General features: G+C 39.5%; 191 protein-coding genes, 6 tRNA genes and 3 rRNA genes (2 of these 200 only partly in view). 99 read left to right on the top strand and 101 right to left on the bottom strand.

Going from position 1 to position 230,686, the window contains the following annotated elements; translation table 11 throughout:
* The 13 genes from I6J02_RS04755 to I6J02_RS04695 form a co-directional block, all read left to right on the top strand.
* Positions 1-299: the 3' portion of a glycosyl hydrolase gene (locus tag I6J02_RS04755; RefSeq protein WP_201680674.1), read on the top strand. 2,455 nt of this gene lie to the left of the window's left edge; the window shows 299 of its 2,754 coding nt (coding positions 2,456-2,754); its start codon lies beyond the left edge, outside the window; it ends in the stop codon at positions 297-299.
* A gap of 72 nt (positions 300-371) precedes the next feature.
* Positions 372-1,403, top strand: a complete 1,032-nt coding sequence (locus I6J02_RS04750; protein ID WP_201680673.1) for a GntR family transcriptional regulator — start codon at positions 372-374, stop codon at positions 1,401-1,403.
* A gap of 389 nt (positions 1,404-1,792) precedes the next feature.
* Complete coding sequence (locus I6J02_RS04745; RefSeq protein WP_236582293.1) at positions 1,793-3,988, top strand: fasciclin domain-containing protein; 2,196 nt, start codon at positions 1,793-1,795, stop codon at positions 3,986-3,988.
* Between the two features lie 54 nt (positions 3,989-4,042).
* Entirely contained in the window at positions 4,043-7,285 is a 3,243-nt protein-coding gene (locus I6J02_RS04740; RefSeq protein WP_201680671.1) for a SusC/RagA family TonB-linked outer membrane protein, read from the top strand.
* A 12-nt stretch (positions 7,286-7,297) separates the two neighbouring features.
* Positions 7,298-8,764, top strand: a complete 1,467-nt coding sequence (locus tag I6J02_RS04735; RefSeq protein WP_201680670.1) for a RagB/SusD family nutrient uptake outer membrane protein — start codon at positions 7,298-7,300, stop codon at positions 8,762-8,764.
* A gap of 6 nt (positions 8,765-8,770) precedes the next feature.
* Positions 8,771-10,387 (top strand): fasciclin domain-containing protein, encoded by a 1,617-nt coding sequence (locus I6J02_RS04730; RefSeq protein WP_201680669.1) that lies wholly within the window; start codon positions 8,771-8,773, stop codon positions 10,385-10,387.
* Positions 10,388-10,398: 11 nt separating this feature from the next.
* Entirely contained in the window at positions 10,399-11,979 is a 1,581-nt protein-coding gene (locus tag I6J02_RS04725; RefSeq protein ID WP_201680668.1) for a fasciclin domain-containing protein, read from the top strand.
* A 62-nt stretch (positions 11,980-12,041) separates the two neighbouring features.
* Positions 12,042-15,137 (top strand): SusC/RagA family TonB-linked outer membrane protein, encoded by a 3,096-nt coding sequence (locus tag I6J02_RS04720; protein WP_236582292.1) that lies wholly within the window; start codon positions 12,042-12,044, stop codon positions 15,135-15,137.
* 11 nt (positions 15,138-15,148) lie between these two features.
* Complete coding sequence (locus tag I6J02_RS04715; protein WP_201680666.1) at positions 15,149-16,774, top strand: RagB/SusD family nutrient uptake outer membrane protein; 1,626 nt, start codon at positions 15,149-15,151, stop codon at positions 16,772-16,774.
* 554 nt (positions 16,775-17,328) lie between these two features.
* Positions 17,329-20,559, top strand: coding sequence for a SusC/RagA family TonB-linked outer membrane protein (locus tag I6J02_RS04710; protein WP_201680665.1), 3,231 nt, complete (start codon positions 17,329-17,331; stop codon positions 20,557-20,559).
* 11 nt (positions 20,560-20,570) lie between these two features.
* Entirely contained in the window at positions 20,571-22,379 is a 1,809-nt protein-coding gene (locus I6J02_RS04705; protein ID WP_201680664.1) for a RagB/SusD family nutrient uptake outer membrane protein, read from the top strand.
* Complete coding sequence (locus I6J02_RS04700; RefSeq protein ID WP_201680663.1) at positions 22,379-23,902, top strand: sialate O-acetylesterase; 1,524 nt, start codon at positions 22,379-22,381, stop codon at positions 23,900-23,902. Before I6J02_RS04705 ends, I6J02_RS04700 begins: the two co-directional genes overlap by 1 nt.
* 11 nt (positions 23,903-23,913) lie before the next feature.
* Positions 23,914-25,074 carry a glycoside hydrolase family 105 protein gene (locus I6J02_RS04695; RefSeq protein ID WP_201680662.1) on the top strand — a complete coding sequence of 387 codons (1,161 nt, stop codon included), beginning with the start codon at positions 23,914-23,916 and terminating at the stop codon, positions 25,072-25,074.
* A gap of 61 nt (positions 25,075-25,135) precedes the next feature.
* On the opposite strand, the gene I6J02_RS04690 is transcribed toward I6J02_RS04695, so the two are convergent.
* The 3 genes from I6J02_RS04690 to I6J02_RS04680 form a co-directional block, all read right to left on the bottom strand.
* Positions 25,136-25,717, bottom strand: coding sequence for a DUF4136 domain-containing protein (locus tag I6J02_RS04690; protein ID WP_003000704.1), 582 nt, complete (start codon positions 25,715-25,717; stop codon positions 25,136-25,138).
* A gap of 61 nt (positions 25,718-25,778) precedes the next feature.
* Positions 25,779-27,419: an NAD+ synthase gene (locus I6J02_RS04685; protein WP_201680661.1), complete on the bottom strand. Its 1,641-nt coding sequence runs from the start codon at positions 27,417-27,419 to the stop codon at positions 25,779-25,781.
* A 13-nt stretch (positions 27,420-27,432) separates the two neighbouring features.
* On the bottom strand, positions 27,433-28,062 hold the full coding sequence (locus tag I6J02_RS04680) for a porin family protein (protein ID WP_201680660.1): 630 nt from the start codon (positions 28,060-28,062) through the stop codon (positions 27,433-27,435).
* 68 nt (positions 28,063-28,130) lie between these two features.
* Here I6J02_RS04680 and gldB point away from each other — a divergent pair, with 68 nt between their 5' ends.
* Positions 28,131-29,174 (top strand): gliding motility lipoprotein GldB, encoded by a 1,044-nt coding sequence (gldB, locus tag I6J02_RS04675; protein ID WP_201680659.1) that lies wholly within the window; start codon positions 28,131-28,133, stop codon positions 29,172-29,174.
* A 59-nt stretch (positions 29,175-29,233) separates the two neighbouring features.
* Here gldB and I6J02_RS04670 read toward each other — a convergent pair whose 3' ends face one another.
* The 8 genes from I6J02_RS04670 to panC form a co-directional block, all read right to left on the bottom strand.
* Complete coding sequence (locus tag I6J02_RS04670) at positions 29,234-29,821, bottom strand: FKBP-type peptidyl-prolyl cis-trans isomerase (protein ID WP_236582291.1); 588 nt, start codon at positions 29,819-29,821, stop codon at positions 29,234-29,236.
* A gap of 8 nt (positions 29,822-29,829) precedes the next feature.
* Positions 29,830-30,468 carry an FKBP-type peptidyl-prolyl cis-trans isomerase gene (locus I6J02_RS04665; RefSeq protein ID WP_003011357.1) on the bottom strand — a complete coding sequence of 213 codons (639 nt, stop codon included), beginning with the start codon at positions 30,466-30,468 and terminating at the stop codon, positions 29,830-29,832.
* A 46-nt stretch (positions 30,469-30,514) separates the two neighbouring features.
* Positions 30,515-31,120, bottom strand: a complete 606-nt coding sequence (locus I6J02_RS04660) for an FKBP-type peptidyl-prolyl cis-trans isomerase (RefSeq protein WP_201680658.1) — start codon at positions 31,118-31,120, stop codon at positions 30,515-30,517.
* An 84-nt stretch (positions 31,121-31,204) separates the two neighbouring features.
* Complete coding sequence (locus tag I6J02_RS04655; protein WP_201680657.1) at positions 31,205-31,672, bottom strand: thioredoxin family protein; 468 nt, start codon at positions 31,670-31,672, stop codon at positions 31,205-31,207.
* 34 nt (positions 31,673-31,706) lie between these two features.
* Complete coding sequence (locus I6J02_RS04650) at positions 31,707-34,043, bottom strand: TonB-dependent receptor (protein ID WP_201681651.1); 2,337 nt, start codon at positions 34,041-34,043, stop codon at positions 31,707-31,709.
* 128 nt (positions 34,044-34,171) lie between these two features.
* A complete protein-coding gene (locus I6J02_RS04645; RefSeq protein ID WP_201680656.1) occupies positions 34,172-34,477 on the bottom strand; it encodes a hypothetical protein in 306 nt (101 codons plus the stop codon).
* A gap of 154 nt (positions 34,478-34,631) precedes the next feature.
* Positions 34,632-34,982: an aspartate 1-decarboxylase gene (gene panD, locus I6J02_RS04640; protein WP_201680655.1), complete on the bottom strand. Its 351-nt coding sequence runs from the start codon at positions 34,980-34,982 to the stop codon at positions 34,632-34,634.
* A 57-nt stretch (positions 34,983-35,039) separates the two neighbouring features.
* Positions 35,040-35,882 carry a pantoate--beta-alanine ligase gene (panC, locus tag I6J02_RS04635; RefSeq protein ID WP_201680654.1) on the bottom strand — a complete coding sequence of 281 codons (843 nt, stop codon included), beginning with the start codon at positions 35,880-35,882 and terminating at the stop codon, positions 35,040-35,042.
* 148 nt (positions 35,883-36,030) lie between these two features.
* Between panC and I6J02_RS04630 the strand changes: the two genes are divergently transcribed.
* Entirely contained in the window at positions 36,031-36,861 is an 831-nt protein-coding gene (locus I6J02_RS04630; protein WP_003000679.1) for a glycogen/starch synthase, read from the top strand.
* Between the two features lie 207 nt (positions 36,862-37,068).
* Here the strand turns inward: I6J02_RS04630 and I6J02_RS04625 are convergent, their stop codons facing one another.
* The 7 genes from I6J02_RS04625 to I6J02_RS04595 all read right to left on the bottom strand — a co-directional run bounded on the left by I6J02_RS04625 (position 37,069) and on the right by I6J02_RS04595 (position 48,177).
* On the bottom strand, positions 37,069-38,202 hold the full coding sequence (locus I6J02_RS04625) for a DUF1735 and LamG domain-containing protein (protein ID WP_236582290.1): 1,134 nt from the start codon (positions 38,200-38,202) through the stop codon (positions 37,069-37,071).
* A 22-nt stretch (positions 38,203-38,224) separates the two neighbouring features.
* Positions 38,225-39,346, bottom strand: coding sequence for a glycoside hydrolase family 18 (locus tag I6J02_RS04620; protein WP_236582289.1), 1,122 nt, complete (start codon positions 39,344-39,346; stop codon positions 38,225-38,227).
* Between the two features lie 24 nt (positions 39,347-39,370).
* A complete protein-coding gene (locus tag I6J02_RS04615) occupies positions 39,371-40,957 on the bottom strand; it encodes a SusD/RagB family nutrient-binding outer membrane lipoprotein (RefSeq protein ID WP_201680652.1) in 1,587 nt (528 codons plus the stop codon).
* An 11-nt stretch (positions 40,958-40,968) separates the two neighbouring features.
* Positions 40,969-44,274: a SusC/RagA family TonB-linked outer membrane protein gene (locus I6J02_RS04610; protein WP_236582288.1), complete on the bottom strand. Its 3,306-nt coding sequence runs from the start codon at positions 44,272-44,274 to the stop codon at positions 40,969-40,971.
* A 183-nt stretch (positions 44,275-44,457) separates the two neighbouring features.
* Positions 44,458-45,633 (bottom strand): FecR family protein, encoded by a 1,176-nt coding sequence (locus I6J02_RS04605; RefSeq protein WP_201680650.1) that lies wholly within the window; start codon positions 45,631-45,633, stop codon positions 44,458-44,460.
* 84 nt (positions 45,634-45,717) lie between these two features.
* On the bottom strand, positions 45,718-46,335 hold the full coding sequence (locus I6J02_RS04600) for an RNA polymerase sigma factor (protein WP_201680649.1): 618 nt from the start codon (positions 46,333-46,335) through the stop codon (positions 45,718-45,720).
* A gap of 252 nt (positions 46,336-46,587) precedes the next feature.
* Positions 46,588-48,177 carry an SUMF1/EgtB/PvdO family nonheme iron enzyme gene (locus I6J02_RS04595; protein ID WP_236582287.1) on the bottom strand — a complete coding sequence of 530 codons (1,590 nt, stop codon included), beginning with the start codon at positions 48,175-48,177 and terminating at the stop codon, positions 46,588-46,590.
* Positions 48,178-48,386: 209 nt separating this feature from the next.
* Between I6J02_RS04595 and ispF the strand changes: the two genes are divergently transcribed.
* Positions 48,387-48,863, top strand: a complete 477-nt coding sequence (gene ispF / locus I6J02_RS04590) for a 2-C-methyl-D-erythritol 2,4-cyclodiphosphate synthase (protein ID WP_201680647.1) — start codon at positions 48,387-48,389, stop codon at positions 48,861-48,863.
* Positions 48,864-48,913: 50 nt separating this feature from the next.
* Here ispF and I6J02_RS04585 read toward each other — a convergent pair whose 3' ends face one another.
* Positions 48,914-50,143: a TCR/Tet family MFS transporter gene (locus tag I6J02_RS04585; RefSeq protein ID WP_201680646.1), complete on the bottom strand. Its 1,230-nt coding sequence runs from the start codon at positions 50,141-50,143 to the stop codon at positions 48,914-48,916.
* Positions 50,144-50,500: 357 nt separating this feature from the next.
* Between I6J02_RS04585 and I6J02_RS04580 the strand changes: the two genes are divergently transcribed.
* From I6J02_RS04580 to uvrC, 3 genes are all read left to right on the top strand, one after another.
* On the top strand, positions 50,501-53,545 hold the full coding sequence (locus I6J02_RS04580) for a tetratricopeptide repeat protein (protein WP_236582286.1): 3,045 nt from the start codon (positions 50,501-50,503) through the stop codon (positions 53,543-53,545).
* A gap of 22 nt (positions 53,546-53,567) precedes the next feature.
* Positions 53,568-55,811 (top strand): penicillin-binding protein 1A, encoded by a 2,244-nt coding sequence (locus I6J02_RS04575; RefSeq protein ID WP_201680644.1) that lies wholly within the window; start codon positions 53,568-53,570, stop codon positions 55,809-55,811.
* Between the two features lie 70 nt (positions 55,812-55,881).
* Positions 55,882-57,693, top strand: coding sequence for an excinuclease ABC subunit UvrC (gene uvrC / locus I6J02_RS04570; protein ID WP_201680643.1), 1,812 nt, complete (start codon positions 55,882-55,884; stop codon positions 57,691-57,693).
* Here uvrC and era read toward each other — a convergent pair.
* Entirely contained in the window at positions 57,690-58,568 is an 879-nt protein-coding gene (gene era, locus I6J02_RS04565; protein ID WP_201680642.1) for a GTPase Era, read from the bottom strand. The genes uvrC and era overlap by 4 nt on opposite strands.
* A gap of 116 nt (positions 58,569-58,684) precedes the next feature.
* Here era and I6J02_RS04560 point away from each other — a divergent pair.
* The 9 genes from I6J02_RS04560 (at position 58,685) to I6J02_RS04520 (ending at position 68,909) form a co-directional block, all read left to right on the top strand.
* Positions 58,685-58,756 (top strand) — tRNA-Met (locus I6J02_RS04560).
* A gap of 169 nt (positions 58,757-58,925) precedes the next feature.
* Positions 58,926-58,997: transfer RNA gene (locus I6J02_RS04555), tRNA-Met, on the top strand.
* 60 nt (positions 58,998-59,057) lie between these two features.
* Positions 59,058-59,303, top strand: coding sequence for a GIY-YIG nuclease family protein (locus tag I6J02_RS04550; protein WP_201680641.1), 246 nt, complete (start codon positions 59,058-59,060; stop codon positions 59,301-59,303).
* Positions 59,304-59,421: 118 nt separating this feature from the next.
* On the top strand, positions 59,422-59,667 hold the full coding sequence (locus I6J02_RS04545) for a GIY-YIG nuclease family protein (RefSeq protein WP_201680641.1): 246 nt from the start codon (positions 59,422-59,424) through the stop codon (positions 59,665-59,667).
* 524 nt (positions 59,668-60,191) lie between these two features.
* Positions 60,192-63,317, top strand: coding sequence for a SusC/RagA family TonB-linked outer membrane protein (locus I6J02_RS04540; RefSeq protein WP_201680640.1), 3,126 nt, complete (start codon positions 60,192-60,194; stop codon positions 63,315-63,317).
* Positions 63,318-63,328: 11 nt separating this feature from the next.
* Positions 63,329-64,957: a RagB/SusD family nutrient uptake outer membrane protein gene (locus I6J02_RS04535; protein ID WP_201680639.1), complete on the top strand. Its 1,629-nt coding sequence runs from the start codon at positions 63,329-63,331 to the stop codon at positions 64,955-64,957.
* Positions 64,958-65,229: 272 nt separating this feature from the next.
* Positions 65,230-66,531, top strand: a complete 1,302-nt coding sequence (der, locus tag I6J02_RS04530; RefSeq protein WP_039990476.1) for a ribosome biogenesis GTPase Der — start codon at positions 65,230-65,232, stop codon at positions 66,529-66,531.
* Between the two features lie 20 nt (positions 66,532-66,551).
* Complete coding sequence (gene cysS, locus I6J02_RS04525) at positions 66,552-68,018, top strand: cysteine--tRNA ligase (protein WP_201680638.1); 1,467 nt, start codon at positions 66,552-66,554, stop codon at positions 68,016-68,018.
* A 27-nt stretch (positions 68,019-68,045) separates the two neighbouring features.
* On the top strand, positions 68,046-68,909 hold the full coding sequence (locus I6J02_RS04520) for a DUF4440 domain-containing protein (RefSeq protein WP_201680637.1): 864 nt from the start codon (positions 68,046-68,048) through the stop codon (positions 68,907-68,909).
* A 101-nt stretch (positions 68,910-69,010) separates the two neighbouring features.
* Here I6J02_RS04520 and I6J02_RS04515 read toward each other — a convergent pair whose 3' ends face one another.
* Entirely contained in the window at positions 69,011-70,387 is a 1,377-nt protein-coding gene (locus tag I6J02_RS04515; protein ID WP_201680636.1) for a peptidylprolyl isomerase, read from the bottom strand.
* Positions 70,388-70,627: 240 nt separating this feature from the next.
* Here I6J02_RS04515 and I6J02_RS04510 point away from each other — a divergent pair, with 240 nt between their 5' ends.
* From I6J02_RS04510 to I6J02_RS04480, 7 genes are all read left to right on the top strand, one after another.
* Positions 70,628-71,746: a lactonase family protein gene (locus I6J02_RS04510; RefSeq protein WP_201680635.1), complete on the top strand. Its 1,119-nt coding sequence runs from the start codon at positions 70,628-70,630 to the stop codon at positions 71,744-71,746.
* 61 nt (positions 71,747-71,807) lie between these two features.
* Complete coding sequence (locus I6J02_RS04505) at positions 71,808-72,341, top strand: RNA polymerase sigma-70 factor (RefSeq protein WP_201680634.1); 534 nt, start codon at positions 71,808-71,810, stop codon at positions 72,339-72,341.
* Positions 72,342-72,489: 148 nt separating this feature from the next.
* Complete coding sequence (locus I6J02_RS04500) at positions 72,490-73,674, top strand: FecR family protein (RefSeq protein WP_236582285.1); 1,185 nt, start codon at positions 72,490-72,492, stop codon at positions 73,672-73,674.
* Between the two features lie 106 nt (positions 73,675-73,780).
* The gene (locus tag I6J02_RS04495; RefSeq protein ID WP_201680632.1) at positions 73,781-77,413 is read left to right on the top strand and encodes a SusC/RagA family TonB-linked outer membrane protein; all 3,633 of its coding nucleotides are present in this window, start codon (positions 73,781-73,783) and stop codon (positions 77,411-77,413) included.
* Between the two features lie 12 nt (positions 77,414-77,425).
* Positions 77,426-79,021, top strand: a complete 1,596-nt coding sequence (locus I6J02_RS04490; protein WP_201680631.1) for a RagB/SusD family nutrient uptake outer membrane protein — start codon at positions 77,426-77,428, stop codon at positions 79,019-79,021.
* Positions 79,022-79,023: 2 nt separating this feature from the next.
* Positions 79,024-79,926, top strand: a complete 903-nt coding sequence (locus I6J02_RS04485) for a putative zinc-binding metallopeptidase (RefSeq protein ID WP_201680630.1) — start codon at positions 79,024-79,026, stop codon at positions 79,924-79,926.
* A gap of 5 nt (positions 79,927-79,931) precedes the next feature.
* Complete coding sequence (locus I6J02_RS04480; protein ID WP_201680629.1) at positions 79,932-80,792, top strand: DUF4302 domain-containing protein; 861 nt, start codon at positions 79,932-79,934, stop codon at positions 80,790-80,792.
* Positions 80,793-81,384: 592 nt separating this feature from the next.
* Here the strand turns inward: I6J02_RS04480 and mnhG are convergent.
* The 8 genes from mnhG to acs all read right to left on the bottom strand — a co-directional run bounded on the left by mnhG (position 81,385) and on the right by acs (position 89,126).
* Positions 81,385-81,750 (bottom strand): monovalent cation/H(+) antiporter subunit G, encoded by a 366-nt coding sequence (mnhG, locus tag I6J02_RS04475; protein ID WP_201680628.1) that lies wholly within the window; start codon positions 81,748-81,750, stop codon positions 81,385-81,387.
* Positions 81,743-82,018 carry a monovalent cation/H+ antiporter complex subunit F gene (locus I6J02_RS04470; protein WP_003000626.1) on the bottom strand — a complete coding sequence of 92 codons (276 nt, stop codon included), beginning with the start codon at positions 82,016-82,018 and terminating at the stop codon, positions 81,743-81,745. The genes mnhG and I6J02_RS04470 overlap by 8 nt, the downstream gene beginning before the upstream one ends.
* Positions 82,015-82,491 carry a Na+/H+ antiporter subunit E gene (locus I6J02_RS04465; protein WP_201680627.1) on the bottom strand — a complete coding sequence of 159 codons (477 nt, stop codon included), beginning with the start codon at positions 82,489-82,491 and terminating at the stop codon, positions 82,015-82,017. The genes I6J02_RS04470 and I6J02_RS04465 overlap by 4 nt, the downstream gene beginning before the upstream one ends.
* 12 nt (positions 82,492-82,503) lie before the next feature.
* A complete protein-coding gene (locus I6J02_RS04460) occupies positions 82,504-84,006 on the bottom strand; it encodes a proton-conducting transporter membrane subunit (protein ID WP_201680626.1) in 1,503 nt (500 codons plus the stop codon).
* Positions 84,003-84,359: a Na+/H+ antiporter subunit C gene (locus I6J02_RS04455; protein ID WP_201680625.1), complete on the bottom strand. Its 357-nt coding sequence runs from the start codon at positions 84,357-84,359 to the stop codon at positions 84,003-84,005. Before I6J02_RS04455 ends, I6J02_RS04460 begins: the two co-directional genes overlap by 4 nt.
* A gap of 1 nt (position 84,360) precedes the next feature.
* The gene (locus I6J02_RS04450; protein ID WP_003000617.1) at positions 84,361-84,774 is read right to left on the bottom strand and encodes a Na+/H+ antiporter subunit B; all 414 of its coding nucleotides are present in this window, start codon (positions 84,772-84,774) and stop codon (positions 84,361-84,363) included.
* Positions 84,775-84,776: 2 nt separating this feature from the next.
* The gene (locus I6J02_RS04445; protein WP_201680624.1) at positions 84,777-87,086 is read right to left on the bottom strand and encodes a putative monovalent cation/H+ antiporter subunit A; all 2,310 of its coding nucleotides are present in this window, start codon (positions 87,084-87,086) and stop codon (positions 84,777-84,779) included.
* 123 nt (positions 87,087-87,209) lie between these two features.
* The gene (gene acs / locus I6J02_RS04440; protein WP_236582284.1) at positions 87,210-89,126 is read right to left on the bottom strand and encodes an acetate--CoA ligase; all 1,917 of its coding nucleotides are present in this window, start codon (positions 89,124-89,126) and stop codon (positions 87,210-87,212) included.
* Between the two features lie 203 nt (positions 89,127-89,329).
* Between acs and I6J02_RS04435 the strand changes: the two genes are divergently transcribed.
* Positions 89,330-90,199, top strand: a complete 870-nt coding sequence (locus tag I6J02_RS04435; protein ID WP_201680622.1) for a hypothetical protein — start codon at positions 89,330-89,332, stop codon at positions 90,197-90,199.
* A 3-nt stretch (positions 90,200-90,202) separates the two neighbouring features.
* Here the strand turns inward: I6J02_RS04435 and I6J02_RS04430 are convergent, their stop codons facing one another.
* From I6J02_RS04430 to I6J02_RS04415, 4 genes are all read right to left on the bottom strand, one after another.
* Positions 90,203-91,132 (bottom strand): NAD(P)-dependent oxidoreductase, encoded by a 930-nt coding sequence (locus I6J02_RS04430; protein WP_201680621.1) that lies wholly within the window; start codon positions 91,130-91,132, stop codon positions 90,203-90,205.
* Positions 91,129-92,289 (bottom strand): FAD-dependent monooxygenase, encoded by a 1,161-nt coding sequence (locus tag I6J02_RS04425; RefSeq protein WP_201680620.1) that lies wholly within the window; start codon positions 92,287-92,289, stop codon positions 91,129-91,131. Before I6J02_RS04425 ends, I6J02_RS04430 begins: the two co-directional genes overlap by 4 nt.
* 11 nt (positions 92,290-92,300) lie before the next feature.
* On the bottom strand, positions 92,301-93,080 hold the full coding sequence (rsmA, locus tag I6J02_RS04420) for a 16S rRNA (adenine(1518)-N(6)/adenine(1519)-N(6))-dimethyltransferase RsmA (protein ID WP_201680619.1): 780 nt from the start codon (positions 93,078-93,080) through the stop codon (positions 92,301-92,303).
* A 133-nt stretch (positions 93,081-93,213) separates the two neighbouring features.
* Positions 93,214-93,290: transfer RNA gene (locus I6J02_RS04415), tRNA-Ala, on the bottom strand.
* A 229-nt stretch (positions 93,291-93,519) separates the two neighbouring features.
* Here I6J02_RS04415 and pdxA point away from each other — a divergent pair.
* From pdxA to miaA, 4 genes are all read left to right on the top strand, one after another.
* Positions 93,520-94,575: a 4-hydroxythreonine-4-phosphate dehydrogenase PdxA gene (gene pdxA / locus I6J02_RS04410; protein WP_201680618.1), complete on the top strand. Its 1,056-nt coding sequence runs from the start codon at positions 93,520-93,522 to the stop codon at positions 94,573-94,575.
* A 122-nt stretch (positions 94,576-94,697) separates the two neighbouring features.
* Positions 94,698-96,116: a CCA tRNA nucleotidyltransferase gene (locus I6J02_RS04405; RefSeq protein WP_201680617.1), complete on the top strand. Its 1,419-nt coding sequence runs from the start codon at positions 94,698-94,700 to the stop codon at positions 96,114-96,116.
* Between the two features lie 86 nt (positions 96,117-96,202).
* Positions 96,203-96,784, top strand: coding sequence for an IS1096 element passenger TnpR family protein (locus I6J02_RS04400; RefSeq protein ID WP_201680616.1), 582 nt, complete (start codon positions 96,203-96,205; stop codon positions 96,782-96,784).
* Positions 96,785-97,693, top strand: a complete 909-nt coding sequence (gene miaA, locus I6J02_RS04395) for a tRNA (adenosine(37)-N6)-dimethylallyltransferase MiaA (RefSeq protein ID WP_201680615.1) — start codon at positions 96,785-96,787, stop codon at positions 97,691-97,693. It begins immediately after the preceding gene.
* A gap of 79 nt (positions 97,694-97,772) precedes the next feature.
* Here miaA and I6J02_RS04390 read toward each other — a convergent pair whose 3' ends face one another.
* The 4 genes from I6J02_RS04390 to recJ form a co-directional block, all read right to left on the bottom strand.
* Complete coding sequence (locus I6J02_RS04390) at positions 97,773-98,840, bottom strand: branched-chain amino acid aminotransferase (RefSeq protein WP_201680614.1); 1,068 nt, start codon at positions 98,838-98,840, stop codon at positions 97,773-97,775.
* 653 nt (positions 98,841-99,493) lie between these two features.
* Positions 99,494-101,008: a GH3 auxin-responsive promoter family protein gene (locus I6J02_RS04385; RefSeq protein WP_201680613.1), complete on the bottom strand. Its 1,515-nt coding sequence runs from the start codon at positions 101,006-101,008 to the stop codon at positions 99,494-99,496.
* A 24-nt stretch (positions 101,009-101,032) separates the two neighbouring features.
* Positions 101,033-101,767, bottom strand: coding sequence for an LPS export ABC transporter ATP-binding protein (gene lptB / locus I6J02_RS04380; protein WP_003000598.1), 735 nt, complete (start codon positions 101,765-101,767; stop codon positions 101,033-101,035).
* Positions 101,768-101,806: 39 nt separating this feature from the next.
* Complete coding sequence (gene recJ / locus I6J02_RS04375; protein ID WP_201680612.1) at positions 101,807-103,507, bottom strand: single-stranded-DNA-specific exonuclease RecJ; 1,701 nt, start codon at positions 103,505-103,507, stop codon at positions 101,807-101,809.
* Between the two features lie 114 nt (positions 103,508-103,621).
* On the opposite strand from recJ, the gene I6J02_RS04370 reads away from it, so the two are divergent.
* From I6J02_RS04370 to I6J02_RS04360, 3 genes are all read left to right on the top strand, one after another.
* The gene (locus I6J02_RS04370) at positions 103,622-104,401 is read left to right on the top strand and encodes an MBL fold metallo-hydrolase (RefSeq protein ID WP_201680611.1); all 780 of its coding nucleotides are present in this window, start codon (positions 103,622-103,624) and stop codon (positions 104,399-104,401) included.
* 155 nt (positions 104,402-104,556) lie between these two features.
* Complete coding sequence (locus tag I6J02_RS04365; protein ID WP_003000595.1) at positions 104,557-105,036, top strand: cation:proton antiporter regulatory subunit; 480 nt, start codon at positions 104,557-104,559, stop codon at positions 105,034-105,036.
* Between the two features lie 16 nt (positions 105,037-105,052).
* Entirely contained in the window at positions 105,053-106,294 is a 1,242-nt protein-coding gene (locus I6J02_RS04360; RefSeq protein ID WP_003000594.1) for a cation:proton antiporter, read from the top strand.
* A gap of 21 nt (positions 106,295-106,315) precedes the next feature.
* Here the strand turns inward: I6J02_RS04360 and I6J02_RS04355 are convergent, their stop codons facing one another.
* On the bottom strand, positions 106,316-106,645 hold the full coding sequence (locus tag I6J02_RS04355; protein ID WP_003000593.1) for a metal-sulfur cluster assembly factor: 330 nt from the start codon (positions 106,643-106,645) through the stop codon (positions 106,316-106,318).
* Between the two features lie 9 nt (positions 106,646-106,654).
* The gene (locus I6J02_RS04350; protein WP_201680610.1) at positions 106,655-107,821 is read right to left on the bottom strand and encodes a glycosyltransferase family 4 protein; all 1,167 of its coding nucleotides are present in this window, start codon (positions 107,819-107,821) and stop codon (positions 106,655-106,657) included.
* A gap of 150 nt (positions 107,822-107,971) precedes the next feature.
* Here I6J02_RS04350 and I6J02_RS04345 point away from each other — a divergent pair, with 150 nt between their 5' ends.
* Positions 107,972-108,949, top strand: a complete 978-nt coding sequence (locus tag I6J02_RS04345) for a polyprenyl synthetase family protein (protein ID WP_201680609.1) — start codon at positions 107,972-107,974, stop codon at positions 108,947-108,949.
* An 86-nt stretch (positions 108,950-109,035) separates the two neighbouring features.
* The gene (locus I6J02_RS04340; protein ID WP_003000590.1) at positions 109,036-109,812 is read left to right on the top strand and encodes an amidohydrolase; all 777 of its coding nucleotides are present in this window, start codon (positions 109,036-109,038) and stop codon (positions 109,810-109,812) included.
* Between the two features lie 15 nt (positions 109,813-109,827).
* Here the strand turns inward: I6J02_RS04340 and I6J02_RS04335 are convergent, their stop codons facing one another.
* Positions 109,828-110,226 (bottom strand): hypothetical protein, encoded by a 399-nt coding sequence (locus tag I6J02_RS04335; protein ID WP_201680608.1) that lies wholly within the window; start codon positions 110,224-110,226, stop codon positions 109,828-109,830.
* A 108-nt stretch (positions 110,227-110,334) separates the two neighbouring features.
* On the opposite strand from I6J02_RS04335, the gene I6J02_RS04330 reads away from it, so the two are divergent.
* The gene (locus I6J02_RS04330) at positions 110,335-110,778 is read left to right on the top strand and encodes a MarR family winged helix-turn-helix transcriptional regulator (RefSeq protein ID WP_232279827.1); all 444 of its coding nucleotides are present in this window, start codon (positions 110,335-110,337) and stop codon (positions 110,776-110,778) included.
* A 41-nt stretch (positions 110,779-110,819) separates the two neighbouring features.
* On the opposite strand, the gene I6J02_RS04325 is transcribed toward I6J02_RS04330, so the two are convergent.
* The 4 genes from I6J02_RS04325 to I6J02_RS04310 all read right to left on the bottom strand — a co-directional run bounded on the left by I6J02_RS04325 (position 110,820) and on the right by I6J02_RS04310 (position 116,296).
* The gene (locus tag I6J02_RS04325; protein ID WP_236582283.1) at positions 110,820-112,373 is read right to left on the bottom strand and encodes an FMN-binding glutamate synthase family protein; all 1,554 of its coding nucleotides are present in this window, start codon (positions 112,371-112,373) and stop codon (positions 110,820-110,822) included.
* 245 nt (positions 112,374-112,618) lie between these two features.
* Positions 112,619-113,386: a Rossmann-like and DUF2520 domain-containing protein gene (locus I6J02_RS04320; RefSeq protein WP_201680606.1), complete on the bottom strand. Its 768-nt coding sequence runs from the start codon at positions 113,384-113,386 to the stop codon at positions 112,619-112,621.
* The gene (locus I6J02_RS04315) at positions 113,383-115,851 is read right to left on the bottom strand and encodes a heme lyase CcmF/NrfE family subunit (protein WP_201680605.1); all 2,469 of its coding nucleotides are present in this window, start codon (positions 115,849-115,851) and stop codon (positions 113,383-113,385) included. Before I6J02_RS04315 ends, I6J02_RS04320 begins: the two co-directional genes overlap by 4 nt.
* Before the next feature lie 25 nt (positions 115,852-115,876).
* Positions 115,877-116,296: a cytochrome c maturation protein CcmE gene (locus tag I6J02_RS04310; protein WP_003011198.1), complete on the bottom strand. Its 420-nt coding sequence runs from the start codon at positions 116,294-116,296 to the stop codon at positions 115,877-115,879.
* Between the two features lie 194 nt (positions 116,297-116,490).
* Here I6J02_RS04310 and I6J02_RS04305 point away from each other — a divergent pair, with 194 nt between their 5' ends.
* The gene (locus I6J02_RS04305; protein WP_201680604.1) at positions 116,491-117,438 is read left to right on the top strand and encodes a lipid A-modifier LpxR family protein; all 948 of its coding nucleotides are present in this window, start codon (positions 116,491-116,493) and stop codon (positions 117,436-117,438) included.
* Positions 117,439-117,481: 43 nt separating this feature from the next.
* Here I6J02_RS04305 and I6J02_RS04300 read toward each other — a convergent pair whose 3' ends face one another.
* The gene (locus I6J02_RS04300) at positions 117,482-118,726 is read right to left on the bottom strand and encodes a dicarboxylate/amino acid:cation symporter (RefSeq protein WP_201680603.1); all 1,245 of its coding nucleotides are present in this window, start codon (positions 118,724-118,726) and stop codon (positions 117,482-117,484) included.
* A 58-nt stretch (positions 118,727-118,784) separates the two neighbouring features.
* Here I6J02_RS04300 and mnmD point away from each other — a divergent pair, with 58 nt between their 5' ends.
* The gene (gene mnmD / locus I6J02_RS04295; RefSeq protein WP_201680602.1) at positions 118,785-119,450 is read left to right on the top strand and encodes a tRNA (5-methylaminomethyl-2-thiouridine)(34)-methyltransferase MnmD; all 666 of its coding nucleotides are present in this window, start codon (positions 118,785-118,787) and stop codon (positions 119,448-119,450) included.
* A gap of 77 nt (positions 119,451-119,527) precedes the next feature.
* Here the strand turns inward: mnmD and I6J02_RS04290 are convergent, their stop codons facing one another.
* From I6J02_RS04290 to I6J02_RS04280, 3 genes are read right to left on the bottom strand one after another with little or no spacing between them, the layout of a single operon-like run.
* On the bottom strand, positions 119,528-120,025 hold the full coding sequence (locus I6J02_RS04290; protein ID WP_003011188.1) for a peptidylprolyl isomerase: 498 nt from the start codon (positions 120,023-120,025) through the stop codon (positions 119,528-119,530).
* Positions 120,026-120,045: 20 nt separating this feature from the next.
* Positions 120,046-122,064 (bottom strand): thioredoxin domain-containing protein, encoded by a 2,019-nt coding sequence (locus I6J02_RS04285; protein ID WP_201680601.1) that lies wholly within the window; start codon positions 122,062-122,064, stop codon positions 120,046-120,048.
* Positions 122,065-122,089: 25 nt separating this feature from the next.
* Positions 122,090-122,581: a SixA phosphatase family protein gene (locus I6J02_RS04280; RefSeq protein ID WP_201680600.1), complete on the bottom strand. Its 492-nt coding sequence runs from the start codon at positions 122,579-122,581 to the stop codon at positions 122,090-122,092.
* A gap of 148 nt (positions 122,582-122,729) precedes the next feature.
* Between I6J02_RS04280 and I6J02_RS04275 the strand changes: the two genes are divergently transcribed.
* Genes I6J02_RS04275 through I6J02_RS04260 form a run of 4 tightly spaced genes read left to right on the top strand, consistent with a single transcriptional unit; the run spans position 122,730 to position 127,468 of the window.
* On the top strand, positions 122,730-123,962 hold the full coding sequence (locus I6J02_RS04275) for a hypothetical protein (protein WP_201680599.1): 1,233 nt from the start codon (positions 122,730-122,732) through the stop codon (positions 123,960-123,962).
* Between the two features lie 48 nt (positions 123,963-124,010).
* Complete coding sequence (locus I6J02_RS04270) at positions 124,011-125,042, top strand: glycosyltransferase family 2 protein (protein ID WP_201680598.1); 1,032 nt, start codon at positions 124,011-124,013, stop codon at positions 125,040-125,042.
* A 3-nt stretch (positions 125,043-125,045) separates the two neighbouring features.
* Positions 125,046-126,290: a glycosyltransferase gene (locus tag I6J02_RS04265; protein WP_201680597.1), complete on the top strand. Its 1,245-nt coding sequence runs from the start codon at positions 125,046-125,048 to the stop codon at positions 126,288-126,290.
* 23 nt (positions 126,291-126,313) lie between these two features.
* Positions 126,314-127,468: a glycosyltransferase gene (locus tag I6J02_RS04260; RefSeq protein WP_201680596.1), complete on the top strand. Its 1,155-nt coding sequence runs from the start codon at positions 126,314-126,316 to the stop codon at positions 127,466-127,468.
* Positions 127,469-127,548: 80 nt separating this feature from the next.
* Here I6J02_RS04260 and I6J02_RS04255 read toward each other — a convergent pair whose 3' ends face one another.
* The 13 genes from I6J02_RS04255 to I6J02_RS04195 all read right to left on the bottom strand — a co-directional run bounded on the left by I6J02_RS04255 (position 127,549) and on the right by I6J02_RS04195 (position 141,253).
* Positions 127,549-128,358, bottom strand: coding sequence for a glycosyltransferase family 2 protein (locus tag I6J02_RS04255; protein ID WP_201680595.1), 810 nt, complete (start codon positions 128,356-128,358; stop codon positions 127,549-127,551).
* Positions 128,358-129,173, bottom strand: a complete 816-nt coding sequence (locus tag I6J02_RS04250; RefSeq protein WP_201680594.1) for a glycosyltransferase family 2 protein — start codon at positions 129,171-129,173, stop codon at positions 128,358-128,360. The genes I6J02_RS04255 and I6J02_RS04250 overlap by 1 nt, the downstream gene beginning before the upstream one ends.
* 21 nt (positions 129,174-129,194) lie before the next feature.
* On the bottom strand, positions 129,195-130,436 hold the full coding sequence (locus tag I6J02_RS04245; RefSeq protein WP_201680593.1) for a glycosyltransferase: 1,242 nt from the start codon (positions 130,434-130,436) through the stop codon (positions 129,195-129,197).
* Positions 130,437-130,507: 71 nt separating this feature from the next.
* The gene (locus tag I6J02_RS04240; protein ID WP_201680592.1) at positions 130,508-131,533 is read right to left on the bottom strand and encodes a glycosyltransferase family 9 protein; all 1,026 of its coding nucleotides are present in this window, start codon (positions 131,531-131,533) and stop codon (positions 130,508-130,510) included.
* Position 131,534: 1 nt separating this feature from the next.
* Positions 131,535-132,140, bottom strand: a complete 606-nt coding sequence (locus I6J02_RS04235) for a DUF4254 domain-containing protein (RefSeq protein WP_201680591.1) — start codon at positions 132,138-132,140, stop codon at positions 131,535-131,537.
* Positions 132,141-132,182: 42 nt separating this feature from the next.
* The gene (locus I6J02_RS04230) at positions 132,183-133,670 is read right to left on the bottom strand and encodes an NADH-quinone oxidoreductase subunit N (protein WP_201680590.1); all 1,488 of its coding nucleotides are present in this window, start codon (positions 133,668-133,670) and stop codon (positions 132,183-132,185) included.
* Between the two features lies 1 nt (position 133,671).
* On the bottom strand, positions 133,672-135,276 hold the full coding sequence (locus I6J02_RS04225; RefSeq protein ID WP_201680589.1) for a NuoM family protein: 1,605 nt from the start codon (positions 135,274-135,276) through the stop codon (positions 133,672-133,674).
* A gap of 1 nt (position 135,277) precedes the next feature.
* A complete protein-coding gene (locus I6J02_RS04220; protein ID WP_201680588.1) occupies positions 135,278-137,314 on the bottom strand; it encodes an NADH-quinone oxidoreductase subunit L in 2,037 nt (678 codons plus the stop codon).
* A gap of 2 nt (positions 137,315-137,316) precedes the next feature.
* Positions 137,317-137,622 (bottom strand): NADH-quinone oxidoreductase subunit NuoK, encoded by a 306-nt coding sequence (gene nuoK / locus I6J02_RS04215; protein ID WP_003011133.1) that lies wholly within the window; start codon positions 137,620-137,622, stop codon positions 137,317-137,319.
* Positions 137,619-138,167: an NADH-quinone oxidoreductase subunit J gene (locus I6J02_RS04210; protein WP_201680587.1), complete on the bottom strand. Its 549-nt coding sequence runs from the start codon at positions 138,165-138,167 to the stop codon at positions 137,619-137,621. Before I6J02_RS04210 ends, nuoK begins: the two co-directional genes overlap by 4 nt.
* A complete protein-coding gene (locus I6J02_RS04205; RefSeq protein ID WP_201680586.1) occupies positions 138,164-138,733 on the bottom strand; it encodes a 4Fe-4S binding protein in 570 nt (189 codons plus the stop codon). Before I6J02_RS04205 ends, I6J02_RS04210 begins: the two co-directional genes overlap by 4 nt.
* 1 nt (position 138,734) lies before the next feature.
* Positions 138,735-139,808, bottom strand: coding sequence for an NADH-quinone oxidoreductase subunit NuoH (gene nuoH, locus I6J02_RS04200; protein ID WP_201680585.1), 1,074 nt, complete (start codon positions 139,806-139,808; stop codon positions 138,735-138,737).
* A 155-nt stretch (positions 139,809-139,963) separates the two neighbouring features.
* On the bottom strand, positions 139,964-141,253 hold the full coding sequence (locus tag I6J02_RS04195) for a citrate synthase (protein WP_003000502.1): 1,290 nt from the start codon (positions 141,251-141,253) through the stop codon (positions 139,964-139,966).
* Between the two features lie 424 nt (positions 141,254-141,677).
* On the opposite strand from I6J02_RS04195, the gene I6J02_RS04190 reads away from it, so the two are divergent.
* From I6J02_RS04190 to I6J02_RS04155, 8 genes are all read left to right on the top strand, one after another.
* Positions 141,678-142,355 carry a suppressor of fused domain protein gene (locus I6J02_RS04190; protein WP_201680584.1) on the top strand — a complete coding sequence of 226 codons (678 nt, stop codon included), beginning with the start codon at positions 141,678-141,680 and terminating at the stop codon, positions 142,353-142,355.
* A 77-nt stretch (positions 142,356-142,432) separates the two neighbouring features.
* Entirely contained in the window at positions 142,433-143,011 is a 579-nt protein-coding gene (locus I6J02_RS04185; protein ID WP_201680583.1) for a hypothetical protein, read from the top strand.
* A 41-nt stretch (positions 143,012-143,052) separates the two neighbouring features.
* A complete protein-coding gene (locus tag I6J02_RS04180) occupies positions 143,053-143,889 on the top strand; it encodes a hypothetical protein (RefSeq protein ID WP_236582282.1) in 837 nt (278 codons plus the stop codon).
* A 71-nt stretch (positions 143,890-143,960) separates the two neighbouring features.
* On the top strand, positions 143,961-144,266 hold the full coding sequence (locus I6J02_RS04175) for a hypothetical protein (protein ID WP_201680582.1): 306 nt from the start codon (positions 143,961-143,963) through the stop codon (positions 144,264-144,266).
* An 8-nt stretch (positions 144,267-144,274) separates the two neighbouring features.
* Positions 144,275-144,604 carry a hypothetical protein gene (locus tag I6J02_RS04170; protein WP_236582281.1) on the top strand — a complete coding sequence of 110 codons (330 nt, stop codon included), beginning with the start codon at positions 144,275-144,277 and terminating at the stop codon, positions 144,602-144,604.
* Between the two features lie 126 nt (positions 144,605-144,730).
* Positions 144,731-145,069: a hypothetical protein gene (locus I6J02_RS04165; RefSeq protein ID WP_201680580.1), complete on the top strand. Its 339-nt coding sequence runs from the start codon at positions 144,731-144,733 to the stop codon at positions 145,067-145,069.
* A gap of 73 nt (positions 145,070-145,142) precedes the next feature.
* A complete protein-coding gene (locus I6J02_RS04160) occupies positions 145,143-145,511 on the top strand; it encodes a DUF4240 domain-containing protein (protein ID WP_201680579.1) in 369 nt (122 codons plus the stop codon).
* Positions 145,512-145,523: 12 nt separating this feature from the next.
* Positions 145,524-145,880 (top strand): hypothetical protein, encoded by a 357-nt coding sequence (locus I6J02_RS04155; RefSeq protein WP_201680578.1) that lies wholly within the window; start codon positions 145,524-145,526, stop codon positions 145,878-145,880.
* A gap of 150 nt (positions 145,881-146,030) precedes the next feature.
* On the opposite strand, the gene I6J02_RS04150 is transcribed toward I6J02_RS04155, so the two are convergent.
* The 4 genes from I6J02_RS04150 to I6J02_RS04135 form a co-directional block, all read right to left on the bottom strand.
* The gene (locus tag I6J02_RS04150) at positions 146,031-146,939 is read right to left on the bottom strand and encodes a molybdate ABC transporter substrate-binding protein (protein WP_201680577.1); all 909 of its coding nucleotides are present in this window, start codon (positions 146,937-146,939) and stop codon (positions 146,031-146,033) included.
* A gap of 10 nt (positions 146,940-146,949) precedes the next feature.
* Positions 146,950-147,420, bottom strand: a complete 471-nt coding sequence (locus I6J02_RS04145) for a DsrE family protein (RefSeq protein ID WP_236582280.1) — start codon at positions 147,418-147,420, stop codon at positions 146,950-146,952.
* Position 147,421: 1 nt separating this feature from the next.
* Positions 147,422-148,399, bottom strand: coding sequence for a c-type cytochrome (locus tag I6J02_RS04140; RefSeq protein WP_201680575.1), 978 nt, complete (start codon positions 148,397-148,399; stop codon positions 147,422-147,424).
* Positions 148,400-148,478: 79 nt separating this feature from the next.
* Positions 148,479-149,384, bottom strand: coding sequence for a LysR family transcriptional regulator (locus tag I6J02_RS04135; RefSeq protein WP_201680574.1), 906 nt, complete (start codon positions 149,382-149,384; stop codon positions 148,479-148,481).
* Positions 149,385-149,685: 301 nt separating this feature from the next.
* On the opposite strand from I6J02_RS04135, the gene I6J02_RS04130 reads away from it, so the two are divergent.
* A complete protein-coding gene (locus I6J02_RS04130; RefSeq protein ID WP_201680573.1) occupies positions 149,686-150,048 on the top strand; it encodes a BlaI/MecI/CopY family transcriptional regulator in 363 nt (120 codons plus the stop codon).
* Positions 150,049-150,053: 5 nt separating this feature from the next.
* Positions 150,054-151,631 carry a M56 family metallopeptidase gene (locus I6J02_RS04125; protein WP_201680572.1) on the top strand — a complete coding sequence of 526 codons (1,578 nt, stop codon included), beginning with the start codon at positions 150,054-150,056 and terminating at the stop codon, positions 151,629-151,631.
* A gap of 63 nt (positions 151,632-151,694) precedes the next feature.
* On the opposite strand, the gene pth is transcribed toward I6J02_RS04125, so the two are convergent.
* The 4 genes from pth to I6J02_RS04105 form a co-directional block, all read right to left on the bottom strand.
* A complete protein-coding gene (pth, locus tag I6J02_RS04120; protein ID WP_201680571.1) occupies positions 151,695-152,255 on the bottom strand; it encodes an aminoacyl-tRNA hydrolase in 561 nt (186 codons plus the stop codon).
* A gap of 171 nt (positions 152,256-152,426) precedes the next feature.
* Positions 152,427-153,023: a 50S ribosomal protein L25/general stress protein Ctc gene (locus I6J02_RS04115; RefSeq protein WP_201680570.1), complete on the bottom strand. Its 597-nt coding sequence runs from the start codon at positions 153,021-153,023 to the stop codon at positions 152,427-152,429.
* A 154-nt stretch (positions 153,024-153,177) separates the two neighbouring features.
* Positions 153,178-154,134 (bottom strand): ribose-phosphate pyrophosphokinase, encoded by a 957-nt coding sequence (locus tag I6J02_RS04110; protein WP_003011088.1) that lies wholly within the window; start codon positions 154,132-154,134, stop codon positions 153,178-153,180.
* A gap of 344 nt (positions 154,135-154,478) precedes the next feature.
* A tRNA-Gln gene (locus I6J02_RS04105) sits at positions 154,479-154,549 on the bottom strand.
* A gap of 495 nt (positions 154,550-155,044) precedes the next feature.
* Between I6J02_RS04105 and I6J02_RS04100 the strand changes: the two genes are divergently transcribed.
* From I6J02_RS04100 to I6J02_RS04050, 11 genes are all read left to right on the top strand, one after another.
* Positions 155,045-158,068 (top strand): DUF2723 domain-containing protein, encoded by a 3,024-nt coding sequence (locus I6J02_RS04100; protein ID WP_201680569.1) that lies wholly within the window; start codon positions 155,045-155,047, stop codon positions 158,066-158,068.
* Between the two features lie 273 nt (positions 158,069-158,341).
* A complete protein-coding gene (locus I6J02_RS04095; protein WP_201680568.1) occupies positions 158,342-159,736 on the top strand; it encodes an APC family permease in 1,395 nt (464 codons plus the stop codon).
* A gap of 99 nt (positions 159,737-159,835) precedes the next feature.
* Complete coding sequence (gene pyrR / locus I6J02_RS04090) at positions 159,836-160,381, top strand: bifunctional pyr operon transcriptional regulator/uracil phosphoribosyltransferase PyrR (RefSeq protein WP_003000438.1); 546 nt, start codon at positions 159,836-159,838, stop codon at positions 160,379-160,381.
* 27 nt (positions 160,382-160,408) lie between these two features.
* Positions 160,409-161,347: an aspartate carbamoyltransferase catalytic subunit gene (locus I6J02_RS04085; RefSeq protein WP_003011081.1), complete on the top strand. Its 939-nt coding sequence runs from the start codon at positions 160,409-160,411 to the stop codon at positions 161,345-161,347.
* Between the two features lie 426 nt (positions 161,348-161,773).
* Positions 161,774-164,815, top strand: coding sequence for a tetratricopeptide repeat protein (locus tag I6J02_RS04080; RefSeq protein ID WP_236582279.1), 3,042 nt, complete (start codon positions 161,774-161,776; stop codon positions 164,813-164,815).
* A gap of 6 nt (positions 164,816-164,821) precedes the next feature.
* On the top strand, positions 164,822-166,552 hold the full coding sequence (locus tag I6J02_RS04075; protein ID WP_201680567.1) for a TonB-dependent receptor: 1,731 nt from the start codon (positions 164,822-164,824) through the stop codon (positions 166,550-166,552).
* 40 nt (positions 166,553-166,592) lie between these two features.
* Positions 166,593-167,660 (top strand): hypothetical protein, encoded by a 1,068-nt coding sequence (locus tag I6J02_RS04070; protein WP_201680566.1) that lies wholly within the window; start codon positions 166,593-166,595, stop codon positions 167,658-167,660.
* A gap of 36 nt (positions 167,661-167,696) precedes the next feature.
* Positions 167,697-168,398, top strand: a complete 702-nt coding sequence (locus I6J02_RS04065) for a MotA/TolQ/ExbB proton channel family protein (protein ID WP_003000423.1) — start codon at positions 167,697-167,699, stop codon at positions 168,396-168,398.
* A 31-nt stretch (positions 168,399-168,429) separates the two neighbouring features.
* Positions 168,430-168,840 (top strand): ExbD/TolR family protein, encoded by a 411-nt coding sequence (locus tag I6J02_RS04060; RefSeq protein ID WP_201680565.1) that lies wholly within the window; start codon positions 168,430-168,432, stop codon positions 168,838-168,840.
* Between the two features lie 75 nt (positions 168,841-168,915).
* Positions 168,916-169,737, top strand: coding sequence for an energy transducer TonB (locus tag I6J02_RS04055; RefSeq protein ID WP_201680564.1), 822 nt, complete (start codon positions 168,916-168,918; stop codon positions 169,735-169,737).
* A 12-nt stretch (positions 169,738-169,749) separates the two neighbouring features.
* On the top strand, positions 169,750-171,060 hold the full coding sequence (locus I6J02_RS04050) for a bifunctional folylpolyglutamate synthase/dihydrofolate synthase (protein ID WP_201680563.1): 1,311 nt from the start codon (positions 169,750-169,752) through the stop codon (positions 171,058-171,060).
* Positions 171,061-171,118: 58 nt separating this feature from the next.
* On the opposite strand, the gene I6J02_RS04045 is transcribed toward I6J02_RS04050, so the two are convergent.
* From I6J02_RS04045 to I6J02_RS04025, 5 genes are all read right to left on the bottom strand, one after another.
* Positions 171,119-172,141, bottom strand: a complete 1,023-nt coding sequence (locus tag I6J02_RS04045) for an asparaginase (RefSeq protein ID WP_201680562.1) — start codon at positions 172,139-172,141, stop codon at positions 171,119-171,121.
* An 8-nt stretch (positions 172,142-172,149) separates the two neighbouring features.
* Complete coding sequence (locus I6J02_RS04040; protein ID WP_201680561.1) at positions 172,150-172,929, bottom strand: TatD family hydrolase; 780 nt, start codon at positions 172,927-172,929, stop codon at positions 172,150-172,152.
* Between the two features lie 120 nt (positions 172,930-173,049).
* On the bottom strand, positions 173,050-174,048 hold the full coding sequence (locus I6J02_RS04035; protein WP_201680560.1) for an FKBP-type peptidyl-prolyl cis-trans isomerase: 999 nt from the start codon (positions 174,046-174,048) through the stop codon (positions 173,050-173,052).
* Positions 174,049-174,067: 19 nt separating this feature from the next.
* Positions 174,068-175,078 carry a DHH family phosphoesterase gene (locus I6J02_RS04030; protein WP_201680559.1) on the bottom strand — a complete coding sequence of 337 codons (1,011 nt, stop codon included), beginning with the start codon at positions 175,076-175,078 and terminating at the stop codon, positions 174,068-174,070.
* Positions 175,079-175,197: 119 nt separating this feature from the next.
* On the bottom strand, positions 175,198-177,834 hold the full coding sequence (locus tag I6J02_RS04025) for a hypothetical protein (RefSeq protein ID WP_201680558.1): 2,637 nt from the start codon (positions 177,832-177,834) through the stop codon (positions 175,198-175,200).
* Between the two features lie 155 nt (positions 177,835-177,989).
* On the opposite strand from I6J02_RS04025, the gene I6J02_RS04020 reads away from it, so the two are divergent.
* The 5 genes from I6J02_RS04020 to I6J02_RS04000 all read left to right on the top strand — a co-directional run bounded on the left by I6J02_RS04020 (position 177,990) and on the right by I6J02_RS04000 (position 183,963).
* A complete protein-coding gene (locus I6J02_RS04020) occupies positions 177,990-178,379 on the top strand; it encodes a DUF423 domain-containing protein (RefSeq protein ID WP_201680557.1) in 390 nt (129 codons plus the stop codon).
* Between the two features lie 78 nt (positions 178,380-178,457).
* The gene (gene priA / locus I6J02_RS04015; RefSeq protein ID WP_201680556.1) at positions 178,458-180,935 is read left to right on the top strand and encodes a primosomal protein N'; all 2,478 of its coding nucleotides are present in this window, start codon (positions 178,458-178,460) and stop codon (positions 180,933-180,935) included.
* Between the two features lie 78 nt (positions 180,936-181,013).
* Positions 181,014-181,670, top strand: coding sequence for a protein-L-isoaspartate(D-aspartate) O-methyltransferase (locus I6J02_RS04010; RefSeq protein WP_003000393.1), 657 nt, complete (start codon positions 181,014-181,016; stop codon positions 181,668-181,670).
* Between the two features lie 31 nt (positions 181,671-181,701).
* A complete protein-coding gene (locus I6J02_RS04005) occupies positions 181,702-183,519 on the top strand; it encodes a MutS-related protein (protein ID WP_201680555.1) in 1,818 nt (605 codons plus the stop codon).
* Between the two features lie 39 nt (positions 183,520-183,558).
* A complete protein-coding gene (locus tag I6J02_RS04000) occupies positions 183,559-183,963 on the top strand; it encodes an acyl-CoA thioesterase (protein ID WP_201680554.1) in 405 nt (134 codons plus the stop codon).
* 13 nt (positions 183,964-183,976) lie between these two features.
* Here I6J02_RS04000 and I6J02_RS03995 read toward each other — a convergent pair whose 3' ends face one another.
* The 3 genes from I6J02_RS03995 to I6J02_RS03985 form a co-directional block, all read right to left on the bottom strand.
* The gene (locus tag I6J02_RS03995) at positions 183,977-184,351 is read right to left on the bottom strand and encodes a DUF779 domain-containing protein (RefSeq protein WP_201680553.1); all 375 of its coding nucleotides are present in this window, start codon (positions 184,349-184,351) and stop codon (positions 183,977-183,979) included.
* 63 nt (positions 184,352-184,414) lie between these two features.
* Positions 184,415-185,446, bottom strand: a complete 1,032-nt coding sequence (gene adhP, locus I6J02_RS03990; RefSeq protein ID WP_201680552.1) for an alcohol dehydrogenase AdhP — start codon at positions 185,444-185,446, stop codon at positions 184,415-184,417.
* Between the two features lie 49 nt (positions 185,447-185,495).
* Complete coding sequence (locus I6J02_RS03985) at positions 185,496-186,998, bottom strand: aldehyde dehydrogenase family protein (RefSeq protein ID WP_201680551.1); 1,503 nt, start codon at positions 186,996-186,998, stop codon at positions 185,496-185,498.
* 257 nt (positions 186,999-187,255) lie between these two features.
* Between I6J02_RS03985 and I6J02_RS03980 the strand changes: the two genes are divergently transcribed.
* The gene (locus I6J02_RS03980; RefSeq protein WP_201680550.1) at positions 187,256-188,158 is read left to right on the top strand and encodes an AraC family transcriptional regulator; all 903 of its coding nucleotides are present in this window, start codon (positions 187,256-187,258) and stop codon (positions 188,156-188,158) included.
* A 4-nt stretch (positions 188,159-188,162) separates the two neighbouring features.
* Here the strand turns inward: I6J02_RS03980 and smpB are convergent, their stop codons facing one another.
* Complete coding sequence (smpB, locus tag I6J02_RS03975; RefSeq protein WP_201680549.1) at positions 188,163-188,618, bottom strand: SsrA-binding protein SmpB; 456 nt, start codon at positions 188,616-188,618, stop codon at positions 188,163-188,165.
* 391 nt (positions 188,619-189,009) lie between these two features.
* On the opposite strand from smpB, the gene spt reads away from it, so the two are divergent.
* From spt to rrf, 10 genes are all read left to right on the top strand, one after another.
* Positions 189,010-190,209 carry a serine palmitoyltransferase gene (spt, locus tag I6J02_RS03970; protein ID WP_201680548.1) on the top strand — a complete coding sequence of 400 codons (1,200 nt, stop codon included), beginning with the start codon at positions 189,010-189,012 and terminating at the stop codon, positions 190,207-190,209.
* A gap of 6 nt (positions 190,210-190,215) precedes the next feature.
* The gene (locus I6J02_RS03965) at positions 190,216-191,337 is read left to right on the top strand and encodes a hypothetical protein (protein ID WP_201680547.1); all 1,122 of its coding nucleotides are present in this window, start codon (positions 190,216-190,218) and stop codon (positions 191,335-191,337) included.
* Positions 191,334-192,329 (top strand): NAD-dependent epimerase/dehydratase family protein, encoded by a 996-nt coding sequence (locus I6J02_RS03960; RefSeq protein ID WP_201680546.1) that lies wholly within the window; start codon positions 191,334-191,336, stop codon positions 192,327-192,329. The genes I6J02_RS03965 and I6J02_RS03960 overlap by 4 nt, the downstream gene beginning before the upstream one ends.
* 11 nt (positions 192,330-192,340) lie before the next feature.
* A complete protein-coding gene (locus tag I6J02_RS03955) occupies positions 192,341-193,045 on the top strand; it encodes a CDP-alcohol phosphatidyltransferase family protein (protein ID WP_201680545.1) in 705 nt (234 codons plus the stop codon).
* A 15-nt stretch (positions 193,046-193,060) separates the two neighbouring features.
* On the top strand, positions 193,061-193,444 hold the full coding sequence (locus I6J02_RS03950) for a GtrA family protein (protein WP_201680544.1): 384 nt from the start codon (positions 193,061-193,063) through the stop codon (positions 193,442-193,444).
* 662 nt (positions 193,445-194,106) lie between these two features.
* Positions 194,107-195,629 (top strand): 16S ribosomal RNA (locus tag I6J02_RS03945).
* Between the two features lie 118 nt (positions 195,630-195,747).
* Positions 195,748-195,824 (top strand) — tRNA-Ile (locus tag I6J02_RS03940).
* An 8-nt stretch (positions 195,825-195,832) separates the two neighbouring features.
* Positions 195,833-195,906: transfer RNA gene (locus I6J02_RS03935), tRNA-Ala, on the top strand.
* A gap of 165 nt (positions 195,907-196,071) precedes the next feature.
* A 23S ribosomal RNA gene (locus tag I6J02_RS03930) occupies positions 196,072-198,956 on the top strand.
* Between the two features lie 106 nt (positions 198,957-199,062).
* Positions 199,063-199,174, top strand: a 5S ribosomal RNA gene (rrf, locus tag I6J02_RS03925).
* Together the 16S, 23S and 5S rRNA genes with 2 tRNA genes alongside form the textbook arrangement of a ribosomal RNA operon.
* A gap of 796 nt (positions 199,175-199,970) precedes the next feature.
* Here the strand turns inward: rrf and sucD are convergent.
* Both sucD and I6J02_RS03915 read right to left on the bottom strand, forming a co-directional pair.
* Positions 199,971-200,843, bottom strand: a complete 873-nt coding sequence (gene sucD, locus I6J02_RS03920) for a succinate--CoA ligase subunit alpha (protein ID WP_201680543.1) — start codon at positions 200,841-200,843, stop codon at positions 199,971-199,973.
* Between the two features lie 82 nt (positions 200,844-200,925).
* Positions 200,926-201,459, bottom strand: coding sequence for an RNA methyltransferase (locus I6J02_RS03915; protein ID WP_201680542.1), 534 nt, complete (start codon positions 201,457-201,459; stop codon positions 200,926-200,928).
* A 108-nt stretch (positions 201,460-201,567) separates the two neighbouring features.
* Between I6J02_RS03915 and rpsT the strand changes: the two genes are divergently transcribed.
* Positions 201,568-201,822, top strand: coding sequence for a 30S ribosomal protein S20 (rpsT, locus tag I6J02_RS03910; protein WP_002992614.1), 255 nt, complete (start codon positions 201,568-201,570; stop codon positions 201,820-201,822).
* A 112-nt stretch (positions 201,823-201,934) separates the two neighbouring features.
* Here the strand turns inward: rpsT and I6J02_RS03905 are convergent, their stop codons facing one another.
* Together I6J02_RS03905 and I6J02_RS03900 are read right to left on the bottom strand one after the other, a co-directional pair.
* Positions 201,935-202,786 (bottom strand): DUF1080 domain-containing protein, encoded by an 852-nt coding sequence (locus I6J02_RS03905; protein WP_201680541.1) that lies wholly within the window; start codon positions 202,784-202,786, stop codon positions 201,935-201,937.
* 60 nt (positions 202,787-202,846) lie between these two features.
* Positions 202,847-203,659, bottom strand: a complete 813-nt coding sequence (locus I6J02_RS03900; RefSeq protein WP_003011532.1) for a helix-turn-helix transcriptional regulator — start codon at positions 203,657-203,659, stop codon at positions 202,847-202,849.
* 356 nt (positions 203,660-204,015) lie between these two features.
* Here I6J02_RS03900 and I6J02_RS03895 point away from each other — a divergent pair, with 356 nt between their 5' ends.
* Positions 204,016-205,506, top strand: coding sequence for a succinate CoA transferase (locus tag I6J02_RS03895; protein ID WP_201680540.1), 1,491 nt, complete (start codon positions 204,016-204,018; stop codon positions 205,504-205,506).
* Positions 205,507-205,531: 25 nt separating this feature from the next.
* On the opposite strand, the gene gldG is transcribed toward I6J02_RS03895, so the two are convergent.
* The 8 genes from gldG to I6J02_RS03855 all read right to left on the bottom strand — a co-directional run bounded on the left by gldG (position 205,532) and on the right by I6J02_RS03855 (position 213,811).
* On the bottom strand, positions 205,532-207,952 hold the full coding sequence (gene gldG, locus I6J02_RS03890; protein WP_201680539.1) for a gliding motility-associated ABC transporter substrate-binding protein GldG: 2,421 nt from the start codon (positions 207,950-207,952) through the stop codon (positions 205,532-205,534).
* Positions 207,953-208,051: 99 nt separating this feature from the next.
* Entirely contained in the window at positions 208,052-208,630 is a 579-nt protein-coding gene (locus tag I6J02_RS03885) for a hypothetical protein (RefSeq protein WP_201680538.1), read from the bottom strand.
* A 67-nt stretch (positions 208,631-208,697) separates the two neighbouring features.
* The gene (locus I6J02_RS03880) at positions 208,698-209,405 is read right to left on the bottom strand and encodes an ATP-binding cassette domain-containing protein (RefSeq protein ID WP_201680537.1); all 708 of its coding nucleotides are present in this window, start codon (positions 209,403-209,405) and stop codon (positions 208,698-208,700) included.
* 9 nt (positions 209,406-209,414) lie between these two features.
* Positions 209,415-210,359 carry a glycerophosphodiester phosphodiesterase family protein gene (locus I6J02_RS03875; protein WP_201680536.1) on the bottom strand — a complete coding sequence of 315 codons (945 nt, stop codon included), beginning with the start codon at positions 210,357-210,359 and terminating at the stop codon, positions 209,415-209,417.
* Positions 210,356-210,889, bottom strand: a complete 534-nt coding sequence (locus I6J02_RS03870) for a shikimate kinase (protein ID WP_201680535.1) — start codon at positions 210,887-210,889, stop codon at positions 210,356-210,358. The genes I6J02_RS03875 and I6J02_RS03870 overlap by 4 nt, the downstream gene beginning before the upstream one ends.
* Positions 210,889-212,088 (bottom strand): BT_3928 family protein, encoded by a 1,200-nt coding sequence (locus tag I6J02_RS03865; protein WP_201680534.1) that lies wholly within the window; start codon positions 212,086-212,088, stop codon positions 210,889-210,891. Before I6J02_RS03865 ends, I6J02_RS03870 begins: the two co-directional genes overlap by 1 nt.
* Before the next feature lie 7 nt (positions 212,089-212,095).
* The gene (locus I6J02_RS03860) at positions 212,096-212,641 is read right to left on the bottom strand and encodes a DUF1599 domain-containing protein (protein WP_201680533.1); all 546 of its coding nucleotides are present in this window, start codon (positions 212,639-212,641) and stop codon (positions 212,096-212,098) included.
* A gap of 153 nt (positions 212,642-212,794) precedes the next feature.
* The gene (locus I6J02_RS03855; protein ID WP_201680532.1) at positions 212,795-213,811 is read right to left on the bottom strand and encodes a hypothetical protein; all 1,017 of its coding nucleotides are present in this window, start codon (positions 213,809-213,811) and stop codon (positions 212,795-212,797) included.
* A gap of 189 nt (positions 213,812-214,000) precedes the next feature.
* Between I6J02_RS03855 and I6J02_RS03850 the strand changes: the two genes are divergently transcribed.
* The 4 genes from I6J02_RS03850 (at position 214,001) to cysM (ending at position 216,925) form a co-directional block, all read left to right on the top strand.
* On the top strand, positions 214,001-214,798 hold the full coding sequence (locus tag I6J02_RS03850) for a HipA family kinase (RefSeq protein WP_201680531.1): 798 nt from the start codon (positions 214,001-214,003) through the stop codon (positions 214,796-214,798).
* Positions 214,782-215,159, top strand: coding sequence for a DUF3037 domain-containing protein (locus I6J02_RS03845; protein WP_201680530.1), 378 nt, complete (start codon positions 214,782-214,784; stop codon positions 215,157-215,159). The genes I6J02_RS03850 and I6J02_RS03845 overlap by 17 nt, the downstream gene beginning before the upstream one ends.
* 63 nt (positions 215,160-215,222) lie before the next feature.
* A complete protein-coding gene (locus I6J02_RS03840; protein WP_201680529.1) occupies positions 215,223-216,050 on the top strand; it encodes a serine O-acetyltransferase in 828 nt (275 codons plus the stop codon).
* Between the two features lie 2 nt (positions 216,051-216,052).
* Positions 216,053-216,925 (top strand): cysteine synthase CysM, encoded by an 873-nt coding sequence (gene cysM / locus I6J02_RS03835; protein WP_201680528.1) that lies wholly within the window; start codon positions 216,053-216,055, stop codon positions 216,923-216,925.
* A 56-nt stretch (positions 216,926-216,981) separates the two neighbouring features.
* On the opposite strand, the gene I6J02_RS03830 is transcribed toward cysM, so the two are convergent.
* The 4 genes from I6J02_RS03830 to I6J02_RS03815 all read right to left on the bottom strand — a co-directional run bounded on the left by I6J02_RS03830 (position 216,982) and on the right by I6J02_RS03815 (position 220,577).
* Positions 216,982-217,671, bottom strand: a complete 690-nt coding sequence (locus I6J02_RS03830; protein WP_201680527.1) for a hypothetical protein — start codon at positions 217,669-217,671, stop codon at positions 216,982-216,984.
* A gap of 89 nt (positions 217,672-217,760) precedes the next feature.
* Positions 217,761-218,051: a hypothetical protein gene (locus I6J02_RS03825; protein WP_201680526.1), complete on the bottom strand. Its 291-nt coding sequence runs from the start codon at positions 218,049-218,051 to the stop codon at positions 217,761-217,763.
* An 82-nt stretch (positions 218,052-218,133) separates the two neighbouring features.
* Positions 218,134-218,313: a hypothetical protein gene (locus I6J02_RS03820; RefSeq protein ID WP_002992655.1), complete on the bottom strand. Its 180-nt coding sequence runs from the start codon at positions 218,311-218,313 to the stop codon at positions 218,134-218,136.
* Between the two features lie 125 nt (positions 218,314-218,438).
* The gene (locus tag I6J02_RS03815; protein WP_201680525.1) at positions 218,439-220,577 is read right to left on the bottom strand and encodes a S46 family peptidase; all 2,139 of its coding nucleotides are present in this window, start codon (positions 220,575-220,577) and stop codon (positions 218,439-218,441) included.
* A 217-nt stretch (positions 220,578-220,794) separates the two neighbouring features.
* On the opposite strand from I6J02_RS03815, the gene I6J02_RS03810 reads away from it, so the two are divergent.
* From I6J02_RS03810 to I6J02_RS03795, 4 genes are read left to right on the top strand one after another with little or no spacing between them, the layout of a single operon-like run.
* Complete coding sequence (locus I6J02_RS03810; RefSeq protein WP_201680524.1) at positions 220,795-222,147, top strand: DEAD/DEAH box helicase; 1,353 nt, start codon at positions 220,795-220,797, stop codon at positions 222,145-222,147.
* Positions 222,147-222,389 carry a hypothetical protein gene (locus I6J02_RS03805; protein WP_002992664.1) on the top strand — a complete coding sequence of 81 codons (243 nt, stop codon included), beginning with the start codon at positions 222,147-222,149 and terminating at the stop codon, positions 222,387-222,389. Before I6J02_RS03810 ends, I6J02_RS03805 begins: the two co-directional genes overlap by 1 nt.
* A 5-nt stretch (positions 222,390-222,394) precedes the next feature.
* Positions 222,395-222,745, top strand: a complete 351-nt coding sequence (gldC, locus tag I6J02_RS03800; RefSeq protein ID WP_002992666.1) for a gliding motility protein GldC — start codon at positions 222,395-222,397, stop codon at positions 222,743-222,745.
* Between the two features lie 15 nt (positions 222,746-222,760).
* On the top strand, positions 222,761-223,165 hold the full coding sequence (locus I6J02_RS03795; RefSeq protein WP_201680523.1) for an EVE domain-containing protein: 405 nt from the start codon (positions 222,761-222,763) through the stop codon (positions 223,163-223,165).
* A 134-nt stretch (positions 223,166-223,299) separates the two neighbouring features.
* Here the strand turns inward: I6J02_RS03795 and I6J02_RS03790 are convergent, their stop codons facing one another.
* The 7 genes from I6J02_RS03790 to I6J02_RS03760 form a co-directional block, all read right to left on the bottom strand.
* On the bottom strand, positions 223,300-223,827 hold the full coding sequence (locus I6J02_RS03790; protein ID WP_115170423.1) for an acyl-CoA thioesterase: 528 nt from the start codon (positions 223,825-223,827) through the stop codon (positions 223,300-223,302).
* A gap of 10 nt (positions 223,828-223,837) precedes the next feature.
* Positions 223,838-224,764, bottom strand: a complete 927-nt coding sequence (locus tag I6J02_RS03785) for an SDR family oxidoreductase (protein WP_201680522.1) — start codon at positions 224,762-224,764, stop codon at positions 223,838-223,840.
* A gap of 8 nt (positions 224,765-224,772) precedes the next feature.
* Positions 224,773-225,732 (bottom strand): M20/M25/M40 family metallo-hydrolase, encoded by a 960-nt coding sequence (locus I6J02_RS03780; RefSeq protein ID WP_201680521.1) that lies wholly within the window; start codon positions 225,730-225,732, stop codon positions 224,773-224,775.
* A gap of 154 nt (positions 225,733-225,886) precedes the next feature.
* Positions 225,887-226,537, bottom strand: coding sequence for a lipoprotein signal peptidase (locus I6J02_RS03775; protein ID WP_201681646.1), 651 nt, complete (start codon positions 226,535-226,537; stop codon positions 225,887-225,889).
* A 55-nt stretch (positions 226,538-226,592) separates the two neighbouring features.
* Positions 226,593-226,979, bottom strand: coding sequence for a TraR/DksA family transcriptional regulator (locus I6J02_RS03770; RefSeq protein WP_002992681.1), 387 nt, complete (start codon positions 226,977-226,979; stop codon positions 226,593-226,595).
* A 3-nt stretch (positions 226,980-226,982) separates the two neighbouring features.
* A complete protein-coding gene (gene ileS, locus I6J02_RS03765; RefSeq protein WP_236582278.1) occupies positions 226,983-230,438 on the bottom strand; it encodes an isoleucine--tRNA ligase in 3,456 nt (1,151 codons plus the stop codon).
* Positions 230,439-230,648: 210 nt separating this feature from the next.
* Positions 230,649-230,686, bottom strand: the final stretch of a protein-coding gene (locus tag I6J02_RS03760) for a HesB/IscA family protein (RefSeq protein ID WP_201680520.1). The gene runs 316 nt beyond the window's last position; the window shows 38 of its 354 coding nt (coding positions 317-354); the start codon falls outside the window, past its right edge; its stop codon occupies positions 230,649-230,651.

Below are 230,686 nucleotides of genomic sequence, written 5' to 3'. Positions count from 1 at the left end.
ATACGCTGTACGAATCTGCAAAAATCAGGATCAACGGTCAGGATGCAGGACAGATCTGGAGTTTACCGTATACCTTGCCATTAGGTAATTTATTAAAAAACGGGACAAATACGATCGAGATAGAAGTTGCTAATTTAATGGCAAACCGTATTCGTCAAATGGATCGTAACGGGCAGAAGAGACAGGACTATTATGACACTAAATTTGTCAATATTGACTATGAACCTTTCCGTGCTGATACATGGTCAGTGATGCCTTCAGGGCTTGCGGGACGTGTCGTTATCAAAATATATGACTAAAAAAACAGGAATGTAAACCCAATATTTGATTTTGAATCAATATATTTGTTAGACCTTTTATCTACACTATATATGCGATCTAATCACCTACATGCCGTATTACAACTTGATAAGACGTCTGCTGCGCCGAAGTATCTTCAGCTGGCGAATGCGATTATGAAAGCTATCCGTGTGGGGGATTTATCCAAAAATGATCTTCTCCCTTCTATCAACGAGTTGAGTGCTATATTGGATTTGTCACGTGATACGATAGAGAAAGGATATCGCTATCTCAAGAAAAACGGGATTATTCTCTCTGTACCCGGAAAAGGTTATTTTATTGCACATACGGATTTGGATAAAAAAGGCTATATAGCTTTGTTTTTCAATAAGTTGAGTGCGCATAAAAAGATCGTATACGATTCATTTGTAAAGACAATGGGCGAAGACTACGGTATAGATCTTTTCGTATATAATAATGATGTAAATTACTTCAAATCCCTTCTCAAAAACCTTAACAAAGATTATCAGCATATAGTCGTCATTCCTCATTTTATAAAGGGAAAGGATCAGGAAATAGATATTATCCGCGAGATTCCGAAGGATAAGCTGATCGTGCTGGGAAAAGAATTACCCGAACTACAGGGAGAGTATGCATGTGTATATGAAAACTTTGAAAAGGATATCTACAGTGCACTTAAACAGGCTAATAAAAGTCTGTCCAAATATAAAACGCTCAAACTAATATTTCCGGATAATAGTTATTTTCCCAAAGGCATTATAAAAGGGTTCTATAAATTCTGCCAGGAATTTAAATTTGAACACCTTCTGGTCAGCAATATTCAAAAGGAACAGATTAGTGCGGGAGAAGTATATATAAATCTCATCGAAGAAGATCTCGTTCGTCTTCTTGACAAAGTGATTTCGCTGGATCTGGAGATAGGAAAAGATGTGGGGCTGATATCCTACAATGAGACACCACTCAAAAAATTTATCCTGAGCGGTATTACAACCATTTCTACCGACTTTAAGGAAATGGGTAAACTGGCTGCAAAAGTAATTCTTAACAAATCCACCGCTAAGATCGAAGTTCCTTTTTATCTGAAGATGAGAAATTCCTTATAACCTGTTTTTTGCCTGTAATACAGCTTATTGAACACTAAATCCTCCACATTTTTTTTCTTTTTCTGCTTTTTGCAATTTCTGCCGTAATCAGAGTGTAAATCTGAATAGCTGCGTTTAAAGCATTGCTAATAGGAATTACCTGTTTTTTTATATACGAAATGCAGTCAGGATAGGGCAGGATGGTTGTATTATATGGGCTAACTATTTTTACAGAACCAGAACATTAAACTTAAATAATAACCAATTAGACAAACAAATTAATCAGGAGATATTCTTGTATAGAAGCAAACTATTCGGACACTTAGTGCAACCGATTGCTTAGCGGAATTTTATCTCATGATGAAGTGTTGTCGACCAGACAAACTAATATTAAACCTATGCAATCCGCTATGAAAAAAGTATACCCTTTTGTATGCAGCATGTTTCTGATCATGTTCTTTTACGGCTGTAGAAAAAGTGAACTGGTGTCGCACTATGAACGCCCTGACTGGTTAAAAGGAAATGCCTGGGAATTGCTTTCCTCACGCCCTGATCAGCAGCTCTTTCTGTCTGCTGTAGAAAAAACAGATATGAAGGGTGTGCTCATCGGCAATGGAATTTCAACCGTTTTGGCTCCAACTGATGAAGCATTCCGCAACTACCTGAATAAAAAAGGTTATACAGGAATTGATCAGGTACCTTTGAACGAACTCAAAAAAGTGGTTAACTATCATATTGTTTACTATGCCTTTGATAAGCAGAAATTTACAAATTATCAGCCGCAGGGAGTAGACAAAGTAGAGCCCTTGCGTGCAGGACTGTATTACAAACACCGCACAAGAAGTAAAGATGAAATCTCTACACTGCCTGATCCGGTTACGGGAGCAACCCGCAAAATATTTCATAAAGACCGCTTTTTACCTGTGTTTTCCAATATGCACTTCAGTACAAAAGGTATAGATGCTAAATCAAACTATGAATATTTCTATCCGGGAAGTACATGGAATGACGGGGGATTCAATATGTCTAATGCACGTGTACAGGAATATGCTATACCTACAGATAACGGATATGTTTATATTCTTGATGATGTCATCGAACCCTTAGAAAACCTACATACTGTCCTTGAAAAACAAACAGATTATGCTGATTTCCTGCATACCTATGACCGTTTCAAAACGCTGTGGTATGATGTGGAGGCCACTAAAAATTATGCGGCTGCGGGCGATTCCCTTTTTATTGTAAAGCATGGATCGCTGCCGCATATTTCTTCAGAATGGTCCTATAACGGTGAGGGAGGAATAGCAGATTATGCCAATCTTGGAGAGCTGGCTTACACCGCATTTAATGTATTTGCACCCAAAAATGATGCTTTACAGAGCTTTTTCAATAGCTATTGGCGCAATTACTATACAGATCTTAAATCTGTAAACTTCATGCCTTTAGCCTTATTGATGGCAAACCACGTCTATCAGGAGAATATTGTTTTCCCTCAGGAAATCACCGGTAGTAAGCAGTTGAAAAGTACATTCGGCTCGGTCATCAAATTTGATCCTAATCTGGATGTAGTTTCTAAAGGAATTGCTTCTAACGGAGTCTATTACGGATTGAATAAAGTTATCGTTCCGGATATGTTTTACAGTGTTACCGGACCGGTACTGCAGAATCCCAAATACAAAATATTCCTTCAGATGCTGGTCAATACGGGTCTGATCAGCACATTGATGAGCCGTGATCTGAATTATACCCTGTTTATACCGTCTGATGAAGTGATTCTCAATACCCTTTATGGAGATAGTTATATTTTCTGGAATGAAGGAAACCCGCTGGTATTTGGAGATGAAGTCGTCGAGGTGGAAAATACGGATGGTGTAAAAGTTGCTATGAGCAGACAAGCTCAGGAGTTGTTTATTTCTAATCATATCGTGAGTAACAATGTAACCCAGATCGGAGGTAAACAAGTGTTCCGTACACGTAATCCATTCAGCTATATATATGTAAAGAATGAAGGAGTCTCTTCTTCCAATGCCTATAATATGAATACCAATATCAAGGCCTCCAAAATCGCGGGGTCATGGTTTAACGGATCTGCTTATGAAGTTGAAACAGCTTTATTGAGAGAAACAGGAACGATCAAATTTACCTTATCGGGAGCAACAGCAGCAGGCAATACATTAAATGAATTTTCAGAATTTTCCAAGCTGCTGGTACAGGCAGGTTTGATGGAAACCGGAAGCCAGTTATCCTTTATGTTTGGAAACAATTTTTTACTGTTTGCGCCTGATAATGCGGCGGTACTTGCAGGGATCAGCAGCGGTAAAATACCAACGGTAAAAGCTGATCTGGCCGAGTACCTGAAATATTACTTTGTTTCTGTTCCAGATAATTCGCTCAGTGATTATCCGTTTCCGGGATTTCAAGTTGAAGGATCCTGGATAACAGCCAAACGTAATGGACAGACCTTCCGCATGCTTGGCGTTAAGGATAGCGGGACTGCCCTCAATCTGACTGCTTATAATGGCGAGACTGCAACTGTCACAAGTGAATTTCCAAAGATTTTCAGTGATGGAGCTGTGTACAAGATCAACAAGGTGTTTACTAAATAATAGCAGACGGGACTCAACAATATCAATTAAACCTACCGATTAAGAACAAATTTTATGAAAATTAAATATTTACTTTTCCTCTGTTTGATAAGCTGCTATCTGCATTCATTTGCCCAAAAAAGTCTGGTATTGACGGGAAATGTAAAAGATCAGTTTGGAAAAGCTGTTTTAGGAGCAACCATATTTGTCGAGAATCAGGAAAAACGAAATCTAAAGGGATCCTCATCAGATGTCAACGGTTTCTACCGTCTGGAAATACCGGATCAGGACAATCTGACTATTGTATTTTCGAGTATAGGATATAAAACCCAGCGTGTCGCTTACCGTAAGCAGAAAGTTCTCAATATGAGCTTATCAGATGATGAAAACTCGCTCGATGAAGTTATCATCAGTAAAGAAAAACCGGCAGACAAAAATGCAATGGGAATCAGCTACCGTAATCAGGTCTCCGCTACAGAACGCTTTGATATGAAAGAATTGGAAATGATGCCATTTGCTTCTATAGAATCCGGTCTGCAGGGGCGGTTAGCGAATGTCGATATCATAGCAAGTGCGGATCCTGGTGCAAAAAGTTCCATTCGTATCCGCGGTACATCTTCCCTGAATGGCAACTCTGAGCCTCTGATCGTTGTAGACGGAGTGCCTTATCCTACTCAGATATCGGATGATTTCAATTTCTCTACAGCTAATGATGAGGATTTCGGAGCTTTAGTCAATATCTCTCCTAACGATATCGAATCCATAGAAGTGCTCAAAGATGCAGCAGCTACTGCTATCTGGGGTTCTAAAGGAGCAAATGGTGTACTTCTCTTTAAAACTAAAAAAGGAAGATCAGGAAAAACGCAGTTTGCTTTTTCCAGTAAAATAGATGTTAAGAAAGAGGCTTCTACTATTCCGATGCTCAACGGTTCACAGTATGTCAGTCTGATACAGGATGGGGTCTGGAATACTGTCAATGATCTGGGATATCAGAATTCAACAGCCTATCTCAATCTGTTATTCAATACCAATGAGATCAAATTTGATCCTTCATGGGTGTATTTTGATGAGTATAATCAGAATACGGATTGGGTAAAAGAAGTCTCGCAGGTTGGCCATTTTGAAGACAATTCACTTTCTGTCAGCGGAGGAGGAGATAAGGCGACTTATCGGGTATCCTTAGGCTATCTCAATGATATCGGTACTACAAAAGGAACAAAATTCAATCGTTACAATTCCCTTGTGAGTGTAAACTATAAATTCTCCAACAAGCTGAATGTAAATGCAGATATGTCTTATTCCCTGAGCGACCGTAATAGTTTCTGGACAGAAAACAAGTTGGCAACACCAAGAGGAATGGCAATGACCAAAATGCCTAATATGAGTCCCTGGGTTATCGGTGAAAACGGATTGCCAACGGATCAGTACTTTACACCCAGACAAAATTTTCAGGGGAGCTATACAACAGATAAAAGCTACAATCCTGTAGCTATGGTCAACGAATCCGTCAACAATACTAAGGGTGAACAAGCACGTGTGGTTTTCAGATTGACATATGATGTATTAAACGGACTTCAGTATACCGGTACAGTCGGTTTTGATACCCGTTCTACCAAAAACAAAAAATTTCTGCCGCAGTCTGTCACCGGTGTGATCTGGACAGACCCATACTTTAACAGAGGTTCGGATATGATCTCTGATGATCTGTACCTCAATACAGAAAACAAATTTATCTACAACCGTACATTTGCAAAAGATCATCAGGTCATTCTGAGTGGACTCCTCCAGACTAATGAAGCCCGTCGTTTCAGCTATGCAAGTGAGACTTCCGGTAATGCATCCTCTTCTCTGAGTGATCCGACCGCAGGAGCATCCGTATTATCGATGGGTTCGGGCAATACCCTTACGCGTAATCTTGGGGTAATTTCTAACGGACACTACACCTATAAAGGAAAATATATCATCAGCGGAGGATACCGTTGGGAATCTAATTCCAGCTTAGGTAAGAATCAGCGTTGGGCCGGATTCCCTTCGGTCGGAGTGGCCTGGCAGGCCGGAGATGAAAAATTTATTCAGGATCTGAATATTTTTCAAACGGCCAAATTCAGAGTTAGCTGGGGACAAAGCGGAAATGCACCTTCAGGGGCATGGCCATATTTAGGCGTATTCAAACCGATCACTCCGGGATATATGGATATGACTGCGATTTCACCTTCTTCCATACAACTGGAAAATCTGAAATGGGAAACTATCACTAGTACAGATGTCGGGGTCGATTTCTCCCTGTTCAAAAACAAATTGAATATCACAGCGGAATGGTATCACCGCCGTACGACGGACCTGTTGCAAAAAGATGTGGAGTTACCTTCATCGACAGGATTTTCACAGATCAGTTATTTCAATTCCGGAGAATTGACCAACAAAGGGTGGGAGATTATGTTTAATTATGACGCTATCCGGAAAGAAGACTTCCAACTTTCCTTTAATATCAATTTTTCAAAAAACAGAAATGAAGTGGTCGAACTTCCTGAAAATATGCAGTTCGAAAATTATGAATTTGGAAATGGAAAATATGCACATAAGATCATTGAAGGCAATCCGATTGGCTCATTTTACGGATACCGCTATCTCGGAGTGTATCAAAATCAGGATGAAACCTTTGCCCGTGATTTGAGTGGTAATATTATGTATAACCTGAATGGAGAACCAGTCGTCATACAGAACGGACCTCGTAAAGTATATGCCGGAGATGCAAAATATCAGGATATAGACGGAAACGGAGTTATCAATCAGTATGATATTGTATATCTGGGCAACGCAATGCCACTCTTTACCTCAGGAGCAGGATTCAATGTGGGATATAAGAATTTCTTGCTGACCACCTTTTTCCATGGTCGTTTTGGTCAGAAAGTCGTCAACAGCACCCGTATGGACACCGAAAATATGAGAGGTACAGGCAATCAAAGTACCGCTGTGCTGAGACGCTGGAGACATGAAGGAGATAACACGGATATACCTCGCGCACTCTATGGTGAAGGATACAATTATCTGGGATCAGACCGGTTTGTGGAAGATGCATCTTATGTACGTCTTAAAACCGTTTCACTACGATATTCGCTGCCCAAAACGTTGGTCAAACGATATGGTCTGAGCAGATTTGATGTCTTTGCTACTGTACAGGATTTGTTCACGTGGACCAAATATTCAGGACAGGACCCTGAAGTCTCCTTGTCCAGTAACATCTATATGTTGAGTCAGGACAATGCGAGTACACCACGTCCGCGCAGATTTGCGATGGGTATATTATTAAACTTTTAATGTATAAATCATATGAAAAGGATCATTTTTATTCTTTTTGCCTTTATAATAACGTTCAGCAGTTCGTGTAATAAATGGTTAGATGTAAAACCGGAAAACGAACAGATCAGCGATTCCTACTGGTCCAATAAAGAAGAAGTAGAAGCGGTACTCGGAGCAGCGTATGTAAAAATGCAACAGTCTGTACAGTTAATGCTGGTCTGGGGAGAAGCCCGTGGAAATGGCTTGTCATTAGGCGGTTTTATTAATAACGATCTTCAGCGTTTCAAATCGTTCGACGTTATTCCTTCCAATTCATTTGTGAAATGGTCAAACTTCTATAGCATTATCAATTATGCCAATATGGTTATCCGTTATGCTCCGGAAGTCGTGGCAAAAGATCCCTCCTTTAATGAAGCAACTATGCGGTCTTACCTGTCAGAAGCTTATTATCTCAGGGCTTTAGCCTATTTCTACATTGTGCGTAATTTTAAAGATGCTCCATTGATTCTGGAACCTTATATGGATGATCAGGCTTCTTTTGAAGTTGCGACTTCTACTTCTGCTCAGATTTTCACACAGATTATTTCCGATTTACAGCAATCTATTGGTAGCAGCAAAGAATTTTGGCCAACAGTATGGGAAACCAAAGGACGGGTAACTAAATGGACTGTTTATGCCACATTAGCCGATGTATACCTTTGGACAGAGCAGTATGATCTGGCCATCGAAGCCTGCGATAAAGTATTAAACTCCGGACGTGTAGGTCTTATTCAGGGGAAAGTAAATACAAAAAATAACTGGTTTACCATATTCAGTCCGGGCAATTCAAATGAAGGGATTTTTGAAATTCAGTTTGACTTTACAAAAAATCAAACCAATGGCCTTATCAGTTGGTTCGGTTCTTCTTACAACTGGATTATTTCTCCGCTTATGGTGGCCAGATTTCAGCAGAATCCGGATGATATACGTGGCCTTGCTGCATCTTATTCCGGTGTCGATTTCAAGGTGTGGAAATATTTGGGTTCAGAAGGTGGAACTGCTATTCCACGTCAGAATAACGACCAAAACTGGATACTCTATCGTATGGCCGATATCTATCTGATGAAAGCAGAGGCATATGTGATGAAAGGAGCCAGCCATTATCAGGAAGCACTGGACCTGGTTTCAGCAGTACGTGCCCGTGCGGGAATCACTCAACCCCTCTCTATTGCCTCTAATCAGTTGGAGATGCTGAATATCGTATTGAATGAAAAAGCACTCGAATTTATAGGTGAAGGAAAGAGATGGTATGATCTACTGCGTGTCGGCAAGAGAAATAATTATGAGTATAAGGATTACCTTATCGAACAAGTGCTCTTGGGTACAGCAGGAGGCTCATCTCCGATAATACGGTCCAAATTATTAAATAACAATTCACACTACCTGCCGATTCATATTGACGAGTTGAAATCGAATCGCTTACTGGTGCAGAATCCCTATTACGATAGCTTAAACTAACCAACTATGAAACGAATTTATAACTTACACCGGACCATACAGGCATTCTTGCTGTTGTTTCCGCTGTTACTGGTCAATAGCTGTAAAGATAGCTTTGAAGATAAAACCTTCACAGCTTATGATGAATTCCCGATTTCAGTATATCTCAAGCAGCATCCAGATCAATTCTCCCGTTGGGTAGAAGTCTTGAATCAGGCGGATCTGTACAATACACTTAATCTGAATGCAAATTATACCCATTTTGTACCCTCTAATGAAGGTGTTGACCGCTATTTAAAAGCCAAAGGTTATGCAAGTGTGCAGGATATGTCCAAAGAAGATGCTGCTTATCTGGTCCGCTATCATCTGATTGCAGGAACTGTTATTGATCTGGGACAGTTTCAGAGTGGAGCTATTGACGAACTTAATGAAACGGATGATAACCTGAGTATAGAATTCAGAGGAGGAGGGCTTGAAGCCGTATATCTTAACGGACTTTCCCGGTTTAAAAAATTTGATGTAAAAGCAACCAACGGAATTATACATGTTATCGAAGATGTATTGACGCCGTTGACAGAAACGATCATTGACCGTCTTCAACAGGACAAATTCAGTATCTTCTATGAAGCAGTGAAAATGGCCGGTTATGAAGAACGTTTGAAAACAGTATATACACCTTCCACAGATGAACAGGGTAACCCTATAGAAATCCGGTACCGCTATACCGCATTTGCAGTCTCCAATCAGACTTTTGCTGCGGACAATGTGAGAAGTATCGCTGATCTTATTACTAAGTTATCCGCCAGTAATGGACTGCCTTATACAGATGTGAAGAATCCCCTGAATCAATATGTCGCTTATCATCTTCTTGGTCAGTTGAGAGATTATGCCAGTCTTGGTCAGTTCCCTTCAGGACAGCGTAAGATGAATATCAACACATTAGCAGACAAACAACTCATCAAGATGTCGGAAGGACAGGGAGAATTACTGTTGAACAGTAATGCGGCTAATACTACAGGAATTAAATTTTTAGAGTTCAATGTGCTGTGTAAAAACGGAGTATTGCATGAAGTGAATAACTGGATGCCGGTGTTTACACCGGAAAGGGTATCCGTCATCTGGGAATTGTCCGACTATCCGGATATAGAAGCCAATGTAACCCAGTTTAAGAAACCAAATCTGAGTGCACAGTATAACAAAACATTTATTACCGGAGACCTCAAGAGTATTATCTGGAGTGCACGCCCGGAGACACGAAGCAATGTGTTGATTTACCGTAACAGCCGACCGGCAGATGGTATTTATTACAGTGAAGTGCTGAATTACGATCATTTGCGCGTTACCCTGGGAGAGTCAGGCTGGATAGAAATGAACAGCCCTGTAATCGTAAAAGGTAAGTACAAAGTGACCTTCTTCTGGCCAAGCCCTATTCAGGCAACGTCCACAGGAATCTGTTCATTTATTCTGGATGGGGCGTTGATGAGAGAAAAACATACTATTAGTAACACACGTACAGACAGACAGCTGGAACAGTCTCTCGGCAATGTCACTTTTGAAGAGACAACATCTCACAAACTGCGTATACTTTCTTTAGATGGAAAGCTGATTACGCTGGATTATATACGATTTGATCCTATAGACTAAATATTACGATTATGAAAAGATTAATTTTTGCTCTTATAGCAGCAGTGCTCTGCTTTTCGAGCTGTAAAAAAGCCTGGGACAGCCATTATGGAACATCAGAAGGAACGACTACCGTATCTCCTTTAAATCTTTTGGACTACCTGAAATCAAAACCGGAGTATAGCAAATTTGTAGCAAAATTAGAAGAAGCCGGGTTGGCACAGGAGCTGCAAAGAGATCAGTATCTGACGGTATGGGTGGTAAATAATGAACAGATGGACCGCCTGGCACAATTAAATCTGGATGAAAAGTATGTGATGGGTTACCATATGAACAATCTTACCTATGATGTCTCTAAACTTAAAAAAGGATTACGACTGAAGACATTGAATGGAAAATACCTGTCTATTAATCAGGATGCTTCAGGTAAATATCAGATAGGAGATGCAGTTCTTGTCAATGGTAATCAACTATGTAAAAACGGAGTTGTGCATGAGATTAATGAACTCATGAAACCGGATGTAAGTATCTATGAATATCTGGAAGGACTGGGATCTGATTATTCCATTATCCGGGATACTATTCTGCGACTTAATGATACCATTTTTGATCTGGCCAACAGTATTCCTATAGGTGTGGATCCTACCGGAAATACCGTTTATGATTCAGCCTATGTGATCAAGAATCCGATTTTTGAAAAAGCAAATATCCGTTCAGAATTTGTACAGGTCAGTATGTTTCTGCCAAGCAATCAGGTGCTGAACAATTGTTTTAATGATTTGAGAAGTCTCTATGCTCAGTTTGGGAAAACATTTGAAGAGGATGATTATCTCAAAGCTATGTCCTGGATCAAAGAAGCTATCTTTTATAATAAACTGGTTGATGATTATGGCAGTGAAGAAAATATATATTCGGCTTTCAACAAACTGTGGAAAACAAGTGTTCAGCAAGTAAATCCGGCTTATAAAAGAATGAGTAACGGCAGAATATTTGAAATCTCGAAACTGAAAGTACCTAACAATGTACATATCGACATGATCAAACAGTTTTTTCATTATTGGGAATATGTGCCGGATAATGAAAAAGCAAACCTGTTTACAGTACGCAATGCGACCAGTGTTGTCCCGACAGACCGCGATAATGCAAGTTTCCCGACACTGGGACTGGAATACAAATACCGTACACTGGTTCTGAAAGGGGAGAAAATTGCAGGAGCACCGCTTTCTATAGACTTTACACCAGTAATGACTGTACGCAACAGCGACGGATCTACCGGTTATAAAGTGGTTGAAGTTCCTCCCGGAGAATATAATCTGTATATGGGATTCCGCTCCACCACACATCCGTTTGTAAATATCTATATCGATGGTAAACTGATTAAAAGTGCACTCAACGTAGAACCTTCCACACCATGGAACTATGATCGCTCAACCAATACCGTAGGTAGTACCAAGTATAACGGATGGGGAGGATTGGTAGGGCCTGTCATTATAGATGGTACTCAGGTGAGACGGTTTAGAATAAAAGTAGAATTTGCCGGACTGGGTAAAGGAACGGCTGAACAAATGGATTTATATCATTGGGCGTTGATTCCCACACAAAACAATTATTAAAAGAGTAAAGCAGTTTTATAATGTTTTTAAAGAATGCTTATTGAATAGTTATGATAAAAAGGGTGAATATATTATATAAAATTTTGCTTGTAAGCTCGGTTATAGGTTTGTGTAGTGTAGAGCAGGCTTTTGCACAGCGGGTAATAAAAGGAAAGGTACTGAGCTCCTATAATAATGCTGCAGTAGCGAATGCAATTGTTTCTATAAAAAACAGTGCCACCTCTGCACAAACCAATAAAAACGGAGATTTTTCATTGAAGGTCGACGATGTCGGTACTTCCGCCCTTATTACAGTATGGAGTCCCGGATTTCACGAACTGCAGGTCAGTACACTGAAGCGGGATTCTATTGTGGTGACATTGGTCCCTGATACACGTTTCAAATTTGATGAAGTCAAAGAAGGTATTTTTGCCAATAAAGGAACATCCATTTTATATAATCAGGATTTCAAGGATGGCGTCTATAATATTGAAGATGTAATAGCCGGTGAATTTTCGGGATTGAATGTAATTAATAAAAGTGGAATGCCTACAGAGGGAAGCGTGCTGAACTTTCGTGGGATAAGAACTTTAACTGCAGATAATTCACCCCTCATTATTCTGAACGGGATGCCATATTTTCCGGATAATGAAACATCTACTATTATCGGAGGGTATTCCAGAAGTGTATTTAATGCCATCAATCCGCAGGATGTCAAGAGTATCAGATTGCTTAAAGGTTCGGAGGCTGCCGTATATGGATCATTAGCATCCAATGGCGTTCTCCTTATTGAGACCTCATCTGCAGATGATCTCGAAACAGTTATTGAATTCAAAGGAAACTATGGTATAGGATATAATAACAAACGTATCCCGGTACTGCAGGGAAGTGATTTTAAAAACTTTATCGGAGATGTAGGAATGTCTCAGTTTGCGGATATGAATGATATGATTAGCTACTTTCCGTTTTTAAGAGATGACCCGAACTACTATTACAATTTTCTGTACAATAATCATACAGACTGGCAAAATGAGATCTATACTCCCGCATTCGTTACGGATAATCACCTTCGTATCAAAGGGGGGGATGCTATTGCCAAATATGATCTCTCTCTGGGGGTGATGGATCAGAATGGAACATTGGACAACAGTAAATCTACACGCTACAGTACCCGCCTCAATTCAACGCTTACCTTAGGCAAGAAATTTGACCTGTCGGCGAGTGTAGCATTGACATATGCGACGAATAAACTGCATGAGCAGGGAATGCTTCAGGCGACTAACCCTATGCTGGCGTCGCTTTATCAGGCACCGATACTCAGTCCTTACAGAAAAGATGACCGTAACAACATATTGCCGGATTATGATATAGTCAGACAATTCAATGTGTCAAATCCATTGGCTCTGCTTAATACAACAACCATCAATTCGGATATCTATGATGTATTTGTCAATGCGGGTGTTAAATACAAAGCTACCCAAAACATAAATGTATACGGTACATTCGGATTGTTCTCCAGTTATAACAGACAATCTACCTTTATACCCGGATTGTCCAGCCGTACCATTCTGCCCCTGGAAAATGGCGTAGCACTGAACTCTGCTCGTTCCGGATCGGGTAAGAATTCCAATATCTATTACAAGATAAATGCAGATTACACAAAACAACTGGATGAATCCAATATTCAGGCAGGTGTAGGCTTTCAGGGAATGATCACAGATAGAGAATATGATGCGGGATTCGGTCGTAATACCAGCTCTGATTTCTATCGCACGCTCAATTATGTAAATGCTGCAGGACGTGCTTTTGATGGCTATAATGAGTCCTGGAACTGGATGAGTTTTTATGGTTTTGTGCAGTATGACTGGCGGAATTTAGTGAAAGCGTCGACGTATCTGTCAACTGATGGTGCATCCTCTACAGGAGTAGATGTGAACCGTTTCGGATTTTATCCCGGAGTTGATCTTTCATTTTTGTTATCAAATACAAGTGCATTTAAAGATATCGCCAATCTGGATCTGCTGACACTGAATGCGGGATATTCCAAAACAGCTAACAGCAGATATTCATCCAAACTCAGTCAGGCCTACTACAGCAGCCAGATTTATCGTCAGCTGTCAGGTATCGTAGTCGGGAATATTCCCAATACATCCTTAAACAGAGAAGATGTCCGAAACTGGGATGTCAGTCTGATTGCAAGTTTATGGAAAAAAAGATTGAACTTAAGTGCCTCTTACTACCATACTACAGCCAAAGATGTTGTACAGGCCGTTCCGGTCACACCCATTGCTGGTATCGAAAATATGTATGTCAACGGAGCAACTCTGCTCAATACCGGATTCGAGTTTGATGCCAACCTCACACTTATTGAGAAAAAAGATTTCGGATTTACGATAGGTGGAAATCTGAGTACCTTAAGAAATGAAGTGAAAAGCCTCAATAACATAGATCAAAAGATCACTACAGCCCCGTATGGCATGACCCTGATCACACAGGTCGGAGGCTCTCCATATGATTTTTACGGTTATCAGTTCAATGGTGTCATCAGTAATTCGGCAGAGGCTTCACGTCTTAATCTGACAGACTTCAAAAATCTTCCTTTCGAAGCCGGAGACGCTATCTTTGAAGATATCAACAAGGATGGAATCATTGATAAGGATGATCGTAAGAGTTTGGGGAATGCATTACCTAAATTTTATGGATCCGGATTTGTAGATATAAGATTCAAAAAACTAACCTTACGCGGATATGTCACTTTCTCTAAAGGGAATAAGATGTATAATGCAGTTCGCCGCAGCCTGGAAGACATGAGTAGCTATAAGAATCAGTCTACCGCTATCCTCAACAGATGGCAGGAAGAAGGTCAGATGACGACAATTCCCAAAGCAACTTATGGAGATCCGATGGGTAACAGTCGTTTTTCAGATCGCTGGATTGAAGACGCTTCCTATCTGCGCCTGAGTAATGTAGTTCTGAAATATAATTTTGGAGCTCAGAAATTCAAATTACTTAACAATACCGAAATCTATATTTCCGGGGAAAATATCTATACCTGGACCAAATATCTGGGGCTCGATCCTGTGACAGCCTATAGCTATGATATCAGTCTGTTAGGAGCCGATTATGGTAAAATTCCTTTACCACGTACATTTAAATTAGGTGTTAACCTGAAACTCTAATCGTTGAAGAGATGAAGAAAAATTATTTGAAAATAACAGCAATCTGTGCAGTCTTATTTTTTACAGGTTGTTCAAAATACTTTGAAGTAGATACCAATGATATCCTGAAAGACGAAGATTATGTGGGTAATGCGAATGAACTCTATTCCGGTTACATGGGAATAGCTGCAAAAGTTCAGAAAGTTGCTGATCAGGCTGTTTTTCTGGCTGACCTGCGTACCGATCTGCTGGAACCTACAAAAAATGCTCCTCAGGATCTGTGGGATCTCTATTACTATAGGGAAAAACAAGGTAATGAATTTGCCAATCCGAAAGGATTCTATGATATTATCATCAATGCAAATAATTACCTGGCAAAAGTTATAGAATACCGTAAGAAAAATCCAAAAGCAATAGAAGAAGCACACTATAATTCTATTATATCCGGAGCGATACGATTCAAGGTCTGGTCGTATCTTATGATCGGAAAACTCTATGGAAAGGCAGCTTACTTTGATGATAAAAATCTGGATATTAACAAGGTGGGAGAAATTCCGGTACTGACATTAGACCAGCTGATTCCCAAACTGATTGACCTGATGGAGTCTGGTGTCGAAGGAGTGAATGGTAAAAATGTACTCGTGTGGGGAGATGTACTCTTTCCCGGGGTCAATGCGTCCGAACAGGATCTGGTGTGGAACATGATTTGTCCATCCCCCGAACCATTGTTAATGGAGCTGTATCTGTGGAATAAAAATTACAGTAAAGTGGTAGAGGTGGGCATGCCGTTTATATACGATAATGGAGGTGGTCGCTACAAAATAGGTAACGATGATTACAACGGAGAATGGATTCAGTTTTTCAGCCGTAGTCCGGTTACAAAAACCAGAGGGCTGATCAATGTGGTGCCCTATGATTTTGAACGTAATCAGACGAATAAATTAATTTCTTACTTTTCTAATACACAGCCCTCTGTATATTATCTGAAGCCAACAGAGGTGGCGATGAACCGTTATAAAAAACAATTACGCTATGACGGTAATACACTTGGAGACCTGTACCGTGGAGAAAATTACACCTATTATTTTCAAAATGGTGAATGGGTAATCCGTAAGTTTTCAAGAGACAGGGAAAGTGCTTCAGAAATCTATAAAAATAATGTGCATATCGTCCTTTACAGAGATGCAGATGTTCACTTTTTTATGGTGGAAGCTCTCAATAATCTGGGGAAATTCAAAGAAGCAGAAGCTTTTCTAAATGATGGAATAGAATTATACCTGTCCCGTAATGCAAACAACCTGCAGTATCCGCTGAACAATACCGTATGGAATGTGGCTTTAGCAAAAAACTGGGGTATCCGCCGCCGGGTTAATCTCTCTCCCGTATACCCTGCAGGACTTTCGAAGGATAATCTGAATACTCCTGAGAAGATAGAAGCCTATAAGAAAGCTGTAGATGATCTGATTATTGAAGAAACATTAATGGAAAGTGCCGGAGAAGCAAAAGCTTATTTTGCGATGATACGGATCGCCTCCCGTTGGAATGATCCGGCTATGCTCGCCAACAGAGTCAGCGAAAAATACACCGGCGCATATCAGCAAACCTTTAAACAGCATCTGATGAATCCTGTCAACTGGTATGTCAACTACCCATTGTAACAACAGAAACACACATTAAGCAGCATATAAACAATATTTATTCTAATTCTTTAACCTAAAAACAATACAACCAAAGAGAGACCTGCCAGGAAAGAAAGAACACAATAAGTGTTCATGGGGTCTCTCTTTTTGTTGTTAAAACATTTAAAATCAATCATTACCGGTATATGTAAATGCCGGTCTGTAGATATTCTTATCTATATTTCTTCTGTTTAGCCCTTCCGGTTTCTGCCTGTTTGAAATACGTTTCAGGATAGGTCAGGATAGTTGTGCTTTTTGGTTTTACTAAGTTTGGATTAACCAATCTATAATTTCGTAATGGAACCAACAAGTATAAACCGGAGTGAGGTCGTGTATGCTGATAATTATAACCGTCAGTACCCTTTCCCCTTTTCTTATTATTAAAATATAACGATGAAACAGCAGCTCATGTTGATTTTTCATTGTGCTGACAGCTAATGCCTTATCAGGATATATGTAATAAAATAGAATAGCGTAAAATAAAAGAGCTATATTTTAGCTCCTACAGAAAAATAGAAACCGTATACCAGCTTATGAAAAATATGCTTTTTTTAAGAGCGATCTTATGTGCCTTTCTTGCGTTTGTAATGACAGGAATAAGTGTTGCACAAACTTCAGATATTGTTACCGGAAGGATTGTCGATGAGAATAATCAACCCATCGGAGGAGCTACTGTTGCCGTAGTAGGCACCAATGTAGCTGTTACGACCGGCAGGGACGGCAAGTTTTCCATTCAGGTAAAACAAAATACCAATCTCCGATTTACATACGTAGGATTTGAAACAAAAGATGCTGTAGCCAATACACAGAGTCCTATGGAAATTGTATTGCAATCTGCCAATAATGAACTCGATGAGATTGTAGTCATCGGTTACGGTACAGCCCGTAAACGGGATCTCACAGGAGCTGTCGGTACAGTAAAAAACAGTGATATCCGCAATGTACCTGTTACTACAGCTGCACAGGCTATTACCGGTAAAGTGGCAGGGGTCAATGTGGTGACACAAAGTGGCGCTCCCGGAGCTGCAATTAATATTACTGTAAGAGGAGGAACTTCTATTACCGGATCGACCACGCCACTCTACATTGTCGATGGTTTTGTGATGGAAGATGCACTGATGAAGATCGATGTAAATGATATCGAAAGTATTGACATCCTCAAAGATGCATCAGCCTCAGCAATCTACGGTTCCCGCGGAGCTAATGGGGTTATCCTGATCTCCACCAAATCAGGAAAAGCCGGACGTACCAATATTGATTATAACGGATATGCAAGTTTTGAAAAGCTCAGCAAAAAACTGGACTTACTGAATATTGAAGATTATGTGAAATACCAGTATGAATTTCAAACATTAGGAGGCAAACAGCAACAATTTGCCAATATGTTTGGAGGAGATGTCAATGCTGCGGATTTTGCTTCAGGAGCGTATGCAAGAATCCAGCGTGATTATGGCAGCAGACCGGGCATCGACTGGCAGGATGAGGTGTTTGGAGGACAGGCGATTTTACAGAATCATAATCTGAATATCAACGGAGGTAATGAAAAGACAAAACTCATGCTGACCTTTAATAATACCAGTCAGGATGGTATTCTGGCAAAATCCGGGTTTCGCAGAAACAGTGTTCGTGCAAAAGTAAATCACGAGCTTTTAAAAGGTGTGAATCTGGACTTTAACTCCCTGTTTCAGGATGCCAATACCGACGGTGACGGCTCTTTAGGAGGCATGTTAAAAATGTCTATTCTTCAGCCTGCAACCGGTGGAATTCGTTTCACAAATGAGCAATTAATTAATTCGGATATAGCCGAAGATCTTCAGGCATTGGATTCGCAATACGATATTTATAACCCGATTATTACGAATGACGCTATTACCCGTAACAAAGTAGCCCGTTTAGCCAATCTGAATTTAGGGCTTACAGTAAATTTTCTGGAAAATTTCACTTTTAGAAGTTCAGGCGCATATCAGTGGAATCAAACCCGTAAAGATTATTGGGATGACGGACGTACCGTCACCGCACGCAACAATGGAGGGCCGTACGGAAGCCGTTCCAATGCAGAAGGCTATCAGTGGCAATTGACCAACACTTTGTCCTGGATTAAAACATTTGGTAAGCACAATCTTAATCTATTGGCAGGACATGAGATTCTGTATTCCAAGGATCTGAGTGTAGGACACACTTATTATGGATTCCCTTCCAGTAATTTTGGTTTGAATGATGTCTCTTTAGCATCCCGTATCGAAAGAGCAGATACAGATGAAGGACGATACGGTCTGGTTTCAGGTTTTGCACGTGCTATGTATAATTATGACGATCGTTATTTAGTAACCGGAACGATCCGCGCAGATGGTGTATCCAGATTCAGAAAAGGAAATCAGTGGGGTACTTTCCCTTCCGTGTCTGCAGCCTGGAATATTCATAACGAAAGTTTTATGAAAGACGGCAGTTTCTTTAACCAATTAAAACTCCGTGCAGGTTATGGGACTACCGGAAATGATAAGATCAGTAATACCAGTTATGCGACACTTTACGGATCCACAGTCGTTGCTGTAAATAATACGCAGGTTATTGGTCTCAAGCCAGGTACAACATTAGGAAATCCGGATCTGGTATGGGAGAAAACACAGACCAGTAATATCGCATTGGATATGTCATTCTTAGATAACAGAGTCAATCTGACAACAGACTTCTATAATAACGAGTCCAAAAATCTGTTGGTTCGGGCCAATATTCCTACATCAACAGGTTACTCGTATCAGTTTCAGAACATAGCTGCATTGAGAAACAGAGGAGTGGAAGTAACATTGAACACGGTTAATATCAAGAAGGCAGATTTCCAATGGCAGACCAGTTTTAATATTACATTCAACAAGTCCAGGACAAAAGCTTTATTCGGAACCAGTGGCAATGATTATCTCATTACAAATCTGAGTTCAAGAGTTGACTTTATGACGCAGGTAGGGGAGTCTGTCGGTAAATTCTACGGTTATAAATATGATGGCGTATATACAACAGATGATTTTAATCAGAATCCGGACGGATCATACAGTTTAAAAAATGGAGTCGCTTCTCTGAAAGGCAAGAACCGGGCAACTATCAAACCGGGAGATGTCAAGTATTTGCCAACAGCAGGAGAAACAGATGCCAACGGCAACCCAGTCTGGTCTACTAATGACAGAACAGTTATTGGTAATCCTGAGCCTAAATATTTCGGAGGTATGAACAATGCTTTCTCTTATAAGAATTTTGATTTAAGTGTATTTGTGAACTTTGCCTATGGTAATCAGGCGTTCAATATGAATACGCAGCGCTTTATGGGGCCATACCTGCCGAATCAGAATTCATTGTCTGTAATGGCTTCCCGGTTTACACTTATAGATCCGGCAACAGGATTAGAAACCAAAGATCTGAGCCGTCTGGCAGCATTAAATCCGGATCAGCACAGTAAAGATCAGGTCTGGAGTCTCAATTCAGGGAATAATATAGCCATTAGTGATGCCCTGGATTACTATCTGGAAGATGCCTCATTCCTACGGATCAACAATATTACGTTTGGTTACACTTTACCGGCTACGGTTTCCAAAAAAGCATTTATCAATAAATTACGTGTTTACCTGACATTGAATAACATCCATACGTTTACCAAATATTCCGGATATGATCCAGAAGTATCAGCAAGTTCTTCTATCCTGACAAGAGGAGTGGATAACTCAGCTTATCCTAGAGCAAAAAGTGTGGTAGCAGGAGTTAATTTAACATTTTAAGATTTAGCGTCATGAAAAAATTAGTCTATATAATCAGTATCTCTGCGGCATTATTCTCCACTTCATGCAAAGATTGGTTAGATCTGCCTTCACAAAGTGATTTTGATAGTTCCAATATCTTTGAAAATGTACCCCGTGTCGAGATGGCGGTATTAGGAGCATACACCAGTACATTTAATAACGAATTGTATTATCAGTTTGGAATGGGTACGGATGAATGTTTCTCTACGGAGGGGGAAACAAACTCTAAAAATCAAGTCTCCAATTATGTATATAATCCGGCGACAAGTCCCTCTTCTACATATACAGCTATGTTTTCGGGAGTAGAGCAGGTCAATGTGATCATTCGTAATATCCCGTTGATGACAAATGTTGCAGAATCTGAAAAAACCAGGCTGAATATGCTGCTTGGAGAAGCTTATGCTATCCGTGCAAAAAATATGCTGAATGTAGTGCGTTATTTTGGAGATGTACCTTATCCCAAGATTCCGGTGATAGAAGCCGATAGTTATGCCTCTTCACGTGTGAGCAGAGACACTATTATGGACGGATGTATTGAAGATCTGCAAAAGGCAATAACACTACTGCCCTGGAAAAGTGAATCAGGGGTAACCTCTGAACGTATCACGAAAAATGTAGCTTATGGACTTCTGGCACGTACAGCCTTGTATGCAGCCGGTTATTCGTTAAGATGGGATCTGAATTCCTATTCACCGGGAAGTGTACAGCTGGCCAGAAGAGCAGATACACAACGTATTCAACAGTTGTATCAGATCGCACGGGATGCCTGTGAAGAAGTAGTGAAAAGAGGCGAAAATGATCTTATAGATTATGAAACGGTTTTCCGGGATCTGATCAATGGTCGTTACAACAGAGAATCCATGTTGGAATATGGTCAGTTAGGTTTAGACCGTAATGAGGCACAGGTAGGATACACCAATGGAATCTTTGCGCACCAAAATTCATTCTATGGCAAGGCTCAACCTGCAATGGCCGTTCTTCCGACCTACTATTTTGATTTCAAAGAGGGAGATAGCCGCAGGGATGTCGCGATCAGTAATTATGCTATTACAGCAGACAATCTGCATCAGATGAATACATATTCCAGCAATACCATTGGCAAATTCAGAGTAAACTGGAAATCTGAAAAAGGTCCTGCGGTTAATAAAAGAGATATCAACTGGATAGAACTGCGTTATTCGGATATATTACTGATGTATGCTGAAGCTGAAAATGAACTGAATCAGGCACCTACAGCTACAGCGAAGCAAATGTTGGAAAAAGTCAGATTAAGAGCTTTTAAAGGTGATGCCGGTAAAATCGGAACGACACCAGCCTCTTATCAGGAATTCAAAAACGCTATTATTGAAGAAAGAAAACTCGAGCTCGGATTTGAAGGATGGAGAAGAACAGATCTGATCAGATGGGGTATTTTATTTGAAAAACTTACAGAAACCAAACAACAAGTTCTGGATCTTGCCGGTAAAAAGGGCCGTTTTGCAAATGTAGATCTGTACAGAGCCTACAAAAAAACCTCTGCAACCACGTTCAACGATCCTTTGGTTGCATGTACCTATATTTCTTTCAAAGCAGCACCTACCGCCACAGAAAGAACCCAGTTGCAAAATGAAGGATATACAATCCTGGAAATGCACAGCAATGTTGCGGCGTTCTTTGCCAATGCGCTTACACCAACAGCGACATGGGTAGGTAACCTTTACAGAGGATTGGAAAAAAATAAAGTAGAACTTTTCCCGTTGAGTACCAAGACTATTGATGATAATCCGGGATTACGCGGACAGCAACACCCGCTTTACTAATGCTGAACATGAAAATTGCTGTTTTAAAATATGTGCTGATCTGCCTTGCATTTGTCCTGTTGGATATTTGCAAGGCAGATATCAGGCTGCCTGCACTTCTGTCTGACAATATGCTTTTACAGCAAAGTACGAAGGTCAGACTATGGGGAAGTGCGGACCCTGGTGAGCAGATAACGGTAAAGCCATCCTGGACGAAAGAAACTGTTAGAACAACTGCAGATCATGCCGGGAAATGGACGCTCACGATAAAAACACCCAAAGCCTCTGACAAAACATATGAATTACTGTTTAAGGGAAACAACGAGGTCAGTATTCGTAATATACTGATCGGTGAGGTCTGGCTCTGTTCGGGACAGTCCAATATGGATTTTCCGGTAGCAAAATCAACAGGCTGGAGAACTGGAATTCTGGATGAAGAGCAACATATGAAAGAAGCAGATTTTCCGGAAATCCGTTTATTTCATGTCCGGCAGACCTTATCCCCTAAAGTGCCTTTAGAAGACTGTGAAGGAGAGTGGATGATTTGTAATCCGGATAATTTAAAAGAGTTTTCAGCCGTAGCTTTTTTCTTCGGTCGTAAAATATACAGACAGACCAAATTGCCTGTAGGATTGATACAGACAACCTGGGGAGGTACACATGCAGAGTCCTGGACGCCAATGTCATCCATGCAGCATAACCCCGTGTACAGTACATTGATTGAAGAACAAAATAAAGCCGAGCAAAGTTATCCACAGGACAGCCTGGTCTATCAGAAAGCACTTAAGCATTATGAAGAGGCAAAAAATAAAGGCCAGCAGCTACCCAAAAAACCAAAAGAACCTCTAGGAATATACCATAATAAGGCACTGGCTACACTATGGAATGGAATGGTCAATCCCCTTGTCCCGTATACTATAAAGGGAGTAATCTGGTATCAGGGAGAATCCAATTCAGTCAGATATCAGGACTATCAGCAGGTTTTCAGCAATATGATTCAAAGCTGGCGGAAGGCATGGAAACAAAAAGATATGCCTTTCTATTTTGTGCAGATCGCTCCGCACTACAAGCAGCCACCGGAGATCAGAGAAGCACAACTGAAAACCTGGCAGGCGGTGCAAAACACAGGGATGGTCGTCATTACCGATGTAGGAGATTCTACGGATATACACCCCCGCAATAAGCAGGTGCCCGGAGAAAGATTGGCAAACTGGGCTTTAGCTAAAGAATATAAGATTCCGGTAGCGTATGCAGGACCACTGTACAGGAAAAAGAAAATACAGAAAGATAAGATCATTCTTACTTTTGATTATGCCAGCAAGGGATTCTTATCAGACAGCAAAGAAATTAAAGGTTTTGAAATTGCCGGTGCAGATCAGCATTATTATCCCGCTACCGCTTCAGTTCAGGGAACTCAGGTGCAGGTAAGCAGCGAACAGGTTAAACAACCCCTGTATGTCCGATACGCCTGGGGGAAATATAAGCCCGGAAATCTTTACAATGCAGAAGGCTTGCCTGCAAGTCCATTTCGTACAGATAATTAAAAAACAAGCTTATGAGTAGAATAGGAATGTATTTGCTGATCGTATTATTGCTGACAGGTTCTTTTGTTTCGGCACAGAAAACGTATCAGAAATTTGCGGATTCAGAGATAAAAAGATTTCCCCAGGCCTGGCAGCTGGATCATGGCAAACGCCTTTACTTTGGATATGGTCAGGGGCTTGCCTGTCTGGCGATGTTAGAGGTATGGAATGCGACTAAGGATAAAAAGTATCTCGATTATGTAGAAAAATGGGCGGATACGATTATCAATGAAAAAGGAGAGATTCACTTGTATAAAGTCGAAACCTATAATCTGGACTACATCAATCCGGGAAAAATCCTTTTTGAACTCTATAAACAAACACATAAAGAGAAATACAAGTTAGCTATGGACCGGTTGATTCATCAGCTGGAAGTACATCCCCGCACATTAGAAGGAGCATTCTGGCACAAGCTGACTTACCAGCATCAGATCTGGTTAGACGGTTTGTACATGGCTTCCCCTTTTTTAGCGCAGTATGGAAAGGAATTTAACAGACCTGAACTGATCGATGATGCCATTAACCAATTCCTGATCTGTGCAAAACATACCTATGATCCGGCTACAGGATTGTACTATCATGGTTGGGATGAGAGCAAACAGCAACGATGGGCAAATAAAGAAACAGGTCAGTCGCCAAGTTTCTGGGGCAGAAGCATAGGCTGGTGGTTTATGGCATTGGTAGATGTATTGGATTATGTGCCAGCTGATCATCCTAAAAGAGCGGAATTATTGAAAATAACAGATCAATTGTCCGCCACGCTGATAAAATATCAGGATACGCAGGGACTTTGGTCTCAGATCATTGACAAGAGTAAGCAGGAGGGAAATTATCAGGAATCGTCAGTCTCCGCTATGTTGATGTATGCTTATGCTAAAGGAGTCAATAAAGGATATATCAATTTGCGTTATAAAGGAATTGCTGAAAAGGCCTATAAAGGCTTAATGGAACAATTAATCGTTACAGAGCCCAATGGTAATCTTACATTGACCAAATGCTGTGCCGTGGCCGGTTTGGGCGGAAATCCTTATCGGGATGGTAGTTATTCTTACTATATTAATGAGCGTATCCGGGATAATGATGCTAAAGCCAACGGGCCTTTTATCATGGGCTGCGTAGCCTTGAATAAATAAAAAAAGAGGGGTGATTATCATTGATAATCACCCCTCTTTCAGTCAATACTTTATATAGACCTTATTTTTTAAGTTGAAGAGGATATTGTTTCATAATACCTGATACAACTTTTGGAAGTTTATTGATTGCTGTTTCCGGATTATCGATTTCATTAGAACCTCTCGCCTGCCACACCACAGTATTTGTTTTTCTGTCTATCGCTTCGATAATCAGGTGGCTGTAACGGTAACGTTCTTTTCCGACAGGATAAGAATATCCACCATATAATCCCCATGGTCTGTAGAATCCCCAGGGACCACCCCAGCCCCATCCCCAGCCCATTCCCCAATAAGAGCTTCCGTATACCAGACGGCTTTTATTGTTGACGATAGTGACATAACGAAACAAAATGTCCGGATTTTCTTTGCTGTAGGTAAGGCCTCTTGCTTCGATCTCTTTATTTGCCGTACTCATAATATTGCTCTTCGCAATATCATTATTATAGTAGTTTTTTGAAAGAGAATCGATCGGAGGTAACCATCCGTAAGTTTTGTATTGACTGAAATCTAAGTCTTGTACTCGCGTCGTATTGTACTTATACGAAGAACAGGATGCAAACACAATAATGAATCCTAAAGCGAGGAAATATAATAGCTTTTTCATAATAATAACACTCAAGTATCTGTAAGACAATCTTAGTCTTAAAAGGTTTAATTATAAACGATTAAAAAGAATATTTTGCGACAAGAGGCATAGATCTTCCGCTTCCGAATGCTTTCGGACTCACTCTTAAAATAGGAGGTGCCTGAAATCTTTTGAATTCAGCATTGTTAACCAGTTTGCTTATCCGAAGAACCAATGCCTCATCAAACCCTGTTTTCACTACTTCTGAGCCTGATTTTTCCAGTTCGATCAGCTGATATAAAACAGCATCCAGTATATCATAGGGTGGTAATGAATCCGAATCTTTCTGATCAGGACGCAATTCTGCTGATGGTGGTTTGACAATAGTATGCTGTGGAATAATCTCCCGTTCTCTATTGATATATTTTGCCAGATCGTAAGCCTGAGTCTTGTAGACATCCCCGATTACACTGATAGAGCCTGCCATATCTCCGTATAATGTTCCATAGCCAACGGCTGCTTCACTCTTATTGGATGTGTTGAGTACAATATGGCCCAGTTTGTTTGAGATGGCCATCAAGAGAGTTCCTCTGGTACGGGCCTGTATATTTTCTTCTGTTGTATCCGGCTGTAATCCTTCAAAAGCTATACTAAGCGTACCTTCAAAGGCCTGAGCGACATCCTTGATCGGAATAATATGATGTTTACAACCCGTGTTTTTCACAAGATCCAAAGCATCTTTGAGCGAATGATCTGAAGAGTAAACGGATGGCATCAATATAGCCAGAACGTTTTCTGCTCCGATAGCTTCGCACGCCAGAGCAGCTACAACTGCAGAATCCAGCCCGCCCGAAAGACCCAGGGTTGCTTTTTTAAATCCGGATTTCTGAAAGTAATCACGCAATCCAAGGATCAGTGCTTCATGGATCAACGCAATCTCAGCATGCTCGCTTGTTATTGAGCTGTTTGCAGATATTAAATCGCCTTTTTCTAATGTTACAACCTGCAAATCTTCTTCAAACTTTCCAAGTTCCTGTACAATCTCACCACTCTTATTCAGTGCCAGCGAGCGTCCGTCAAAGATAATATCCATATGAGCTCCGACCTGATTGACATAGAGTAACGGGCAATTAGCCCGTGCTACCTGCTTGCGCAATACCGTTAACCTATTTTCAAAGTGTGTATACGAAAACGGAGATGCAGCTATATTCACGATCAGGGTGGGGTTTTCACGGAGCAATTCTTCCATAGGATCACCGACGTAAGAATTAGAACTGTCATCATCCCAGAGGTCTTCGCATACCGTAAGGGCTATAGTTTCTCCCTTAAATTGGAAGCAGTTAAAATGACGGGAAGGTTCAAAATAGCGATATTCATCAAATACATCGTAGTCTGGCAATAAACCCTTTTTACTGATATGTGATACTTTACCATCTGCTATAAATACAGCACCGTTATAAAGTGATTTTCCCTCAGGGTCCGTATTGCGTACCGGCGCACCAATAATGCAGGCAATATCATGACAATGTGCAGCGATCAGGTCGATTGCATCAGCACAGTTTTGGATAAATACGGCATTGCGGAGTAAATCCTTGGCCGGATATCCTCCGATAGCCAGCTCCGCAAAAATAATCAGATCTGCCTGTTGTTCTTTTGCCTGGGTAATCGTATGTATAATCGCAGAATTGTTTTTTTCGAAATTCCCGATGTGATAATTCAGTTGAGCTAACGCTATTTTCATAAAATTGAAAGATCTAAAAAAGTAAACCGAGATTTAAACCTAAATATGAAGCTTTTGGTTTTCCCTCATTAAAAGCTTTAGTAAAGCCATTGTTATAAGACAGACCGGTAATAATGGAAAGATTATTATCAAACCTCCATTCCAAACCTCCTCCGATCAGTAAACCCAGTCTCAGTAAGCTGGAACCATCCACTCCGGTAGACTTGTCTGTGCCATCAAGAGACTCTTTACTGGAGACTTTTATACCAGTTGTAAAACCAAACTGCCCGTAAAACCGACGACTGTTTATATCAGAAGTCTTCATCTTCAAAGTCAGAGGAATCTCTGCATATTGTAAACGGACGTCCTTGTTTGGGAAAGAAGAATTTTGCGGGTATTCCAACCTGCCTTTGATGGTATTAATCTGCAAACCGGTTGAAAAATAGTAATTGTGGGCGAAGCCGATGTCGGCAATAAGTCCATAGGAAAATCCGGCTTTGGATTTTCCGTCTACATTGCTGTCTTCATCAAACCGGAACAGGCCCATATTTGGATTTACAGTAAGACCTAATGAGATATTTCTATCTCCATACCCCTGAGCAAATGCTCCGGAGCTACATAGAACGAATAAACTGATCAGTAAGTAACGGAATGTAAGTGTCATATTCAATACGGAGTCGGTTTTGTAATTATTTATGCTTTATTTTGAAAAAAACTAAAAATTAGAGAATAATGCTGAAATTCCCTCATTCTACACAAATCTATCTCTTTTTTTTCATACTTACTTTTCTTTCCTGTAAAGAACGGGCCGGTAATGATATTGATACGTCTAAAATTGACATAAATATTAAAATTGAACGGTTTGATCAGGATTTTAGTCAGCTGGATTCTACTCAGGTATTGCAGCAAAATGCCATATGGCAGAAAAAATACGGTCAGTTTTACACAGATTATATTCAGTTGATGTTGCATGCCGGAAACCCTGCGGATTCTTTATCTGTGCAGCGCAATTTGCGAACGATTTCCCGTCAACCTGATTTTAAAGCACTGAGCACTTCCGTTGCAAAAGTATTTCCGGACCTGAAAAAACAGGAAGAAGGATTGACGGAGGCTTTTAAAAGAATGAAATACTTCTTTCCTGAATTACATACGCCACGCTTTATCTCTTTCTATTCCGGATTTGAAGTACAGACACCCATCGGTGAAGATTACATCGGGATAGGTCTGGATATGTTTCTGGGAAGTAACTCTGAGTTCTATCCGGCTCTGGTATCAACTATTCCACTCTATATTTCGAAAAGGTTTACTCCTGAAAATATTGTTCCGCGCGTGACAGAGAGTTTTATTCGGGAAGAACTGTATCCGCAACAGGAGGGCGATGTAAATACATTGCAGCATATGATCTATCAGGGCAAAATTCTGTATGCAATGGATCAGGTAATGCCGGATGTCGCAGACAGCCTCAAAATCGGGTATAGTGCACAACAGATGAAATGGGCAGAGGCTTATGAAAAAGAAATCTGGGCCTGGTTTATACAGGAAGAACTGTTGTATAATACAGATTATCTGCGTATTCAGAAATATTTTGCGGAAGCGCCTTTTACCCCTGAGTTAGGTGAAAATAATGAATCTGCACCAAAACTCGGAAGCTACATCGGATGGCAAATTGTCCGTAAATATATGAACAAACATCCCGAATCAGACCTCAAAAAACTGTTTGCTATAAAGGATGCTCAATTGATTCTGGATGAGTCGAAGTACAAGGGGAGTAAATAAAACAAGGAAGCCACATTTTAATGTGGCTTCCTTGTTTATTTCAAAGCGGATAAAAGATCTTAATCTTTTATATCCAATAGTTCTATTGTAAAATCAAGCGGAGCATCTTCAGGGACTTTTCCGACAGTCTGATGTCCGTAAGCCCATAAGGACGGTGTTACAAGACGAATTTTAGCACCCTTTTGCAATCCGTTTACAGTAAGACCATTCAGGTTATATTCTCCTATTTTTTTAGGAAAGAAAGCATATAACCAGGCATTGATAACGGACTTGGCACCTGTATTCAGATTGGCTCCTACGAGCATATTCGTACCTGTATCAGCTACAGATTTATCGATCTCTACACCGTTTGTAAGACGTGCGGAATATTTCACCTTCACATTTGCCTGTATAAGTTTTGAATTTGCGGTGTCTTTGACTTTATACGTGTAACTTCCTGCGGTTCCGCTTTCCAGTACCTTATACCAGATGCCGGTTACACTGTCATACACAGCTTCCGGAAACTTTTCAGTCACATATGCTTTGATAATAGGTTTTTCCTCTTCAAAACGTTTTTTAGGATCAAAGAAATCACCGTCATCCATACAGGAAGTAAATCCGATAATGGAAATTACCATTAATAGTATACCGTATCCTATTCTTTTCATGGATGAGCTTATTTGATATCTACGACTTCTATTTCATATACAATCGGAGAGTTTGCGGCAATTTTTACATTACCATCTTTATCTTTCACTTCTTTAGTATCATACACCCAAGGTGAAGGGGAGATAAAGCGGATTTGAGAATTTTTCTTTAATCCATTAGCTGTTAATCCTCCGATTTTTACATCCTGATTGTTGTAGGAAAGTGTTTTTGGTAAGAATGCTGTATGCCAAGCGTACGGACGATTAGATAACAGATATGTAGTCGTTTTATCAGTTTCAGTCTGATCTGTTACAGTACCATTGATCAATTTCTCTTTAAATTTAACAGTTACCTCAGGCGCTACAATTCCATTCCCCATAGAATTAAATCTATACGTATAAGAACTTGCTTCTCCTTCTGTAATGACTTGATACCAGATTCCTGTTGCTGTATCTAATTTAGCATTTGTGAAATTTGTTTCAGCATATGATTTTAACTGAGGAGCCTGATTTGCAATTATTCCTTTAATTCTTGCATTCTCAATAGAATCTTTGATTCTCTGCTCTTCAATTAATTTGTTCCAATCTGTATCATCACTCTTGTTACAAGACGCAAAAATAAAGGTTCCCACTAATCCAATAGCGATAATTCTAAATACATTTTTCATTGTTTGTGTTGTGTTGTGTATATGTTGTACTAAATGTGTGTTCTACTTATTTACTGTCTTTATATTCCATTTTTATAACTTCTATAGTGTAGTCCAGTGGCGAATTGGCCGGAACCTGACCTACAGTCATATTGCCATAGGCATAATAAGATGGTGTTACAAACCGGATAATACTTCCGGTTTTGAGTCCGTTGCGGGTTAATCCTCTGATCTGCGTAGTCACACCGCTTATTTCATAAGGGAGGAACGCCAATTGCCATGATGCTGGCTGTTGTGCGAGAGAAACGGCAATACCTGTCTCTGTCTGATTATTCTGAACGACAGATCCGGTCAATAGTTTTCCGGTAAACTTCACGGTAACAGTCGGTGCAAGTGCCCGTACAACAGATTGACCTGTATTCGGATCCGACACTGTTTCCGTCTTATACTGGAAGTTCTCTCCTTCTCCTTCTTCAATAAGTTCAAACCAGATTCCGGTTGTATCTTTCTTAGCGGTAGGGAAATTGGTTCTTATGTAACTCTGGATATCAACGGATTCTTTTTGGTATTGTTCGTAGTCATTAAAGACATCATCATCTTTGATACAGGACGCAAACAGGCTTATTGTAGCCAGTCCCATAATCAGTAATTTTCCTAAACTTTTCGCAGTCATTTTTTTAAGTATAATAAGTCAGTCGAAGCCTTATCGATTAATTAGACGTAAGATACCGAATTATTGCTACATTAAATGTTAAAATTATTTAACATATTTTAATAACTCTTTGCTGCTTAGGTATTTGTTTGTGTTTTTTTTAATGGAAAAATCATTTTTTAACAGAATCAGCTGGGGGAAGATGAGTTTTTTACGGGGAGAATTGAAGAGTAAAGCCACCTCATGAAAATGTCCGGGAGCTTTATGTTTAGAAGCATTTTTAAGCAATTGACCGTCGAAGGTTACAGAGCTAATGCTTTCTGCGTCAAATCTGACAGCATAGTAATGTGTATTAATGTAACGGACAATATCAGGATCCTGAAATCCTTCTTTCATCATTTTATGACAATAAGAGCACCAGTCCGTGTAGAAAAATAACAAAGTTTCTTTAGGTTGGGCATCTAAAGAATCAGAAAGCTGCTCAAAAGTAAGCCAGTTAATTTCCTGTTTGGTCTGCGCATGCACGCTGACCAAACAGGGAAGAAATAAGATATTTAAGAGCAATGCTTTCATTTTCTTTGTAAGGGTAGTTTTGAAATTTACAGGCTTAATGAAAATGGCCTATTTTGACACCTATGGTAAAGGTACGGGGTCTTGAAGGACCATAAATATATTCAGAATCCCGTAGCGCTCCGCGATCAAAATCTTTTTGATAAGCATTAAATATATTTTGTACACCACCACTCAATTCCAGATTCAGATCTTTTTTCAAGGTGAAGGTATAGCCTAGTCTGAGATTAATTTCCATAAAGTCCGGGCTCTTGGTCATGATCATATATTCTCCGTCTATCAGATGTGGAATATCCATTTTTCCGGTATACACTCCGGTCAGGTCGACAGCAAATGCTTTTGAAGCTTTAATATTGGTATTGAGGTAGCCGTATACTCTCGGAGCACGCACAAAATCAGTGATGTAGATTTCAGATTGGTCATTCTGAAATAAAAGCTGAGACTTCTTGTAGCGTGATCGTTGAATGGTACCACCTGTCTGGATGGTCAGAAAAGGGGAAGGAGCAACGTTAATTTCAATATTGCTGCCATATACTTTCGCTCCTTCACCATTGATCATCTCTTCGATCAGTACACCATCTGTCTCACTGGAAAGCACATTGGTAAAGGGATTTTGTAAATCTGTATAGAAACCCTCCACCAGTAGATTCGCCTGAACGCTACCCAGAACCGGTGAATAATTCAGGGAAGCGGTATAAGCATTGGAGTATTCATTTTTGAGATTTTCCGATAGCAATACAAATACCTGTTGTCCGCCAATAGAAGTCACGTGCATATCTTCATTAAAAGCCTGAGGAGCGCGGAATCCACGTGCATAGCCTCCTCTGAATTGAAGATTGTCCATCAGATCATATAATATAGTAAGTCTGGGGCTGAATGTACCAAAGCTTACATCAGATTTGCGGTTAATATTTTTGAGCTGATAAGTTCCGTCTACGATACTGTAATCGTACCGGACACCAGCCAATGTTTTGAAACGGTCAGTAGGTTTCCATTCGTACTGAACATAAGAACCTATATTTTGTGTTTTCTGATCGATACGCCTGTTGTAGCCGGGAATATCATCTTTGGTTTCATTACTTTGATACTCGGCACCCACAGTGAAGACATCCCGTTCAAAATTATGCACATATTGCGTACCACCGACCATTGAAAGATCTGTTGTTTTTCCGTAAGCATTGGCTGCAATGAGACTGTCTGCAGCAGTCCTGTTGCCTCCCAGTCCGCCATAGAAACTATCCCGGTTGCTTTTTTGGGCTGAAAAATAGGCCGACCATTTACGTTTAAAATCTTTTGAATAATGGTCATAGGTAAGACCTCCGATAAAAGAATTTGTCTGCAGCTGTTCTGTGATATCAGTAAAGTGAGGAGCGATGTCAAGCTGATCTCCTCCTCTGCGGAATTCATGTAGTGTGCTGAAATCCAGGGTTATTTTGTTGAATTCAGAAGGTTTCAGAAAAGCTTTTGCACCAAATGTGGTATTTCTGAGTTTGGTCATTTCCGAGAAACCGTCCCCATTGGCATCAAAAGCCTGTCTGTTGCGGTTCATTCCGTAAAAAGTTACTCCCGACATCAGTTCATTATCTACAAATGAGGTATTAAAATCTATGGTATTGTCCCATTTTTTGCCATCAATAAGGGAGTTTATACTTTTAATCTGCCAGTCATTTTCCACAGGATCTTTAGTGATGATATTGATAGTTCCGGCAATCGCATTGGATCCGAATAAGGCCGATCCGCCACTTCTCACTACTTCAATACGGTCTATCATACTGGTCGGAATCTGATCCAGTCCGTAGACACTGTTTAATGCACTGAATACTGCACGGCTGTTAATAAGAATTTGCGAATAGGCACCTTCCATACCATTTAGTCTGACCTGAGAAAAACCACAGTTTTGGCAGTTGTTTTCCACACGTACGCCCGGTTGATAATTCAGGGTTTCAGACATCGCTACGGACTGCGTGGCGTTAAAGAGTTTTGGACTCAATACACTGACAATCACCGGAGCTTCTTTTCTGTTCATGCCATAACGGGAGGCGCTCACCACCACTTCATTCAGATTCAGATGATCTTCCTGTAAGGTCAGAATGAGCACAGAGTCTGTGGAAGAGGGAAGAATGTTCTTTTTAAGTGGCTGGTATCCAACTGCCCTGATCTGAAGAGTAAAGGCCTGGTTCGGAGGATTTGGTAGTGTAAACTGTCCGTTATCGTCAGATGCTGTACCGTGTTTGGATTTGTCTATCTGGATGGTCGCATGAGAAACAGGTGCACCCTGTGCATCCTGAATAACTCCTTTCAGTGCCTTTTGGGCATAAGTAATATCAATGGAGGCTAATAGTAATATACAAGCAGTAATGTAACGTAAATACATATAGATCAATAATGTTAAATGGTGTAATAGCATCAATGCGTAATGTTTGCAATAAAGAAACATCTGCATCAAAGCTTTTTCCTGCATTTGATGCGGGAAAAATAAATTAAAATAGGAAGTAAAAAGGATTACACCAGATAAGGAGGGCCTCGCAGAAAATTATGGTCTGTGACAGTCGAAACTTCATTTACGATCAGAGGTTTATATCCGCCGATCGTCACACTGCACAGAATCGCAGAGGTAAATACGATCATCTCCGAATCGATAAATGTGCCTTGATAGACTACATTTAAAAACTGGATTTCATCGTCAGATTCGTGTTGCTTTTGTTTGGATTTTTTTTTCGTGAAGTCGTAAGGGTGGATGTGTGTAACGATCTCGCCTGTGGAGGTGACTTCTTTGTGCATGAAAATCACACCGCTGATGATAATCATGCACATCCATACAGCTAGCAGGGAGGCGATTATACGACGATATGAACAGGTAAAATGCACGGTGATAAAGTTATAACATAAAAAACGTTATTGCAAATGCAATAACGTTGCAAAAATATAAAAAGTTTTTAATGTAACAGAATGGGTTACGTTATTATTTTATCAATTTATTATTATCATCCGGGAATACCAGGGTAGGAATATGTTTTTTGGCTTCTTCCATTTCCATTTGAGCGTATGAGATGATAATGACGATATCTCCTACCTGCACCAATCGTGCTGCTGCTCCATTCAGACAGATTGTTCCGGAACCTCTTTGACCGGGAATGACATATGTTTCCAGTCTTGCTCCGTTATTGTTGTTAACGATCTGTACTTTCTCGTTGGCAATAATATTTGCCGCATCCATTAAGTCTTCATCTATCGTGATACTACCGACATAGTTTAATTCGGCCTGAGTCACACGTACGCGATGAATTTTGGATTTCATTACCTCAATTATCATAATGCAAAGTTAGATTTTTAAATAAAAAAAACAGGTACGGGGTTATTTTTATGACAATTAATTCAAAATCATATTATCGATAAGTCGCACTCCTTCTACCCATGCTGTTACCAGAGCTACGTATTTTTTATCCGCTTCTATCGTATGGGCTTCATGCAGAGTCGTAGTCTCACATATAGCAAAATACTCTACTTTTACCCCTGGTGTCTGTTCAAGAAGTGTAACAGCTTCTTGCTTTAGCTGATCAGGGGACGTCTGTGTGAATTGATCACGTACATGACGTAGTGCTTTTGAGAGTGCCAGCGCAGTTTTCTTACCTGCATCTGAGAGCCGTGCATTTCTGGAACTCAAGGCCAGACCGTCTTTATCTCTTACAATCGGACAGATAGCGAGTTCTATAGGAAGATTTTTATCCTTTATCATCTTATTGATGACCATGACTTGCTGAAAATCCTTCTGGCCAAAGCAGGCAATATCTGGCTGTACCAGTGTAAAAAGCTTATACACAATCTGTGTCACCCCCTGAAAGTGTCCGGGACGGTGTTCTCCTTCCCATATGCTGTCTAAGTCACCCAGATCAATATGCCACTCTTCATTTGTACCGTACATCTCTTCTGTAGAAGGCATAAATAAGATGTCACAGTTTACAGACTCCAGCATCTGGATATCATGTTCAATAGGGCGGGGGTATTTCTCCAGATCTTTCGGATCGTTAAATTGAGTCGGATTGACAAAGATGCTGCATATCCGTATATCTGAAATGGGTTTGGCGTATTCGATCAAGGAAATATGTCCTGCATGAAGTGCGCCCATTGTCGGTATAAGTGCTATTTTTTGTTTAGCCTCGCGAACAGCAGACAAATAGTCCTGCAGCTCTTTTTTGGTTTTAAATATCTTCACTTTTTTAAAACTTTTTTGAGGGGCAAAAATGGGGAATTATTTTGTGATTCTAAAGCGATGATCTGTAGTGAATTGCGAAAGTCATAAATTATCTGTATCTTTGTAGACCGATTTTACTGTTCTATTAAAAATAACTAAATAACTGGAGATGGCTAAAACGAAGATATTGTTTGTAACCCACGAGATGTCGCCTTTCCTCGAATTAAGTAAAATTTCTGAAATTACACGCCAACTACCTCAAGCAATGCAAGAAAAGGGTTTTGAAATCAGAATCCTAATGCCTCGCTTTGGTAATATCAATGAGCGTAGAAATCGTCTTCATGAAGTGATTCGATTGTCAGGAATGAATATTGTGGTGGATAATAACGACAATCCATTGATTATCAAGGTGGCATCCTTGCCTGCAGCACGAATGCAGGTGTACTTTTTGGACAACGAAGATTATTTTCAGCGTAAAAAGGTTTTCAAAAATGAAAGCGGAGAATTTTTCGATGATAATAATGAACGCTCTGTCTTCTTCTGTAAAGGGGTTTTGGAAACGGTTAAAAAATTAGGATGGTCTCCTGATGTGGTACATTGCCACGGATGGTTCTCCGCACTGGTTCCGGCGTATCTGAAAACAACTTACAAAGATGATCCGGCATTCAAAGGTGCTAAAGTCATGTATTCTTTATACAATGAAGATGATTTTGGAAGTTCTTCTTTGCATGCAAAGTATGCGGAAATAGCTCCGGAAGGAAGTATGACAGCCGAAGATGCTGCAAATTACGGTAGCGGAAGCTATGTGGATGTCTACAAAGGTGCGTTGGCTTTTACAGATGTAGCGGTTATCGCTGATCAGGGTGTTTCGCAAGAGATTATTGATTTTGCAAAGAGCAGAGATATTCAGATCTTCGAACCTAACGGAGATGAAGATTATGAAGCTTTCAATGATCTGTTCGATCAGTTTGCTCCCGTAGAAGAGGAAACAACGGTTTAAATCAGGATTAATATCCGGTTTAATCACTTTTAAACGTATAATATAAATCTCTGTCAGTCAAACTGACAGAGATTTTTTTATGGAATTATCCCTGAAAATAAAAGGGCGCTTTATTAAAAGCGCCCGGATTATCAGAATGCAGGTGAATCTTTTAGTAGATTCTCTGCATTTTGATACTATATACTACTCATGAATCCAAAACAGTATTTAATTTTTAAAATCTACATTCGATATCCAGCTTCTTAGTATTCCTGCTCCTGCCACAGCATCATGACCGTTTCCTGTAATGTCTTTAAAAGTATTACCCGTTCCTTCATCCATAGGCCAATAACCAATTAAGTCCGGATTTTTGGCATTAATAGCAAAATACATGTTGTTTTTGATCTGAGTCTGCGTAATCGCTTTTTTCCATAACCGGACCTGACCCATCTGGCATCTGTCCCTGAAGTAGGTACTGCCACTCGCAATCATTTGTAAGGCATCAAATCTTACACTTCCGCCATTAGGTGCGGGGGGCTGAAACTTGACATCAAGCTCGCCATCACGGTATATAGTCAAGGTGTTGCCATCGTATACAAATGCCCAGTGGTACCATTTATTCGCTTCCAGATTTGATGCGGTCTGAATCTGTCCGCCCAGTGTTTTGATCTGCAGATAATTGTATGGTCTGTTGGCGTCTCCGAATCGGATGTAAATCTCATGATCACTACTTCCGGTATTGAATATGGCCTGGTTATTAATGCTGTAGGCAGACATTTTAGTCCAGCATTCCAGACTCCACTGGCTGGTACTGATGTTCCATTTGTCTGCCGGCAATGCATTGACCTGAGTGGCTCCTCCGGACATTTCGGGTACAGATACGCGTAATGGTTTCGCCAGCAGGTATATAAAGCGCGATTGTGAATTAGAGTTTGCAATATTGCCTTTCAATACATTTCCTAATTCCACTCCCAATGCATATCTGTTGCCATTTGTTTCAAAGTCTTCCACCCGTATAGTGTAAATAGCACTTATTTCTCCCGCAGGAATTACCACTTTTGCATTTGCCGGTAAGGAAAAGTTAGGCACAGGCAAATATTCAGAGCTGGTCTCTTTGTTGTAATTGTCTAACATAGAAGGAGTAAGTTTTAATTCTACTTCGACATCTTCAGCAACTTTTTTTGCAAGACGCACAAGTATGTTAATATCTGCACCATTATTCATGGTAATAGTCTCTGCTTTTTCGGAACTGTTAGCAGCACTGCTGATATAGATACTGTTATCTATAATCTGATATTCTGCATTTTTACAGGACAGAATCAGACAGCTAAAGCTTAATATGATATATTTTAAGGTTTTCATTTTTATGTATTTAGGTTAGATTTTATTTTGCGGCTTTTCGCTCATTGAATACCCTGTACAGATTGGTAATACCCTGTCTCAGGAAGTAATACTCCGGAGATCCGTCATAATCTCCCTTACCTTTTGGCATATAATCAAAACCTGAACGGTATAAACCACAGCCACCAATTTGTTGATTAAGACCGTCAGCTGTATATATAAATTGAGACATCGACAGAAAACCTCCTCCGGTATTGGCGTAGGACTCAAAATTTTCAGTAAGAAGTGTCCTTCTCACTACTTCATCCGCAGTTATTCTTCCGGCAGCTATATGTGCACTCATATCGTCGATCACCCCTTTTACTCTGGATGTCTGATTCGCTGCAGTAGTCGATCCATATGCCTGCAATACATAATAATCAAAATATTGAGATTCCCAGTCTTTATCCATTCTTCCTCTTATGCCTACTTCTCCATCAATTATAAGTAGCAGTCCGGGTTTAGCAGGTTTTCTGCCATCACGTTCAGTGCGCTGAGATCCTGGTCCAAACCAATATCCGAGTTCTTCTACAAAAATACGTCGCTGTACCCGGTTAGTCCACAGATAACTTCCCCCTATACCTCCGCCCTGAGGTTCATAATCCCAGTCAAATCCATCATACCCCGCTCTTATTACGGCATCATAAATAGCTTCACCATATTTTCGTATGGCAGGTCTTACAACTGCTTCATCCGAACTGTTGCCGATATTGTACACCTCCTCAGCAGGCATATCATCACCAATTTTTGCAGAAAACAGAGTAACAACTACTTTTGTACCTTTCACTTTTTGTACATACTCCATGTCAGCTTTTCGCTCCGGACTCAGATCAAACTTGGGATGTCCTCCCCAGTTGGATGCAATTGTAATGGAGTCTGGTAATCCCCGCAGACTATTTTCTCCTGTAGGTGCTACACCTGTCCAGTTATCAAACCAGACAAAAGTTTGCGGCAATCCTGGAGTTTTTTTCCATTCCCGAAGCGCAGCATAATATTCGTCCGTCTTGACTGTCGCATTCAGATCTGTTGAATTATTATTAATTGATTCGACCTCCGTCCATTCTTTACAGGATTGGAAGGTCAGGACATATAGTGTCGTTATCAGTATAATGTGTATATTTTTCATAATGTTGTTCATAAAGAATAGAGTTTAGTTTTTCTTTGCCCACCATAAATCTGTAGAAGCTACATCATCGCCGCCTAACAGCGATATGGCCTGCGTAACATTTGCCCCGTTGCTTCTGTATTGTGCCTGTGGATAAGGCAGACGTCTTGCCAGACGTCCGGATGTATTAACAACGTTGCCTATAAAACTGCTGGAGCTGAGGTTGTTTACTGCCGGGAAAAACTGTGGAAATCCGGTGCGTCTGTGATCTGCCCAGGCTTCCATACCATATGGAAAATTAGCCAGCCACTTTTGCGTAATAATTTTTTCCAGTTTGGAATTCTGTGTACCTGTGACATCATCCCAGTTTACAGTGATACGATTAGGAACAGAAATGTTGGAAGCACTCAGAAAAGGATTTGTATAGGCCTGAGGCACAGTTTTGCCTGCCAGATAAGTGCCAATTACGACAGCATGCTGGCTCATAGAAGTCTGGATGCCGCTCTCATAAAAACTTTTAGCCTGCGCATCTCCGCCAGCGATCCATCCTTTGAGTGCCGCTTCAGATTTCAGAAAAGCAATCTCCGACGCACAAAAAACTAAAATAGGTGTATTTGCAGCAAAGGCAGGCTTTGAGAAATTAGAAGCATTGCTATAGGTTGTCTTATTGATATTCTGGATACCTGTTCTGACGCCTCTGTATTGACCATTGGATATTGTTGTCATATATTTTGGCCTTCTGGGATCTTCAAAACCATTCATATAGGAAGATAATACGGCATTGATGGCGAGATCACCCCAGTTTGCAGATGCTTTGAAATAGGGATTATCATCTGTCGGAATCCAGGCATTATCCGCATTTGCTTCTATAGCTCCGGCTTGCATAGCCTGCAGGAACATACCTTTTGCGTAATCTGTATCCACAGAAGATATCCGCATAGCCATGCGCATTTTTAAGGAATTGGCAAATCTGATCCATTTTGAGAAATCTCCCCTGTAAATGACATCGTAAGTGGCCATAGGATTATCCTTCGAATTATTCGTCTCCTGAACAAAATTGTTTAACGTAGTGATGCTGCTGTTCAACTCATCAAACATCAGATGATAAATAGTTTTTACATCGTCAAAAGCCACATTATCATCGTTGGATTCTCCGATTTTGGAATAGGGGATAGGGCCATACATATCTACTACACGCAACATGGCTGCCACACGGATGATACTTGCCCAGGCATAGATATAGCCTTTACTTTCTGTTACTTTTTTAATCTTGATATAGTTGGAATTGAAGTCAACCATAATGTCTTTAAACGGGACTTCAACCCAATCCAGTGCCGGATTAAAGGTTCCGAAATTTGTTCCCTGCCAGTTATTTGTCGTGGCAAAGTACCCTCCGTACTGACCTCCGACCATCTGCTCTATATGCTGACTCTTATTTTCCTGCGCATAGTGCATGGTGGCAATAAGTGAAGGAAATAACGTTCCCAGTTTTTCTGAATTCGTCAGATCCTGTTCCGTCGGATTTGTAGGATGCGTATTGAGACTCTCAAAATTTTTCGTACAGGAGGAAGCAAAGATTATAACCGCTACTATACCTATACTATATATATATTGAAATGTTAGTTTTTTCATAATTTTTTGAATTAGAATTGTAGCTTAAGGTTAAAGCCTATATTTCTTAGGCTGGGTTGCATAAAGAAATCAACTCCGGTATAATAGGTGCTCGATGCTGATGGCACGGATTCCGGATCAAACGGAGCTCTATTATAGAGCAATGCCAGATTATTACCAACGATTCCGATAGTCGCATTTGCTATATTTCCCAGGAACCTTTTATTGATGGTATATTCTATGCTTAATTCCTGTAATCTCACATTGTCGGCTTTATAAACATACAGATCAGACTTACCTGTTCCTTCAGCTACCACATTCATGTAATCTTGTGCCGACACCTCATGTCCAAGTATATTAATATTGCCCTGACGGCGTAAGTTGGCGCTATATTCCGATACACCATATCTGTCCAGAATAGCTTGTGTATTGGAGACTACTAATCCACCGAAGCGACCGCTGAGTACGACATTCAAACGTAAATCCTTATAGGTAAAGGAGTTTTTCCAGCCCATATGGGACTTCGGTAACAGGGACCCTAATTTTCTGTAATCGTTGGTATTCAACGTTTCCATGGACGGTAGAAGCGTCGAAGGATTTAAGTAAATGTAACCGTTGTTATCCCGTTTGAAATCGGATGTAGAATAGATATCTCCCATAGATCCGCCTTCACGCAGACGCACTACAGGCGAACCGATACTTCCTAATGTCGCTTTGTCTACATAATTCTCCAGTGTAGGATTATCTCTTAATATATCTGCTCCGTAGAGACTTACAATCTTATTTTTATTGAAGGAAAAGGTCAGATTGCTGCTCCATGCAAATTTGTCCCAGGTATTCTGATAACCCAGTAATAACTCAATACCGCTATTACGAACATTTCCTGTTTGTATGATTCTGCCTGTATATTCCGTTCCGCTTTCGAGGATAGTATGCGTCTGGTTTTCCGTGTCAGAACTGTAATATGTAGCACTGAGGGATAGACTGTTTTTTAGAAACTTCATGTCCAGACCAAATTCGTAAGATGTCGTCAGTTCGGGTTTCAGGAAGAAATTGGGACGGATCTTAGCAAGAGCATATGTATTGGTCTGCGCATCATAGATATACTGCTCTGTAGTCAGATATGGGTCGTATGAATTACCAACTTTGGTATAAGAACCTCTGGCTTTAAGATAAGAAAACCAGTTCGGAAGAGTGAATGCTTCACTTAAGACTGTAGAAAGGCCCACGGACGGATAGAAAAACGAACGTTCAGGAGATTGTGACCAGGCTAATGCCGAATCCCAATCGTTTCTTCCGGTCAGTGTCAGGAATAGGAAGTTTTTATATCCGATCTCTGCATTTGCAAAAACAGACTGTGTCTGTCTTTTGAGTCCGTCCTGATCCGTCTTGAATGTACCTACAGCTCTGTTCATATTTTCTATGCTGAAATAGTTTATGATCTGCTGCAGATCGCCTTCAATGGTATAAGCATTCATTCGTTTATCTTTAATGGATGCTCCGGCGTTAATATTAATATTAAAAGGATCAAAATTCTTTGTATAGGTAGCAATCAGATCTGCATATAGCTGTCTCTCTTCGCGCGTGGTCAGATTATGTCTGCCTTTAGGACCTGCAAGTGCTCCCAAAGTGCTGGCATACCGGTTATCTGTACTTTGCAGATTCATATTATCCACATTGACACGACCGGTGATATTCAGGTCGTTGGAAAAGTTGTACTTCAGGGAAGAGGTCAGCATATATCTTTTGCGGTCCGCATTTCTGTTCATGCGGTACATCGTCCAATAAGGATTCTGGATAGATAATCCCTGATCTCCATAGATCCAGTATTGTTTGTTTACCTCTGTTACGGGGTCAAAGCGTTCGAATAGCTGAACATTTGAAAAGTCTTCATTTCTTGGAAACAGATATAGTGCCGGTAAAGGGTTGAAATATTGTCCCTGCGCTACCATATTGCTGTTGTTTTGGATGATATAGTTGACACTTGCATCCAATACCAGCTTATTATCAAGAAAAGTGGTGGTATTCCGGTAAAGAAAATTGTATCTGTTATATTTGTTATTAGGCATGATACCATGTGCATTATTTGCACCTGCGGAAAAGTAATTCTGGCTTTTTTCGTTACCGGTAGATAGTGCTACTACATTGTTGACATTTGATCCGGTATTGAAAAAATTTGATGGGTCATAGCGCATCTGTGTTTCTTCTCCCCAGCTCATAACGGATCCGGCTACATTACCATAGGTATTTTGGAATTTGGGCAATAACAACGGATCTGAGAAAGTGGTACTGTGACTCAGGGAAAGTGTGGTTTTGTCTGCGGACCCTTTTTTAGTCGTAATCAGTATAACCCCGTTAGCACCTTCAAATCCATATAATGCAGCGGCAGAGGGGCCGGTCATGACAGAAATGTTTTCGATATCGTCCGGATTTATATCCGCAATACTTTCTGTTCCCGGTTGGGCTGTCATTTGTCCGTCTCCGCCACTAGAAATAAAATTATTCATGGGAACTCCGTCTATTACATACAGCACATTATTGTTGAGTGAAATAGATTTGTTACCTCTCATGACTACTTTTACTGCTCCCCCGGGACCTGCAGAGCTGCTGTTGATCTGTGCTCCTGCAACCTTACCGACAAGAGAATTGACAAAGTTTGAGTTTTTTACAGTGGTCAGGTCTTCATTACCGACTTTCTGAACCTGGTAACTCAATGTCTTTTCGGAACGCTTAATTCCTAAGGCAGTAATAACGACCGTTTCGATCTCCTGTTCCTGAGCCATAAGTACTATTCGTATAGCCGAAGCGGATTTCGCTTCATGACGTTGGGTGTGATAGCCGATGTAGGTGATCGTCAATACATCTCCTGGTTTCCCTTCCAGATTAAATGCTCCGCTTTGATCTGTAGATGTACGTTTCTGATTTGTATTATTAAGAATGGAAACACCGGAAATAGCCTGCCCTAGTGAATCCACGATAACGCCTGATAGTCTTGCCTGAATCGTTACACTTGGTTTTATCGCCTCAGCTTCCGGAGTTTTGTCTTTCTTCTGACTGATGATAATATATTTCTGATGAATCTTGTAATCCAGAGGCTGGTTTTTAAGAAGGATCTGAAGGGCTTCCTTCACAGGCTTTCCGTTTAAAAATATATTAAGTTTTTTTGCATCCCTGAGTGCATTTTTCTCATAGACAAATGTGTATTCTGACTGCTTTTCTATGCGTTCAAACGCATCTTCAAGCCTCACATTCTTCAGGTTCAAAGAGATGTTTTGAGAATAGCCCCGACTAAAACTCAATGTCATAAATGACAATAATAACAATAAGGATAACTTCATAATCAGGAAGGCCTTAGTTTTAATACTATTTTGAAATAAATAAATATTACTTTTTTCAATATTGAAAAAAATCATAAATTAGATGAATTAGGTTTAAAATCTTGTTTACGCTCGATGGAAAAGCTAATTATTTTGCCGGTTTGTTGGCGGACAAACCGGTTTTTTTTATAGCTATGTGTGTGTTTATTTTTTTGTCTTCATAACTTTTAGTGTTTTAGTGTTTAAATCAAATTTTACTTCCTCGGTTAGTTCCAGCACTGTTATAAGTTCTTTTAAGCTGATATCTTTTGGTAATTTCATTACAAATTCAGCCTGGATCGGTTCAGAATAAACGACATTGACACCGTACCATCTGGCCACTTCAGCCATCAGTGCATTTAATGAAATTGATTTTTTAGTGAAATATCCGTCTTTCCAGGCCATGATCTGATCCAGATCAACATTGCTTTCAAGTTGCATCATATTATCTCCGTTATATTGCAATTGTTGTCCCGGAAGAACAGTTTTTTTAAGGTCTGACTTACTTACTGCCACAGAACCTTCTAATACTGTGGTGTAGATGGCCGACTGAGGTGTATAGGAGTTGATATTGAAGTGCGTACCCAGTACAGTGACTTGCATATCATTCACATCTACGATAAAGGGCTTGGATTTATCTTTCGCTACTTCAAAATAAGCTTCTCCTTTAAGTTGTACCTTTCTGCTGCCGGCAGTAAAGGAGGTTGGGAATTTCAGGGATGAAAGTGCATTCAGCCAGACACGGGTACCATCAGGCAACTGTATCTGATAAAATCCTCCTACAGGTGTTTCAATGGTATTAAATGTATTTCTGGATGTCGCAGCTGACCGGACACTGTATGTTACCTGACCATCATCGGATTTTGTTATTCGTATATTTCCCTCTTCAATAGCAGCCCCATCAGATAAAGAATCTAATATCACTTTGTTACCATCGGATAAGGTAAGTATGGCCTTGTTACCACCAGCTGGAATATCATAGGTAGTCGTGTCTGTGATAAGAGGTTGTTTCGTTTGATTTTGATAGAAAAAATAGATCCCTAATACAATCAGTATACTCGCTGCTATTGACAACGGTTTGATCCATCTTATTTTTCCGGATGTGTGTTCGGGAACAGGCTTTGTGGCAAGTATATATTGTAGGAGAGCATGCGGATCGATTTCAGACAGACTGTTATCAGCAACTTCAAATTCCTGATTGTAATGTAACAACAACAGTTCTTCAGCTTTCTCTCTGTTATTCTGTTGTGAAATCCAGTAGAATAGTTGCTGACGTTCTTTTTCTGACGCTGTTTTATCGTAATACTTACGAAATAAGTCCTGTATCTGATCGCCTGTCATTGGTTTATAATAAAAGATAAAACTGGTTATATGCTATAAAGACATATAACCTTAAAAAAGTGGTAATGAAAAAAAATATTTTTTTTAAAATCTTTGATATACCGCAGACAGGATGACGAGGAGGACTCCTCCTTCTTTACCTTTTAATTTTGTTTTTAAGGTCTGATTGGCCAGATACATATGCTTACGCACCGTTTCTACCGAAATATCGAGCATCCTGGCGATCTCCTCATATTTCATTTTTTTCAGTTTGCTCAGGCGGAATATTTTCTGTTGCTGGAGGGGAAGATTATTAATTTCCTGCTCAAGAAGCGTATAGTAAAGTTCCAGATCAGCCTTCTGTTCTTCTTCCTCTTGCGGAATCTGTTTAAAGGTTGCTGTTTCATCCAGAGATTCAAATAGTACACTTTTTCTGGATTTCTCATTCAGCAGATTGTAGACTCTGTTGCGGGTGATTATAAAGAGATAATCTTTAAAACTTGTAATAGTATGCAGATTTTCACGATCTGTCCATATTCTCAAAAATACTTCCTGTAATACATCTTCGGTCAGAGAAATATCCTCTAACAGTTTATAAACATAATTGCCAAAAGGCTTATAATAGTGCAGAAATAAGGTTTCAAAGCTTTTGTGGTCCCCATTACTAATAGCGACTAATAAAGTATGTTCGTTATGAAGACTGGTTATTTTCAAGTTTAACATAAATGTTACACCGTGCTAATATAGGATATAATAGGCGTTGTTTTTAGTAAGTGCACTACGAAAGTATGAAAAAGATATTTTATTTAACCTCTTGGAATAAATTTAATTGTTAGTACCAATTTAATCCTTTGTTTTTGGGAAGGGTTTTGATGCTTGTTTCTTTAGTGGAGGTGAGTATCAGCACTATATCGTAATTAAAAAAGGCTTCTATACAAACGTATAGAAGCCTTTTTTAATAGTTTTATAAATTCTTTATGGTCTTGAACTTGCTTTTGGGCGGCTGGATTTACCAGGCTTAGGAGCTTTGCCTGCTTTAACCCGTTGATTGGCTGCAGGGCCAAACACATTACCAACCATTGTCATTGCACATCTGAATCCAGTCATCGCATTCGACTGATCCTGTTGCATAAAACGTCTTGTAGCCGGATTTAACCAATACGCTCTGTCATTCCATGATCCGCCTTTGTATACACGGGAGTTATTATTGACAAGCGTTGTATTTCCATAAAGTTTAGGGTCGATTTCATCATCAAAACCACGTGCGTCATTGTTATAAGAAGAGATACCAGTGGTAGCTGAGCTGTCTCCGCTGTTTTTAGCAGCCTGTAATTCTGCCCAGGTTTGTTTTCTCGGTGCTTTTGCCGGTACTTTTACAGGACGTCCGTATTTATCTTTTGCAAGGATACGTTGTTCCGCATCATCGTATTTTTTGTCCGTAAATACATTTCCGCGGAAAGGATTAAAATCTTCAAAATCTTCGAAAGATAATTGTCTGTATACATCACCTACCCACTCATTGACATTACCAGCCATATTGTAAAGACCGAAATCGTTTGGTGCATAGCTTGTAACAGGTACGGTAATATCACCACCATCATTCAGATTGCCGGCTACACCCATGTTGTTACCTCCTGTGATCTTGAAGTTGGCAAGCATCTGTCCCTGATTTTTTCGTTTATCCGAGCGTACACCAAGTCCGTTCCAAGGGTATATTTTGCTTGTATTGATATTTCCTTCTTCGGTATTTCCGATCAGACCCAATGCTGCATATTCCCATTCTGCTTCTGTAGGCAGACGATAAGGTTGTTTCAAGATACCGTCTTCCATACGTACAGTACGTTTTGCTCCAGCTGCAGCACCCGGACGGGCATCGGCAGGCATATTCTGTCCGTCGTAACCTTCTCCCTTCAGCTGTCCGTTGAGGTACATATCCGTATTGAATTTTCCGCCTGCATTCTGATTTTGGGAGTTTTTCTCATAATCGACCAGTATACCGCCCTGACGTAAAATATTTTCATTCACACGGTCTGTTCTCCAGGTACAATAGTCATTTGCCTGATCCCAGGATACACCTACCACAGGATAGTCCTGAAATGCAGGATGTCTCAGATAAAGATTGACATATGGTTCATTATAGGAAAGCGGATTTCTCCAAACCAATGAGTCCGGCAGTGCATTGTAATACATTTCACCGTCTTCCGGAAAACTCTGTGCAATCCAGTGCAGATATTCAAGCCAGTCAGCATTAGATACTTCAGTCTCATCCATGTAGAAAGATGCAACTGTAACACGCCTTTTTAAATTGTCATGTGAGTAGGCAAGATCTTCATTCAGACTGCCTCCCATAACAAATGTACCACCCTCAATTGCCACTAATCCCGGGCCGGGAGATTCCTGTACCTTTCGGTTGATATGAAGCCCTCCGTTATATGGATCGTTGTACGCAACACCGGTCTTGGAAGAGACGTCTTTCTTACCCTTATTTGAACTGCAGGAAGAGATCAGAACTACTCCGGCCACGATAAATAAAAGTTTTGACAGACTAAAATTTGAAACGTTCATTATTAAGGTATATGTGTTCATATATATGTCTGTCAAAAGTAGTAAATATTTTTTTTAAAAGTTATAGACAAATAGATTGATTCGTAGCTTTTTAACTACCATAGGAGATTTTACACCTAAGATACTGTTTTCGTAGCAGTTGTTCTTTGTAATAAATATTCCTAAATAGGTTTCCTAATTCACAAAGCTTCTTGTATTTTCGTCAAGATATGAAAATGAAAGTTGGTTTTGGTTTCGATGTACACCAATTAAAAGAAGGGCACCCTTTTGTTATGGGAGGTGTCACATTAGAACATCATTCGGGAGCATTCGGACACTCTGATGCAGATGTATTGGTACATGCAATTTGTGATGCAATATTAGGTGCTGCAAATCTGGAAGATATAGGATATCATTTTCCTAATACAGACGACCGTTGGAAAGGTATATCCAGTCTGGTCTTACTGCAGCAATGTATTGCACTTATTAAGGAAAAGGGGTGGACACTGGGAAATATAGATGCAATGTTGTGTCTGGAAGCGCCCAAAATCAAACCTTATATTCCGGAAATGAAGCAAAAGATAGCTGAAGCTGCAGGAATAGATGAAGAAGATATTTCTATCAAAGCGACGACCAATGAGACGATGGGTTTTGTAGGCAGGCAGGAAGGTGTAGTAGCCTATGCTGTATGTCTGATTCAAAAATAAGGTATACGGATCTGTATCTTCACATACTAAGCCGGCAATGGATTTCTGTTTTAAGATTCTGTTGCCGGCTCTTCTTTTCTGTTAAAATAGAGAGCCGTAATGCTTACCGCTATTAACGAGAGTACAGAAGCCATTAGGAAGGGGGCGCCGGGAAAATAAACGTTATGTTTATGGTTGGTGAAAAATGCAAATATATTGCTCATCAATGGGGGGCCAAAGATAGCTGTAAGGCTGACAATACTGGTAATCCCGCCCTGAATCTGTCCCTGTTCATTATTGGGCGTATGATTGGATATAAAACTCTGCATTGCGGGTCCGGCGATACCTGCAAATACGAAAGGTACACTTGCCGCAAACAACATCCAGGGTTCATATGAAAAAGCCATAAGCGGAAAGGATATGACATACAGACTCAATCCGATGACAATACTTTTGGGAAGACCGAGTTTAGGAATAATAATCCGCAATAAACCAGCCTGTACGATCGCGAGAAGTACACCAATAAAACCCATAGATATACCTACCATACGCTCATTCCAGGCGTATCTTTCCATTGTATAGTATGACCAGGTACTCTGTACAGCATGTGCAGCAACATTGATCAGAAATATACAGATGATAAGAGGTTTGATCTGCGGATACTTGGCGATATATCGAAATGCACCCACAGGATTGGCATTTTTCCATTGAAAAGCTCTTCTGTTTTCGGGTTTTAAAGATTCCGGCACCATAAAGTATCCGTATACAAAATTTATAAAACTAATCGCTCCGGCAGCAAAGAAGGGAACTCTGGGGCCGTAATGTCCCAATAATCCGCCTAGTACAGGACCAATGATAAATCCGATACCGAATGCAGCACTCAGTAATCCAAAGTTCTGTGCTTTTTTATCAGGGGTGCTGATGTCTGCTGTATATGCCGCAGCTACAGTCATGCTTGCACCGGTAATCCCAGCTACAAAACGACCGATAAAAAGCCATAAAATAGATGTAGCAAATCCCATCAGCAGGTAATTGATGCAGAACCCCAAAAGCGATAACAGCAGAACAGGACGTCTCCCGAAACGGTCACTTAAATTTCCAAGTACGGAGGCAAATACAAATTGAGTAATAGCATAACTGAACATGAGCCAGCCACCATATTCTGACGCCTCACTCAATGTTCCTCCAGTCAGTTCTTTGATAAGTGTAGGTAATACCGGAATAATAATTCCAAGACCAATAACGTCAATGGCGACGGTAATGAATATAAAAAGAAGGCCTGATTTTTTTTGTTTCTGCATATGATTATCAGAATAAAGGTAGTATTTTTATTAGATTAACAAAATCAATTTTAATGTTCTACCTTAAGGGAAAAGGCTTGTAATCTTCTTACGGAATAATCAGTTATTATTCATAAAAGATCAGGAATAATAAACGGATATGACTTCTTTTACCGGATGTGGATAAGCGAGATTTGTATCCCTTGTTTCCTTAATATTTCTACTAAAAATTTAATTTTTAGATTTATCAAAAAGTAAAGAGCTTAAAGTGAGGAAATATTAATATTTTTGCTAAATATAGCATCCGTGTGTTTTCTGTAATTTAAAGTAACCATATTTTTAGGTAGCTAAATGATAATCAACAAAAAAAACTTCATTTTGAAATCCTACGTTCGACCAGTTTTTGCCGTGCTGCTGTGCAGTGTTTTCTTATATGCCTGTAAGTCCGGACAAAGAAGAAATAACCGGAATGGAAAAGATGTGGAAGAGCCTCAATATAATAAAGTTGAGAATTTTACCTCAAAATATAACATTCTGTATAATGCCAAACGTATGATGGCTGATGAACAGAAAGCTATCGCACGGCTCAAAAAGGAAAATTATCAGATTAATCTTACTGTTTTTGATGAACCTACAGCAGAGGGTGATCCGCATCAGTTAATGGACTCTTTGGTTCAGAAGGCCTACAAAATCATCAATTCAAAACAAGAAAGTAAGTATGTCAATGAAGCTTATCTGATCGTTGGCCGGGCAAACTACATGAAGGGATCGTATTATACCGCTACTGAATATTTTGAATATCTGAAAAAGAACTCAGCAAAACAGCCTGAATACAGACCGATTGCGTACGCATGGAAATCCAGGTCACTGCTTCAGATAGGGAAAGTAGAACAAGCGGTTGCTGCGGTGGATTCTGCCTTTATGTTTTTGGATGACAATGAATCTACCCGGTCTCTGGTCAATGCGGCCAAAGCTAATTTATTAGTCAGAACTAACAAATCTATAGAAGCAATCCCTTATCTGGAACTGGCTTCAGAATCTGCTAAAAGTAAGGTAGACCGTTTAAGATGGAAATTTCTATTAGCACAACTGTATAAACAGAAAGGTGAAAAAGAGAAGGCTTATCAGTATTTCTCTAAGATCGCACGAAGCAATGTCTCCTATGATATGGCTTTTGAGGCAGATCTACAGGCTGCTTTCTTACAGGGTGAAAAGGGAATGAAGTTTGAAGATCGTGTGAAACCATTGAAACGAATGTTGAGAGATGGTAAGAACGAAGATTATAAAGATCAGATTTATTATGAGATCGGTAATATGTACTATGCCGAAGGGAAAGAAGAAGAGGCTTTAGCGTATTACAAATTATCCTTACGCCAGCTTCACCCAAGTCAGTATCAGACAACGGAGACCTATCTGACCATGGCTGATCAGGCTTTTGACAAAAAACAATACCGGATAGCGCAAAACTATTACGATAGTGTGGCTACAGTGCTGCCAAATGACTACACCAATATAGATCAGTTAAGAAGAAAACTCATCTATATGAAAGATCTGACTCAGGTATATGAGGAAGTCGCCTGGCAGGATACGCTTCTCGGACTGGCAGCTCTGAATGATGCTGATCTGCAACAAAAGCTGGATGAATATGCATCGAAAAGTTTAAATGACAAACTGTTAGAACTGGAACTGCAAAAGAAGGACGCTAAAAAGGGAAAGAAAGGTGGAGAAAGTCAATTCAGAAGGACAAATCTGAACGACTATCAGGTGAATAAAGATTCCTATTCAGACGGTAAGTTCTATTTTAACAATCAGGATGCCATGCTGTTGGGTAATTCTGAATTTAAAAGACGCTGGGGCAGCCGTCCGCTTTCAGATAACTGGAGATATAGTCAGTCTTCGGCATTAGATCTGGCAAGCAGAACGCAGAAAGCAGAAGCAGATACAATAGTGTCGGAGCGTAAGAAAGATAAGAAAGAACCTGAATTTGACCGGGAAATCTGGGTGAATAATGTTAAAAACAGGTATGAAAAGGCTATCCCCAAAAATCAGGTAGCTTACGATTCCATACATCAGATTGTTCATGATGATCTGATCAAAATAGGTAATATTTACAGAGATTATACAAAAGATCCTACAGAAGCTATCAAAGCCTATGAAAATTTCCTCGATCGCTATCCGAATACTCCGGCGGCAGCAGAAGTGTACTTCTCCTTATACCGTATGTATGAAGGAATAGACAAAACGAAATCTTTGGCTTATAAAAATAAACTCATTACTTTATTCCCGAATACCATACATGCACATGTTGCACAGGATCCGTATTATCTGGATAAAGTAAAACGTGATAAGGAAACGCTTGATAAAGCGTACGCCCGGATCTTTGATCTGTATGCGAATGGAGACCATGTAGCTGTTATACAGCAGGTGGATCAGGAATTGCAGAATACAGAAGATAAACAAAGTATTGTAGCACAACTCCGTTATTTACAGTCCCTGGCTGTTGGTCGTGTAGGACGTGTGGATGACTTTGTGAAGTCTTTGTCAAAAATTGTAACAGACTTTCCGAATGACAGTCTGGTTACTCCTTTGGCAAAAGAGAATATTTCGTTTGTGAATAAGAATCCGGATATGTTCTATACACGTGTCAATGCCTTGCAGGACATAAAAAGCGATCGCATAGCTTTTGTGGATGAACCTTCCATGACCCAATGGCCTGCACTTTCTATTGATGGCGATTATCGTACGGGTGTCGCATTACCGACCAAAAAATTGCCGGAGAAAGAAAAACCTAAAGAAAAGGTTGTTGCCAAAGTAGAGGAGAAGAAGATTCCGGAAAAGAAAGAAGAACCTGTAGTAAAGGTGGAAGAGAAAAAACCTGTGGAAGAACCTAAGGCTGAGGAACCAAAACCGGAGGAAAAAGTGGCCGTCACAGAACTTAGTTCGGGAGAGGTAAAATCTAAGGTTGGAGTTAACGGAGAGATTAATACCAATGTGGAATTAAAGGGACTGGATGTTAAACCCGGACAGGCAAAGATTGATCTGGGACCAAATGATTACCGTGACAAACAATTGTTGCCGGATAAAGGCGTTTACTTTTATGTGATTAACGTGGAGAATGCAACAGTCAATCTGGCACCAAGCCGATATGGTATAGGTCAGTTTAACAGGACAAGATATAATCAGGCTCGTATAGAACATATTCTGAGAAATATCAATGGTGAAAATCAATTGATTTTCGTCGGTCCGTTCAATTCTTATGAGGAAGTAAAAGCCTATGAAACAAGAATTTCACCTTTGATTCCGGATATTATGAAGATACCTTTCGAAATTTATAATACTTTTGTAGCGACAAAAGAGACGATTGGCACGTTAACTGATGGTATTCAAATTAAAAATTATCAAAAAGTTTATTCGGAACAATAGGATCTGCTATTGAAATATTAGTATGAGAAGAGTATCAAAAAACAGTAAACTCACTGAAGAGGATATTAAGAAGTATACCCGCAATTTTTGGACAATTATTATTGCTTGTGTAGCTTTTGGATTTTTGTTTATCCTGAGTGTAAGGTTAGGTGTATTTGGAAAATTGCCTTCTTTTCAGGATTTGGAGAATCCCAAAAGTAATCTTGCTTCCGAGGTGTTGACCGAGGACAATAAAGTATTGGGGACATACTATGTTCAGAACAGGTCTAATGTAAAGTATAGTGAGTTGTCTCCTTTTCTTGTGCAGGCTTTGATCGCTACAGAAGATAAGCGCTTCTACAAACATGCCGGTATTGATTATTGGCGTACGATGACGGTTATCTTTCATACGATGACCGGAAACAAGCAGGGCGGTAGTACAATTACGCAGCAGCTGGCTCTGAATCTGTTTTCAGATGGCAGAGCAAAAAGCTTTTCCAAGCGTATTTTCCAGAAGTTTCAGGAATGGGTTACAGCAGTTCGGTTAGAGCGTAATTATACCAAAGAAGAAATCATTACGATGTATTTTAATACCGTGGATTTTGGTGCTTACAATACTTTTGGTATCAAATCAGCTGCACGTACTTACTTTAATACTACGCCGGACAAATTGACGGCTGAGCAGGCTGCATTACTGGTTGGTATGCTAAAGGGACCGGGAGTATATTCGCCGGTGAGATATCCGGAGAATGCTTTGGGACGTCGTAACGTTGTGCTGAATAATATGTACAATGAAAGTTTTATTACAAAGGCTGAAGAAACGGAGAGTGCAGCGAAGCCTCTTGGATTGCAGTTGAAGATTTCCAATTATGGGGAGGGACTTGCGCCATATTTCAGAGCTGTACTAAAAGAAGAGATCAAAAAAGAGTTCGCCCGTCTGTCTATTACCAAATCCGATGGTACACCTTATGACCTGGACAGGGATGGATTGAAAATATATTCGACGATTAACTATACCATGCAGCAATATGCCGAAGAGGCACAGAAAAGAGCCATGAAAGAGTTGCAAGGGGCTTTTGATCGTCAATGGAAAGGAAGAACACCTTTCTCAGGGAAGAATGCGCAATTGCTGATATCCGGTATGAAACGTTCGGATCGTTATCGTATGATGAAAGATCTGGGTGCTTCTGAAGAAGAAATTAAAAAAGCATTCAATACTAAGGTTCCTATGAATGTATTTACCTGGAGAGGAAGTGTAGATACAGTTATGACACCTATGGATTCTATTAAGTATAACAAGTTGTTTCTCCGGAATGCAATGATGTCTATGGAGCCCCAGACAGGTCACATAAAAGCATGGGTAGGTGGAATTAACTTTGAACACTTTAAATATGATCAGGTTAAGTTAGGTACCCGTCAGGTAGGTTCCACTGCAAAACCGTTTACCTATGCAGTCGCTGTGGATAATGGCTATTCACCATGCTACAGTGTTCCGAATTTTCAACAGACGTATGGCAACTGGACGCCAAGAGGAACAGTTCAGGGTGGCAATCCCATTACACTTAAGAAAGCACTGGCTTATTCGCAGAACTATGCTACGGCATATCTGATCAATGAAGTAGGGGCAAGTGCTGTAGCGAATCTGACTCAGAAAATGGGAATTACCTCCAAAGTTCCTTCCTATCCTTCTATTGCACTGGGAGCTTATGAAGCCTCTGTATTTGATATGGTAGGTGCATATTCCGCATTTGTAAATAGTGGTACATGGGTAGAACCGACTATGATCATGCGTATAGAAGATAAGAGTGGGACAACGATATATGAAAAGGCTCCTAAAGTTGTTAAAGCGCTGAACAGCGAAACGGCATATATTATGGTGGATATGTTAAAAGGAGTTGTAGACGGCGGTACCGCTACCCGTATCAAATGGTTCTATAAACTTAACTATCCGATAGGAGGTAAAACAGGTACTACGAATGATAACTCAGATGCCTGGTTTATCGGAGTCACTCCTCAATTAGTGACCGGGGTATGGACAGGAGCAGAAGACAGAGGTATCAGTTTCTACAGTACCAATGAAGGTCAGGGTGCGCGTGCTGCTATGCCTGTATTTGCTTACTATATGCAAAAAGTCTACGGAGACAGTAAACTGAAATATACGAAAGAAGATTTTCCGTTGCCAGCAGGAGGACTGACCCGTGAACTGGATTGCGGTAAATATGCTCCGTTTAATGGTACCGGACCTGCTACAGATGAAAATCTGGATGATGATCGGTTAGGTTTTTAATTATTTAAAATAAGATACGATGCCAACTGTCAGATTTTTCCGAAATTTGATAGTTGGCATATTTTTTTGAATGAGCTCATTTGACTATAAAGAAGAATTAAAGCGTATTCCGCATAAACCGGGCGTTTATCAATATTTTGATAAGCAGGATGAGCTTATCTATATCGGTAAAGCAAAAGATCTACGTAATCGAGTCGGATCTTACTTTGTCAATGATAATCAGCTGAGTGGTAAAACGCGGGTACTTGTACGAAAAATTAATCGTATTGCTTTTACTATTGTAGATACAGAGATCGATGCCTGGCTATTGGAGAATAATCTGATAAAAAAGCATAAGCCTAAGTATAATGTGATGCTCAAGGATGACAAGACTTATCCCTGGATTGTCATCAAACAGGAGCGTTTTCCCAGAGTTTTCTGGACAAGGAAATATATCAAAGATGGTTCACGTTATTTTGGACCGTATGCCTCAGTAGGGATGATGCACACAGTCCTTGATGTGATCAGAGAATTGTTTCCGTTACGCACCTGCAACCTATCCCTCACGAACGATAATATTCGTGCTGGTAAATTCAAAGTCTGTCTGGAATATCAGATCGGCAACTGTAAAGGCCCATGTGAAGGTTACCAGTCGGAAGAGGATTATGATCAGAATCTGGATGATATCAAAGATATTCTGAACGGTAAGATTGCCGTGGTCACGAATCGTCTTAAACAACAGATCGATACAGCGGTTGGTGCGCTCAACTTTGAACTGGCTCATGCGCTCAAGTCCAAACTGGATAAGCTGGATTATTACCAAAGTAAATCTACGGTCGTCAATTCTTCTATTACAAATGTGGATGTGTTCAGTATTGCTTCGGATCAGAATTATGCATTTGTCAACTTTCTGAAAGTAATGAACGGCGTGATTATCCAGACGCAGACCTTAGAAATGAAGCGTCGTCTGGATGAAACCGACGTCGAACTGCTGTCGCTGGCAATTCCGGAAATTAGAAATCGTTTTAAGAGCGCCTCCAGAGAGATTATCGTGCCTTTTGACATGGATATCGAAGGAGATGATAATATTAAGTTTACGGTGCCCAAATTAGGTGAAAAACGCAAATTGCTAGACTTATCACTCAAGAATGTAGCTTATTTCAAAAAAGAACGCTTACTGCATTATGAAAGATTAAATCCGGATCTCAAAACAGAGCGTATTCTGACTCAGATGCAAAAGGATCTTCGTATGAATGTTCTTCCTCAGCATATCGAATGTTTTGATAACTCCAATATACAGGGAAATTTTCCCGTGTCCGCAATTGTTGTATTTAAGGATGCGAAGCCTTCCAAGAAAGACTACAGACATTTTAATGTGAAGACTGTCGTAGGCCCAAATGATTTCGCAACAATGGAGGAGGCCGTTTTCAGACGGTACAGAAGATTATTGGATGAAGATCAGCCATTGCCACAGTTGATTATTATTGATGGTGGTAAAGGACAGTTAGGCGCAGCATTGAAAAGCCTGAGGCTTTTGGGGATTGATAAACAGGTGACAGTTATTGGTATAGCCAAACGACTGGAAGAGTTATATTATCCAGGGGATCAGTATCCGCTTTATTTGGATAAAAAATCAGAAACACTCAAAATTATTCAACATTTGCGAGACGAAGCGCATCGCTTTGGGATTACTTTTCACCGGAATCAGAGAAGCAGGAAAACGTTTGTCTCCGAACTGGAAAATATTCCGGGAGTAGGTAAGACTTCTGTGGACAAGTTGCTGAAAACATTTAAATCGGTCAAAAAAATCAAAGAGTCCAGTGATGAGGAACTAAAAAAAGTGCTTAACCTGAAACAGGTAAAAGCACTTCGTGAATATTTTCAGGATGATACAACTAATTAGTCGTCATATCCGAATCTTTTCAGGTAATTTTTCTTACTTCTCCAATCCGGGATCACTTTAACAAAGATTTCCAGGAAGACCTTGCCTCCGATAAATTCTTCTATGTCCTGACGAGCATATGTACCTACTTTTTTGATCATTTCTCCGGCTTTTCCGATCAGGATATTCTTCTGAGAATCTCGTTCCACAATGATTTCGGCCGCAATTCTGGTGATTTTTGCTTCTTCTTTATAGGAAGTGATTATGACCTCCGTACTGTAAGGAATCTCCTTGTCATATAGTTTGAATACTTTTTCACGAATCATCTCTGAAACGAAAAAACGCATAGATTTGTCTGTCAGCTCATCCTTTTCATAGTATGGAGCATGTTCCGGAAGTTTTTCTTTGATATATTCCATAATAGCGACTACATTGTGTTGGTGCAGCGCTGAAATAGCGAATATTGTGTCCGGATTTAATTTTTCTTTCCAGAACTCGATTTTTGCTTTTACATCTTCCTCTGTAGATTTATCTATTTTGTTAATCAGAACAGCAACAGGTGAAGAAGTTTTTCTTAATTTTTCGATGACATCATTTTCATCATATTTTTCGTTGATGTCCGTAACAAAAAGAATAATATCCGCATCAATTAATGATCCCTGAACAAAATTCATCATAGATTCCTGTAAGGAATAGTTGGGTTTGATGACTCCGGGAGTGTCCGAAAAGACAATTTGATGGTTTTCATCGTTGACAATACCAATTATCCGGTGTCTTGTTGTTTGAGCTTTTGGTGTGATGATTGACATCTTTTCACCTACTAAAGCGTTCATTAGCGTAGACTTACCTGCGTTGGGCTTACCAATGATACTTACGAAACCTGCTTTGTGCGACATTTTTTTTAAATTATATTAGGAATACAAAGAAACAAAATATATCTTTGTACTCCAATTAGAAAAGGACGTTATATTGGTTTCTGAATATAAGAACCCAATTTTGAAATAAAATATATTGCGGGATGGAGCAGTGGTAGCTCGTCGGGCTCATAACCCGAAGGTCATCAGTTCGAGTCTGGTTCCCGCTACTAAAAAGGGTTAGCGCAAGGCTAACCCAAAAGTATTAATCGCATATTGCGGGGTGAAATGTTCTTCAGAACATAGGACTCATATCCGCCAGCTGGCGGACATCAGTTTGAGTCTGATCTTCACTTAATGAGTTAGCTTCGGGCTAACTAAATTTGAAATAAGATATATTGCGGGGTGGAGCAGTGGTAGCTCGTCGGGCTCATAACCCGAAGGTCATCAGTTCGAGTCTGGTCCCCGCTACTCATTAAAGCTTCAGTTTACGAACTGAGGCTTTTTTTGTTTTCAGAAGTATTGATTTCTATGTTTACGGTTTATGTTCTTTATTCCGTTGTTTACAACAAAATTTATATCGGTGTGACTTCAGACCTGCCAGGTCGTATGCTTTCGCATAATGAATTAGGGACGAAGGGTTGGACAATCCGTTACCGGCCGTGGGAATTATTGTATACAGAAGAATATGCCACTAAATCCGAAGCGCTGAAGAGAGAGCAGGAATTGAAAAGTTATCAGGGTCGGTTATTTATCCGGAGCTTACTGAACGGGTAGTCTTGTCGTGCTCTTATCCGCCAGCTGGCGGACATCAGTTCGAGTCTGGTCCCCGCTACTCATTAAAGCTTCAGTTTACGAACTGAGGCTTTTTTTGTTTTCAGAAGTATTGATTTCTATGTTTACGGTTTATGTTCTTTATTCCGTTGTTTACAACAAAATTTATATCGGTGTGACTTCAGACCTGCCAGGTCGTATGCTTTCGCATAATGAATTAGGGACGAAGGGTTGGACAATCCGTTACCGGCCTTGGGAATTGCTGTATACAGAAGAATATGCCACTAAATCCGAAGCACTGAAGAGAGAGCAGGAGTTAAAAAGTTATCAGGGTCGGTTATTTATCCGGAGCTTACTGAACGGGTAGTCTTGTCGTGCTCTTATCCGCCAGCTGGCGGACATCAGTTCGAGTCTGGTCCCCGCTACTCATTAAAGCTTCAGTTTACGAACTGAGGCTTTTTTTGTTTTCAGAAGTATTGATTTCTATGTTTACGGTTTATGTTCTTTATTCCGTTGTTTACCAAATGATCTATATAAAATAAAAGGGTTTAGTTCTGGTGTTTCGCAAAATATTGCCATATAATATTTTGCGAAACATATAATTAACAATTTATTCTGTAATAATTAGTTCTCAAAATTAATTGTTACAGAATAACATTCTTGTGTATTATCTTATAATCCGCTGATATGTAATCTGTTTTGAGTTTTTTTAGCAAATAATATTGTGCAGTTTTTGCTAAAAAATACTTAGTGTAAATGTTACGCAAACGTTTTCGTTTAGTTAACACTTTCTTAACAGTTTCAATTGACCTATTATTGTGGAACTAAACATACATACCACATACTCTAAAACATATAAGTTTTGTGGATATGAGAATAAACTAAAAAAATATGATCAAGAAGTTTTCAATTAAAGCTCCTTTCAAACCGATTTTTCTTTCTTTACTTCTAACCGGAACTGGTTCTTCGGCTCTTATTGTAAAGGCCGGAAGTATGGGTGAGATTAATTATTCCTATGCGAGACATTTGCAACAGGGAATCAGAGGAAAAGTGACAGATGGTACTAATCCGGTAAGTGGAGTTACCGTAATTGTCAAAGGAAGTGCTAAAGCGACATCGACTGATGCCTCCGGAAATTTTAGTATTGATGCTAAAGTTGGTGATGTTCTGACATTTTCAAGTGTGGGATATGAACCTCAGGAAGTTAACGTCGTTGGTACGACTGTATCCGTTCAGCTGGTATCAGAAAATGAAGCATTGGAAGAGGTTGTAGTTGTAGGTTTTGCAAAACAGAAGAAAGTAAATCTGACCGGAGCAGTGCAGGCTATATCTTCCAAAGATCTGGAAGATCGGCCGGTAACGAATGTTTCATCAGCTATTCAGGGAAAATTTGCAGGTGTTACTATTAGTCAGAATTCAGGACAACCAGGAAAAGACAACGGAACAATCCGGATCAGAGGACTGGGAACCATTAATAATGCGAATCCTTTGGTAATCGTAGACGGAATCGAGAGTTCTATGAATAATATCAATCCTAATGATATAGAAAATATATCTGTGCTGAAAGATGGTCCAAGTGCTGCTATTTATGGTTCAAAGGCTGCTAATGGTGTTATTTTAATCACAACAAAAAAAGGAGGAAATGGCAAGCCTCAACTGAATTATACAGGATATGCAGGTATACAGGATCCAACCAGATTGCCTGATTATATGGATTCATATGATCATGCCGTTATCTTGAATGAGGCTTTGAGCAATGAAGGTAAAGCGATTCGTTTTTCAGAAGCCGATCTTCAGGGATTTAAAAGCGGTTCAGATCCTGATAAATACCCTAATACGGATTGGCTTGATTTGCTATATCAGGGTTCCGGATTTCAGCAGTCTCATAACTTACAGGTTACCGGTGGAACAGATGATGTCAAGTATATGGCATCCGCGGGTTATCTGGGACAGAAAGGAGTGATCAAAATTGCTGCATCAGATCGCTATAATCTGCGGACTAATATTGGGGCTAAGGTTTCAGAACGACTGAATCTGGATTTGGGTCTGGCTTACAATTATCAACGGATTGATGAGCCAGTGAATCCTTACACGGGAGATATGGCGCAGATATTCAGGCAGTCAAATCGTATTCCTTCTTTTATTCCTTATAAATATTCAAATGGGTACTATGGTTATTATGGAGATGGAAACCCGATCGCATGGTTGGATATGGGATCTGTTGATAAGATGATCAACAAACACACTCAAGTGAATTTCTCAGGAGAATTCAAGATCATGGACGGGTTAAAATTCAAACAGGTAGTTGGATTTCAGCCGATTGATAATCTTTCTTCAAAATTTGTAAAGGATATTCAATACTATGATAATAACACCGGAGCTCCAACAAGTAAGCAGGGCCCAAATAATTTAACTGTCTATAACTTTCAATCCGAGCGCTTAACATTTCAGTCCTTACTGACCTATGATAAAAAGATTGGACAACATCAGCTGAATGTTTTAGGAGGTTTTATGGATGAGACATTTAAAGCAGATTATTCCAGTTCCTACAGACAGAATTTTTTAAATAATGATCTATCTGAAATAAATTTAGGAGATGTTGATGGCCAAAAGGCAGAAGGCGGGGCTAAAAAGTTAATATTAAGATCCTGGTTTGGTCGTTTGAATTATGTATTTGCTGACAAATATCTGTTGGAAGCAAATGTACGGCATGATGGTACTTCCCGTTTTTTAGGTTCAAACAGATGGAGCACATTCCCTTCTTTCTCGGCAGGATGGAGAATTTCACAGGAAGAATTTTTTACCAATTCCAGTTTAGCGAATTCAATATCTGAATTTAAACTAAGAGGGGGATGGGGGAAACTGGGTAATCAACAGCTTGCCGCAACAACAGACAATAACTATCCTACCAATGACTCTTACTACCCCGGTATTTTTGTGATAAGCCCCGGATATAATTATCCCTTAGGAGGAGTTACGAGCCCGGGAGGAGCAATTGTTAATTCAGCGAATCCGGTTTTGGCGTGGGAAGCTACCCAAAGTACCAATATTGGTTTTGATCTGAATTTCAAAAATAATCTGGGTATTGTGGTGGACTATTTTGATCGTATAACGGATGGAGTATTATTGCAATTGCCTGTCTCGTCCTTGTATGGACTTCCTGCTCCAACACAAAATGCAGGAAAAGTTCAAAATAACGGCATTGAAGTTCAGTTAAATTATCAGGGAAGAGCAGGAGAGTTAAAGTATAGCTTCGCAGTAAACGGTTCATATATAAATAATCAGATCAAGCAATGGAAAAATACTGCCGCTGAGCCTAACGGTACATTTTATGTCTATCAGCAGGGATCACCTATACGCTCATTCTACGGCTATGAAACTATGGGTATATACCGTACGGATGAAGAATATAAAAACAGTGGTGTCAAAGGTGTAAACAATAATGTCGGTGCTGGAGACCTGATCTATAAAGATCAAAACGGAGATGGTAAAATTGACGGAAATGACCGTGTATACTTAGGTTCACCGGATCCTAAATATATCTTTGGTCTGACATCAAACCTAAGCTACAAAAATTTTGACCTGAGTGTGTTTTTTCAGGGAGCGGCTAAAGTGCAGGGATATCTGTGGGGTGAAGCCATCGGAAGTATTTCTGGATCAGATAAGCCAACTGACATCTATGCAGACAGATTTAATGCAAGCACGAATCCAAACGGATCAATGCCAAGAGCTCTGACTAGCTGGACGCAAAACAGTCCTTCAAGTACGCCGTCAGATTTCTGGATTCAAAATGCAAGTTATTTAAGACTGAAAAATATTACAGTGGGTTATACCATCCCTAAGAGTTTTGTGAATAAAATAGGAATCAAAGGAGCCAAAATATACTATAGCGGACAGAATTTATTGACTTTTACAGGTTTTGCCAAAGGATTTGATCCGGAAACACCTGCAGATTCAAGAGGTAACTTCTATCCACAGGTAAAAACAAATGTTTTTGGTTTGAATGTGAATTTTTAATTAGAAAAGTTATGAAATTTAATACATATATAACAGTTGCATTAGGACTTACATCTGTTTTGTTTTCCTGTCAAAAACTGGATCAGGATCCTTTGGATGCAATAAGTGAAAGTAATTTCTGGAATACAGAGAAAGAAACATTGTACGCTGTTACAGGTTTATATAGTGGGAGAAGAGGAACAGACGGTAAATTGGTTTCCGGTTCTTCCTGGGAAGATGGGAGTCAGATCTTCTACATGGATTGTACATCAGATAACTCTAACAGTGATTTTCCCTGGGAAGGATTTCAGGCACTGGGTAACGGGAATGCAACTCCTACAGATGCTGGAAATGCTACAACACGATACAGCTATGAATTGATCAGAAGAGCAAACTGGATTTTGGAGAATATAGATAAATCTCCTGTTTCTGAAACATTGAAAAACCGGTTGAAAGCCGAAGTCAGAGTTATTCGTGCTTATCGTTATCTGGATATGGCGACATTATTTGGTGCAGTGCCGATTTTGACAAAAACGGTCTCGATTGAGGAAGCATATGCACCAGCCAATACGCAAAAAGAAGTTCTTCAGTTTGTGGAGACAGAATTAAAAGATGCAGCAGCTATATTACCTGCAAAATACGACGCCAGTAATGTAGGACGTATGACTAAAGGAGCAGCTCTGGGGTTGCTGGCTCGTTGTTATGCTTTCCAGAACAAACATGAAGATGTTATCAGTACTACGGAACAGATAATTACTTCCGGCACATATCAGTTGTTTGGTGATTATGCAAATTTGTTTGAAGAAGCAAATGAGAATAACAGTGAAGTGATGATGGACATTCAGTATGTTGCTAATATTCAGGGGTACACAGATTTAGGAATTATGATGCCAAATCTGTCAGGCGGTTGGAGTTCTATTGTTCCTACGCAAAGTCTGATCGATGCTTATGAAACAAAAGATGGAGAACTTACCAGTGAGTCTGCAACATACAGTGCTGCAAAACCCTACACAGATCGTGATCCGAGACTTTCAGCAACTGTGGTTTATCCGGGAGCATCATATAGTGGCAGATATTTTGATCCCTTGAATCCAAATTCAAAAGATCATCCTGCATCAGCTGATAATGCATCCAGTACAGGATATAACTATAAGAAATATTTGCAAAATCCATCCTCATATAGCAATGTATGGAATGTCGGCGTGAACATTATTGTAATGCGTTATGCTGAAATGCTGCTGCTGAATGCTGAAGCTAAAATCGAATTGAATAAAATTGATAACAGTGTGTACGAACATTTAAATGCGGTACGCGTGCGTGCAGGAATGCCTAAAGTAAACGAAGCTGTTTATAGTAATCAGACAAAACTGAGAGAATTGGTCCGACGGGAATTTCGTGTAGAATTTGCAGGAGAAGGAAGACGTAGATTCGATATTATCCGTTGGGGAATAGCAGATGTTGTCATGAACGGGGCTGTTTATGGCAGCTTATCAAAGGGCAGTGTAAATCCCCAAACCGGAGAAGTAACGTTCACTAACCTTACAGATCGTTTTTTCGTAGAGAACAGAATCTTCACAAAAGGAAAAAATGAATTATGGCCTATTCCACAGGTCGTAATTGACAACAGTAAAGGAACGTTAAGTCAAAATCCAAACTATTAAAAGTTTCAATTTGTTTATAAAAGGTCACTCTGAATGGAGTGACCTTTTTTGTTCTTAACGTTGGCGCAGGATATTAAATGATATATATACCTGAAGTGCGTAAAAGAGTTCTAAGAGGCCCGTTCCTGTAAATACGAAAGCTATAATGGATTCTCCGTCAAATTTAGTATATTAATAAAGGATAATCATTCCTTATTCCGTATCTTTGTTCCCTTAATAATTTAGAATAACTGTGCGGTTCATCATAAATGAGCCGATTCAAAATAACAAATATGGCAAATATTGTTGCAATCGTAGGTCGTCCAAATGTTGGAAAATCAACTCTTTTTAATCGTCTTACGGAAAGTAGAAAGGCTATTGTGGATGACTTTAGCGGGGTGACTCGCGATCGTCACTACGAATCTGCTGAGTGGATAGGGAAAAAATTTACTGTTATTGATACCGGAGGTTTTGTACACGGATCTGACGATGTGTTTGAAGAGGCTATTCGTGATCAGGTATACATTGCCATCGAAGAAGCATCCGTTATTATCTTTATGGTAGATGTGACTACCGGTATTACCGATCTGGATGATGAAATAGCTGATATTCTGAGAAGAAGTACGAAGCCTGTGTACGTTGCTGCCAATAAAGTTGACCATGCGAAACTACACCATGACTCTGCAGAGTTCTATGCCTTTGGTCTGGGAGAAATTTACAATATTTCTTCAGCGACAGGCTCTGGAACCGGAGAATTGTTAGATGCTGTTGTTTCTACTTTTGAAGTTGAAGAGGAAGAAGAATCTACGCTTCCAAAATATACTATTGTAGGTCGTCCGAATGTAGGTAAATCCTCATTGACGAATGCATTATTAGGGAAAGAACGTAATATCGTAACACCTGTTGCAGGTACGACTCGTGATTCCATCCGTATTCACTATAATCAGTTTGGTCATGAATTCTTATTGATCGATACGGCTGGAATGCGTAGAAAATCAAAAGTAAATGAAGATATTGAGTTTTACTCCGTTATGCGTACGATCAAGGCATTGGAAGACTCCGATGTTGTTATTCTGATGCTGGATGCTCAGGATGGTATTGAAGCGCAGGATATTAATATCTTTCATTTGGCGGAGAAAAATAAAAAGGGTGTCATGATCGTGGTGAATAAGTGGGATTTGATCGAGAAGGATAACAAGACCATGAAAGAATTTGAAGCTCGTATCCGTGAAAAAATTGCTCCTTTTACAGATGTTCCTATTGTATTTACATCCGTAACGGAGAAACAGCGTATCCACAAAACACTGGAAGTGGCTGCGAAAGTATATCAGAATAAAACCAAGAAAATCCCTACTTCTAAGTTGAATGAAGTGATGTTGCAGGTGATCGAAAACTATCCTCCTCCTGCAATTAAGGGAAAATATATCAAAGTCAAATATGTAACCCAAATTCCGGGAAGATCCCCGATGTTTGCCTTCTTCTGTAATCTTCCTCAGTATATTAAAGATCCTTACAAAAGATATGTAGAGAATAAGTTGCGTGAGAATTTTGATTTTGAGGGTGTTCCGATTCAGTTATATTTCAGACAAAAATAGATTCCCATTCTTATAATTTTATGGAAAATAATCTAGTTCTTTATAATACAATAAGCAGAAAGAAAGAGAAATTTAATCCTATTCACCCTTCCATGGTAGGGATGTATGTGTGTGGACCCACCGTGTACAGTGATGTACATTTAGGAAACTGCCGCACATTTGTGTCATTCGATCTGATATTCCGTTACCTGTTACATCTGGGCTATAAAGTACGTTATGTACGTAATATTACTGATGCCGGACATTTGGAAGGAGACAGAGATGAAGGGGATGATAAATTTGCGAAAAAAGCTAAGCTGGAGCAATTGGAGCCAATGGAAATCGTACAAAAGTATACTATTGGTTTTCATGATGTACTTCGCTTGTTTAACACGCTTCCCCCAAGTATTGAGCCTACAGCTACAGGCCATATTTCAGAACAGATTGAGATGATCAAACAGATCATTGATAACGGTTATGCTTATGAAGTGAATGGCACCGTTTATTTTGACGTGGAGAAATATGTTCAAAAATACGATTATACTGTTCTGACCAATCGTAAACTGGAAGATATGTTGAACAACACGCGTGAATTAGGCGGGCAGGATGAGAAAAGGGGACGTTTGGATTTTGCCCTTTGGATCAAGGCAAAACCTGAGCATATTATGCGCTGGCCGGCACCATGGAGTACAGGCTTTCCTGGGTGGCATATTGAATGCTCGGCGATGAGCAATAAATATCTGGGAGCACAGTTTGATATACATGGCGGAGGAATGGATCTGGCTGCTACTCATCATACCAATGAGATCGCTCAATCAGAAGCATGTAATCACACCAGTCCGGCGCGTTACTGGATGCATACTAATATGCTGACAGTTAACGGAGCACGGATGTCCAAATCTTCCGGTAACGGATTTTTGCCTCAGGAATTGTTTACAGGGAATCATCCGCTTCTGGAAAGAGGTTATTCTCCGATGGCAGTCCGCTTCTTCATGTTGCAGGCACATTACAGAAGTACATTGGACTTCTCAAATGAAGCTCTGGATGCTGCGGATAAAGGATTTAAGCGATTGATGAATGCTATCGCACTATTGAATAAGATCACGCCTTCTAAAGCTACTTCCGGATTTAATCTGGAAGATATACGTAAAAACTGCTATGCAGCTATGGACGATGATTTCAACAGTCCTATATTGATTGCAGAACTTTTTGAGGTTGTGCGTGTCATCAACTCTATTTATGATGGTAAAGCTACCATTAATCAAAAGGGATTGGATGAACTCAAAGCCTTTATGAAAGACTTTGTTGAAGATATTCTGGGGTTGAATGATGATAGCAATGCAGGGACAGATAATATGGATGAACTGATGAATGTGATTATTAATATCCGTAATTCAGCCAAACAGAATAAAGATTTCGCAACATCAGATCGTATCCGTGAAGAGTTGTCCTCTATAGGTATACAATTGAAAGACAGTAAAGACGGAACACTTTGGAATAAGATTTGATATTAGACCGTTGTAAAAATATAATTAATGAAATTTTGGACAACAGTAGCTGTAGCCACAGCTTTAACTTTTCAAACCTATAACAGCCAGGCTCAATTGCCGGATAAAGTTGGAAGTCTGATTACGGTAGATCGGGATGCAGCTAAATTATCACAATCCAGTAGCCCTCATCAGGCTTTCTTGTCTATTGTAGATAAAGAATCTGTCTTTTTCACACCTTCCGCAGTAAATGCTTTCAATTATCTCAATAACAGACCCAATATTGCGGATGTCATGAGCTGGGATCCTAATTTTGTATTGGTATCCCGTAGTCAGGATTGGGGAGTGACCAGCGGAGCTATGGAGTTTCAGAAAGTTGGTGCAATAAAGCGTTACGGGCAATATCTGACGGTCTGGAAAAGAAATAAAAAAGGGGTATGGAAGGTTAACTTCAGAGCCGAAGTAGAGAACTATGGTAAGCAGAAAGCCTCAGATTTGATCTATTATGAGCCGGATGACAACTGGTACCTTAAGCATCGTTCGAAAGTAAGATTGGGTCAGCGTGAAGATGTAGTAATGCAGAGTGATAAGCTGTTCTCCACCGTTTTAAAAGCAAATAATCCTACAGCATACGGAGAATTCCTGACAGATGATGTTAAGTTTCTGTATCCATGGCAGGATCCGATGGAAGGAAAGAAAGATGTAATGGCATTCCTGAAAAAACAACGTGTAGAGATTCATACTAATCCGACAAACGTAGGTCGTGCATACAGTGGTGAATATGCGTATACCTATGGTACTGCAGACGTAATTACTAAAGATAAAACCGTTAAATATAATTATATCCGTATCTGGCAGCTGAAAGATGACTATCAGTGGAAGGTGATGATTGAGATGATGTTTGAGCGGTAATAAAACAACATTCATATTACGTGATATCCAAATGGTATAAAACATAAAGCGGGCTTCAACATCATCTGTTGAAGCCCGCTCTAGTTTATAAGGAACTATACTTATTTTGCGATATTTGCCGAAGCATTTTCTATAGGTTTGATCCAGATTTTAAGATCGTCGCACTTATGAAAATCATCATTGATAGCAATAAATGTATTCGTTCTTCTGCTCTCAAACCATTCGCTTAACTTTCTTCTGGTTTTGTCTTCCGAAGCGGCTTCTTTTATTTTTGAAAAATCCTGATCAAGATTAGCCTTATGAGGGGGAATTCTTGTCTTTAGAAAACTGATGCGGTAACCACTCTTACCTGCAGGACCTTCTTCCTGAAAAAGGGTAGGTTGAGAGTATTCTCCGGCTTTTAAAGGATCGATGGCTGTAAATACACTTGCCTCCAGTTTATTAACAGGTATTAGTGTAGATCTGTTCTGATCAGTAACCATACCACCGTTAAATTTCGTTTCCTTATTGTCTGAATATTGCGTCGCTGCATTATAAAAATCTATTTTCTTATTGATCAGCTTTTGGTACAAGCTGTCCATTTTTACTTTTGTGCGCTCCAGACTTGCATTGGTCGGTTTGATGGAGATCAAAATATGCCTTGCACGAACTTCTTCACCTCTTCTTTCCAGTACTTGCAGGAAATGGAAACCGTATTCTGTCTCGAATACCTGAGAGATCTCTCCTGGTTTCAGTTTAAAGGCAACTGCAGAAAATTCTTTTACATAATTATCACGGGTCGAGAATCCAAGATCTCCACCAGCAACAGCAGATCCCTTATCCTCGGAATACAGTCTTGCTATTGTTCCGAAATCCGAACCATCCACAATTTGTTTGCGAAGATCTTCAGCTCGCTTGCGGGATGTTTCTTTTTCTTCTTTAGTGAGTACCGGATACATGACGATTTCTCCGATTTCAACTTCGGTGTCAAAGTAAGGCAGACTGTCTTTGTCCAGACCTTCAAAATATCTTTTGACCTCCAAAGGAGTAACATCGATTTTCTGAACAATATTCTGCTGCATTTTCTGAGCTTTCAATTGTTCTGCCACACTGGTACGCATTTCTTCTTTATACTGTAACAGAGATCTGTTCAGAAAACTTTCCAACCTTTCTTTTCCTCCTGCCTGACGGGTCATCACATTAAGACGGTTGTTGAGATTATCATCCACTTCAGATTCGGATACTTCAATCGAATCCAGTACTGCCTGTTGCGCAAGAAGCTTTTGTGTTAATAACTGTTGAAGAATATAGCATTTGAAATCTTCGTTAGGACTCATTCCCTGAGCTAAGTTTTGAGAATACTGCATATCTATATCTGATTGCAATATGATATTAGCTCCCACTGTAGCCACCACTCTGTCTACTATTTTGCCCTGTGCGAAAGTGAGGTTTACACTTCCCAACACACAAAATAGTAACACACATAACTGTTTGATCATTCTTAGTGAAATTGAATTACGTTGTGAATATGATATTTGACTATCAAAATCTTATACTCATCTAAACTAACGCAAAAATATCAGATTAAATTAACTTTTTGGTGTTTTGGTCAAAAATAATTGCCATATAACATCGAGGAAAGTTATCTTTATCCAACGTTAGTTTTTACAAAAGGCTAAATTACATATTTGGTTAGGATGAGTCATTGACATTTAACCAATTTTAACAAATCATAACTTATGAATACTTTAAGAACCTGTCTGATACCAATGATCTTTTTATGTGCTCTATTAATACCTTCTGCAGGAATCGCCCAGACAAATGTTCCCCTTTTTGTAGGGACATATACGCAGCCGGGAAAAAGCAAAGGAATATACATATATGATTTTAATCAAAAGAGCCGGCAAGCTAACCTGCTGAGTACAACCTTTTGTAACAATCCCTCCTTTTTGGCAAAAAGTAAAGATGGAAAGACCCTTTATGCGGTAAGTGAAAAGAATGATGGTACAGAAAGTCTTTCCGCTTATCATTTTGACGGGAAACAATTAACATTTTTAAACAAAGTAAATGTGGGAGGAGCGGATCCCTGTCATGTTTCCCTGAGTCATACTGATCCAATTGCCGTTGTTTCAAACTATTCAGGTGGGTCTTTCGCAGTTTTCAGGTTGAATACCGATGGAAGTATTGCTTCGAGAGATACTCTTGTGCAGCATAGTGGCAAAGGAGCGGACCCTTCCCGCCAGGACAAGCCGCATGTACATTCAGCATTCTTTGCTCCGGATTTTAAGTCTGTATTTGTGCAGGATTTAGGTACTGATCGAATCAGTATTTATCCTGTAAAGCAAACTAATGGAGTCTACGGTGTAGGAGTACCTTCTGTCATCCATACTCTGGCTGGGGGCGGGCCACGTCATATCGCTATTGCTAAAGATGGCAAGTCATTTTATCTGGTCACAGAGATGACAGCAAAAGTTGTTGCATATGCAAAGAAGAAAGATAAATGGGAAGTTATACAGGAAGTCGATATAAACAGAGCCGGATTTACTGGAGGAAACGGTGCTGCAGATATAAAGCTTTCTCCGGACGGAAAATTTGTGTATGCTACTAATAGAGGAGATGCAAATGTAATCACTGCTTATAAAGTTTTAAAAGACGGAAAGCTAATAGTTGTTGATACATATAATGTCGGAGGTAAGGGGCCACGTAATTTTAATTTTTCTCCTGACGGCCAGTCAATTCTGATCGGAAACCAGTCTACAGATAACGTAACGCTATTTAAACGTAATATCGCCAAGGGTTCGTTACAGAAAGTAGAACCCGATCTAAATATTTTTTCTCCGGTCTGTATTGTTTTTTGAGAGATATTTGGTAGCTTGCTTTAACAATTGTTAACAACCTGGATATTTTTGAAGAGGGATTATGAAAAGAGAGCCTAACGAATATATATTCAAAAAATATTATCCTCGCCTTTGTCATTTTGCGTGGAAGCAGCTTGGAGTTAAATCTCAGGCCGAAGATGTCGTGCAGGATGCTTTCTGTGCTTACTTTAATCAACAGGAAAATGTATCAAGTGAAGAGCATGCTATAAAAAACTTTTTGTACACCGCTGTTCGGTTTTCTTGTTACAATATTCATCGGAGAGAAAAAATTCAACAACGTTACTGGATGCTCAACCCGATCAAAGAAGAAGAGGAAAGCCAGGTGGAGCACTCTCTTATTTTTTCGGAGGTAATTGCAGATGTTTATCGCGTCGTTGCTGAGATGCCTAAATCTTGTCAGCATGTTTTCCGTATGGGCTATCTTGAAGGTCTTTCTAACCTGGAAATAGCCGAAAAACTCGATATTAGTGTTAATACGGTAAAAACTCAGAAGCAAAGAGGAATGAAAACACTATTAGCCAAACTGGATCCGGAGCTTTTGGCTGTTTTTCTTCTTTTGTTCAGTATTAAATAATCCTTTATTTTATTTGATTAAATCACTTTTTTCCTAATTATTTCCGGAAAACTTCTCCTTATTTACATACCCCTAACAAAAAATTAAAATTATTTTAACTTCTTGTCACCCTTTTATGCCATGAATGTTTCTATATATATACAACGTTATGAAAAGAAACCATTTTTATACTAGCCAATTAGTCAAAAAGTACCTCAGAAATCAGCTTTCTGAGCAGGAAACTATTGATTTCAGAGAATGGATGGCTTCTGATCATAAGAACAGAGATTTTGTTGAGACATTTAAAAATTCGGAGACAATAGAGGAGGATCTTAATTTTATACATGATGTAGATGTAGATGCAGCGTGGGATAAAGTAAACGCAAAGCAGAGAAAAAAGTATAAACCAAACTATTATATCTATACCGCTGTTGCGGCACTTCTGGCTATTTGTTTTTCTTTATCATGGATCTGGTTAAATCAGCAGGGTGAAGATGTTGCCCATAAGTCTATTGTTGCTGATACCACCGGCAAATACAAAAATGATGTTCTTCCGGGTACAAGTGGCGCACATCTTATTCTGGCAGACGGAAGTCATGTGGATGTGTCGGATACAAAAACAATTTCCAAAGATGCTAAAGTGGAAGGCAGTAAAGACGGGATACGGTATGTAGATGCCGGAGCTGCAAAATTGATGGTCTATAATACGCTTGTAGTACCCAAGGCCAGTTTTTTTAGAATTGAGCTTTCAGATGGTACTAAGGTTTGGGTTAATGCAGTTTCGAAATTGAAATTTCCTGTTCAGTTCTCCGGAAATGAACGTAGAGTCTACTTAGAGGGAGAAGCTTATTTTGAAGTTGCCAAAGATGCTTCGAGACCTTTTATTGTAGAGGCAGGTGGAAATTCCATAAAAGTACTCGGTACACACTTTAATGTGAATTCTTACTCAAAAGCAGTAAAAACTACTTTGGTAGAAGGAAAAGTAGAAGTGTCTAATGGTGAAATGAGTACACTGTTATTACCTGGAGAATCAGCATTATCTACAGATCAATCGGTTAAAAAATCGAAATCAGATTTTAGAAAAGAGCTTGCCTGGAAAAATAATGAATTCTATTTTAAAGGAGATAATATAGCCTATATAGCAGCGGAATTGTCCAGATGGTATGATTTGGATGTTTCGTTTATTGGTCAGATCGAATTTGATAAAGGATATTCGGGAAGTATAGAAAGAAATGTCAACCTGAGTCAGGTCTTAGAAATGCTGCGTTACGTTAGTCATCTTGACTTTGACGTAGATGGAAAGAAACTAACAATTATTAACAAACATATAAACAGAAAAACTATGGAAAAATGATACTCTAAGTTGAAAAAAAACAGGGATGTTGCAGCACCCCTGTCCATGAATTAATTAGGAACTGAAATTAAGTGAACTAACCCAAATTACCCAATTACTCAAATGTATGAAAAACTTATTATTTCGCAAACAGCTTGATTCGCGTCAGGAAAAAGCTCGTTTGCGCCAATTATTACTAACCATGAAAATTACGGTTATACTATCATTGGTTTTTATGACTTGTGTACATGCTGATAGTGTGGCTCAGAAAGTATCCCTGTCATTGAAAAACGCAAAATTGGAGGAAGTGTTTTCATCCATCTCTAAACAAACTAAATACAGATTCTTGTATGAAGATGAGGTGATTAGAAATGCTAAGCCCGTAAATGTAGACTTAAAAGGTGCTTCTGTAGAGAGCGCACTTTCTAATGTTCTGAATAGCTCTGACTATTCTTTTAAAATAATTGCAGGAACAATTACTGTTAATAAGATTACACCTGTAGCAAGTCGGAATCTTGATATTCAAAGACCTGTGACCGGAACAATCAAAGATGAGAATGGCAGACCACTTGCCGGAGCAACAGTTTCTGTAAAAGGTTCTTCGACTTCAACAAGTACTAATGATCAGGGATTTTTCTCTATCAATGCAGCGTCTAATGCTACTTTGGTAGTTCGTTTTGTCGGATTCAATCCAAGAGAAATCAGTGTATCAGGACGTTCTTCTATAGAAATACAATTATCTAATGAAGATAAAGCTTTAGAAGAAGTCGTTATTACAGGTCTTGGAGCCAAGATAGATAGAAGATTATTTACAGGAGCGACTGCCAAGGTAAATATGGAAGATATTGAATTGGGAGGTTTGCCTGATCCATCCAGAGCATTGGAAGGTAGGGTTGCCGGTGTTATTGTTCAGAATACAACAGGTACATTCGGTACGGCTCCTAAGATCAGAGTACGTGGTGCAACATCTATTTATGGTAATTCAAAACCTTTATGGGTTATTGACGGAATGATTATAGAGGATGTAGCAGATGTGGGTACTGATGATTTGTCTTCTGGTGATGCTATGACATTGATCAGTTCGGCTGTAGCTGGTCTTAACGCTAATGATATCGAATCTTTTCAAATCTTAAAAGATGGTTCAGCAACTTCTATCTATGGTGCACGTGCCATGGGAGGGGTTATCGTTGTAACGACTAAAAAAGGTAAAGCAGGTGTAAATTCATTCAACTATTCAGGTGAATATACTTTTAGACAAAAGCCTTCTTATAGCACATTCAATATTATGAATTCGCAGGAACAAATGGCGTTTTACCAATTCTTAGAACAAAGAGGTTGGCTGAATATGTCTAATGTTGTTTCTCGCTCTGAAAGCGGTGTTTATGGAAAGATGTACGATCTGATTAATTCAGGTCAATTAGAGAATACAGAGGCAGCCCGTAATGCGTATCTACGAGAGGCAGAGTATAGAAATACAAATTGGTTTGATCAATTGTTTGATAACAATGTAATGCAAAATCATTCTTTGAGCATGAGATCTGGTACCGAAAAAGCACAATATTATACCTCTATGAGTGCTGTAGTTGATCCGGGATGGGCAAAACAAAGTAAGGTAAAGAGATATACAGCTCTCCTTAATGCATCATACAGTTTATTAGATAATCTTAAATTATCCCTCAATTCAAACGGATCATACAGAGATCAGCGAGCTCCGGGTACATTAGGTAGATCTACAGATGTGGTATCGATGGAAGTAAAACGTGATTTTGATATTAATCCATATGCTTATGCATTGAATACGTCAAGAACATTAGATGCTAATGATTTTTACCGCCGGAACTATGCTCCGTTTAATATTCTTCATGAATTAGAGAATAATTATATGGATATTGATGCTGCCGACATAAGATTTCAGGGAGATCTTAAATGGAAAGTGATTAAGTCTGTGGAATTGGGAGTGTTGGGTGCCGTAAGATATCAACAAGCATCTCAGCAACATCATATAAAAGATCAATCTAATCAAGCCTTAGCATATCGTTCTGCGCCAACTACTTTTATACGTGATGCTAATCCATTCTTGTATACGGATCCAACAGACCCTTATGCAGTACCTGAAATTATCATGCCTGCGGGAGGTATATATAATCGTACTGATAATAAGATGATGTATAATTTATTCCGATTTACAGCAGAATATAATCAGACATTCCAGGAAAAACACAGAGTGTATGTTTTTGCCGGAGCTGAAACTGAAGCAACTGAAAGAAATAACAACTGGTTCAGAGCCTGGGGACTTCAATATGATTTAGGGGAGATTCCTTTTGTTGATTACAGAATATTCAAAAAAGGTCAGGAGCAGAATACAGATTATTATTCTATTAGAAATACCAGAAACAGACAAGCTGCATTCTACGCTACAGCAAATTATTCTTACGATAATCGTTATTCCATTAATGGTACCTTCCGTTATGAAGGAACAAACCGTTTGGGTAGATCCACAACAGCAAGATGGATGCCGACATGGAACGTTTCCGGTTTATGGAATGTTCATGAAGAACAATTCTTTAAGGATTTGGAATCTCCCATCAGTAATTTGGCATTCAAAGGATCTTACAGCTTAACCGCAGACAGAGGGCCTGCATTCGTAACAAACTCTAAAATTATTATAAAAAGTTATAATCCTTGGAGACCTAATACCTCAGATAAAGAAAGTGGTTTAGAGATTGAAACATTAGAAAACTCAGAATTAACGTATGAGAAGAAATATGAGTTGAACTTAGGAGCTTCATTAGGATTATTTCAAAATAGAGTATCTGTAGATGTGGATTATTACACCAGAAACAATCATGATCTGATCGGTCGTATTCCTACTCAGGGATTAGGTGGTGAGATCCTTAAATATGGTAACGTTGCGAAAATGAAATCCCAAGGTCTTGAGGTTGCAATTGGAGCTACTCTAATTAAGAATGATAATTTTAGCTGGATATCAACGCTTAACTATACAAGAGCTACCAATAAAGTCACTGACTTCTTAAGTAGAAGTACAGTTTCTGAATTGATCTCCGGAACAGGCTTTGCAGTAGAAGGTTATCCTGTACGTTCGTTGTTCTCGATTCCTTTGAATCGTATTTCTCCAAACGGACTTCCAATTTATAATTATGTTAATGGGGAGGAAACAACTACTGGTGTTTATTTCCAAAAGAGAGATGAGTTGGATTTCTTAAAATATGAAGGTCCTACAGATCCAACAGATGTCGGAGGTTTTTCCAACGTATTTAATTACAAAAACTTTAAATTGGATATCTTCCTGACCTACTCGTTTGGGAATGTTGTGAGATTAGATCCTGTCTACAGAACAGCGTATACAGACTTAAAGGCTACAACTCGTGAATTCTGGGATTCATGGTCTGCTCCAGGAGAGGAAAACATTACAAATGTTCCTGTTATTATTGATAACCGTTTTATTAGAAATAATAGTGAGTACTCTTATGCTTATAACGCCTATAATTATTCAACAGTAAATATTGCTTCAGGAGATTTTATACGATTGAAAAATGTTTCATTATCGTATTCTTTACCTAAGAATATTGCAAACTCCTTTAAACTGTCATCTTTAGGAATAAGATTTAATGCAATTAACCCATGGTTGATTTATGCAGACAAACGTTTAAATGGTCAGGATCCTGAGTTTGTTAACGCAGGAGGTGTTGCTTTGCCAATTGCAAGACAATATACCTTGACACTTAATTTAGGACTTTAATTCTTTATTGAAATGAAAAAAAGAAAATTATATATATTAACTGTTCTAGGTATTTTGGCGATTAATACATCGTGTGAAAAATTCTTAGATCCTCTTCCGGATAATCGTGCGGAATTGAACAGTACAGAGAAAATTTCGAAGATGTTGGTTTCCGCTTATCCACAGACAGCCTACGTTGTTCCGGCTGAATGGGCATCTGATAATACAGATGAGCAGGAAAACTTAAGTGCTTACTCCGACAGGTTCTCAAATGAAATTTATAATTGGCAACCAAGTACAGAAGTCGGTAATAACGATGGTATTGATCGGTTGTGGAGTTCCTCTTATTCATCAATCGCCAGCGCGAATGCTGCATTACAAGCTATTGAAGAAGCAGGTAGTCCAGCAAGTCTAAATGCTCAGAAAGGTGAGGCTCTGGTTGCGCGTGCATATAACCACTTTATATTGGTCAATATGTTTGCACAGCATTATGCTAAAGATTTTTCATCTTCAGATCTGGGAGTTACCTATATGACTAAAGGTGAGACTATACTCAATCCTAAATATGAACGTAATACTGTACAGGAGGTTTATGACTTTATTATTAAGGATTTAGAAGAAGGAATCCCTCTTATCAGTGACAATTCTTATGCTAATAGTAATGTTGCAAAGTATCATTTTAACAAAGCAGCAGCCAATACATTTGCTGCGAGAGTTTATTTGTACATGGGAAATTGGGAGAAAGCGCAGCAATATGCATCATTAGCATTGGGTGTTAATCCCGCAGATCTGACAAGAAATTATGCTTACATTGCTTCATTTGGAACTACATGGGGCAACGTAGCCCGCGAATTCAATGCAAGTAGCGACAAAGCAAATCTTTTAATTGCGGCGCCTGTTTCTGCAATGGGCGTGGAGTTTGGTCCATATGGAGGGCCTTCAAGTCAAGCGAGATACTCACATGGCTGGTTGATCGGTAATACAGAAGGTCCTTTTGCTAGACCTCCCTACAATAGTGTAGGTCTTTCCGATACGCAATATAGAATCCGTACATTTAGATATTCTTCTGCTACGCTGTATCGCTTTTTGTTTCCTAGAGTTACCTATATGTTTGAAGTGACAGATCCAATTGCAGCAACTGGATTTTGGAGAGGGGTATTTACGCCGATTACTTCAGAGGAAGCGCTTTTAACAAGAGCTGAAGCAAATATTCATCTGAAAAAGTATAGTGAGGCCTTAGTAGATATGCAACTATGGGCAAAAAATACGATCACTCCTACGTACACGATGACTGAAGCTACTATAAATACGTGGGCGAATAGTTTTAATTATTATACACCAACAGCTCCAACTCCTAAAAAGAAGTTTAACAATCCTGATTATGTTATTGATCCTGGAACTCAGGAGAATATGCTCCATGCAGTTTTATTCATGAGAAGAGTTCAAACTCTTCATACAGGTTTACGTTGGTTCGATGTAAAACGTTATGGTATTGAAATAAACAGACGTGTAGTGAATGGTTTAAATATTATTTCTGCACCAGACCTTTTAAAAGTAAGAGACAATAGAAGAGCATTTCAATTACCAGTTGACGTAATTGAAGCAGGTTTAACCCCTAATCCTAGATAATAATGAAAAATTTTAGAACTATAATATTACTTTCTTTGGCAAGCTTGTCTCTCTTCAATTCATGTGAAAAGAGTGATAAGTTAGATTCAAAAAGTGTATTTGTTGACTCTGATAAACCAAAGAATGCGTTAGATAATTATATCTATGAGAATATAACTAAACCATATAATATTCAGATTTTATATAAATATGTGGATAGAGAATCAGATGTAAACTATCATCTGGTTCCTGCGACTTATGACGGTTCTGTTCGTTTGACAAAACTGTTGATATATCTGGGAACGGGACCTTATGATCAAGTTACTGGAAGTAAGCAGTTTGTAAGAGATAATTTTGCGAGATTATTCAATTATATTGGTAATGTGGCTGTACAGAATAATGGTAGTGTGATTTTAGGAACTGCAGAAAATGGAGCAAAGATTTCATTGTATAATGTTATTAATCTGAATGCAACCTCAGGTCTTAATCAGGCATTCTTAAATCAATATTACTTTAAAACAGTTCATCACGAAACGCAACATATTTTTAACCAGAGAAAGCCGTTTCCAACAGGCTTTAATGAGATAACTGGAACAGCTTATGTAGATGATGCGTGGAACCAAGTTTGGGCAAGTTCTGGTGCAGCTATTGCCGCAGGATTTATATCAACTTATGCTTCAAAGGCTCCAACAGAAGATTTTGCAGAATTATATTCTTTTTACATTACCAGATCTCAGGCAGAATTTGATGCTATGTTAAATGTTACGGGATCTACAGCTGCAGGTAGAGCTTTGATTGCTAGTAAACTGACTATTGTGAAAAATTATATGAATTCAGAATGGGGAATTAATATGGATCAATTAAGACAAGTCATTTTGGACCGTTATGCTAACTTGAATTCATTTGATCAAACAACATTAAATTAAAAATAATGAAATCTACAATACTTACTATAGGAGCAGCTTTACTATTATTAGTTACAGGTTGCGATAAAAAAAGAGATCGATTATTCGATGAGAGTCCAACTGTGCGTTTGAATGAAAGTGTAGATAATGCTTATGCAGTACTTCAATCTAATCCTAGCGGCTGGTTAATAAAGTATTTTCCGAATGCTACACAGGATTTTGGGGGATATACTCTTTTTGCCAAATTCACTACATCTGTAAATGTTGAATTGCAAGGAGATTTTAGTTATGTTAACTTACCTACATCAAGAATCTCTACAGATCCAAACAGTAGTTATATGGTATATCCAGGTGCTGGACCAATCTTAACCTTTGATACTTATAATTCTGCAATTCATTACTTTTCACTTCCAGGTCAATTTATGACCAATGCGACTCTTATTGGTCTGGTAGATGGTGGATACAAAGGAGATTTTGAATTTTTAGTAGTAAAAGCTACTGCCGATTCAGTCATCTTGGAAGGAAGAAAAACGTATAATAAGATTGTAATGTTGCCAATCGGAAATTCAGAAGCAGCAACTATTGTTCAGGCGCATAAAGATGCTGTAACAAAGTTTCATGCTTATGGTGCATATTCATTTGAGGTCGCTGGAAAAACATTGGCCGCAACTTTTCCAAATACAACCACAAAACGTGCACTAAGAATATCGGGTAACACAACAAATTTTGCATATAGATATACTCCAACCGGATTAGAGTTCTATAAGGATTATACGATAGAAGGTGTCAGATTTAAGCAGCTAACATATGTGGCGCCAACTGGTTCCTATACCAGAGGTTACTTCGAAAATGCGGAGAAAACTTTAAAATTAGTGCCCGGAAGTTAATTAGAGTAAAGCTTTCCTGTTGTTTTGAGTCGGCAGGAGAGTTTTATATGTTTATTAATAATGGCCTTCCCGGAACTATCCGGGAGGGCTTTTTTTAAAACATTTATTAGATTGTAATACTTACCAATTATTATGGAAAATCAAACATATCTGAAAGATAGGAATAACCGGAAATCAAAGCTGGTTTTTTGGGGCTCTGTGGCTATATTGACCTTTTTTGCAATTACGGTCTTCGTTTACGGATCACTATTATATTTGCCGGAATGGATAATTGTATTGCATAGTATAGCAGACCAGCTGGTCCGAATTCCTGCAATTCTTGGATGTTTCATTCTTTTGGGAATCTCGATTTACTATATCATATTTAAAAAACAATATTACTATCGCTGGTATTTTAATGTGCTGTATAACATTTTCAGTATCGCTCTAATATTTTTCGGAGATTATTTTATGATCTGAAAAACAGCTGTTTCCGAAATATCTGTGATCATTAGAAAAGTTTAAGGCAGTCATATAAAGATGCTTCTGATCTTTTTTGAAGAATCTTTATATTGTATTTTATGAAAATGGCTTCTTATCAATAAAGAGACACTTATTTATCTTCCTCTTCTCCCTTTAGCTGATGTGTCTCCTCATCATATTTTCCTTTAAGGTCATCTATAATTGTACCTTTCCAAAGTTTTGCCCCTGTAATGTAAGCTGCTCTGCCTATCATATGTGCAGCAACAGGAGCTGTTAATATTAAAAAGAAAGTAATAGCGATAGCCTTGGTTGTCACCGATACATCGGGAAAGATAATCGCTGCACAGAGCAGGAAAAAACCTACCCCTAATGTAGCGGCCTTTACCGTAACAGACAGACGTAAATAAAAGTCCGGCATACGCAGAATGCCAATTGAAGCAAATAAAATGGCTAATGCACCTATAGTGCTGAATATGGCTAAAAATATATCAGTCATGATGATCTTTTTTTTCAAGGTAATATGAAAAGGCTACTGTCCCTAAAAAGGCAATCAGAGCGAGTATAATAGCGACATCCAGGAGTACCTCCTGTTGTGTACGTATACTGTAAACTGTAATAATCCCGATTCCAATGGTGATGATCAAATCTAAGGCAATGACCCTATCTACGACATCAGGACCCTTAAATAAACGAATAAACGTTAAGATGACCGAAATAGTTAAAATCGGAAGAATTACATAATCGAAATAAGTATTTAGCATCATCTGATAATCTCTAATAATCGTCTTTCAAATCCATTCTTAAGCTGAGCGATAAATTTATCTTTATCCTTGAGGTACATCACATGAATATATAAGGCAGACTTATCGTCGCTGATATCCAGAATCAATGTTCCCGGAGTAAGGGAAATAATGGTAGCCAGCAAGTTAATCTCAAAATCTGTTCTTGCATTTAGCGGATATCGGATGATCCCCGGTTTAAAAAAATACTTTGGTGTAATTACATCATAAGCAACCTGAATATTAGCCACAATCATCTCGTAAAGAAAGTACAGGACAAAGCCTGCCGTTTTGGGTACACGGTAGAAATATCTTTGATCCGTTTCATTGATATTCATAATCCACAGGATAAAGAATCCCAGGAGAAAACCGAAAAGAAAATTTGTATAATACATGGAACCTGTCAGTGCTATCCAGATAAAGCAAAGCAGCAGGTTCATTAAAAATTGTTTTATCATATCAATTATCTTTTATTTGCCCAGTACGGCCTGTATGTATGGGCGTGTATCTAACATTTCAGTAGCAATCTTATCCGAAACCTTTATAATAGCTTCAGCGTTCAGGCCGATATACAAGGATACTCCTGCCAGAAGTGCTATCGGAGCCACCAGTAATATCTTTTTATACAATGGCAAAGGCTCAAATTTGTCCTCAATCTCAGTTTCATTATCAGGTTTTTTCCAGAAAACTTCGCTCCACATTTTGGCGATAACATATAGCGTAATAAAGCTTCCTAAGATAACTGCCCCTATAAAAGCATAGTTTTGCAGCCGGAAGGCATCCTGAATAAGATAAATCTTAGGCCAGAAACCTGACAGAGGAGGAATACCGACGAGTGAAAAAAGTACAATGCCAATCAGCAACGATATCTTTGGATATTCTGCATACAAACCACCGATCTTTTTCATATCCATCGATCCTCTTAATTGCCTTATCAGTCCCGCAATGAGGAACAGATTTGTCTTGACCATAATATCATGTATCAGATAAAATACAGCGCCCATCAGGGCGAGTTTGCTGAACATCGCCAGTCCTCCCACCATAAATCCGATATGACACACAATCAGATACGAAAATAACCTTCGGATATTTGTTTTTGTCATCGCCCCTAAAGCTCCTGTTACAATGGTCAGAATTGCCAATGTTAGAAGCAGGTTCTTCATAAAAGGACTGGGAATAAATATGAGACTGTAAATGCGGAACATGGCATATATACCAACTTTAGTCAGTAATCCGCCAAATGTTGCGGCTACGGCAGACGGGGGAGTATGGTAGGATGATGGAAGCCAGAAATACAACGGAAATACAGCTGATTTGATCCCAAATCCGATAATGAAAAAGGATGATGTAATACCTACAAGCGTCTGATCTTTGACATTCGGAATTTTCAGTGCCAGATCTGCCATATTAAGGGAGCCTGTGATGCCATATAAAATCCCAATCCCCGTCAGGAAAAAAGTAGAGGCCAGAATATTCATCGCCATATACTTTACGGCGCCTTCCAGTTGGGCTTTTCGCCCACCCAGAGTCATTAAGACAAAAGAAGAGATAATGATCACTTCAAAATAAACATATAAGTTGAAGATATCCCCTGTCAGAAAGGCTCCGTTAAGACCCAGTATCAAAAAATGAAAGATCGGGAAATAACCATAACGTATACGCTGACGGCTGATACCTGTCGCAGAGAATATAGATACTGCCAGGCAGGCTATAGAAGTCAGAAGTACTAATGTCGTGCTCAGTGTATCCGCTACGAATACTATTCCGAATGGCGCATCCCAGTTTCCGGCACTCATTGTTAAAATAGGTCCATCATATACTCTTGCAAAGAGTTTGATAGCTGCGGACAGTCCCAGAGTACTCCCCAAAATACTCAATACACGCTGTGTCACTGTTTTCCGCCAGAATATAAGTTGAGTTATGGCGGTAAACAAATGAATAAAAACAGGAGCTAGTATGTAATTGTCAATCATATATCGTCTTCTTCTGGCGTATTTAAATCATCTAAATCATCACTGTTTATCAGCGCATATACTCTTTTGAGCAGTACAATGGCAAAGGCTGTGAGACCGAAACTGATAACAATAGCGGTCAGGATCAAAGCCTGAGGTATAGGATCTGCATAGATTTCATTGAATATACTCAGATCCGGATCAATAACAGGAGGCTTTCCCTTCGTAATGTTTCCTAATAGAAATATCAGAATATTCGTACCATTGCCCAGCAACATAATCCCCAATAATAATTTGACCATACTTCTCCTCAGGATCATATATACTCCTGCGGCATACAGCAGACCGATCAGTACAACAAGTATCAACTCCATATCAGTCTGTATTTAAGGCTATGGTAAACAAAATAGTCAGTACGACGCCAATAACAACAAGATAAACGCCGATGTCAAAAAATAAGGCTGAACCGATCATACCGATGACGGGAATCTTTTGCTCAATCCAAAGCCCTGTCATTGGAGGTTTACCGAAGAGCAGCGGTGCGACCATACTAAGACTGGATATCCCCAGGCCGATAGGGATCAGGGAAAGAGGTTTGTAACGAAGTATTTTCATGGTTTGCTCTGTTCCGTAAGCAAAGCTATGTAATACAAAAGCTATCGATGCCACAAGGCCACCCACAAAGCCTCCTCCGGGAAAATAGTGCCCTCTCAATAAAAGAAAAACAGAAAACAACAATAAGATAGGAAGCAAATATTTGGATGCTGTCTGTAAAATTATACTTTTCATATCTATTCTTTTTCTGAAGATTTTAACCTTAATTTCAATAAACTGTATACTCCTAAAGCTGCAATGGCCAATACAATAGTTTCAAACATGGTATCGATACCTCTGTAGTCCACCAAAATGACATTTACCACATTCTTACCCTTTGCCATCAGATAGGCATTAGCACCATAAAAATCACTCACTACAGTATCTACAGGTTCCTGTAATACTTTGAGCGCAATCATGGAAAGTAATGCGCCAAAGGAAAGGGCGACTATCGCATCACGGATAAGTACTTTTGGTCCCATATAGTTCATAAATACCGGCAGCTTATAGAGGACCAGAACAAATAGTACGGTAGATAACGTATCGATCGTAAACTGGGTCATAGCGAGATCCGGAGCGCTGTAAATCACAAACAGAAGACAGATACAATACCCGATCACACTCATAGACACAACAGCAGTTAAACGGGATGAAGTGCTGACGACAAGATAAAGGGCTCCGATCAGAATAAGTACTATAGAGACTTCATATATACTTATCGCAGACAATTTGCTGTAATCAATATAAATCGGCCCGCTCAGATATAATTTATAAGCGAGTAAAGCCTCTGCAAACAGAATAATTTTTAAGTGATAGGAACGCAAAAAACCATTATGCAGCGTCTGTGTATAGCGATTTGAAAAGGCCACAAAACCATTTCCAAAACGGGTGAATAAAGTCTGTGGTGCCAGTACATTTAGTTTTTCCACCTTTAATAACTTACTGTTGCTGGGTTTATTCATCAGGTAGAGAAAAGTACCCAATGCTAACGTCAGCAGACTTAGAATAAGAACAGTATTAAAGCCGTGCCATAGTTTCAGATGAACTTCCACGGCACCTCCGAATATACTGGATGCAGTCTGTTGGGTAAGTATATGTCCGATCCATTCCGGATAGATACCCAGCAGCAATCCTAAAACGGCTAATACCAGAGGAGGGATCCACATCGATTTGTAAGGTAAATGAAGATCTTTAAATTGATCCGGAAGTTTTCCTGCAAAAGGTTTTATTCCGGCCATAAATCCGGCTGCAACGAGGCCAATATTCGTGACTACTGCGGCAATTGTTACAAAAAGAGCTAATTGGGTATCGAATTTCAACGTAGCATCATAAATAAGATCTTTGCCTATAAAACCAAGAGTAAGCGGCATTCCGGCACTGGAAAGAGAAGCTAAGAGACCCGCAACAGCTACCGGAAATAAAACTTTTCTTAATCCCTGTAACTTACTGAGGTCCCGTGTGCCGGTTTCGTGATCGATAATCCCCGTAATCAGGAATAACGTTGCCTTATACAAAGCATGTACCAGCAGAAATACTGCAGCGGCTATAATGGCCTCTTTTGTTCCCATGCCTAACAGAAAGGTCAATATGCCTAATGCGGAGATGGTAGAATAGGCCAGCACTCCTTTCATATCTACTCTGAAGAGGGAATGTATAGCGCCGTATAGCATGGTAATACCACCAATGATGAGAAGCGGATAAGTCCAGTATTCCGTGCCCCCCAGAATTGGGAAGAAACGTGCCAGTAAATAAATACCGGCTTTTACCATAGTCGCAGAGTGCAGGTAAGCGGAAACAGGAGTAGGAGCCTTCATGGCTCCCGGTAACCAAAAATGAAAGGGAAATTGCGCTGATTTGGTAAAAGCACCTATAAATATAAGTCCCAGTATAAGCGGATATAAGGGATGCTCTATAATTAAGGATCGCTTATCCACTAATTCAGAAATAGTATAGGTATCTGCAATATTTCCAATTAAAGTAAGTCCGGCCAGTAGAAAGAACCCGCCTAATCCGGTAATGCTGAGTGCCGTCAGCGCACTTTTCCGGGAATCACTTTGCTCATTGTTGAAGCCTATGAGGAAAAAAGAGCTGATACTTGTCAGTTCCCAAAAGATAAACAGCAGGAAAATATTGTCAGAAAGCACCACCCCGAGCATGGCAGCCATAAAAAGGCATAAAAATCCAAAAAAACGGTCAAAATTAGGATAGCCTTTGAGGTAGGAGCGGGCGTACAGGAAAATGGCTGTACCGATCCCTGTAATCAGAAATGTAAAAAGCAGGGATAACCCATCCAGACGAAACTGAAAGTCAACTCCAAGAGACGGTACCCATGAAATGTGCTGCTGAATAATATTTCCATCAGCTATAGCTGCTGTATACTGGAGGAAATATAGAAATAAGATGCAAGGCAAAAAAGCGAGAATAAAACCCCATTTGGATTTCAGAAATCTCCCAAACGGAACAATAAGGCTCGATGTTATTAGTCCTGATAAAACGGCAAATAGCATTTAGTCTTTGTTTTAAAGTATTACTAGGGAAACAAAATACTAAATTTTTGTCGAAAAATCAGGCTTTTATTGGGTTTTTTACAAAAAAGCGAGACAATATTTGTTGTCTCGCTAATTTTTGTACTATTTCTTAAGTTTTTCAGCTCCTTCTACGATTGTCTGGACAATGTTAGGATCCTGTAATGTAGAGATATCCCCAAGGTTGGATACTTCTCCTTCTGCAATTTTTCGAAGGATACGTCTCATGATCTTTCCTGATCTGGTTTTTGGAAGTTCAGGTACAAACTGTATGATATCCGGTTTGGCAATCGCTCCGATGATACGTGTAATAGTCTGTAGAATATCCTGACGAGTACTGTTTTCATCTATATGATGATTTGCAATAACAAATGCATAAATACCTTGCCCTTTGACCGGGTGCGGGTATCCTACAATCGCGGACTCGACCACATCAGAGTGCATATTGATGGCATTTTCTACTTCTGCAGTACCTATTCGGTGCCCCGAAACATTTAACACATCATCAACACGACCTGTAATTTTATAATATCCTTCAGGGCTACGGTAACATCCGTCTCCAGTGAAGTACATATTTTCGTAAGTGGAGAAATAAGTTTGACGACATCTCTCATGATCACCCCATGTTGTACGCAGCATACCCGGCCAAGGGAATTTGATACAAAGATTTCCGGAAACATCATTTCCTTCTATTTCTGTTCCGTTTTCGTCTACCAGCACCGGCTGTACACCCGGTAGCGGCAACATGGCATATCCCGGTATTGTCGGGGAGATACCCGCAATAGGAGTAATGAGGTGCCCTCCATTCTCTGTCTGCCACCAGGTATCTGCGATAGGAGCTTTACCTTTTCCGATTTTATCGTGAAACCAGTGCCACGCCTCTTCATTGATAGGCTCACCTACTGATCCAAGCTTTTTAATAGAAGAAAGATCCTTATTGTCCACAAACTGATCTCCGAAGGCCATCAGTGAACGGATTGCTGTCGGAGCAGTGTATAAAATGTTTACTTTAAACTTGTCTACAATATCCCAGTATCTGCCTGCATCCGGGAATGTAGGAATTCCTTCGAACATTAATGAGGTAGCACCCTGTGATAACGGTCCGTAGACGATGTAAGTATGTCCTGTGATCCAGCCGATATCTGCTGTACAGAAATAAACTTCTCCCGGTTGATACTGGAAAGTATTGGCAAAAGTGTATCCTGCATATACCATGTATCCGCCGGTCGTATGTACCACACCTTTAGGCTTTCCTGTAGATCCGGAAGTGTATAAGATAAATAAGGTATCCTCTGCATCCATTTCTTCTGCAGGACAAGCCGGATTTCCCTGTGTTTCCACTTTTTTGATTTCATCTTCCCACCACACGTCACGTCCTTTGATCATAGAGACCGGTGTACGGGTTCTGGTAAGTACGATTACCCTTTCTACGGACTTACATTGCATCAATGCATCATCTACAATTCTTTTCAGTTCAATGGTTTTATTTCCCCGGAAACTGCCATCAGATGTGACGACCAGTTTACACTCGGCATCTGTAATACGATCTGCAATAGACTGAGCTGAAAATCCTCCGAATACAACAGAGTGAATGGCTCCTATGCGGGCACAGGCCAATACAGCGATAACCAGCTCCGGAACCATCGGCAGATAAATACAGACACGGTCTCCCTTACTGACATTGTTATTCTTAAGAACATTCGCAAATTGCTCTACTTTAGCAAGCAATTGCTTGTATGAAAGGATACGGTGTGCTTCATTCGGATCATTTGGTTCCCAGATAATAGCAGGTTTGTCTCCAAGGTTGTAAATATGACGATCCAGGCAGTTTTCTGTGATATTAACTTTTCCTCCCTCAAACCATTTAATCTTTGGCTCTTTAAAATTCCAGTCCAGCACATTTGTCCATTTACGTTTCCAGAAGAAATTTTCGGCTACCCCCGCCCAGAATTCTTCCGGATTTTCTACACTTTTTTTGTAGACATCCTGATATTCTTCAAATGATTTAATTTGTAGACTCATATTATTTTTTGGTTTATACTTAATTATATTTGTCCACTTATCGGTATCGGACAAATATTTATTCAATTTGTCCATTTTGGATAAATGAAGCACTAATTTACTTTTTTTGCAACGAAATATCAATTTTTAAAACCCTAATGCCGAAATTTATGTGTCCATATAACACAATTGTTATAGGTGCATTAAGAAATAGGCTGAGCCTTATGAAATTTTTCAGACAACTGTTTTACATATCTATATATACCAATCTGCTTATTGCATTGGCAGCGATGGCACAGTGTGCACTGACATATTATGTCTTCAGCCAACCAATGGATTATGCCATTATTCTGGTAGAGGGAGCTGCCACCTTAATGCTTTACAATTTTAGTTTAGTATGGTCCAAGCCCAAAAATCCACTAGAATCCCGATTCGCACGTACCCGATGGGTGTTTGGGAATGAATGGGTGTTATGGCTCAATATAGTTTTAGCAGGAGGAATATTGTTATACTGTCTTTTTCAGATACACTTTAATTCCTTTCTATTCTTGGGTGTTATCGGTCTGCTGAGTGTGTTGTATGGTTTTCCGGTATTTCGATATCAGGGACGCAGAGTAGGGTTAAGACAATTACCAGGAGCAAAAATTTTTCATATTGCCTTAGTGTGGGTCTGTAGCAGTGTTATCCTTCCATATATTGAATTGTTCAGCAGTGGGATTATGATCGATATACAACTGTTAGCAACATTAGCCGTATTAAAATTTCTTTTATTGATTATCTGCACCCTTCCTTTCGATATCCGGGATATTGCACAGGATTCGTATTACCATCTCAAAACCTTGCCCAATATGTTGGGGGAGAAAAAGGCAAAAAGACTGTGCTATACCTTACTTCTTATTCATATTACCTTGATCGCTATTACAGGCTATAGCTCCCCAATTGTGCTGGGGTTGTTACTGACAGATATACTGATTGCCGCTTTTTTGAAATTTTTTGTTTTCCGGAAGGAAGGTCACTATCATTACGCCTACCTGTTGGATCTTAGCCTGATACTACAGTTTGTGCTGGTATTTTTAACTGTAAGCCTGCTCTAATGCTTATTTTAAGAATGCCACTATCTTATCTGCAACGACTGCAGACAGTTTATAATAACTGTCAAAAGTCCATCCCGCAACATGGGGACTAACCAGTACATTGTCCCGGTTCGTCAGATCCTCAAACCAGGGCTGCTCACCAAGGGAAGGGAATTTCTCAACCGGTAGAACATCAAATGCTGCGGCAATGATCCGGCCGCTGTCAAGATTTTTCAATACTGCAGGAATATCAACAATACCCCCTCTGGCACCCATCAAAAAGAAAATTGGCTTTCTGAAGTGGAATAAATACTCCTGATCTACCATACCTTTGGTTTCTCGTGTCAATGGAATATGGAAACTCAACACATCCGCATATTTAACGACTTCTTCCATAGAGACTTCCCTGGCGTATTCGTCCGAAAATCCGGTTTTATATTTGTCATAAGCAATTACATTGACTTCAAATCCGGATAGTTTTTTTGCCATTGCCTGTCCGTTATTACCATACCCGATCAATGCTACAGTTCTGCCTTTCAGTTCATAACCGCGATTTTCTTCACGCAGCCATTGCCTGTTTTTTATCTGCTGATGGCCACGGTTAAGATGGTTCATAAGGCTAAGAAGCATGCCTATCATATGTTCACCTACAGCATCGCGGTTCCCTTCGGGTGCATTGATCAGTATAATATTGCGTGAAACAGCATATGCTTCATCAATATTGTCCATACCTGCCCCTGCGCGGGCAATAAAAGAAAGTCCTGGAGCAAGATCCATAAAAGCCTGATCTACCTGAAATTTTGAACGGATCACAAGTCCAGAGTATTCATTTATTTGCTTTTCAGCTTCAGTTCTTGTGATCTCCGGTTGGTAATCATATGCAATTCCGGCTTCTTTTAATTTTTCCAGTAAAACTTCATGTACGTCATCGACGATTAAAACTTTCGTACTCATCTTTTATTATTTATTTCCATGAAATCAACATTCAATAACTTGTTCAGTTTGTACTGCTGAAGATTTTCCGGAAGAATTTTCATTAAAAAATTACGCGTGGCTATCAGAGCAGGGTTTTGCCATTGTGCAACTTGACCGATAGTCCAGGACGTTTCGGTAATATATCGTGTTCTTGATAATCTTCGTTTTTCGAAATCCAGAAAAGCCTGTGCGATAGTTTTGTCTTTCTTCAGTTCGTCTATAAGTACAGCTACATCCTCAATAGCCTGACAGGCACCTTGCCCCATATTGGGAGTGGTTGCATGTCCGGCATCACCCATTAGCAGTATGTTTCCGAAAGCTAGCTGATTCAATGGTTTGATATCTATAATATCGTTCCATATCAGCTGGCTATTCTCTGTTTCGTTTAATATCTGAGATATGGGATGGTGATAAGAAGCAAAATGTTGTCGCAGATTTTCTATATTCCAGTTTCTGTAAACCGGATTATTAGCTTTTGTATTGATACAGGCATACCAGTAAATTTTGTTTCCCACCAGTGGGGTCATACCGAATCTGCCTTTAGCTCCCCAGGTTTCAGATCCCTTGCCAAGCTGTATGGTCGAATTGTCTATTGTGGCCCGCCAGCAGGTATATCCCGAGTATCGCGGTGCAGAAGAAGGAATCAACTGCTGTCTTAAAGCCGATTTGACACCATCAGCGATCAGCAGATAGTCTGTCTCGACAGTATGTCCATTGTCAAAAGTTAGGATAATCTTTTCCTGATGTTGTTGCAGTTGGACTGCCCGATAACCGAGCAGCAACGATGAAGGTTCTATTTTAGAAAGGAGATATTGATGAAGATCCGCCCGATGGATTGCAAAATTGTCCTGTTTATAGCGTTGCGAAATTGAAGAGGTGTCCGGTGCAACCAGTATCTGTCCTTTTTCATCCAGAATATTATAATCCGGCAGCAGATGCCCGAGAGCCATCACTTCAGTCCGTAGTCCAAGATACTCTAAGGCCTTCATGGCATTTGCCGCAAGACCAAATCCAGCTCCGATTCCTTTTAGTACAGGAGCACCTTCATAAACAGTAGCTTGTATGCCGATTTTCTGCAGACCTATGGCTGCGGTCAATCCGGCTACACCTCCACCAATAATTGTAAAGTGCTTCATAGTACTTTTTTTTAATTCACAGCGGAAATTTCGTTAGTCAATTGGACAAAATCTTCAACAGATAAGCGTTCAGCCCGCAGTTCATACAATGGATTGTCCGACATTTTATCTTTTGGAACAACTCCCGAAAGAGAATTGCGCAGAGTCTTGCGTCGCTGATTGAATCCTGCTTTGACTACTCTCCAGAATAGTTTTTCATCACAATCCAGCTCTTCTCTCTCATTGCGTGTCATGCGGATGACACCGGAAAGCACTTTAGGTGGAGGAGTAAAGGCTCCTGCCTTAACGGTAAACAGGTATTCAACATGATAATAAGCCTGCAGAAATACACTCAGGATACCATATTCTTTACTTCCTGCTTTGGCTGTACAGCGCTCGGCTACTTCTTTTTGAAACATGCCAGTCATTTGGACCACACGTTGCCGTTCATCCAGTATCTTAAAAAGAATCTGAGAGGAAATGTTGTAAGGGAAATTCCCGATTACAGCCATTTTTGGTCCGAAATATTTTGAAAAATCCAATGCTAAGAAATCACCATGAATCAAGCGATCTCCTAATTCCGGATATTTATCTGCTAAAAATTCGATAGATTCATCATCTACGTCAATTAAATAAGTCTGGTATTCGGATTTCTGAAGCAGAAAATCGGATAGTACACCCATTCCCGGACCTACTTCAAGTACTTGTGAAAAGCCCAATTTAGGATCTAAAGCATCCACAATCTTCTGTGCTGCATTTTTGTCGTTTAAAAAGTGTTGTCCTAAATGTTTTTTTGCTCTTACTGTACTCATATTAATCTCTTTGTGACAAAGATAATCATCTTAGGGATGTGATAGGTCAAAAAACGTTTTTATTAATAGGCATAGTAGGGTTGGTTTATACAGAAACAGCCTTTGGCTGATAACCAAAGGCTGTTAAGTAAAGTGGTGGAGATTACCGGATTCGAACCGGTCACCTCTTGCCTGCCAGGCAAGCGCTCTAGCCAAATGAGCTAAACCCCCAATCGAGAGCGTGAAGATTGTAAAATTTTATTACTACTCAAAATTTATTTTAACAAAAGACGGGAAAGATCTGTAAATAGAACAAAAAAGCAGTATGACAGCCATTCTTTCCTGTTAAAATTCTGCTTTAAATAAAACCATTATAAAAATAAAACGTTAGATAACCTGTGTTTTACCCTAAGATTTGACATTATTTTTCATTATTTTTGAAGCATTAAAGTAAATAATTATGCGTGAGAAACTAAAGATTGGGATTTCTATTGGTGATGTTAATGGAGTTGGCCTTGAAGTAATTATCAAGTCATTAATGGATAATCGGGTTTTAGAATTCTTCACTCCGATTGTTTATGGCAATACTAAAGTTGCTTCATTTCACCGTAAAGCTATCGGAATAAACGATTTTAGCTTTAATGTGATCAATGAACCTGATCAGGCAAATCCGAAACGTGCAAATATGATCAACTGCTGGCAGGAAGATGTAAAGATTACACTTGGAGAAGAAAATGAAACTGGCGGTAAATATGCTTTTTTATCATTAGAAAAAGCTGTTGAAGATCTGAATGCGGGTAAAATAGATGCTTTAGTGACTGCTCCGATTAATAAACATAATATCCAGCAGGAAGGATTCCACTTCCCGGGACATACAGAATATCTGCAGGCAAGGACAAATGCGGATGATGTATTGATGTTTATGATCAGTGAAGAGCTTAGGGTAGGAGTAGTGACGGGACATATTCCGGTTCATGAAGTTTCTGCCGCTATTAAAGAAGATGCAATCCTGCATAAATTAAGGATGATGAATGAGAGTCTGAAAACAGACTTTTGGATTCAAAAACCCAAAATTGCGGTGTTAGGGCTTAATCCTCATGCCGGTGATAACGGATTAATAGGTACAGAGGATCGCGATATTATCCGACCTGCAGTAGAAAAGGCGAATGAAGAAGGGATTTTCTGTTTCGGACCTTACCCGGCAGATGGTTTTTTTGCCAGTGACACTTATACCAAATTTGATGCGGTACTAGCTATGTACCATGATCAGGGACTTATTCCGTTCAAACATATTGCATCAAGAACCGGTGTCAATTTTACAGCAGGCTTACCGATTGTGCGGACTTCTCCGGATCATGGTACAGGATATGATATTGCAGGTAAGAATGTCGCATCTCATGATTCCTTTATGGAAGCCATTTTTACAGCTGTCCATATTGTGGAGCGTCGTCGCGAGCAAGCTGAACTAACGGCTAATCCGTTGGCCTTCCGTAAGCTGAGCAAAGACCGCGACTAATATTTTTTGACACTGACTTTATCAATACGCTTCGTAAACAGTCTTGTTTGCCGGGCGTGCTGATTTATAATAAAATTCCTTACTTTTGCAGACTTAATGGTTTTTGAGAACCGTGGCAAGCTATGAGTGACAATTTACAACATCCGATTTTCTCCCTTATCAAAGATTTAGCACAACAAACTAGTACCGAATGCTATGTTATTGGAGGATATGTACGCGACCGAATAATGGGGAGACCATTCAAGAATGATGTGGATATTGTTGTGATAGGAAGTGGAATCGAGTTTGCTGATAAACTAGGAGAGAAGTTGAAAACGAAAGTGACTGTATACAAAAGTTTTGGTACAGCAATGTTAGTGTACGACGGATTGAATATTGAATTTGTAGGCGCGCGCAAAGAGTCCTATCGTTCTGATTCCCGAAAACCAATAGTAGAAAACGGAACGCTGGAAGACGATCAGAATCGCCGTGATTTTACTATCAATGCTATGGCGTATTCATTGAATGCTCATAACTATGGCGCTTTACTTGATCCCTTCAACGGTATAGAAGATATTGCACAGCGTATTATCCGTACACCACTCGCTCCTCATGAAACTTTTTCTGACGATCCGTTAAGAATGATGCGTGCTATTCGTTTTGCCTCTCAGTTAGGGTTCAAGATTGATATTCAAACAATTGAAGCTATATATAATACCCGCGAACGGATCAGCATTATTTCAAAAGAACGGATTACGGATGAGTTGAATAAAATTATTCTGTCAGACAAACCTTCTGTTGGTTTCAAATATCTGTTTGATACAGGACTTCTGGAGCTTGTATTTCCGGCCATGTATCAGTTACATGGCGTGGATATCGTAGAAGGTAAAGGGCATAAAGACAATTTTTACCATACATTGGAAGTCTTGGATAATGTTGCTGAATACAGCGATGATCTGTGGCTGAGATGGGCAGCTATTATGCACGATATTGCAAAGCCTGCCACCAAGCGATTTGATAAAAAACTAGGCTGGACATTTCATGGTCATGAAGATAAAGGTGCCCGAATGGTTCCAAAATTATTTGCAGAACTCAAATTGCCCCTGCATGATAAGATGAAATTCGTTCAAAAACTGGTGCTTCTGCATTTACGTCCTATCGTTTTGGCCAAAGATATTGTTACAGATTCTGCGGTAAGACGTCTGTTGTTCGAAGCAGGGAATGATATCGATGCGCTCATGCTCCTATGTCATGCAGATGTGACAACAAAGAATGAGTACAAGAAGAAAAAGTACAGAGAAAACTTTGAACTTGTGAAGCAAAAACTCAAAGATGTCGAGGAACGCGATCAGATCCGCAACTGGCAGCCACCAATTACCGGGGAAGATATCATGACCGTGTTCAATCTGGGACCGGGTAGAGAAGTAGGGAAAATCAAGAATGCAATCCGGGAAGCGATATTAGAGGGAGATATTACGAATTCGAAAGAGCAGGCTTATTATTTTATGCTGGAGCAGGCAAAACAGATGGGATTGGAAGCTAAGCGTAAGCTAGTACTATAATCTCATTTTTATTCAGAGAAATAAAATTGTAATTTTAGACTGCAATTCAATATAATAAAAATTAAAGATTTCACATAGTTAGAGCAATGGCCATATACAGATTTAAAGTTACATTTGAAGACTACGAAGATGTTTATCGTGAGATTGATATGCTTTCAAAGCAGAGCTTTCTGGATTTACATAATGCAATACACAAAACCACGACTTACGAGACAGAGGTTTCATCTTCATTTTATGTCAGTAATGATCAATGGAAAAAGGGAACTGAAATCGCCCTTCTTCCTTCAGAAAGAAAGATTAGTGCAGATGTATTGTTGATGGAGAATATCCGCCTGAGTAAATTTATAGATGATCCTCATCAAAAATTTTATTATGTCTACAATTTTGACCGCCCGTACGACTTTCATGTTGAGTTAATCAAGATTCTGAAAGAGGAAGACGGAAAAGAATATCCGGTCGTATTCAAAACAGTGGGAGCAGCCCCTAAGCCATTAGGTGCTTTTGCAGCCCCTACTACTCCGTTGGATGAGGATGATGATACCGCAGATTATGAAGAAGAAACACAATATGGAGTAGATGAAGAAGACGACTACGACATGTTTGACGATGAAGAAAGTGAAGAAGGCGGAGAAGAAAAAGGCTCTTCAGGAGTCGAAGACGAATACTAAGTGAAACAAAAGACATTAATAGCCATAGTCGGTCCTACCGCAGTCGGGAAGACAGCTATGGCTATACAAATTGCACAATATTACAGGACGGAGATCCTCTCCGCAGACTCCAGGCAATTTTATAAAGAAATGTGTATAGGTACAGCTAAGCCTTCTAAAGAAGAGCTTGCAAGTGTACCTCATCATTTTGTGGATTCTCATTCCATCAGTGAAGAATACTCTGCAGGAGATTTTGAAAGAGATGCACTTGCTAAACTCGAAGAACTGTTTGTACATCACGATGTTGTCGTGCTGGTCGGAGGTTCGGGATTGTTTGTGAGGGCTGTATGTGAAGGTCTTGACAATCTTCCTAAACCTCTTCCCGGGATTCGGGAGGCGCTGAATGAGCGGTTGGATAGAGAAGGTATCGCAGTCCTGCAGGACTACCTTCAAGAGGTAGACCCTGTATATTTTTCTGAAGTAGATATTGACAATTCACAACGTGTTATTCGTGCGCTGGAGGTATATGAAAGTACAGGGAAGCCATTTTCTTTCTACCGTCAGCATACTGTTGCGAAGCGTCCCTTTAACATTATTACAGTTGCTCTGAATACCGACCGTGCAAAATTGTATAACCGTATTAATAAACGTGTAGAGCTGATGATGCAGGCAGGATTGGTAGAAGAAGTGAAAGGATTGATGCCTTACAGAGATAAACCCGCTTTGTTAACTGTTGGCTATGCAGAGATATTCGATTACCTGGCTTGTAAGATCTCATTGGAGGAAGCTGTTGATAAGATAAAGCAAAACTCCAGACGGTATGCCAAACGTCAGATTACATGGTTTAAGAAGGATACCGGCACGAGATGGTTTGAACCGGATGATCAGGAAGGAATTATCAGTTATACAGATTCTTTAGTGTCCCGGTAAAAGTTGATACGAATCTGAATTAAAAATAAAAGGGAGAAATCATTGATTTCTCCCTTTTATTTTATCTGCTGTATGATGCTTAAACAATCAGATTCCAGCCAAACGGATCTTCAATTTTTCCATAGCGAAGATCATTCAGATAGCTCAGTACCTTGTTTGAAAACTCACGATTCTCAACCGCAGGCAGTTCATACAATTCACCGTTAAATCCGATAGTAGATATAGGTGTTAAAGTAGCAGCTGTTCCTGCAGCGAATGCATCCGTAACGATTCCTTCTTTGATTCCGTCAATCAATTCCTGTACAGAGACATGGCGTTGTTCTGCTTTATATCCCCAGTGTTGAGCCAGTTCAATGATAGTACGTCTTGTCACTCCATGTAAGATAGTGTCATCATGAGGAGTGATAATGGTATCACCTATACGGAATACCAGATTCGCCGTACCCGCTTCTTCAATATATTTATGTTCTTTGGCATCTGTCCAGATTAACTGATCAAAGCCTTCATCATTTGCCAGGCGTGTAGGATAAAGAGATAATGCATAGTTACCGGCATTTTTTGAAAATCCCACACCACCCTGTGCTGCACGGGTATAATGAGTCTCTACCTTTAACTTTAGAGGTTTATTATAGTATGCTCCTACCGGACAAGTAATAATAATGAATTTATATGTCGCAGAAGGATGAACACCTAATGCCGCTTCAGTACCAAACATAAAAGGTCTGATGTAAAGGGAAGTTCCTTCTACATTCGGCACCCAGTTTTTGTCAACTTGTAACAGTTTCTTTAATCCACCTATAAAGATTTCTTCCGGTACTTCCGGCATCTCCAGTCTGGCTGCTGATTTATTGAAGCGTTCCAGGTTCTTTTCCGGACGGAAAATACTGACCGTTCCGTCTTCAAATTTATAGGCTTTGATTCCTTCAAAAATAGCTTGTCCGTAATGTAATGCAGACATGGAAGGGCTAATAGTCAGGTCTCCGAATGGGACGACACTCACATCTGTCCATTCTCCGTTTTCATATTCAGCCACCAACATGTGGTCTGAAAAATATTTTCCAAATTTTAGATTGTTAAAATCTACCTGCGAGAGTCTTGATTGTTGCGTTGGCTCTACGCGAATGGAATGTGTTTCTGTCGCGCTCATCTTTAAAATTTATTTCTTAGGCTAATGTAAGGAAAAGAAACACAGGATGAAAGTTCTGGCTCTGAATTTTTTGAGAATGAAAAGAACTACAGGCTCTGGATTTAATGTTCAGATTTAAAAATATTACTTTTTTAAAAACAAAACCCCGATCTCCGTTGTTACATTTCAGCATAGCAGGTGCTGAGTTTTCGGAGTCCGCTTGTTTTGCAGAAGATCAGTCTGATTGATCTGAACTATAACATCAATTATTAATGCCAAATATTTCATCTATGAAAAACAATTCAGGTAATAAAATAGAGCAGGTCGGGATGATCAGGTTTATTTTAGGATTTTTTGTATACCTCTATCGGGTAGCTATAAAACCTTAATCAGCTGTGTCAGGTTTCCCAAACTGACAGAGCAGAAATTGAACATTTCTTATCTAACTTTTTTGAACGAAAATGAAATTAATCTTGTATAATAGATTAAATGTTTATTTTTGGTTGTAACCTATTGATAACTAATATGGTAAATCGGGAAAATAGTCGGAGGGATGCTCGGGATATAGAGCTTTCCTTTAGAGATTCGCCTATCAGGAGTACAGTTCTGATATTGAAATTTATATATGGTTTTTTAACCTATCTGGTTGCTGTCATTTTCAGACGAGCCTGAGGTTATTTCCCCATTAACTTCAGTATAGGCTCCAGATATTCTCTGTTATTGGATAATCGGGGTACTTTATTCTGTCCACCAAGTTTATCTCTTGATTTCATCCACCCGAAAAAGGTGTGTTCAGGGGCATTATGGATAATCGGGAAAGCTAAAGCCATGTTTTTGAATCTTTTGGCCTCATAATCCGAGTTGACAGATTTTAATGTATCGTCCAGAATCTGACAGAAGTGCTCGAAGTTGTCGGGTTGTTGTTCGAATTCAATAATCCACTCATGTGCTCCCGCTTCTCCGTCTTTGAAATACACCGGTCCGGCTGTATAATCTTTTACAATAGCATGTGTCCGTTCGCAGGCTTTATTGACAGCCATTTCTGCATTATCAACGATGACTTCTTCTCCGAATGTATTAATGTATTGCTTTGTTCTGCCCGATACTTGTATACGATATGGAGAAAGATCCGTAAACTTGATCGTGTCTCCGATCATATATCTCCACAATCCCGCATTGGTAGAAATAATCAATGCATAGTTTTTTCCGATCTCGACCTGATCCAGACTTAGGGTCTTCGGATGTTCATCATGCAGATTCTCAATAGGTAAAAATTCGTAGTAAACCCCGTAATCTAACATCAGTAGCAGATCATCCGAATCAGAACGATCCTGAAGAGCAAAATAGCCTTCAGAAGCATTGTAATTCTCAAGATAATACATGCTCTCTGAAGGTATCAGTTTTTTGAACTGTTCACGATACGGTTTGAAACTGACTCCGCCGTGGCTGTAAAATTCAAGATTAGGCCAGACTTCCAGTAAATTGTTCTTTCCTGTGATTTCCAGTATTCTTTTTGCCATGACTACATTCCAGGTCGGAACTCCGGCCAGACTGGTTACATTTTCCTTAATTGTGATATTGGCGATATTTTCAATTTTTTCTTCAAAATTAGGATTAAGAGTCACCTCTGTATTCGGGGTTCGCTTGAACTCTGCCCAGAATGGAAGATTTCGAATCAGAATAGAGGACAGATCTCCGTAGTAGGAATCTGAGTTGAAGCTGTTAATCTGAGAGCTGCCTCCCAATACTACTGATTTGCCGGTGAAAAGTTTGTTTTCGGGTCTGTTGTGGCAATAGATAGAAAGCATATCTTTTCCTCCCTGATAGTGACATTCTTCCAGCGCTTCTTCACTGACGGGGATAAATTTACTTTTATCGGCTGTAGTACCTGAAGATTTTGCAAACCACTTAATATCAGATGGCCAAAGGATATTCTGTTCTCCTTTAATCATCCGGTCTACATAACCTTTAATCGAATCATAATCCTGGATAGGAACTCTTTCCTTAAACTCCTCAGGGGTAAGAATACTTTTATAATCATATTTCTTGCCCCATTCAGTTGCTTCGGCAGTTGATATCAGACTCTGAAACCACTCTTCCTGTACTTCATGCGGGTATTTGATGAAAAGGTCTATCTGATGCATCCTTTTCTTTAAAAACCAGGTGAAGAGTGAATTTAGTAATGCCATAGTCTATATCAGCGATTTAGAATATTATAGTTTTTTTCTTCTGAGCTCGAAATGACGGCCGAGGTAGAATTTACGGGCCAGTTCGTTATCTGCGATTTCTTCCGGTGTACCGGTTAACATAATCTTTCCTTCCGTCAGTAGATAAGCTCTGTCCGTGATGGACAATGTCTCCTGAACATTGTGGTCAGTAATCAGAATTCCGATATTCCGGGTTTTTAATTTGGAGACAATCGTTTGGATTTCTTCCACGGCTATAGGATCTACCCCTGCAAAAGGCTCATCCAGCAGGATAAATGATGGATTAGCCGCTAAAGCACGGGCAATCTCAGTTCGCCGGCGCTCTCCTCCGGACAACAGGTCTCCTCTGTTTTTGCGGACACGGTGCAGACTGAACTCCGAAAGAAGTTCTTCCAGTTTCGCCAGACGCTCTTCCTTATTGGGGTAATGGATCTCCAGGACAGCCAGAATATTATTTTCTACAGACAGCTTTCGGAATACAGAAGCTTCCTGAGCGAGATAGCCAATTCCTTTTTGCGCACGCTGATACATGGCATCACTTGTGATTTCCTGATCGTCCAAAAATACATGACCTTCATTGGGTTTTATCAGCCCCACAATCATATAAAAAGAGGTGGTCTTTCCGGCTCCGTTCGGGCCTAATAAACCAACGATTTCACCTTGTTCCACATGAAAAGAAACATCATTAACAACGACACGTTGCTTATACTTCTTGATAAGATGTTCTGCTTTTAAGATCATGAATGTATGTATTTCAAAACTGATGCTTTACAAATATATTTAATATCGTATTGCTTTTATATTTAATTGCAAATTCTTCTTGCCCCTCCAGTTATTCTCTTCAATGACGTAGCAGATATCAAACGGTTTTCCGCTATTGATATGCGCAATATGTTCGGCTAATCCAAAGCCTATACAATCAAAGGCTGCCGAATCTTCCTGACGAATGGTCATTTTGATATGGTTGGTTCCTACAAGATACGCATTTCCGATGACAACCACTTTTTTAGTCAGAAAGATAGGAGCGTCATTTTGAGGCCCGAAAGGTTCAAATTGCTTTAAGATTTTGAAGAATCGGGATGTTATTTCCGATAATGGAATGGTAAGTTCGATCAGCACCTCCTGTTGCAGCATTTCAGGTTTAATAAGCGTATTAACAACGTCTTCAAATTTTTGCTGAAAAGAGCTGACATTTTCCAGCTTCATCGTCAGTCCGGCAGCGTATTTATGTCCTCCAAACTGATCCAGCAGCTCACTGCATTCACTTAAAGCTTCATACAGGTCAAATCCGATGACCGATCGCGCAGATCCGGCAACATGTCCGTTGGTCTGTGTCAGAATAATAGTAGGTCTGTAGTATTTTTCAGTAAGACGGGAAGCGACGATACCTATCACACCTTTGTGCCAGTCTGATTTGAACAATACCGTCGATTTGCGGGCTTTTAGATTTTCACTTTCATCGATCAGGGCTAATGCTTCTTCCGTAATTCTGAGATCAAAATCCTTTCGGACATTGTTTTGATCGTCAATGCTTTCGGAGAAATCTTTTGCCTCCTGCAGCGATTTAGATATAAGGAGTTTAACTGCATCCTTGGCGTGATCTATTCTTCCGGCTGCATTGATACGCGGCCCGATTTGAAAAACAATATCATTGACGGTAAAAGTCCCTGTTTTATTAGAGGACAGATTGATCAATGCCTGTAATCCACAGCAAGGATTGGTGTTGAGCTTCTGCAATCCGAAATGCGTCAATATCCTGTTTTCACCTGTGATAGGCACAATATCTGAAGCAATACTGACGGCTACCAAATCCAGAAACTGATAACACTGCTGGATATCCATTCCGTTTTTCTGGATAAAAGCCTGAATGATCTTGAATCCTATCCCACATCCGGAAAGCTCCTTGTAAGGATAAGGGCAATCCTCCCGTTTGGGATCCAGCACTGCAATTGCATTCGGAAGAACATCTCCAGGTAAATGGTGGTCTCCTATAATAAAATCAACATTTCTGGCATTCGCATAATCGATTTTATCATTAGCTTTGATGCCGCAATCTAAAGCTATAATTAAAGAAAATCCGTTCTCGGCCGCATAGTCAACGCCCTGCATGGATATACCATATCCTTCGGCATATCGATCCGGAATATAAAACTCTATACGGGAATGAAATTCTCTGAAAAAATTATAAACGACGGCTACTGCGGTTGTACCGTCAACATCATAATCTCCATAAATCAGAATTTTTTCATTATTACCGATCGCTTTTTCAATGCGGGAGATGGCGATGTCCATGTCTTTCATCAGGAAAGGATCATGAAGCTCTTCTAAAGATGGTCTGAAAAAGGTACGTGCCTGATCGAACGTTTCGATTTCACGGGCGATAAGCAATTCGGAAAGTACAGTACTGATACCTAATTCATCACTCAGTTTTATGACTTTGTTATGTTCAGATTTAGACTTCAGTACCCACCTTTTTTGCATATCTTTGCCTTGATTTAACGTGTAAATATACGTTTTGAAATGCTACTTACCTAATCTTTGGACAGTAACTCAAAATGTTAAAATCATAACTCCCATATTTCCAAGTATATAAATATGATACAGGCAAATTCGCTTTTTGAAGGCTCTTTTTCAGTTGATTCCTCTAAAAAATTTATTCCGTTTGATAAAAATAAAGACGATCCCAAAGACAGACCGGGATCTATGTTTGTACATGTTCATCCCTTTCTGATTGAGTCTTCAGCAGGCTTGATTTTGTGTGATGCGGGATTGGGACAGACAGACAATGCCGGAAATCTGATTATTCATAATAATATACGCAGACTTGGTTTTGAACCATCAGACGTAAAATTTGTACTGATGTCCCATCTTCATAAGGATCATACAGGTGGCATGGTTGAATTTAAGGATGGTGTCGGACGGATTGCATTCCCTGAGGCCGAGTATATTGTGCAGCGTGGAGAATGGGAAGATGCCTTTAGCGGGAATTCTTCATCTTACAAGACGGATATCTTTGATGTGATTCAACGTAGCGGAAATCTGGTACTGGTAGAAGGAGACGGAATCGTGAATAATGAAATCAGTTATGAGCGAAATGGAGGACATACCCCTCATCATCAGGTTTTTCATATTGAAACGGGTGGTGAACATTATTTCTTTGGTGGTGATGTACTTCCTGAGCCTGAAGAAATATTTCATAATTATATAGCAAAATATGATTATGATGGCAGGAAAGCAAAAGATTTGCGTCAGGAATATTGGGAAGAAGGTGCTCCGAACGATTGGGTATTTCTGTTTTATCACTCCAAGAGCATAGCAGTAGGAAGAAGTCAGCAGAAAGAAGACGGTACCTACAAACTGGTGGAAGCCAGATAAGCGGTTTTATCCATAATAGGGTCATTTTGGTGTTTTTCAGGGTGATCCTGCACTATTTATCTTTAATTTTAAGCATTTTTTGGTTATATTTGTAATAAACGGGTCTTAAGTAAATGCCGTTTTATTACTTTTTTTTATCCCTAATCATTTACATTATGTCAATTGTAAGAGAATCTGATCTTATTGGTATTGGTAAAAAGTATCAAATAGAAACGGATGCTGGAGACAGTATGGTTGTAGTTATTCATGATGATGGTCGAAGAGAACTTTATCGTTATGATGCGGAAGAGAATGAGTCTCGCTGTGTGATGACCCTTACCGATGAAGAGTCAAGACAGGTTGCTGGTATTATAGGAGGATTATCCTACAAACCTAAGGCTTTAGAGACTATCGAAGTCGCATTAGATGACTTGATAATAGAATGGTACAAGGTCGTAGGGACAGATGTAAGCTGTAATAAAACAATCGGTGAACTGGCTGTTCGTAAAAATACAGGTGCCAGTATTATTGCGGGTATCAGAGATACGGATACAGTTATTAATCCGGGACCCGATTATGAAATCAGTCCGGGCACTACGTTGGTTATTGCCGGAAAACGGAGTAATATCAAAGCACTTAAAGAAATCCTACATTAATCACTAAATTCACTCTATGCTATCTACTACCCTTATTTTAGAAATCGGTATCGCTGTTGGTCTTGTTGCAATTGTTGGTTTTATTGCAAACAAGTTGAAGTTCTCGGTTATACCTTTTTTTATATTGATAGGGATGGTATTAGGGCAGCATGCTCCGCAGTTTGGAATAGTAGATCTGACATTCACCGAAAGTAAGCCCTTTATTGATTTCATGGGACGTCTTGGTGTATTGTTTCTCTTGTTTTATCTGGGCTTGGAATTTTCTGTCGGGAGATTGATCAAGTCGGGCAAATCTATTGTTACAGGAGGGACAGTATATGTACTGCTGAATTTTGTATCGGGATTGCTTATAGGATGGCTGATGGATATGCCTTTCAAAGAGACAATGGTTCTTTGCGGGATTATGACTAGCTCATCTACTGCTATTGTCGCAAAAGTATTGACGGATCTGAAACGTACCGCCAATCCGGAGACGGAGGTTATTATGGGTATGATCATGTTTGATGATCTGTTTATAGCCATGCATATCTCGTTTCTTTCGGGGTTGATTCTAACAGGAAGTAGCTCATTCTGGACTGTAGCCGGCACTTCACTGCTGGCGCTGGGTTTTATTCTGGTGTTCCTCATTGTAGGGCGTAAGCTTGTGCCTGCCATTGATAAGTTGTTACAGGTAAAGTCCTCTGAATTATTTATCCTGCTCATCTTTGCATTACTGTTTTTGGTTGCGGGATTTTCAGAAACGATCCACGTTGCAGAAGCTATCGGTGCATTAATGGCCGGATTGGTACTGGCAGATTCACAATACATCAAGAAAATCGAAGCTATGGTGTTGCCTTATAAGGATTTCTTTGGGGCGATGTTCTTCTTTAGTTTTGGATTGTCGATAGATATGATGTCGCTGGGCGGAGCGGTGATGTGGGCTGCGATAGCAGCAGTTGTTACGATAGCGGGCAACTTGGTTTCCGGATATTTTGCTTCTAAATTTTCCGGAATGAAACCACGTGTTTCTTTCGATATTGGTTTTACCTTATCTGCAAGAGGAGAGTTCTCTATTATTATGGCGAATATAGGTAAAGCAGGCGGATTACTGCCCGTTCTGCAGTCTTTTGTAGTTGTTTATGTACTGATCTTATCCATAGTTTCTCCTTTGTTTACAAAAGAATCCAGAAACATATGGAACAAACTGTTTGGTAAGGATCAGATACAGGCTAAGCCAGTCAAGAAACTAAGTGATCTGGAAGGGAATCAGGAGGCATAAGACAATTTGTCTTATGCACTGCTATAAAAATCCCAGTTCCAGTTTTGCTTCTTCAGTCATCATGTCTTTAGTCCATGGCGGATCAAAGGTCAATTCTACCAATGCTTCTTTTACTCCTTCTATTCCGGCAACTTTGCGTTGAACCTCGTCCATAATTTCTCCTGCCACAGGACAACCCGGAGCAGTCAGTGTCATGACGATCTTAGCGGTGCCGTCCTCTTTTGTGATAACTTCATAGATCAATCCCAGATCTACAATGTTGGCTGGTTTTAATTCCGGATCATAAATGGTCTCCAGTACCTTCTGAATTTCCGGACCCAGATTTAATCTGTCTAAAAAAATGATACTCATAATGCAAAGTTACGACTTAATTGCTATAAGGTTTTGATATTCTGAGCGCAGTTTTCTAATCACAATGTCACGAGTGAAATGACCTTCATATACCCGGTAAGCCTGTTGCACCAGATCTTTATGCTGTTCTTCTGATAACAAATTAAGCTGAGCAATACTATCCAGTACTGATTCTGCTGTTTGCGGATCAAATAAAAAACCTGTTTCTCCTGGTTTTATAATATCCGGAATAGCCCCAATATTACTTGCCAATATAGGTGTGTAATAGCTCATGGCCTCTAATATGGTAATGGGTACACCTCCTTCATAACATACGGAAGGAACCATTAATGCTTTGCATGTTGCCAGCTCAATTGCTATTTCGGACTTGTTGAGTAGGCCCAGATAAGTCAAATTAGAATTATGAGCAATATACTCCTTCACCTCAGGTAACTGAGGTCCTGTACCTGCGATCTTTAATTTGACCGGGGTACCCGAAACTGCCTGAATCAGATTGATAATACCCTTTTCAGAAGACAGACGACCGATATAAAGAAAGTGGTCCTCTCTGTTTGCCGTTTGTGTAAGTGTTATTGGATCAAAGAAGTTTGGTTTCACAATAAACTTATTATGGTCGACAGGCAAGGTACTGCTGATAAATAGTTTTCTTGAGAATTCGGCCAATACCATATACCGGTCTATCAAATTCCAGGTGCCTGACTTACGATGAAGCCAATAGCTGAAAGCTGTCCAGAACGTCTTCAATAGGGAATGATCCAATACCTTATTCCGTACTGCGGTCCAGGGGAAATTTTGGTTGATACTATCTGTGAATAAGTTATTTCTGTAGAAAAGAGTCGCTGAAGGACATAGCAATCTGAAATTATGCAAAGACATCACCAGCGCTTTACCACTTTTTTTTGCATAGCGTATGGCTAGCGGACCACATGCGTATTGTGTATTATGAAAGTGGATAATATCCGGATTTACTTCTTTTATTTTCCTCTTTACTTTCTGTGCAGCAAAAATATTCCAGGGGCTCAGCAGAAATTGAAATAATCCTTTTATACCTTTTTTATTTGTAAAGGTCAAGGTGAATACTTCATCTGTTTCCTGCAAGGCCAATGCTTCCTGATGGAAGACGGTGTCTTCTCCCCCAAGATCCTGATAATGATTATGAATAATTAGAATACGCAAAACGATAGAATCAAAAGTTAAAATTAGAAATTAAAAACGGGACTACAGGTGTTTGTCCTAATAATTCTGTTAGTGAAGGGGTAGTCTATGTAATACCGGATACCTAATACTGCTGACTAATTATTATCTTCGCAGGTACAACGAAAAACTATGAATACAAGTATCACTCTTTCCCGTTACGTTCAAGAAGCACTTACCTCTGCGGTTTTTCCGCTGGAACCAGCAAATATGTATGATCCTATCCGTTATATCCTGACTTTAAAAGGTAAACAGGTACGGCCAGTACTGACATTGATGGGTGCTCAGCTATTCGGGGAGGAAGATATGGGAAAAGTAGTACCTGCTGCTTTGGCCATAGAGTATTTTCATAATTTTTCGCTGATCCATGATGATATTATGGATAAAGCTCCGCTGAGAAGAGGTCAGTTGACCGTACATGAAAAATGGAATGACAGTGTTGCTATTCTTTCGGGGGACGGCTTATTGGTGAAGGCATATGAACAAGTTGCCAAATGTCCCAAAGAAAATCTGCCGGATCTGCTTACTACATTCAATAAAGTAGCCACTGAAGTCTGTGAAGGACAGCAACTGGATATGGATTTTGAATCGCTGGATCAGGTGACAGAGGAGCAGTATCTGCATATGATCAGGCTTAAAACTTCCGTATTACTTGGAGGGGCACTTCGTATGGGAGCAATTATTGCACAAGCATCCGTTGAGCAACAGGAGTTGATTTACGACTTTGGAGTAAATGTTGGTATTGCCTTTCAGCTTCAGGATGATATTCTGGATGTGTATGGAGATCCCGAAACCTTTGGTAAGCAAGTGGGGGGAGATATCATCGCAAATAAGAAGACATTTTTACTGATTAAATTACTGGAATATGCTTCCGGGCCGGATCTTCCTCATATTCAGAATCTTTTGGCTGCAGATCTTGAACAGGAACCGGACAAGGTAGAATTAATGAAACAATTTTACGCTAAATACGATATTTCGACGTTAGCTAATAGAAAGAAAGAATATTTTACAACGCTTGCTTTTGATACATTAGCAAAAATCAATGTACCTTCAGAAAGAAAGGCTGAGTTGATCACATTAGCAGAGAATCTATTGAACCGAATTCAATAACATAATTTTTAATTATGATAAATCGGCTATTTTTACCATATTGTAAAACAATCAAATAGTTAAATAAAGCGCATCGAAAGGCATACATGGAGACAATAAAGATTACTATTTTTCAAGCATATTTATTTTGGGAGAATGTAGAGAAGAACCTTAATAACCTCGAACTCAGGTTATCTTCACTACGGGAGAAGACGGACTTGATCTTATTGCCGGAAATGTTCAACACAGGATTTACAAATAATGTAGAAAAATGTGCAGAAACTATGGATGGCCCTACTATGCACTGGCTTTATGAAATGTCTAAGAAATTTGATTGTGTAGTCGCAGGATCTCTTATTATTCAGGAAGAAGGAAAGTACTATAACCGGTTTGTGTGGATGTCTCCGAATGGAAGTTTTGTCAAATATGATAAAAGACATCTTTTCGGGATGGCAGGCGAAGATCAGTATTTTGAGCCTGGTAATCAGCGTGTTATTTTACAATTAAAAGGTTGGAAGATCTGTCCGATGATCTGTTATGACCTTCGCTTCCCGGTATGGTCCCGTAATCAGAATGAAGCATACGATTTATTAGTATACATAGCCAGCTGGCCGGATAAGCGTTCGGGACATTGGAGAAGTCTGATCCCGGCGAGAGCTATTGAAAATCAAGCGTTTGTAATCGGTGTCAACAGGGTTGGTTATGATGGTAATGAAATCTATTATTCCGGTGGCTCTATGTGTATCTCACCAATGGGAGATGTAGTCTATTACAAACCTGAAGATGAGGATTTGTATACATTTACACTCAATCCTAAAGATCTGATTACAGCAAGAGCTGAATTTCCATTTCTGAAAGACGGGGACGATTTCTTGCTTAAATAAAAAAGGTTTCAGGGCTTATTGATAAGGTCTTTCCAGTATAGCTTGCTGGATTACGGCCTGTCTCAGGTCAAAAACTACTTTCTCTTCCTTTGATGCTGATACAGGAATCGGAACATGTATCTTTTTATCCGATTTCAGACGTTCTCTTTCCTCTCTTAGTTTCAATACTTCCAATGGAACTTCATTGTTCTCCTGAGCAGCCTTTTGGTGACTCATAGTGCTGTACTTTTCTTTTTTTACAACTGGTGGAGGAGGAGGTGTTGCAGGAACAGGTTTTGGGCTATACTGCTGTTGCACAGGTCTTTTTTGCTGACGCATGCGTTGCTCTGCCTCTTTTTTTTGCTTATTAAAATTCTCGTAAATTTTATAAGCAAAAACTGCTAAACCAATCAGTAAGGGGAAAAATTGCTCCATATATCTTTAAAGATAAGAATATTAGATGTAATAAAAGTAATGTTTTTAATTGCTAATGTAAAACCGATTTGTTTTATTTGCATAAACAACTTAAACCAAACCAAAACCATGATTACCAATGAGGCTATTTACACAGAAGATTTTTTTAATTTTCTGACGGGTAAGGCGACAACCGCCCTTACCAGAAGATTGCAGCAAAACCTGAAGGAATCGGGGATTAACATCACCGCAGAACAATGGAGCATTCTTTACAATCTGTGGCAGGAAGAGGGCCTGACACAGCAAGAACTGGCTAACCGCACCTTTCGGGACAAGCCTAGTGTAACGAGATTGATCAACAATCTGGAAAAGCTGAATTTAGTGATCAGAGTGAATGATAGGGGAGATCGCAGATCTAATTTAATCTATCTGACTAAATCCGGTCGTCAAATAAAGCATAAAGGACTGGAGCAAGCTTCGAAAACAATTTCTGAAGCTCTGACAGGAGTATCGCCGGAAGCGATTCACAGTGCTCATGATACACTTTCCAAGGTGTACGTTAACCTCAAATAAAACAAAAGCCCAATTCTTAGAACTGGGCTTTTGTTTTTTATTTAGTTGAACACTTTAGGAGCAAAATCAGTATGACTGTTGATCAGCTTTCCTTCGGATCCAAAATAGATTTCTTCAAAGCTCATTGTTGTTCTGTTATCTACCTTACGGAAAAACTTGTCTGCTGAAACATCGTTTAATGTTTTAAAACCACAGGCCTCCATAATTTCTACAGTTGCGCGTAATGTATTGCGATGGAACTGCGCTACACGTACATATTTATTTTCGACATCCAATCCTTTGTAAAGATTCGGTTTTTGCGTTGCAACTCCTACCGGACACACGTCTTCGTTACATTTCAGTGCTTGTATGCAACCCAATGCGAACATCATTCCTCTGGCGCTGTAACATGCATCTGCTCCCAAAGCGATCGCTTTAAGTAGATCAAATCCGGTTACAATACGGCTCGAGACCAAAATTTTGATGTGTTTCTTCAATCCGAATGCAATTAATGTCTTAGTGACAAATGTCAAAGCATCATATAAAGGCATACCAAGGTTGTCGGTGAATTCAAGAGGTGCAGCTCCTGTACCCCCTTCGGATCCGTCGATCGAGATGAAGTCGGGTACAATCTGAGTAATCTGCATAGCATGACAGATGTCAATGAATTCCTGCTTATCTCCTATACATATTTTAAACCCAATTGGTTTACCATTTGAAAGATCGCGCATATGCTGAATGAACAACATCATTTCTTCCGGTGTAGAAAATGCGCTGTGCGCTGGTGGCGACATTACATCTGTACCTGGTATGACATGACGAATCGCTGCGATCTCAGGTGTGTTTTTGGCTGCGGGCAATATACCTCCGTGACCCGGTTTAGCTCCCTGAGATAGTTTTAACTCCACCATTTTTACATAAGGACGATTTGATTTTTCTTCAAAAAGCTTATCGTCAAATTTACCGTCCTCATTACGACATCCGAAATAACCCGTTCCGACCTGCCAGATCAGATCTCCGCCATTTACGTGATATTCACTGATACCACCTTCACCTGTATTATGTGCAAAATTTTGTAATCCGGCTCCTTTATTCAGGGCTGTAATAGCTGTTTTACTCAATGCACCGTAACTCATAGCTGAGATATTAAATACGCTAAGGCTGTAAGGCTGTTTACATTGTGAGTTACCTACTGTGGTGCGCAGGTCGTGATTGTTGATATGGCAAGGGAAAACGGAGTGTGCCACCCATTCATTGCCAATAGCATTGGGATCACTCTGCATTCCGAAAGCTACCGTTTCCCGTTCATTTTTTGCTCGTTGATACACGATAGAACGCTGACGTCTGCTGAAAGGACGACCATCTGTATCTGATTCCCAAAAATATTGTCTCATTTCCGGACGAATAGATTCGAAGAAAAATCTGAAATATCCAACCAATGGATAGTTTTTCAAAATCGCATGTTTAGTTTGGATCGTGTGGTACACAGCGATCAGTAGCATTGGAAATGGAATAATTAATAGCCAAAACCAGTTGGAAGTGAAAATCAGTCCAAAGGAAATGATAATGAAATTAACTAAAGCAATGGTTCCGATGATTAGATTTCTAACAGGCATAATCTATGATGTTATAAAGTTTGTTATTGTTATAGCAAATAGGGTGCTAAGATTTACGCTAGCAAGTTGTGGTGTGGAATTATAAATGTTGGTAAAAGCATAAATTTTAAAATTGAATGCTAAAATAGCAACGTTATAAGTTGCCATTCCTTCAATGAATAAAGCAACAAAATTAGAAAGTATACTGTTCAAAAAGAAATATTTGAACGGTTATGAAAAGATTTGTTTGATTTGCAATGAAACGATTACTTGTCTCTTCTTTTGGCAATTTCCAATGTCAATTGTTGATAGATTGTTTGCAGGGGAGGATTCTCTCTGAGAAAGTTTAAATGCTTATTTATCGTAATATTGTCATTTCGTATTGCCGGTCCGGTTTGTCCATCAATTGGCGGCTTATTTTGCACTTTTTTAGCAGTCTCCTGTATAATGGGAAGAAGGAGTCCGAAAGATAAATTATTATCCTGCATAATCTCGTAGGAGAGCTGATAGAGGATGTTGGAGAAATTGTTTACGATTACGGCTGATACGTGTAAAGCCATACGCTGTTTACTATTACACTCGAATGCATGATCAGATAGTGCTGTCGCAATTTTCCACAAGCTTTCCATAGTACTGGTATCATTAGCTTCCACGCCAATTGGAATCTGTGCAAAATCTGTTTCTATATTCTTGGAAATGCTTTGTACCGGATACAATACTCCCGAATGCGTAAATACCTGTAAAATACTTAAGTCTGTAGCTCCAGATGTGTGAACAACTATTCCGTCTATATCTGCGGGCAAATGCGCTGCTACTTCGGGAATGGCCTCGTCACTTACAGCAATCACGTAAAGATCTGCAAGTCTGTCTACCGTATCGAGATCATCTGTAGCAATAGCATTAAAGCGTAAAGCCAATGCTTGAGCATTGGCTTTACGACGACTATATACCTGTACGATCTGATATCCTAACTGATCAAAGCGAAGTGCAAAATGATTCGCTACATTGCCGCTTCCGAGGATTACGATTTTCATGCTTTAGCAGGTTGTTTTTTTACTTTTTCGTCTTTGATTCGGCGATAAATCGACATGATGAAACCGATCGTCATGACAATCGTTCCGCACCAGAAAAAGTTGATATACGGGAACTTGATCGCTTTGAATACAATCCATTTTTTCTCAGGCAGAGGTTTCTGATATACCATGATTTCCAGTTTATCCTGTTGAGGAATAATATTGGTGAACCGGAATCTTAATCCTTCTTCTTCGATATCTTTATTGAAGTCAAATGTATTTCCGCCCTTAATCAGAAATATCGGCTCGGCTTCATATTTTTTATCATTCTTAGATACAACCTTTATTTTCAGACCTACCAGTACATCTTCAGGAGCCTTTGGAATCTTATTCAATGTTGCATTCTTATTGACACCTTCAATGACGAAATAGCCATTCCGGTAGCGTAGCGTATCGCCTATATTCACCTGATAAGTTGCCGGCTCTTCGTAATCATCAAAACTGGATTTTTCATCTTTATCCTTGCCTGCTGCCTGGGATTGCGTGTCGGCCTGTGCAGCTGTGATCAGCGTATAAATATCATGCGTGATGTAGTGCTTGGTCGATGGTGTACCGATCAACCCTCCCATTTTAGGGTTGTTCTGTGCAAATGGCATCAGTACGAAATCTTCTTTTACTTTTCCTGTCTCTTCATCCAGTTTTTCATATTTGATCTTGTAGAAGACATTTGGACTGGCTACACTATCCCCGATATATGTCAGGCGATATTCTCCCATTTGAACGGGTTCTCCTTCTGTAAGGAACAGGTTTTCTCCGGGTTTTTCAACTTTATCAAATCCTGCAACAGCTATATACCCACTGTTGTTTACCGAAATAACCTGATTGGTAGCTGCTGCCACCAATGCGCCTAATACAAGTAGGGCAAATCCGATATGCGCCACTGCCGATCCGGCTAATCTCCATTTTCCTTTGAAAGCATCTCCGAGAATGCGCAGATTGGCAAGAACACTGAATATACTGGCAAATGCAATCAGGATATACATGAAATTGCTGTATATTTTAGTGACATAGACAATACCGGCTGTAAGCAATAATGCAATAATCAGGGAGGCGACAGTTGCTGCGAAAAATTTTCTGGAATCGGTACGTTTGTATTTAAGAAACTGCGTGAATGCAGTAAGGATCAGTACCACTACTGCAAAAGCTCCCTGCCACTTATTATAATGAGGTATAGGATCTATCGGAGGTGCTACGTCAGTTTTGAATATAGCATTGTATACTGGTATGGATGTCGTAGAGATAATCTGTACACAGGCTACCGTTAATACTAAGGCTCCTATAAACAACCAGAATTCGCGCGAATAGATATCTTCTTCTTTTTGTGAACTCGGCATTTCTTTTTTACGCACGACCAGTAATATGACCATGATAGCTAAGAATGCCACATTGAATACGATGAGCTGACTGGACATCCCAAGACTCGTAAAAGAGTGTACGGATGTTTCGCCCAAAATACCACTTCTTGTGAGATATGATGCGTAGATTACAAGTACAAAGCTGACCAAAGCTAAAAAAGTAGCTGTAAAGTAAGAATGGCCGGAGTTTTTATAGGCTACCATAACGTGTACGGCCGCAATAAGGGTAAACCATGGAATAATAGATGCATTCTCTACCGGATCCCAGGCCCAGAAACCTCCGAAATTAAGTGCTTCATACGCCCAGAATGAGCCCATAATAATACCTACTCCAAGAATCATTACAGCAAACATTCCCCATGGCAATCCTGGTACGATCCATTCTTTATAGCGTTTAGTCCAAAGTCCTGCAGCAGCGTAAGCGAATGGAACAATCATGGATGCAAAGCCCAGAAAAAGGGTAGGAGGGTGGATAACCATCCAATAGTTTTGTAAAAGCGGATTTAATCCATTTCCGTCAGCTATCATTGACAGGTAGTTCGGATCGCTGAAAATCGGAGCTTCAAGTGCATTTCTTAACAGGATGAAAGGCGAGCTTCCTACTCTGTAGCCAAATAATTCTATACCTAGCAGCATAGAGGCCAGAAATGCCTGACAAAGCATGACAAAGGTCATAACCGGACTTTCCCATGTCTTTGCTTTAAACAATAGTATGCTGGAAAGAACAACTTGCCAGAATGTCCATAGCCAGAAGCTTCCTTCCTGACCTTCCCAAAAGCTGGAAATAATATAATGTGTTGGAAGTGCTTTGGACGAATGCGACCAGGCATAATGGTATTCAAAGAGATGATTGTAAATAATATAAAACAACATCGCTCCGATAGCGACAACAGATGCAGCATTTACCCAGACGCCTATTCTTGCTATTCTTTTCCAGGAACTGTCTTCCGGATTCCGTGTAGAAAAATAGTAGCTGATAAATGATAAAAGTGCCGAACCAAAAGCAAGGATAACAAAAAATTGTCCTATTTTGCCCGGTAGTAGGTGTTCACCAACGTAATTTACGTCCATTGTTTAAGATAAATGATACTTCTAATTATTGTATAGATGCTGTTTTTGGAGTAGCCGCAGATTCAGTTACTTCTATCTGATCCTGATTGTATTTGGAAGGACACTTCATAAGTATTTTACTTGCATGAAAAATGTTTCCTTCCATTTTTCCTGTTAATACAATTTGTTCTGAACGTTCAATATCCTGCGGTTTTGCACCGTTAAATACGACCTGACATTCGGTGCTGTCATTGTCATACATATAGAACGAAAAGTGATTGGCATCTTTAGTTGGCTCATAATGGAGTTGTTTCTCCTTATTCAAAACGCCGACAACATACAGTTCAGTCTTTTTCTCTTTCGCTTGTGTGAACGTGGAATATGTACTGGAATCTGTGTAAATCACTAAGATCATGGCTATTGCAATCGCAATGATGATAATTAATATGATCGAACTCTTTTTCATTTTTAAATGCACTAAATCAACTGCAAAATTACGAAATACGAATGGAAGTAAGTAAAAAACCAAATTCTGGACCTTATTTAGAATTATTTTAAACAGATTAACTAAAATGCTCTTTTTTAACACTTAGGTGATATTCTAATTTGGATAAAATATTTAACTTGCCATATTAGTGGACCTATATCCGAAATATTACAATGCTTTTTAAGATTAATAGATTTATTTGTCGCTTTTCTATCGGGTTTGTTGTGTTCACCACGTTTCTGTCATCTGCATTTTCGCAGGAACGTCTTCCGCATTTGCTGGAATTTCAGAGTGACAATGATGTATATCTGATGAATGGGCAGGATAGGTATTATACCAATGGATTGATTATTACTTACACCGTTCCCTTGCAGCAGGCACGTAACAGGCGGACGGATATACTCTCCTTTCAACTGGGACATCAGTTGTACAACGGTATTGAGGTACAGGCCGGGAACTCTTTGTACTGGGACAGGCCCTCTACAGCTTACTTATTTCTGAATGGGGAGTTTCAGCGCGTTTACGGAGATGAATGGGTATGGACAGCTAAAGCAGAAGTAAATGTTATAGGAAAAGGTGCTAAAGGTAAGGAGGTTCAGAAATATGTACATCGATTACTTTCTATGTATGAAGTGGAAAGCTGGGCATCTGAACTGAATACTTCTGTAGGAGCAGATGTAGAGAGTAAACTTTCCAAAAAAATATGGAGAAGTGCTTCAAATAAGCTAGAGCTGTCAGGTGGAGGTACATTACGAGCCGGGATGGCCTTTTCACATGCCTCTGTTCAGGCTACATTGCGCTTTGGAAAGCTGGCAGATTATTATACTTCTCATTTTACAAGAACTGGCGGATTTTTAAATACGGATAATGAGTATTACTTTTTTTATACCCCATCCTACACCTATCAACTTTATAATGCAACTATTCAGGGAGGTCCGTTTGCCCGGGATAAACAAAAGTTTTATGAAATAGAACCCTATATTATGAAACACTATATTGGAGGTGCATGGTCAAATAGAAAGATCTATGTAGATGCTGGATTTGTGTTTAATACAAAAGAAGGAAAGAAAATGTACTCTAATCATCAGTATGGTACGATACGGTTAGGTCTCCGCTTTTAGCATGCACTCCACTGGAATATTCTGAAAAATAGGACTAAGCAACTTATGTTACAGGGTCCTGATTTGTAAATTTTTCTCCGGAAAACCGGGTAACAAGCATCGCAGCCATGGTATCTCCTGTGGCATTCAGAACTGTTGCCAGCGGATCCACTAATGTTCCGATAATCATGACAGCCGGGATAGCCTCCGTCGGTAATCCATATACCGATATCATCAGCATTTCTCCTATATATCCGCCATTGGGTATTCCACCAGCAACAATACTTACCAATACGGTGATGCCTACTGCTGTAATCAATGTTGCAGGATCGAAAAAATTCCACCCCATCAATACAAAAGCTACATATATTTTCAGAATAGAGGACAGGGCAGAACCATGTTTATGTAATGTTGTACCTAATGGAATCACTACGTTTGCGACTGAAGGGGGAATTCCCATTTTGGGCGAAGCACTTAGGTTGACAGGCATAGTTGCCAGACTACTACATGTCGATAAGGCTGTAAAAGTCGGCAGTATATTGTTTTTCCAATAAGAGTTTACTCCTTTTCTGCCATTGGCAATAAAAGTATAAATAGTGAAAAACAGAAAGAAATAGATAATACCGTATCCATAATATATACCCATAGGTTTGGCATAGATATCGAATAATTTAGGCCCCAGATCATAAACCTGAAATGCAAAATAAGCCCCCAGGCCGACAGGTGCTAATTTCATAATCATAATCAATAAATTCTTCATCACTTCATTACCTGCATTGAGGAATACGATAAAGGATTTGGCTTTTTCATCCGCTTTTCTTGCCGCTATTCCTACCAAAAAGGAGAAAATCACAAATGCAAGCATGCTCTGGCGGGATAACAGATTCGAAAATTCTCCTACTGTCAGGAAACGTACAATACGATCCCCCCAGGATTCTTTGTTGTCCATCAGCGGGGATGTGGCTGTCGGATCTGAACTTACAACCTGGTCTATAGGGAAGAGTTTCAGCACAATAATCATACTGATCGCAGCAATAATAATGGTGACTAGAAATACTGCTGCCATAACCCCCATAATACGGCCTAGTCTTTGGTTGCCTTCAATATTGGCAACTGAGGAAGAAATAGCAAAGAAAATTAAAGGTATAATGGAAACAAACAGCAAATTCAGAAAAATGTCTCCTAAGGGTTTGATATAAGGGACAATGTCTTTGGCAAAGATACCAATAAGGCAGCCTATTATAATACCTAACAACAGCAAAAGAATGCTGCCATAATTTTCTATAAATGATTTATTTGCGTTTTCCATTAGTGTTTGGAATAAAAATAGGTTTTTTTTGTTTTAGTTTTGTTAAAATTTTAGGGAAATGGATTTTGTTATAACAGGTGACGGTTCGAAAACATTATTTAATGCAGAAATAGGAGAGTGTTATCACTCTAAGCATGGAGCATTGCAGGAAAGCAAGCATGTATTTATACAGATGGGACTGGATTTTTATGTAAAACATACAGGATTGCATAAAGTATCCGTTCTGGAAATCGGATTTGGCACCGGATTAAATTTTTTGCAGACTGCTGAGTACGTTTCTGGCTCCGATATTCTTGTAGACTATGTGGGAATAGAAGGATATCCATTGCCATTGAGTGTAATTAAAGATACGGGATACGATGCTTACGTTGATCCGTTAATATGGAATTCTTTTACAGAGAACTATACCCAATCTTTAGACAGCAGTCTGTCTGTAACGGAAAATATGAATCTGCATATTGCCCATACTTTATTGATGGATTTTACTTCGGATAAGCAATTTGATGTTGTCTATTTTGATGCTTTTGCTGCTGTTCATCAACCTGAAATGTGGTCTGATGAAGCTCTGGGGCATATCGCTCAATATATCAAACCAGGAGGCATGTTTGTGACCTATGCTATAACCGGTAATCTGAAACGAAGTATGAAAGCTTTGGGTTTTGAGATCGAAAAGGCTCCGGGTGCTCCGGGGAAAAGGGAGATGTTGAGAGCGATTAAGTATTAGACGCGCTGTCATAAATTTCTGTAAAGAAAAAAACGGGTCTGAAGCAATTCAGACCCGTTATGTTTTATTCCGAAGAATTAGTGGCTGTGTGTGCCATCCGGACCATGTGAATGACCGTGAGACAATTCTTCTTCTGTTGCCGGACGAACAGAAAGGATTTCAATTTCAAAATGCAAAGTTTGACCTGCCATTGGGTGATTCAAATCTGCTACTACGGCTTCCGGAGTAACTTCTACGACTACAGCACGGAATTGGTTGCCCTGATTGTCCTGTAAAGGCAGAACTTCACCTACCGGAGGCAAACCTGTTTCTTTGAACATGTCAGCTGGTAATTGTGCGACCGCACGCTCGTCTTTTTCGCCATAAGCGTCTTCCGGAGCAAGTTCAAAATCAATTTTATCACCAACATTCAGACCTGCAATATTTTCTTCAAATTTTGGAAGCATCATGCCAACACCATACAAGAAATCCAAAGGGTTTTCATTGCTGGTTTGTTCTACGAAAGTTTTTTCACCGTTTTTAACCGTGTGAAGTGTGTAAGTTAATGTTACAACGTTGTTTGTTGCTATTGCCATTAGAATTAAATTATGGGAAACTAATCATTCCCGTTATCATTGAGTAAATTCAGTATTGATGCAATCGAATCCTGTGGAAGACTGCAGGTTTTATTTTTACAAAGGTATGCTTTTGATCCAATACCTTGTCTATTTAATAACAAAGGAAGTTTACTTTTTGTTCCACCTAATGTAATTTTATTTGGAATATAGTGCTGATCCAATTCCTTTCTCCACACATCTGCATTTTCACCAACAAGGGCAATTTCATTGTTACCGTATATTTCTTCAAGCAGATAAATGCTCCAGTTGGAGTACGCGGATCCATAAGTTTTGAGCTGTGGAAATACATTTGCGAAAAGCTGATCCGCTACAGCAGTATAGTCTTCGTTATCAAATAATAAGCCTAATTTTTTGAGTTGAAGGACTATGGTGGAAGTGGATGCAGGGATTACATTATCCATAATTTCACTTTTCCGGGCGATGAGTTCTCCGGAAGAATCTGCTGTATAATAAAAGGTTTTTTGGTTGATGTCATAGAACAACTCTAATGCTTTATCAGCTAATTGCCTGGCCAGATCGAGCCATTTTTCATTAAATGTGGCTTCATATAATGCAATGAAGGCTTCCGTCGTAAAGGCATAATCATCCAGAAATCCAAATATTTCCCGATTGGCATCCTTTGGCTGGTGGAGTATCCGGCCATCACTTTTCATTAATTCATTCAGAATAAAATGCGCATTTTTTATTGCAGTATCCAGATAGGAATAATTATCAAAGACACGGTATGCATCTGTTAATCCTTTTAACATTAAAGCGTTCCACGTGGCAAGTTGCTTGTGGTCCAGTCCCGGCCTGACTCTGGTCTCTCTGTAACGGTATAGTTTTTCTTTGGCGGCAGCTAAATAGGTCTCCCATTCTTCCGCTGAATATCCGGCATCCAAAGCCATTTGATCAGCATCGATATCAAGAATGGGAATATTGGTTGATTCCTCAGCCCAGTTTCCTTGCTCTGTTATATTAAAGTAGGAGATAAACAATGGAGCATCTTCACCCAATACATCCTTTATTTCACTTTTAGAAAAAGAATAGTATTTTCCTTCCACTCCTTCACTGTCAGCATCCAGTGCACAGTAAAAACCATTATTAGGTGCCAGCATTTCGCGGTTAGCCCATTGTATAGTTTCGTGTACTACGCGTTTATAAAAGGGCAATGGTCTTTGTTGATAAGCTTCTGCAAACAGGGATAGCAGTTGCCCGTTGTCATACAGCATCTTTTCAAAATGAGGTATATGCCAGTAAGGATCGACAGAATAGCGTGCAAAGCCTCCGCCAATCTGATCATAAATGCCACCGGAAGCCATTTTCTGTAAGGTAAAATGAACATGATCGATAATTTTTTCATCCCCTGCGAGTACCCCGTAGCGTAAAAGAAAGATCCAGTTATTGGGTAAAGGAAATTTTGGAGCACGGTTGTACCCTCCGTCTTTTGTATCAAATAATGCTACCCATGGTGTAATTATAGCTGATAAATCTGCTGTGCTATACTGATCCGGAATGGGATTTATTGGTAATCGCTCACTTTGCTGAATTCCGTTGGTTAATTTAGTCGCATATTCTATAGCAACCTGTGGTTGTTCTTCCCACATCTGTGCAATCTGCAGTAGAATATTCTGCCAGTCATGAGGCTTAAAATAGGTTCCGCCATAGATGGGTCTTCCGTCTGGCAAGCAGATACAATTTAGCGGCCATCCACCGGCATTGGTCATCAGCTGTACCGCAGTCATATAAATCTGGTCAATGTCCGGACGTTCTTCCCGATCTATTTTAATGGGTACATAAAACTTGTTCATGGTCTGCGCAATAGCCTCATTCTCGAAACTTTCTCGTTCCATAACATGACACCAGTGGCAGGCTGAATAACCTATGCTGATAATAATAAGTTTATTTTCTGTTTTTGCTTTTGTAAGGGCTTCTTCTCCCCATGGCATCCAGTGTACCGGATTATGGGCGTGCTGTTTTAAATAAGGAGAGTGCTCATATTGCAGTTGATTCGACATAGCAAGCTAAAGGTACAAAAAAGAATTAATCCAGAATTTGGGTTAGTGTGCCTGTATTTATACTTAGATTGTTAAAATCAAAACCTTCCGGCAATGTAATCTGCGCAACATTTGCAGTTTTTAGCATTACAGGTCTATCCGTTATATAATCTACTGCATTTGATAAACCCGGATTGTGACCAAAAAGCAAAACCGTATGTATTGTTGAAGGGACCTGATTAATGACCTCTAATATATTGAAGTGGTGAGATTCATATATGGAGTCTTCCAATTGGATCCTGTCTCTGCGATATCCCAATACATCTGCAAAAATCTGGGCTGTCTGCCAGGCACGATTTGCGGTAGAAGATATGAATAATGTTTGCGGATCTATCGTTATAAGATCTTTCAATTCCTGTGCTATACGATGTGCACGTTCTTCGCCCTTTTCGATAAGATTACGATCGAAATCCTGTTTGGCAAAAGAATGCTCTTCTGCCTTTGCATGACGTATGATAAAGAGAGTTTTAAGTTGCATTTTACAGTTTTGTCAAATTATAAAAAAGAATATCAGATATCAGGGATTTATTCTATTTTCGACAAAAAAATAGAATGCCTGATTTCTATGTTAAAGATATAGAAATGATCATTTGAAATAATAAAATTTTATTAGCCATTGTCAAAACATGTGGAGAAATATTTTCTTGGCCCTGTTGTGTTGTGCATTGCTTTTTGCATGTACTAAATCGGAAGACTCATTTTATGCTGAGGATGTACCTCCTCTAAAGGCTATTGTCCCAAAAGTAGATACTCCTGACTTTCTGCTGGATATCGGAAAAATCAATATACAGGTTACGGCAAATGGAAATTATGCAGGAAGTTTTGAGTCTGCATTTTTCAAAGATATATCGGGAACAAACAACAGTTACTGTCATCCGGATGTGCAATACTTTCCGAATGGATTTAACGGATATAAGTATTGGATGGTGTTTACGCCATATTTCGGGTATGTCGGAACGACTCAGGAATCCAAGCGATATGAGAATCCAACAGTTGTAGTTTCCAATGACGGATTAAACTGGGTCAGTCCGCTAGGGATTATGAGCCCTCTGATGCGTACTCCTTCTTCAAGAGAAAGCTTTCTGGAGAATAAACAGGATCCAAGACAAGGTTTCTGGTCTGATGTAGACTGGGTATATGTCAATAATAAATTCTACCTGTACTACAGAGGAAGCTTTATAACGGCTCAGACTTTTAAAAATAAATGTGTAAAAAGTAAAAATAACACAGATAAATTAAAAACGAACGCACACCGCACAATTGTGCAACAGACTTCTACAGATGGCATTCGCTGGACTCCTCTGGAAATTGCCTATACAAGTAATGCTCCTTTTTCACCGAAGAATAATCATTTGTTATCACCAACAATGGTTCATAACGGAAACAGATTTGTTAGTTATGAAGTGGAGTTGAATACCGGGAATAAGAACTTTAAAGGTAAAGAGCTTTCCTATATTGTTCAAAGAACTTCTAACGATGGCCTTAATTTTAGCTTATTTAAGCAAAGTAAAATCGTGAATTTTGTGAATATGCCCTGGAAAATGGTAGATGAAAATTACGCTCCGTGGCACATTCAGGCTGCTTATGTAGACGGGTATTATTTTTTATGTCTAGCAGTGGGGAATGTTAAGAAATACACAGCAGATGCTTTGTATCTTGCTTATTCTAAAGATGGAATTAATTTTGTCGTTTTAGCTAAACCGATGGTTGAGAAGAATGTGTATCGGTCAGCAATATTTCCGATGAAAAGCGATAATGAGGTCATTGATTTTGGAGCTGTAGTAGGATATAAATCCGGAGAATTTAAATATCGCGAATTCAAACTTAATAAGCAAAAATTGGAAAGTGCGCTAAAATAAAATATCTTTAAAGTTTGTATTTCTGGTATAATCTCTGAACATTTGTAAATGGTCAACACTTCGAATCACACTCTTGTTTCCATAATTATACCGATTTATAATGTCCAACAGTTTTTACATGAAACTATTCAAAGCGTACTGAATCAAAGTTTTCAGGAATTTGAATTGATATTGGTCAATGATGGTAGTACAGATAAATGCGCATTGATTTGTCAGGAATATGCGTCGAAAGATAAGCGTATCCAATTTATTGATCAGGAAAATTCAGGGGTGTCGATATCCCGGAATAAGGGATTGCTTCAGGCAAAAGGCAATTATGTGTTTTTTATGGATTCGGATGATACTTTGGATTCAGATTTCATTAAAAGTTCTTTTGAATCTGCCGAGAAGAATTCCAATGATATTACAATAGTCGGAGAAGAGTATTGTAAGCGGTTGCCAAATGTAACAGCTTTACCAACCTGTGCACAATTTCTGAAAAGGAGTTTTTTAGTTGATCATCCGGAAATAAGATTTCCAGAACATATTCAGCCCTGCGAAGATGGATTGTTTTCTCATCAGTTATTGGCATTGACTACATCTGTAGGAGTGAATTTGCAGGGTAATTATCATTATCGTAAACACAGCAGTCAAAATCACGTTAAGATTAATGAGAATAGTTGGAAAGTACTCCATCAAATACCGAGTTGGTTTTCTATACTATCCAAGTTCTACGAAAAGAACGATCTTTTTTACTCTCACAGCTTTCATTTGGCATTATTCGTAGAGCATGAACCCTTCGAAATAAGATATTTAAGATTAACTCTTGATGAAGAACAAAAGAAATATTTATTTGATATAATAAAGGAATTTATGAGTAAATATGTTGATCCATATTTATCTAATAAAAGCAGAAATTTGCTTAGTAAACCATTCTTGTATTTCTTAAGAGCCAAGAGCTATTCTGATTTTGATAATTTTTATAAAAGGTACTTAAAACAGCGCGCAGCCAAAAGAAAGATATTACTTTTTGTGGTTAAACTAATTCCTTTTTCAAATTTGAGAAGAGGGTGGAGAGAGAATATTCGTGCAAAATATTGAGGTATGAAAATTTTATTTATACAACATTTACACTTCTTAAACGGATCGGGTGGAACTGAAAAAATCTGTTCTTTTTTGGCAAATGGGTTTGCAAAACAGGGACACCAAGTAACTATAGCTACTAATCAGGATATTATCGGAAAGCCCGTCTTCGAAATCGATAGAAATATTGAGGTGGTAAATATCTACAACCCTCGTGTGATTCAGAAAGAGTTGAAATCATTATATAATTATAAGGGGCGTAACCCGATTATATGGCTTATATCAAAAATCAAAAAGAAATCTGCTAAAATTTATAATAATGTACTTCGGAAGGATCTAGGTGGTGACGCTGGAATATATAAATTTAATCTTTCTAAACGTGCTGAACTTTGGAATGCATATATAAATGAATTATCTCCTGATGTAATAGTTACCATGTCCATCAGTTCTTTATTAGAGGTTACCTATAATAATAAAATTAATATTCCTATTGTAAATTCTGTAAATGGAAGACCGGATTATGATTATAGAAACATATTTGGAAGAAGAAGTGACTTTGAAATGCGACTTCTTGAAGAATCTTTCAAAAACCTCTCTGGTATTCAGGTACTATTTAAAAGTTACTGTAACTTTCTCCCATCAACATTTAAGGGTAAACAATATGTTATTCCTAACCCGGTTCCTCAGACGGCAGAAAGTGATGTAGTAAACCATCTAAAACCTAAAGGAAAATATCGTATCATTCACATAGGAAGATTAGATGATGATTGTAAACAACAAAGTATAGCTATAAAGATTTTTAATGAAATCGCTTCAGTATTTCCTGAATGGGAACTGGAATTTTGGGGCATAGGTCATGATCATAATATGCTTAAGCAAATGATTAGTTCGTATAACTTGAATAATCGGGTTTTTTTAAAAGGTTTTACAGATAATCCATTAGAAAAGATAAAGGAAGGAGATATTTTTATATTCCCAAGTAAATATGAAGGTTTTGGACTTGCATTAGGGGAAGCTATGTCTGCAGGGCTACCTTGCTTAGGATTTCAAAGTTGTTCTGGTGTGAATGAGCTTATTGAGCATGGAGTAGCTGGGTTTTTAGCAAAGGATGAAAGTGAAATGCAAAAGTATCTGGAAGAACTTATGCAGAATAGAGAGTTAAGAAAGGAAATGGGATTTCAGGCGCATCTAGCTATGAAGAGATATAGTCCTCATCATGTATTGGATGCCTGGAAGAATGTAATTTCAGATATTGTTAGAAGGTAAGTCCTTTTTGTTCAGTGAAAAATATGTCAAAGAAAAAGGTTTTGTATTTTATGCCAGATAATCCCATGGATGGTAAAGGGGGGAATTTGACACGATGTAATCAAATGTTACAATACTTTCAATCAAATAGTCAAGTATTGGAGGTTCATTTTGTTTCTACATTATACTGGGACAATGTAAGTATGGATAAATTCAAACTTATCTATCCAGATATAATCTTGCATGTTTTTGAACTCAGAATGTCAAAGCAAAATATCTGGAAATATCTTCTTGAAGATAAAATACCCAGAAAATTAAACGGGATTCGAAATAAAGGAGTGTTGGATAATTCAACTCCTTATTTGAAAAGTAAATTCAAAGAAATCATTCAAAAAAATAGATATGATATTATTTTAATTAGTTATTCGACTTGGGGAAATATTATTGATTATGCTGAAGACGCTTATAAAATAATCGACACTCATGATTTTATGACTTTGCAATATAAGACAGAAAATGAAAAAGAGGGATATATCAAGGTTGGTGAAATTTTTCAGGAAGAAATAGATACGCTAAGTAAGTACGATGAGATCTGGACTTATTCAGTAGAAGAAAGATATATTTTTGAACAGTTTACAAATAGTAATGTCACTCTTATACCCGTTTCATTCCCATCAAAAAGATTGGAGCCTGATAGAAATATTAAATATGATATGTTATATGTCGCAAGTGATAATCGACATAATATCAAAAGTATTAAATGGTTTCTAAAGTTTGTCTTTCCGCTCTTAAATAATGTTAAGCTCTATGTTGTTGGGAAAATCTGTTCGGCTATTGATGATGCCCCAAATATTATCAAGTTGGGAGTGGTGGAAAACTTAGAAGAGATATACAAATTTAGTAAAATCTGTATTTGTCCTATGATAACGGGAACAGGTGTTAAAATCAAAGTCCTGGAATCCTTATCTTATGGATTACCAGTGGTAACGACTAAAAGAGGTGTTGATGGATTAGTGAATAAATCTCAGAATGGGTGTTTGATAACTGATGATCCTGAAGGTTTTGCGAATTATATAAAACAACTTTTATCGGATCAGAGTTTTTATGCTAAAATTAGTGAACAGGCAAGATTATATTTTGAAGAAAATCATAATGAGACTCAGGAAATAAAACTTTTAAATAATATTTTTCTCAAATAGCTTTCTGTCTGCAAAAATATAATAGTGTTTTTTGTCGTCCTGATCCTTAACAAAGATCAGGATTTTCTAATTAGCAGTTTTTATACTTTATCAATACCATGCATTGTCCAAACTGCTTTATTTTTCTTTGTTTGGCGTCTAATAGCATTGTTAAGTTCCCAATCTCTTTTATTTACATAGCTCCTTGCATGATCTAAGTGAATGCATATGGCCTTATAGCGTATTTGAATTGGTAGAATAGAATTGTTTAAAAGCCTTTCACCCATTTCCCTATCCTCGCCACCATACTTCATTCTTTCGTCAAACCCGTTAATTGCTAATATATCTTCTTTCCATCCAGAAGCATTGTGACCATTCCAGGTTGGTTTGGTAGTAGTCAAAGCATTCAAGATTTTTAAGAAACCCTTATAAGCTGATAACTTTTGATTCTTAAATGAATAAGGTAGTTTTTTCTTTCTTAACCACTTTAAATCAAAACAGTTTTGAGTTTGGATATCATAAGGAGTGATGTCCTGAGAAATGCTGAGAGGAAGCTTGAAATATCCTCCGGATAAAAAGTGCTTTCTTTTACGATTGGTAATATGCGTTTCTACGAAATCTTTCCTTGGAATACAGTCTCCATCAGTGAAGATTAAGTACGGACTTGAAGATGCAACAATTGCTTTGTTTAAAATTTCACACTTTCTAAATCCATTATCTTCATGCCATACATGAATCAGTGATGTAAATATATTTTTAAACTCCTCAATTATAACTTTTGTACTATTATCTGAGCCATCATCTGCGATAATAACTTCAAAATCTTTACATGTTTGAATTGAATACCCTATTAATACTTTCTTTAGCCATTCAGGAGAGTTATAGGTGCTGATGATAACAGATGCTAACATTATTTCAAATACTTGTTAATTCCATTCTCCGTAAATGTTTTATTTTGAGAAACGGTAGATTTATAAATACCATCATTTACTATCTCTTTTTCTCGTGAAGCAAAAGGATGCCATATATGATACACAATACCGGAAAATTTTAAAAACCTCTTTTTTAGACCCAAATTCCTCAACCTAGCAACAAGTTCTTTATCCTCACTACCCCATCCATGCATAGATTCATTATACCCATTTACTTTAATAATATCATCTTTCCAATAAGCCATATTGCAGCCCCTGGTAAAATCTCTATATCGACCATTTACTTTGTACTTATCTGCGAAAATCTTTGCTAAAAAAGGGATATGTAAACTGTTAAGAATGTTCTTACTTCTATATCTTAATGTATGGAGATCAGGTAATACTCCGTGCATTAACATTTTTTTTGAAAAATTTTCATCTAAATTCACTCTGCTACCTGTTATAAAAGCATTTTGTTCAGAAATTATTAAATGATCTTGAACAAAGCAAGAATGTAAAATTACATCACCATCTATTTGAATTATATATGGGTTTGATACTTGGGAAATAGCTTTATTTCGTATCTGCGAGAGTTGAAAACCATTGTCTTCATGCCAAATATGTTGAATAGGAATATCAGTTCTTAGACGAAATTTTTCAATTTCCTCTCGTGTTTCCTCTCGCGACCCATCATCTGCTATAACAATCTCATCCGGAAGTACAGTTTGTAAAAGAATACTTTCCAGACATAGATATAAGGCTTCAGGCCAGTTATATGTTGAAATAAGAAGAGATATTTTTGTTTTATTTGTCATGCAGCTCAATATAAGCCAAAGTTATTTATTTGTTTTTGAATCTATAAGAATTCTCAATTTGTTAATTATTACATCCCAGCTATAGTTTTCTTCTACATACTTTCTGGATTTTTCTGAGATTAGTTCTGTGTCTTGTGTATTCTTCAAAATATTGTTTAATCTATCTAAAAAATCTGATTTGGAAAGATAATATTGACAAGCAAAATTGCTGTCTATACAATGTTGTTTCATTACATCACTTTTCCCATTTACTAATGAAATTTTTCCCAGTTGCATTGTTTCCAGTAATAAGAGGGATAAACTTTCTTTTGAAGAAGGATTCACAATTAGCCTAGCATTCTCAATTAATGCTGTCTTTTCAGATTCCTGCACAAAATCTGTATAGATAATATCAGGGTGTTCATGTTTTTTCATGAATAACCGACCTGTTAAAACCAATTTAATGTTATTGTTGCTACTCTTTTTAAAAGCAATAAACCAGTTTATTAAATTTCCTATTTTTTCAGGAGCAATTCTTCCAAAATACAGGATATATTCATCTGGCAGATTAAACTTTTTGTAAATATGCGCTTTTGATTCTGGTTTTGCAATATCTACACCGACTGCTACAATACTGTTGTCAGACATGTGTTTCCCAAAAACTTTTATGCATAGTTTTTTTTCTGCTTCTGTATTAAATGCTATATGATTGACAGTTGTGAATAAATGAGTTTGCAAAGATCTGAATAAGTCCCCTTCATTATGAGCCGTAGGAATTAAGATACATTTATTGGAATAAATTTTATTAGTGAAATAGGTGTTAGGGTAAGGGTATGAGAGTAAAATTAATTTTTTATACGAATTAATATTTGTACTTAGATATGTTAGAAGTTCTGAAGAATAAAAACCATGCGATTTCAAAACTTCTTCTTCACTTTTGACGCTAATATTCCATTTTGGGAATACATCTGCGATGAGTTCTAACAATCCAACTCTGAATAACATTCTTCTAACTTTTCTACCTAACTTACTTTTACGTCGGATAGTCTCGTGATAGGATCTATCGAATGGGTTGGATTTAAAACGTAAGACATTTACACCGTTTATTGACTCCTTTCCCTCTTTATAATAAGGTTCAAATGTATTGTAGTTTATGATTGTAGACGTTAATACATCAACCTCATAATAAGGTGTTAAACGTTCAGCCAACATTTTACAATGAATCTCCGCTCCACCGTTAACTTCATTTCCATATTGACAGACAATAAAACCTATTTTTTCCATATTATATGTATTGAGGGAATTGTTAATTTAATATTTGATAACGACTCTATTTGTAACTTTGCTACTCTAAATCAAATATTCACTATTTTATCAATAACCATTTCAGGTGTTACTAAATCTATCGCTTCTATGCCGTCACAGTCACAAGGTTTATTGCCATATACTGAACTCGGACGATTGGGGTGATCGACCTGAATACAATCCTCCAATGCTTGTCCATAGCCTAAAAAACCAGCAAATGGGTGTGTTGCTCCCCATACAGACAAACATCTGATCCCCATCAGAGATGCCATATGCATACCAGACGAATCCATACTGATCATCAGATTGAGATTCGAAATAATTGCTAATTCTTCCTTTAAAGTAAACAATCCTATGGTATTATGTACATTTCTAAATTGACTTTCCCATTGTGCAGCTATCTTTTTCTCCTCATTACCTCCTCCGAAGATAAAAGTCTCGTATCCCTTTTCTGAGAGCGTCTGAATGACACTTCCCATCTTAGGTAAAGGAAATACCTTGTAAGAATGTTGTGCAAACGGAGCGATTCCGATTTTAAAAGTTTCTTCATCAGCAAACATGGCCTTCGCCATTTGTGGAAGCCGTTCTTTTCGGACAGTCCGTGTATGAGAAAGATGTAAGGTATAACCTAACTTTCTAAAAACGTCTGCATATCGCTCTGTTGTCTGTCTTAGCGGCTTTAATACCTTATCAACCGCTCTTGTAAGTTGTTTTTTTTCTTTTCGGCCCTTATCCAATCCGACTACACGGGTGCCTGATAACCGAAATAAAAAACCCAGTATCCGGGATCTCAGATTGTAATGAAGATCTGCTACAGCCGTGGCCTGGTATTCATCCAGTTCTTTTTTTAGTTTTCGTATTCCCAAAATTCCTTTATGCTTCCCTTTCGGATCAAAAGGATGAAATGTAATCTGAGGAATTTCTTCAAAAAAAGCGCTGAACAACTGTCTGCTGACCACAATTAACTGTACATCTGGGTGTTGCATACAGAATTCCTTCAGTACAGAAGCAACCATAGCGACATCACCCATTGCTGAGAAGCGGGTCACAATTATTTTGGAGGGCAGCGGCATCATATTACTTTCCTGCAGTATACAGCACAGGGTTAAGAGCAGGATCGTTATACATCTTCATTTGCTTATACACTTTCATGTATTTATGGCCTTTCTCTATATCATTTAATAATTCATCAATACTTAATGAAAGATCCTTACGTTGTTCCAATAGAATATGTAGTTTTTGCTGACATGATTTAATATGTTCAGCCTGAGCATCTGTACGCAGGGTTTCCTGCTCCATATGATATATTTTCAAGGCCAGAATAGATAGGCGGTCAATGGCCCATGCCGGACTTTCTGTATTCACCTTTGCATCAGCCAGAGGCTGTATATCGGTGTATTTCTGAAGATAGTAGCTGTCTATATATTCAACCGTATCCGTGCGATACTGGTTTGATTCGTCTATTCGGCGTTTCCAGTACAAGGCATCCTTCGGATCGATTTCAGGATTTCTTACCACATCTTCCATATGCCATTGTACAGTATCAATCCAGCATTTGAGATATAATAAATGTTCCAAAGATGTTTTATCATAAGGATTCTCAATAGGATGATCTATGACATCATTTACGTGATAATCTTCGATCGCACGTTGAAAAATCGGATTTGCAATTGCACTTATCATACTGCAAATATAAGATATTAAAGAATAGATTGGAGGGGCGGATTACAGCAAACGATCTAATAAGATATCCGGGAATATCCCAAAAATGACGATAAGTATTGTACAGATTACTGCAATGATAAGTAGTAGGGACCATTTTAATGGTTTAGACACATCCTGTTCAGCTGTTCTTAAAAATCCCTGCAATGGAATTTTGAAATAGAAAAATAAGGAAATAACAGCAGTCAGTGCACCGACAATCAAGAGGATCATCAGCAAAGCATAGTTATCCTGTTGATAGACTTCAAAAACACTGGAGAATATCAGTAGCTTCCCGATAAATCCGGCAGTTGGAGGAAGCCCTATCAGTGATATTAGTACGATAGTAAAACTTACGAATAATACAGGATGTGCTTTGCCAAGTCCGGCATAGGAGGTAATTTCCGTATTTCCGTTGATGCGTTCCAACTGGTCAATAAAGATAAAGGCAGCCAGATTCATCAGCGTATATACGATAAGATAGTACATCAGTACCTGAGGTTGATGCGAAGTATAGACCAATACCATCATGAGCAGGATACCTGTGTGGCCGATAGAAGAATAGGCCATCATGCGTTTGATATCCGTCTGTCTTAATGCCGCTAAATTACCAATCAGCATCGTCGCTATTGCAGCGATAATCAGGATGTAATAGAAGAAATCTGAAAAATAAAAGGGTGTATCTGACCATGCCGTATAAACGCGGGTCAGGAATACAACTACGGCAATTTTAGGAACTGTTGCCAAAAAAGCTGTTACAGGTGTTGGGGCTCCCTGATACACATCCGGACTCCAGATATGAAAAGGTACGAAACTGAGTTTGAAGCCAATTCCTGTAAAGATAAACAGCAGAGCGATACTAACGATGGTTTCAGGTGCATCAATCAAGCCTTTGATATGATCAGTAGAATTGAAGGTCAGGCTTCCTGAAAAACCATAAAGTAACGACAATCCATATAACATGACAGCAGCACATACTGATCCGAACAATACATACTTCATTGCTGCTTCAGACTCTTTACGCTTCTGAGAAAGAAAGCCGACCATCACATAAGATGCAATAGAAAGTATTTCTACACAAATAAAGACTAAAAGCCAGTTATTGGTCATTGTCAGTACATTCATTCCTATTATACTGGCAATCAGTACAGGATATATATCGGCAGATCGTTTTCGATAAGAATAATAACTGAAGTATTGTTGAATAAAGAACAGAAGAACAAGAGAAGCCACTGCAATGAGCAGACGTGCATAGACAGAAAACTGATCGATGCTGATCATTTCAAAAAATGCAGATGGTAATTCCTGTCCGCTCTGTTGACACAAAGCATAAATTGTACAGACTATTCCGGCAACACTGATTGCAAAAGAAGATTGTTTCCATATCCGGTCTGTAAATAACGAGGCACAGATACTGAGTACAAAGGTCAGAATAAGTGTGATTTCAGGTCCTAATACAGAGACACTGCCAATCACATGATCCAGAATATTGCTCAGATTATTACTGTCCATATTACCCGATATATTGGTGAAGAATGGAGACAAAATGAAGAACAGAGGCATTCATCTTATCGAAAATTAAAAACGGAAAGATTCCAAGTACCAATGCAAGTGCAATAGTTGGAAACAAAATAATTTGCTCTCTGAGATTAATGTCTGTCAGTTTTGTTACCCAGGATTCACCGCCCTTGAGGCGGGTTTGTCCGAAAAACATCCGTTGCAGCGTCCAGAGAAAGTAGGCCGCACTTAACAGGATTCCTATAGAACCCGCGATAGCCATCCATCTCGGAAGAGCTGAACCTATACTGGCTGCATTGAATGTCCCGATAATAACAAAGGCTTCTCCTATAAATGCTGAAAATCCAGGCAGTCCAAGTGACGCAAAGAAAGCTATGGCGACAAAAGCTGTATATTTTGGCATAATAGTCGCCAATCCTCTGAAGTGATAGATATAACGATCATGTACACGGTCATACACCACACCTACCAGAAAAAACAGAGCTGCGGACAGGAATCCGTGACTTATCATCTGAAACATAGCACCAGAAATCCCTTCTGCTGTCAGCGAAGCGATCCCTAATAATACAAATCCCATGTGCGATACAGATGAATAAGCGATCATACGTTTCAGATCTTTCTGAGCCAAAGCATTCATTGCACCGTATAAAATGGATATCACACCTATAAGTCCGATCCACCAATTAGTCTGTGCTGCAATATCAGGGAAAATGCCATAGCAGATTCGGATTATTCCATATCCACCGATCTTTAGCAATATTCCGGCAAGGATAATGGAGATAGGTGTCGGAGCTTCTACGTGCGCATCCGGCAACCAGGTATGTAAAGGGACAATAGGTACTTTGATTCCAAAGGCAAAAAACAATACGATAAATCCTACAATCCGTGTAGGCCACCCAAAGATCGTCGAAAGACTGTCCGGGGAAAAGAATCCTCCTTCTACATAATTGTCCGGATTCATCATAGACAACATATTGAAAGTATATGCACCTGTCGCCGGATTAGTAACCGAAAAATAAAGACCCACGATGACCAGTAGCATGAATACGGAACCAAACAGCGTATAGATAAAAAATTTGATTGCCGCATACTCTCTTCGTGTTCCGCCCCATATTCCAATAAGAAAGTATAACGGCAGAAGCATCACTTCATAGAATACATAAAAAAGGAAAAAATCCAGTGCACAGAAAATACCCATCACTGCCATATTGAGAACCATCAGTAGCGCAAAGTACCCTTTAGGACTCTTCTGTATATTCCAGGAAGCCCCTATAGCCATGAGCATCACAAAAGCACTCAGCAATACAAGTGGTAACGAAACACCGTCGAGACCCAGGAAGTAATCTATTTCTAACTTGCCAATAGTGCCAAGATCAAGACGAATCCAGGAAAGCTGTTCGACAAACTGATAGCCTTCTATGGTATTAATTCCGGTTTTTGTTGGATCAAAATGAATATACAGATAGCCTGCCAGGAGTAGTTGTACTGCTGTAAATGCCAGAGCAAGGTATTTGTATGAGTTGTTCCATTTTGCCGGAAGCAGCAGTATCAGGGCTGTCGCGATTAAAGGAAGAAATATGATGAGCGTAAGTAATCCCATTTTATTTTATGATCAAATAAACTAAACCAATCAAAACAACGAAAAAGACCGAAAACAGGTAATACTGCAAGCGACCATTCTGTATATGACGAAACACATTTCCAAGCCAATAGGCTGTTTTAGCTACCAAATTGACAAAGCCATCCACAAGCACCCGGTCTATCCAGGTAATGATAGCGGAGAAACGTAATATTATAAAAGAAATCAGGTGAACGATACCGTCCACGATATTCCGGTCAATCCAAAAACAAATTTTTGCTAACTGCACAGTGCCATCTACGAAAACAAATGTATACAGTTCATTTAAATACCCTTGTTTTAAAGAGGCCTGTATTAGTCTATGTTGCGGGTTAAACGGATATCCATCTTTGACATACCACTTATAACCGATCCACCAGCTTACCAAAGCTCCAAAAGTAAGGATAACCGGAATAACGAGGTGGGCTGCAGGGTTGATTGCATAGGGATATTGATCCAGTAAACCGTCCACGATCCAGGCATGATGGTATGACAGTGGATTAAACGAGAAAACCGGAAATAAACACCATACCGCCAGAAAAAACATGGGGATAAGCATCATCTTTGGTGCTTCATGTATAGGTGCAGTCACCAATACAGGCACGCGAAGCTGTCCGAAAAAAGCTTTAAATATTAATCTGCCGATATAGAATGCAGTCAGGATACTGACCATGATCAATAGGACAGGAATGATATGATAGGCTGCTCCGTGTGTGCTACTCCATTCGAATGCCGAAATAATAATGCTGTCTTTGGACAGGTAACCCGATGTCAGCGGAAATCCGGATAATGCAAGAGAGGAGAGTGCCATAAGTGCAAATGTCTTAGGCATATACTTGCGGAGTCCTCCCATATTTCGAAGATCCTGTGCATCAAAATCCTGCTGACTTTTTTCTTTGAGATGCACCATTTCATGGATTACCGCTCCGGCACATAAGAATAGTAAACATTTGAAAAATGCATGTGTAGCCAAATGGAAAATCGCAGCGTCCCATGCGCCTATACCTATACCCACCATCATATATCCCAATTGAGATATGGTTGAAAAGGCCAGAATTCGTTTGATATCATATTGTGCCAATGCAAAATATGCTGCACTTGCTGCTGTCAAAGTTCCGATTACAGCAATAACAAGTAATACCGTTTCATTAAATAACGGGAACAGGGTCGCCATTAAAAATACGCCGGCTGCAACCATAGTGGCCGCATGAATAAGAGATGATACAGAAGTTGGTCCTTCCATTGCATCCGGAAGCCATATATGTAAGGGAAATTGGGCGGATTTAGCCATAGCACCGATAAAGAATGCTATCCCGGCTGCTGTCAGCCAACCTGCCGGCATCGTGTTCATGGGAGATATCCATTGGCCATCACTTAATATAGCCTGATAAGCCAAGCCATCGGAACCAAATAATTCCACGAGATTTAATGTGCCAAACTGACTGTATACAATGGCAATACCGGTTAAAAAACCAAGGTCACCGATCCGGTTAATGATAAATGCCTTTTTGTTTGCCTGCGCAGCAGACTCTTTCGTAAACCAAAATCCGATAAGCAGGTAAGAAGCAAATCCTACCAGTTCCCAGAAAATATACATCAGCAGCAGGTTGTTCATCATGACCAGACCCAACATAGCAAAGCAAAATAAGCTCAGATACATCCAGTAGCGATGAATACCTTTATCTCCGTTCATATAAGACCTCGAGTATACATGTACCGGAAGTGCTATAACAGGTACAATCAGCAGCATCAGTGCGGTGAGGTTGTTGAGCAAAATACCTACTGTAAATGTCTTATTGCCTATTGTAAACCAATCGATCTGAATGTGGAATGTACGGTAGTTCCAGATTTCAACAAAGGTAAGAAGGCCAAAAAGGGCACTTAAGGTTATTGCAACGGCCGGAATAATACCGGACTGTGCACGTTTTCCTAAGAGTGCCTGATATAGAAAAGCCGCAAAAGGCAAAGCTAAAGTAAGCAGTGCGGTTGTAACGGGCGATATGTCGTTGAAGTGATTCAATACTAATCTTTTAATTCCTGTACCTGATCCGGATTGATGGTATTATAATGACGATAGACATTCAGAATAATCGCCAGACCTACTGCTACTGCAGCTGCTGCCAGTACGATAGCAAATAGTGCGAAAACCTGGCCGCCGTAATTGATTTTATCATAACGGCCGAATGCTACAAAATTAAGAATTGCCGCATTGATCATCAGTTCAATACCTACCAGGATCATAATAGCATTCTTTTTCGATAAGACTGCATAGAGACCAATGCAGAATATACAGGCACTCACGACCAGAAAATGAGTTAAAGTAATCAAAATTTATCCTCCTTTCTGGATAAATGAGCTGCGCCGATCAGTGTCATCATCAGAAAGATACCAATGAGCTCAAAAGGAAGAATATATTGCGTCATAAACTTGAATCCAAGTTGTTGAATATTATTGTCCGATGGATGGATGAAAGTATTATTAATCCGCGCCTGCTCGATCCAGGCCGGTACTTCAGATTGCCATTCGACCACGGCTGTGATCATAATAAGCAAAAAAGCCGAACTAAGAATCAAAGACTGCCAGTTAGGCAAAGTCAGAAACTTACCGGAGGCATGTTGCAGATCTTTGAGCAATTCCTTGTTGGACAACATGAATGCAAAGATCATCAGGATCAGTACACCACCTACATATACCATGATCTGGGTGATCGCTACAAAATCAGCAAGCGCAAAGAGATACAGTCCGGCCATAGCGAACAGAACAATGAAAAACAAGAAAAGCGCCCTTGCTGTGTTTTTCAGGTTCACAACCAACAGTGCTGAACCGATAGCCAGTGCTGCGAAGGCATAAAACAAAAGTTCTTCAAGCGTCATGATTGTTTTTTTGCAGCCTCCTTCTCTGCCTGGAATTTTGTCCACTCTTCTTTACGTTGTGCGACCTCTGTGTCTGACATTTCCGAGAAACCATAGATAAGGTCAGTAAGTTTGGATGTGCTGCGGTCGTACTGATTGGTCATGGTGATACATTCTGTAGGACATACCACAGTACAAAGACCACAATACATACATTTGGCCATATCGATATCGAATTTCTCCGCATAAAGACGTTTTACACTTCCGTCGGAAGTTTTTCCGATTGCTTCAGGTGATTTGATAGCCAGGATATCTATACAATCCACAGGGCAGGCTTTGGCGCAAAGATCACATACGATACAATCGTCTATCTCCACCTCCAACTGATAACGGGCGACTTCAGGAATAGGCATTTTCTGCTTTGGAAACTGTACCGTAGCGACCCCGTCCTGCTTGTCAAAATAATGATCTTTTGTGATGTCTAGCTCATGACGTGCACGACGTGCACCAAAGAGGTGCCTGACAGTCAAAGTGAGTCCTTTGACAGCCGTGAGTAATGCATTTATGGTCGTCTTTATCAACATCATATTAATTCATAACAACTAATCTCCATATTCCTGAGATGGCCATACAGACAAATGCTGTAGGGATCAGGATTTTCCAGCATAAAGCCATCAACTGATCTGCTCTGAGCCGTGGCAGTGTCCATCTGATCCACATTTGTACGCCGACGATGAGCAGCGATTTGGCCAGTGTCCAGAAGATTCCCCAACATAATCCGGTGGTCCAGGTTGCTAATTTCAGGGAGCCGATGTTAGGCAGAGGTGTATTCCATCCCCCGAGGAAAATAACAACCCCGAGCATGGCAACTAAAAACATCATGGCATATTCCGCAAGGAAGACAAATGCAAATTTGATCCCTCCGTATTCGGTATGAAAACCTCCGATCAGTTCCGATTCCGCTTCCGGGATATCGAACGGAGCTCTGTTACATTCTGCTAATGTGGCAATAAAGAAGATAACAAACACCACCAGGAGATGCGGAGCCTGAAAGATATTCCAGGCAAATATTCCTCCGACTGTATTGACTTCCCAGAATCCCAGAAACTTAATACTTTCTGTAGACAAAATTCCCTGATTTATTCCTATTTCATTGAGATTCAGCGTCTGTGTAATCATTACAGCTGCAATCAGGGATAATCCTACCGGAATCTCATACGATACCATTTGTGCAATGGCTCGGATAGATCCTAATAAGGAATACTTATTATTTGATCCCCAGCCCGCCATAAGTATACCTATTGCATCAATGGAGACAACCGCCATTATAAAAAATAATCCGGTGTGTGTATCAGCAGGAATAAATCCCGGGGCCCAGGGCATTACACTAAAACCAATAAAAACAGCAATAAAGATAATAACAGGGGCTGCAGCGAACAATATTTTATCTGCAGCAGAGGGAGTAATGAATTCTTTCTGGAGTAGTTTCAGGATATCTGCTATAGTTTGCAGGCTTCCGAATTTTCCGGTTTCCATAGGCCCGAGGCGATCCTGTACAAAACCGGCAATTTTACGCTCAGCATATACCGCAAACAGCGTGAAAATAGCAATAAAACTAAAAATTGCTACAGGTACCAGTATATCGATTAACAGGTCGGTCAAGTTTTTTAGAATAATTCTTAATTAGATTGCAAACATAAGGAAAACTCAGCATTATTTAAGCATCTAACCATGAAGTTATACTTATTTAGTAGATTTTTTTTGAACTAAAAAAGGCACCCGTAGAGAGTGCCTTTTAATTCTATATTCAAAATGAATTATTTTCTGTTTTTCAGCTCTACGTAGTCGCGTTTTTGTGAACCTGTATAGACCTGTCTCGGACGTCCGATAGGCTCTTTGTTTTCGCGCATTTCTTTCCACTGTGCAATCCATCCCGGGAGACGGCCTAAAGCGAATAATACGGTGAACATTTCTGAATCGAAACCTAATGCACGGTAGATAATACCGGAATAGAAATCTACGTTTGGATATAATTTTCTGTCAATGAAGTATTGATCGCTTAATGCAGCTTCTTCAAGGCGTTTTGCGATTTCCAGAACAGGATCATTAATACCCAGCTTTTCTAGGATATCATCACATGTCTTTTTGATAATCTTAGCACGAGGATCAAAGTTTTTGTATACACGGTGACCGAATCCCATTAAACGGAAAGGGTCGTTTTTATCTTTAGCTTTAGCCAGATATTTATCTGCATCACCGCCATCATTTTTGATAGCCTCAAGCATCTCAATAACTGCCTGATTCGCTCCTCCGTGAAGAGGACCCCATAAAGCGGAGATACCTGCAGAAACAGAAGCGTATAGATTCGCATTAGATGAACCTACGATACGGACTGTAGAAGTTGAACAGTTTTGTTCATGATCAGCATGAAGGATCAGCAATTTGTGCATCGCATCAATAACGATCGGATCTATAGTCACATCTTCCGTTACCTGACCGAAAGTCATGCTTAGGAAGTTGTGTACGTAGTTAAGATTGTTTTTAGGATAGATCACTGGATGACCCAATGATTTTTTGTGAATCCAGGAAACAATTGTCGGCATTTTAGCCAGTAATTTAACAATTGTCAGGTTATCCTCTTCTTCCGAAGCGTTAGGATTCAACGATTCAGGATAGAAAGCAGACAGTGCTCCTACTAAACAGGACAGCTGTCCCATTGGGTGGGATTTAGAAGGAAATCCATCAAAGAATTTCTTCATGTCCTCATGAATCAGTGTATGTTTGCTGATATCATGTCTGAATTTTTTCAAAGTCTCGTCTGAAGGCAATTCACCAAAGATCAATAAATAAGCAACCTCTAAAAATGTAGATTTTTCAGCTAATTGTTCAATAGGGTAACCTCTGTAATGCAGAATACCTTTTTCACCATCTAAAAAAGTAATGGCACTTTTTGTAGCACCTGTATTTTTAAATCCCGGATCTAATGTTATATACTCGGTTTGATCTCTTAGTTTGGAGATGTCAATAGCTTTTTCATTTTCAGTTCCTGTGATTACAGGAAGCTCATATGATGAATCGTTTAAAGTAAGTTTAACTGTTTCAGACATAGTTTGAATATCTTGTATTATGCAAATGTAAATAAATTGAAATGTAAATCAATATGCCAAAATGAATTAAAATGCCATATTTAAGTCATATAGGGACAATTTGATATAGGGTTAAAACTAATTTTGCGTTGCGTTAACAATACTTTCCAAAATATTCAAAATAATCAGAAAATTCAACTTTTTTCGAAAAAAAACGATTGGCGGTATAAAAAAATAAAATGCTGTTCCACATTCAAAACTTGCTGAAAAAAGATTTTTTTCATGTGTTTAAACATTTGTAAGTCTCTTATTAGCAGATTCTCGTGTGATTTGCAATTCCTCTTTTTCATCGATAGTTTAAAAGAAAAACATTATATTTAAATAGCCTGTTTCTGTAGATCAAAGGTCAGGTGGCGGAATTTCGGATAGAATAAAAATAAAAAATATGGACAAAGAATTAATCAAAAAAATCCAGAACAGAAAGCATTATTATGAGCATGTCGAAGCTTTGGAAAAACATCTGGATAAGTATTTCGAAAGTGAGGAAATGACTGTTTTCCACGAAATGCTTTCCCTGGACTTTCATCTGGATGTTTATTTTATTCAGCCGAAAGATAAAGAGTTTAATTTGCTGGTCACATCCGGTATGAGTCTGTTGGAAATGACTGTTCCCGAAACCATTCAGGATAGAGCGGATTATACATTTGCGGAGCTCATGCTATTGATCCCTAAAGAGATGGAATTTAATAAAACCTATCCGAGCGACGATAAAAATGATTGGATAATAGGTATGATGAAAGATATGGCGAGATTTCCGCATCATCAGGATACCTTTTTGACAGAAGGACATACTTTGCAGGCATGGAATGATATAGCCGATCCGTACGATAAGCATACACTCTTCACCGGTTGTATATTATTGCCTTCCGCTACTTTCGGGGAAGATTTTATGCAGATCACGTGTGAAGACAACCTAATAAATTTTTATAGTCTGTTTCCCTTATATAAAAACGAAATGGAGTATAAAATACAGCATGGTTACAGCAAATTTTTTGATCTGTTAATCGAAAATGATGTAGCGGAAGTGTTCAATGAAAAACGTGAAAATTTACTTGCAGTATAAAGATTAGAATTGACCAATGCCACATGACGGTTAATAGGACAGGGGTAAATATGCAAAAATAAAAGTATCTTATAAAAATGACTGTTTCTGAATTTGAAAATAATCTGAAAGCCATTCACCAAATGTTGTTTAGTATCAGGCTGACTGAAGATCGCGATACGGCAGAAACATATGTTGATGTGCTGTATTCTTTTAATAAAGCCTTGCCGGAGAAAAGTTATCCTTTTTTAGCTTATCTGGAAGATACTGTCGATAGCATTGAATTTAGTATATACGGGCGAAATGCAGATCTGTTTATGCTGAGAAAGAATGAGCTGGAAAGTGATAAAGATCCGGTTCCTTATATCAAAGGCAAGAAAGAATGGGAGTCTTATGAATTTACTCTGTCTACTTTACTCCTTACAGAATATACAGATTGGTTATCAGAGCAAGCAGAATATAAATTTGAGCTTCAATTCTTAGGATACGGGATATATGTGCCTGTTAAAAAATATTGGAATCAGTTTTTTAATCCCTTTTCCTATCCCAATAAAATATGGCTTGGAAAGGATCATAGATCGGTGTTATATATTCAAAATGAAAGTAATATTCTAAAATGTGTGGCTAATAATACTGAGGATTTGAGATTTGCCGAAGAAGTTTTATGTGAAAAATAAGGGGTGCCTTTTTTGTAAAAAATATAATGGATTGGTAGAATATGATAAGAAATAACGATTTGGAAAGTGCTAATATATCCGGGAAGATTGCATGGGTAAAGGAATTGACGTTTCAACCTGAAAATGAAAATTTAGTCCCGTTGGGATTTGAGATAACACATTTTAATGATGCTGGCAATATCGTTCGGTGGGAAGTATACCATAGCGATGGGAGATTAACGAAAACCTTGACCAAAACATATAATGCTAACCATATCTTGATAGAAGATGTTCTGAAACAAACTGATGGTAAATATTTCAGCCAAAATCTGTATAGCGATGACGGTGTATTATTGGAAAAGCAGTATGATTACGGACAAGGTATTTCCTATAAGGAGATTTACGATAAGGATGGAAATGTCATCAGGAATTTTGAAAATGAAATAGAGTTAGAAGTTGAAGAGGAAGTAAATGAAGATCCTTATAATGAACAATGGGATACTAAAGAAGTTATTGATCATTCGGGCAAAAAAGTAAGAACGACCTATTACTATTCTTTTAACCGCCTTTTCGATATTACACAAAGTACATTTGATAAGGACGGTAAACTTATGGATGAAAAAGTGTTTGCATCAGAAGAGGAATTGGAAAACGATAATTTTGTAAAAATGGATATCTATACTTATGATCCATTTGGCAATCTCACAAGAAAGAAAAGCAATAATAAATCCTACAATGGCGGAGATTGGATAACCATACATACGAATACATTTCATTATGACAATCAAAATAATTGGGTGGAGAAGCAGGAATTAATGAATAATAAAATAACAAACTTCAAAGATAAATTACAATTTGTCCGGAGGAGAGAAATTGAATATTTGGACGAAGTGGTATAATAACAGATAGTTGTGTCAGATTGATTGCTGGTTTTTCAAAGAATAAATTTAAAGGAATAAAACTGAATGTAATGGATAGCTACCTCGAAGAATTAATGCAGCGCGAAGATATACACCGGATAACTGATGAAGCCGGTAACCAGTATGGTATCCGGGTTTTAGGACGCGGTGAAAATTTACTGTTTATAGAAAATGAAAGAGGATTGATCTGTACAATTGATGCGGAGCATGCTGCAATATTTACCAGATCTGTAAAAAAATGGGATAGCTCCGGCCAAAACATGAGTAAAAAGGAAAGGACAAGAGTAGTCAGCCTGATTGAGCAATATTACAGGAAATTCTATAGTCCGAATGTTATTTTGATAGATGATTATTAGAAATGTGTATGATATTTGAAAGTCAGCAGATCGCTTACAGTCTGGAAGATAACTGGGATGAACTGGTCAGCATTACATTCGTTAATGCCGGAAATTATCTTTCCCTTAGTTCCTTAGCGTATGAAGATGAGATCGGAATAGAGATAAATGATCAGACAAATTATGTAAGCGCACTGAAAACCGAGTTTAAGTATGAATTTACAGGAAGTTCTATTCACTTTACGATAGAAAATCCAATAATTCAAAATAACGTTCCGGATCTGAAATTTGTTGTAAACTTCAGCATCAAAGAAGCAGATAAATTGAAAAGTGCAGTAAATGCATTGGTCGGAAAATAGTGATTAGGAGGATATAATGAACTATGCTGTCTTAATCAATTAAGAGTTAAAGGAATCCGGCTACAGATTAGGGAAAGATTAAAAAATATTGAAACCATATAAGTAAGGATTGTATTGTTCCGCGATATGTATAAAGTAACATTTAAGGCGAAATTTGCCTATGCTTCCAAAGAGGAAGATGAGGAATATTTTATGGTTGGTCTCTCTGAAGATGAGTTTGACTATGAGAAGTATATTCTATTTCAGAAGTCATATAATATGGAAGAATCAGGAGACATTTTTATTGAATGTAATGGAGACCAGTGCATCAATAGTTGTACACATGTTTCGATCAGCAATACGGCCATGATATTACATATAGAAGAGAGTGAAATAACTGTAGATATTGAGCATGTCCTGCTACCTGAAAATTTTATGAATTATTTAAAGCATATATTCGGTGAGTTGTTGCAGGTAAAAGCCTGACAGGTTATAGGATTAATCTCCATAAAGTCATTTCAGGAATACTATAGCACATCACGAAGAAAAGTCATATAAAATGAAAGACATAGAAATATCAGAATGGTTTTGGTCTGTAATTAACAATGCGAATTTAAACAGAGATACGCTGAGAGAGCTTTTGGACAATTTTTCTAAAGATGAACTTATTAGATTTCAGGAAGAATTTGTAGATGCTTCAGTAGAATTACAGGAAGCTCCTTTTACAGATTATATGGAAGAATCTGAAGATGGAATTGAAGATATAGCAAACTGGATTGTGAGTAATGGAAAAGCGTTCTATTTTCATATCCTGAACAATCCCGGTGAAATCCCAAATAGCGTCAACGATTTTACCGATCAGATTCTTTATGGAATAGCAGATGAAGTCTGTGTAGAAAAATATGGGGAGTCAACAGGTGTTTACTAATACTGAAATATAATGGTTAATTCTTTCTTTGCCCATACTGTCAGCATAACTTCATGTGCAGTCTTAGAAGAGGTGCATCTTAGATGCTATGTAGAAAATAATAATCAGGAATGTGGATCTGTTGATTTCATTTTAGAAAAGATCAATTTTAATATTTCAGGTAAGAACATCTTTTATAAAGGAATGGAAAGCATTAAAAATATACGATTTGATTATAAAGATGAAATATTGGTTTTTACGTTCAGCAATAACAAGAGCATGTCATTCAATTGCGGAATAAAAGAATTTGGAGAAATAAATACGCATATCAGACAGTATGAAAATTTTGGTGGTAGTCAGGATCTTAAAACATCCTTTTTTAAAGATTAAGCTGCATTAGGGCAAGAGCTGAGAAGCATCCAAAAATCAATAACTAAAAGATATCAGAATTTTGTAGCTATAGAAGGATGAGTGGAGAAAGTGGTAAAATACCCTGTTAATTTTAAAATTAACAGGGTATTTTATTGTTAATCGGAGCCATTATACTTCAAATCCGTATTTCTTGTAAATAGCTTTAGCTACCGGAGACTGCAGGTATTTCATAAATGCTGCTGCGGCTTCCGGATTCTTTGCTTTTTTCAGCTTTCCTGCCATATATTTAGCGGTAATATTATGCTCTGCAGGTATTTCGACACCGTCTACAGGATGGTTGATAAGTTTCTGAAATACCACTTCTGAATACCATACCGGAGCGACATCTGCTTTCCCTTCCAATATACGTAAAGGACTTTCCCGGTGGTGAATCCGTGTCAGGTAAGTACTTTCGTCTTTGGTTTTTATATCCATTACTGCAGAGACAAGTTGATCACCACCTGCTTTTCTATAAGCCGTCTTGATTTGTTCACCTACACCTTCCCATGCCGGATTAGGCATGCTTACACGTACATCTCTGCGTTGCAGATCTTCTAACGACCGGATATTCTTGGGATTGTCTTTAGGAACCATCAGGATTAGTTTATTGCGGGCATATTCAATGGTTTGGTCAAAATAATCGGCCATTTCTGTAATGCGTCTTTGCCCCGCAGTATAGATATCTGCTGTATGGGTGAGTTTAAGATTACCTATAGTCAGCGAACCGCCTTGTATTTGTTTGGCGAGAATTCCGGGAGGTAAGGTTTCTACAAAAATACGTTCATATTGCGGATGCTCCTTTTTGAATCCTTTGATCAGGTCATCAATGACCATAAATTGATTGCCGGCAAAGAAAATAACCAATTGCGGATTCTCTATCTCACCGTACAGGTCAGGAATATTATCTATTCCCGGAATAGTAAAATTAACGGCTGATTCTGGTGGCGTATTCCACGGAGGATCAAACCGGTGATCCTGCGCCTGAGCATTAGAGATGATACTCAAACATACTAATATATAGATAACTAATTTGTACATAAACATAAGATTAAGGTTTAATAATAGTCCAGCCTTGCAGGGAACGAATAATAAGTTCTCCGTTTCCGCTAGGAACATAGGCAACGAAATCAAACAGCTGATCTTTGCTGAGGTTCCGCTCTTTTAAGGAATTGAGACACTGCGCCACAATAACACCTCGTTGGATCAGTTTTTTTAACGGCTCTTCAAATTTTGATGAGCTTTTCAGGTAGGCTTCTGTTCCTCCCGAAAAAGTGATGAGCTCAATCTGTAGTTTACCTTGCAAACGCGGGTCATCCAGAGCATTATTGATGTTTCGGATAGCTTTCTCAATAATTTTCGGGTCATTGGTGTCCAGTTGATAGATGGCTTTATAGCTTTTAAGTTTCGCTTCAGCGCCGGTAAATTCTTTGTTTTGTAGTAAAGGATCTTTGCTTTGTGCATACACAGTAGTTATACTTATCAGTATAAGTACTATCAACATCAGTTTTTTGTTCATCATTTTAAAAGTTATAAGGTCCATATTTATGTTGTAATTGACTTATTTGATCATTGAACGGAGGATAAGGCGAATCCTTCGGCTTCTTTTCCAGATTAGGATAATCTTTTTCTTTATTTGCTTTCACGGGTCTGGGAAAGGAGTTGATATAGGCGGCTACATCATACGCTTCTTCATCAGATAATACCGGAGCTTCATAAGTTGCTCCGAGGGGCATATTGGCTTTGATAAATTTAGTTGCTGTCAGCAATCTGGCCATGCCGGCCCCATCATTGTATGAATCGTCTCCCCATAATGGGGGATATTGATATCCTTTATTATTTGCTAATTTGATGCCTTGTCCCGTATTTCCGTGACAACTTTGACACTGTTTCTGAAATATGACAGATCCCGTCTTTGGGTTAGCCGCGCGTTCAGGTATGACGATCTTTACAAAGCCTTGTCCTGCAATTCGCTTGCCTATGGGTGCTTTAGTGCTTATTTGTTTGATATAAGTCACAATAGCGCGCATTTCTGTACTGTTTACATCGATAGCTTGTCCATTCATACTGCGTTCAAAGCATCCGTTGATGCGTTCTTCCAGCGATTCAATCTTATCTTCCCTGCCGATGTAAATGGGAAATACACCGCTCAATCCAATATAAGGAGCTGCAAATGCTTTCGTTCCTCCATTCAGATGGCAATTGGTACAAGCCAGACGATTACCGATCTTTTGTCCATCCTTATAGAAGTAATTGTAGGTTTCCTTAATCAGCTTTTCACCTTCTGCAGCCAGCTTACCTTCGGTATTATCTGCAAAGGAGATTCCTTTATACTGATCAACATGTGTCAGCATACTGTCCGATTGCTCTGAAGCCATTGCCTGAGATAGGGGAGGATGAATAGTGAAATAAAGACTGACTACAATGAAGCAGACCAGTATTATACTTAAAGCGATCACATAGCGGATTATTCTTCCTGATTTTCTTAATTCTTCCTCCATAATTATTAGATTTTGTACAAATCTACCGGAACAAGTAATGGAGTTATAATATCATGTTATTATATGGTATAATGAAATGTTATGAGTAAATATGGTTTTTGTGCTTTTGAATGTATTTTAAAAATGCTTCCGGAAGCCCTGTCAATCCCCCATGCAAATGCGTAATATAGAAATAACGTTCTATATTCAAATCTGTCAATTCTATAATCCGGAGCTGATTCGTATTTAGTTCATTGCTGATGGCATGAACAGAGACAAAAGCAGCCGCCTTACTGTATTTAAGGTATTCCTTGATACTTTCTGTAGATGACAGCGTAATCTCGACCTTTAATTTATGAGTTGCAATACCTTTCTGGCGCAACCTTTCTTCTATAATATCTCTGGTGCCCGAGCCGGTCTCGCGAATCACTAAAGGTATTTCATAAAGATCATTAAGGCTGCATTCTTCTTTGTTGAATAAATGGTTTTCAGCGTTAGTAACCAGTACGATTTCGTCTTTAAGAAAAGGCGTGAACTTTAGGGAGCGGTTGTCTGTAAGTCCTTCCGTTATCCCGAGATGTATTTCTTTTCGTAGTAAGAGTTCTTCAACTCTTTTGGAATTATATTCATATACCTTGATATCATTCTCCGGGCAAGATGCAACGAATTGTGCCAGTATTTTGGGAATGACATATTGTGAAATAGTAGTACTGATACCAATAAACAAGCTGCCGTTTTCTTTTCCGATTATTTTGTTGATTTCATATGAAGCCTGATTGTACTGTTCAAATATAAGCTGAGTGTGATGATAGAGTATAGAGCCTGCTTTGGTCAGCATCAGTCGGTTCCCCAACCGTTCAAAAAGCGGTGTTCCTACAGCATTCTCTATTTCCTGAATATTTTTACTTACAGCAGGTTGTGAAATGAACAATTCCGTTGCTGCTTTTGTAAAATTCAACGTATTGGCAGCCACGTAAAATACCTTAAGTCTATAATCAAATTCCATATTTGCAGAGTGAACTTAGCTGTGTAAATGAATAGTGCTAAGCCCTAAATGAACGTAAAGCTATCAAAAATCAGTTAAACTTAAATCAACCGATAATATTGTTACAATAAAGATAATAAATAGACTTAGTAGAGTATGTGGAACAAATCTCGAATATTGTTACAATAATACATCTGTAAAAATCAGGCTTTGGTACTATATAGGGCTGATTTTCATACGCATTCAAAAAATATTTCTAAAATTATCGTTAGTCTACGAATATTTCGTAATATTGTGTTGTGTTAAATATAAAATCACAAATATGGAAAAGTTAACGATTCAGGAAGAGGAAGCAATGTTATCCATTTGGCAATTGAACGGGGGATTCATTAAAGAAATACTGGACAATATCAAAGGCTCTTCAGTCCCATATACCACACTGGCATCCACGGTCAAAAACCTGGAGCGAAAAAGTTATGTAAAGGCTGTAAAATATGCTAATGCAAAACGTTATGAACCTCTGATCACGGAAGAAGAATATAAGAAGCGATTCATGAGTGGCTTTGTGGGTGATTATTTTAAAAACTCCTACAAAGAGATGGTTAGTTTCTTTGTAAAAGAAGATAAGTTATCTGCTTCCGAGCTGGAAGAGATTATGGATATGATCAAGAACAATAAAAGCTAGTAGCTATGGAAAACCTACTTTATTATAGTATACAGATCAATCTCTTGTTGATCATTGTGTATGTAAGTTACATCGGATTGTTGAAAAATCTGACTTTTTATGCCTTGAACAGGATTTACTTTCTGACAGGTATTATCTTTTCTTTTACTTATCCTTTTTTGGATATCCAGAGTTGGTTTTCAAATCCAATCGTAGTAATAGGCGAATACATCACGATCCTCCCGCAGATGACGGAACCCGCTGTAAAAGAACTGAGTCTGAATGATATTATTATTGGCGTTTTAGTAGCTGGTGCAGTCATTCTGCTCGTGCGTTTTCTGGTGCAGTTAGCAAGTCTTCTACGTATACATATGTATAGCCGGCCTGCACAGTGGAGAACATTTATCTTCCGGAATGTATGGATCCCTATTGTACCTTTTTCTTTTTTGAATAAAATCTATGTCAATAAAAGCCTCCATGAAGATATAGAACTGGCTGATATATTTCATCATGAGGAGATTCATGTGAAAGGAAAGCACAGTTTTGATATTTTACTGAGCGAACTGGCATTAATCTTATGCTGGTATAATCCTTTTGTCTGGTTAATGCGTAAAGCAATCCGTCAGAATCTGGAATTTCTTACCGATCAGCAAGTGCTGAACAGCGGTGTAGACCGTAAGGCCTATCAATACAGTTTGTTGCATGTTACTAAGCAGGGAGCTGCTATAGGTATCAGCAATCAATTTAATTTCAAAACCCTTAAGCAAAGAATTATGATGATGAATAAAAAGCGCTCTTCAAAATTGCAATTGAGCAAGTATGCGTTCATATTACCTGCGTTTATTTTTGCAGGCGCAGCATTGACTGTGAATCAGGCAGAAGCCAGAATCGAAAAGATTGTATCTGTGACCAAAGCGACAGCTTTAGACGTTAGCCTTCCGACACTAAAGCAGGATACTGTAAAAGTGGTAAAAGTTGTTGGAGAGGCCAATGTGGATAAAACTGTTCAGGAGAAAGTCATCATTAATAAAAGGGATACGACACGCAACAAGATCATTATTCGTTCAGCTTCGTCAGGTAAAGAACCTATGTATGTGGTGAATGGTAAAGAAATAACAAAGGAAGATGTTGCGAATATTCAATCTGAGGAAATAACAGCTATTAATGTGTTGAAAGATGCTTCAGCCACATCTCTGTATGGCAAAAAGGCCGAAAACGGCGTTGTAATGATAACACTTAAGAAAGGTACTTCCAGTGTTGTTAATACTGACCAGGCTACTACTTTTAAGAGAGATACAACTGACACGAACGTTAGCGGTAAGGTTACGGGTGTGAGAATTTTGAATAGCAACAGCAAAGACGCAGGGGTATCTCAACTACGTATCCATGGACTAAAAGAAGGTAAAGATCCTATGGTAATCATTGACAATAAAATTCAGGAGGGAAGTAAAAGTTTAAAGGATATAGATCCTAATTCCATAGAATCTATAGAAATTTTAAAAGACGCAGCGGCAACCGTATTGCATGGTAGCAGAGGTGAAAATGGAGTTATTAAGATTACGACGAAGAAGAAACAAATAGAAGAAGATACGGTCAAAAAATAAAAGGAGTTATAAGCGTATCTGATAAAGAGAATAAAAAAGACCGGAAATATTTTCCGGTCTTTTTTATTTATTCATATTGGTCATCGTTAGTTCTATTCCAATATTGATAAAACTGTTGACCATCTGTACGGACCGTTCTATAAGAGCAGGTAACTCTTTCTGCTCATCATTATCAAACGGAGCAAGTACATAATCTGCCTGACGCCCCTTAGCAAAATTGTCACTGATTCCGAAGCGAAGTCTTGGGTATGCCTGTCCTCCACAGAGTGCTTCTATAGATTTTAGTCCGTTATGTCCGGCACTGCTACCTTTTGGTTTGAGACGTATGGTACCAAACGGAAGTGCCAGATCATCCACTATAACCAGAAGATTAGCGATCGGTACTTTTAGTTGCTGCATCCAGAAATTGACCGCCTTACCGCTAAGGTTCATGTAAGTCGTTGGTTTGATAACATAGACGTTATGTCCGCGTTGCTTATATTCTGCATAATATGCATGCTTCAGTGTTGAAAAAGATCCCCCTGCCTGAGCGACCAATTCATCTGCGACCATAAAACCAATATTGTGACGTGTATCCTGATATTCACGTCCTATATTGCCCAAGCCTACAATTAGATAATTCATTTCTTTCTTAAACTTTGTCTGCAAAAATAATAAAATCCTACTTTGTAAGTGGATTTTCTGCTATAAACTATAGGATTCGTGTGGAATAAAGATGAATTCAGACAGTAAAGAAAAAGGCACCGGAATTTACCGATGCCTTTTTGCAATATGGTTGATAATCGTGATTAACGATTATTTTTTACCACCTTTAGCTGCCTTAGCTGCTTCCTGCTCTGCCTGACGCAATGCACGTGACATAACAACTGAAACGATAGTATCGTCAGAGTTGTTTAAGATTTTAGCATCTTTCAACTGAACCTGAGCAACACGTACTGATTTACCTACTTCTAAAGATTCCATAGGAACTTCGATAGATTGAGGCAAGTTGTTAGGAGTAGCTTTAACGCGAAGTGTACGCAGTTTTTGAACTAATTTACCCCCCATTTTAACACCTGGAGAAGTGCCAGTCAATGTTACAGGGATATTTACAGAAACTTCTTTCTCATCATTTAACTCTAAAAAGTCAATGTGAATAACTAAGTCTGTTAAAGGGTGGAATTGAGCGTCTTGAACGATTGCTTTAGATTTTTTTCCATTGATGTCTAATTCTACGAATACAACTTCCGGAGTGTAAAGCACTGGTTTCAAATCAGCTGCGGATACAGATAGGTGTGTCTGAGTACCACTACCGTAAAGAACTGCAGGTACCTGACCTTCGTAACGCAATTCTTTTGCATCTCTTTTCCCTACGTTCTGTCTTGCAGAACCGCTAATAGCAATTGATTTCATGTTTTAATTTATTAAAATTTGAGGTGCAAAGATAGAAATTAAAAAATTAAAAGTCAAAATTAAAAAATCAAAATGCCTGACGTACTGTGTGTCGCAGGAATCTGAAGATCTGATTATATTTAATTTTCCCTCCTGATCTTTGCCCCGGTATATCTTAGTCTACCTGAAAAAGATCAGATATAGAGCTGTGCTCATTTACATTTTTGATTGCATTAGCAAACAGATCGGCTGTAGATAATACTTTGATCTTACTGCATGTGCTCATCTTGTCAGCATCCAGTTTGATGGTATCTGTTACAATCATTTCTGTAAGGACAGAGTTTTCGATGGTTTCGTAGGCTTTTCCTGAAAGTACAGCGTGTGTACATACTGCACGGACAGATTTCGCTCCGTTTTCCATGATCAGAGCAGCTGCTTTAGATAAAGTTCCTGCTGTGTCACAGATATCATCGATCAATACCACATCCTGTCCTGTTACATCTCCGATGATAGACATAGATTCAATCTCATTAGCACGTTTACGGCGTTTGTCACAGATGATAACCTCAGCGTTGAAGAACTTTGCAAATGTACGTGCACGATACGAGCCTCCCATGTCTGGCGATGCGATTGTCAGATTAGGAAGATTCAATGATTTGATGTACGGTACGAAGATGACAGATCCGTCAAGGTGATCTACCGGAATATCAAAGAATCCCTGAATCTGTGCAGCGTGTAAATCCATTGTCATAATGCGGTGAGCGCCTGATGCTGTGATCAGATTTGCGATCATTTTGGCTCCGATAGCTACACGTGGTTTGTCTTTGCGGTCTTGGCGGGCAAATCCGAAATAAGGAACTACTGCAGTAATGTAGTGAGCGGAAGCTCTTTTTGCAGCATCAATCATCAACAACAGCTCCAAAAGATTGTCAGTAGGCTGATTGGTGGATTGGATCAGGAAAACATCGCTGCCACGCACTGATTCATTGTAGAATGGCTGGATCTCTCCGTCACTGAATTTTGATAATGTTTTGTCCCCAAGAGGTTTTCCGTAAGATTTTGCGATTTTTTCTGATAATTCCTGTGTGCCGGAACCAGCAAATAATTTTACGGTGTTAAATTGCAAAGGCATGGTGAGTGTTTTTGTATAAGGATTAGAATAGAATTTACTTCAATAAATTTCTTTATAATGTACTTAAAGTTGTCCCACCTGGATTCGAACCAAGACAAACAGTACCAAAAACTGTCGTACTACCCTTATACTATAGGACAATCGTGGCAAAAGCGCTTGCTGATGTTGGGGCAAAGTTATGTAAATGTTTTATAATCGCAAAGATCACGTTATGCAAATTTAAAGTATTCCGAAAAAACCTTTAAAAATCAATTTCAGAGATGGTTGTGTGTATGAAAATGTGAAGGACAGGGGAGTAACGAATAACAAAAAAAGAGAACCGTTTTTGCGATTCTCTTTTTTTGTTGTCCCACCTGGATTCGAACCAAGACAAACAGTACCAAAAACTGTCGTACTACCATTATACTATGGGACAAACTTATCAGCATAGCCTGCTAATATGTGTCAAAGATAGGCAAATGTTTTAAATAATCAAAACTAAACCGGATCAAAAAACTGTCTGTCGGAGCTGTGAAGGGAATAAAATAAAAAAAGAGAACTGCTTTTGCAATTCTCTTTTTTTGAGTTGTCCCACCTGGATTCGAACCAAGACAAACAGTACCAAAAACTGTCGTACTACCCTTATACTATAGGACAATCACGTCTTGAAACGTTGTGTTTCATTTTGACGATGCAAATATACGGGGCTTTTTTATTTCTCCAAAACTTTTTTTACGAATTTCTATATCGGGTCTGATTTTCAGTAAAATAATTTATTTCGCTCTTTGGCGAAGACCTGATTCGGGGATGTGCAGAGGTTAATATAGCCTTCAGAAATTGAAATTTTGTGTTAAAAAAGCATAATATTGTTCCTAAGTCCGTTTGTATTCCTTATTTTCGGAGCGTATTATCAAAATACCAGCATAAATTTATGAATTATACTAAAATTAATAACCTGCTTGGCTGGCTGTGCGCTATTATTGCTACAGTAGTGTATGTGATGACCGCCGAAAGAACGGTGAGTTGGTGGGACTGTGGTGAGTTTATAGCCTCAGCATACAAACTTCAGATCGTTCACCAACCTGGAGCTCCTTTATTCTTAATGCTTCAAAACATCTTCTCTAACCTTGCAATGGGGGATACGATGCGTATCGCATTCTGGATGAATATCGGTTCTGCTGTTTCCAGTGGATTGACTATTCTGTTTTTATTCTGGACAGTAACGGCTTTAGCCCGTAAAGTGCTGGTCACTCAGGGTGAGGAGATATCTTCCGTCGCATTGATCCAGATTATGGGTGCTGGTATCGTAGGAGCATTAGCATACGCATTTACAGATACATTTTGGTTTTCTGCTGTAGAATCTGAGGTATATGCCATGTCATCACTATGTACTGCCGTAGTATTCTGGGCTATATTGAAGTGGGAGCATCATGCAGATGAACAGGGCGCAGATAAATGGCTGGTATTTATTGCCTATGTAATGGGACTTTCCATTGGTGTTCACTTATTGAATTTATTGGCTATTCCTGCTATTGCATTGGTGATCTATTTCCGCAGAACAAATAAAGCTACTTCAAAAGGGGCTGTCTCCGCCTTGTTATTAGGCGTTGTGATCTTAGGGCTTATACTTTGGGGTATTATACAATTCTCTGTCAAATTCGCAGCTTACTTTGATTTGTTCTTTGTGAATACATTGGGACTTGGTTTCGGTTCAGGAGTTACTTTCTTCCTGCTATTACTGATCGGAGCCTTGATTTTCGGAATTTGGTATTCTGTCAAAAAATTAAAACCGCTGTTAAATATAGCGTTGTTGTGTACTGCATTTGTAATCTTCGGATATAGTTCATTTGCCATGATCATGGTACGTGCAAAGGCAAATCCTACACTGAATAACAGTGATCCGGAGAATGCTTTTACATTCCTGAGCTACCTTAACAGGGAGCAATACGGTGATGAGCCGCTGATGAAAGGTAAATATTTTGATGCCGAACCAATCAGTTCCAAAGAAACTGGTAATGTATACCGGAAAGACGGGAATAAATATGTAGTGGCTAAGAAAAAAGTGGATTATGAATATAGCCGTGAAACGATCTTTCCACGCATATACAGTGACCGAGGTGGCCATCCTATGTATTATCGGGATTACCTTAATTTAGGTGAAAATGAGCAACCTACATTCGGAGACAATCTTAAATTTTTCTTTGGCTATCAGATAGGTCATATGTATGGCCGCTATTTCCTTTGGAATTTTGCCGGCAGACAGAATGATCAGCAAGGCAACGGAACATTTACGGAAGGCAACTGGATCTCGGGTATCAAACAGCCGGTTGATCAGATGCACGTAGGTGGACAGAAGGCATTGCCAACTTCTGTTATTACTGATCCGTCTTATAACAAATACTTCTTCTTACCGCTTATCATTGGTCTGATCGGTGCATTCTGGCATTTCGGCAGAAGACAGCGTGATGCAGGTATTGTCGGACTTTTGTTTTTCTTTACAGGATTGGCTATTGTACTTTACCTGAATCAATCTCCGCTGCAACCACGTGAACGTGATTATGCTTATGCCGGATCTTTCTATGCATTTAGTATATGGATAGGTTTGGGTGTCGTAGCTATAGCAGACTTTCTGAGAAAGAAAGTAGATCCTAAACTGGCCGGATACATTGCTACAGCAATCTGTATCATCGGAGGTCCGGTTATTCTTATTGCACAAAACTGGAATGATCATAATCGATCAGAAAAATATCTGGCTCGTGACATGGCCCGCAATTATCTGGAGTCTTGTGCGCCTAATGCCATCTTATTTACCTATGGTGATAATGATACGTATCCATTATGGTATGTACAGGAAGTCGAAGGATTCCGTACGGATGTAAGGGTAGTCAATCTGAGTTTATTAAGCTCGGATTGGTACATGAAGCAGATGATGCAGAAAGTAAATAACGCGGATGCATTACCTATGAATATTGATCCTGAAAAGATCAAAGACGGAGTCCGTGATATTATTTACTATCAGGATGCCGGTATTCCGGGTTATGTAAATGTTAAAGACCTGTTGACCATCATGTTGTCAGACGATCCTGAGTATAAGGCACAGTTGCAGAGTGGAGAGATGGTTAACTACCTTCCAACAAAGAAAATGTTCCTGCCGGTTGATAAACAAGCGGTACTTGCTAATAAAGTCGTGCCTCAGGACTGGAATGACGCCATTACAGATTCACTCGTGTGGACGTATAATAAAAATATCGTTTCCAGAGCAGAATTGGCTATGATGGCCGTGATTGCCAATAACAATTGGAAGAGACCTGTCTACTTTACTATTACTGTTCCTGATGATAACTATATGGGATTAGACCGTTATCTGGTTTCAGAAGGATTTGCACTTCGCCTAATGCCTGTGGATATGGGCATAAAAGAAGGAGGAGGCCGTGCACTTATAGATCCGGCTGCGGTATATACTAATGTGCTGAATAAATTTAAGTGGGGTAATATTGCTAATGCATCTTATATCGATCCGGATTCTTACCGTTACATTTCACTGTACGTAGGAAGTATTTATGGTGATGCAATCTCTCGTCTGGAGGCACAGGGAAAAATGACCGAAGCCAAAAACCTGGCATTAGATGCATACAAAAATATGCCTAAACGTGTCTATGGTATGCCGGAGACATTGAGTTACTGGACGGTTATCGAAGCATTGTACAAAACGGGTGAAAAACAAAAAGCTGACGAGATACTGTCACGTAACCTGAAATTCATTAAGGAGAATATTGCTTACTACCAGGCTATTGCGGAAACAAAACCGGATCTGGAAGGACGTAATATACAATATGGATTTTATGCGCTATCAAGATATAAAGATATATTAGCAACGCAAGGGAATAATCCGTTGGCAAAAGAAGTAGACGGCCTGATCAATCAGTTGACACAGCAGTATCATATACAGCAATAACAGATTGTCAGCTTGTCAAAATGATATGTTGACACTTTAGTAATGAAATGGAAAGACCCGGATTCGTAAAGAGTCCGGGTCTTTTGTTATTCGGTTCGATCTCATCTCTAAGAAGAAGGTAAAATTCAGATGTTGTATTTCTATTGTTTGGAAGACACAGCCGCTAACAGCTGTAATTTTAGGAGACAGGAATATACAGTATATGGGAAAATAAACTAAAAGTTGGAGATTAGTTGGAGAATATTTGTAAGTTTAGTTCCATAAACCTACAAAATGAAAAATCAATTAAAGCTTTGGGATGCTGTCATGATCGTAATGGGATCAATGATCGGTAGCGGTATTTTTATTGTCTCTTCTGATATTATGCGACAACTGGGGTCTGGTTGGTGGATGATTATTGTATGGTTAATTACAGCGGTAATGACCGTTGCAGCAGCAATATGTTATGGCGAATTATCTGCTCTATTCCCAAAAGCCGGAGGGCAGTATACCTACCTTACAGAGGTTTTTGGAAAAATGACAGGGTTTCTATATGGTTGGAGCCTGTTCACCGTTATCCAGACGGGTACCATTGCAGCTGTAGCTGTAGCTTTTGGTAAGTTTACAGCCTACCTGATTCCGGAGTTAAATAATGCTGCTCCAATATTGCAGTACGGAGATATTAAGATTACCTGGATTCAGATAATAGCGATCTCTATTATCCTCCTGCTTACCTTTATCAACACAAAGGGAGTACAGAGCGGAAAAATTGTTCAATCCATCTTTACGAGTTCCAAGATCCTGGCTTTAGTCGTCCTGATTGTTGGCGGTATCTTTATGATCAGGCAAAACTTTTTTACCGAAAACCTGGCATATGGTCTTCAGGCGTTTCAGAATCTTAAAGGAGAAGGCTGGAAAGAGATTTCAGGGAGTCTGGTCATGGGAGGAGTGGCAGCAGCGATGGTTGGTGCGGTATTCAGCAGCGTGGCCTGGGAAAATGTGACATTTGTTGCCGGAGAGATTGATAATCCAAAGCGAAATGTTGTCCGTGCCATGGTTATGGGTACAGCATTGGTGATGGTGCTTTATTTGTTCTGTAATTTTATTTATCTGGCTGCATTAGGTCGCGATGAAATTGCGTTTGCGGAGAATGACAGGGTCGCAGTAGCAGCAGCTGAAAAGATACTTGGCCATAGTGGAACAATTATTATGGCTATTCTGGTTATGATCTCCACATTCGGCTGTGTCAATGGTATCGTTCTTTCCGGTGCGCGGGTATTCCAGACTATGGCCAAGGACGGTTTGTTTCTGCGTTTGGCAATCACCAATAATAAGCATGGTGTTCCTGAAAAATCACTTTGGATTCAAGGGATTTGGGCTTCCTTATTATGTCTGAGCGGACAGTATGGAGATTTGTTGGATATGATATCTTTTGTGATTGTGCTGTTCTACATGCTGACCGTATTTGGAGTCATGTGGTTAAGATGGAAAAAGCCAAATCTGGAACGACCTTACCGAACGTTCCTTTATCCGTTGACGCCTGTTTTATACTTACTGATAGGAACTGCTTTCTGTATACTGTTGATCGTTTTCAAACCGCAGTATACGTGGCCGGGATTTATTCTGGTCTTAATCGGTGTACCGGTGTATTATTTTATTAACAGACGCAAAAAAGTGGATGTCGGATAAGTGTAACCTTTTTACAGCGATTGATTTTATACAGGAAAAAACAAGAGCAAATTACTCTTTTTCCAAAAAAAATGGTAGGTTTGCCTAAATATTCCTTTAATGAAACAGTCGATTTTATTAGACGGTCCCAAATTTCAAATTACAATCAAGAGACTTTGCCAACAATTGATTGAAAATCATGGTGATTTTTCAAATGCAGCATTGGTGGGTATTCAGCCCAGGGGCACGTATTTAGCTAAACGTTTATCCAAAGAATTGGAAATTATGCTGGGCCATCCGGTTCCTACAGGTATTCTGGATATAACATTTTTCCGTGACGATTTCAGACGTGAAGGTTCTAACCCACTCCTTGCCAACAGTACAGAGATAGATTTTATTGTAGAAGGTAAAAATGTCATTTTTATAGATGATGTGCTATGGACAGGGCGTACCATTCGTTCTGCTATGGATGCTATTCAGGCATTCGGAAGAGCCAAAAGAATAGAATTACTGGTGTTGGTAGACCGCCGTTTTTCACGTCAGATACCTATTGAACCCGATTATATCGGCATACAGGTAGACTCCATCGATTCGCAGAAAGTTGCAGTGAACTGGGAAGAGGTCGACGGTATGGACAGCATTACATTACTGACAGAAAAAAAATAAATATTACAACTCTATAACTTGATATAAATGTCATCTTCAGCAGAACAACTAAGTACACGTCACCTCTTAGGAATAAAAGATCTGAATGAAAAGGATATTAATTTGATTCTCGATACCGCTGCGAACTTCAAAGATGTCCTCAACCGTCCTATTAAGAAAGTGCCTTCTCTTAGAGATATTACTATTGCCAATGTGTTTTTTGAGAACTCCACACGCACAAGATTGTCGTTTGAGTTGGCTGAAAAAAGACTTTCTGCGGATACTATCAATTTTGCCGCTTCATCATCATCGGTGAGTAAAGGGGAAACACTGATTGATACGGTCAATAATATTTTGGCAATGAAGGTCGATATGATTGTTATGAGACACCCCTATGCCGGAGCTGGAGTATTCCTGAGCAAGCATGTGGATGCACAGATTGTTAATGCCGGAGACGGAGCACATGAACATCCGACACAGGCATTGTTAGATTCGTTCTCTATTCGTGAACGTTACGGAGATGTTGCAGGGCGTAAAGTGGCGATTATAGGAGATGTTCTGCATTCCCGTGTAGCCTTATCTAATATTCTTTGTCTTCAGAAACAAGGTGCGGAGGTAATGGTCTGCGGACCGACAACTTTGATTCCGAAATATATACAGTCTTTGGGCGTAAAAGTTGAGCATGATCTTAGGAAAGCACTCAACTGGTGCGATGTTGCCAATATGTTGCGTATACAGCTAGAACGTCAGGATATTGCTTACTTTCCATCTCTGCGTGAATATTCCATGCTTTACGGATTAAATAAGGAAATCCTGGATTCATTGGATAAAGAAATCATCATTATGCATCCTGGCCCTATTAATCGGGGTGTGGAGATCACTTCTGATGTTGCCGACAGTAAACATTCTATTATCCTTGATCAGGTCGAAAACGGAGTTGCAGTACGGATGGCTGTACTCTATTTATTAGCAGGTAAAAGAGGATAATAAAACTCAAAATAATGATATGATCAAACGCCACTGGCCCTAAGCCAGTGGCGTTTGATTTTACAGAGATGTTTAGAGATTTTATCATCTTAATTTTCCGCTGTTCATAAGATATTTAATACGGTGTTTAAGGGGTAATTAGTCCTGTGATTGTCTTTGTATAGGAAGATATAATGGGAACGATAAGGAAAAGAAATATCCTGCTGATTTTTTTTGAGAGGGTATATTTTTTTTGTTAAATGTACGTTATAGTATCAGTTCCTAACAGGTGTTAATAACTTTTGAGGAAAACTTGCTTATGAAGTTCTAATTTAGTATTTTGAAATAGGTGTATCCCGCAAGTACGCGTTGTGAAAAAGTATACTTTCAAAGCCGTATTGCACCCGCAAAAAAGAAGATTTAATAGAAAAAGATTACTTCGTTATTATGAATAAAAATATTTACAAAGTAGGTATTGCTCTGAGTTTAATGACCACGCCGGTTTTTGCGCAGCAAACGGCCTGGCAAGATCTGAATAAAGCCTTCAAGTCCGGTATGGAGCTTTTTGAGAGAGGAAAATTCAGTTCAGCATCCAAACAGTTTGATAAAGTGGAAGAGATCAGGACCAAATCTACTTTGCAATTAGATGAAAATGAAGAGTTGACGCTGCTGAAAGAGAATGTACGCTACTACCAGGCAATCTGTGCGCTGGAGCTTGGAGATTCAGATGCTGAAGGGAGATTTTTGAAGTATATCAAAGATTACCCGGCAAGTCCTAATTCTAAAGCGGCATATTTCCAGATAGGCCGTTCGTATTATGCGAAAAAAGACTATAAAAAAGCCATCGAATGGTTTACTAAGATTGATGGTAAAAATCTGGCCGGTGCCGAAAATACAGAGTACCGTTTTAAATTAGCATATTCCCGGTTTATGACAGAAGATTATACTTCTGCAAAACCTGTATTTGAATCACTGAAAGACCAAAAAAGTGAATATCAGGAAGCATCTATCTATTACTACGCATATTTGTGCTATCTGGATGCGGAATATAAAACTGCACTTAATGAATTTGAACGCCTTCAGGGATCAAAAACCTATGAAAGCAGTTACCCGTATTATATCACAGCGCTATACTTTCTGGACAAGCGATATGATGATGTACTGAACTATGCGCTGCCAATCCTGCAGACAACGAAACAAGATAACGAAACAGATATGTTCCGTGTTATTGCAGCGACGTACTTTATCAAAGGCGATCTGAAAAAATCGAAAGAATATTACGATAAATTCCAGGCTCAGGATCAAGGCAAAACACAGAATAATCAGGACAGTTACCAGATCGGTTATATAAATTACAAGCTGGGTGATTATGATAAAGCAATCACGGAGCTCGAAAAAATGACCGAACCGGATGCTTATTACCAAAGTGCCATGATCACATTAGGTGATGCCTTCCTGAAAAAGGGAAATAAACAAAGTGCGCGTAATGCTTTTTTCCGTGGATCGAAATTAGACTTTGATCCTCAACTGAAGGAAGAAGGACTTTTCAATTATGCTAAGTTGTCTTATGAACTGGAGTTTCACCAGGTCGCTTTGGATGCTATTCAGGAATACATGAAGACCTATCCAAACAATGTCCGTAATGAAGAAGCACAGACATTGTATGCCGAGATTCTGTTGAGTACGAAGAATTACCGGGCTGCAGTGGATGTATTGGAGTCGGTTAAGAAAAGAGGTAAAGAAGCTAATGCGGCTTATCAGAAAGTAACGTATTACCGCGGTCTGGAATACTATAATGAGCGTGCATTTGAAAATGCAATATCCATGTTTATGCGTTCTGAAGCTAACCGTTATGATGAAGAGATCAATGCATTGGCTATTTACTGGAAAGCAGAGGCGATGTATGAGGTCAGAAAATATAAAGAGGCAACCGCTAATTTTAATAAATTTCTGAGTCTTCCTGCAGCCAGAAATACAGATGTCTATAATTATGCAAATTATGCGTTAGCATATGCAGCTTTCAGAAATGAAAACTACAATACATCGGCAAACTACTTTGAACGTTTTCTTTCCATGGGCGGCAAAGAGGGGATCGAACTTAATACCCGTAATGATGCTATTGCCCGTCTGGCAGATTCGTACTTTTCACTCAAGAATTACGGTCGTGCCATGACTGAGTATGACAAGCTGATCAATTCCAAAGCACAAAGTCAGGATTATGCTTTATTCCAGCGTGGTGTTATTCAGGGATTACAAGGAAATAGCAGCGGTAAGATTGCTACCCTGCAATCTGTAGTACAAAAGTATCCGAAGTCCAACTATGCAGATGATGTGGCTTTTGAGATTCCGTACACCTACTTTACATTGGGACAGTATGATCAGGCGATTTCAGGACTGCAAGCAATGGTGGAAAAATACCCTAGAAGCAGCTACGTTCCACGTGCTTTAGTGACTATCGGTCTGGTACAGTATAATCAGGATAACAATGATGCTGCTTTAAAAACGTTCCAACGTGTGGTAGATCAGTATTCTACTACAGACGAGGCTAAGCAAGCAATGCGTTCGATTGAGAATATTTACCTGGATAAAGGAGATGCAACAGGATATATCCGTTATGCAACAGGTACAAATATCGGAGATCTTTCGACATCAGAACAAGATTCCCGCGCATTCTCTACGGCAACTACACTATTCTCCAGAGGTAATTATCAGGGAGCGGTAGAAGCAGTGAATGCATATTTTGATAAATTCCCGAAACCTATTCAGGAAAAATATGCTCGATTTATCCGTGCAGAGAGTAACGCAGCTTTGGGTAAAAATCAAGAAGCACTACACGATTACAACATTATTCTGAATGACTGGACAAGTGCTTATACAGAACGTGCATTAGTCAGTGTTTCTCAGTTGTACCTGAAGCAAAAACAATACAATGAAGCTGTACAGCAATTGAAAAAACTGGAACTGACTTCAGAATACAAGTCTAATTATGCGTACGCAATCAATAATCTTTTGGTAAGTTATTTCAATATCGGAGATTACAAGGAGACATTGAACTATGCTACATTAGTCAAAAACTATGAAAAGTCTTCGGAGGAAGAAATAGGTACAGCACACCTTTATGCTGCAAAAGCATACCTGGCAACAAGCAAGCCTGCTGAAGCAACTAAAGAGCTGAATCTTGCTGCGTTGAAAAGTAAGACAGCAACAGGAGCAGAAGCGAGATACTTAGTGGCTGAGCAGCAGCTGAAAGCGAAAGAATACGATAAAGCAATTAAATCTGCTTTTGATATTTCAGATACGTTTTCTTCGTATGACTATTGGGTAGCAAAAGGATTTATTTTGATGGCAGATGCATATACCGGTAAGGGAGATGCATTCCAGGCAAAATCAACTTTAGAGAGTATCATCGATAACTACGAAAATAAGGAAGATGGTATCCTGAAAACTGCTAAAGAAAAATTACAAAAATTAAATACAACAAAGAAATAGGAAATAATGATGAAGTTGCAAAATACTGTGTTTAAGAAATGTGCCGTAGTAACCTTGTTATTAGGCGCAGGTTTTAATGGATTTGCTCAGCAAGAGCCTACAGACAAAAAACCAGTAACGATTGATTCGTTTGATGTTGTGCGAGATTATAAGCCTATTCTTGCAGATGCGGTGAAAATCCGCCGTAGTCCTGACATGACCAACAAAAGAAGCTACATGCCAAAATTAACATACGGAAATGTGGTAGATAAAAAATTGGACATCAATACCGGTCTTTACAAACTGGATGTTAAGGAAACTCCTTTTTCTCAGATTAATGATCAGACCAGCAATTATGTGAAATTAGGTATTGGTAATTTTAATACTATTCTTGGGGAGGGTTATTTCTCCTATGATCAATATGAAAATGTAAGAATAGGTGGTTTTGTGAAGCATCTGAGCCAAAAGGGTGATATTGAAAACCAACGCTTTTCGAAACAAGAAGTCGGTGTATTTGGCAGACGTGTGTATGATGCGTTTACCGTTGACGGATTAGTGGGGTATAATCGTTATGCGACCCGCTTTTACGGAAATCCATTGGATGTAAACGGAGTATCACTGAATCCGGATCCGGAAAAACAGGCTTTCAATGATATCTATTTCACCGGAGAGCTGACCAGCAACTACGATGCGAATAATGAAAATGCACTGAGCTACTCCGCAAAAGCAGATGCTTATACATACAAAGATCAGTTTGCCGCTAAGGAAAACTCTATCGCATTATCCGGTTACCTGAACAAAAGAATGCGCGCATTCAATATCGGAGCCAATCTTAGTGTAGATGTAAATAGCATTAACGGTACAGATAATGTAGATGGAAAAACAAAGAACTCTGTTGCCAGTATCAATCCTTACATCAGCTTCAAAGGCGATAATTATGTGATTACATTGGGTGCTAATTTAGTGTCAGAATTCGGAGATTCTTCCCGGTTCAATGTCTTCCCTTCTGCAGAAGTAGACTTCTCCTTAGTTCCTGAATATATTCATTTGTTCGGGGGGGTAAATGGAAATGTCAAAAAAGCATCTTTGCGCTCCTTCACCAATCAGAACCCTTACCTGAGCCCTGATCTGAGCATGATCAATACTATAGAAAGACTGAATTTCTTTGGGGGTATTAAAGGAAATGCCGGAGCAACATTTGGCTATAAGGTACAGGTAATGTATAAACAGATCGAGGGACTTCCTTTATTTGTCAATAACAGAGAAACACCTTACCGTTTTGATCTTGTTTACGACGGATTGGGCGAAGATGCTGCTAAATATTTCGGCTTACAGGGAGAGATCAATGTTCGTTTATCGGATGTGGTCAATTTAGGTGGTCGTCTGAATATTGATCAGTACACTATGCAACAGGAAGAAGAAGCATGGCATATGCCTAAAATGAAACTGGCAGCAAACGCACGTTTCAACATCTCTGAAAAACTTTATATCGATGCAGAGGCATTGTTCCAGGGAGATACATATGCCCGTGAATATACATACACCGTCAATGGAAGTACAGTAGATATTTCTCAAGGATATAAGAAAGTAACATTACCATCTTTCTTTGACCTGAATGCCGGAGCAGAGTACCGCGCAACTAAACATTTAGGGATCTTTGTGAAAGCAAATAATATATTCAATAAAGAATACCAACGCTACCAGTACTATCCGCGTTTAGGATTTAATATACTGGGAGGGCTTAATTACTCATTTTAATTTAAAATAGTAACTTTGCGTCCCAACGATATTGATAAGGATGAATTTAGGAAAAAGCATAAATCATGTACTGAAAAGACACACCGAAGTAAAGGTGGATGGAATAGGTGTCTTTAAGCGAAAACATACTCCTGCGACTTTTGATCAAAGTCGCAATGCTTTTTTACCGCCTATCAATTATCTGGAACTGGATACACAGGGAGATACAGGCTATGACTTTGTCACCTATGTGCAGCGGCAACAACAGGTAGATCGTCATCAGGCCGAGGCTATTGTTCAAACGGAAGTTAGCAAGATCAAAGAAGAGTTATTGCAGTCCGGTCAGGCCAAACTGGATGATCTGGGATATTTGGTCAACTATGGAAATACTTATGTATTTAAACCTTTAGATCTTACCGGATTTCATTTTGAACCAATACAGGAAGTAAACGATAAGATCCGAAGTTTAGAAAAAGAAATTATTCCACCACAGGAAATAATACCAGCCGGGGTAACGCCTCCCGCAATACCAGTACCGGTAGTACCTGTAGAGAAAGAGCAGCCAACTCCTGTAATACAGGAACCCGTGAATACGGTCAGAGAAGAGTTTGTTTTTGAAGATGAGCGAAGATCGAGTAACACCATCTGGTATATTATTTCAGCAGTAATAGCAATTGGTCTGATAGGAGGACTGTACTATTGGGATACCTACTATAATAAGCCGCAGACGCCTGCTCCTGTTGTAAATCAGGATACATTGAAAGATACAATTCCTTCGACTCCGGTAAAAGATACAGTGGCGTCATTAGTACCGTTAGATACAACAGTTCATGAGGTACCGGCAAAGGATAGTGTAGAAATTCATCCCGGAGCGAAAGAACCACAAACCGGGCATGAATACCAGATCGTTATCGGATCACATGCAGGATGGACAATGGCAAAAGAACAGGTAGATGCCATGCATAAAAAAGGATATACACAAGTCTATATCCATGAAAGCAAGAAATCCAAGAAATGGAAAAAAGTAGTATGGAAATCATTTTCTACACTTGAAGAGGCACAGAAGGAACTGAAACACGTTCAGGAGACGATTGAACCTCAGGCCTTCTATGAACGGATAAAGAATTAAACTGAAAACTAGAACATTAAATATTTAAATAGCATTATGTCATTGATTCAAGACACAGCATTAGCATTAGACTCGTTAGGTCAGGCAGCACAGCAACCTATACAGATGGCGACACAGGAAGAAACAAATCTGATCCAGCTTTTGATGAAAGGGGGATGGATTATGTGGCCTATTGCCTTTTTGTTTTTCTTAGGATTGGTTATCTTTTTGGAGCGTTATATTACCATTCGCAAAGCGTCTAAGTTTGATAACGGATTGATGTCACAAATCAAAAGTAATGTGATGTCCGGTAAACTGGATGCAGCTGTAGCGGTATGCCGTTCCAGTAATACACCACTATCAAGAATGCTGCAGAAAGGTCTCTTGCGTGTAGGTCGTCCTATCAAAGATATAGAAGGAGCAATTGAAAATATCGGTAAGATCGAAGTATCTAAACTGGAGAAAAACATCAATATTTTGGGGATTATTGCAGGTATTGCACCGATGCTTGGTTTCGTAGGTACGATCTTCGGGGTAATCCAGATTTTCCGCGATGTAGAGGCAGTAGGTGGTATTGATATCGGTTCGGTATCCGGAGGTCTTTATGTTAAAATGATTTCTTCTGCATCCGGATTGACTGTAGGTATCCTTGCATATATCGGGTATCATGCGCTTAACATGATGGTAGAGCGTCTGATCCTTAGAATGGAAACGGATGCAGTGGAGTTTATTGACTTATTAGACGAACCGGGAGCATAAGCTATAAGGCTCTTTTAAAAAGGATTTAATTATGAATATTCGTAATAGAAGGAACAGACCTTCTGCCGAGGTACATACTGCAGCATTGAATGATATCATGTTTTTCCTGATGTTATTCTTTCTGTTGGCCTCTGCCGTGTCTAATCCTCAGGTCGTGAAATTACTTTTACCAAGATCCAGTGCGGGAGAACAGTCCGTGGCTAAAAAAACCATGACAGTATCTATCACAAGTGATCTGCAGTATCATGTAGATAAACAAATAGTTCCATACGAGAGTCTGGAATCGTTAATACAATCAAGAATGGCATCCGGAGAAGAATTGACTATTATGCTTTATGCAGACAGCAGTGTTCCTATCCAGAATGTAATTTCTGTCATGGATGTAGCGAACAGGTTAAAAATTAAGTTAGTATTAGCAACAGAGCCGAGAAAAGATAAATAATATTATTACATATTATCTGATCAAAGGGCCTGATTTTTGACTGTTTAATTTTGATTTTTTAATTTTTATTATATCATGCATTATCATCTTCAAGAAGAAAATAACCTTCCTAAAGCATTAGGAATATCCTCCATAATTATGGGGATATTAGTGGCTATAGGTTTTTTCATTGTGTTCAGCAAGGAGTTGCCAAAGATTGGTATGGGAGGTATTATAGTCAACTACGGTACTTCGGAAGAAGGGATGGGAGATGATTATATGAGCGTAGAGGAACCTTCCATGGATCCTAACGCTAATAATGTAAAGCCGGATAAAATTGATCCGACTGAAACACCTACACCAACTCCTACGCAGCAGGTTTCTGATGATGCTGTAGCGACACAGGATATAGATGATGCTCCTGCTATTACCAAGACAGAGAAACCTGTAAAAGTAAAAGCAACAGAGACTACAACAGAGAAGAAAAACAGTACCCCGGCTGTCAACCCGAATGCGCTGTACAAAGGAAAGAAAAATAACGGAACAGGCTCTGGTGATGGTACCGGATCCACTCCCGGTAATCAGGGAAGCAAGTTAGGAGATCCTTTGGCACCGAATTATGGAGAAGGGGGATCAGGGGATGGCAATATGATGTTATCGATTGCCAACAGACGTTTCGTAGTAAGACCAAATATTGATGACAAAGGTCAGCAGTCCGGAAAAGTTGCAGTAGAAATTCGTGTAGCACCTAACGGTACGATTACATATGCACGGGCAGGCGTTAAGGGAACTACATTGCCTGACCGCTCCCTGTGGGAAAAATGTGAAAGAGCTGTACGGGGTGCCCGTTTGAATGAATTAGAAAAAGCACCGGATTCGCAGACAGGAGTTATTGTATTCAACTTCAGAGTTAGATAAGTTTCATTTGCTATGAAAGCATATAAAGAGGTAATCGGGTATCTGTATACTCGATTACCTATGTTTACCCGTGAAGGTGTTTCTGCCTATAAGAAAGACCTGAATAATACCATCGCACTGTGCCAGGCATTAGGCAATCCCCAAGACAAATTCAAATCTATACATATTGCAGGTACGAACGGGAAAGGATCCTCGTCTCATATGCTGGCTTCGGTATTGGCATCAGCCGGATACAAAACAGGTCTCTATACGTCACCGCATTTAGTTGATTTCAGAGAGCGTATCCGGGTCAATGGAGAAGTTATTCCCGAACAGGATGTTATTGAATTCGTAGAATCACAGCAATCTCTTATAGAAAAAGTACAGCCTTCATTTTTTGAAGTGACGGTCGCCATGGCTTTTGATTACTTTGCAAAAGCTCAGGTAGATGTCGCCATTATCGAAGTAGGATTAGGCGGACGTCTGGACAGTACAAACATTATCCGTCCGGAGCTATGTCTTATTACAAATATAGGTATGGATCATATGAATCTGTTAGGAGATACCTTGCAGGAAATAGCAGGGGAGAAGGCTGGCATTATCAAAGCAAATACCCCGGTTGTTATTTCTGAAAGAGATCCGTGTACAGCACAGGTATTTGAAGAGATCGCTGAGACAAAACAGGCCCCGATCCGGTTTGCATCGGATGTATTGGAAGCAACGATTACTTCCCGGCATCTTTCTGGTATGCAGGTATCTGTCACTGACAAAATAACTTCTCTGACAGAACAATATGATCTTGATCTTACGGGGTCATATCAGTTAAAAAATGTAGTGGGTGTTTTAGCGGTAGTTGATGAATTAAATCAGAGAAATTTTAGTATTCCTTCTGACCGGCTCCGGGAAGGCCTGAGCCATGTTCAGCAATATACAGGATTGCAGGGAAGGTGGCAGACAATCTCTACAGATCCGTTGATCATCTGTGACACCGGACATAATGAAGATGGTATTCGTGAAGTTCTTAAGAATATCCTGCTTACACCCTTTAAAAGACTTCATATCGTAATGGGAGCGATGAAAGATAAAGACCTGCAACATATCTTGCCTTTACTTCCGAAAGAAGCCATATATTATTTCTCCAGTCCCGATATGCCCAGAGCGATGCCGGCAGAAGAACTGTCTGCTGCGGCCTTAAGCTATGGTCTGAAGGGAAAACCTTACTCCAGTGTAATGCAGGCGTTCACTGTGGCAAAACAGGCTTATCAGGCAGGGGATTTGGTTTTTATAGGAGGTAGTAATTTTGTGGTGGCAGAGGTTTTGACTGCTCTTGAAAATAAAGTATAAGAAAAGGAGTTACTACACAAGTAGCAACTCCTTTTTAAGCTATCATCGTAAAATTTTCCTAATCATTTACAGTCAACTCACCCCGGATATCTTTTTCTATCCAGTACGCTACATCTTTTTGATCTTCAAATTCTCCCTGTAAGTACATCAGTTTGGTTACTGCTGCTTCAAAGGTCATATCATACCCATTCAGCACTCCGATTGATTTCAGTCCCTGACTTGTTTCATAGCGTCCAAGCTCGACAGATCCCACCTTACATTGAGAGATATTCAGAATATTTTTACCCATATCTATCGCTTCCTTTAACAGGTCGAGAAACCATTCATCTGTAGTCGTATTACCGGATCCAAAGGTTTCCATGACAATAGATCTGACATCCGAATTCAGGATGGTACGGATCGTATTGGCATTCATTCCCGGGAAGAGCTTCAATACAGCCACTCTGTCATCCAGTTTGGTATGCAGGATAAATTGTTTATATCTGTTGTCTAATAAGGCTTCATTGTTATACTTGAGGTGTATACCGGCTTCTACAAGAACAGGGTAGTTTGGAGAGCGGAAAGCTTCAAATTTGGCTGAATTGTATTTGAAAGAACGGTTTCCTCTGAATAATTTGTTGTCAAATAAGATACAGACCTCCTGAATAAGAGACGTTCCGTTTTCCTGAGCAGATGCAATTTCCAATGCCGTCATCAGATTTTCACGGGCGTCAGTACGGATTTCTCCGATAGGAAGTTGTGACCCTGAAAGGATAACCGGTTTTTGTAATCCCTCCAGCATAAAACTCAAAACAGAAGCTGAAAATGCCATTGTATCTGATCCGTGAAGAATCACAAACCCGTCATAGTGCTCATAGTTTTGCTTCACAATATTAGCCATCTCAATCCAAACGGTTGGATTCATATTAGAGGAGTCAATGATGGGTGTGAAAGAATGTACTGTGAGTTTATAATTCAGTCTGCTCAGATCCGGCAGATTCCGGGCAATAAGCTCAAAGTCGAAAGGTACAAATGATCCGGTCTGCTCATCTTTGACCATTCCGATGGTACCGCCTGTATAGATAATAAAGATATTATGCATGTCTTATTTTATATTCCGAATATACGTTTTGAATTTGCTGTGGTGACAGCTGCTACTTTTTCGATCCCGACTTCATGCAGATCGGCTACTTTCTCTGCTATGTAATGTAAATAGCTGCTTTCATTTGGCTTGCCCCTAAACGGAACCGGAGCCAGATATGGAGCGTCAGTTTCCAGGACGATATGTTCCAGATCGATTTCTTTTACAACAGCATCCAGACCCGATTTTTTATAAGTGACTACACCGCCTATCCCTAATGCAAATCCAAGATCAATAGCTCTTTTGGCCTGATCTAAAGTACCTGTGAAACAATGTAAGACACCGAAGAGCTTATCATCTTTAAGTTCATCGAGTAACTCAAACAATTCATCAAAGGCTTCTCTGCAATGTATATCTATAGGCAATCGCAAATCTTTAGCCCATTGTACCTGAATACGGAATGCTTCTTTCTGAATATCCAGGGTTGTTTTATCCCAATACAGGTCAAGTCCGATTTCGCCTATAGCATATACTTTATGTATGGATAAAGCCTCTTCAATGGAGGACAATTCTTCTCTATAGTTTTCTTTTACATCGCAGGGATGAAGACCCAGCATTGGAAAACAGTTTTGAGGATAAGCACGCACCGTATCCATTACTTTTGGAATAGATTCGGTATTTACATTCGGTAAAAATATACGTTCAATACCACGGTCAAAGCATCGTTGCATTTGTTCCTCCATTAGCGGAGTTCCAATGTGATAATAAAGATGGGTATGTGTATCTGTTAAAATATAAGGAGTAGGCATGTTAAGATGCTGTTAAATCGTGGCTAAATTTAGCATTTTGTGAACAGACGACCTAATTATAAACGAAAAAACACGATTTGGTTAACCAAATCGTGTTTTTATTAATAAAATTTTAAATTTCTATTTTGTTGTTGGAGTTGCCTGTGTCGTCGGAGCTACATTTAGAGGAGCAGCCTGTGCAGGTGCCGGCTCTGTTTTAGGTCCCGGTACAACATCCACTAGCTCTACTTCAAAGATTAAAGGAGCATATGGAGGAATAGCACCGCCACCACCACGCTCACCATATCCTAATTGAGAAGGAACGATGAAAGTAGCTTTACCACCTTTATTTAATAACTGCAATCCTTCTGTCCAGCCCTGAATTACCGGATCATGACCAATACGGAAACGGATAGGCTCGTATTGACGCATTGCATTGTGAAGTTTGTTCTTTTTAGCCGCTTCAGCATTGTTTGTATCAAATACTTTTCCTGAAGTCAGAGATCCTGTGTAGTTTACCACTACAGTATCACCTATAGCAGGTTTAACACCTTTACCCTGATCTTTGATAACGTACTGAAGACCGGAAGCAGATTTCTTAGGCTCTAATTTGTTAGATTTGATGTATCCGGCAATTTTGCTTTCTTCAGATTTTTTCAAACCTTCTAATTCACCTTCGAAATATTTGTTGATTTGTGCGTAAAGAGCAGAATCAGTCAGGTTACCTTTTTTGAAATGCTTTCTGACTTTGATTGTAAAGGTTACAAATTTATCTGCGAATTCAACTTTAGGCTGGCTCATTTTAGCTGCCATAGTATCTACATTCAGACGGAATACAGCGCTATCGCCTTCACCTAAGAATTTGAACATAGAGTTGTAATCTCCTTTGTAAAGACCCGGGATACTATCTGGTGCAATATTTACGATTTGCGGTAAACCTAATTCGTACGTACTGTTTAATACAGAGTCTCTGTCTGTAGTAATGACCATATCTACAGATAACAAATCACCTGCTTTGGCTTTGTCGCCACCGTTGTCTTTTACTATTTTGTATTCAAGACCGCCGTCCCCTTTTTTAAAGTTTTGGCAAGCAGTTGATAATAATGCAACTGCTGATAATAATAGAATTGATTTCTTCATTTCTGTTTATTCACTATAGTTATTTTATTAATATTTCGTTGTATTCCGGTAATATGGATTTAAACTTATGGACTACACTTTGCAAATCCCCTTCGGAACTTCCGCCTGCCGCATTAAAGTGGCCACCTCCGTTGAAGTGTTTTCTTGCGATCTCATTGCAAGGCACATCACCGATTGAACGCAAAGATAATTTTATTAATTCAGTTCTGTCAATAATTAATGCAGCTAAACGAATTCCTTTTACAGAAAGCGCGTAATTAACTAATCCTTCTGTATCGCCGGTAGTCACCTGAAACTGCTCAAGATCTTGTTTTGACACCGCAAAAAGAGCTGTATTATACTCATGAATGACTTCTAAACGGTTCAGTAAGCAATGTCCGAGAAATTTTAATCTGTTTTCAGTAGAACTGTTATAAATCTGTTCGTGGATCTCCCAGTTGCGGGCTCCGGAGCGGATCAGTTTGGAGATGATCTCATGCACCTGTTCTGTAGTCGATCTGAATCGGAAAGAACCCGTATCTGTCATGATCCCTGCATAAAGACAGGTTGCAATCGCAGGAGTAATTTCAGAAACTTCATCAACACAACCTTCAATAAAGGTATAGATTAATTGGGCTGTCGCAGCAGCCTGAGGATCCCATAAACGGTAATCATCAAATCCTTCAGGATCTAAATGATGATCGATCATGTATTTTTTTGCTGCAGATGCACGAAGTACGCCTTCCATAACATTGGTACGTGAAAGGGCATTGTAATCCAAACAAAAGATAAGAGAAGCTTCATCTATAAGAGATTGACACAATTGCGTCTGATCGGGGTATATTAATACCTCATCCCGACCGGGTAACCAGTCCAAAAATGTAGGGAAGTCAGATGATACAATTATATGGACATCATGATTTTGGCTTTTTAACCAATGGTATAATCCTAATGAAGAGCCTAATGCATCTCCGTCTGGTTTATGATGGGTCGTGATAATTATTTTATCTGATTTGGATAGTATTTCCTTATTCTCGTTTCGTGTCAGCATAGCCAATTTAAGATTGCAAACCTACTATAAAAAATTAGTATTTGGAACTATTTTTTGAATGATTTATTTGATTTTAACCTTTTTTAATAAATGAATTTAAAATGATGGAAATCAAATTATTAAAAAGGAAAAGCGTACAACTTATGATCCCGTTTTGTACAGAGTAAAAAGTTGCCGCCGGCATAGTTAATTTTGCCAAAATAAAAGTTTGGTAAAGCCTCCAAAGGAAATCCTTCCATCAGATTCCCGTTTTCATTAAAAAGGCCAATCAGATAGTTATTCCGGGAGCCTATACCCAATGTAAACCTATCCTTTTCCAGAGGGAAAAACAAAGGCCTTTCCTCAATATCTCTGGTAAATGTGTATTGGAAATACATGGTGGTATCTGTGGTACTGTATACCGTCAGCTTATTCTTATCAATGATAATAACATCAGCCTTACTATCGGCCGTGACATTTTTTATGTCTGCGTAGTATTCGGATGACCAGTCACCTATTTTTCTGCTTTTAGCATCTCCGTTCAGACTGAATGTCACTAAATTACCACCTGCATCTGTTGCCATTACCAACAAATCATTACCATCAGCACTTGGGGTGACGTGTATAGGATTCCGGAAAGAAGATCCGGTTGGATTCTGTATCTTTTTAATCGTTTCTCCATTTTTTCCTATAAAGTACACCGAACCCGTTTTAGTGGATGTAATGAGGTAATCTGTGTTTTTGAATTGTATAGTTTTGATATCAAATAATAGCTCTCCGTCCAGATCTACATTTTTCCAGTTGGGTAAGCTTTTTCCTTCCAGGTCATAAGCCAGAATAGTGTTTCCTGAAGGAATAAGTAGCATATTGTTGTCAAAACTTGCTACCGAAGGTCCGTCATTCGCCTGTTGAGGAATGCCAAGTGAAAACCCTTTGTATACTTTGCCGGAGGTGTCAAATCTGTAAAGTCTGCGGTTGTCAGTTACCAGGACAACAGACCGGTCAGGAAGCTGAATAGGAGAGCCTATTACACGCCCTGATAAGACTGCTGACCACAATTTTGTCCCTTTAGGGTGAATAGCATGTATGGTGTGGTTTTGTTCTTGTGCCAGAATCATCTTGCTGGTGTCTGATTGTTCAAATACCCAGGGTTGCCCGATCAGCTTTCCATCAAACTGATAAGTCCAGTCCGGAGTTCCTCCGAGGGCATTTTTACTTTTATAAATACCATAAATACTGGATTGAAAGCTTCCGTTGTTGCCCCCGAGTTGTATGGACCAGGAATAGAAGTCCTGAAATCCAAAATTCTCTTTTTCTCTGTAATTCTTTAGATAGGAAGAGGCGAGGGAATTAGCTATAATACCGCTTGCATTCTTACTATGCAGAAAAAAGGTAACATTAGCTTTGTTTCCCTGAAGCTTTTCAAAATTTTTGAAGCCAAGCGTTCCCGTAAGCAAGCGTTGTGCATTCCATGATCGCAGATATTCCTGCAGATTGGATTGGCTATTGGCAAAGACAAGTGTACGTTTATCAATAATGGTAAAGTACGGTCGCTGAAATTGTTTAAAAGCGTCTCCGAAAGCAAAATACAACGTATTGGAAAAATCTAACTGATAAATGGAATCTCCCAAGTCCTTGCTCAGCCTCGAAATAGTCTTGCTGAAAGATACGGAATCTGCAATCTGAACAAATCCCAGCAGATCCCCATTGTCAAGTTCCGCCGTTGCAAAATCTGCTCCCCAGATCTTTCGCATATCCTTAGCGTAGGTCAGTTTCGTGTTGCTTTCTATATTCCGGATATGATTGTTGTATTTTTTTACATCATCTTTCTTTTCAAAAAACTTCATTAGTTTTTGACCAAAGGAAGCGGTATCACTAATCGAATATTCGATATAAGTAGCCGTGTTTGCCGGAAAATAGTTGTATAGTATCTGGTCTGTTTTCGATTGGCTTGCGAATATAGCGAGATAGCTAGAGTCATTGGTTATTTCACTTTCTCCGACAAGCATGAGGGCATCATTCTTATAGTTGATGTTCCAGGCTGATTCCCCTCTCAGATCAGCAAACATATTCACATAGAATCCTGATTTTCGATTTGTCAGTTGTTTTGCGATAGGATTGATCTGTCTGTGGTCAAAATACACACTCATTGGTGAGTTTTTAGAATTGTGTTTGATGAAAAAGTCAATCTGGTGTTGATCCATTTTGACGACCTTGTCATCCAATATAGTCGTTATCAGTTTCTTTGAATAACTTGCAAACGCAATCTGATGATCATAGGCTACATACAATATGGTATCCTTTTTCCCTTCATCAAAAGCATAAATGGTCTTACCAAGTGTGTCTTGTTTATTTACCCGAAATTGTTTGCTGAGTCCGCTGAACAGTGCGGATAATTCTTCTTTTTTCAGATCTGCGGAGAAGGGAATAATAAAGACAGGTTTAATTTCTTTATCTTCAGGATGCAGAGAAATATAAATCTCTTCATTCAGCGTATAAGGTTGTATAGAGGCACTTCTTAATAAGACGTTTTTTAATTTACGGATCTCATCGGTTTCTTTCTTTCCCAGCAGCGCATCAAAGATTTCAAAATCCTTGAAAATATTATCCGTAGTTTCATCATTTTTGAAAGAGCTGATCAGATAGGTTTCCTTCGGTAAAAATTTGAGAGGTTTTACAGCGTCTTTATGATCCTGATTCAAATCTGAAAAGTAATATATAGACGCTCCGATGACAGCGATGAAGAGCAAGACAGTAACAATAATCGTATTTCTCATGACTAAACAAACCTACTAAAAAAACATCCAAATAGAAACTTTTATGCGTTTACGGGGCTCTCTTCCTTTTATTTCCATAAAAAAATCAACATTGTGGAGTATATTTTATACTTTTATAAACGTAATACTGAGCATAAAAATATTGACTTAAACTCATGAACAAACAAATTATTCTCACAGCGTCCTTTTTTGGATTAATTGCTGTGGCATTGGGGGCTTTTGGTGCGCATGGATTAGAGGGGAAAATCAGTGAATATCATATCGGTACATGGAAAACCGCAAACCAGTATCATTTCTACCATACCTTTGCGCTCTTATTCCTTTCCACATTTTCCAGAGCTAAAAATACATCTATACGCGTTGCTTTCTTCGCATTTACAATTGGTATTTTACTTTTTTCCGGCTCTTTGTATATATTGAGTGTACGTGAGATAACAGGTTTTGGAAACCCGCGGATCTTAGGTCCCATTACACCATTAGGAGGACTCAGTTATATGATAGGATGGGTTGGTCTCTTTGTGGCAGCTCTGAAAAACAGATCATAAAACCTTTTTAATAATAAAATATCAAGCCCCCGAAAGCATTTCCTTTCGGGGGCTTTTTTGTATTTTTGCAATATGTCTATGGACCCATCTTTATTTTCAGCTGTACGCAATACTTGTTTTGTGAATGTTATTCTGCCTTTGGCTATTTCCAAGACATACACTTATCGTATTCCGCATGAGTGGAGTGACAAGATCGCTGTAGGCATGCGTGTCATTGTACAATTTGGAAAGAATAAAATCTATTCTGCCATAGTAAAGGAAGTTACTGACATGGCTCCTGAACGCTATGAAGCAAAATATGTCTTAGATATTTTAGATCAGCAGCCTATTGTAGATGCTGCCCAACTCAAGCTTTGGGAATGGATGGCTTCTTACTACATGTGTACACTGGGGGAAGTGATGCAGGCTGCTCTTCCGGCAGCGCTGAAACTAGCCAGTGAAACTAAAATCATTGCTTCAGATCAGGAAGGATTGGATAAAAGCCAACTTTCGGACAAAGAGTATATGATCATGGAAGCGCTGGAGATTGCCGGAGAATTACGGGTGAGCGATATTGTCAAATTATTAGGGCAGAAAACGGTATTCCCTATTCTCAAACAACTTTTCGATAATGGTTTCCTCATGATTTCCGAAGAAATCTCCGAACGGTACAAGCCAAAGAAAAAGAACTATCTTATTCTGAATGCAGAATACACAGATACAGAAGGAAAGCGTGAACTGCTGGATTCGCTGAACAGAGCTCCGAAACAACAGGATGCAGTGTTGGCCTATCTTCAATTATCCAAGACCGTTTCAGAGATTACACGCCAGGCCATTATGGAAACTGTAGGCTGCGGACCTGCAAGTATTACGGCACTTATTGATAAGGGGGTCTTTCTGGTGAAAGAGAAAGTTGTCAGCCGTTTCGAAGGAGAAGATATTGAACTCACAGCTTCCTTCACCTTTAATGAAGTACAACAGGAAGCCTTTGATCAGATCAATAAATTATTCCATAATAAAGATGTAGTGCTCCTGCATGGAGTAACAGCTTCCGGTAAGACACAGATCTACATACGTATGATTGAGCAGGCAATTGCGGAAGGGAAGAGTGCACTTTATTTGTTACCCGAAATTGCCCTCACCGCTCAGATAACTGAACGTCTTAAGTTGTATTTCGGCGATCAATTAGGTGTTTATCATTCAAAATTCAATGATAATGAAAGAGCTGAAGTCTGGCATAAAGTATTGAAGAATGAATATAAAGTTGTTATAGGTGCCCGTTCTTCCTTATTTCTCCCTTTTCATGAGCTCGGAATAGTAATTATAGATGAAGAGCATGAGAGCTCTTATAAACAATATGATCCGGCTCCCCGATATCATGCCCGTGATACGGCGATATACTTAGGTTATATTCATCAGGCTAAAATACTTCTCGGGTCAGCTACACCGTCTATCGAAAGTTATTACAATGCAAAAGCAGGAAAATACGGATTGGTTCAGCTCCTGAAACGATATGGTACTGCACAGCTGCCGGAAATAAAAATTGTGAATATCTCCGAAGAAAAGCGGAAAGATAATATGCACTCTTATTTCAGTGGTATTCTGCTGAAGGAGATTGCAGAAACTATAGAACGTAAAGAACAGGTTATACTTTTTCAGAATAGAAGAGGGCATACACCGATTATTCAGTGTAATACATGCGGATATGTAGCTAAATGTGTCAACTGTGATGTCAGTCTGACCTATCACAAGACCACAAATAGAATGCATTGCCATTATTGCGGACATCACGAAGCCCCTCCACAGATATGTCCTGCCTGTGGTACCACACACATGGAGAGCCGCGGATTCGGTACCGAACGTATCGAAGAAGAGCTCGAACTGTTGATGCCTGATGCACGTATCGGAAGGCTGGATCTCGATTCAACAAAAGGGAAGCATGGATTTGATAAGATCATAACGGCTTTTGATGAACATGAATATGATATTCTGATAGGAACTCAAATGATTGCAAAAGGTCTGGACTTTGGAAAAGTAAGTCTTATCGGAATTATTAATGCAGACACTATTATAAACTTTCCAGATTTCAGAGCCTATGAACGCGCATTTTCGCTGTTTTCACAGGTGTCCGGAAGAGCTGGCCGGAGAGACTCAATAGGTAAAGTAATTATCCAGACCTATACCCCCAATCATCGTGTGATAGAGCAGGTCGTAGCGCACGACTACGATGCTATGTTTTTGGAAGAAGCAACAGAACGAAAAAATTATCAATACCCCCCGTTTTACAGGTTGATTAAGATTGATGTCAAACATCCGGATATTCAAAAGTGTTTTGATGCAGCAAGGGATCTTGCATCGGGATTGAGAAGTACGCTGGGTAGCAGAGTCATTGGTCCGGAGCCACCTCTTGTAAGCCGGGTGCGTAATTATTTCATTCAGACAATCACGTTAAAGATCGAACGCAATAATGTCAGTATAGCTAAAGTGAAGGAACTCATGCAACAAGCTATTCTGAGTTTTGAACTGGACAAATCTCATACAGGAGTTCGCGTACAGATAGATGTGGATCCTTCCTGATTTGGTATTCCTTTGAGTGCAAACATTTTGCATTTAAATAGCTTAAATATGCGTTTTTAACGGTATTTTTGGACAGCAATGGCGTACAAATTCGTAGATAATTACAGAGAGAGAGGAGCAAGGAAACAACTTGTCAAGCATTTAGAAAAACGAGGGATCGAGGATAAGCAGGTATTGAAGGCAATAGGTAAAGTACCCCGGCATTTTTTCTTTGATGAGACATTTTGGAATCAGGCTTACCGGGATATTGCTTTTCCTATAGGTGACGGCCAGACTATTTCCCAACCTTATACTGTCGCATATCAATCCGAATTGCTCCACGTGAAAAAAGGAGATAAAGTACTGGAAATCGGTACAGGATCTGGTTACCAAACCTGTATTTTGATGGAATTGGGAGCCGATGTATACACCATAGAACGTCAGGAAAGCCTTTACAACCGTACTATACAAGTGCTGCCTTATATGGGATACAATCCAAAATTCTTTTTGGGAGATGGATCAAAAGGTATTCCAGGTAATGCTCCCTATGATAAGATAATTGTGACTGCAGGAGCGCCTTTCGTTCCTGAGATAATGCTGAAGCAACTGAAGATCGGAGGAGTTTTTGTGATTCCTGTAGGGGATGAGAAAGCCCAGAAAATGGTGACTATTCTTCGGGTTGGAGAGAATGATTTTGAACGAATAGAATTAGATACATTTAGATTTGTTCCTTTAGTAGGAGATCAGGCTTGGTAAATTCCAGGCTTTTTTTATAACTTGACGCCTTATGGATACATCGATTTACTCCACATATACAAATGCTGTGGAGCAGACAAAAGTCGCAATACAGATTTTAGACAAAAAGATTAATAACAATAGTTTTGGCCGTCTGGCCGTTATTCTCGGGGGAGGAGGGCTTCTTTTCTGGAGCTTTCAGCAGAAGCAGATTTGGTTGGTGTCCCTTTTGTTTGCCCTTATTATTATCTTATTTGCCTTTCTTATCCGAAGACAAAGTCGTCTGGAGAAAGAACGGGATAATCTAAAAGCTTTTCTTCGGGTGAATGAGAATGAAATCCTGCTTCGTGAACAACGTCAAAACTGTTATTCAGAAGGTCAGGAGTTTGAAGATGGACGGCATCCCTATCTTTCGGATCTGGATATATTTGGCCGGTATTCTCTGTTTACATTGGTTAATCGTGCTGCTACTAAGCTGGGAATACAACAGCTGGCGCAATGGCTCTCATCTCCGGCAAATAAAGAGACTATACAGCAACGCCAGGAAGCTGTTAAAGAACTGTCCGCCGAACTCAATTGGTGTCAGCAACTACAGACTACACTTATCTTTAATCTGGATCAGCAAATTGAAGTTAAAGCCTTTCTTCGTAAGTATTTTCAAAGCGGCGACTTCTCCTTTGGTAATGCCTTTATGCGAATCTATGTAGCAGTAGTGCCTTTTGTCATGCTTGCAGGTATTATCCTGGCATTAGCAGGAGTCAAAGTTATTGGCTATGTATTTGTTCTTGCATTGATACATATTTTCTGGACATTAGCTATGGCTGGCAGGGTATCGGTATTCTCCAGCAAGATTGATAAAGTAGGAGGGATACTAAATGCATACGCTGAAGGAATACGATTGGTAGAAGATCGTCAGTGGTCATCCACACTTACGAAGACACTACAGAAGCGGGTGTCAGTAGAGGGGAATAAAGGAAAATTATCTGCTGCGTTTAAAGAGTTGGGAGGATTGATCAATAAGCTGGATGCACGCAATAATATTCTTGTAGGAACGGTTCTTAACATGTTCCTGTTGTGGGATTTCAGACAGGTGATGGCTATTGTTAAATGGAAATCCAGATATGAAGAGAATATTCTGGAAGCTTTTGATGTTATAGCCGAATTTGAAGCGTTGCTGAGTTTTGCAACACTAAAAAGGAACTATCCGGACTGGACTTTCCCGGTGATTCTGGAAGATACAAAGCAGAGTAAAATCACAAGTCAGGCCATTAATCATCCTCTGATTAATGAAGCCTATGCTGTTGCCAACAATTATGATGCAAATGAGCATAGTATAGCTCTTGTGACAGGATCTAATATGGCAGGCAAAAGTACGTTCCTGCGAACGGTAGGTATTAATGCTGTACTGGCATATGCAGGTGCTCCTGTATGTGCAACCTCTCTTCAGCTTCCTATTTATAAGCTGATTACGTATATGCGGATCAAAGATAACCTGAATGAAAGCACCTCCACATTTAAGGCTGAACTAGACCGGATGAAATATATCCTGGATACAGTCGGACATGAAAAGGACAGCTTCTTCCTCATTGATGAGATGCTTAGAGGAACTAATTCTGTAGATAAATACCTCGGATCACGTGCTATCATTAAAAAATTGATCACAATGGAAGGAAAAGGTATGGTCGCTACGCATGATCTGCAATTATCTACATTGGAAGCCGAGTATCCCGGTATAGTCCGGAATTATCATTTTGATATTCAGGTAAAGGAAGGAGAAATGCTATTCGACTACAAACTGAAAGATGGAGAGTGTAAGGTATTTAATGCCTCCATGTTGCTGAAAGGCATAGGAGTAGAGATCGAAAACTAAATAATTTTAATCTATTTTTATATTCACAATAACTAATACATGACTTTAGAAGAACGCATAAATTTAGCAGAGACGCGTGTTTGTACAACTGTTTTTCCATTTCTTACCAATCATCATGACACACTCTTTGGAGGAAAGGCAATGGCCATCATGGATGAAGTTTCTTTTATGGCGGCTACTCGTTTTTGCCGTAAAACCCTGGTAACCGTTTCAACAGATAGAATCGATTTTACAAAAGCTATTCCTTCAGGAAGTATTATTGAAGCAATTGCACGCATCGATAGCATAGGGAGGACTAGTCTGAAGGTGAAGGTAGAAATCTATCTCGAAGATATGTATAAAGAGGGACGGGAATTGGCTATCAGTGGGTTATTTACATTCGTCGCCCTGGATGAAGCTAAAAAACCAGTGCCTGTTCTGCAAGGTATCGCTATTGAGGCTTAAATTTAATTTTATATTATTCATTTCGAATTACAGGAGCTAGTTTATCTAGCTCTTCTGCTGTAAAAAGCCTGTAGTGAACTTTGAATGTCTTACCTAAAGGAGTCTCGAGCGAAAATCCACCAGGCCCAAAACCATCCAGTACATCTAAAGTGAAATGTGAATATTGCCAGTATTCAAAGAGATCCCGATCGATCCAGAATTCATACCCTTCCACCAGACCTATCATCGCATCATTCATACGAGGGAAAAATCCCCCTTTTTCAAAACACTGAGGCTGTGTTCCCTCGCAGCATCCTCCGGCCTGATAGAACATCAGATCACCATGTTGAGCAGCAAGCTGTTGGATCAGTGCTTTTGCTTTATCCGTTACATCTATTCGATTTGTCATTGCTAAAGAGTTTTGTAAAGGGAATAAAAGAGGGATGAGAATTTTTACATCCCTCTTTATGATTTAACCTGCAATATCTAATACGATTCGTCCGTCTATTTTTCCGGCTTTCATCTGATCAAATACATTATTGATATCTTCTAACTTTGCAGCTGTTACAGTAGCCTTGACCAAGCCCTCATTTGCAAAGTCCAATGCCTCCTGCAAATCTTTCCGGGTACCTACGATAGATCCTCTGACGGTAATACGTTTCAGTACAGTTTCAAAGATAGGTAACTCAAATGATCCTGGAGGAAGACCGTTAAGAGCAATCGTACCTTTGCGACGCAAAACATCTATCCCCTGCTTGAATGCAATAGGGGATACGGCTGTAATAAGGGCACCATGTACTCCTCCGATTTCTTTCTGGATATATTGACCCGGATCCGTAGTTTTTGCATTTACTGTAATATCAGCACCCAGCTTTTTAGCCAGATCCAGCTTGTCATCCGCAACATCTATTGCAGCGACATGCATACCCATTGCTTTAGCATATTGTACAGCTACATGTCCCAGACCACCGATTCCGGATATTGCGACCCATTCTCCGGGTTTTGTTTCTGTTTCTTTCAACCCCTTATATACCGTTACGCCGGCGCATAAGATAGGCGCAATTTCCAGAAAGTTGACATTGGATTTTAAATGGCCTACATATCGGGCATCAGCAATAACATATTCTGCAAAACCTCCGTCAACACTATATCCTCCGTTTTGCTGAGCTTCACATAAAGTTTCCCATCCTGTAATACAAAAGTCACAGCAACCGCAGGCACTATACAGCCACGGAACACCTACCGCATCTCCTTCTTTTACATTTTGCACGTCCGGACCGGTAGCCACGACATATCCTACTCCTTCATGTCCCGGGATCAACGGCATTTTGGATTTTACAGGCCAGTCCCCCTCGATAGCGTGAAGATCTGTATGGCAGACACCACATGCTACTACTTTGACCAATATCTGATTGCGCCCCGGCTGTTTGACCGGAACCTCTTCTATACTCAACGGCTGGCCGTATCCTCTGGCCACTGCCGCTTTCATGGTTTTTGGAATCATAATTTTTTATTATCAGATAAATAAAAAAGAGCCTAATGTTAAAAGCTTTCTAAAAAAATCCCAGCTTCTCCTTGCTGTATGAGATTAACATATTCTTTGTCTGTCTGTAGTGTCCCAGCATCATTTTGTGGTTTTCGCGACCTACACCAGATTGCTTGTAACCTCCGAAGGGTGCTCCTGCAGGGTAACTGTGATATTGATTGACCCATACCCGTCCTGCCTGAATCGCTCTTGGTATCTGGTACAGTTGATGTGCATCACGTGTCCATACACCCGCACCCAGTCCATATATCGTGTCGTTTGCTATAGCAATAGCTTCAGCCTCATCTTTAAAGGTGGTAACAGCCAGTACAGGGCCAAAGATTTCCTCCTGGAAAATACGCATCTTATTATGACCTTTGAATAGCGTAGGTTTGATATAATAACCATTTTCCAGATCTCCACCCAGATGGTTGATATCTCCTCCTGTCAGCACTTCAGCTCCCTCTTCTTTACCAAGTTTAATATACGATACGATTTTATCCTTTTGTATCTGTGAAGCCTGTGCACCCATCATTACTGTTGGATCCAGCGGATTACCGACCTTGATTTTATTGACACGGTCAATTACTTTTTCGATAAATCTGTCGTAAATGTCTTCCTGAATAAGCAGACGGGAAGGACAGGTGCAGATTTCACCCTGATTGAGCGCAAACAGAACAGCACCTTCAATGGCTTTATCCAGAAACGCATCGTCTTCATCCATAACCGAGCTAAAGAAAATATTAGGAGATTTACCACCTAGTTCTAATGTTACAGGAATTATGTTTTCAGTAGCGTATTGCATAACCAGACGTCCTGTTGCTGTAGATCCGGTGAAAGCCGCTTTAGAGACTTTTGGATTAGTCACAAGAGCACGTCCCAGTTCAGATCCGAATCCATTTACAATATTAACGACTCCGGCTGGCAACAAATCTCCGATAAGTTCTAACAGTACCAGAATAGAGATGGGAGTACTTTCGGCAGGTTTCAGTACCACACAGTTGCCGGCAGCCAAAGCTGGTGCCAGTTTCCATACGGCCATCAGAATAGGGAAATTCCAGGGGATGATCTGAGCAACCACACCGATCGGCTCATGTACGATCAGCGATACTGTGTTTGCGTCCAGTTCCGATAACGAACCTTCTTCAGCACGGATTACCCCTGCAAAATATCTGAAATGATCAATAGCGAGGGGAATGTCCGCATTTAGAGTTTCCCGAACAGCCTTGCCATTATCAACTGTTTCAACAGCGGCAATGTAATTCAGGTTTTCTTCTATTCGATCCGCAATTTTATTAAGAATAATACTACGCTCAGTAGAAGAAGTTTTTCCCCATGATTCGAATGCTTTTGCAGCGGCATCTACCGCCAGCTCCAGATCATCTTTAGTTGAATGAGCGGCTTGTGTAAAAACTTTACCGTCTAAGGGAGAGATTACATCAAAGTATTTGCCCTGAACGGGAGCGGTAAATTTTCCGTTAATGTAGTTGTCATAGCGTTCTTTGAACGCAGGTCTTTCTATTACACTCATATTGATTATGATTTTAAATAAATACTTATACTTGGCTATTTTCAAATATATAAATATGATATTCAGTGTTTTAGCATTATGCTATCATTCTTTAGCACTATACTATCATCTGAAAACAGTGTGGTATAAAGGGAAAGTTTTAATGAAAGAGGAAGCGGAGGAGACTCCTCTTAAAATGACTTCATCGGGATACCAGAGTTTGGTTTTGAGCGTTATTTTAATTAACTTGTTATTCTTGTATTATAAATCTTACAGGCATGAAACATCTTCTCAATCATCTGCCATTTACAGACAAAAAAGAAATCACTACTCTGGTTGAAAACAGACGTGCATTCACTTTAAACAATTTTGAGCTGAATGTATACGAGACTTATCAGGAGAGTAAGCTTGTGCCTCTTAAATTTAATGATCTGGTCATTATCAATATGCTGAAAGGTAAAAAAGTGATGCATCTTTTTGATCGTCCCCATTTTGATTATCTCCCTGGCGAAACGATTGTAGTGCCCCCCTCACTGTCTATGAAAATTGATTTTCCCGAAGCTAAGGAAAATGATCCTACCCAATGTACAGCTCTGGCTGTCGGACATCAGAAGATACAGGAAACAATTAACTATCTGAACGAATATTTCCCAAGGCAACACGGGGAGCAGGAGTGGAGGTTTCATTACGACCAATATCACTTTTATAATAATGCCGAGCTTGCTTACCTGACTAATAAACTTTTTGATATCTCGTTGAGTAAGGAGTTGCACAAAGATGTATTAGCTGATCTGACACTCAAAGAGCTTCTCATCCGCATTATGCAGACCCAGAATCTGTTAGTTGTAGAAGGTCCTGTCCTGTCCTCCAATAACCGGCTTCATGCAGTGACAGAATTTATTCTGCATAATATTCATGAAAATATTACAGTAGAAGACCTGAGCAAAAAAGCAAATATGAGTAAGCCTAGTTTTTACAGAACCTTTAAAGAGGAGACAGGTATAAGCCCTATGGAATACGTCATTCGGGAACGTATAAAAAATGCGAAAAAAGTACTGCAAAGTTCAAAAAGTATTAAAGAAGCCTGCTACGCAAGCGGCTTCAGTAATATCAATTATTTTGTGCGTATGTTTAAAAAACAAGAAGGAATCACTCCTGGAGTTTTTCTAACAATGTCGTAACTTCTTATCTTTTCATCGCCCGGTCAAGCTCCCGTTTCGCATCTCTGTCCTTGATCGTGTCGCGTTTATCAAAGTCCTTTTTACCCTGTGCCAGTGCTATTTCCACTTTAGCAAATCCTCTTTCATTTACGAAAATACGTAACGGAACTATAGTAAATCCTTTCTCATCACCTTTCGCTCTGAGTTTTTTGAGTTCTCTCTTTGTAAGTAACAGCTGACGATCGCGCTTTGCTTCGTGATTGTAGAATGATCCATGAGAGTATTCGGCAATATGCATATTGCGGATGTATAAGCCCTTTTCGAAAAAAGCGCAGAAACTGTCATTAATATTTGCCTTCCCTTCACGTATAGATTTAATTTCTGTACCCAGGAGTTGAAGTCCGGCGATATATTTATCTAATAGATGATATTCGAAAGATGCTCTTTTATTTTTGATATTTATATTTGCTGCTAATGTCATTTTATTTTGTATATTGCTTATTAATTGCTTTACAAAGGTAATCAATTACGGCCTAACCGTTTCGAGACCTGACGAGATTATTTTATGTACGTAGTGTTAAAATAAAATTAAATTTATGATATTTACATGTCAAAAAATTGTAGTTACAAACAAGGAATGCTGGATTTAGTTTCGTATGTTTGCACGAGTTTTTGAGTTCCTTCCGGGAGCTCCGTTCTTTTTAATTTATTGATAATGAAGGTCTTAAAGAGGGAAATGTCATTATTATTTGAGGTTTTTGTTTCAAATAAAGCGTTTTATTTGTTGAACATTTGTCCGAAATGGTAAATTATCAAAGAAAAAAATAGGAATTATATTGATTTTACTAAAATAGAAAAAGCCTTTTATTCGCATGAGCAAAGGAAAGTTAAGCGAGAGAATTTCGCATTTTAATATTGTCGAAGAGCTGAAGTCGAAAGGTCTGTATGCTTATTTTAGACCTATCCAGTCGAAACAAGATACAGAGGTGATGATTGACGGCAAAAGGGTGCTGATGTTTGGCTCCAATTCATATCTGGGATTGACAATTGATCCGCGTATTATAGAGGCGGCTCAAGACGCTCTTTCAAAATATGGGACAGGTTGTGCCGGATCTCGCTTTTTGAATGGAACGCTGGATATTCACATTGAATTGGAACATAAATTGTCTCAATTAGTGGGTAAAGAAGCCTCCATCCTTTTCAGTACAGGATTTCAATCCAATCTGGGACCTATCTCATGTCTGATGGGACGTAATGATTATATTTTACTGGATGAGAGAGACCATGCGTCTATCATTGACGGTAGCCGTTTGTCTTTTTCCAAAGTTATAAAATACGGTCATAATGATATGGACGACCTTCGGGCCAAATTATCACGTCTTCCTTCGGAAAGTGCTAAACTTATCGTCACTGACGGTATTTTCAGTATGGAAGGTGACATTGTCAACCTGCCTGAAATGGTTAAAATTGCTGATGAGTTCGATGCAGCTTTGATGGTCGATGATGCACATAGTCTGGGGGTAATCGGAGAACATGGTGCAGGTACTGCTTCTCACTTCGGATTGACAGATAAAGTTGATCTGATAATGGGAACATTCAGTAAGTCGCTGGCTTCTCTGGGTGGTTTTGTAGCCGGTGATGCAGATGTTATCGATTACTTAAAACACAATGCACGTTCTGTCATGTTCAGTGCAAGTATGACTCCGGCTTCTGTTGCCTCAACGTTAAAAGCGTTGGAGATTATGATCAGTGAGCCTGAGCATATGGAAAACCTTTGGAAAAACACAAATTACGCAAAACAATTATTGTTAGACAGCGGTTTTGATCTGGGTGATACGGAAAGCCCTATATTACCGATATTTATTCGTAACAATGAGAAAACATTCTGGGTGACTAAAATGTTGCAGGATGATGGCGTTTTTGTCAATCCTGTAGTATCTCCGGCAGTTCCTTCAGAAGAATCTTTAATCAGATTCTCACTGATGGCTACACATACTTTCGATCAGATCGATGAGGCCGTGGAGAAAATGGTTCGCGTTTTTAAACAAGCAGAAATTGAATCTTTAATCTAATCTCCTATGATTCAGATTATTCCCGTTGAAACAAAGAAACAAAGACGGATCTTTATTGATTTTCCGCATGACCTTCATGCGGAAGATCCAAATTATGTCCCTGAAATCTTTTTAGGTCAGGCGGACTTACTCACCCCCGGCAAACATCCTTTTTACAAGCATTCACAGGTTCAACCGTTTTTGGCGTATCGCGATAATAAGCTGGTAGGCCGTATAGCCGGGATCTGGAATGTACGTAACAATGAGTTTAACAAAGTAAACGAAGGTGCATTTGGTTTTTTTGATTGTATCAATGATCAGGAAGTCGCTGACAAATTGTTTGGTGCCGTTATTGCCTGGGTGAAAGAAAAAGGCGGTGATCATATTGCCGGACCATTTAATCCTTCAACAAATGACGTCTGTGGTTTATTAGTTGAGGGTTTTGACCGTCCGCCGATGGCCATGATGCCTTATAATCCTTCTTACTACATTGATCTGATTGAAAAAGCCGGACTCTCCAAGCGTGTAGATCTTCTGGCATATTACATTAATACAGCAGAAGCAGATCAGCGATCAGTACTCTTGCTGGATAAGTTGGAAGAACGTTTGAAACGATCAGGTATTATTCTGCGTCAGATTAATCTGAAAGATTTTAAAAACGAATCAAGTAAAATCAGGGAGGTCTATAACAAAGCCTGGGATCAGAATATGGGATTTGTACCTATGACTGATGATGAGTTTGATTATGTGGCAAAAGATCTGAAAATGATCGTTGATCCAAGATTTGCATTAGTAGCAGAGAAGGGGGATGAACTTGTAGGATTTGCTGTTGGAATTCCTAATATCAATGAAATTCAGATCAAGATCAAACGAGGAAGATTACTTCCTACCGGTATCTTCAAGCTCCTTTTTGGAAAAAGTAAGCTTAAAACTCTTCGCGTACTGATGTTAGGGGTTTTAGATGATTACAGAAAAATGGGTATCGAAGCCTGTCTGTATGGTCGTATTATTAAAAATGCATCACCTGCAGGTATCAAAGGAGCAGAATGTTCCTGGATGTTAGAACATAATTACATGATGAATCATGCCATTGAGCAAATCAATGGTAAATTATATAAGCGTTATCGTTTTTACGAGAAAGCGATATGAAAGAAAAAGTCCTAATAACCGGGGCTAGCGGATTTGTCGGGTTTCACTTAGTTGAAGCAGCCAAATCCGCCGGCCTTGAGGTTCATGCGGCAGTACGTAAATCCAGTGCCGTTTCCCAAATCGAGCATGCTGTTGACAAATTCGTTTATCCGGATTATGAAGATACAGACGGATTAGTTGCCCTGTTGGAAGAGCATCAATACCAATATGTGATTCATGCAGCAGCAATGACAAGAGCTAAAAAGGAAGAAGACCTGATCCGGGTCAATAAACAATATACACTAAACTTATTCTCCGCTGTTTTCAAAGCCGCTATTCCTTTAAAAAGAGCTACCTTTGTAAGCAGTCTGGCTGCGGTAGGTCCTATTTCTATCGAACAAGGTCTCCTTTCAGAACTATCTCCGTATCATCCTGTGACTGCATATGGACGCAGTAAACGTGAATCGGAAAAGGCCATAAAAGATCAATTCGGAGATAAACCATTGACGATTATCCGGCCTACAGCAGTTTACGGACCCCGGGAAAAGGATATATATGTACTTTTCAAAACGTTGAACAGTGGAGTAGATGCTTATATCGGACGATCTCCTCAGCAACTCAGTTTTATCTACGTGAAGGATTTGGTACAAGCGATTCTTCAATCTTGTTTTGCAACACACGCTCAGTTTAAAATATATAACATAACAGACGGTCAGGCTTATGATCGTTATCAAATGGCTAATATTTTTAATAATGTACTGCAAAAGAAAACCTTTAGGATTCATCTTCCTCATGGGGTCGTCGGATTAGTGGCACGATTATTTGAGTGGGCATATAAACGTTCTGCAAAAATACCAGTCTTATATCCGGAGCGATTAAATGAACTTACGGCTGCAAACTGGGCCTGTGATATTACGGCAGCACGAAGAGAACTGGGATTTGATCCGCAATTTGATTTGAAAAAGGGATTGGAAGAAACATTATTGTGGTATAAGGAGCATAAGTGGTTATAATTTGAGGTTGTATGAGTGAATTGAAAATAAATAAAAAATTGTTTCAGGATCGTAAGCGAACTAATATTCTGAGCAATCCTGAACAAAAGTTGATTACCTATTTAGTACCCAAAATACCTTCCTGGATTTCTTCTGATATGCTGACAGGTATAGGGACGTTTGGATCAGCACTCATCTTACTTGCTTTTATTTTAGCCAAACATATTGCTGTTGAATATTTACTGTTAGGAATTCTGGGGTTTATGATTAACTGGCTTGGTGATTCACTGGATGGACGTCTTGCATTTTACCGTAACAAATCCCGGAGATGGTATGGCTTTTCTCTGGATATTATAATGGATTGGATCAGTACGGTCATGATCGGGTTCGGATATATTATATATGCAACCGGTGTTTTTGAGGTGATCGGCTATATTCTGGTTGCTTGTTATGGCTGGAGTATGATTATATCTCAGTTGAGATACAAGGTTACTGATAAATATACCATAGATGCCGGATTTGTAGGACCAACAGAGATTCGTGTTATTATTAGCATGGTGCTGGTGCTGGAGGTTGTATTTCCGGGGGTAATTAATTATCTGGTTGCAGCTATTTGTGCGATTTTGGTGTTTATTAATTTCAGAGATACCGGATTGTTGTTAAAGATGGGGGATGTAAGAGACATGGAAGAGAGAGCCGCCAAAGAACAACAGGAACGATTGAAAAAGGTAGATTAAGCCCTTCCCCTGGAAATGAAACAAAAAATAGGAGCTTTTATTAAAGCACAGGCATCAGCTTTTATCGGTGGAGCATTCGATTATGGCGTCATGGTTTTTTGTAAAGAAGTCATCGGGATTGATGTCAAGAATGCCATTCGTATATCCGGAAGTCTTGGAGCAGTTGTCAATTTCACTTTAAACCGATATTGGGCATTTAAAAAGAGCGACAGTCCTGTCGGTAACCAAATCTGGAAATTTATTTTGGTAGTATTAGGTAGTATCTTTCTTAAATCTGAAGGTACTCCTTTAGTTTCTAATTTACTCCATATTGATTATAAGATCGGAAGATTAGCCGTAGAGCTTATCGTTTCTTTGGGATTTAACTATCCTTTGCAAAGATTCTGGGTTTTTAAATAAATGCAGTATTAAGACATAATTATATAAAGAAGAGCGGGATTATTCCCGCTCTTCTTCGTTATAACGCATTTTATACTTCAAGTTATCAGCTAGTTAAGATTATTATGGAAAAAAGCTTTGGAAAAGGTTTGGAAGTAATGAGTTTAAAGTTCTACCTTTGCACCACTCCGCAAGGGAGGGACGGTTGTTTCGCAAGGGACGACACTTGAAAAAAGGAGGTTTAGAATAACGGGAGGGCATATTTTTTATAAAAAAGATTTGTGTATACCGAAAAAGATTTCTACCTTTGCCATCCCTTACGGGAGCTAAGCTGAGCGGTTTCGGATAGAGATCGGGAGGTGGAAAAAAAGGGAAAGAAAGAGCCAGAAAATATTTTCACAAATATTTTGGAAGTTTAAAAAAGATTTCTACCTTTGCAGTCCCTTCAGAAACGAAGGAAAAAACAAGATCAAAACGGGCGCAATGCCTTATTGAAATAGAAGCTGAAACGAGAGTGGAAGCGCGAAGTTCTTTAAAGAAATAATCATGTAGCGTAACGAGTAGTTGATTAGTCAGCGAAAGTTAACAAACAATCAACCAAGTCAATTCAGGTTAGAAATTAACAAAAGACAATTCTAATTATTTTTATTGATAAATAGTTAGGTGTCGAACAATTCATTATTACAATGGAGAGTTTGATCCTGGCTCAGGATGAACGCTAGCGGCAGGCCTAATACATGCAAGTCGAACGAGATTATCCAGCTTGCTGGATATGAAAGTGGCGCACGGGTGCGTAACGCGTGAGCAACCTACCTCTGTCAGGGGGATAGCCCGGCGAAAGTCGGATTAACACCGCATGACATTATAGATGTGGCATCACATTATAATCAAATATTTATAGGACAGAGATGGGCTCGCGTGACATTAGCTAGTTGGAGAGGTAACGGCTCACCAAGGCAACGATGTCTAGGGGCTCTGAGAGGAGAATCCCCCACACTGGTACTGAGACACGGACCAGACTCCTACGGGAGGCAGCAGTAAGGAATATTGGTCAATGGAGGGAACTCTGAACCAGCCATGCCGCGTGCAGGATGACTGCCCTATGGGTTGTAAACTGCTTTTATCGGGGAATAAACCTACGTTTGTAAACGTAGCTGAATGTACCCGAAGAATAAGGATCGGCTAACTCCGTGCCAGCAGCCGCGGTAATACGGAGGATCCAAGCGTTATCCGGATTTATTGGGTTTAAAGGGTGCGTAGGCGGTTCTTTAAGTCAGAGGTGAAAGACGGCAGCTTAACTGTCGCAGTGCCTTTGATACTGAAGAACTTGAATGCGGTTGAGGAATGCGGAATGAGACAAGTAGCGGTGAAATGCATAGATATGTCTCAGAACCCCGATTGCGAAGGCAGCATTCCAAGCCGTTATTGACGCTGATGCACGAAAGCGTGGGGATCGAACAGGATTAGATACCCTGGTAGTCCACGCCCTAAACGATGATAACTCGATGTTGGCGATAGACAGTCAGCGTCCCAGCGAAAGCGTTAAGTTATCCACCTGGGGAGTACGCCCGCAAGGGTGAAACTCAAAGGAATTGACGGGGGCCCGCACAAGCGGAGGAGCATGTGGTTTAATTCGATGATACGCGAGGAACCTTACCCGGGCTTGAAAGTTAGTGAATGATCCAGAGACGGATCAGTCCTTCGGGACACGAAACTAGGTGCTGCATGGCTGTCGTCAGCTCGTGCCGTGAGGTGTTGGGTTAAGTCCCGCAACGAGCGCAACCCCTATGTTTAGTTGCCAGCACATAATGGTGGGGACTCTAAACAGACTGCCTGCGCAAGCAGAGAGGAAGGTGGGGACGACGTCAAGTCATCATGGCCCTTACGTCCGGGGCTACACACGTGCTACAATGGTCGGTACAGCGGGCAGCTACACAGTAATGTGATGCCAATCTCTGAAAGCCGATCACAGTTCGGATTGAGGTCTGCAACTCGACCTCATGAAGTTGGATTCGCTAGTAATCGCGTATCAGCAATGACGCGGTGAATACGTTCCCGGGCCTTGTACACACCGCCCGTCAAGCCATGAAAGTTGGGGGTGCCTAAAGCATGTAACCGCAAGGAGCGTGTTAGGGCAAAACCGATAATTGGGGCTAAGTCGTAACAAGGTAGCCGTACCGGAAGGTGCGGCTGGAATACCTCCTTTCTAGAGTACTTGAATTGGTGCTCGTTACGTATACACATGATTAAAGAAAGACATTAAGAAGAAAGTACCCATCCCAAGAAAAAGGAATGGAGTTACCGAGAGAGATTAAGAAAAAGCTAGTCCCGTAGCTCAGTTGGTTAGAGCACTACACTGATAATGTAGGGGTCAGCAGTTCAAATCTGCTCGGGACTACCACACAAGCCGGGGAATTAGCTCAGCTGGCTAGAGCATCTGCCTTGCACGCAGAGGGTCAACGGTTCGACTCCGTTATTCTCCACTAAAGAAATGTGTTATCGAGTGATAGCATGGTAAGTTTCTTAACGAGTTCTTTGACATATTGAAAGAAAAAAATTACAAGAGAAGACAACAGTAGAGACGTTTTCCATTAATTTGGAGAACACAATACAAGCATCACCATAGTAGCAAAAGGGCTATGCGTGAGAAGAAAGTAAATAAGGGCACACGGGGGATGCCTAGGCTCTCAGAGGCGAAGAAGGACGTGATAAGCTGCGATAAGCATCGGGGATTGGCAAATGCGACTTGATCCGATGATTTCCGAATGGGGCAACCTAACATACTGAAGGTATGTTGTATAATACGCGAACGCGCTGAACTGAAACATCTAAGTAGGCGTAGGAGAAGAAAATAATAATGATTTCCCAAGTAGTGGCGAGCGAACGGGAAAGAGCCCAAACCATAATTGTTACGGCATTTATGGGGTTGTAGGACCACGACGTTGTATTGACCGTATGAAGTAGAAGCAGATGGGAAGCTGCACGATAAGGGTGATAGTCCCGTATACGTAAAGAGGGTCAGCATAGTGGTATCCTGAGTACCGCGGGGTCGGAGACGCCCTGTGGGAATCCGGCGGCACCATCCGCCAAGGCTAAATACTCCTGAGAGACCGATAGTGAACCAGTACCGTGAGGGAAAGGTGAAAAGAACCCCGAACAGGGGAGTGAAAAGAACCTGAAACCGTGTGCTTACAAGCGGTTGGAGCAGAGTGATTCTGTGACAGCGTGCCTTTTGCATAATGAGCCTACGAGTTACTCTTGTCTGGCAAGGTTAAGTGGTTCAGCCACGTATCCGAAGCGAAAGCGAGTCTTAATAGGGCGCATAGTCAGATGAGGTAGACGCGAAACCTTGTGATCTACCCTTGGGCAGGTTGAAGTTGCAGTAACATGTAATGGAGGACCGAACCGATAAACGTTGAAAAGTTTCCGGATGACCTGAGGGTAGGGGTGAAAGGCTAATCAAACTGGGAAATAGCTCGTACTCCCCGAAATGTTTTTAGGAACAGCGTGAGAGTTTAGTTTGATAGAGGTAGAGCTACCGATTGGGTGCGGGGGAGTCAAATCCTACCAAATCCAGACGAACTCCGAATGCTATCAAATATATCTTGCAGTGAGGCTTTGGGTGCTAAGGTCCAAGGCCGAGAGGGAAAGAACCCAGACCATCAGCTAAGGTCCCCAAATATACACTAAGTTGAACTAACGAGGTCCGGTTGCCCAGACAGCTAGGATGTTGGCTTGGAAGCAGCCATTCATTTAAAGAGTGCGTAACAGCTCACTAGTCGAGCGGCCGGGCGTGGATAATAAACGGGCATCAAGTGTATTACCGAAGCTATGGATTATATACAAGAGTATATACTGGTAGGGGAGCATTCTATAGGGGGCGAATCGTCATGGTAATGTGGCGTGGACTTTATAGAAAAGCAAATGTAGGCATAAGTAACGATAAGGCAGGTGGGAAACCTGCCCACCGAAAGACTAAGGTTTCCTGATCAACGCTAATCGGATCAGGGTTAGTCGGGGCCTAAGGTACACCCGAAGGGGGACAACCGATGGACAACTGGTTAATATTCCAGTACTTTTTATAACTGCGATGTGGTGACGGAGTAGTGACACTGCCGCGAACTGACGGAATAGTTCGTTAAAAGGCGTAGGTATTAGAGATGTAGGCAAATCCGCATTTTTAGCTGAAACCCAATAGTACAGCAAAGCTTCGGTGGCGCTGATAGAGCAGGTAAGCAGACTTCCAAGAAAACCCGCTAAGCTTCAGGTTATAAAAACCCGTACCGTAAACCGACACAGGTAGTCGAGGAGAGAATCCTAAGGTGCTCGAGTGAATCATGGCTAAGGAACTCGGCAAAATGGCCCTGTAACTTCGGGAGAAGGGGCGCTTCCTCACGAGAGTGAGAAGCCGCAGTGAAAAGGCCCAGGCGACTGTTTAACAAAAACATATGGCTTTGCAAAATCGAAAGATGAGGTATAAGGCCTGACACCTGCCCGGTGCTGGAAGGTTAAGAGGGGATGTCATCGCAAGAGAAGCATTGAATCGAAGCCCCAGTAAACGGCGGCCGTAACTATAACGGTCCTAAGGTAGCGAAATTCCTTGTCGGGTAAGTTCCGACCTGCACGAATGGTGTAACGATCTGGGCGCTGTCTCAGCCATGAGCTCGGTGAAATTGTGGTATCGGTGAAGACGCCGGTTACCCGCAACGGGACGGAAAGACCCCATGCACCTTCACTATAGCTTAACATTGGAATTGGGTACAGGATGTGTAGGATAGGCGGGAGATGTTGAAGCGGCTTCGCCAGGAGTCGTGGAATCAACCTTGAAATACCGCCCTTTCTGTATTCGGTTTCTAACTCGATCAAGTCGAGGACATTGTTTGGTGGGTAGTTTGACTGGGGTGGTCGCCTCCAAAAAGGTAACGGAGGCTTTCAAAGGTAAGCTCAGTACGCTTGGTAACCGTACGTGGAGTGCAATGGCATAAGCTTGCTTGACTGTGAGACCGACAAGTCGAACAGGGTCGAAAGACGGACATAGTGATCCGGTGGTTCTGTATGGAAGGGCCATCGCTCAAAGGATAAAAGGTACGCTGGGGATAACAGGCTGATCTCCCCCAAGAGCTCATATCGACGGGGAGGTTTGGCACCTCGATGTCGGCTCGTCACATCCTGGGGCTGGAGAAGGTCCCAAGGGTTGGGCTGTTCGCCCATTAAAGTGGCACGCGAGCTGGGTTCAGAACGTCGCGAGACAGTTCGGTCCCTATCTGTTGTGGGCGTTGGAAGTTTGAGTGGATCTGATCTTAGTACGAGAGGACCGGATTGGACAGACCGCTGGTGAACCTGTTATGCCGCCAGGTGTACGGCAGGGTAGCTACGTCTGGAATAGATAAGCGCTGAAAGCATCTAAGTGCGAAACTAGCCACGAGATGAGACTTCCTTATAGGGTCGTAGAAGATGACTACGTTGATAGGTTGTAGGTGTAAAGGTAGAAATACCATAGCCGAGCAATACTAATAGCCCGAAGCTTTCTCAAGCAGATAACACTGTTGTCTTCCTCTTTAATTATTTCTTTCAATATAATGTCATTGATGTTATTGTGGCTAATGAGAGTTAGTTATTATATAATATCAAAAAAGTATTCAGGTGCCTATATCGGCGGTGTCTACCTCTTCCCATTCCGAACAGAGCAGTCAAGCCCGCCAGAGCCGATGGTATTGCCGTAACAGGTGGGAGAGTAGGTCGGTGCCTTTTTTTATACGAAAGCCCTTTCTGGAAACAGATAAGGGCTTTTTTGTTTTCAAACGGGAGGTAATGGTAATAGCTGCTGACAAAGCCGGGCAGCAAAACACTCCACATCAAATATCTTCCACATTCAAATACAAAAGCTGGTGTGAGCGTGCCGCTCGTACCCATGTAATACAGGCACAAGCAGCGCTACGCTTATGCTTGCGCCAGAGTTAGGATAACGGTTTTACCGAACTATTCTCTCTCCTTTCCAAGGAGAGATCCCGGTTTACCGGGAGAGAGGTTAAGAACTGCTATTCCAACAGCATACTTCTACTGCTTATTAACTACTGAACGACTATACTGTTGGGAAAACCCTAACAGAGCATAAAAGCAAAAGCTGGTGCGAGCGTGCCGCTCGTACCAAGATAATACAGGCACAAGCACCGCTACGCTTATGCTTGCGCCAGAGTTAGTAAAGGTTTGCCCGAATTATTCTCATTGCTATTCCAACAGCATACTTCTACTGCTTATTAACTACTAAAGAACTATACTGCTGGTTGAGACAACAACAGACGCATAAGAAAGCAAAACGCTGGTGCGAGCGTGCCGCTCGTACCAAGGTAATATAGGCACAAGCACCGCTACGCTTATGCTTGCGCCAGAGTTAGTGACAACGGTTTGTCCGTCGTCACTGAATACTATAGAGAGACATAAGGAATTGCTTATACCTGGCAAATAATGGTTAAATAGAGGAGTGTAAGGCTATAATAAAAAAGCCGGAGTAATTCTACTCCGGCTTTTAATATTTCAGTAAGAACGCTTATTTAGCTAATTCTTCAGCGATTGCTTTTCCGATTTCAGCAGGGGATTCTACAACGCGAATTCCACATTCTGCCATGATTTTCATTTTAGCAGCAGCAGTATCATCTGCACCACCTACGATTGCACCAGCGTGTCCCATACGGCGTCCCGGAGGCGCTGTCTGACCTGCGATAAAACCAACAACAGGTTTTGTACCGTGTTCTTTAATCCAACGAGCAGCTTCAGCTTCCATACCACCACCGATCTCACCAATCATGATGATACCTTTAGTTTCAGGATCGTTCATTAATAATTCTACAGCCTCTTTAGTAGTTGTACCGATAATAGGGTCACCACCGATACCGATAGCTGTAGTAATTCCTAATCCTGCTTTCACAGTTTGATCTACTGCTTCGTATGTTAATGTTCCTGATTTTGAAACGATACCTACAGTACCTTTTTTGAATATAAAACCTGGCATGATACCAATTTTAGCTTCATCTGCAGTAATAATACCCGGACAGTTCGGACCGATCAAACGAGAGTTTTTGTCACTCAAGTAAGATTTTACCTGAATCATGTCTTTTGTAGGAATACCTTCAGTAATACAAACGATTACTTCGATACCTGCAGCAGCAGCTTCCATAATCGCATCAGCAGCAAATGCCGGCGGTACGAAGATGATAGATACGTTAGCACCGGTTTTGTCTACAGCATCCTGAACAGTGTTGAATACCGGACGGTCCAAATGTTGCTGACCACCTTTGCCCGGAGTTACACCACCTACGACATTTGTGCCATACTCAATCATTTGAGTAGCGTGATAAGTACCTTCTGTTCCTGTAAAGCCTTGTACGATAACTTTTGAATCTTTATTAACTAGTACACTCATTTTTGTCTTGTTTTTTGCATCACAAATCTACTGTTTTGCGATGATATCTAAAAGTTTAAATAACGAACTTCTGAACTATTTTTCAATTAAATCTGTTTTTTACAACAAAATCCCATAAGACGATCCCGATTGTGACAGAAATATTAAAAGAATGCTTGGTGCCGAATTGGGGAATCTCCAGACATCCGTCCGAAATCTTCATAATCTCTTCATCTACACCGTGTACTTCATTGCCGAATACAAAGGCATATTTCTGATCTGATAAAGGTTCAAACTGATGTAACATCACACTGCCTTCTGCCTGTTCTATCGCTAATATCTGATATCCTTCAGCTTTTAATGCCTGCAGTCTGCTGACCACATCAGGGGCATGTTCCCAATCTACAGATGAGGTGGCGCCCAGTGCTGTTTTTTCTATTTCACGATGAGGAGGAGTACCGGTAATACCTCCCAAAATAATTTTTTCGACTGCGAAAGCATCTGAAGTACGGAAGGCCGAGCCTACGTTGTGCATACTTCTTACATTATCCAATACCAGTATAACCGGTATTTTAGATTGCTTTTTAAACGTTTCGACATCAGGACGCTGCAATTGGTCCATGGATAATTTTTGCATATACAAAGATAAGCAAGCAAAACTTTAATTTAGATTTTGATATATGAAAAATATGGGTTATTTTTGCAGTCCGAAATTTAAGTAAAGAAATAAAATTAGCTAATAAAAATGGCAAATCATAAATCAGCGATCAAAAGAATTAGAGCAAATGCAACTAAGCGTTTGAGAAACCGTTACCAAGCAAAAACAACTCGTAACGCAATCAAAAAATTACGTAACACTACTTCAGCAGAAGAAGCTAAAACTTTATTACCTCGTGTAATTTCTATGTTGGATCGTTTGGCTAAGAAAAACGTAATTCACAAGAAAAAAGCTGCTAACAACAAATCGAAATTGACTAAATTGGTTAACAAATTAGGTTAATTCCTCGTTAGACCTGTTTAAAGCGATATAGTAGGGATACATGAATAATGTATCCCTTTTCTCGTTGTAGTATAGCAAAAGGCCTGATTATATGTAATCAGGCCTTCTGTTTTTATTTCTGTGTAATGATTTGTTGTATGATCTTGTCCAGTTTTTCAGGATCTTTCATGTAAGGCTCCAGATTATATAATTCGACCTTTTTGAAATCTATTGGGTGACTTTCACTCTGAAGAGAAATATATCCCTGCTTTAACAGTTGTCCGTCTTTTTTCTGAGCCGGATCGTAGTCGGATACACTTCCTCCTCCGATCTGAGGTTTATTATACTCCAATACCACCTGACCTTCGAGAATATGTTGAATAACAGAATCTCCTAATACCACAAAGTCTGCTGTTACCCATTGATCTCCGTGGTAAGTTTTGGATTTGGAGCTGATACAATGCGGGGTGAATAATTTGTCATTCATTACGACATTAGTACCGGGAGTGCAGAGGTTGCTTGTCGTACGTTCATTTTTTCCGTCTCCACCTAACAGCTGTCCTTCAATAGATATCGGGAAGTCCTGATTTTTTAACATAGTACGCGGATCCTGGCCATGCAGCATTGCTCCGCTGTTGCGCCATGCCCAACCTTCACCTTCCGGTGCCTGTTCTCCTACAAAACGGTACTGTACGCGTAAGACATATGCACTGAATGGTTTGTCATAGGCAATATGACCATATTGTTTGTCAAAGGATTTATAACCATCATATCTTACTTTGAGCAGGCCATCTTCAACTCTGAATGTATTTGCATAATTATCACCAACTTCGTGTTGGCGGATCTTAATGATCCAGTTTTTCATGTCTTTTCCGTTGAATAACTGGATTGGTTTGGGTTTCTTTACAGTTTGTGCAACTAATGGAGCTGAGGAGAATAATAAAGCTCCTATGCTTAGAGCTGCAAATGCATTCTTTAGTTTCATAGTATGGTTTGTGTCTTTCGCTAAAGATAGTGAAAAAATAACAGGAAGGAGAGGTTCTGCTTACAGCAAATGGTTTTTGTGCTTGACATATTCACTTGGCCGGACGCCCACTATTTTATTAAATGTATTACTGAAAGTAGGAAGGCTGCTATATCCGACTTTTAGTGCCACTTCATTGACTGTTAACTTTTCATCCAATAAGAGTTTCAATGCCTTTAACATCCTTAGAATGGTATAGTATTGTATGAAGGACATGTTAAGTTCTTTTTGGAAGAGACGGGCCAGCGTACGTTCGCTGATGTCAAACTGTTTGGCTACATCTTTAAAACTTACATTTTCTTCAATCCTGCTATCCAGATAAGTAATAATATCCTTTAATTTGGTATGACTCGGATAAGGCAAAGCCAAAGGAAGTTCTGTCTGAGATAGTTCCGGCAGAATCAGTTTAAATGCTTTGGCAATGGAGTATTTAGGCTCTTCAACAGGGAATATATTGCCATTCCATCTGTTTGTAAACATGATCAGTTCTATCAGCAGATCGTTTACAGGATAGATATTAATCTTATCAAAGAAATCCGTATCTGTTTCAAATTTGGGGAAATACAGATTTCGCATAATTACTTCAGGACTGCTTGGATGAATACTGTGCTTCATACCTGATGGGATCCAAATGTAATGACGTGCCGGTAAGAAAAATGATTTATCCGGCGTCTTTAGAAATACTACTCCGCCTTCAGTATATAGAAATTGCCCTTTTTGATGCATATGTTCCGCAATAAAGCTTTCGCCCATCACTTTATGATGACAGTAGATGCTATCTTCAAACGCATCTACTTCTGTCATGTAATACCGATCTACATATTTGGCTTCCATCTTCGAGAAATTTTAATAATTAAATCCTTGATTAACAATTATAATCCATAAAAGTAAGTTTATACTTACCTGTAAACTGCTCAAAAGTTAGTTGATACTCATTTTTGATGGTTGTATTCTTGATTATAACGGTCATACTATCAATATCTTACATAGATAAGAATGTCTTATTCAGGTAAAAAAGTAGTTAATAAAATGATATTAATCACTGATTCATAAATATTTACAAATATATCGTCTTTATTGGATAATTTTGTGGCAAAACGCAATAAAATGCCAAATAAATAAATGGTTAATATTGTCTGTGCTCGTTATGAGTGTGTTGTAAATGAGGTTTCATAAGTTTTTTTATAAATATGACAGAGGAAAGAATTCGGTTAGAAAGTCTTAAAGATAAAGTAGTCAGTGCTGCTGAAGCGGCTCTTCTCTTCGAAGATAATATGGTTGTGGGCTCCAGTGGTTTTACAAAAGCCGGAGATAGTAAATTGGTTTTACCTGCCTTGGCAGAACGGGCACGGAAGGAGAAAATAAAGATTACATTAATGACCGGAGCTTCACTTGGTCATGATACTGACGGAAAGCTGGCTGAAGCCGGTGCATTGAAGAAAAGAATGCCTTTTCAGGTGGACCGTGTATTACGTAAAAAAATAAATGATGGGGAAGTGCTGTTTATTGATCAGCATTTGAGCGAAAGTGCTGAGCTTTTACATAATAAAAATCTTCCTCCTGTTGATATTGCTGTTCTTGAAGTTGCTTATATAGATCGTGACGGAAGTCTTGTTCCTACTACATCGGTAGGTAATTCTGCTACATTTGCCGCTTTGGCGAATAAAGTTATTCTGGAAATTAATACGGCTGTTCCATTGGATGTATTGGGTATTCATGACATCTATCAGGCAGAGGATTATCCATATCGTAATGTGATTCCGATTGTAGCTCCCTGGAATAAAATCGGAAGAAAGACAATTCCGATTAATCCGGATAAAATCGCTGCGATTGTATTTACAGATATTGTAGATAGTCCGGCAGATATTGCCGAACCTGATGCGAAGACTACAGCTATTGCCAATCATATTATGGCATTCTTTGAAAATGAAGTAAAGTTAGGTCATTTGACTGATCGTTTACTTCCTTTACAGGCAGGTATAGGCAAAGTGGCAAATGCTGTATTAACTGGATTTAAAGATAGTAATTTTTACGACCTGACGATGTTTTCTGAGGTATTGCAGGATAGTGCTTTTGATCTTATTGATTCCGGTAAATTATCATTTGCTTCAGCTTCTTCTATTACTGTTTCCAAGGAATGTTATAGCAGGGTATTTGATAACCTGCAGAAATACAGAGACCGGATTGTACTGAGACCACAGAATATTTCCAATACACCGGGGTTGATTCGTCGTCTTGGAGTAATAGCAATCAATACCGCAATAGAGTTTGATATCTATGGTAATGTCAACTCTACACATATCAGCGGCACAAAGATAATGAATGGTATTGGCGGTTCCGGGGACTTTGCACGTAATGCCTTCCTTAGTATTTTTGTGACACAGGCAGCTTCAAAAGAGAACGCAATTTCTCATGTATTGCCAATGGTATCGCATGTAGACCATACAGAACATGACGTCGATATTCTGGTTACCGATATAGGTCTTGCAGATTTAAGAGGATTAGCCCCGCGTGAACGGGCACAGGTTATTATAGACAATTGTGTACATCCGGATTTCAGAGCGGAATTGCAGTCTTACTTTGACCGTGCAAAGGAACGAGGAGGTCACACACCTCACTTGCTGGAAGAAGCCTTCAGCTGGCATATTCGTCTTAGCGAAAAGGGTACGATGAAAAAATAATAATGAACTAAATATAGAGCCGTCACTACACCCTAGGGACGGCTTTTTTTGTGTACTTTCTTTTCCGTAACAGTTGTTGAAGGAATCCAGCCAAAAACAGAATGACAACAGGTAACACAACGTTTATAAACTGCCATTGCAACTTATCTTTTCGCACAAGTGCCTGATCCAGCATGCGCAATTTGACCTCCCTGTTTCTTAGAGATATCAGAGAGGTATCATTCAATAAATAGTCCACTGCATTTTCCAGGAAAGTTTTATTGGCGAACTGCTGATTGGTATAGCGATCCCATCCCAATGGAAAAGGAGATTGATCCGATGCATTGACCTGATTGATGAGCCAGTCTCCGTCTGCTATAGCCAGCATTTTTGCAGGTTTAGATACAGAAGATAAATCTACAGGATTTTGAATCCCTGCCGGAGCCGGACGATTTTCAAAAATATAAGGAAATTTTCCCTGCAGTAATATGGCTACCGTAGCTGGTTTGCTTTTGAAGCGCGCAGGGTCTGGTTGTTTTTCTACCATTTGCAATGATATCGTGGCCGGGGTGCTGAGTATACGAGTAAAAGGAGAGGATTGAAGTATAATTTCTTTTTTAATGCCTTTTGCTTCAATAGTATCTATAGTTCCTGTGAATTCGGTACGTATTCCGTCCAGGTTTTTAACAATAGGATTTGTGGATACCGGCATGAGAATAGGATAAAATAGCCAGGGAGCGAGCTCTATTTGAGATTGTCCGCCAACATTGCCTACACTGATCGGAATCTGTCCGCAGTTCATATCTGCTACCAGGTTATAATTAAAACGTAAGCCATAGAGGAAGAGCTGATCGTCCAGATTGAGCTGTCGTCCTATGATAGGCTGTTCTCCTGTTGCTCTAAGTTGATCCAGACTAGCATCTATCTGATCGATTGCCCATATAACATTTCCACCGTTTCTTATAAAATAATCGATCTTGTATTTGTCACTTTCCGAAAATGCTTTAACCGGTTTGGCAATAATCATGATATCCAGCTTTTTCAGGCCTTCATAATCGAGGGAGTCCAGGAGGATACGTCCAACCTCATTCCCGTTCATAAGTGAGTGCATGGCATCATACAATTGCAGGTCCGTCGCTTCCCCATGTCCTTCTGTAAATCCTATATATGGAAAGTCCTTCTTTGTAACTTTAGTAATAGCGGATATAAAGGCATATTCCAGATTTTGAATAGAATTATTAAGAATTTGTTCCGGACTTGCGCTGCTTCTGTTCTGCAGGAGATTGAGCGCGATTTCCCGGTCCGCTGTAGAAATAATAGCACCAGGAAAAATCATTTTTTGATTGAATCCTGATTCTGATTTTACACTGAGATTGGTGGGATATAATCCTCTTCCGACTAACGCCTGCGTAAATTCCTGCTGTTCCGCAGGCGTACCGGTCAATGGATTTAATATATTGAATTTAATCTTGCCATTAGAGTATGAGCGTAAATCTGATGCCATATCTATCGCTGCTTTTTTTAACCGGTCAAATCCACTGGGCAATTCTCCATCAAGAAAAATGGTAATGTATATGTCTTTGTCTAGTTTTTGGACAATGTTTTTAGATGTATCATTCAGGGTAAACCGCTTGTCTTCTGTAAAATCAATACGGTCAGACCATGAATTCATAAGTCCTGAATTGAGAAGAATAACAATAGCTATGGTCGCTCCGTAGTAGGTAAAAGTCTTCTTTCTGGGGTTGAACTGACGACGGAGATGCCCTACGGTCAGTACTAAAAAGAACAGAGGTACAGAAATGAAATACAGTAAATCAGATATCGTAAGTACGCCGCGGCTGATCGCCAGGTAATGTTCCTGAAACCCGATGTTTTTGACAAATGTCTCATAAGAAGTAAGGATACTTAACTGACTAATGGCATCGAAACCATAAAACATTATGAAACTACAGAAGACGGCCAGTAAAAAGGAAACAATTGCATTTTTTGAAAGGGAGGAACAAAAGAGTCCTATAGCAACAAATCCAATTCCTAATAGTAATAATCCGATATAGGAGCCAATAGTCGCACCGATATCTATATTGCCGGCTGGGTTTGCTAAGAAGTAAATGGAAATTGAATAGATAATGGTAGGTACAATTGCTAATGTGGTAATAGTAGTACCACCTAAAAATTTACCAAAAACAATTTGCCTTACTGTAACCGGACGACTCAACAGGAGATCATATGTTCCTTCCGCTTTTTCTCCGGCAATAGCCCGCATGGTAATGGCCGGTATGAGAAAGATAAAGAGGTAAGGTGTAAGGGAGAAAAAACCTTCAAGGGAAGCATATCCATTGTCTAAAATACTGGTTTCCGGGAATACCCAAAACAATAAACCGGTAATTAAGAGAAATAAGCCTATGGCAAGATATCCGATAAGTGCATTGAAATACGAGGATACCTCTTTTTTATAAATACTAAGCAAAATGTCTTGTTTTTTGCTTCGAAAATAGCAAATAGAAGGCGGTAAAACAAGAAAGTACCGGCTGATCAGCCGGTACTTTATTAATGGATTAAGTTAAAACTATCTTTTTCCCGGAAGATAGATCTGGAAACCTACACCAAAACCAAGACCTGTAGATTTATCTGCACCGCTCACATTTGCTTTGGAGTAATTGTATCCAAATGTTGCTTCCAAAGCCACAGTTTGTGTAATAAAGTGTGCATACCCTACGTTCGCTCCTGCTGTAAATGTTGCACCATCTCCTAATGAACTTCCAGCAATACCAACAGAACCCTGACCAAAGAAGCGGCCTGTAGAACTAGCTCCCTCCGGGAAGTAGTATCTTACGAATGGAGCAATACCATATCTCCAATCGTTTTCTCCATCTTTTATTGTAGTCAGTCCCAACATCCCCTCAGCACCAATAGCAATACCGTCAGATACAAAGTATCCTGCACGGGGATTAAGTGCTGCATTGAAAGATTTGCCTTCAAAACTATATCCTAAACTTCCGATAGAACCACCAACCATCCAGTTACCTGTCTGAATCGGTCTCATACCTACATCTGCTGATGTCTGAGGTTTAGTTTCGATTTTTTGAGCTTGAGTAACACCAACTGTTCCCAACAAAAGAATAAAAGGTAAAAATAATTTTTTCATGTTTTCCTGTATTTATTGATATTCAATATAGTAATAACAGTCAAACAGAAAGAAAGTTTTAGGAATTTTATTTAGTTATTTGAACAAAAATATCTTCCATTGTTAAGCCAGGGTATTTTGTGTCTGATTCTTTTAATGCAAAATTTTCCATGACTTTTCCTTTTTTTAGGATAATGACAGCATCGCAAATCGCTTCCACTTCCTGCATGATATGGGTGGAGAACAGGACGGTTTTTTCTTTTCCCAGTGTTTTAATCAGACTTCTGATTTCGAGAATCTGATTAGGGTCTAATCCGGTCGTAGGCTCGTCCAGAATGAGCACCTGGGGATCGTGGATAATAGCCATTGCTAATCCCACACGTTGTCTGTATCCTTTGGAGAGTTGTTGTACTTTTTTGTGTTGTTCGCTTTCCAGACCGGTAAGGTAGATAACCTCTTCTATTCGCTGTGATTTATTTGCGATCTGATGTACTCCTGCTTCGAAAGCAAGGATCTCCCGGACATACATTTCTCCATATAAAGGATTGTTCTCCGGGAGGTAGCCAATTAATTTTTTGATCTCCCTGTGAGCATTTTCTAAATTAAGTCCATTGATGATCACAGAACCGGAATCAGCCGGAATCAGTCCTGTCATAATTTTCATCGTGGTTGATTTTCCTGCCCCGTTGGGTCCCAGAAAACCAACTATAGTATTGGCCGATACATCAAACGAAATTTCGTCTAAGGCCTTTTGCTGATGGTACGTTTTGGTAATTTGCCTGAGTACAATAGACATGTGTGGTTCTTAATTGATAAACGGAGATTTTATTCCTCTTTTCAAGATGTAATATTTCAGGGATTTTCCTGCCTCTAATGGTCTGTCTGTGCTTAATATATCAGCACCTCTATCTACGTATTCAGCATATACCTGATTGCCATTTGCTTTAGCCTGTTTGTCCAGGTTACCCATAGTGCCGAGGATAATGGGTATCCCATGTCCATGGAGAAGATCAACCAGACCTTTGTCAGCTTCTCTCGTTCCTACAAAAGCCACTAATCTGTTGTCTGGTATATCCCTGTCATTAAGACGTAATAGGTCTCCGGAGTTGCGGATAGAGGCTGAAATCATAAGATCCGGAGCCAGACTGAATATACGGTCGGCCTGATTGGGATTATAGGTAATAATAATGACATGCGCTTCTGCTCTGGTCTTACGGATAGCATTAATAACCAGACTGTAAGGTGTTTCCTGTTTTACATCAAGGGTGTAGATTACTTTGCCTATTCCCCATGCCAATGCTTCTTCTAAAGTTGGAATGCGATATAAGGTCAACTTTCCATTGTTGTCCTTGAGTTTAAGTTTTTTTAGTTCAGCAAGGGTATGATCACTTACTTTGCCAGTACCATTAGTTGTACGGTCCAGTTTGTCGTCATGCATCAGTACCAAAGCAGAATCTTTAGTCAGTCTTACATCACATTCAATAATGGAAGGCTGTTTGCTGGCGATATAATCGAATGTTTCTATAGCATTTTCAGGATATCCCGGATATGGCCCGCCTCGATGAGCACTGACAAGCGGATATCTTTTTTCATCATAAGTCAGAAACTGATATAAATCATCTACGGATTTGAATTTAAAAACGGTGCCCTGAGTAAGGGATGGCTTATTAGAGGAAGCCATTTCTATACAACTGCTGATCGTTGTCAGCAGGATAAACCCGAGTAGAAGTATCCGTATTCTTTTATTCATATAGTAGGACTATTTTCTTTATTGTGCGTATTTATCAGGCGAATGATTTCATCCAGATCACGATCCAGTTTTTCGAAGATAATATGAGCCTGATTATAAAACGGCTCCCGTTCTTCCAGTTTAGATTCAATAAACTGATAGAGCTCTTCTCCCTTTAACCCGAGCAAAATCGGTCTTTTCTTAACATCTGATTTGGATAGCCTGTCCCAGAGCGCTTTCGGTGTCATTTTCAGGTACAGAGAAATTCCTCTTTCATTGATCCAACTCATATTGTCATGGAAACAAGGTGTTCCTCCTCCTGTAGAAATGATACCGGATACTCCTTCCTGCTTTTGCAGAAATTCGCGTTCCAGATTTCGGAAAGCTTCTTCACTGTTTGTTTCAAAATACTGAGCAATCGGCATACCAATATATTTTACTATCTCTTCGTCAAGGTCGATAAACGGTACATTCATTTTATTGGCAAGCTTTTTACCGATAGTTGTTTTACCGCTTCCCATATAACCGATTAAAAAAACGGGCGTATTCATTATTTATCTTCCTTGAAATATTTTTTTTCTAACTTTTCGACAGACGGGAAGTTATTGTGTGACCATTTGTTGATCACGGTTCCATTTTGTAAAAGCAGCACTCCCGGATTAGATCTTACCATGCTTTTAAGCGGTACTTGATCTGCGTAAAAAATCTCAAAGATCAGATCCATATGTTCACTCAGATAATCAGCATCTGTTGATGAACTCGCTGTCAGTAAAACTGCTCTAAGATTATAGTCCTCTGCAATTTGTTTGACGGTCTGATTGATCTGACCCAAAGCTTCCAGTTCGCCTTTTCCCATTTTAGTCAGGTCTTTACTAACAACCACAAAGTTGTAGTAGGGATTGCTGATAATTTCCTGTGTTTTGTCATTTCCGTCTACATCAGTTATCATCAGATCCGGAATCGGGATAGCGTATCCTTTTTTGATAAGTTTACTTTTAGGATCTCCTACAATTTCCCAATCGCTGTCCTCCCATATTTTTTCAGACATATAAACTTTGTCTGTAACATCCTTTGTTTCTCCCGTTTTTACATTTTTCATGGCATATATTGTCTCATATACGTCTCCTTCTTTACCTTCCGGTAAGACCATAAGAGAGGGGATATTATTGCCTTTTTTGTAAGGAAGAAAATCAATAAAAGGGAGGTAATGTGTTGTGTATATTCCTATGCCCATGGAGATGACGACCACAGCTGTAGTCAGCAGGTTACTGGTGAAAGGGTCTGCAATTATAGGTTTTATTTGTTTGCGATAGATAAAGATAATCAGAATGAGTGCCAGTAGAACAAGGTCTTTAGAAAAAGACTGCCATGGAGTCAAAGGAATAGCATCCCCAAAACATCCGCAGGATGTTACTACCTCAAAAAAAGCAGAGTAGAAGGTAAGAAAAGTAAAGAAAATAATAAGAATCAGTAATCCCCAGGCTACTTTACGGCCATGGAAACCTAACAGTAACAGAGCCCCGAAAATAATTTCCAATCCACAGATCAGAATAGCCAGGTAAGTGCTGTAATCATTCAGAAAATTCATGTTGAATACATGAAAATATTCTTCCAGTTTATATCCGAATCCAGTCGGGTCATTGGCTTTTATCAAACCCGAAAAGATAAAAAGCAGTCCAGTGAGGATTCTTGAAAATCCTAGCAGATAGTTTGTCTTTTGTTTAGCAGGTTGAATGTAGGTACTTTGCATATCTGGTTTATTTTTGTGCTGCCAAACCCATTTTTATCAAGGCGAATACGGCATAATTTAACATATCTTGATAGTTGGCGTTGATTCCTTCGGAAACGATAGTTTGCCCACCGTTGTCTTCGATCTGTTTGACGCGGTGTATTTTCATCAGAATCAGATCTGTAAGTGATGAAATCCGCATATCACGCCAGGCTTCCCCATAGTCGTGATTTTTGGCTAGCATCAAATCTCTGGTCTGTTCTACTTTTTCATTATATTTTTGGTTCACAAATGCCGGATCCAGATTTTCCTCTCCGTCTTCACCCAGTTCGATCTGCAGCATAGCAATTACACAGTAATTAATAATACCTACATACTCTTCGGCAATACCCTCTCCAACTTTGGAGACTTGTTTTACTTCTAATGTACGGATTCTTTGAGCTTTAATATAAATTTGGTCGGTGATAGAGGATAGCCGCATGATGCGCCATGCTGTACCATAATCTTTTGTTTTCCTGATAAAAAGGTTTTGACAATGCTCGATAACACTGTTATATTCTTGAATCGTATCCATGAACGGTGATTGTATGCTCTTAATAATTTGTTGATTAGCAAATATAAGTAGAATAAGTAAAATTTGGGGATAAAGCAGGGACCGGCTTTGTAATTATAGCATCATATTCCCCGAAAATATAATGCTATAAAACCAGTACAGTAATATTTTTGACTACCAGCGGACCAATTCTCCGATACGATAAGTCAATACACCTGTTTCGGGGTCATACTTGTCTGTGGAGAGTACAGGCATAGGCATTTTGATTTGATCCTGATCCGGATGGTGCGTGCGGTTGTGATATGTTTTAATTTCTTTAGGAATAAATACTTTCCCGTTGACGGTCAGATTGCTGAGGGTCATGTCGATGACCGGAATGTCTTTGTAGTAGATGAAGTTGTCTCCTAAATGTCTGTCAGGAATTCCAAAATCAAAGTATTTATGATATTGTTCTGTAAAATAAACGATTGTTTTGTCCATTCGGATTTTTTTACCCGGAAAGGCCAATGCACCTATAGTGTCTATACGTTGCGTCTGCAGATTTTCGACCGTATAAGTTACCCAGGAATGCTCTACATCTCCCCAGGAGAAATATAAATCCTTGGGGGTGAAATCGGAAGCTACACTTTTTCCTTTCTCGTATTTTGTTTTTGTAAGCTTTAATCTATATTTCCCTTTATTCCAGTTTAGTTTATTGCGCACACTTATAAAATCACCCTCACCATCACTGCTGTTGTAATATCCGGGAGAATTTGTCGCCTCTTTGCTGCGTTCGTACCAGCGAGAGAAGATTCCTCCACGTCCGATTTGCTGATACTTATTATCTTTGACACTATAACCATCCGAATGGGTCTGGATACCTCCATACACAGGCATACCATTTAACTGAATATTGAATGGAGATATATAGAATGCATATTCGTCCGGAATATCATTGAGAACCTCTACATCTATACTGAAAGATTGAAAATCCGTTATAGTGCTGTCTAATTGTACAAAAGAATTGGTAAAATGAAGAGGAGGGAGAATGACACTATCCGGGTAATTGTGTGTGTTCCTCATTTTTTTCTCTGTTTCTTTATGGAGGTCACTGTTTTCATATTTTTTCTTCAGCTCTTCTTTAGATTGAGCACTGACCACACTAACTGAAAGACTGAATAATAATAGGAAGGCATAATTTATGGATTTCATACAGATCTGTTTATTACCTCTAAAGTACGGATTTTTACAATCGATGAAGAGGGGCAAGGGACAAATCTGCAGAATTCTTACTACGCTTATGTTTTATTTTTATGATATTTACAAAATAAGCCTTTTGCACTTACTTCCTGCTGGAAATGCGTGTAAATAGGAGGCCGTTTATTACATAAGTGATTGCAGATGAATATTAAAGAATTGGATATCCGTGAAGTAAACATTATCCGATATGTACAACCTTTCCGGGAAGGAGGATCTTTACCGGCTCTTGTAGATGCAGATGACGGATTTAGTTATGTTATCAAGTTTCGCGGAGCGGGGCAGGGGCGTAAAGCTTTGATTGCTGAATTGATAGGGGGCGAACTTGCACGGGTACTGGGACTTCGTGTTCCTGAGATTGTGTTTGCTGAGCTGGATGATTCTTTCGGTCGTACAGAACCTGATGAAGAGATACAGGATCTCCTCAAATTCAGTGTTGGTAAGAATCTGGGTTTACATTTTCTGAACGGAGCTATTACCTTTGATGCTAATGTAGATCATATAGGTGCTGAAGAAGCATCAAAAATCGTTTGGCTGGATGCGTTGCTGATGAATGTAGATCGTACGGTAAAGAATACGAATATGCTGATCTGGCACAAAGAACTATGGCTGATTGATCATGGTGCTTCGCTGTATTTTCATCATAGCTGGGACAATTGGGAGGAACAATCCGTGAAACCTTTTGTTCAGATTAAGGATCATGTATTGTTGAAATATGCTTCGGAGGTAAAGAAGACTGACGAGATGTACAAACCTTTATTTACGGAGGAAATCATCCGTAAAGTGTTATCTGTTGTGCCGGATGAATGGCTGCAGGATGAAGTAAGAGAGTTGAGTGCAGAGGATGCCCGTTCAGTCTATATTCAGTTTTTATGTAACAGGCTGGCACATTCAGAATTGTTTGTTAATCAAATTATAGAAGCACGTGAAGAACGTATTTGAATATGCTGTAGTGAGACTCGTGCCTAGAGTGGAGAGAGAAGAGTTTATCAATGTCGGTGTGATATTGTATTGTAAGAGAATGCGCTATTCCGGATTTTTATGGCAATTGAATGACGATAAATGCAGTGTATTGTGCAGAGATTTGGATGTTGACATGATTCGCCAGCACTTACATTCATTCGAACAGATCTGTAATGGTTCAAATGATGGGGGTAAACTGGCTGAATTAGATCAGGCGGAGCGGTTTCGTTGGCTAACCGCCCGGCGCAGTACACTTATACAGTGCTCGCCTGTACATCCGGGCTTAACGGAGAATCCTGCAGATACACTTCAGGACCTTTTTGAAAAACTAGTAATCTGAGACAGCATGGAAGATATTCGCATTGATAATGGGAAATAACTGACTTGCTCAAAAAAATAAAATATGTCTGCTGATAAAAATATGGAAAGCTTCTATGACCATTTGTATGCAAAGCAACTGGAAGTACAGGATATGCCTTCTAATAAACGAATAGCCCAATGGGCTATGAATCTTTTACATTTGCTCTTTCCGGAGCGGAACTCGAATAGTTACCAGTCTGTAGAAGAGATCAGAGTTGCTTTTCAGCAATCTGAAAATGAACTTTTTGATCTTCTGATCCGTACAAAGGCTTGTTCACAATGTGATAATCAGGAGATTTCACGTGTGTTTTTTACCTGTTTGCCCGGGCTCTATGAAATTATGCTAACGGATGCACGATCTATATTAGCCGGAGACCCTGCTGCGAAAAGCATTCGTGAGGTGATACGTACATACCCCGGATTTATGGCGATCAGTGTGTTCCGGTTGGCAAACCAGCTGCATAAGCAAGGAGTGCCTTTGATCCCGCGGATTCTTACTGAGTATGCACATTCCAAGACTGGCATAGATATTCATCCGGGTGCGACGATCGGGCAATATCTGTATATCGATCATGGTACGGGATTAGTAATCGGGGAGACCAGTGTGATAGGAGATCATGTTAAATTGTATCAAGGTGTTACTCTGGGCGCTTTAAGTGTAGAAAAAAACATGGCTAATCTGAAGCGTCATCCGACAATAGAGGATCATGTGATCATTTATTCCGGAGCAACAATTCTGGGGGGTGAGACTGTTATCGGGCATCATTCTATTATTGGAGGTAACGTATGGCTGACTTCCAGTACAGATCCCTACACAACAGTCTACCATCAGGCTAATTCTAAATTTATTGACGCTAAACCACTTACATAATTATGGGAAATATAATAGATACCATAGGAAATACACCTTTGGTCGAGATTACTAAGTTTCATAACAATCCAAAGGTGAAAATCTACGCCAAAATGGAGGGAAATAATCCGGCCGGATCCGTTAAAGACAGGGCTGCATTGAATATGATCCGCTCGGCTCTGGAACGGGGTGAGATTACGAAGGAATCCAAACTTATAGAGGCGACCAGTGGTAATACTGGTATTGCATTAGCGATGATTGCAGGTATGTATGGCTTAAGCCTGGAATTGGTAATGCCCAGCACGTCTACACGTGAACGAACACTCACAATGGAGGCCTTTGGAGCTAAAGTGACACTTCTGGAATCTATGGAGATTTGCAGGGATTATGCGGAAGATAAAGCTGCTTCAGGTGAGTATTTTATTCTAAATCAATTTGCAAATCCTGATAATTATAAAGCACATATCAAGACAACCGGACCAGAGATATGGCGAGATACAGAAGGAAAGATTACCCATTTTGTGAGTGCGATGGGAACGACGGGCACCATTATGGGGAATTCAATGTTTCTGAAAGAGAAAAATGCTGATATCCAGATTGTAGGCTGTCAGCCTACGGAGGAATCTTCTATTCCCGGTATTCGCAGGTGGCCTCAGGAATATCTGCCTAAAATATTTGATGCGTCCCGTGTGGACCGGGTTATTGATATTTCACAGGCTGAATCTACACAGATGTCCCGTGAACTTGTAAAAAGAGAAGGAATATTTGCAGGAATGAGTACAGGCGGTGCGTTTGCTGCTGCACTCAAAGTCGCAAATGAACTTGAGGAAGGTGTAATTGTATTTATTGCCTGTGATCGTGGAGACCGGTATCTGAGCTCTGACCTGTTCGGATAAAATAAAATGACATTGTATCCAAAAGCGCTGTCCGTTTACCGGACAGCGCTTTTGGTTTATTGCGATTCTCTGCTCCAGATCTCAAAGATCGGATCACCCTTTGAGCTTTTACCGCTGTGATGCCAGTCATTACCTTTTAACTCTCCCCGGAAGCTAAGGGTGGCGCCCACACGGCTATTATCCCTGGAGAAAAATAGCAGTTTTTCTGTGTATTGGTTATTCTGAAAAGAGTAGTTGCCTCCTCCGGTTCCGTAGAATCCTTTTTGAGCAGGATTGATAGCGATCCACTGAAAATAACCATCTACCAATATTTTAATGGTTTTGCGGTCACCTCTTTTAATGCTGTTGATATTTTCTCCTTCTTTTCTACCCGTGATTCGCCATAAACCGTCCAGATTCTGTGCTTTTCCTGCTGCTTTTGTATAGGTATGTTCATTCAGCGTTAATGTATTTCCGGCCATTTTTGATTTGAATAACTGCTTACTACCAACTTTATCAGGATCCTGAGAATTAAATTCTACTAATACCTGTATTCCCTGAGTATCAGCCTGAATAGGTCCTCCCCAGGTGTAAACAAAATTATTTTCACTGAATTGAGTATAGGTACAATATTGATCTTTAAATAACCAGAGTTCTGTAGTTCCATCCTTTGATGAAAGATAAGCTCCTTCTAAAGACGGTTGCTGAGCAGATACAGGTGACAGGCTATATAGCGCAATGATAAGAGTAAAAAGCAAGGTTTTCATGACGTATAGTTATTGGTTATCCATTACTATACGAATGAAGATATACTTTTGTTTGCAGGAAAGATAAGGTTACAATAGAATGGAGTCCGTTATCTGCCGTTGTACAGATCGAACAAATGTTCCCATTCTGCTGACAGAGATGAGGAGAAAACAGGTTGTTTTGCTTTGTTATACCAATAGCCGGCATTCCATTTGTCTCCTTCTTTGCGGTGAAGATAAGCATGTATATGTGCGGATACCGGGTCGTGTAACTGATCTATAAGATCATGTGCGGTCTGCCAGTCTCCTTTAGCATCATACCACAGCGACTGAAGGTGAACCGAAAAATCTGCGGGTGGTTTAGGATGCAAAAGCGATGCATCAAATGTAGCACGTTCCATAGAATTAAATTAGACAAACTCATTTAAAATAAAAAATCCTTACCCGTAAAGGATAAGGATTTTCTATCTCCGAAAATTGAAATTATTTTCCGTCGTTTTTCTTAGCAGTAACTTCGTTACGGATGTCTTGCGCTAAAGTTTTGATTTCTTGTAAACCTTTACGTACACGCGTACCTGCAGCAGCGTTTCCGTTGTTGAAAAATTTGTCCGCATCTGCTTCGATTGAAGCTACCAGCTCTTTTAATTTAGTGTAGTTTTCCATTTTTAATTAATATAATTATAGTTTTCTTTAATTAATCCTCAAACGATGTTATAAATATACAAAAAGCAATGAAAGCATAAATATTTTTTCATCTTTTTTTGCTGAAAAAAGTTATTTAATAGCAGTTATTCTACAATTTTCAGTTCTTCAATAATATTTGTAGCTCCAGCAAACTTATCAATGATAAATAATACATAACGGATATCTACAGATATTGTACGTTGTAGTTTTGGATCGAAGATCACATCTCCGGCCATTGCCTCAATGTTACCATCAAAAGCCAGGCCAATTAATTCTCCATTGCCGTTAATTACAGGAGATCCTGAATTTCCTCCGGTAATATCGTTGTTGCTCAGGAAATTAACAGGCATATATCCTTTTTTGTCTGCATAGCGACCAAAGTCTTTTGCATTGTAAAGATCAATGAGACGTTGCGGAAGGTCAAATTCTTCGTCTCCTTTTTTGTACTTTGCAATAGTTCCTTTTAGGGTCGTGTAGTAATTTTCCGCTGCATCATTTTTTGCATTTGGAGGAAGGGCCATTATCGAACCATATGTCAAACGTAAAGTACTGTTCGCATCAGGATAATATTTTCCTTTTGGATTTGATTCCAGTACACCGGCGATGTATTTGCGGTGTGCGGCCTGGAATTTTCCTTCGGCTTCTTCCTGACCAGGCAATACTTCACGGTATTTGGTCATTAAAGCTGAAGAAATAAGGAACAACGGATCTTGTGCTACAGCTGCAGCATCAGGGTTGGCAAGAAAAGCATTTACTTTTTCAGATGAAGCGAAGATACTTGTTGCAAATGCCTGCTCTACATCCTTATGGAAATCTCCGCCATTTTTGCTTGCTAACGTTGCAATGTAAGGAGCAATAGCACCACCTTTCTTAGCATACAGATTAAGCTCTTGTGTCAATACTTCTATTTCCAAAGGCTGATATAGTTTTTCATACGAATCCTGAATGAAAGCATTTAGCTTAGGAAGCATCTCTGATCTTTTTGCTTCATTTTCTTTTGCATATTGAGCAAGACCTCCACCCAGATTCGCCGGAAGTGCAGCGAAAGTTGAAGAGCGGATCATACCGGTAAGGTAATTGTCATGTCTTGCTTTTTCATTAGTAGCTGCGTAATAATCGTTGATGGTTTTGATAACATCACCATACTTTGCTTTGTTGGCAGCTTTGTTAGCCCATTTGTTGAATTTAGCTTCTTCTACTGCTTTTGTGGCAGCTGTCTTATGGAAGGTTAATGCATCGATCATACCCTGGCGGTTTTTCCAGTAGTTGGCAACACCTGAGTACTTGGAAGCATAGTTAATTTTTACTTCCTGATCCCGATCCATATATTTTTTCATAGCATCCAGACCTGTTTTTGAAGATTCAACCCACGCCGGATAAGCAAATTTTACATTCTGCTCAATACCTGCTGAAGGCATCCATCTGTTTGTACGGCCGGGATATCCCAGAATCATAGCAAAATCGTTATCCTTAAAGCCTTTCAGACTGACAGGAAGAAAGTGTTTTGGCTTCAATGGAACATTCTCTTTGGAATACTGTGCCGGGTTGCCGTCTTTGTCTCCGTATACACGGAAGATAGAAAAATCTCCGGTATGGCGTGGCCATTCCCAGTTGTCTGTATCACCTCCGAATTTACCGATGCTGTTTGGAGGCGTACCTACAAGGCGAACATCTGTATAATCCTGATAAACGAAGTAGTAATACTCATTTCCATTGTAGAAAGATCTTACAGATACTACATACTTACCGCCTTCGCTGTTTTCTGTCTGGATTTTAGCAATCTCCTGATTAATGATTTTCTCACGTTCCTTTTCGGTCATTTTATCATTTACAAGACCAAGAATACGCTTTGATACATCGTCCATACGTACGAAAAAACGTACAAATAAGGATTTTGGTTTTAATTCTTCCGCTTTTGTTTTAGCCCAGAATCCGTTTGTTAAGTGGTCATTCTCCGGTGTAGACAATTCGGCGATAGCACCATATCCACAGTGGTGATTGGTAAACACCAGACCTTGATTGGACACGATCTCTGCTGTACATCCTCCGTTGAATTGTACAATCGCATCTTTAAGACTGGAATTGTTAATGCTGTAAATTTCTTCAGCTGTTAATTTTAAGCCTTTTTTCTGCATATCTGCCATATTTAGACGCTTGATGTGCATTAAAAACCACATCCCCTCGTCGGCAAATGAGCTTAGACTTACTGCAAATAGCAGTACGAAAATCCATAATTTTTTCATATCAACCTTTTAAGTTCTTTTATATCTAGGACAAAGTTGCTTTAAAATAGGTTTAAATCAAAATCTGAGGGTTGCATAATCAGAAAAAGATGAGTTTTATGTCATCCCTCAAATCGTTCGCCGTAACCTCTGTCAGGCTTGTATGGCATAGTGTCTCCGGTCAAATCTGATGGTAATGTGACCTTTTCATATAAATGCTTTTCGCTATCTTTGCCAAATGCAAAACTCTTTTGAAGATTTCAAGTTCAATAAACAGATCCTCAATGCTATCTCAGAAGCTGGCTATTCCGTTCCGACGGAGATACAGCAGAAGGCTATTACCCCTGTTCTGGCAGGGCAGGATATTATGGGGATAGCGCAGACGGGAACGGGTAAAACAGCCGCGTTCGTGTTGCCTATGTTGATGAAGCTGAAATATGCGCAAGGTAAGGATATGCGTGCGCTTATCTTATCTCCTACGCGGGAGTTGGCCATGCAGATCGAAGAACATATACAATTGTTTTCAAAATATCTTGATCTGCGTACTGTAGTACTGTATGGTGGCCTGGGACCTAAAACGCAAATTGAAAACCTGGAAAAAGGGGTCGATATTATTGTAGCTACTCCGGGTAGATTTCTAGATCTTTATCTGGAAGGACATATCAATGTGAAGTCTCTGAAATTTCTGGTTATGGATGAGGCCGATAAAATGATGGATATGGGTTTTATTTCTAAAATCCACCGTATACTGGAAGTCGTTCCCCGGAAAAGACAAAATCTGTTGTTTTCTGCAACAATGAGTGAACTTGTGCGCAAAATTGCAGGAGATTTTCTGGCCTTTCCTACAGTAATCGAAGTTACGGAACAGGCTACTCCGGCTAAGACAGTACAGCAGGCTGTCTATAAGGTGCCTAATCAAAAAACAAAACTCAATCTCTTACAGCATCTTCTGAAGGATGATGAATCTTTTCACCGTCTTATTGTATTCTGTAAAACAAAGACTGTAGCAGATAATGTATTTCATTTTCTGGAACGTAAATATGGTACAGAGCAGGTGAGAGTTATTCATGCCAATAAGGGTCAGAATACACGTATCAACTCGATCAATGCATTTAAAGAAGGTAATATCAGGATTCTGGTTGCTACGGATGTAGCTGCACGTGGTCTGGATGTTTCTAATGTGAGTCATGTGATCAATTTTGAAGTACCAATAGTTATTGAAGATTATGTGCATCGTATTGGACGTACCGGGCGTGCATTCAATGAAGGAGATGCAATCACGTTCAGTAATCCTGCCGAAGAATATTATGTAAGGAAGATCGAAAAACTTATCCGTCAATCGATTCCGGTTCTTGAAATCCCGGAAGAAGTTTTTGTTGAAAAAACAGGTTTTGAGGAACGTCAGGCTATAGCTCGTGAAATTGATAATCAGAAGAAAAAAGATGATCCTGATTTCAAAGGAGCTTTTCATGAGAAAAAATATATGCTTAATGGAGGTGGAAAACCTAAGCCTGTAAAGAAAGCAGGAACAAAGAAGACAACGGGAACAGGAAAAAAGAAGAAGGGAAAAGCTTTCAAGCCTAGTAAATAATGGGACTGAAACTAACACCGTTAAATATCACGCTGGCCTGTATTCTGGTTTGGTTTTTTAGTGAACTGGGACACCCGGAAACAGCGATGATCTCTATTCCCTGGTTAGGGGTGCTGGTTGTTGTATTGGCTGTTGTGGATCTTTTATTCAGAGTGTGGATAAAGGATCTGAAACGTGTGTGGATGTTTGAAATAGGATTTATTTTGGTGGTAGGTATTGTCACCGTATTGATAAGAATATAAAGAGTATGAAAAAGGCAGAAATTAAATTACAGATAGAATTAGACGAGCAAAATGTCCCTGAGACTATTCACTGGACATCCAGTGATGGCGAGTCTTCAGACGAACTTCCTGCAAAGGCCATGTTTTTGGCATTATGGGATGCGCAATATAAAAACTCCATGCGTATTGATCTTTGGACCAAGGATATGCCATATGACGAAATGAAACGTTTCTTTTATGAGACATTGCAGACTTTGGGCGATACGTTTATCCGTTCGGCTGGTGGTGATCCTATGGCTGATAAAGTGATTGGTGATCTTCGTGATTATTGCGCACATTTTGCAGAGAAAATGGAAGTTCTGGAACAACAACAATAGTTAGATATTTAGTATATGAATTACTTTTTAGTAAAGTCTGAGCCTTTCAAATACAGCTGGGAGCAGTTTAATAAAGATGGACAGACCTTTTGGGACGGAGTGCGTAATTATCAGGCCCGAAATAATATAAAAGCAATGAAGGAAGGTGATCTGGTACTTTTCTATCATAGCAATGAAGGAAAAGAAGTAGTCGGTATCGCTAAAGTAGTAAAAGAATTTTATCAGGATCCAACGACAGAAGATGAACGTTGGGTAGTGGTGGATCTTGCTCCGGTGGAGACGTTCAAAAATCCTGTGACACTGGAACAGATTAAAAGTGATACACTGTTGCAGGATGTCGCATTAGTACGTCAGGGAAGACTTTCGGTTATGCCGTTGAAGCCGGAAGAATTTGACAGAATAGTAGAGCTCGGTAATTAGAATATTAGTATAGTGATCAGATGACTCTTCATTCATATCACTTCGTATAGCTTCCTATCCAGAGATTCTCCAACTTTTATAAGCTATAGAGATGAGTATTTTATAATGATATATACTCATCTCTATAGTCTGATTTAATCCTTTTGTTCCAACATTTTCAGCAGCTTTTTGATCCCCGTAGCATGCTGAGGTTTGATTTTTCCCGCAAGTATAAGTCTGAGTTCCCGACGCTGTAAAGCTTCATCATATAATTTGTGTTCTTTTTCTGTTTCCGGAATCAGCTCAGGTATAGGCTGTGGTTGCGTATTCTCATCGACAGCTACAAATGTATAATAAGCTTCATTAGATTTTACTTTTGTACCTAGCGGCAGATTCTGAGCGAATACTTCCATCCGTACTTCCAGAGATGTATTAAAAGCGCGGGTCACCTGAGCTTCTATTGTCAACACTTCTCCCAGTTTGATGGATCTTTTGAAAGACACATTGTCTACAGACACAGTGACCACAGGGCTATTTGCATGTTTCTGAGCTGCCATTGCAGAACAGATATCCATCCAGTAGAGCAGGCGCCCTCCCATCAGATTATTAAATGTATTGGTATCATTGGGGAGAACAAGCTCGTTCATCACCATGTAAGATTCCTTTGCAGTTTTTGATTTCATATATTTTTACTTAACCATTCAATGGTCTGAATGTTTTGAATTGCTGGTCAATCAGATGCAGACTTTCTCTAAAAGGAGTAGGCCGGTAGTCTAACAGATGTTTTGCTTTTGACAGATCAAATCCGGTTTTGCGTGGTCTGTTCGCTGTTTGTCCTATTGTAGCGGCTGATATCTCACTGATATACGTACGGTCAAAATTCCAGAAATCAGCTATCGTATATACCGCATCTGCGATCGTCATCATTTCTTCTCCGGAGATGTGAAAGATACCTGTTTCTTGCTTTTCGATAGCAGATTTACAGGCTCTTGCCAGATCATCCACAAATGTAGGCATCCGCCACTGGTCATTGACTACCTTTATAGCTTCTTGTTTACTGAGTTTATCTTTGGCCCATAATACCAGATTAGATCTTTTCTCATCTGCAATAATCCCGTATACCAGAATGGTGCGGAGTATAGCATATTTGCATTGAGTCAGCGCAAGCGCCTTTTCTGAATCGACTTTACTTTTACCATACGCACTTAACGGATTTGTCGGATCGTCCTCTTTATAAGGTCCGTTTTTTCCGTCAAATACAAAGTCCGTAGATAGATGTACCAGATAACTGTTGTTCAGCGCTGCATATCTTCCCAGTTGTGCTACAACATCAATATTCAGACGCTGGCATAGTTCGGGTTGTTCCTCACAGGCTTCTACGCTTGTCAAGGCTGCGGTATGGATGATGGATGCAGGCTTATATTGCTGCAGTATATTATCTAATGATGCTGTATCCAGAATGTCCAGCTGTCTAAAAGTATAGTCTGCCTGATTGGGATTTCGGTTCTCTCCTTTAGAAATGGCAATGACTTCATACCGGGAATCTGCTGACAAGAGGTCTGTCAGTTTTTGCCCTAAAAAGCCGTTCGATCCGGTGATCAGTACTGTGCTCTTGCTCATCTGACGGATTAGTTGGTAAACTGAAAATCTAATTTTTGCTGCTGTTTCATGATATTATCTATGACCATAAGTTCCAGTTCGATAATACCTTTTAAAGATAGATAATCGATTTTGTCTGCATCATCTGTTGGCATATGATAGTCCGGATGTCCTCCGGTGTGAAAGAACAGTACCGGAATATCTTTTTTGTAGAAAGAGGTCTGATCTGAGCCGCCATTGCCGTCGTGACCTGTGTAGTATTTGATGGCTGGTTTGATCCCTTCAAATATTTCCGGCCATTTTTTGCTGGTGCCATATCCAATGACAGCTACTCCCTGCTGTGGATTGTAGCGGCCTATCATATCCATATTCAGCATAGCGGTGATCTGATCTAATGGCAGAGTAGGATGTTCGGTAAAATATCTGGACCCAACTAATCCTAACTCTTCCGCACCAAATGCTATAAACAGCAGATTGTAATTTTCTTTTATATTGTTTGTGCTGTAATGACGAGCCATTTCCAGCAGAGCTGCTGTACCTGACGCATTGTCGTCTGCGCCGTTGTGGATTTTGCCTACTCCCAAAGAATCTTTTGAGCTTCCCTGATGTCCGGTTCCCAGATGATCATAATGTGCACCGACTACTACCGTGTACGCAGCTCCGTTATCTATAAATCCAATGATATTGTCTGCCTGGCGGATGCTGTCCGGCACCACTACACGGCGTACTTTTGCTGTAAATGTCTGGCGGTAGCCTTTTTCTCCTTTCGGAGTCAATCCATACTTTCTGAATTGTTTTTCAATATAATCAGCCGCCTTTTTCACTTCTTTACTGCCTGTACCTCTTCCTTTCATTTTGTCTGAAGCCAGAAAATAAATGTGTTTCTTCAATATACGCTGATCGATTTCTTGTGCATAGCCAGTTTTTATTCCAAGTAGGAACAGGGAAAAAATAAAAACAGCCGTTAGGGTTAGATGACGTTTTAACATAGCGCAAAGATAGGAATGTTAGCGGATTGAGAGAGAAGAAAGGATTGCTTTAACAGAACTGTTGCAATTCTTTTACCTGATAAGGATAAATATTCAGGATAATTACGGGGTGTCAAATTATCCTGAATATTCATGAGTTATGTTTCGGAGGAATTTAGTCTTCCAGCATTTCGCTGTGGACACTTGATTTTTCCTCGTGTTCTACTTTAAAGTATCTCTTCTGGAATAGGAGTATTAATACTACTCCTACAGATATAGCTGAGTCGGCTATATTAAAGATAGGACGGAAGAATAAGAACTCTTCTCCTCCCCATATCGGAAACCAGGTAGGGAAATGCCCGCTGATCAACGGAAAATAAAGCATGTCTACAACTTTTCCATGAAAGATGGTTTCGTAACCTCCTCCTGCAGGGAACAATGTTGCCGTATTGTACCAGGTACTTTCGCTAAAGATCATTCCATAGAAAGTGGAATCGATGATATTACCCGTTGCTCCAGCCAATATCAGGGCGACATTCATAATAAACCCTCTGTTGTATTTGTGTTTGATCATGTAGTGAAGCCCATATCCGATACCGGCTACAGCTATGATTCTGAACAGTGTCAGAAATAATTTACCTGCTTCGCCACCGAATTCCATACCATAGGCCATTCCATTGTTTTCAATAAAATGTATTTGAAAGTATTCTCCCAGGATTTTGTAACTCTGACCAATGGTCATATTGAGTTTGACCCAGAACTTGGAGATCTGATCTATCAGCAGAATAATAACAATAAGAAGAATGGGTTTGGTATAGCCTTTCATATATGTCAAAAAGTGGATCAGGCTTTTCGCCGGATCCACTTAGGGTTTGTTTTAATTAATATTGTTTGTTTTTCGCTTCAATACTTAGTGTAGTATGCGGAACAGCTTTCAGTCTTTCTTTCTGAATCAATTTTCCTGTTTCACGGCATATACCATAAGTCTTGTTTTCAATACGTACCAGTGCTGCTTCCAGATTGTCAATAAATTTCTTCTGTCTGGCCGCTAACTGATTGGTCTGTTCTTTTTCTAAAGTGGCAGAACCATCTTCTAATGTTTTATACGTACCAGCCGTATCATCAGTACCATTTGCGTTGCTGTTGTTTAATGATTTTGTTAACGAAGAAAGTTCTTCCTTAGCAACACGCAATTTTTCTAAAATAATGCTTTTGAACTCTTGCAGTTCTACATCGCTGTAGCGAGTTTTTTCTGTGTTATCTGCCATAATTTAAACTTTTACGATTAATACTGTTAGTTCTTTTTCGTCAATTTCTATTTTGTCTCCTGATGTAAGAGTTTCCTCAAAATCCAGTGTATCTGCCAGAATTTCAGCGCAAATATACGATAAATTTTCTGTGGCTGCTGCAGTTATTTCCGCATCTGAAGTTAAGGTTACTTTAATTCTGTCCGTTACTTCCAGTCCTTTTTCTTTTCTCAGATTCTGAAGTCTGTTGATCAGTTCACGGGACAATCCTTCTTTTTTCAATGCTTCCGTGATATGTACATCTAACGCGACAGTTAATTTACCCAGATTAGCCACTTGCCATCCTTCCACATCTTCGGCAATGATTTCCACATCTTCCGTTGTAATGGTATAAGGAGTATCTGCTAATGCAATTGATCCTTCTTTTTCCAGTGTACTTATAAGGTCGGGAGTCAGATTATTAATTGCCGTTGTTACTAACTTCATATCCTTACCAACTTTCGAGCCAAGAGCTTTGAAATTGGGTTTTATTTTTTTCTTAATAATCCCCGTCGTGTCTGTGATAAACTCGATATCTTTTATATTTGTCTCAGAAAGAATAAGATCCTTTACTTTTTCGACTTTTTCCTGAAACGCATTATCCAGTACCGGAACAAGGATTTTATTCAGTGGTTGGCGTACATTAATACCTGTTTTCTTTCTTAACGATAACGTTAATGATGAGATATCCTGTGCAAGAGCCATTCTCTCTTCCAGATCACGATCTACCAAATGCTCGTGGTATTCCGGGAAATTAGCCAGATGTACAGACTCCACAGTTTCTTTTTTCGTTACTTCATTCAGATCCAGAAATAAACGATCTGAGAAGAACGGAGAGATCGGAGACATCAGTTTGGCTATGGTATTCAGACAAGTATACAGTGTCTGATAGGCCGATATTTTGTCTTCGGAATATTCACCTTTCCAGAAGCGTCTGCGACACAGGCGTACATACCAGTTGCTTAAGTGCTCATCCACAAAATTCTGAATTGCACGGGCTGCTTTTGTAGGCTCGTAGTCTGCCAGATATTCGTCTACTTCTTTAGTCAGGCTATTTAACAGTGAAATAATCCAACGATCTATTTCAGGACGGCTTTCAATTGCAATATCCGGTTCTGTATAGGCAAATTTGTCAATATTTGCATACAAAGCGAAGAACGCATAGGTATTATACAACGTTCCGAAGAATTTACGGCGTACTTCATCCAGTCCTTCTGTATTGAATTTAAGGTTGTCCCATGGTGCGGCATTACTGATCATGTACCAACGTGTAGCATCTGCACTGTAATGGTCGATTGTCGCAAACGGATCTACACCATTTCCAAGACGCTTGGACATTTTGTTGCCGTTTTTGTCCAGTACCAGTCCATTTGAAACTACATTCTTGAAGGCTACGGATTTGCGTAGCATAGTAGAAATCGCATGAAGGGTAAAGAACCATCCGCGGGTCTGATCTACACCCTCTGCGATGAAATCTGCAGGGAATGCGGATTCGAAGCCGTCTTTGAACGGGTATTCTTCACCACGAGCCAGCTTATCGTGATCCAGTCCCCATTGTGCATAAGGCATTGCTCCGGAATCAAACCAGACATCGATCAGATCAGGTTCACGGAACAACTTCTGACCGCCATCAGATACCAGTACGATATCATCTACATAAGGACGGTGTAAGTCCAGCGTTTCTGTACCAAACTTATCCAGATAAGCTTTATTTTTTGCTTTTTCATCTTCCGATAATACTGCTGAATCCAACGATGCTTCCAGTAGTGACTTTAATTCCGGAAGAGAACCTATGCAGATTTCTTCGTTCTCATCTTCTGATCTCCAGATCGGAAGAGGTGTGCCCCAGTAACGGGAACGGGAAAGATTCCAGTCAACCAGATTTTCCAGCCAGTTACCAAATCGTCCTGATCCGGTTGCTTCTGGTTTCCAGTTGATCGTTTTGTTCAACGATACCAGATCTTCTTTTACAGCCGTAGTACGGATAAACCAGCTATCCAGCGGATAGTACAAGACAGGTTTGTCTGTACGCCAGCAATGTGGATAGGTGTGTTCGTATTTTTTTACATCAAATGCTTTGTTTTCCTCTTTCAGTTTGATTGCGATCAATACATCTGTAGGTCTGAAGTCTTTGTCTGCACGTGCTGCATCCGAATAATATTCTTCTTTTACAAAGCGTCCTGCAAAATCAGTAATCTCTTTTACAAAGCGTCCTGTTCTGTCTACTGTAGGAACTTCCTTGCCATTTTCATCCTTTACAAGAATGCCAGGTACATCATTCTCTTTGGCAACTCTAAAGTCATCTGCACCATAGGTAGGAGCGGCGTGTACGATACCTGTACCGTCTTCTGTTGTCACAAAATCACCAGGAATCACACGGAAAGCTTTTTCCTGTAATTCTTCATTTGTGATATAAGGCAGCAATTGTTCATAGCGTAAGCCTACCAGTTCTTCACCTGTAAACTCTGCTGCAACTTCCCATGGAATGATTTTATCGCCTAGATTGTAATCCTGAAAGGACGCATCTTTACCATCAGCTTTAAAGTGTTTAGCAATCAGATCTTTGGCCAGAATTACCGATACAGGGCTTCCGGTATATTGATTGAACGTTTTAATTTTGACATATGTGATCTTCTTACCAACAACAAGAGCTGTATTCGACGGCAAAGTCCATGGTGTCGTAGTCCAGGCAATAAATGCCACATCTTCTACAATATCTTCCACCAGTTTTTCCATTGCCGGATGGATCTGATCTTTTATCAGTCTGAATTCCGCAACAATTGTAGTGTCTTTTACATCTTTGTATGTTTCAGGTTGATTCAGTTCGTGAGAACTTAGTCCAGTTCCTGCAGCAGGTGAATAGGGCTGTATCGTATATCCTTTATATAAAAGTCCTTTTTTGTACAGCTCTTTCAACAGATACCAAAGCGTCTCTATGTATTCATTTTCATAAGTGATATATGGGTTTTCAAGGTCCACCCAATATCCCATTTTAATCGTAAGGTCATTCCACACATCGGTGTATTTCATGACTTCTTTACGACACGCTGCATTGTATTCTTCTACAGATATTTTCTTGCCTATATCTTCTTTTGTGATACCCAATGTTTTTTCGACAGCAAGTTCTATAGGAAGTCCATGGGTATCCCATCCTCCCTTACGTTTGACCTGATAACCTTTCAGGGTTTTATAGCGACAGAAAATATCTTTGATTGAACGAGCCATGGCATGGTGAATTCCGGGCATACCATTTGCAGACGGAGGTCCTTCATAGAAAGTATACGGTTTACTCGCGGGACGGTTACTAATACTTTTTTCAAAGATATGTTCACGTTCCCATCGTTCTAATATTTCTTTGCCGATCTCAGGCAAATTGAGCTGCTTATATTCCTTGTACATCAGTAATTTGTCTTCTGTTTTTAAGGTTGCAAATTTACGCATTTTTAATGAAAGGTGCTAAGTTTAGATGAATATCCCTGAAAAAACAATAACACGGTGTTCGATTGCATTTGTTGAACCGTATAATTGATGAAACTATCAGATAAATAAGCTTTTACAGGGTTTGTTTCTCCGGCGGTTTTAGTGGTGTAAAATAAACGGCGCCCTGAATTTCGATTTCAGGGCGCCGTTTATTTTATGTAAAGGTAGTTTTTATGCAGAAAATGAACTTCCGCACCCGCAGGTACTGG

It is taken from the genome of Sphingobacterium spiritivorum, from assembly GCF_016725325.1.
Lineage (GTDB): Bacteria > Bacteroidota > Bacteroidia > Sphingobacteriales > Sphingobacteriaceae > Sphingobacterium.
Note: the sequence above shows the minus strand (reverse complement) of the source record. Positions and strands in the feature narration are given on the sequence as shown.

Coding starts and splice junctions, on each gene's coding strand:
- lptB (WP_003000598.1), bottom strand. CDS start 101,767: ATGATCTTAAAAGCAGAACATCTTATCAAGAAGTATAAGCAACGTGTC.
- I6J02_RS03875 (WP_201680536.1), bottom strand. CDS start 210,359: ATGAATAAAAGAATACGGATACTTCTACTCGGGTTTATCCTGCTGACA.
- I6J02_RS04620 (WP_236582289.1), bottom strand. CDS start 39,346: ATGAAAAATATACACATTATACTGATAACGACACTATATGTCCTGACC.
- I6J02_RS04270 (WP_201680598.1), top strand. CDS start 124,011: ATGGTCAACACTTCGAATCACACTCTTGTTTCCATAATTATACCGATT.
- I6J02_RS04650 (WP_201681651.1), bottom strand. CDS start 34,043: ATGTATTTACGTTACATTACTGCTTGTATATTACTATTAGCCTCCATT.
- I6J02_RS04430 (WP_201680621.1), bottom strand. CDS start 91,132: ATGAGTACGAAAGTTTTAATCGTCGATGACGTACATGAAGTTTTACTG.
- I6J02_RS04335 (WP_201680608.1), bottom strand. CDS start 110,226: ATGGAGCAATTTTTCCCCTTACTGATTGGTTTAGCAGTTTTTGCTTAT.
- I6J02_RS04645 (WP_201680656.1), bottom strand. CDS start 34,477: ATGATTATCATCAGCGGTGTGATTTTCATGCACAAAGAAGTCACCTCC.
- I6J02_RS04330 (WP_232279827.1), top strand. CDS start 110,335: ATGATTACCAATGAGGCTATTTACACAGAAGATTTTTTTAATTTTCTG.
- I6J02_RS04210 (WP_201680587.1), bottom strand. CDS start 138,167: ATGACGCTTGAAGAACTTTTGTTTTATGCCTTCGCAGCACTGGCTATC.
- cysM (WP_201680528.1), top strand. CDS start 216,053: ATGGGAAATATAATAGATACCATAGGAAATACACCTTTGGTCGAGATT.
- I6J02_RS03905 (WP_201680541.1), bottom strand. CDS start 202,786: ATGAAACTAAAGAATGCATTTGCAGCTCTAAGCATAGGAGCTTTATTA.
- I6J02_RS03775 (WP_201681646.1), bottom strand. CDS start 226,537: ATGAAAGGCTATACCAAACCCATTCTTCTTATTGTTATTATTCTGCTG.
- adhP (WP_201680552.1), bottom strand. CDS start 185,446: ATGATTCCAAAAACCATGAAAGCGGCAGTGGCCAGAGGATACGGCCAG.
- I6J02_RS04055 (WP_201680564.1), top strand. CDS start 168,916: ATGCATTATCATCTTCAAGAAGAAAATAACCTTCCTAAAGCATTAGGA.
- I6J02_RS04715 (WP_201680666.1), top strand. CDS start 15,149: ATGAAGAAAAATTATTTGAAAATAACAGCAATCTGTGCAGTCTTATTT.
- I6J02_RS04075 (WP_201680567.1), top strand. CDS start 164,822: ATGATGAAGTTGCAAAATACTGTGTTTAAGAAATGTGCCGTAGTAACC.
- I6J02_RS04460 (WP_201680626.1), bottom strand. CDS start 84,006: ATGATTGACAATTACATACTAGCTCCTGTTTTTATTCATTTGTTTACC.
- I6J02_RS04615 (WP_201680652.1), bottom strand. CDS start 40,957: ATGAAAAAACTAACATTTCAATATATATATAGTATAGGTATAGTAGCG.
- I6J02_RS04280 (WP_201680600.1), bottom strand. CDS start 122,581: ATGCAACTTAAAACTCTCTTTATCATACGTCATGCAAAGGCAGAAGAG.
- I6J02_RS04390 (WP_201680614.1), bottom strand. CDS start 98,840: ATGAGCGCGACAGAAACACATTCCATTCGCGTAGAGCCAACGCAACAA.
- I6J02_RS03795 (WP_201680523.1), top strand. CDS start 222,761: ATGAATTACTTTTTAGTAAAGTCTGAGCCTTTCAAATACAGCTGGGAG.
- I6J02_RS04545 (WP_201680641.1), top strand. CDS start 59,422: ATGTTTACGGTTTATGTTCTTTATTCCGTTGTTTACAACAAAATTTAT.
- I6J02_RS03870 (WP_201680535.1), bottom strand. CDS start 210,889: ATGAATACGCCCGTTTTTTTAATCGGTTATATGGGAAGCGGTAAAACA.
- pdxA (WP_201680618.1), top strand. CDS start 93,520: ATGCGTGAGAAACTAAAGATTGGGATTTCTATTGGTGATGTTAATGGA.
- I6J02_RS03770 (WP_002992681.1), bottom strand. CDS start 226,979: ATGGCAGATAACACAGAAAAAACTCGCTACAGCGATGTAGAACTGCAA.
- ileS (WP_236582278.1), bottom strand. CDS start 230,438: ATGCGTAAATTTGCAACCTTAAAAACAGAAGACAAATTACTGATGTAC.
- I6J02_RS03955 (WP_201680545.1), top strand. CDS start 192,341: ATGAGTGAATTGAAAATAAATAAAAAATTGTTTCAGGATCGTAAGCGA.
- I6J02_RS04080 (WP_236582279.1), top strand. CDS start 161,774: ATGAATAAAAATATTTACAAAGTAGGTATTGCTCTGAGTTTAATGACC.
- I6J02_RS04510 (WP_201680635.1), top strand. CDS start 70,628: ATGAATACTTTAAGAACCTGTCTGATACCAATGATCTTTTTATGTGCT.
- I6J02_RS04425 (WP_201680620.1), bottom strand. CDS start 92,289: ATGAAGCACTTTACAATTATTGGTGGAGGTGTAGCCGGATTGACCGCA.
- I6J02_RS04130 (WP_201680573.1), top strand. CDS start 149,686: ATGGAAAAGTTAACGATTCAGGAAGAGGAAGCAATGTTATCCATTTGG.
- I6J02_RS04575 (WP_201680644.1), top strand. CDS start 53,568: ATGAGAAGAGTATCAAAAAACAGTAAACTCACTGAAGAGGATATTAAG.
- I6J02_RS03915 (WP_201680542.1), bottom strand. CDS start 201,459: ATGCAAAAATTATCCATGGACCAATTGCAGCGTCCTGATGTCGAAACG.
- I6J02_RS04060 (WP_201680565.1), top strand. CDS start 168,430: ATGAATATTCGTAATAGAAGGAACAGACCTTCTGCCGAGGTACATACT.
- I6J02_RS04155 (WP_201680578.1), top strand. CDS start 145,524: ATGGTTAATTCTTTCTTTGCCCATACTGTCAGCATAACTTCATGTGCA.
- I6J02_RS04435 (WP_201680622.1), top strand. CDS start 89,330: ATGAAATTTTTCAGACAACTGTTTTACATATCTATATATACCAATCTG.
- smpB (WP_201680549.1), bottom strand. CDS start 188,618: ATGACATTAGCAGCAAATATAAATATCAAAAATAAAAGAGCATCTTTC.
- I6J02_RS04595 (WP_236582287.1), bottom strand. CDS start 48,177: ATGAACGTTTCAAATTTTAGTCTGTCAAAACTTTTATTTATCGTGGCC.
- I6J02_RS03810 (WP_201680524.1), top strand. CDS start 220,795: ATGCAAAACTCTTTTGAAGATTTCAAGTTCAATAAACAGATCCTCAAT.
- I6J02_RS04160 (WP_201680579.1), top strand. CDS start 145,143: ATGAAAGACATAGAAATATCAGAATGGTTTTGGTCTGTAATTAACAAT.
- I6J02_RS04750 (WP_201680673.1), top strand. CDS start 372: ATGCGATCTAATCACCTACATGCCGTATTACAACTTGATAAGACGTCT.
- I6J02_RS04255 (WP_201680595.1), bottom strand. CDS start 128,358: ATGTTAGCATCTGTTATCATCAGCACCTATAACTCTCCTGAATGGCTA.
- spt (WP_201680548.1), top strand. CDS start 189,010: ATGAGCAAAGGAAAGTTAAGCGAGAGAATTTCGCATTTTAATATTGTC.
- I6J02_RS04025 (WP_201680558.1), bottom strand. CDS start 177,834: ATGAGAAATACGATTATTGTTACTGTCTTGCTCTTCATCGCTGTCATC.
- I6J02_RS03840 (WP_201680529.1), top strand. CDS start 215,223: ATGTCTGCTGATAAAAATATGGAAAGCTTCTATGACCATTTGTATGCA.
- I6J02_RS04485 (WP_201680630.1), top strand. CDS start 79,024: ATGAAAAATTTTAGAACTATAATATTACTTTCTTTGGCAAGCTTGTCT.
- I6J02_RS03780 (WP_201680521.1), bottom strand. CDS start 225,732: ATGTTAAAACGTCATCTAACCCTAACGGCTGTTTTTATTTTTTCCCTG.
- I6J02_RS04135 (WP_201680574.1), bottom strand. CDS start 149,384: ATGGAATTTGATTATAGACTTAAGGTATTTTACGTGGCTGCCAATACG.
- I6J02_RS04535 (WP_201680639.1), top strand. CDS start 63,329: ATGAAATTTAATACATATATAACAGTTGCATTAGGACTTACATCTGTT.
- der (WP_039990476.1), top strand. CDS start 65,230: ATGGCAAATATTGTTGCAATCGTAGGTCGTCCAAATGTTGGAAAATCA.
- rsmA (WP_201680619.1), bottom strand. CDS start 93,080: ATGAGTACAGTAAGAGCAAAAAAACATTTAGGACAACACTTTTTAAAC.
- I6J02_RS04020 (WP_201680557.1), top strand. CDS start 177,990: ATGAACAAACAAATTATTCTCACAGCGTCCTTTTTTGGATTAATTGCT.
- I6J02_RS04360 (WP_003000594.1), top strand. CDS start 105,053: ATGCTATCTACTACCCTTATTTTAGAAATCGGTATCGCTGTTGGTCTT.
- I6J02_RS04150 (WP_201680577.1), bottom strand. CDS start 146,939: ATGTACAAATTAGTTATCTATATATTAGTATGTTTGAGTATCATCTCT.
- I6J02_RS03900 (WP_003011532.1), bottom strand. CDS start 203,659: ATGGAAGCCAAATATGTAGATCGGTATTACATGACAGAAGTAGATGCG.
- I6J02_RS04175 (WP_201680582.1), top strand. CDS start 143,961: ATGGATAGCTACCTCGAAGAATTAATGCAGCGCGAAGATATACACCGG.
- I6J02_RS04300 (WP_201680603.1), bottom strand. CDS start 118,726: ATGGAAAACGCAAATAAATCATTTATAGAAAATTATGGCAGCATTCTT.
- I6J02_RS04065 (WP_003000423.1), top strand. CDS start 167,697: ATGTCATTGATTCAAGACACAGCATTAGCATTAGACTCGTTAGGTCAG.
- cysS (WP_201680638.1), top strand. CDS start 66,552: ATGGAAAATAATCTAGTTCTTTATAATACAATAAGCAGAAAGAAAGAG.
- recJ (WP_201680612.1), bottom strand. CDS start 103,507: ATGCAAAAAAGGTGGGTACTGAAGTCTAAATCTGAACATAACAAAGTC.
- gldC (WP_002992666.1), top strand. CDS start 222,395: ATGAAAAAGGCAGAAATTAAATTACAGATAGAATTAGACGAGCAAAAT.
- I6J02_RS04695 (WP_201680662.1), top strand. CDS start 23,914: ATGAGTAGAATAGGAATGTATTTGCTGATCGTATTATTGCTGACAGGT.
- I6J02_RS04730 (WP_201680669.1), top strand. CDS start 8,771: ATGAAACGAATTTATAACTTACACCGGACCATACAGGCATTCTTGCTG.
- I6J02_RS04405 (WP_201680617.1), top strand. CDS start 94,698: ATGAGTGACAATTTACAACATCCGATTTTCTCCCTTATCAAAGATTTA.
- I6J02_RS03885 (WP_201680538.1), bottom strand. CDS start 208,630: ATGAAAAAATTATTTTTACCTTTTATTCTTTTGTTGGGAACAGTTGGT.
- I6J02_RS04710 (WP_201680665.1), top strand. CDS start 17,329: ATGAAAAATATGCTTTTTTTAAGAGCGATCTTATGTGCCTTTCTTGCG.
- I6J02_RS04600 (WP_201680649.1), bottom strand. CDS start 46,335: ATGTTAAACTTGAAAATAACCAGTCTTCATAACGAACATACTTTATTA.
- I6J02_RS04195 (WP_003000502.1), bottom strand. CDS start 141,253: ATGTCTGAAACAGTTAAACTTACTTTAAACGATTCATCATATGAGCTT.
- I6J02_RS04185 (WP_201680583.1), top strand. CDS start 142,433: ATGACTGTTTCTGAATTTGAAAATAATCTGAAAGCCATTCACCAAATG.
- I6J02_RS04490 (WP_201680631.1), top strand. CDS start 77,426: ATGAAAAAAAGAAAATTATATATATTAACTGTTCTAGGTATTTTGGCG.
- I6J02_RS03825 (WP_201680526.1), bottom strand. CDS start 218,051: ATGGAACGTGCTACATTTGATGCATCGCTTTTGCATCCTAAACCACCC.
- I6J02_RS04355 (WP_003000593.1), bottom strand. CDS start 106,645: ATGAGTATCATTTTTTTAGACAGATTAAATCTGGGTCCGGAAATTCAG.
- I6J02_RS03995 (WP_201680553.1), bottom strand. CDS start 184,351: ATGACAAATCGAATAGATGTAACGGATAAAGCAAAAGCACTGATCCAA.
- I6J02_RS04260 (WP_201680596.1), top strand. CDS start 126,314: ATGTCAAAGAAAAAGGTTTTGTATTTTATGCCAGATAATCCCATGGAT.
- I6J02_RS04325 (WP_236582283.1), bottom strand. CDS start 112,373: ATGCCTGTTAGAAATCTAATCATCGGAACCATTGCTTTAGTTAATTTC.
- I6J02_RS03985 (WP_201680551.1), bottom strand. CDS start 186,998: ATGAGTGTAATAGAAAGACCTGCGTTCAAAGAACGCTATGACAACTAC.
- I6J02_RS04010 (WP_003000393.1), top strand. CDS start 181,014: ATGGCGTACAAATTCGTAGATAATTACAGAGAGAGAGGAGCAAGGAAA.
- I6J02_RS04680 (WP_201680660.1), bottom strand. CDS start 28,062: ATGACACTTACATTCCGTTACTTACTGATCAGTTTATTCGTTCTATGT.
- I6J02_RS04685 (WP_201680661.1), bottom strand. CDS start 27,419: ATGAAAATAGCGTTAGCTCAACTGAATTATCACATCGGGAATTTCGAA.
- I6J02_RS04500 (WP_236582285.1), top strand. CDS start 72,490: ATGAAAAGAAACCATTTTTATACTAGCCAATTAGTCAAAAAGTACCTC.
- I6J02_RS04550 (WP_201680641.1), top strand. CDS start 59,058: ATGTTTACGGTTTATGTTCTTTATTCCGTTGTTTACAACAAAATTTAT.
- I6J02_RS04655 (WP_201680657.1), bottom strand. CDS start 31,672: ATGAAAGCATTGCTCTTAAATATCTTATTTCTTCCCTGTTTGGTCAGC.
- I6J02_RS04315 (WP_201680605.1), bottom strand. CDS start 115,851: ATGGACGTAAATTACGTTGGTGAACACCTACTACCGGGCAAAATAGGA.
- I6J02_RS03815 (WP_201680525.1), bottom strand. CDS start 220,577: ATGAAAAAATTATGGATTTTCGTACTGCTATTTGCAGTAAGTCTAAGC.
- I6J02_RS04690 (WP_003000704.1), bottom strand. CDS start 25,717: ATGAAAAAGCTATTATATTTCCTCGCTTTAGGATTCATTATTGTGTTT.
- priA (WP_201680556.1), top strand. CDS start 178,458: ATGGACCCATCTTTATTTTCAGCTGTACGCAATACTTGTTTTGTGAAT.
- I6J02_RS04035 (WP_201680560.1), bottom strand. CDS start 174,048: ATGAAGAAATCAATTCTATTATTATCAGCAGTTGCATTATTATCAACT.
- I6J02_RS04240 (WP_201680592.1), bottom strand. CDS start 131,533: ATGATGCCGCTGCCCTCCAAAATAATTGTGACCCGCTTCTCAGCAATG.
- I6J02_RS03965 (WP_201680547.1), top strand. CDS start 190,216: ATGATTCAGATTATTCCCGTTGAAACAAAGAAACAAAGACGGATCTTT.
- I6J02_RS04660 (WP_201680658.1), bottom strand. CDS start 31,120: ATGACTGCGAAAAGTTTAGGAAAATTACTGATTATGGGACTGGCTACA.
- I6J02_RS04465 (WP_201680627.1), bottom strand. CDS start 82,491: ATGATAAAACAATTTTTAATGAACCTGCTGCTTTGCTTTATCTGGATA.
- gldB (WP_201680659.1), top strand. CDS start 28,131: ATGCTGAAATTCCCTCATTCTACACAAATCTATCTCTTTTTTTTCATA.
- I6J02_RS04265 (WP_201680597.1), top strand. CDS start 125,046: ATGAAAATTTTATTTATACAACATTTACACTTCTTAAACGGATCGGGT.
- I6J02_RS04290 (WP_003011188.1), bottom strand. CDS start 120,025: ATGGCAATAGCAACAAACAACGTTGTAACATTAACTTACACACTTCAC.
- I6J02_RS04515 (WP_201680636.1), bottom strand. CDS start 70,387: ATGATCAAACAGTTATGTGTGTTACTATTTTGTGTGTTGGGAAGTGTA.
- I6J02_RS04275 (WP_201680599.1), top strand. CDS start 122,730: ATGTGGAGAAATATTTTCTTGGCCCTGTTGTGTTGTGCATTGCTTTTT.
- I6J02_RS04605 (WP_201680650.1), bottom strand. CDS start 45,633: ATGACAGGCGATCAGATACAGGACTTATTTCGTAAGTATTACGATAAA.
- pyrR (WP_003000438.1), top strand. CDS start 159,836: ATGAAACAGTCGATTTTATTAGACGGTCCCAAATTTCAAATTACAATC.
- I6J02_RS04285 (WP_201680601.1), bottom strand. CDS start 122,064: ATGTCGAATCAACTGCAATATGAGCACTCTCCTTATTTAAAACAGCAC.
- I6J02_RS03850 (WP_201680531.1), top strand. CDS start 214,001: ATGAATATTAAAGAATTGGATATCCGTGAAGTAAACATTATCCGATAT.
- I6J02_RS03960 (WP_201680546.1), top strand. CDS start 191,334: ATGAAAGAAAAAGTCCTAATAACCGGGGCTAGCGGATTTGTCGGGTTT.
- I6J02_RS04165 (WP_201680580.1), top strand. CDS start 144,731: ATGTATAAAGTAACATTTAAGGCGAAATTTGCCTATGCTTCCAAAGAG.
- I6J02_RS04725 (WP_201680668.1), top strand. CDS start 10,399: ATGAAAAGATTAATTTTTGCTCTTATAGCAGCAGTGCTCTGCTTTTCG.
- I6J02_RS04540 (WP_201680640.1), top strand. CDS start 60,192: ATGATCAAGAAGTTTTCAATTAAAGCTCCTTTCAAACCGATTTTTCTT.
- I6J02_RS04705 (WP_201680664.1), top strand. CDS start 20,571: ATGAAAAAATTAGTCTATATAATCAGTATCTCTGCGGCATTATTCTCC.
- I6J02_RS04070 (WP_201680566.1), top strand. CDS start 166,593: ATGAATTTAGGAAAAAGCATAAATCATGTACTGAAAAGACACACCGAA.
- I6J02_RS03860 (WP_201680533.1), bottom strand. CDS start 212,641: ATGGATACGATTCAAGAATATAACAGTGTTATCGAGCATTGTCAAAAC.
- uvrC (WP_201680643.1), top strand. CDS start 55,882: ATGAGCTCATTTGACTATAAAGAAGAATTAAAGCGTATTCCGCATAAA.
- I6J02_RS04045 (WP_201680562.1), bottom strand. CDS start 172,141: ATGCATAATATCTTTATTATCTATACAGGCGGTACCATCGGAATGGTC.
- mnmD (WP_201680602.1), top strand. CDS start 118,785: ATGGATTTTGTTATAACAGGTGACGGTTCGAAAACATTATTTAATGCA.
- I6J02_RS04085 (WP_003011081.1), top strand. CDS start 160,409: ATGTCATCTTCAGCAGAACAACTAAGTACACGTCACCTCTTAGGAATA.
- I6J02_RS03830 (WP_201680527.1), bottom strand. CDS start 217,671: ATGAAAACCTTGCTTTTTACTCTTATCATTGCGCTATATAGCCTGTCA.
- I6J02_RS03805 (WP_002992664.1), top strand. CDS start 222,147: ATGGGACTGAAACTAACACCGTTAAATATCACGCTGGCCTGTATTCTG.
- I6J02_RS04170 (WP_236582281.1), top strand. CDS start 144,275: ATGATATTTGAAAGTCAGCAGATCGCTTACAGTCTGGAAGATAACTGG.
- I6J02_RS04630 (WP_003000679.1), top strand. CDS start 36,031: ATGGCTAAAACGAAGATATTGTTTGTAACCCACGAGATGTCGCCTTTC.
- I6J02_RS04735 (WP_201680670.1), top strand. CDS start 7,298: ATGAAAAGGATCATTTTTATTCTTTTTGCCTTTATAATAACGTTCAGC.
- I6J02_RS04520 (WP_201680637.1), top strand. CDS start 68,046: ATGAAATTTTGGACAACAGTAGCTGTAGCCACAGCTTTAACTTTTCAA.
- I6J02_RS03880 (WP_201680537.1), bottom strand. CDS start 209,405: ATGTCTATTGTACTCAGGCAAATTACCAAAACGTACCATCAGCAAAAG.
- I6J02_RS04700 (WP_201680663.1), top strand. CDS start 22,379: ATGCTGAACATGAAAATTGCTGTTTTAAAATATGTGCTGATCTGCCTT.
- I6J02_RS03895 (WP_201680540.1), top strand. CDS start 204,016: ATGACAGAGGAAAGAATTCGGTTAGAAAGTCTTAAAGATAAAGTAGTC.
- I6J02_RS04205 (WP_201680586.1), bottom strand. CDS start 138,733: ATGATGTTGATAAAGACGACCATAAATGCATTACTCACGGCTGTCAAA.
- I6J02_RS04095 (WP_201680568.1), top strand. CDS start 158,342: ATGAAAAATCAATTAAAGCTTTGGGATGCTGTCATGATCGTAATGGGA.
- I6J02_RS03820 (WP_002992655.1), bottom strand. CDS start 218,313: ATGGAAAACTACACTAAATTAAAAGAGCTGGTAGCTTCAATCGAAGCA.
- I6J02_RS04505 (WP_201680634.1), top strand. CDS start 71,808: ATGAAAAGAGAGCCTAACGAATATATATTCAAAAAATATTATCCTCGC.
- I6J02_RS04005 (WP_201680555.1), top strand. CDS start 181,702: ATGGATACATCGATTTACTCCACATATACAAATGCTGTGGAGCAGACA.
- mnhG (WP_201680628.1), bottom strand. CDS start 81,750: ATGACTGATATATTTTTAGCCATATTCAGCACTATAGGTGCATTAGCC.
- I6J02_RS04225 (WP_201680589.1), bottom strand. CDS start 135,276: ATGGGATTACTTACGCTCATCATATTTCTTCCTTTAATCGCGACAGCC.
- I6J02_RS03855 (WP_201680532.1), bottom strand. CDS start 213,811: ATGAAATCCATAAATTATGCCTTCCTATTATTATTCAGTCTTTCAGTT.
- I6J02_RS04040 (WP_201680561.1), bottom strand. CDS start 172,929: ATGCCTACTCCTTATATTTTAACAGATACACATACCCATCTTTATTAT.
- I6J02_RS04110 (WP_003011088.1), bottom strand. CDS start 154,134: ATGCCTTTGCAATTTAACACCGTAAAATTATTTGCTGGTTCCGGCACA.
- I6J02_RS04145 (WP_236582280.1), bottom strand. CDS start 147,420: ATGATGAACAAAAAACTGATGTTGATAGTACTTATACTGATAAGTATA.
- rpsT (WP_002992614.1), top strand. CDS start 201,568: ATGGCAAATCATAAATCAGCGATCAAAAGAATTAGAGCAAATGCAACT.
- I6J02_RS04340 (WP_003000590.1), top strand. CDS start 109,036: ATGGAGACAATAAAGATTACTATTTTTCAAGCATATTTATTTTGGGAG.
- I6J02_RS04245 (WP_201680593.1), bottom strand. CDS start 130,436: ATGGAAAAAATAGGTTTTATTGTCTGTCAATATGGAAATGAAGTTAAC.
- I6J02_RS04190 (WP_201680584.1), top strand. CDS start 141,678: ATGGACAAAGAATTAATCAAAAAAATCCAGAACAGAAAGCATTATTAT.
- I6J02_RS04455 (WP_201680625.1), bottom strand. CDS start 84,359: ATGGAGTTGATACTTGTTGTACTGATCGGTCTGCTGTATGCCGCAGGA.
- I6J02_RS04180 (WP_236582282.1), top strand. CDS start 143,053: ATGATAAGAAATAACGATTTGGAAAGTGCTAATATATCCGGGAAGATT.
- I6J02_RS04050 (WP_201680563.1), top strand. CDS start 169,750: ATGAAAGCATATAAAGAGGTAATCGGGTATCTGTATACTCGATTACCT.
- I6J02_RS04230 (WP_201680590.1), bottom strand. CDS start 133,670: ATGGACAGTAATAATCTGAGCAATATTCTGGATCATGTGATTGGCAGT.
- I6J02_RS04125 (WP_201680572.1), top strand. CDS start 150,054: ATGGAAAACCTACTTTATTATAGTATACAGATCAATCTCTTGTTGATC.
- panD (WP_201680655.1), bottom strand. CDS start 34,982: ATGATAATTGAGGTAATGAAATCCAAAATTCATCGCGTACGTGTGACT.
- I6J02_RS04310 (WP_003011198.1), bottom strand. CDS start 116,296: ATGAAAAAGAGTTCGATCATATTAATTATCATCATTGCGATTGCAATA.
- I6J02_RS04745 (WP_236582293.1), top strand. CDS start 1,793: ATGAAAAAAGTATACCCTTTTGTATGCAGCATGTTTCTGATCATGTTC.
- I6J02_RS04365 (WP_003000595.1), top strand. CDS start 104,557: ATGTCAATTGTAAGAGAATCTGATCTTATTGGTATTGGTAAAAAGTAT.
- I6J02_RS04585 (WP_201680646.1), bottom strand. CDS start 50,143: ATGCAGAAACAAAAAAAATCAGGCCTTCTTTTTATATTCATTACCGTC.
- I6J02_RS04345 (WP_201680609.1), top strand. CDS start 107,972: ATGAATACAAGTATCACTCTTTCCCGTTACGTTCAAGAAGCACTTACC.
- I6J02_RS04625 (WP_236582290.1), bottom strand. CDS start 38,202: ATGAAAACCTTAAAATATATCATATTAAGCTTTAGCTGTCTGATTCTG.
- I6J02_RS04115 (WP_201680570.1), bottom strand. CDS start 153,023: ATGAAATCAATTGCTATTAGCGGTTCTGCAAGACAGAACGTAGGGAAA.
- I6J02_RS03950 (WP_201680544.1), top strand. CDS start 193,061: ATGAAACAAAAAATAGGAGCTTTTATTAAAGCACAGGCATCAGCTTTT.
- I6J02_RS04320 (WP_201680606.1), bottom strand. CDS start 113,386: ATGAAAATCGTAATCCTCGGAAGCGGCAATGTAGCGAATCATTTTGCA.
- I6J02_RS04450 (WP_003000617.1), bottom strand. CDS start 84,774: ATGAAAAGTATAATTTTACAGACAGCATCCAAATATTTGCTTCCTATC.
- I6J02_RS04000 (WP_201680554.1), top strand. CDS start 183,559: ATGACTTTAGAAGAACGCATAAATTTAGCAGAGACGCGTGTTTGTACA.
- I6J02_RS04740 (WP_201680671.1), top strand. CDS start 4,043: ATGAAAATTAAATATTTACTTTTCCTCTGTTTGATAAGCTGCTATCTG.
- I6J02_RS04445 (WP_201680624.1), bottom strand. CDS start 87,086: ATGCTATTTGCCGTTTTATCAGGACTAATAACATCGAGCCTTATTGTT.
- I6J02_RS04250 (WP_201680594.1), bottom strand. CDS start 129,173: ATGACAAATAAAACAAAAATATCTCTTCTTATTTCAACATATAACTGG.
- ispF (WP_201680647.1), top strand. CDS start 48,387: ATGAAAATGAAAGTTGGTTTTGGTTTCGATGTACACCAATTAAAAGAA.
- I6J02_RS04480 (WP_201680629.1), top strand. CDS start 79,932: ATGAAATCTACAATACTTACTATAGGAGCAGCTTTACTATTATTAGTT.
- I6J02_RS04235 (WP_201680591.1), bottom strand. CDS start 132,140: ATGATAAGTGCAATTGCAAATCCGATTTTTCAACGTGCGATCGAAGAT.
- I6J02_RS04495 (WP_201680632.1), top strand. CDS start 73,781: ATGAAAAACTTATTATTTCGCAAACAGCTTGATTCGCGTCAGGAAAAA.
- I6J02_RS03980 (WP_201680550.1), top strand. CDS start 187,256: ATGAAACATCTTCTCAATCATCTGCCATTTACAGACAAAAAAGAAATC.
- I6J02_RS04030 (WP_201680559.1), bottom strand. CDS start 175,078: ATGCTGACACGAAACGAGAATAAGGAAATACTATCCAAATCAGATAAA.
- I6J02_RS04670 (WP_236582291.1), bottom strand. CDS start 29,821: ATGAAAAGAATAGGATACGGTATACTATTAATGGTAATTTCCATTATC.
- acs (WP_236582284.1), bottom strand. CDS start 89,126: ATGAGTCTACAAATTAAATCATTTGAAGAATATCAGGATGTCTACAAA.
- era (WP_201680642.1), bottom strand. CDS start 58,568: ATGTCGCACAAAGCAGGTTTCGTAAGTATCATTGGTAAGCCCAACGCA.
- I6J02_RS04610 (WP_236582288.1), bottom strand. CDS start 44,274: ATGAAGTTATCCTTATTGTTATTATTGTCATTTATGACATTGAGTTTT.
- I6J02_RS04370 (WP_201680611.1), top strand. CDS start 103,622: ATGATACAGGCAAATTCGCTTTTTGAAGGCTCTTTTTCAGTTGATTCC.
- I6J02_RS04140 (WP_201680575.1), bottom strand. CDS start 148,399: ATGGAGGAAGAATTAAGAAAATCAGGAAGAATAATCCGCTATGTGATC.
- sucD (WP_201680543.1), bottom strand. CDS start 200,843: ATGAGTGTACTAGTTAATAAAGATTCAAAAGTTATCGTACAAGGCTTT.
- I6J02_RS04665 (WP_003011357.1), bottom strand. CDS start 30,468: ATGAAAAATGTATTTAGAATTATCGCTATTGGATTAGTGGGAACCTTT.
- I6J02_RS04385 (WP_201680613.1), bottom strand. CDS start 101,008: ATGGCATTACTAAATTCACTCTTCACCTGGTTTTTAAAGAAAAGGATG.
- pth (WP_201680571.1), bottom strand. CDS start 152,255: ATGAATTATCTAATTGTAGGCTTGGGCAATATAGGACGTGAATATCAG.
- I6J02_RS04100 (WP_201680569.1), top strand. CDS start 155,045: ATGAATTATACTAAAATTAATAACCTGCTTGGCTGGCTGTGCGCTATT.
- I6J02_RS04400 (WP_201680616.1), top strand. CDS start 96,203: ATGGCCATATACAGATTTAAAGTTACATTTGAAGACTACGAAGATGTT.
- I6J02_RS04305 (WP_201680604.1), top strand. CDS start 116,491: ATGCTTTTTAAGATTAATAGATTTATTTGTCGCTTTTCTATCGGGTTT.
- I6J02_RS03785 (WP_201680522.1), bottom strand. CDS start 224,764: ATGAGCAAGAGCACAGTACTGATCACCGGATCGAACGGCTTTTTAGGG.
- I6J02_RS03790 (WP_115170423.1), bottom strand. CDS start 223,827: ATGAAATCAAAAACTGCAAAGGAATCTTACATGGTGATGAACGAGCTT.
- I6J02_RS04470 (WP_003000626.1), bottom strand. CDS start 82,018: ATGATGCTAAATACTTATTTCGATTATGTAATTCTTCCGATTTTAACT.
- I6J02_RS03865 (WP_201680534.1), bottom strand. CDS start 212,088: ATGCAAAGTACCTACATTCAACCTGCTAAACAAAAGACAAACTATCTG.